General features: G+C 42.3%; 232 protein-coding genes, 3 pseudogenes and 4 riboswitches (2 of these 239 only partly in view). Of the genes and pseudogenes, 65 read left to right on the forward strand and 170 right to left on the reverse strand.

The window, feature by feature from the left end:
• On the reverse strand, window positions 1–128 hold the beginning of the coding sequence (gene cls, locus BAE31_RS11485; protein WP_256928144.1) for a cardiolipin synthase. The gene continues 1,390 nt to the left of window position 1, outside the view; only the first 128 of its 1,518 coding nucleotides appear in the window; it begins with the start codon at window positions 126–128; its stop codon lies beyond the left edge, outside the window.
• A gap of 137 nt (window positions 129–265) precedes the next feature.
• Between cls and BAE31_RS11490 the strand changes: the two genes are divergently transcribed.
• Window positions 266–1,237, forward strand: a complete 972-nt coding sequence (locus BAE31_RS11490; RefSeq protein ID WP_076840487.1) for a S66 family peptidase — start codon at window positions 266–268, stop codon at window positions 1,235–1,237.
• Between the two features lie 294 nt (window positions 1,238–1,531).
• Here BAE31_RS11490 and argS read toward each other — a convergent pair whose 3' ends face one another.
• The 5 genes from argS to speE form a co-directional block, all read right to left on the reverse strand.
• On the reverse strand, window positions 1,532–3,205 hold the full coding sequence (argS, locus tag BAE31_RS11495; protein WP_076840488.1) for an arginine--tRNA ligase: 1,674 nt from the start codon (window positions 3,203–3,205) through the stop codon (window positions 1,532–1,534).
• Window positions 3,202–3,624 (reverse strand): YwiB family protein, encoded by a 423-nt coding sequence (locus BAE31_RS11500; protein WP_003215400.1) that lies wholly within the window; start codon window positions 3,622–3,624, stop codon window positions 3,202–3,204. Before BAE31_RS11500 ends, argS begins: the two co-directional genes overlap by 4 nt.
• 124 nt (window positions 3,625–3,748) lie before the next feature.
• A complete protein-coding gene (locus BAE31_RS11505; protein WP_076840489.1) occupies window positions 3,749–4,096 on the reverse strand; it encodes a hypothetical protein in 348 nt (115 codons plus the stop codon).
• 79 nt (window positions 4,097–4,175) lie between these two features.
• Window positions 4,176–5,048, reverse strand: a complete 873-nt coding sequence (speB, locus tag BAE31_RS11510) for an agmatinase (RefSeq protein WP_025093863.1) — start codon at window positions 5,046–5,048, stop codon at window positions 4,176–4,178.
• 69 nt (window positions 5,049–5,117) lie between these two features.
• A complete protein-coding gene (gene speE, locus BAE31_RS11515; protein ID WP_056765530.1) occupies window positions 5,118–5,948 on the reverse strand; it encodes a spermidine synthase in 831 nt (276 codons plus the stop codon).
• A 224-nt stretch (window positions 5,949–6,172) separates the two neighbouring features.
• Between speE and BAE31_RS11520 the strand changes: the two genes are divergently transcribed.
• Window positions 6,173–8,242, forward strand: a complete 2,070-nt coding sequence (locus BAE31_RS11520) for a transglycosylase domain-containing protein (protein WP_076840490.1) — start codon at window positions 6,173–6,175, stop codon at window positions 8,240–8,242.
• A 124-nt stretch (window positions 8,243–8,366) separates the two neighbouring features.
• Here BAE31_RS11520 and BAE31_RS11525 read toward each other — a convergent pair whose 3' ends face one another.
• Window positions 8,367–8,885: a YwhD family protein gene (locus tag BAE31_RS11525; RefSeq protein ID WP_024423769.1), complete on the reverse strand. Its 519-nt coding sequence runs from the start codon at window positions 8,883–8,885 to the stop codon at window positions 8,367–8,369.
• 12 nt (window positions 8,886–8,897) lie between these two features.
• Window positions 8,898–9,554, reverse strand: a complete 657-nt coding sequence (locus BAE31_RS11530; RefSeq protein ID WP_248351167.1) for a site-2 protease family protein — start codon at window positions 9,552–9,554, stop codon at window positions 8,898–8,900.
• 113 nt (window positions 9,555–9,667) lie between these two features.
• Between BAE31_RS11530 and BAE31_RS11535 the strand changes: the two genes are divergently transcribed.
• Window positions 9,668–9,853: a 2-hydroxymuconate tautomerase gene (locus BAE31_RS11535; protein ID WP_003214939.1), complete on the forward strand. Its 186-nt coding sequence runs from the start codon at window positions 9,668–9,670 to the stop codon at window positions 9,851–9,853.
• A 50-nt stretch (window positions 9,854–9,903) separates the two neighbouring features.
• Here BAE31_RS11535 and BAE31_RS11540 read toward each other — a convergent pair whose 3' ends face one another.
• From BAE31_RS11540 to BAE31_RS11555, 4 genes are all read right to left on the reverse strand, one after another.
• A complete protein-coding gene (locus tag BAE31_RS11540; protein WP_024426367.1) occupies window positions 9,904–10,716 on the reverse strand; it encodes a zinc-dependent metalloprotease in 813 nt (270 codons plus the stop codon).
• 224 nt (window positions 10,717–10,940) lie between these two features.
• The gene (locus BAE31_RS11545; protein WP_041108207.1) at window positions 10,941–11,441 is read right to left on the reverse strand and encodes a YwgA family protein; all 501 of its coding nucleotides are present in this window, start codon (window positions 11,439–11,441) and stop codon (window positions 10,941–10,943) included.
• 30 nt (window positions 11,442–11,471) lie between these two features.
• Window positions 11,472–12,773, reverse strand: coding sequence for an HD domain-containing protein (locus tag BAE31_RS11550; RefSeq protein ID WP_007497716.1), 1,302 nt, complete (start codon window positions 12,771–12,773; stop codon window positions 11,472–11,474).
• Between the two features lie 170 nt (window positions 12,774–12,943).
• Complete coding sequence (locus BAE31_RS11555) at window positions 12,944–13,165, reverse strand: YuzB family protein (protein ID WP_003215259.1); 222 nt, start codon at window positions 13,163–13,165, stop codon at window positions 12,944–12,946.
• A gap of 242 nt (window positions 13,166–13,407) precedes the next feature.
• Here BAE31_RS11555 and BAE31_RS11560 point away from each other — a divergent pair, with 242 nt between their 5' ends.
• Window positions 13,408–14,217 (forward strand): RsfA family transcriptional regulator, encoded by an 810-nt coding sequence (locus tag BAE31_RS11560; protein WP_024423774.1) that lies wholly within the window; start codon window positions 13,408–13,410, stop codon window positions 14,215–14,217.
• 34 nt (window positions 14,218–14,251) lie between these two features.
• Here BAE31_RS11560 and BAE31_RS11565 read toward each other — a convergent pair whose 3' ends face one another.
• From BAE31_RS11565 to pta, 17 genes and pseudogenes are all read right to left on the reverse strand, one after another.
• On the reverse strand, window positions 14,252–14,485 hold the full coding sequence (locus BAE31_RS11565) for a DUF5970 family protein (protein WP_024426379.1): 234 nt from the start codon (window positions 14,483–14,485) through the stop codon (window positions 14,252–14,254).
• On the reverse strand, window positions 14,482–16,758 hold the full coding sequence (locus BAE31_RS11570; protein WP_056765519.1) for a glycosyltransferase: 2,277 nt from the start codon (window positions 16,756–16,758) through the stop codon (window positions 14,482–14,484). Before BAE31_RS11570 ends, BAE31_RS11565 begins: the two co-directional genes overlap by 4 nt.
• A 119-nt stretch (window positions 16,759–16,877) precedes the next feature.
• Window positions 16,878–17,365, reverse strand: a pseudogene (locus BAE31_RS11575) (tetratricopeptide repeat protein).
• A gap of 40 nt (window positions 17,366–17,405) precedes the next feature.
• On the reverse strand, window positions 17,406–18,251 hold the full coding sequence (lipL, locus tag BAE31_RS11580) for an octanoyl-[GcvH]:protein N-octanoyltransferase (protein ID WP_056765516.1): 846 nt from the start codon (window positions 18,249–18,251) through the stop codon (window positions 17,406–17,408).
• 241 nt (window positions 18,252–18,492) lie between these two features.
• Window positions 18,493–18,888: an SMI1/KNR4 family protein gene (locus BAE31_RS11585; RefSeq protein WP_041108215.1), complete on the reverse strand. Its 396-nt coding sequence runs from the start codon at window positions 18,886–18,888 to the stop codon at window positions 18,493–18,495.
• A gap of 20 nt (window positions 18,889–18,908) precedes the next feature.
• A complete protein-coding gene (locus tag BAE31_RS11590; protein WP_041108217.1) occupies window positions 18,909–19,178 on the reverse strand; it encodes a hypothetical protein in 270 nt (89 codons plus the stop codon).
• Window positions 19,179–19,247: 69 nt separating this feature from the next.
• Window positions 19,248–19,520, reverse strand: coding sequence for a hypothetical protein (locus BAE31_RS11595; RefSeq protein WP_041108219.1), 273 nt, complete (start codon window positions 19,518–19,520; stop codon window positions 19,248–19,250).
• 220 nt (window positions 19,521–19,740) lie between these two features.
• Window positions 19,741–20,073, reverse strand: coding sequence for a hypothetical protein (locus tag BAE31_RS11600; protein WP_041108221.1), 333 nt, complete (start codon window positions 20,071–20,073; stop codon window positions 19,741–19,743).
• A 22-nt stretch (window positions 20,074–20,095) separates the two neighbouring features.
• Window positions 20,096–21,790, reverse strand: coding sequence for a T7SS effector LXG polymorphic toxin (locus BAE31_RS11605; protein ID WP_076840492.1), 1,695 nt, complete (start codon window positions 21,788–21,790; stop codon window positions 20,096–20,098).
• Between the two features lie 11 nt (window positions 21,791–21,801).
• Complete coding sequence (locus tag BAE31_RS11610) at window positions 21,802–22,080, reverse strand: YwqI/YxiC family protein (RefSeq protein ID WP_076840493.1); 279 nt, start codon at window positions 22,078–22,080, stop codon at window positions 21,802–21,804.
• 4 nt (window positions 22,081–22,084) lie between these two features.
• Window positions 22,085–22,483, reverse strand: a complete 399-nt coding sequence (locus BAE31_RS11615) for a YwqH-like family protein (protein ID WP_076840627.1) — start codon at window positions 22,481–22,483, stop codon at window positions 22,085–22,087.
• A 175-nt stretch (window positions 22,484–22,658) separates the two neighbouring features.
• Window positions 22,659–22,925, reverse strand: a complete 267-nt coding sequence (locus BAE31_RS11620) for a hypothetical protein (RefSeq protein WP_041108236.1) — start codon at window positions 22,923–22,925, stop codon at window positions 22,659–22,661.
• Between the two features lie 13 nt (window positions 22,926–22,938).
• Window positions 22,939–24,273, reverse strand: coding sequence for a TRAP transporter large permease subunit (locus tag BAE31_RS11625; RefSeq protein WP_024426389.1), 1,335 nt, complete (start codon window positions 24,271–24,273; stop codon window positions 22,939–22,941).
• A 46-nt stretch (window positions 24,274–24,319) separates the two neighbouring features.
• Window positions 24,320–25,195 carry a prephenate dehydrogenase/arogenate dehydrogenase family protein gene (locus BAE31_RS11630; protein WP_076840494.1) on the reverse strand — a complete coding sequence of 292 codons (876 nt, stop codon included), beginning with the start codon at window positions 25,193–25,195 and terminating at the stop codon, window positions 24,320–24,322.
• Window positions 25,196–25,208: 13 nt separating this feature from the next.
• Window positions 25,209–25,880 (reverse strand): RraA family protein, encoded by a 672-nt coding sequence (locus BAE31_RS11635; protein WP_083704002.1) that lies wholly within the window; start codon window positions 25,878–25,880, stop codon window positions 25,209–25,211.
• 152 nt (window positions 25,881–26,032) lie between these two features.
• Window positions 26,033–26,884, reverse strand: a complete 852-nt coding sequence (locus BAE31_RS11640) for a MurR/RpiR family transcriptional regulator (RefSeq protein ID WP_041108241.1) — start codon at window positions 26,882–26,884, stop codon at window positions 26,033–26,035.
• Window positions 26,885–27,014: 130 nt separating this feature from the next.
• Window positions 27,015–27,986 (reverse strand): phosphate acetyltransferase, encoded by a 972-nt coding sequence (gene pta, locus BAE31_RS11645; RefSeq protein WP_076840496.1) that lies wholly within the window; start codon window positions 27,984–27,986, stop codon window positions 27,015–27,017.
• A gap of 240 nt (window positions 27,987–28,226) precedes the next feature.
• On the opposite strand from pta, the gene hemQ reads away from it, so the two are divergent.
• Window positions 28,227–28,997 carry a hydrogen peroxide-dependent heme synthase gene (hemQ, locus tag BAE31_RS11650; RefSeq protein WP_024423793.1) on the forward strand — a complete coding sequence of 257 codons (771 nt, stop codon included), beginning with the start codon at window positions 28,227–28,229 and terminating at the stop codon, window positions 28,995–28,997.
• Between the two features lie 141 nt (window positions 28,998–29,138).
• Here the strand turns inward: hemQ and BAE31_RS11655 are convergent, their stop codons facing one another.
• Window positions 29,139–30,107: an alpha/beta hydrolase family protein gene (locus tag BAE31_RS11655; RefSeq protein ID WP_139336384.1), complete on the reverse strand. Its 969-nt coding sequence runs from the start codon at window positions 30,105–30,107 to the stop codon at window positions 29,139–29,141.
• 122 nt (window positions 30,108–30,229) lie between these two features.
• Window positions 30,230–30,709 (reverse strand): Lrp/AsnC family transcriptional regulator, encoded by a 480-nt coding sequence (locus BAE31_RS11660; RefSeq protein WP_041087746.1) that lies wholly within the window; start codon window positions 30,707–30,709, stop codon window positions 30,230–30,232.
• Between the two features lie 145 nt (window positions 30,710–30,854).
• On the opposite strand from BAE31_RS11660, the gene BAE31_RS11665 reads away from it, so the two are divergent.
• From BAE31_RS11665 to BAE31_RS11690, 6 genes are all read left to right on the forward strand, one after another.
• Complete coding sequence (locus BAE31_RS11665) at window positions 30,855–32,087, forward strand: MFS transporter (protein WP_076840497.1); 1,233 nt, start codon at window positions 30,855–30,857, stop codon at window positions 32,085–32,087.
• A 149-nt stretch (window positions 32,088–32,236) separates the two neighbouring features.
• Complete coding sequence (locus BAE31_RS11670; RefSeq protein ID WP_024423797.1) at window positions 32,237–32,839, forward strand: type 2 periplasmic-binding domain-containing protein; 603 nt, start codon at window positions 32,237–32,239, stop codon at window positions 32,837–32,839.
• A 1-nt stretch (window position 32,840) separates the two neighbouring features.
• Entirely contained in the window at window positions 32,841–33,548 is a 708-nt protein-coding gene (bacB, locus tag BAE31_RS11675; RefSeq protein ID WP_034281271.1) for a 3-((4R)-4-hydroxycyclohexa-1,5-dien-1-yl)-2-oxopropanoate isomerase, read from the forward strand.
• Window positions 33,545–34,306 (forward strand): glucose 1-dehydrogenase, encoded by a 762-nt coding sequence (locus BAE31_RS11680; protein WP_034281272.1) that lies wholly within the window; start codon window positions 33,545–33,547, stop codon window positions 34,304–34,306. Before bacB ends, BAE31_RS11680 begins: the two co-directional genes overlap by 4 nt.
• 15 nt (window positions 34,307–34,321) lie before the next feature.
• Entirely contained in the window at window positions 34,322–35,743 is a 1,422-nt protein-coding gene (gene bacD / locus BAE31_RS11685; RefSeq protein ID WP_076840498.1) for an alanine--anticapsin ligase, read from the forward strand.
• 17 nt (window positions 35,744–35,760) lie between these two features.
• Window positions 35,761–36,954, forward strand: a complete 1,194-nt coding sequence (locus BAE31_RS11690; protein WP_076840629.1) for a pyridoxal phosphate-dependent aminotransferase — start codon at window positions 35,761–35,763, stop codon at window positions 36,952–36,954.
• Between the two features lie 13 nt (window positions 36,955–36,967).
• On the opposite strand, the gene BAE31_RS11695 is transcribed toward BAE31_RS11690, so the two are convergent.
• From BAE31_RS11695 to BAE31_RS11750, 12 genes are all read right to left on the reverse strand, one after another.
• The gene (locus BAE31_RS11695) at window positions 36,968–37,759 is read right to left on the reverse strand and encodes an SDR family oxidoreductase (protein WP_283936072.1); all 792 of its coding nucleotides are present in this window, start codon (window positions 37,757–37,759) and stop codon (window positions 36,968–36,970) included.
• 104 nt (window positions 37,760–37,863) lie between these two features.
• The gene (locus BAE31_RS11700) at window positions 37,864–38,319 is read right to left on the reverse strand and encodes a dTDP-4-dehydrorhamnose 3,5-epimerase family protein (protein ID WP_024423802.1); all 456 of its coding nucleotides are present in this window, start codon (window positions 38,317–38,319) and stop codon (window positions 37,864–37,866) included.
• Window positions 38,312–39,166 carry a dTDP-4-dehydrorhamnose reductase gene (rfbD, locus tag BAE31_RS11705; RefSeq protein WP_041108251.1) on the reverse strand — a complete coding sequence of 285 codons (855 nt, stop codon included), beginning with the start codon at window positions 39,164–39,166 and terminating at the stop codon, window positions 38,312–38,314. Before rfbD ends, BAE31_RS11700 begins: the two co-directional genes overlap by 8 nt.
• Before the next feature lie 3 nt (window positions 39,167–39,169).
• Window positions 39,170–40,135 carry a dTDP-glucose 4,6-dehydratase gene (gene rfbB / locus BAE31_RS11710; RefSeq protein ID WP_041108257.1) on the reverse strand — a complete coding sequence of 322 codons (966 nt, stop codon included), beginning with the start codon at window positions 40,133–40,135 and terminating at the stop codon, window positions 39,170–39,172.
• Entirely contained in the window at window positions 40,132–40,872 is a 741-nt protein-coding gene (locus BAE31_RS11715; protein WP_076840499.1) for a sugar phosphate nucleotidyltransferase, read from the reverse strand. The genes rfbB and BAE31_RS11715 overlap by 4 nt, the downstream gene beginning before the upstream one ends.
• A gap of 2 nt (window positions 40,873–40,874) precedes the next feature.
• Entirely contained in the window at window positions 40,875–41,903 is a 1,029-nt protein-coding gene (locus BAE31_RS11720; RefSeq protein WP_076840500.1) for a PseG/SpsG family protein, read from the reverse strand.
• Window positions 41,900–42,640, reverse strand: a complete 741-nt coding sequence (locus BAE31_RS11725) for a cytidylyltransferase domain-containing protein (protein WP_076840501.1) — start codon at window positions 42,638–42,640, stop codon at window positions 41,900–41,902. Before BAE31_RS11725 ends, BAE31_RS11720 begins: the two co-directional genes overlap by 4 nt.
• Window positions 42,630–43,754, reverse strand: coding sequence for an N-acetylneuraminate synthase family protein (locus BAE31_RS11730; RefSeq protein WP_041108266.1), 1,125 nt, complete (start codon window positions 43,752–43,754; stop codon window positions 42,630–42,632). Before BAE31_RS11730 ends, BAE31_RS11725 begins: the two co-directional genes overlap by 11 nt.
• Before the next feature lies 1 nt (window position 43,755).
• On the reverse strand, window positions 43,756–44,631 hold the full coding sequence (locus tag BAE31_RS11735; protein ID WP_076840502.1) for a GNAT family N-acetyltransferase: 876 nt from the start codon (window positions 44,629–44,631) through the stop codon (window positions 43,756–43,758).
• Window positions 44,628–45,806 (reverse strand): DegT/DnrJ/EryC1/StrS family aminotransferase, encoded by a 1,179-nt coding sequence (locus BAE31_RS11740; RefSeq protein WP_076840503.1) that lies wholly within the window; start codon window positions 45,804–45,806, stop codon window positions 44,628–44,630. The genes BAE31_RS11735 and BAE31_RS11740 overlap by 4 nt, the downstream gene beginning before the upstream one ends.
• A 21-nt stretch (window positions 45,807–45,827) precedes the next feature.
• Window positions 45,828–47,240 carry a capsular polysaccharide export protein, LipB/KpsS family gene (locus BAE31_RS11745; protein ID WP_076840504.1) on the reverse strand — a complete coding sequence of 471 codons (1,413 nt, stop codon included), beginning with the start codon at window positions 47,238–47,240 and terminating at the stop codon, window positions 45,828–45,830.
• A 6-nt stretch (window positions 47,241–47,246) separates the two neighbouring features.
• Complete coding sequence (locus BAE31_RS11750; RefSeq protein WP_076840631.1) at window positions 47,247–48,017, reverse strand: glycosyltransferase family 2 protein; 771 nt, start codon at window positions 48,015–48,017, stop codon at window positions 47,247–47,249.
• Between the two features lie 184 nt (window positions 48,018–48,201).
• Here BAE31_RS11750 and BAE31_RS11755 point away from each other — a divergent pair, with 184 nt between their 5' ends.
• From BAE31_RS11755 to BAE31_RS11765, 3 genes are all read left to right on the forward strand, one after another.
• Entirely contained in the window at window positions 48,202–48,867 is a 666-nt protein-coding gene (locus BAE31_RS11755; protein ID WP_249895867.1) for a YIP1 family protein, read from the forward strand.
• Window positions 48,868–49,060: 193 nt separating this feature from the next.
• Window positions 49,061–49,591 carry a spore coat protein GerQ gene (gerQ, locus tag BAE31_RS11760; RefSeq protein ID WP_024426405.1) on the forward strand — a complete coding sequence of 177 codons (531 nt, stop codon included), beginning with the start codon at window positions 49,061–49,063 and terminating at the stop codon, window positions 49,589–49,591.
• Window positions 49,592–49,720: 129 nt separating this feature from the next.
• On the forward strand, window positions 49,721–50,338 hold the full coding sequence (locus BAE31_RS11765; RefSeq protein WP_024423814.1) for a cupin domain-containing protein: 618 nt from the start codon (window positions 49,721–49,723) through the stop codon (window positions 50,336–50,338).
• A gap of 39 nt (window positions 50,339–50,377) precedes the next feature.
• Here the strand turns inward: BAE31_RS11765 and BAE31_RS11770 are convergent, their stop codons facing one another.
• From BAE31_RS11770 to BAE31_RS11780, 3 genes are all read right to left on the reverse strand, one after another.
• Window positions 50,378–50,749: a DUF423 domain-containing protein gene (locus tag BAE31_RS11770; protein ID WP_025093833.1), complete on the reverse strand. Its 372-nt coding sequence runs from the start codon at window positions 50,747–50,749 to the stop codon at window positions 50,378–50,380.
• Between the two features lie 70 nt (window positions 50,750–50,819).
• Window positions 50,820–52,127 (reverse strand): purine/pyrimidine permease, encoded by a 1,308-nt coding sequence (locus BAE31_RS11775; protein WP_041108276.1) that lies wholly within the window; start codon window positions 52,125–52,127, stop codon window positions 50,820–50,822.
• A 33-nt stretch (window positions 52,128–52,160) separates the two neighbouring features.
• Entirely contained in the window at window positions 52,161–52,493 is a 333-nt protein-coding gene (locus tag BAE31_RS11780; protein WP_024423816.1) for a YwdI family protein, read from the reverse strand.
• Window positions 52,494–52,663: 170 nt separating this feature from the next.
• On the opposite strand from BAE31_RS11780, the gene BAE31_RS11785 reads away from it, so the two are divergent.
• The gene (locus BAE31_RS11785; protein WP_076840506.1) at window positions 52,664–54,022 is read left to right on the forward strand and encodes an aldehyde dehydrogenase; all 1,359 of its coding nucleotides are present in this window, start codon (window positions 52,664–52,666) and stop codon (window positions 54,020–54,022) included.
• A 33-nt stretch (window positions 54,023–54,055) separates the two neighbouring features.
• Here BAE31_RS11785 and BAE31_RS11790 read toward each other — a convergent pair whose 3' ends face one another.
• Both BAE31_RS11790 and BAE31_RS11795 read right to left on the reverse strand, forming a co-directional pair.
• Window positions 54,056–54,736 (reverse strand): uracil-DNA glycosylase, encoded by a 681-nt coding sequence (locus BAE31_RS11790; RefSeq protein ID WP_024426408.1) that lies wholly within the window; start codon window positions 54,734–54,736, stop codon window positions 54,056–54,058.
• Window positions 54,733–55,560 (reverse strand): glycosyltransferase family 2 protein, encoded by an 828-nt coding sequence (locus BAE31_RS11795; protein WP_075621533.1) that lies wholly within the window; start codon window positions 55,558–55,560, stop codon window positions 54,733–54,735. Before BAE31_RS11795 ends, BAE31_RS11790 begins: the two co-directional genes overlap by 4 nt.
• Before the next feature lie 128 nt (window positions 55,561–55,688).
• Between BAE31_RS11795 and BAE31_RS11800 the strand changes: the two genes are divergently transcribed.
• Together BAE31_RS11800 and BAE31_RS11805 are read left to right on the forward strand one after the other, a co-directional pair.
• The gene (locus tag BAE31_RS11800; protein ID WP_024423820.1) at window positions 55,689–56,003 is read left to right on the forward strand and encodes a YflT domain-containing protein; all 315 of its coding nucleotides are present in this window, start codon (window positions 55,689–55,691) and stop codon (window positions 56,001–56,003) included.
• A gap of 125 nt (window positions 56,004–56,128) precedes the next feature.
• The gene (locus BAE31_RS11805; protein ID WP_041108286.1) at window positions 56,129–56,938 is read left to right on the forward strand and encodes a bifunctional hydroxymethylpyrimidine kinase/phosphomethylpyrimidine kinase; all 810 of its coding nucleotides are present in this window, start codon (window positions 56,129–56,131) and stop codon (window positions 56,936–56,938) included.
• 45 nt (window positions 56,939–56,983) lie between these two features.
• Here the strand turns inward: BAE31_RS11805 and BAE31_RS11810 are convergent, their stop codons facing one another.
• From BAE31_RS11810 to BAE31_RS11835, 6 genes are all read right to left on the reverse strand, one after another.
• Window positions 56,984–58,063 (reverse strand): chitobiase/beta-hexosaminidase C-terminal domain-containing protein, encoded by a 1,080-nt coding sequence (locus BAE31_RS11810; RefSeq protein ID WP_076840507.1) that lies wholly within the window; start codon window positions 58,061–58,063, stop codon window positions 56,984–56,986.
• A 155-nt stretch (window positions 58,064–58,218) separates the two neighbouring features.
• Entirely contained in the window at window positions 58,219–58,473 is a 255-nt protein-coding gene (locus tag BAE31_RS11815) for a hypothetical protein (protein ID WP_024423823.1), read from the reverse strand.
• Between the two features lie 190 nt (window positions 58,474–58,663).
• Window positions 58,664–60,121 (reverse strand): sucrose-6-phosphate hydrolase, encoded by a 1,458-nt coding sequence (locus BAE31_RS11820; protein WP_076840508.1) that lies wholly within the window; start codon window positions 60,119–60,121, stop codon window positions 58,664–58,666.
• A gap of 19 nt (window positions 60,122–60,140) precedes the next feature.
• Window positions 60,141–61,529: a sucrose-specific PTS transporter subunit IIBC gene (locus BAE31_RS11825; protein WP_076840509.1), complete on the reverse strand. Its 1,389-nt coding sequence runs from the start codon at window positions 61,527–61,529 to the stop codon at window positions 60,141–60,143.
• Between the two features lie 256 nt (window positions 61,530–61,785).
• Window positions 61,786–62,619: a PRD domain-containing protein gene (locus tag BAE31_RS11830; protein ID WP_024423828.1), complete on the reverse strand. Its 834-nt coding sequence runs from the start codon at window positions 62,617–62,619 to the stop codon at window positions 61,786–61,788.
• Window positions 62,620–62,671: 52 nt separating this feature from the next.
• Window positions 62,672–62,950, reverse strand: a complete 279-nt coding sequence (locus BAE31_RS11835) for a hypothetical protein (RefSeq protein WP_076840510.1) — start codon at window positions 62,948–62,950, stop codon at window positions 62,672–62,674.
• A 500-nt stretch (window positions 62,951–63,450) separates the two neighbouring features.
• On the opposite strand from BAE31_RS11835, the gene BAE31_RS11840 reads away from it, so the two are divergent.
• Window positions 63,451–65,877, forward strand: a complete 2,427-nt coding sequence (locus BAE31_RS11840; protein ID WP_076840511.1) for a S8 family peptidase — start codon at window positions 63,451–63,453, stop codon at window positions 65,875–65,877.
• A gap of 320 nt (window positions 65,878–66,197) precedes the next feature.
• Here the strand turns inward: BAE31_RS11840 and BAE31_RS11850 are convergent.
• The 3 genes and pseudogenes from BAE31_RS11850 to BAE31_RS11860 all read right to left on the reverse strand — a co-directional run bounded on the left by BAE31_RS11850 (window position 66,198) and on the right by BAE31_RS11860 (window position 69,327).
• Window positions 66,198–67,202: pseudogene (locus tag BAE31_RS11850) on the reverse strand (LLM class flavin-dependent oxidoreductase).
• Between the two features lie 53 nt (window positions 67,203–67,255).
• On the reverse strand, window positions 67,256–68,005 hold the full coding sequence (nfsA, locus tag BAE31_RS11855; protein WP_041108300.1) for an oxygen-insensitive NADPH nitroreductase: 750 nt from the start codon (window positions 68,003–68,005) through the stop codon (window positions 67,256–67,258).
• 110 nt (window positions 68,006–68,115) lie between these two features.
• Window positions 68,116–69,327, reverse strand: a complete 1,212-nt coding sequence (locus BAE31_RS11860; RefSeq protein ID WP_041108302.1) for an FtsW/RodA/SpoVE family cell cycle protein — start codon at window positions 69,325–69,327, stop codon at window positions 68,116–68,118.
• A gap of 477 nt (window positions 69,328–69,804) precedes the next feature.
• Between BAE31_RS11860 and BAE31_RS11865 the strand changes: the two genes are divergently transcribed.
• The gene (locus tag BAE31_RS11865; protein WP_008345491.1) at window positions 69,805–70,068 is read left to right on the forward strand and encodes a spore morphogenesis/germination protein YwcE; all 264 of its coding nucleotides are present in this window, start codon (window positions 69,805–69,807) and stop codon (window positions 70,066–70,068) included.
• Window positions 70,069–70,145: 77 nt separating this feature from the next.
• On the opposite strand, the gene qoxD is transcribed toward BAE31_RS11865, so the two are convergent.
• The 8 genes from qoxD to BAE31_RS11905 form a co-directional block, all read right to left on the reverse strand.
• The gene (gene qoxD, locus BAE31_RS11870; protein ID WP_012011667.1) at window positions 70,146–70,526 is read right to left on the reverse strand and encodes a cytochrome aa3 quinol oxidase subunit IV; all 381 of its coding nucleotides are present in this window, start codon (window positions 70,524–70,526) and stop codon (window positions 70,146–70,148) included.
• Between the two features lies 1 nt (window position 70,527).
• Entirely contained in the window at window positions 70,528–71,145 is a 618-nt protein-coding gene (qoxC, locus tag BAE31_RS11875; protein WP_024423834.1) for a cytochrome aa3 quinol oxidase subunit III, read from the reverse strand.
• The gene (gene qoxB, locus BAE31_RS11880) at window positions 71,145–73,103 is read right to left on the reverse strand and encodes a cytochrome aa3 quinol oxidase subunit I (RefSeq protein ID WP_024423835.1); all 1,959 of its coding nucleotides are present in this window, start codon (window positions 73,101–73,103) and stop codon (window positions 71,145–71,147) included. The genes qoxC and qoxB overlap by 1 nt, the downstream gene beginning before the upstream one ends.
• A gap of 27 nt (window positions 73,104–73,130) precedes the next feature.
• Entirely contained in the window at window positions 73,131–74,087 is a 957-nt protein-coding gene (qoxA, locus tag BAE31_RS11885) for a cytochrome aa3 quinol oxidase subunit II (RefSeq protein ID WP_087976235.1), read from the reverse strand.
• A gap of 517 nt (window positions 74,088–74,604) precedes the next feature.
• Entirely contained in the window at window positions 74,605–75,687 is a 1,083-nt protein-coding gene (locus BAE31_RS11890; RefSeq protein WP_041108306.1) for a M24 family metallopeptidase, read from the reverse strand.
• Window positions 75,688–75,699: 12 nt separating this feature from the next.
• On the reverse strand, window positions 75,700–77,211 hold the full coding sequence (gene galT, locus BAE31_RS11895) for a UDP-glucose--hexose-1-phosphate uridylyltransferase (RefSeq protein ID WP_076840513.1): 1,512 nt from the start codon (window positions 77,209–77,211) through the stop codon (window positions 75,700–75,702).
• Between the two features lie 35 nt (window positions 77,212–77,246).
• Window positions 77,247–78,239 (reverse strand): UDP-glucose 4-epimerase GalE, encoded by a 993-nt coding sequence (gene galE / locus BAE31_RS11900; RefSeq protein ID WP_076840514.1) that lies wholly within the window; start codon window positions 78,237–78,239, stop codon window positions 77,247–77,249.
• Window positions 78,239–79,420 (reverse strand): galactokinase, encoded by a 1,182-nt coding sequence (locus BAE31_RS11905; RefSeq protein ID WP_041108529.1) that lies wholly within the window; start codon window positions 79,418–79,420, stop codon window positions 78,239–78,241. Before BAE31_RS11905 ends, galE begins: the two co-directional genes overlap by 1 nt.
• Before the next feature lie 181 nt (window positions 79,421–79,601).
• Here BAE31_RS11905 and BAE31_RS11910 point away from each other — a divergent pair, with 181 nt between their 5' ends.
• Window positions 79,602–80,447: an AraC family transcriptional regulator gene (locus BAE31_RS11910; RefSeq protein WP_024423841.1), complete on the forward strand. Its 846-nt coding sequence runs from the start codon at window positions 79,602–79,604 to the stop codon at window positions 80,445–80,447.
• A 34-nt stretch (window positions 80,448–80,481) separates the two neighbouring features.
• On the opposite strand, the gene BAE31_RS11915 is transcribed toward BAE31_RS11910, so the two are convergent.
• Both BAE31_RS11915 and BAE31_RS11920 read right to left on the reverse strand, forming a co-directional pair.
• Window positions 80,482–80,739 (reverse strand): hypothetical protein, encoded by a 258-nt coding sequence (locus tag BAE31_RS11915; RefSeq protein ID WP_024423842.1) that lies wholly within the window; start codon window positions 80,737–80,739, stop codon window positions 80,482–80,484.
• Between the two features lie 27 nt (window positions 80,740–80,766).
• Window positions 80,767–81,150: a GtrA family protein gene (locus tag BAE31_RS11920; protein WP_012011676.1), complete on the reverse strand. Its 384-nt coding sequence runs from the start codon at window positions 81,148–81,150 to the stop codon at window positions 80,767–80,769.
• A gap of 455 nt (window positions 81,151–81,605) precedes the next feature.
• On the opposite strand from BAE31_RS11920, the gene BAE31_RS11925 reads away from it, so the two are divergent.
• From BAE31_RS11925 to BAE31_RS11945, 5 genes are all read left to right on the forward strand, one after another.
• Window positions 81,606–81,746: an anti-repressor SinI family protein gene (locus BAE31_RS11925; RefSeq protein WP_008345506.1), complete on the forward strand. Its 141-nt coding sequence runs from the start codon at window positions 81,606–81,608 to the stop codon at window positions 81,744–81,746.
• Window positions 81,747–82,048: 302 nt separating this feature from the next.
• The gene (locus BAE31_RS11930; protein WP_041108311.1) at window positions 82,049–82,738 is read left to right on the forward strand and encodes a class I SAM-dependent methyltransferase; all 690 of its coding nucleotides are present in this window, start codon (window positions 82,049–82,051) and stop codon (window positions 82,736–82,738) included.
• Entirely contained in the window at window positions 82,731–83,399 is a 669-nt protein-coding gene (locus tag BAE31_RS11935) for a glycosyltransferase family protein (protein ID WP_041108313.1), read from the forward strand. The genes BAE31_RS11930 and BAE31_RS11935 overlap by 8 nt, the downstream gene beginning before the upstream one ends.
• Window positions 83,400–83,506: 107 nt before the next feature.
• The gene (locus BAE31_RS11940) at window positions 83,507–83,821 is read left to right on the forward strand and encodes a DUF485 domain-containing protein (protein WP_024423845.1); all 315 of its coding nucleotides are present in this window, start codon (window positions 83,507–83,509) and stop codon (window positions 83,819–83,821) included.
• Window positions 83,818–85,359: a solute symporter family protein gene (locus BAE31_RS11945; protein ID WP_024423846.1), complete on the forward strand. Its 1,542-nt coding sequence runs from the start codon at window positions 83,818–83,820 to the stop codon at window positions 85,357–85,359. Before BAE31_RS11940 ends, BAE31_RS11945 begins: the two co-directional genes overlap by 4 nt.
• A gap of 27 nt (window positions 85,360–85,386) precedes the next feature.
• Here the strand turns inward: BAE31_RS11945 and BAE31_RS11950 are convergent, their stop codons facing one another.
• The 4 genes from BAE31_RS11950 to cidR form a co-directional block, all read right to left on the reverse strand.
• Entirely contained in the window at window positions 85,387–85,761 is a 375-nt protein-coding gene (locus tag BAE31_RS11950) for a nuclear transport factor 2 family protein (RefSeq protein WP_041108317.1), read from the reverse strand.
• Window positions 85,762–85,894: 133 nt separating this feature from the next.
• Entirely contained in the window at window positions 85,895–86,563 is a 669-nt protein-coding gene (thiE, locus tag BAE31_RS11955) for a thiamine phosphate synthase (protein ID WP_041108319.1), read from the reverse strand.
• On the reverse strand, window positions 86,550–87,374 hold the full coding sequence (gene thiM, locus BAE31_RS11960; protein ID WP_041108321.1) for a hydroxyethylthiazole kinase: 825 nt from the start codon (window positions 87,372–87,374) through the stop codon (window positions 86,550–86,552). Before thiM ends, thiE begins: the two co-directional genes overlap by 14 nt.
• A 17-nt stretch (window positions 87,375–87,391) precedes the next feature.
• A complete protein-coding gene (gene cidR / locus BAE31_RS11965) occupies window positions 87,392–88,279 on the reverse strand; it encodes a cidABC operon transcriptional activator CidR (RefSeq protein WP_039182411.1) in 888 nt (295 codons plus the stop codon).
• A 165-nt stretch (window positions 88,280–88,444) separates the two neighbouring features.
• On the opposite strand from cidR, the gene BAE31_RS11970 reads away from it, so the two are divergent.
• Together BAE31_RS11970 and BAE31_RS11975 are read left to right on the forward strand one after the other, a co-directional pair.
• On the forward strand, window positions 88,445–88,828 hold the full coding sequence (locus BAE31_RS11970) for a CidA/LrgA family holin-like protein (RefSeq protein WP_024423851.1): 384 nt from the start codon (window positions 88,445–88,447) through the stop codon (window positions 88,826–88,828).
• The gene (locus BAE31_RS11975) at window positions 88,822–89,502 is read left to right on the forward strand and encodes a CidB/LrgB family autolysis modulator (protein ID WP_041108324.1); all 681 of its coding nucleotides are present in this window, start codon (window positions 88,822–88,824) and stop codon (window positions 89,500–89,502) included. Before BAE31_RS11970 ends, BAE31_RS11975 begins: the two co-directional genes overlap by 7 nt.
• Window positions 89,503–89,536: 34 nt before the next feature.
• On the opposite strand, the gene BAE31_RS11980 is transcribed toward BAE31_RS11975, so the two are convergent.
• Window positions 89,537–90,718 (reverse strand): class I SAM-dependent rRNA methyltransferase, encoded by a 1,182-nt coding sequence (locus BAE31_RS11980; RefSeq protein ID WP_041108326.1) that lies wholly within the window; start codon window positions 90,716–90,718, stop codon window positions 89,537–89,539.
• Window positions 90,719–90,836: 118 nt separating this feature from the next.
• Here BAE31_RS11980 and BAE31_RS11985 point away from each other — a divergent pair, with 118 nt between their 5' ends.
• Window positions 90,837–91,220: a VOC family protein gene (locus BAE31_RS11985; RefSeq protein ID WP_024423854.1), complete on the forward strand. Its 384-nt coding sequence runs from the start codon at window positions 90,837–90,839 to the stop codon at window positions 91,218–91,220.
• Between the two features lie 84 nt (window positions 91,221–91,304).
• Here the strand turns inward: BAE31_RS11985 and BAE31_RS11990 are convergent, their stop codons facing one another.
• The 3 genes from BAE31_RS11990 to BAE31_RS12000 all read right to left on the reverse strand — a co-directional run bounded on the left by BAE31_RS11990 (window position 91,305) and on the right by BAE31_RS12000 (window position 93,509).
• Complete coding sequence (locus BAE31_RS11990) at window positions 91,305–92,033, reverse strand: amino acid ABC transporter ATP-binding protein (protein ID WP_024423855.1); 729 nt, start codon at window positions 92,031–92,033, stop codon at window positions 91,305–91,307.
• Complete coding sequence (locus BAE31_RS11995; RefSeq protein ID WP_024423856.1) at window positions 92,030–92,674, reverse strand: amino acid ABC transporter permease; 645 nt, start codon at window positions 92,672–92,674, stop codon at window positions 92,030–92,032. Before BAE31_RS11995 ends, BAE31_RS11990 begins: the two co-directional genes overlap by 4 nt.
• Window positions 92,675–92,744: 70 nt before the next feature.
• Window positions 92,745–93,509: a transporter substrate-binding domain-containing protein gene (locus tag BAE31_RS12000; protein WP_024423857.1), complete on the reverse strand. Its 765-nt coding sequence runs from the start codon at window positions 93,507–93,509 to the stop codon at window positions 92,745–92,747.
• Between the two features lie 519 nt (window positions 93,510–94,028).
• On the opposite strand from BAE31_RS12000, the gene BAE31_RS12005 reads away from it, so the two are divergent.
• Window positions 94,029–95,114 (forward strand): Rap family tetratricopeptide repeat protein, encoded by a 1,086-nt coding sequence (locus BAE31_RS12005; RefSeq protein ID WP_041108330.1) that lies wholly within the window; start codon window positions 94,029–94,031, stop codon window positions 95,112–95,114.
• A gap of 19 nt (window positions 95,115–95,133) precedes the next feature.
• Window positions 95,134–95,274 (forward strand): hypothetical protein, encoded by a 141-nt coding sequence (locus BAE31_RS19700; protein WP_170871298.1) that lies wholly within the window; start codon window positions 95,134–95,136, stop codon window positions 95,272–95,274.
• A 44-nt stretch (window positions 95,275–95,318) separates the two neighbouring features.
• Here the strand turns inward: BAE31_RS19700 and ywaC are convergent, their stop codons facing one another.
• The 5 genes from ywaC to BAE31_RS12030 form a co-directional block, all read right to left on the reverse strand.
• Window positions 95,319–95,951 (reverse strand): GTP pyrophosphokinase YwaC, encoded by a 633-nt coding sequence (ywaC, locus tag BAE31_RS12010; protein WP_025093809.1) that lies wholly within the window; start codon window positions 95,949–95,951, stop codon window positions 95,319–95,321.
• Between the two features lie 95 nt (window positions 95,952–96,046).
• Complete coding sequence (locus BAE31_RS12015; RefSeq protein WP_041108333.1) at window positions 96,047–97,060, reverse strand: ABC transporter permease; 1,014 nt, start codon at window positions 97,058–97,060, stop codon at window positions 96,047–96,049.
• Window positions 97,057–98,553: a sugar ABC transporter ATP-binding protein gene (locus tag BAE31_RS12020; protein ID WP_076840515.1), complete on the reverse strand. Its 1,497-nt coding sequence runs from the start codon at window positions 98,551–98,553 to the stop codon at window positions 97,057–97,059. The genes BAE31_RS12015 and BAE31_RS12020 overlap by 4 nt, the downstream gene beginning before the upstream one ends.
• Before the next feature lie 69 nt (window positions 98,554–98,622).
• Entirely contained in the window at window positions 98,623–99,741 is a 1,119-nt protein-coding gene (locus tag BAE31_RS12025; protein WP_041108337.1) for a sugar ABC transporter substrate-binding protein, read from the reverse strand.
• A 170-nt stretch (window positions 99,742–99,911) separates the two neighbouring features.
• Window positions 99,912–100,021, reverse strand: a riboswitch (SAM riboswitch).
• 97 nt (window positions 100,022–100,118) lie between these two features.
• Window positions 100,119–101,546, reverse strand: coding sequence for a right-handed parallel beta-helix repeat-containing protein (locus BAE31_RS12030; RefSeq protein WP_076840516.1), 1,428 nt, complete (start codon window positions 101,544–101,546; stop codon window positions 100,119–100,121).
• 368 nt (window positions 101,547–101,914) lie between these two features.
• Here BAE31_RS12030 and BAE31_RS12035 point away from each other — a divergent pair, with 368 nt between their 5' ends.
• Window positions 101,915–103,006, forward strand: a complete 1,092-nt coding sequence (locus tag BAE31_RS12035; protein ID WP_024426445.1) for a branched-chain amino acid aminotransferase — start codon at window positions 101,915–101,917, stop codon at window positions 103,004–103,006.
• 317 nt (window positions 103,007–103,323) lie between these two features.
• Here the strand turns inward: BAE31_RS12035 and BAE31_RS12045 are convergent, their stop codons facing one another.
• The 12 genes from BAE31_RS12045 to BAE31_RS19705 form a co-directional block, all read right to left on the reverse strand.
• A complete protein-coding gene (locus BAE31_RS12045; protein WP_076840517.1) occupies window positions 103,324–103,722 on the reverse strand; it encodes a hypothetical protein in 399 nt (132 codons plus the stop codon).
• 118 nt (window positions 103,723–103,840) lie between these two features.
• Complete coding sequence (locus tag BAE31_RS12050) at window positions 103,841–105,169, reverse strand: 6-phospho-beta-glucosidase (RefSeq protein ID WP_076840518.1); 1,329 nt, start codon at window positions 105,167–105,169, stop codon at window positions 103,841–103,843.
• Window positions 105,166–105,492 (reverse strand): PTS lactose/cellobiose transporter subunit IIA, encoded by a 327-nt coding sequence (locus BAE31_RS12055; RefSeq protein ID WP_024427495.1) that lies wholly within the window; start codon window positions 105,490–105,492, stop codon window positions 105,166–105,168. Before BAE31_RS12055 ends, BAE31_RS12050 begins: the two co-directional genes overlap by 4 nt.
• 26 nt (window positions 105,493–105,518) lie before the next feature.
• Window positions 105,519–106,868 (reverse strand): PTS cellobiose transporter subunit IIC, encoded by a 1,350-nt coding sequence (gene celB, locus BAE31_RS12060; RefSeq protein ID WP_024423868.1) that lies wholly within the window; start codon window positions 106,866–106,868, stop codon window positions 105,519–105,521.
• A 14-nt stretch (window positions 106,869–106,882) separates the two neighbouring features.
• The gene (locus BAE31_RS12065; protein WP_003214824.1) at window positions 106,883–107,188 is read right to left on the reverse strand and encodes a PTS sugar transporter subunit IIB; all 306 of its coding nucleotides are present in this window, start codon (window positions 107,186–107,188) and stop codon (window positions 106,883–106,885) included.
• A 122-nt stretch (window positions 107,189–107,310) separates the two neighbouring features.
• Complete coding sequence (locus tag BAE31_RS12070) at window positions 107,311–109,254, reverse strand: BglG family transcription antiterminator (RefSeq protein WP_076840519.1); 1,944 nt, start codon at window positions 109,252–109,254, stop codon at window positions 107,311–107,313.
• 349 nt (window positions 109,255–109,603) lie between these two features.
• Window positions 109,604–109,717 carry a hypothetical protein gene (locus BAE31_RS19935; RefSeq protein WP_223251037.1) on the reverse strand — a complete coding sequence of 38 codons (114 nt, stop codon included), beginning with the start codon at window positions 109,715–109,717 and terminating at the stop codon, window positions 109,604–109,606.
• Between the two features lie 82 nt (window positions 109,718–109,799).
• The gene (gene gdhA / locus BAE31_RS12075; protein ID WP_048237796.1) at window positions 109,800–111,170 is read right to left on the reverse strand and encodes an NADP-specific glutamate dehydrogenase; all 1,371 of its coding nucleotides are present in this window, start codon (window positions 111,168–111,170) and stop codon (window positions 109,800–109,802) included.
• Between the two features lie 311 nt (window positions 111,171–111,481).
• Entirely contained in the window at window positions 111,482–111,694 is a 213-nt protein-coding gene (locus BAE31_RS12080; RefSeq protein WP_041108354.1) for a hypothetical protein, read from the reverse strand.
• A complete protein-coding gene (locus tag BAE31_RS12085) occupies window positions 111,691–112,002 on the reverse strand; it encodes a YxlC family protein (protein WP_076840520.1) in 312 nt (103 codons plus the stop codon). Before BAE31_RS12085 ends, BAE31_RS12080 begins: the two co-directional genes overlap by 4 nt.
• Window positions 111,999–112,532, reverse strand: coding sequence for an RNA polymerase sigma factor SigY (sigY, locus tag BAE31_RS12090; RefSeq protein ID WP_076840521.1), 534 nt, complete (start codon window positions 112,530–112,532; stop codon window positions 111,999–112,001). Before sigY ends, BAE31_RS12085 begins: the two co-directional genes overlap by 4 nt.
• A 132-nt stretch (window positions 112,533–112,664) precedes the next feature.
• Entirely contained in the window at window positions 112,665–112,805 is a 141-nt protein-coding gene (locus BAE31_RS19705; RefSeq protein ID WP_170871299.1) for a hypothetical protein, read from the reverse strand.
• A gap of 177 nt (window positions 112,806–112,982) precedes the next feature.
• Between BAE31_RS19705 and BAE31_RS12095 the strand changes: the two genes are divergently transcribed.
• The gene (locus BAE31_RS12095; RefSeq protein WP_076840632.1) at window positions 112,983–114,020 is read left to right on the forward strand and encodes a pectate lyase family protein; all 1,038 of its coding nucleotides are present in this window, start codon (window positions 112,983–112,985) and stop codon (window positions 114,018–114,020) included.
• 54 nt (window positions 114,021–114,074) lie between these two features.
• Here the strand turns inward: BAE31_RS12095 and cydC are convergent, their stop codons facing one another.
• The 15 genes from cydC to BAE31_RS12170 all read right to left on the reverse strand — a co-directional run bounded on the left by cydC (window position 114,075) and on the right by BAE31_RS12170 (window position 130,552).
• Window positions 114,075–115,808 carry a thiol reductant ABC exporter subunit CydC gene (gene cydC / locus BAE31_RS12100; protein ID WP_076840522.1) on the reverse strand — a complete coding sequence of 578 codons (1,734 nt, stop codon included), beginning with the start codon at window positions 115,806–115,808 and terminating at the stop codon, window positions 114,075–114,077.
• Complete coding sequence (gene cydD / locus BAE31_RS12105; protein ID WP_076840523.1) at window positions 115,798–117,534, reverse strand: thiol reductant ABC exporter subunit CydD; 1,737 nt, start codon at window positions 117,532–117,534, stop codon at window positions 115,798–115,800. The genes cydC and cydD overlap by 11 nt, the downstream gene beginning before the upstream one ends.
• On the reverse strand, window positions 117,534–118,550 hold the full coding sequence (gene cydB / locus BAE31_RS12110) for a cytochrome d ubiquinol oxidase subunit II (RefSeq protein WP_076840524.1): 1,017 nt from the start codon (window positions 118,548–118,550) through the stop codon (window positions 117,534–117,536). The genes cydD and cydB overlap by 1 nt, the downstream gene beginning before the upstream one ends.
• A complete protein-coding gene (locus BAE31_RS12115; RefSeq protein WP_076840525.1) occupies window positions 118,537–119,952 on the reverse strand; it encodes a cytochrome ubiquinol oxidase subunit I in 1,416 nt (471 codons plus the stop codon). The genes cydB and BAE31_RS12115 overlap by 14 nt, the downstream gene beginning before the upstream one ends.
• Window positions 119,953–120,276: 324 nt before the next feature.
• Entirely contained in the window at window positions 120,277–121,392 is a 1,116-nt protein-coding gene (gene isdG / locus BAE31_RS20045; RefSeq protein WP_283936073.1) for a heme oxygenase, read from the reverse strand.
• 7 nt (window positions 121,393–121,399) lie between these two features.
• Complete coding sequence (locus tag BAE31_RS12125) at window positions 121,400–122,413, reverse strand: FecCD family ABC transporter permease (RefSeq protein WP_076840527.1); 1,014 nt, start codon at window positions 122,411–122,413, stop codon at window positions 121,400–121,402.
• Window positions 122,410–123,348 carry an ABC transporter substrate-binding protein gene (locus BAE31_RS12130; RefSeq protein ID WP_076840528.1) on the reverse strand — a complete coding sequence of 313 codons (939 nt, stop codon included), beginning with the start codon at window positions 123,346–123,348 and terminating at the stop codon, window positions 122,410–122,412. Before BAE31_RS12130 ends, BAE31_RS12125 begins: the two co-directional genes overlap by 4 nt.
• An 18-nt stretch (window positions 123,349–123,366) precedes the next feature.
• Window positions 123,367–124,119, reverse strand: coding sequence for a class B sortase (srtB, locus tag BAE31_RS12135; protein WP_041108373.1), 753 nt, complete (start codon window positions 124,117–124,119; stop codon window positions 123,367–123,369).
• 26 nt (window positions 124,120–124,145) lie between these two features.
• Window positions 124,146–124,916 (reverse strand): ABC transporter ATP-binding protein, encoded by a 771-nt coding sequence (locus BAE31_RS12140; RefSeq protein ID WP_076840529.1) that lies wholly within the window; start codon window positions 124,914–124,916, stop codon window positions 124,146–124,148.
• Entirely contained in the window at window positions 124,903–125,889 is a 987-nt protein-coding gene (locus BAE31_RS12145) for a FecCD family ABC transporter permease (RefSeq protein ID WP_024427509.1), read from the reverse strand. Before BAE31_RS12145 ends, BAE31_RS12140 begins: the two co-directional genes overlap by 14 nt.
• A 33-nt stretch (window positions 125,890–125,922) precedes the next feature.
• Window positions 125,923–126,810, reverse strand: a complete 888-nt coding sequence (isdE, locus tag BAE31_RS12150) for a heme ABC transporter substrate-binding protein IsdE (protein WP_056765396.1) — start codon at window positions 126,808–126,810, stop codon at window positions 125,923–125,925.
• Window positions 126,811–126,886: 76 nt separating this feature from the next.
• On the reverse strand, window positions 126,887–128,698 hold the full coding sequence (locus BAE31_RS12155) for an NEAT domain-containing protein (protein ID WP_076840530.1): 1,812 nt from the start codon (window positions 128,696–128,698) through the stop codon (window positions 126,887–126,889).
• Window positions 128,699–128,717: 19 nt separating this feature from the next.
• Window positions 128,718–129,371, reverse strand: a complete 654-nt coding sequence (gene isdC, locus BAE31_RS12160) for a heme uptake protein IsdC (protein ID WP_076840633.1) — start codon at window positions 129,369–129,371, stop codon at window positions 128,718–128,720.
• Window positions 129,372–129,391: 20 nt separating this feature from the next.
• A complete protein-coding gene (locus BAE31_RS12165; RefSeq protein ID WP_076840531.1) occupies window positions 129,392–129,850 on the reverse strand; it encodes an NEAT domain-containing protein in 459 nt (152 codons plus the stop codon).
• A 369-nt stretch (window positions 129,851–130,219) separates the two neighbouring features.
• Window positions 130,220–130,552: a winged helix-turn-helix transcriptional regulator gene (locus BAE31_RS12170; protein WP_076840532.1), complete on the reverse strand. Its 333-nt coding sequence runs from the start codon at window positions 130,550–130,552 to the stop codon at window positions 130,220–130,222.
• 177 nt (window positions 130,553–130,729) lie between these two features.
• Here BAE31_RS12170 and BAE31_RS12175 point away from each other — a divergent pair, with 177 nt between their 5' ends.
• The 4 genes from BAE31_RS12175 to fosM are packed head-to-tail and all read left to right on the forward strand — an operon-like array spanning window position 130,730 to window position 133,925.
• On the forward strand, window positions 130,730–131,584 hold the full coding sequence (locus BAE31_RS12175) for a VOC family protein (RefSeq protein WP_076840533.1): 855 nt from the start codon (window positions 130,730–130,732) through the stop codon (window positions 131,582–131,584).
• A 16-nt stretch (window positions 131,585–131,600) separates the two neighbouring features.
• Window positions 131,601–132,362, forward strand: a complete 762-nt coding sequence (locus tag BAE31_RS12180; RefSeq protein ID WP_076840534.1) for a GTP cyclohydrolase II — start codon at window positions 131,601–131,603, stop codon at window positions 132,360–132,362.
• On the forward strand, window positions 132,349–133,440 hold the full coding sequence (ribD, locus tag BAE31_RS12185; protein WP_076840535.1) for a bifunctional diaminohydroxyphosphoribosylaminopyrimidine deaminase/5-amino-6-(5-phosphoribosylamino)uracil reductase RibD: 1,092 nt from the start codon (window positions 132,349–132,351) through the stop codon (window positions 133,438–133,440). Before BAE31_RS12180 ends, ribD begins: the two co-directional genes overlap by 14 nt.
• Before the next feature lie 59 nt (window positions 133,441–133,499).
• Window positions 133,500–133,925, forward strand: a complete 426-nt coding sequence (gene fosM, locus BAE31_RS12190; protein ID WP_075621469.1) for a FosM family fosfomycin resistance protein — start codon at window positions 133,500–133,502, stop codon at window positions 133,923–133,925.
• 1,003 nt (window positions 133,926–134,928) lie between these two features.
• Here fosM and BAE31_RS12195 read toward each other — a convergent pair.
• From BAE31_RS12195 to BAE31_RS12220, 6 genes are all read right to left on the reverse strand, one after another.
• Entirely contained in the window at window positions 134,929–135,777 is an 849-nt protein-coding gene (locus BAE31_RS12195; protein ID WP_041108392.1) for a polysaccharide deacetylase family protein, read from the reverse strand.
• A 65-nt stretch (window positions 135,778–135,842) separates the two neighbouring features.
• Window positions 135,843–136,172 (reverse strand): PTS sugar transporter subunit IIA, encoded by a 330-nt coding sequence (locus BAE31_RS12200; protein ID WP_024423898.1) that lies wholly within the window; start codon window positions 136,170–136,172, stop codon window positions 135,843–135,845.
• A 19-nt stretch (window positions 136,173–136,191) separates the two neighbouring features.
• Window positions 136,192–136,515: a PTS sugar transporter subunit IIB gene (locus BAE31_RS12205; RefSeq protein WP_041108394.1), complete on the reverse strand. Its 324-nt coding sequence runs from the start codon at window positions 136,513–136,515 to the stop codon at window positions 136,192–136,194.
• A 12-nt stretch (window positions 136,516–136,527) separates the two neighbouring features.
• Window positions 136,528–137,961 (reverse strand): glycoside hydrolase family 1 protein, encoded by a 1,434-nt coding sequence (locus BAE31_RS12210; RefSeq protein WP_041108396.1) that lies wholly within the window; start codon window positions 137,959–137,961, stop codon window positions 136,528–136,530.
• A gap of 30 nt (window positions 137,962–137,991) precedes the next feature.
• The gene (locus BAE31_RS12215; protein WP_024423901.1) at window positions 137,992–139,302 is read right to left on the reverse strand and encodes a PTS sugar transporter subunit IIC; all 1,311 of its coding nucleotides are present in this window, start codon (window positions 139,300–139,302) and stop codon (window positions 137,992–137,994) included.
• An 88-nt stretch (window positions 139,303–139,390) separates the two neighbouring features.
• Window positions 139,391–141,349, reverse strand: a complete 1,959-nt coding sequence (locus BAE31_RS12220) for a BglG family transcription antiterminator (protein WP_076840536.1) — start codon at window positions 141,347–141,349, stop codon at window positions 139,391–139,393.
• 137 nt (window positions 141,350–141,486) lie between these two features.
• Between BAE31_RS12220 and BAE31_RS12225 the strand changes: the two genes are divergently transcribed.
• Entirely contained in the window at window positions 141,487–141,690 is a 204-nt protein-coding gene (locus tag BAE31_RS12225) for a hypothetical protein (protein WP_024427523.1), read from the forward strand.
• Window positions 141,691–141,737: 47 nt separating this feature from the next.
• Here BAE31_RS12225 and BAE31_RS12230 read toward each other — a convergent pair whose 3' ends face one another.
• The 6 genes from BAE31_RS12230 to BAE31_RS12255 form a co-directional block, all read right to left on the reverse strand.
• Window positions 141,738–142,163: a YwqH-like family protein gene (locus BAE31_RS12230; protein WP_076840537.1), complete on the reverse strand. Its 426-nt coding sequence runs from the start codon at window positions 142,161–142,163 to the stop codon at window positions 141,738–141,740.
• A 287-nt stretch (window positions 142,164–142,450) separates the two neighbouring features.
• Window positions 142,451–142,714, reverse strand: coding sequence for a YwqI/YxiC family protein (locus tag BAE31_RS12235; RefSeq protein ID WP_024423905.1), 264 nt, complete (start codon window positions 142,712–142,714; stop codon window positions 142,451–142,453).
• Window positions 142,715–142,751: 37 nt separating this feature from the next.
• Window positions 142,752–143,177, reverse strand: a complete 426-nt coding sequence (locus tag BAE31_RS12240) for a YwqH-like family protein (RefSeq protein ID WP_041118256.1) — start codon at window positions 143,175–143,177, stop codon at window positions 142,752–142,754.
• A 295-nt stretch (window positions 143,178–143,472) separates the two neighbouring features.
• The gene (nhaC, locus tag BAE31_RS12245; protein WP_041108535.1) at window positions 143,473–144,879 is read right to left on the reverse strand and encodes a Na+/H+ antiporter NhaC; all 1,407 of its coding nucleotides are present in this window, start codon (window positions 144,877–144,879) and stop codon (window positions 143,473–143,475) included.
• Window positions 144,880–145,022: 143 nt separating this feature from the next.
• Window positions 145,023–146,444: an aspartate ammonia-lyase gene (aspA, locus tag BAE31_RS12250; RefSeq protein ID WP_076840538.1), complete on the reverse strand. Its 1,422-nt coding sequence runs from the start codon at window positions 146,442–146,444 to the stop codon at window positions 145,023–145,025.
• A 28-nt stretch (window positions 146,445–146,472) separates the two neighbouring features.
• Entirely contained in the window at window positions 146,473–147,462 is a 990-nt protein-coding gene (locus BAE31_RS12255) for an asparaginase (protein ID WP_024427527.1), read from the reverse strand.
• A 205-nt stretch (window positions 147,463–147,667) separates the two neighbouring features.
• Here BAE31_RS12255 and BAE31_RS12260 point away from each other — a divergent pair, with 205 nt between their 5' ends.
• Window positions 147,668–148,015 (forward strand): helix-turn-helix domain-containing protein, encoded by a 348-nt coding sequence (locus BAE31_RS12260; protein ID WP_024427528.1) that lies wholly within the window; start codon window positions 147,668–147,670, stop codon window positions 148,013–148,015.
• 54 nt (window positions 148,016–148,069) lie between these two features.
• Here BAE31_RS12260 and BAE31_RS12265 read toward each other — a convergent pair whose 3' ends face one another.
• From BAE31_RS12265 to BAE31_RS12285, 5 genes are all read right to left on the reverse strand, one after another.
• Window positions 148,070–148,534 carry a helix-turn-helix domain-containing protein gene (locus tag BAE31_RS12265; RefSeq protein WP_041108407.1) on the reverse strand — a complete coding sequence of 155 codons (465 nt, stop codon included), beginning with the start codon at window positions 148,532–148,534 and terminating at the stop codon, window positions 148,070–148,072.
• Window positions 148,535–148,633: 99 nt separating this feature from the next.
• A complete protein-coding gene (locus tag BAE31_RS12270) occupies window positions 148,634–149,161 on the reverse strand; it encodes a YfjD family protein (protein ID WP_076840539.1) in 528 nt (175 codons plus the stop codon).
• A gap of 21 nt (window positions 149,162–149,182) precedes the next feature.
• Window positions 149,183–149,941 carry a hypothetical protein gene (locus tag BAE31_RS12275; protein WP_076840540.1) on the reverse strand — a complete coding sequence of 253 codons (759 nt, stop codon included), beginning with the start codon at window positions 149,939–149,941 and terminating at the stop codon, window positions 149,183–149,185.
• A gap of 12 nt (window positions 149,942–149,953) precedes the next feature.
• Window positions 149,954–151,150, reverse strand: coding sequence for a DUF6861 domain-containing protein (locus BAE31_RS12280; RefSeq protein ID WP_076840634.1), 1,197 nt, complete (start codon window positions 151,148–151,150; stop codon window positions 149,954–149,956).
• Between the two features lie 4 nt (window positions 151,151–151,154).
• The gene (locus BAE31_RS12285; RefSeq protein ID WP_024427532.1) at window positions 151,155–151,478 is read right to left on the reverse strand and encodes a WXG100 family type VII secretion target; all 324 of its coding nucleotides are present in this window, start codon (window positions 151,476–151,478) and stop codon (window positions 151,155–151,157) included.
• A gap of 226 nt (window positions 151,479–151,704) precedes the next feature.
• Here BAE31_RS12285 and pepT point away from each other — a divergent pair, with 226 nt between their 5' ends.
• Both pepT and BAE31_RS12295 read left to right on the forward strand, forming a co-directional pair.
• Complete coding sequence (gene pepT / locus BAE31_RS12290) at window positions 151,705–152,937, forward strand: peptidase T (RefSeq protein ID WP_076840541.1); 1,233 nt, start codon at window positions 151,705–151,707, stop codon at window positions 152,935–152,937.
• 289 nt (window positions 152,938–153,226) lie between these two features.
• Complete coding sequence (locus BAE31_RS12295) at window positions 153,227–153,406, forward strand: hypothetical protein (protein WP_008345664.1); 180 nt, start codon at window positions 153,227–153,229, stop codon at window positions 153,404–153,406.
• 82 nt (window positions 153,407–153,488) lie between these two features.
• Here BAE31_RS12295 and BAE31_RS12300 read toward each other — a convergent pair whose 3' ends face one another.
• The gene (locus BAE31_RS12300) at window positions 153,489–154,166 is read right to left on the reverse strand and encodes a DUF3298 and DUF4163 domain-containing protein (protein ID WP_076840542.1); all 678 of its coding nucleotides are present in this window, start codon (window positions 154,164–154,166) and stop codon (window positions 153,489–153,491) included.
• Window positions 154,167–154,376: 210 nt separating this feature from the next.
• A riboswitch (SAM riboswitch) is annotated at window positions 154,377–154,489 on the forward strand.
• Between the two features lie 88 nt (window positions 154,490–154,577).
• On the opposite strand from BAE31_RS12300, the gene BAE31_RS12305 reads away from it, so the two are divergent.
• Window positions 154,578–155,702: a 5-methyltetrahydropteroyltriglutamate--homocysteine S-methyltransferase gene (locus tag BAE31_RS12305; protein ID WP_076840543.1), complete on the forward strand. Its 1,125-nt coding sequence runs from the start codon at window positions 154,578–154,580 to the stop codon at window positions 155,700–155,702.
• 55 nt (window positions 155,703–155,757) lie between these two features.
• Here BAE31_RS12305 and bglH read toward each other — a convergent pair whose 3' ends face one another.
• From bglH to BAE31_RS12360, 11 genes are all read right to left on the reverse strand, one after another.
• Window positions 155,758–157,176, reverse strand: coding sequence for an aryl-phospho-beta-d-glucosidase (gene bglH, locus BAE31_RS12310; protein ID WP_076840544.1), 1,419 nt, complete (start codon window positions 157,174–157,176; stop codon window positions 155,758–155,760).
• Window positions 157,148–159,055, reverse strand: coding sequence for a beta-glucoside-specific PTS transporter subunit IIABC (locus BAE31_RS12315; RefSeq protein ID WP_076840545.1), 1,908 nt, complete (start codon window positions 159,053–159,055; stop codon window positions 157,148–157,150). Before BAE31_RS12315 ends, bglH begins: the two co-directional genes overlap by 29 nt.
• A 327-nt stretch (window positions 159,056–159,382) precedes the next feature.
• A complete protein-coding gene (gene licT, locus BAE31_RS12320) occupies window positions 159,383–160,216 on the reverse strand; it encodes a BglG family transcription antiterminator LicT (protein WP_034281373.1) in 834 nt (277 codons plus the stop codon).
• Between the two features lie 235 nt (window positions 160,217–160,451).
• Window positions 160,452–161,267, reverse strand: a complete 816-nt coding sequence (locus BAE31_RS12325) for a YwqG family protein (protein WP_076840546.1) — start codon at window positions 161,265–161,267, stop codon at window positions 160,452–160,454.
• 168 nt (window positions 161,268–161,435) lie between these two features.
• Window positions 161,436–162,275, reverse strand: a complete 840-nt coding sequence (locus BAE31_RS12330; RefSeq protein ID WP_076840547.1) for a methyl-accepting chemotaxis protein — start codon at window positions 162,273–162,275, stop codon at window positions 161,436–161,438.
• Window positions 162,276–162,425: 150 nt separating this feature from the next.
• Window positions 162,426–163,160 (reverse strand): energy-coupling factor transporter transmembrane component T family protein, encoded by a 735-nt coding sequence (locus BAE31_RS12335; protein WP_041108431.1) that lies wholly within the window; start codon window positions 163,158–163,160, stop codon window positions 162,426–162,428.
• Entirely contained in the window at window positions 163,150–164,748 is a 1,599-nt protein-coding gene (locus tag BAE31_RS12340) for an ABC transporter ATP-binding protein (protein WP_076840548.1), read from the reverse strand. The genes BAE31_RS12335 and BAE31_RS12340 overlap by 11 nt, the downstream gene beginning before the upstream one ends.
• Window positions 164,723–165,322 (reverse strand): ECF transporter S component, encoded by a 600-nt coding sequence (locus tag BAE31_RS12345; RefSeq protein WP_025093768.1) that lies wholly within the window; start codon window positions 165,320–165,322, stop codon window positions 164,723–164,725. Before BAE31_RS12345 ends, BAE31_RS12340 begins: the two co-directional genes overlap by 26 nt.
• Complete coding sequence (tenA, locus tag BAE31_RS12350; protein WP_076840549.1) at window positions 165,319–166,005, reverse strand: thiaminase II; 687 nt, start codon at window positions 166,003–166,005, stop codon at window positions 165,319–165,321. The genes BAE31_RS12345 and tenA overlap by 4 nt, the downstream gene beginning before the upstream one ends.
• Before the next feature lie 87 nt (window positions 166,006–166,092).
• A riboswitch (TPP riboswitch) is annotated at window positions 166,093–166,196 on the reverse strand.
• A gap of 56 nt (window positions 166,197–166,252) precedes the next feature.
• Entirely contained in the window at window positions 166,253–167,380 is a 1,128-nt protein-coding gene (locus BAE31_RS12355; RefSeq protein ID WP_076840550.1) for a hypothetical protein, read from the reverse strand.
• Between the two features lie 141 nt (window positions 167,381–167,521).
• Complete coding sequence (locus tag BAE31_RS12360; protein WP_076840551.1) at window positions 167,522–168,178, reverse strand: type 1 glutamine amidotransferase domain-containing protein; 657 nt, start codon at window positions 168,176–168,178, stop codon at window positions 167,522–167,524.
• A 255-nt stretch (window positions 168,179–168,433) separates the two neighbouring features.
• Here BAE31_RS12360 and BAE31_RS19710 point away from each other — a divergent pair, with 255 nt between their 5' ends.
• Window positions 168,434–168,598: a hypothetical protein gene (locus BAE31_RS19710; protein ID WP_003214630.1), complete on the forward strand. Its 165-nt coding sequence runs from the start codon at window positions 168,434–168,436 to the stop codon at window positions 168,596–168,598.
• A gap of 34 nt (window positions 168,599–168,632) precedes the next feature.
• On the opposite strand, the gene BAE31_RS12365 is transcribed toward BAE31_RS19710, so the two are convergent.
• The 11 genes and pseudogenes from BAE31_RS12365 to BAE31_RS12415 form a co-directional block, all read right to left on the reverse strand.
• Window positions 168,633–169,004 (reverse strand): DUF1304 domain-containing protein, encoded by a 372-nt coding sequence (locus BAE31_RS12365; protein WP_024423930.1) that lies wholly within the window; start codon window positions 169,002–169,004, stop codon window positions 168,633–168,635.
• Between the two features lie 5 nt (window positions 169,005–169,009).
• Entirely contained in the window at window positions 169,010–169,264 is a 255-nt protein-coding gene (locus BAE31_RS12370; RefSeq protein ID WP_012011773.1) for an ORF6C domain-containing protein, read from the reverse strand.
• A gap of 210 nt (window positions 169,265–169,474) precedes the next feature.
• A complete protein-coding gene (locus BAE31_RS12375) occupies window positions 169,475–171,859 on the reverse strand; it encodes an immune inhibitor A domain-containing protein (protein WP_076840552.1) in 2,385 nt (794 codons plus the stop codon).
• 189 nt (window positions 171,860–172,048) lie between these two features.
• Window positions 172,049–172,342 (reverse strand): putative quinol monooxygenase, encoded by a 294-nt coding sequence (locus BAE31_RS12380; RefSeq protein ID WP_024423933.1) that lies wholly within the window; start codon window positions 172,340–172,342, stop codon window positions 172,049–172,051.
• A 25-nt stretch (window positions 172,343–172,367) separates the two neighbouring features.
• Window positions 172,368–173,006, reverse strand: a complete 639-nt coding sequence (locus BAE31_RS12385; protein WP_041108448.1) for a nitroreductase family protein — start codon at window positions 173,004–173,006, stop codon at window positions 172,368–172,370.
• Between the two features lie 13 nt (window positions 173,007–173,019).
• Window positions 173,020–173,504, reverse strand: a pseudogene (locus BAE31_RS12390) (MarR family winged helix-turn-helix transcriptional regulator).
• A 151-nt stretch (window positions 173,505–173,655) separates the two neighbouring features.
• Window positions 173,656–174,957, reverse strand: a complete 1,302-nt coding sequence (locus BAE31_RS12395; protein WP_041087525.1) for a pyrimidine-nucleoside phosphorylase — start codon at window positions 174,955–174,957, stop codon at window positions 173,656–173,658.
• A gap of 25 nt (window positions 174,958–174,982) precedes the next feature.
• Entirely contained in the window at window positions 174,983–176,164 is a 1,182-nt protein-coding gene (locus BAE31_RS12400; RefSeq protein ID WP_017368363.1) for a NupC/NupG family nucleoside CNT transporter, read from the reverse strand.
• Window positions 176,165–176,330: 166 nt separating this feature from the next.
• Window positions 176,331–177,002 (reverse strand): deoxyribose-phosphate aldolase, encoded by a 672-nt coding sequence (deoC, locus tag BAE31_RS12405; protein WP_076840553.1) that lies wholly within the window; start codon window positions 177,000–177,002, stop codon window positions 176,331–176,333.
• An 84-nt stretch (window positions 177,003–177,086) separates the two neighbouring features.
• Window positions 177,087–178,031: a sugar-binding transcriptional regulator gene (locus tag BAE31_RS12410; protein ID WP_024427553.1), complete on the reverse strand. Its 945-nt coding sequence runs from the start codon at window positions 178,029–178,031 to the stop codon at window positions 177,087–177,089.
• Window positions 178,032–178,091: 60 nt separating this feature from the next.
• Window positions 178,092–178,967, reverse strand: coding sequence for an aldose 1-epimerase family protein (locus BAE31_RS12415; RefSeq protein ID WP_076840554.1), 876 nt, complete (start codon window positions 178,965–178,967; stop codon window positions 178,092–178,094).
• A gap of 225 nt (window positions 178,968–179,192) precedes the next feature.
• Between BAE31_RS12415 and BAE31_RS12420 the strand changes: the two genes are divergently transcribed.
• Complete coding sequence (locus BAE31_RS12420; RefSeq protein ID WP_076840635.1) at window positions 179,193–181,016, forward strand: acyltransferase family protein; 1,824 nt, start codon at window positions 179,193–179,195, stop codon at window positions 181,014–181,016.
• 155 nt (window positions 181,017–181,171) lie between these two features.
• On the opposite strand, the gene BAE31_RS12425 is transcribed toward BAE31_RS12420, so the two are convergent.
• The 3 genes from BAE31_RS12425 to BAE31_RS12435 all read right to left on the reverse strand — a co-directional run bounded on the left by BAE31_RS12425 (window position 181,172) and on the right by BAE31_RS12435 (window position 184,503).
• On the reverse strand, window positions 181,172–182,443 hold the full coding sequence (locus tag BAE31_RS12425) for an MFS transporter (RefSeq protein WP_076840555.1): 1,272 nt from the start codon (window positions 182,441–182,443) through the stop codon (window positions 181,172–181,174).
• Window positions 182,444–182,704: 261 nt separating this feature from the next.
• The gene (locus BAE31_RS12430; RefSeq protein WP_076840556.1) at window positions 182,705–183,799 is read right to left on the reverse strand and encodes a saccharopine dehydrogenase family protein; all 1,095 of its coding nucleotides are present in this window, start codon (window positions 183,797–183,799) and stop codon (window positions 182,705–182,707) included.
• The gene (locus BAE31_RS12435; protein ID WP_076840557.1) at window positions 183,796–184,503 is read right to left on the reverse strand and encodes a class I SAM-dependent methyltransferase; all 708 of its coding nucleotides are present in this window, start codon (window positions 184,501–184,503) and stop codon (window positions 183,796–183,798) included. Before BAE31_RS12435 ends, BAE31_RS12430 begins: the two co-directional genes overlap by 4 nt.
• 125 nt (window positions 184,504–184,628) lie before the next feature.
• Between BAE31_RS12435 and BAE31_RS12440 the strand changes: the two genes are divergently transcribed.
• Window positions 184,629–185,636 carry a helix-turn-helix transcriptional regulator gene (locus BAE31_RS12440; RefSeq protein ID WP_076840558.1) on the forward strand — a complete coding sequence of 336 codons (1,008 nt, stop codon included), beginning with the start codon at window positions 184,629–184,631 and terminating at the stop codon, window positions 185,634–185,636.
• 35 nt (window positions 185,637–185,671) lie between these two features.
• Here the strand turns inward: BAE31_RS12440 and yidA are convergent, their stop codons facing one another.
• On the reverse strand, window positions 185,672–186,484 hold the full coding sequence (gene yidA / locus BAE31_RS12445) for a sugar-phosphatase (protein WP_076840559.1): 813 nt from the start codon (window positions 186,482–186,484) through the stop codon (window positions 185,672–185,674).
• Between the two features lie 301 nt (window positions 186,485–186,785).
• Between yidA and BAE31_RS12450 the strand changes: the two genes are divergently transcribed.
• Together BAE31_RS12450 and BAE31_RS12455 are read left to right on the forward strand one after the other, a co-directional pair.
• Window positions 186,786–187,145, forward strand: a complete 360-nt coding sequence (locus BAE31_RS12450) for a MerR family transcriptional regulator (protein WP_039182663.1) — start codon at window positions 186,786–186,788, stop codon at window positions 187,143–187,145.
• Between the two features lie 128 nt (window positions 187,146–187,273).
• Window positions 187,274–188,257 carry a Gfo/Idh/MocA family protein gene (locus BAE31_RS12455; RefSeq protein WP_076840560.1) on the forward strand — a complete coding sequence of 328 codons (984 nt, stop codon included), beginning with the start codon at window positions 187,274–187,276 and terminating at the stop codon, window positions 188,255–188,257.
• 39 nt (window positions 188,258–188,296) lie between these two features.
• Here BAE31_RS12455 and BAE31_RS12460 read toward each other — a convergent pair whose 3' ends face one another.
• Window positions 188,297–189,811, reverse strand: coding sequence for a methyl-accepting chemotaxis protein (locus BAE31_RS12460; RefSeq protein WP_076840561.1), 1,515 nt, complete (start codon window positions 189,809–189,811; stop codon window positions 188,297–188,299).
• Window positions 189,812–190,125: 314 nt separating this feature from the next.
• Here BAE31_RS12460 and BAE31_RS12465 point away from each other — a divergent pair, with 314 nt between their 5' ends.
• Entirely contained in the window at window positions 190,126–191,463 is a 1,338-nt protein-coding gene (locus tag BAE31_RS12465) for an amino acid permease (RefSeq protein WP_024423951.1), read from the forward strand.
• Between the two features lie 32 nt (window positions 191,464–191,495).
• Here the strand turns inward: BAE31_RS12465 and BAE31_RS12470 are convergent, their stop codons facing one another.
• The 6 genes from BAE31_RS12470 to BAE31_RS12495 form a co-directional block, all read right to left on the reverse strand.
• On the reverse strand, window positions 191,496–192,584 hold the full coding sequence (locus BAE31_RS12470; RefSeq protein ID WP_481747482.1) for a DNA alkylation repair protein: 1,089 nt from the start codon (window positions 192,582–192,584) through the stop codon (window positions 191,496–191,498).
• A gap of 110 nt (window positions 192,585–192,694) precedes the next feature.
• A complete protein-coding gene (locus tag BAE31_RS12475; RefSeq protein WP_024423953.1) occupies window positions 192,695–194,023 on the reverse strand; it encodes a GntP family permease in 1,329 nt (442 codons plus the stop codon).
• Between the two features lie 24 nt (window positions 194,024–194,047).
• Complete coding sequence (gene gntK, locus BAE31_RS12480) at window positions 194,048–195,592, reverse strand: gluconokinase (protein WP_076840562.1); 1,545 nt, start codon at window positions 195,590–195,592, stop codon at window positions 194,048–194,050.
• A 185-nt stretch (window positions 195,593–195,777) separates the two neighbouring features.
• Complete coding sequence (locus tag BAE31_RS12485; RefSeq protein WP_024423955.1) at window positions 195,778–196,635, reverse strand: MurR/RpiR family transcriptional regulator; 858 nt, start codon at window positions 196,633–196,635, stop codon at window positions 195,778–195,780.
• 164 nt (window positions 196,636–196,799) lie between these two features.
• Window positions 196,800–197,138 carry a DUF3969 family protein gene (locus tag BAE31_RS12490; protein WP_052462922.1) on the reverse strand — a complete coding sequence of 113 codons (339 nt, stop codon included), beginning with the start codon at window positions 197,136–197,138 and terminating at the stop codon, window positions 196,800–196,802.
• Between the two features lie 3 nt (window positions 197,139–197,141).
• Window positions 197,142–197,585, reverse strand: coding sequence for a hypothetical protein (locus BAE31_RS12495; RefSeq protein ID WP_041105755.1), 444 nt, complete (start codon window positions 197,583–197,585; stop codon window positions 197,142–197,144).
• Between the two features lie 331 nt (window positions 197,586–197,916).
• Here BAE31_RS12495 and BAE31_RS12500 point away from each other — a divergent pair, with 331 nt between their 5' ends.
• On the forward strand, window positions 197,917–199,593 hold the full coding sequence (locus BAE31_RS12500) for a hypothetical protein (RefSeq protein WP_024423958.1): 1,677 nt from the start codon (window positions 197,917–197,919) through the stop codon (window positions 199,591–199,593).
• A 15-nt stretch (window positions 199,594–199,608) separates the two neighbouring features.
• Here the strand turns inward: BAE31_RS12500 and BAE31_RS12505 are convergent, their stop codons facing one another.
• Window positions 199,609–200,508 carry a LysR family transcriptional regulator gene (locus tag BAE31_RS12505; protein ID WP_076840563.1) on the reverse strand — a complete coding sequence of 300 codons (900 nt, stop codon included), beginning with the start codon at window positions 200,506–200,508 and terminating at the stop codon, window positions 199,609–199,611.
• Window positions 200,509–200,680: 172 nt separating this feature from the next.
• On the opposite strand from BAE31_RS12505, the gene BAE31_RS12510 reads away from it, so the two are divergent.
• The 7 genes from BAE31_RS12510 to BAE31_RS12540 all read left to right on the forward strand — a co-directional run bounded on the left by BAE31_RS12510 (window position 200,681) and on the right by BAE31_RS12540 (window position 210,256).
• Window positions 200,681–201,676 (forward strand): LacI family DNA-binding transcriptional regulator, encoded by a 996-nt coding sequence (locus BAE31_RS12510; protein ID WP_076840564.1) that lies wholly within the window; start codon window positions 200,681–200,683, stop codon window positions 201,674–201,676.
• A gap of 172 nt (window positions 201,677–201,848) precedes the next feature.
• Window positions 201,849–203,114, forward strand: coding sequence for a galactooligosaccharide ABC transporter substrate-binding protein GanS (gene ganS / locus BAE31_RS12515; RefSeq protein ID WP_076840565.1), 1,266 nt, complete (start codon window positions 201,849–201,851; stop codon window positions 203,112–203,114).
• 138 nt (window positions 203,115–203,252) lie between these two features.
• Entirely contained in the window at window positions 203,253–204,491 is a 1,239-nt protein-coding gene (locus BAE31_RS12520; RefSeq protein ID WP_076840566.1) for a carbohydrate ABC transporter permease, read from the forward strand.
• 1 nt (window position 204,492) lies between these two features.
• Window positions 204,493–205,335 carry a sugar ABC transporter permease gene (locus BAE31_RS12525; protein ID WP_024423962.1) on the forward strand — a complete coding sequence of 281 codons (843 nt, stop codon included), beginning with the start codon at window positions 204,493–204,495 and terminating at the stop codon, window positions 205,333–205,335.
• A gap of 11 nt (window positions 205,336–205,346) precedes the next feature.
• Window positions 205,347–206,555, forward strand: coding sequence for a glycoside hydrolase family 53 protein (locus tag BAE31_RS12530; protein ID WP_076840567.1), 1,209 nt, complete (start codon window positions 205,347–205,349; stop codon window positions 206,553–206,555).
• Between the two features lie 23 nt (window positions 206,556–206,578).
• The gene (locus tag BAE31_RS12535) at window positions 206,579–208,648 is read left to right on the forward strand and encodes a beta-galactosidase (RefSeq protein ID WP_076840568.1); all 2,070 of its coding nucleotides are present in this window, start codon (window positions 206,579–206,581) and stop codon (window positions 208,646–208,648) included.
• Between the two features lie 279 nt (window positions 208,649–208,927).
• On the forward strand, window positions 208,928–210,256 hold the full coding sequence (locus BAE31_RS12540) for a CitMHS family transporter (RefSeq protein ID WP_076840569.1): 1,329 nt from the start codon (window positions 208,928–208,930) through the stop codon (window positions 210,254–210,256).
• A gap of 40 nt (window positions 210,257–210,296) precedes the next feature.
• Here BAE31_RS12540 and BAE31_RS12545 read toward each other — a convergent pair whose 3' ends face one another.
• From BAE31_RS12545 to BAE31_RS12575, 7 genes are all read right to left on the reverse strand, one after another.
• A complete protein-coding gene (locus tag BAE31_RS12545; protein ID WP_024427571.1) occupies window positions 210,297–210,725 on the reverse strand; it encodes a DUF4064 domain-containing protein in 429 nt (142 codons plus the stop codon).
• Window positions 210,726–210,749: 24 nt separating this feature from the next.
• Complete coding sequence (locus BAE31_RS12550; protein WP_076840570.1) at window positions 210,750–211,700, reverse strand: ABC transporter permease; 951 nt, start codon at window positions 211,698–211,700, stop codon at window positions 210,750–210,752.
• Window positions 211,697–212,626: an ABC transporter ATP-binding protein gene (locus tag BAE31_RS12555; RefSeq protein WP_083704006.1), complete on the reverse strand. Its 930-nt coding sequence runs from the start codon at window positions 212,624–212,626 to the stop codon at window positions 211,697–211,699. The genes BAE31_RS12550 and BAE31_RS12555 overlap by 4 nt, the downstream gene beginning before the upstream one ends.
• A gap of 319 nt (window positions 212,627–212,945) precedes the next feature.
• The gene (locus BAE31_RS12560) at window positions 212,946–213,284 is read right to left on the reverse strand and encodes a zinc ribbon domain-containing protein YjdM (protein WP_076840572.1); all 339 of its coding nucleotides are present in this window, start codon (window positions 213,282–213,284) and stop codon (window positions 212,946–212,948) included.
• A 92-nt stretch (window positions 213,285–213,376) separates the two neighbouring features.
• Complete coding sequence (locus BAE31_RS12565) at window positions 213,377–214,516, reverse strand: glycerate kinase (protein ID WP_076840573.1); 1,140 nt, start codon at window positions 214,514–214,516, stop codon at window positions 213,377–213,379.
• A 29-nt stretch (window positions 214,517–214,545) separates the two neighbouring features.
• Window positions 214,546–215,817: a GntP family permease gene (locus tag BAE31_RS12570; RefSeq protein WP_076840574.1), complete on the reverse strand. Its 1,272-nt coding sequence runs from the start codon at window positions 215,815–215,817 to the stop codon at window positions 214,546–214,548.
• Window positions 215,818–215,935: 118 nt separating this feature from the next.
• On the reverse strand, window positions 215,936–217,048 hold the full coding sequence (locus BAE31_RS12575; RefSeq protein ID WP_076840575.1) for a CdaR family transcriptional regulator: 1,113 nt from the start codon (window positions 217,046–217,048) through the stop codon (window positions 215,936–215,938).
• A gap of 161 nt (window positions 217,049–217,209) precedes the next feature.
• On the opposite strand from BAE31_RS12575, the gene BAE31_RS12580 reads away from it, so the two are divergent.
• The 4 genes from BAE31_RS12580 (at window position 217,210) to BAE31_RS12595 (ending at window position 222,282) form a co-directional block, all read left to right on the forward strand.
• Window positions 217,210–217,860 (forward strand): TetR/AcrR family transcriptional regulator, encoded by a 651-nt coding sequence (locus tag BAE31_RS12580; protein WP_076840576.1) that lies wholly within the window; start codon window positions 217,210–217,212, stop codon window positions 217,858–217,860.
• A gap of 69 nt (window positions 217,861–217,929) precedes the next feature.
• Window positions 217,930–219,183, forward strand: a complete 1,254-nt coding sequence (locus BAE31_RS12585; protein WP_076840577.1) for an MFS transporter — start codon at window positions 217,930–217,932, stop codon at window positions 219,181–219,183.
• Window positions 219,180–221,507 (forward strand): FtsX-like permease family protein, encoded by a 2,328-nt coding sequence (locus BAE31_RS12590; RefSeq protein WP_076840578.1) that lies wholly within the window; start codon window positions 219,180–219,182, stop codon window positions 221,505–221,507. The genes BAE31_RS12585 and BAE31_RS12590 overlap by 4 nt, the downstream gene beginning before the upstream one ends.
• 13 nt (window positions 221,508–221,520) lie before the next feature.
• Window positions 221,521–222,282 carry an ABC transporter ATP-binding protein gene (locus BAE31_RS12595; protein ID WP_076840579.1) on the forward strand — a complete coding sequence of 254 codons (762 nt, stop codon included), beginning with the start codon at window positions 221,521–221,523 and terminating at the stop codon, window positions 222,280–222,282.
• Between the two features lie 32 nt (window positions 222,283–222,314).
• On the opposite strand, the gene BAE31_RS12600 is transcribed toward BAE31_RS12595, so the two are convergent.
• The gene (locus BAE31_RS12600; RefSeq protein WP_076840637.1) at window positions 222,315–222,527 is read right to left on the reverse strand and encodes a hypothetical protein; all 213 of its coding nucleotides are present in this window, start codon (window positions 222,525–222,527) and stop codon (window positions 222,315–222,317) included.
• Window positions 222,528–222,935: 408 nt separating this feature from the next.
• Here BAE31_RS12600 and BAE31_RS12605 point away from each other — a divergent pair, with 408 nt between their 5' ends.
• Window positions 222,936–224,114: a Rap family tetratricopeptide repeat protein gene (locus BAE31_RS12605; RefSeq protein ID WP_076840580.1), complete on the forward strand. Its 1,179-nt coding sequence runs from the start codon at window positions 222,936–222,938 to the stop codon at window positions 224,112–224,114.
• 191 nt (window positions 224,115–224,305) lie between these two features.
• On the opposite strand, the gene BAE31_RS12610 is transcribed toward BAE31_RS12605, so the two are convergent.
• A complete protein-coding gene (locus BAE31_RS12610) occupies window positions 224,306–225,199 on the reverse strand; it encodes a hypothetical protein (protein WP_076840581.1) in 894 nt (297 codons plus the stop codon).
• Between the two features lie 197 nt (window positions 225,200–225,396).
• Between BAE31_RS12610 and BAE31_RS12615 the strand changes: the two genes are divergently transcribed.
• A complete protein-coding gene (locus BAE31_RS12615) occupies window positions 225,397–225,948 on the forward strand; it encodes a PadR family transcriptional regulator (protein WP_076840582.1) in 552 nt (183 codons plus the stop codon).
• A gap of 4 nt (window positions 225,949–225,952) precedes the next feature.
• On the forward strand, window positions 225,953–226,435 hold the full coding sequence (locus BAE31_RS12620) for a DUF4188 domain-containing protein (protein ID WP_056765249.1): 483 nt from the start codon (window positions 225,953–225,955) through the stop codon (window positions 226,433–226,435).
• A gap of 11 nt (window positions 226,436–226,446) precedes the next feature.
• Here BAE31_RS12620 and BAE31_RS12625 read toward each other — a convergent pair whose 3' ends face one another.
• Entirely contained in the window at window positions 226,447–227,070 is a 624-nt protein-coding gene (locus tag BAE31_RS12625) for an NUDIX hydrolase (RefSeq protein ID WP_056765246.1), read from the reverse strand.
• Window positions 227,071–227,240: 170 nt separating this feature from the next.
• Here BAE31_RS12625 and BAE31_RS12630 point away from each other — a divergent pair, with 170 nt between their 5' ends.
• Window positions 227,241–227,447 carry a helix-turn-helix transcriptional regulator gene (locus tag BAE31_RS12630; protein ID WP_003215336.1) on the forward strand — a complete coding sequence of 69 codons (207 nt, stop codon included), beginning with the start codon at window positions 227,241–227,243 and terminating at the stop codon, window positions 227,445–227,447.
• Window positions 227,444–228,124, forward strand: coding sequence for a DUF3169 family protein (locus BAE31_RS12635; RefSeq protein WP_076840583.1), 681 nt, complete (start codon window positions 227,444–227,446; stop codon window positions 228,122–228,124). Before BAE31_RS12630 ends, BAE31_RS12635 begins: the two co-directional genes overlap by 4 nt.
• A 47-nt stretch (window positions 228,125–228,171) precedes the next feature.
• Here BAE31_RS12635 and BAE31_RS12640 read toward each other — a convergent pair whose 3' ends face one another.
• Window positions 228,172–229,518, reverse strand: a complete 1,347-nt coding sequence (locus BAE31_RS12640) for an amino acid permease (RefSeq protein WP_061110315.1) — start codon at window positions 229,516–229,518, stop codon at window positions 228,172–228,174.
• A gap of 163 nt (window positions 229,519–229,681) precedes the next feature.
• Window positions 229,682–229,761: riboswitch (glycine riboswitch) on the reverse strand.
• 264 nt (window positions 229,762–230,025) lie between these two features.
• On the opposite strand from BAE31_RS12640, the gene BAE31_RS12645 reads away from it, so the two are divergent.
• Window positions 230,026–230,686 carry the 5' portion of a LacI family DNA-binding transcriptional regulator gene (locus BAE31_RS12645; protein ID WP_041087430.1) on the forward strand. It continues 359 nt past the right edge of the window, so the window shows 661 of its 1,020 coding nt (coding positions 1–661); the start codon lies at window positions 230,026–230,028; its stop codon lies beyond the right edge, outside the window.

Here is a 230,686-nt window from a genome sequence, read left to right on the forward strand (position 1 = left end):
TAAATCGCTGCGTACAGCTGAACGCTCCACGCCGGCACAGTCCACCAATACACCACATATGCCCCGAAGATCATAAAATATAAAAATAAAAATTCCAGTCTTCTCTTTTTCACATTCTCCGCCCTCATTCTGTCTTTTTCTCTTCCATACCCTTTACACAGCTTGTATGAAACGCACGACCCATTCCTTTTTCCTAGCCTTTACAGACTTGCGCTATTTGATCCGATATAATGGAGAAATACGTGATGGAAAGGAAGATTTGTTTATGCATACACCCCCACCTTTAAAAAAAGGCAGCCATATTCGTGTCATTGCCCCAAGCCGAAGTGCCAGCATTTTATCAAAAGAAGGAATTTCTCAAGCGAAAAAACGTCTGGAGTCTTTAGGGTTCACTGTCTCTTTTGGACAGCACGTCTTTGAATGTGACCTTCATTCCTCATCGTCTATTGAACACCGCTTGTCTGATCTGCATGAGGCTTTCACAGATGATGAGGTCGATGGTATTTTGACAGCCATCGGAGGCTTCAACTCCAATGAGCTTTTGCCTTATATTGATTACGACTTGGTCCGTCAGCATCCTAAAGTCCTTTGCGGCTATAGTGACATTACAGCACTTGCAAGCGCCATTACAGCGAAATGTGATATGGTAACATATTCTGGCCCCCATTTCTCAAGCTTTCAAATGGAGCAGGGACAGGAGGAGCAGACCGCTATGTTTCAAGCTTGCTTGATGAACGGAGGCGAACCGTTTGATGTGATTCCTTCAACAAAATGGAGTGATGATGCGTGGTATCTCGATCAAGCGAACAGGCAGTTTCATCCGACGAAATGGAACATATATCAGGCAGGAACAGCTGAAGGCACCTTGTTTGGCGGAAACCTTTGTACACTGAACTTACTGCAAGGGACATCATTTATGCCGAATGTAAAGGATGCGGTCTTATTTGTCGAGGATGATGAGCTGGTGTTCCCTGAAATGTTCGCCAGAGACCTTACCTCCCTCTTACAGCATGCACAATCAATCAAAGGGTTGATCATCGGACGCTTTCAGAAGAAATCCAAGATGACAGAGGAACATTTAAGATTCATCCTAGATAAGCACCCAATGCTCAAACACATCCCAGTGATTTACGATGTCGATCTCGGACATACACAGCCCGTCTTCACCCTCCCGATTGGCGGAAACGTTCAGCTAGCGTGTACAAATGGAGACGTGAAGCTGCGCATTCATTCATGACTAAAGGCCAAAAAGCACCCAAATAGGCGGTGCTTTTTTCTATGCCGCCATCTTTTTTGAAATTTTTTAGAAAAAGTGATCCAACCCTCCATCCCCTTCGTTAAGTAGATGTAAAAAGAAAAGAGAGGAGGCAAAAATATGTTTTCTGATGTACTTAGCCAATTATTCGATTCTATTTCTAACATGATTAATACGCTTGGATAATTTTCAAAACCCGCTGTCTCTTGAGGATAGCAGGTTTTTTATACGAAAAAGCCCCACTCATTCAATAGAGTGGGGCTTTCTTTCATTTCATTACATCTTTTCCGGTGCCGATACACCAATTAGTTTTAATGCATTAGCAAGCGTGATTTGTGTTGCTTTCATGAGTGAAAGACGTGCTGTTGTTTTTGTTTCTTTTTCTGCGTCAATGACCTTCTCGGCATTGTAGAAGCTGTGAAGGGCTGATGCAAGGTCATAAATATAGTTCGTCACGCGGTGCGGAATACGCTTTTCAGCTGCTTCTGCTACAACTTCTGGGAAGCTGCCAATGATTTTCAGAAGATCGTATTCTTTTTCCGATTGAATGTGAGAGAAATCGGCTTTTTCAAGGTTAGGTTCGTAGCCTTTTTCTTCTCCTTGACGCAGCATGCTGCAAATTCTCGCATGCGCATATTGTGCATAGTACACAGGGTTTTCGTTAGACGTAGAAATCGCTAAGTCTAGGTCAAAGTCCATATGTGTCGCCGCACTTCTCATCGCAAAGAAATAACGAGTCGCATCTAAGCCGACTTCTTCAATCAGATCACGCATTGTGACGGCTTTTCCTGTACGTTTACTCATCTTCATCTTTTCGCCGTTTTTGTAAAGATGCACAAGCTGAATGATTTCTACTTCCAGTTTGTCAGCTGGATATCCAAGTGCTTGGATCGCCGCTTTCATCCGAGGAATATAGCCGTGATGGTCCGCTCCCCAAATGTTAATGAGCTGGTCAAAGCCTCTGTCCAATTTGTCTTTATGATATGCGATGTCTGGAAGCAGGTAAGTGAAGCTGCCGTCTTTTTTAATCAGCACACGGTCCTTATCATCACCAAAATCAGTTGAACGCAGCCATGTTGCGCCGTCTTCTTCAAAGACATAGCCTTTAGCGCGAAGTGTTTCCAGCGCTGGTTCGATTTTTCCGTTTTCATATAAAGAGGTTTCTGAATACCATACATCAAATGGCACACGGAAATTCTCAAGGTCTACACGTAATTTTTCTAATTCGTATTTCAAACCGTATTCACGGAAGAACTTCATACGCTCTTCTTCCGGCTCATGCACGAAACGGTCACCAAATTCATCCGCAAGCTTTTGTCCGATGCCTTTGATGTCTTCTCCTCTGTAGCCGTCTTCAGGCATTTCTTTTTCAAGACCGAGTGCCTCAAAATAACGTACTTCTACAGATAAAGCGAGGTTATTGATTTGATTCCCTGCATCGTTGATATAGTATTCACGGCTCACATCGAACCCTGCTTTATCAAGGATGTTGCAAAGGGAATCTCCTACAGCTGCTCCGCGGGCATGTCCAAGGTGAAGGTCACCTGTTGGGTTAGCTGAGACGAATTCGACTTGCACCTTTTGACCGCCGCCTGTATTCGTTTCGCCGTAAGCTTCTTTTGCCTCAAGGACAGCTGGAATGAGCTTTGTTAAATACTGATTGTTCATATAAAAGTTAATGAACCCTGGACCTGCGATATCCAGTTTTTCAATGGAAGCTTTCCCTTTATCAAACGCATTGACGATGTCCTCTGCGATTTGACGAGGTGCTTTTTTCGCAATGCGGGCAAGCTGCATCGCCATGTTGGTCGAGTAATCACCGTGAGTTTTGTCTTTCGGCACTTCTAAAAGGACATCTGGCACCTGGCTTTCATCGGCAAGTCCTGCTTTGACGACTGCCGCTATGATTTCTTCTTTTAACGCATCTTTGACCTGTTCTGCGATATTCATGAACGTAAATCCTCCTTATACGAAATCGATAATGTATGTAAATGCTTTTGATCTTCTCCTGTCAGCATATCGTACGTAATGTGCAGCAGTCCCTTGTCCACATCGAGATCAATACCATGTGTGTGCACATCTAACTGAAGTGTACCGAATGGCATCGTGTAATGTGTGACGGTCGTTTCTCCAATGAGAAAGCGCTGCTTCATTTGAATAGCCCCTGATCTCATCACAAAAATTTCTTTTTCACTCATTTTCACAACGGTTTTTACTTGACCCATTTCATGTTCTTCATGGTAAGTGAGATACGTTTTGTCATTCTTCTCTTGGTACGTTCCAGTCGTGCGGAATTCGATCGTTTCAGCCGGCTCCGTCTCTGGTTTCATCACTGACTTTACATGAATTGAAATTTGGTTTTGTGTCATTTTGCACTTCCTTTGCTAAGACCCGTTTAACTAAAATAGTATACCATAATCATGATCGCCTATCATACCATCATTTCTCTTCTTCAAGGCGATTAAACTTCGTTTTTCATCTTCAGCCATCCCTTTAGAAAAAAAGAAAAATACAACTGACCACTACGACAAGTCCAGCCTTTACACCTAAGTCTTTTCTTTTCATTAAGTAAAAAAGAGCCTGTATGCCTGAACTTGCCAAAAATGCCTGGAAAAAATCAAATGGTGCGATTTGATCCTTTTTAAATACTACCTGCATGAATAACGCAATGGTCGTCAGATAGAAAAAGCCTCGATCGTGAAACAGCCCCAGCATCTCTTCCTTTGCTTCCTTCTTTGAAGCAAAAACAGGCGGATCAGCTGCGAGCTCTCGTTTCAGTGTGAGAAAGCCTGCCGCTAACACACATAAAGCGAGGATCCCCATCAATATTGACGAAAACATGAGCTCCCTCCTTTATTTTTTGACCAATGTAAAAAAAAGAGCTTGTCCACATGAGATGACAAGCTCCTCTATCAACTGATTATTTCACAAATCCAAGCAGCATTTCGCGTAAAAGCTTACTCGCTGTATTCGCTGTTTGGTCAGAGTGATCATATACAGGTGCTACCTCGACTAGGTCTGCCCCAACGACTTTGACGTCAGATCCTGCAATCGCATGAATGGATGCAAGCAGCTCTTTTGATGTAATACCGCCAGCATCTACCGTTCCTGTACCAGGTGCATGAGCTGGGTCAAGTACATCAATATCGATCGTCACATATACTGGACGCCCTTTTAGCTTTGGCAATACTTGCTTCAATGGCTCCAGCACTTCAAATTTAGAAATGTGCATACCCGCTTCTTTTGCCCATTCAAATTCTTCTTTCATTCCAGAACGGATGCCGAAAGAGAATACATTTTCAGCTCCAATAAGTCCTGCAACTTTACGAATCGGTGTTGAATGTGAAAGCGGCTCACCCTCATATTCCTCACGAAGATCTGTATGTGCGTCCATATGGATGATGGCCAAATCAGGGTATTTCTTATACATCGCACGGAAAACCGGCCAAGACACAAGATGCTCGCCGCCCATTCCTAATGGAAACTTCCCTTTTTCTAAAATGCTGTCGACATACTCTTCAATTAAATCTAAGCTCTTTTGTGCATTCCCAAAAGGAAGTGGGATGTCACCCGCATCAAAGAATGGCACCTCGTGCAGTTCACGATCTAAATAAGGGCTGTATTCCTCTAAACCGATCGATACTTCACGAATGCGGTTCGGACCGAAACGTGAACCTGGGCGGTAACTGACTGTCCAGTCCATCGGCATGCCGTATAAAATGACCTTTGCATCTTCCCATGTCGGATGACTTCCAATAAACACTTTTCCTGAATAAGCCTCGTCGAATCTCATGCAAGATTCCTCCTTTTACGCTTCAAAAAATGCGCAAACCGTCATTTGCGCATGTCCATTTCGCTTGATTTATTTGATTAAGTCGCTCACAAATTTCGGCAGAACGAAGGCCGCTTTGTGCAATTCTTTTGTGTAATATTTCGTCTCAATATCAAAGAAACGGCTGTCTTCTACAGCAAGTGGATCATATTTTTTAGAACCGATGGTGAATGTCCAAAGACCGCTTGGATACGTTGGAATATTCGCTGTGTAAAGCTTTGTAATTGGGAAAATTTCTTTTACATCACGCTGTACATTTGTAATCAGCTCAGGTGTGAACCAAGGGTTGTCCGTTTGTGCAACGAAAATACCGTCTTCTTTGAGTGCTTTTGCAATTCCTGCGTAAAATCCTTTAGAGAACAGGTTCACGGCTGGTCCAACTGGCTCAGTAGAGTCAACCATGATGACATCATACTCGTTGTCAGCTTCAGCAATGTGCATAAAACCGTCTCCGACTTTGACATCTACACGAGGATCGTCTAGTTTTCCAGCGATAGAAGGAAGGAATTTCTTCGAGTATTCGATGACCTTTCCGTCAATATCAACAAGTGTCGCTTTTTTCACACTTGAGTGTTTGAGGATTTCACGAATGACACCGCCGTCTCCTCCGCCTACAACAAGAACATTTTCCGGGTTTGGATGAGTGAAAAGAGGAACATGTGCCACCATTTCGTGGTATACAAACTCATCCTTCTCAGACGTCATCACCATGCCGTCTAAAAACAGCATATTGCCAAACTCTTCTGTTTCCACCATTTCTAAATGCTGAAAGTCTGTTTGTTCTGTGTGAAGGGTTTTGTTCACCTTCAATGTAATACCAAAATTCTTCGTTTGCTTCTCTGTATACCAAAGTTCGCTCATTGTTCATCTTCCTCTCATCCAATAATAAACAAACATCTATTGTTAGCGCCTTTTATCGGCTTTGACTATATCGATTGTCCAAGAAAAAAGTATAGTGGATTCATATCAAATTGTAAAGAACCGCATGAGTTCTCTTCATTTTTTAAAGCGCTCCTGCAATCGCTTGTTTAAAACGGTTTTCTTTGTTCCATACTGATAAAAAACCGTCAAAATGGGGGCTTTGCATGGACACAATCATGAGTAATAAAAAAATCCGCATGACCGTGAAAACGATTCGAGCCTGTTTTTTTATCGGCTTGCTCGCTTTTCTATTTGCAGGTACCGTCTTTTTGACGATTCTATTAATAGCTAAATGGCAAGGTGCCCCTTCTGTTCAAGTTCCCCAATCCACGACCATTTATGCAGCCGATGGCTCAAAGCTTGGAGAATCCAGCTTTGGAGAAAAGAGATATTGGGTGCCATTAAAGGAGATGTCTCCTCATATCAGACAGGCAGTTGTCGCTGTTGAAGATAAAACCTTTTATGAGCATCATGGCTTTGATGTGAAACGGATGGCAGGTGCTGCGGTGGCCGATATTCGTGCCATGGCTAAGGTGCAAGGTGCCAGCACGATCACCCAGCAATATGCACGAAACCTTTATTTAGATCATGATAAAACGTGGAAGCGGAAGTGGAATGAAGCCTTTTACACGATTCGTTTAGAACAAAACTATACAAAAGATGAGATTTTAGAAGGATACTTGAATACCATTTATTACGGTCACGGAGCGTACGGCGTGGAAGCAGCGTCCCGTCTGTATTTCGGGAAAAAGGCGAAAAATTTAACCCTCGCTGAATCTGCCCTGCTTGCCGGTATCCCAAAGGGGCCTTCGCTCTATTCCCCTTATGTGAATGAGGAGAAAGCCAGCGCAAGAAAGAATATGATTCTGAGGCAAATGCAAGAGGATGGCATGATTACGAAAAAAGTAGCTGATGACGCTGCGAAAGAAAAACTGTCCTATCGCCCTTTGCGAAAGAAGCAGCTGCAAGCAAAGCAAGCCCCGTATTTTTATGACGATGTGATTCGAGAGTTGAAACAAAGCTTGGGGTTAACTGAGGAACAGATTGAAACCTATGGGCTTCATATCCAAACGACTCTCAATCCAGAATTACAGAAAATCGCAGAAAAGACGTTAAAAAACACGATGAATTCCAAATCAGAAATCCAAATTGGCTTTGCTGCCATCCATCCCCAAACAGGGCATGTACTTGCCCTCATAGGCGGGAGAGATTATGAGAAAAGTCCATTCAATCGGGTGACACAAGCAAAAAGGCAGCCCGGTTCAACCATGAAACCCCTTCTCTATTACATTGCCTTGCAAAACGGGTTTACACCCGCAACCGTCATGCGCAGTGAGGAAACGGTGTTTGAATTGGATGATCCAGGCAGCGATGCCGCTTATTCACCAAGCAATTATCACGGCTATTACGCCAATGACGGCATTACAATGCTTCAAGCTTTAGCACTGTCTGATAATATTTACGCTGTGAAAACCCATCTATTTTTAGGAATGGAACAGCTTGTACGTGCTGGCAAGACATTTGGAATCAAGGAGAAACTAGATCAAGTACCCTCTCTTGCCCTGGGCACGTCTCCTGTGAAACCCATTGAAATGACCAATGCTTACGCCATGCTGGTCAATGGCGGAAAACGCGTAAAACCAACCTTTATTACGAAAGTAACCGACGCAAAAGGCAATGTGCTTTTTGAAGAGAAACAAAAACGAGAACAAATCCTTGATGAAAAAGCAGCATTTGTCACCACCGACATGATGTCAGGCATGTTCAATGATCAATTAAACGGCTATACAAGTGTCACTGGCCGCACTATTATGAAGGACCTTACAAGAACATACGGAGGAAAGTCCGGGACTACAGGCGCCGACAGCTGGATGATCGGCTTCTCTCCCCAGCTCGTCACAGGTGTATGGACTGGCTATGATAAAGGCCGCACCATTGATTCAGTCGAAGAAACAGCCTATGCGAAAAAAATATGGGCTTCCTTTATGGAATCAGCCCTCTCGAAGCAGCCAGCCTCCTCCTTCATGCCGCCAGACGGTGTCAAAGGGGTATATATTAATCCAAAAACCGGCGACCTCGCAGGTCCAGGATGTGAATCAAAGGTATTCACCTATTTTATAGAAGGAACGGAGCCGACAGGTGTCTGCTATGGTGCTGAAGAAAAAGCCTCTGAGCAGGAACCTGTTCAAGATCAAAAGCCAAAGAAATGGTGGGAAAAGTGGCTGAAACGTTAAAAAAGACATGAAAAACCCCGAGACCTGCATCTCGGGATTCTCCATGTCCTAGCTTTAACACCAGTTTACTCAAAAACCGGAGAGAATTGGTAGACATCCGCCAATCTTCACAAAAATTTCACAATTATTCAGGGACAGCCAATCCTTCTTTTAATTCATCTGTTGATGCGTCCCACAGCGCTTGATTATGCCCTTTTAAGAAATCAGCCAGCACCTTTTTGGATACGTCATCCATATGACTCACGACAATTTTTCGCTTCATCGATTTATCCATTAAATTCACATGCTCTGGAAGTGACTTATACCCGCGGCGGATCGAACGGTCAACGGTCATTTCACAAGCCGTCACACCTGCATAATAAGGCCCTTCTTCTCTGCGGTCAATCGTCACCCATACGAGCCAATACGGTTTTCCGTTCGGCACCTCTTCTTTTGTTTTCAAAAATTTAATTCCTTTTTCGACGGCACTTCTTGCATGCATAGCACCAATATCAATGACAGCTTCCTTTTCTTCTACATCAATGATGACTGGCGAGATATTATCAAGACTGAGGGCGCCTGCCCCAAAGCCTCCATGTCCGTCGGTTGCATCTGTTTTTTTAATGATGTTAAAACCAATTGGTTTCTTCTTTTTACCTTCCATTCATTAAACCTCCTAAAGCAGCGGCTTCAAAATAAGATTAAACCAGTGTATGATTTGATCCCGCATTCCGATCAATGGACCAAACACAAAGTGTCCCAGTGGTGTGATCACGAATATGAGAAAAATAATGATCCCATATTGTTCAAATTGCGTCATTTTCGCCCGGATACGGGGGCTGACGACGTCCTCAATAATCCGATACCCATCCAGCGGCGGAAGTGGTAATAAGTTAAATAGGAACAAGATGACGTTTAAGTTAATAAAGATTAAAAAGAAATTATCGATTCCCGGCTCAAAGCGCATGATCCACTCCCCGCCAAATTTCTGAAGAAGCACATACACAAAAAAGCCCAAAAACGCCAGCACCAAGTTACTTAATGGCCCAGCAATGGAGACACAAATCCCTGCTAAGCGCGGTTTTTTAAAATGGTAACGATTCACCGGTACCGGTCTCGCCCAGCCAAACCCGGCCACAAAGATCAAAATCGTCCCGAATACATCGAGATGCTTCAGTGGATTGAGCGTCAGTCTCCCTTGATTCTTAGCCGTCGGGTCTCCGAATCGGTACGCAACATATGCATGCGCCAGCTCGTGCATCGTAAATGCAACAACAAGCGTAATGGCGACATATGGAATAAGTTCTAATGGATAAACAAGAAATTGGTTCAAAGGCATGAATCCCTCTTTCTTTCTATACAATGATTTACTTCATTCAGTATACTATAAGAAGTCCCTTAAACTAAAGGGAAGCGTAGCATTAAAGGAAAAAGGAGGTTTTCGCCATGCCGATTGTCACCGTTCAAATGCTTGAAGGAAGAACAGACGAGCAGAAAAGAGCTCTTGTGGAGAAAGTCACAGATGCCGTTGTTGAAACAACAGGCGCAGGGGCAGAAAAAGTCTCTGTCATTATTGAAGAAATGAAAAAAGAACACTATGCTGTAGCAGGAAAGCGAATGAGCGATCTGTAAGCATATAAAAAGGACAAGCACATAGAGTGTTTGTCCTTTTGTCTGCATTCTTATCTGTACCACGCTTTGTTACGGTTCACTTGATTTTTATGAGCCGCATCAAAGTAGTCAACTGTGTAAGAATAATCATAATTCATTAAGCAGACAATACCGCTTCCTTGAGGGTCGTGCGGTAAGCCAAAGTTATGACCGTATTCATGCGTAGCCGCTTTTGCAGTGTTCGCTGTTCCTTGATCAAGGTTAACGGCGAATGCACTTCCGCTTGGTGCACTATTGTAAACATAAGCAATTCCGCCAGCATCAAAGTTTGGATTTGCTGTAAATCCAGTGACAAAGTCATATCCTCTGCCATCAAAGCTGCGCGCAAGGTTAGACAAAATTTGCTCTGCATTTGATCCCGAAGACGTCCAAGATCCTACTGCTTGTACGACAAAGTCCACATCATGATCACGGTTAAATGTGACATCTGCTTGCTCAATGATGCTGACAATCCGTGTTTGCCAGTCACTATATTTCGCACGATACTGCGCATCAGCGACCGCATAAACAGTGACCTTCTGACTGCCTGTACTTGCTTTTGTTGAAATAGAATCTCCTGTATTGGCCTTAAAGGTTCTCGAGCCTACCTGCTTACCAGACTCATCTAATACCTTTGTTGTCACATCTCGTTCAATTGGAGGTGCTGTCTTCAAATCTTTAAAATCTTTTGCTTTTGGCAACCCCTCACTAATATGGGTTTCGAACGGCGCATGACCATGATCATGCCCATGACCTGCACTCGCTACTGGTGCTGAAGCTGAACTTACCCCCGGTAACAAACTACCTACCAATAAAAATGACAAAAAGACTGAACGCTTTTTCATTCCTATCCCTCCTTTGTTTTTCACAAGGTTATATATTCACTGAAAATTCACCATTTTCCTTCTATTCAGTCAAAAACAGGGAATTAGATGCACAGGAAGAAAGTCGAATTACGTCATTTTCACTAATTTTTCGGATATTTTGGCACACATTTCATCGAAAAATAGCGCTTTTGGTCCGGGTCTTACAAAACAAAAAAAGCCCTAAAAGTCGGGCTTTTGTTCAACTAGTTCAATTCCTTCAACTGATCAATATAAGCAAGAGCCGCCTCAAATTCTTCGTCCGTATAGCGCTGCTTGCTTTTAATAGTGAAGACCTTTTCCTTTACCTCATCTTCTGGCAGGTTATCAAAATATAAAATCGTTGAGACAAGCTCTAGGAAACGGGACGATTGCTCGTTCATCTGCTTCGTCAGCGCTTTGAGGTCAGGCATGTCCACTTCACACTGATCGAGAAACTCTTTCCCATTGTCCGTCAGCGAATAGCGATATTGATAGTATCCGCCCTTTTTTTCCTTCATTTCGTCCAAGAATCCAAGGTTGCACAGCTCTTCAATTCTGAGCGTCAACTCCTCTGAATAGGGGCCATAAAAATGAAAATCGTATTTCTCGTAAAAAGGCAAATCTAGCTTTTTTGCTATGTAAATCATTTTTTGCAGCTTCTTCCGTCCAACGATTTCCCCTGATTCAGAGAATACCTTCATCAACTTTGCATGCTCTTTCAACAAATTCCCGACATCTCCTTTTTCAGTACTTCCTTATCCCAAACCAAGCAGCTTCATGATCGCCTTTTTTTCTTCAGCTTTTTCCGACATATCTACAATTAAGTCCATCGGGAAATAAAGTTTATGATCGGTTCTTCGTTTACCGGAAATGGCGTCAACAATATCTGACTGTCTCGACAGTTCTTTAATATGACCGCTTTGCGTCAAAAGGTGGATTGGCAGCCTCTCTTCTTCCTCCCCTGGTCTGTAGAAGTCATAGGGCAAGTCAGAGGAAGAGTCGACCACTAAATAGTAGTCAGGATCAATTCCTGCCTCCTTGAACAAGGCGGTCAGCTTGAAATATTTCGTCATTTCTTCATTTGGATTAAACTCTGTATATTGGAACAATCGGCGGTTCATAAAACGGCGGCACAAATCAGCCAGCACGTGATCTTCTTCATCTTCCCACGCCTGAAAATAAAATAAGACAATGGATTCATCCAGCTTAATATAGTCCTCTGTGGTGACATTCCCCTCAAAGATTGAATAAAAGTGAACGGGGGCATGTGTGAAAATATAACCCGTTTCATGCAGCTCTTTTGCACGGTGAAGGATTTTCGTTAAAATGACTTCCGCACTGCGTGTCACTGGGTGGAAATAGACTTGCCAGTACATTTGATAGCGGCTCATAATATAATCCTCAACCGCATGCATCCCGCTCTGCTTCATCACAATCTGATCTTCTCTCGGGCGCATCACACGTAAAATACGTTCCATATCAAAGTGGCCGTAGCTGACGCCTGTATAGTAGGCATCACGCTGCAAATAGTCCATTCGGTCGGCATCAATTTGACTTGAGATCAAACTGACCACCTGTTTGTTTTGATACGTTTTGGCAATGACTTCAGCCACATGCTTCGGGAAATCATCACTCACCCGGCGGAGCACTTCATTGACTTCCGTCTGCCCTAAAATAATATCTCTTGTAAACGATTCATGGTCTAAGTGGAAGACCTTTTCAAAGGAATGAGAAAATGGACCATGTCCGAGGTCATGAAGCAAGGCTGCACTAAGTACAAGCTCGCGCTCCCCTTCATCCCATTCAGGCCGCCCTTTAAACACATCATCCACAATTCGTCTCACAATCTCGTATACACCGAGTGAATGATTGAATCGGCTGTGTTCTGCACCATGAAACGTCAAATAAGTAGTTCCTAGCTGTTTAATTCGTCTCAGGCGCTGAAACTCTCTTGTTCCTATTAAATCCCATATTAATGCATCCCTTACGTGAACATAACGGTGTACAGGATCTTTAAATACCTTTTCCTCAGATAATTTCCCTTTTGGATACGCCATCGTTTCGTCCCTCTTTTTTTAAGACGTGTTTCTATTATATCGGGTAACTTTTCCCGAAAACATCCTTGAATTTGCTGATGAATGTGTTCTCAAAGATTGCACGGACGTAAAAAGCCCGACCTGACAGGGACGGACCTCTTTTTAGGTCGACTGAACACATTCAGTGACATTTATTTGACTTTTTTTTGAACCTTTTCAAGTAATTCATCTTCTGTTGGTGCGGATAATGGGCGATTGTTCACAAACGCAAAAGCCTTTTTTCGTCCTGGACCACAATAGGATTGACAGCCGATCTCAATTTTTGCATCAGGGTCAACCGATTTGAGTCGAGGCAATAACGTCTTTAGGTTCGTCGCATCACAATCGTCACATACGCGAAACTCATTAGCCATGGTCTTACGCTTCCTTTCAATGATGATACTTCATTCTATATGAAACAGTTGGACAGCCAATCATGAATAATATACCACCCAACATTGTACATCGAAGCGGCTGGACTTGCAAGACGCTTTGCTGCCCCCATCATCCGCTTACATAAAAGCTAGTATTTTCCACTATCCTTTTAGCAAACTTGTATAAACCTTCTTGAACTTGGCTAATCTAATACCATCAAATCATATGGGGGTTTAAACACATGTCAAAACAAAGACAAGATGCTTGGTCAGAGGAAAATGATCTCCTCCTGGCAGAAACCGTCTTACGTCACGTCAGAGAGGGCAGCACGCAACTAAATGCGTTTGAAGAAGTTGGAGACAAGCTGAACCGCACCTCAGCGGCATGCGGATTTAGATGGAACGCTGTCGTCAGACATCAATATGAAAAAGCGCTGGCACTTGCCAAAAAACAGCGAAAACAACGGATGCGTGCACTTGGTAATGGACAGCCAGCGAAAAAACGATTACTTTATCAGCCGCAAGTAGAAGAAACGGTCACTCAAGAGGAATTCTCACAGGAACTGGAGCCAGCAAAGGAAGAAACATTTGCACCAGCAGCTGAAACTGCTGAACAGCTTCAGTTTGTGGATCAAAGCTACAATGAAGAGTTAGCTAGTTTATCACATTTATTGTCACAGGCTGCTCCTGCCCCAAATACCGCAGAGAAAAAGCCGGAAGCAAATCCATTTAGGCAGCATCAAGAATTAACCATCGACGATATCATTGATTTCTTACGCCGTTATGAAGGCGATGGTCAGCAATCCACTGCCTTACGTATGGAAAACAGCCGCTTAAAACGAGAAAACAATGAGCTTTCTCATAAAGTCTCGCAGCTAGAAGCTGAAGTGAAGAAGCTTGAAAAGGATCAGCTCACGATTCAAGAAGATTATGAAACACTCGTGAAAATCATGAACCGTGCAAGAAAACTAGTTTTGTTTGAAGAGGACGATAGTGCCGCACCAACCTTTAAAATGGACCGGAACGGCAACCTCGAAAAAATGGCAGAATAACAAAAAGTGCTCCCCGCCTCGGGAAGCACTTTTTTTAAATGCCCAAAAATAGCATCACACTAAAAAGGACATTGATCAAAAACACAAACATAAAAATATATCTGACCTGCCTTACCTGAAAATCACCAAACATAAAAATATAAAGACCTGCGATGCCAAGTGTCAGGACAGGCTGAAGAAATGGCACTAAAAGCGAAATGCCGTAGCCGGCTCCCATGATGACAGGAAGCCATAGTAAATAGAGGTAACCGCCGTTTTTGGATTTCAAGAAACCACTCCCTCTCTTTCTTCTATCTGCTTGATTTCAGGCTGAACAAACTTGAGTCCGGCCATTGTGCGGCCGCGTTTTTGTGATGTCCAGACTGCAATCGCCGGCTGATCAGTGAGAGATTCTGTGTCAATGGTGATCAGCACTTTCTCATGTAATTCAATTGAAGCTTCAGACTCGATTTTGCACCCAGATACACTAATATCATGTATGTTCACCGGCACCTTCTCTTCTAACCGGCCCTCATAGGACAGCGTGCCTGTCACGCTTTGCAACGGTCTTCTCACCCATTTGCGCCGCAAGGCCCTTGGTACTTTCTCCGTTTCTCTTATAAAGCGGAGAAATGTCCGAACAGCATAGGATTTTTTCTCACGATCCGTTATCGATACATGCTCTCGTGTGAATAAGAAACGGATCAATGATAGGTACTCTGATTTTTCTGTATCAGTAAAAGCAACACCAACCATCAGCTTGTCTCCATCTGGATGGCTCCAAACCACATCACACGCCACACTTTGATCCTCTGAAAAGAACAATTGCATTTGCCCTTGATTTAAAGAAGAAGCTTGATCAAGTGGAATGGATAGACGCGCACCTGAATCACTCATGTCTAGTAGAAAACAAGCAATCGATTCTTCTTGACGATCAGAACAGAGCTGCCCCTCTTTTTCTATGACAAACCGCTCTGATTTTCGATAACGCGGACGATCAAACGCCACAATCAGTGCCATGAATAGACCTGCACCGTTGTAAAGCACCCAAAAAATATTAATCAACGTGAGATCAGCATTCATCGTCCCATTTACCTTCATATCGTATCCTATTTTCACAAGGACAAGCAATGAGAGCAGCAAGAAGATCAAATGAGGAATCATCGTTTTCAAATGAAAATGTCTCTTGTCCGTTTGAATTCCCTTCGGCGTGACAAGGAATTCAACCCTCTTCTTCAAAAACAGCTCACTTAAAGCTACACCAGCCAAGTGGAATGCCATAGAGCTTTCGTAAATATGACTCCAAAACATACTTCTTTTTTGATTCGACACCAGTTTAAACGCTAAATACGAACTAAAGAACGCCGGCAGCCAAAACATAAAAATGGACTGGAAATCGGCCCAGAAACTTTGAATACCAAATAATAAAAACAATATTGGTGTAAGAATGTAAATCATTTTAAACAAACCGTTAAACCAATACACAATGCCATCTAAATAAAGAACTCGCTGCATAAGCGTTAAGCCGCGAACCTTCAATGGATTAAACTTACGGGCGCACTGAATGTTCCCTCTCGACCACCGGTCTCTCTGCTTTAACAAGTCAAGCCAGCTTTCAGGTGCGAGACCGACGGCCAATACTTCTCCGACAGACACAGATTTGAACTTCCCTTGGAGAAGCATTCCGGTCGCCATGTCTTCTGTAATCACTCCAGTAGCAAAACCGCCAATTTCCTCTAAGGCCGTTCTTCTAAATACAGTATTACTCCCGACATACATCACCGCATTGAACCGATCCTTACCAGCCTGGAGGGTTTGCATGAAGAAGTCCTGTTCATTTGGAATTCGATCCTTCGAGAACATATTATATTGGAAAGGGTCTTCGTTATAAAACGCCTGTGGAACTTGAACAAACGCAGTCGCTCCATCATGAAAGTAAGGCACTGTCTTTTCTAAAAAGGCAGGAAGGGGGACCATATCAGCATCAAGTGTGAGAATCAGCTCCCCATTCGTTTGAGACATCGCATGGTTTAAATTACCCGCCTTAGCAAACTTGTTATCTGTTCTTGTCAGATAATGAACGCCAAACTCAGATGCAAGCTGCTCCACAGACTCCCTCTTGCCATCATCACATAAATAAATGTGGACGCTGCCTTTTGGATAAGACAGATTCAAACAGCCTGCCACCGTGCGTTTCAGCACTTCAATCGGTTCATTATATGTAGCTATGAAAATATCAACTGTTGGCAGCCTGTCCAGATCACTGATCGTGACTTGTTTCCGATTTGAAGGCTTCCAAACAAGTGTATAAAACACAAGCAGCTGTAAAAATCCAATACATTCACAGGCAACAAGCAAGATGCCCATTATTATATTAAATGTACCTTCATGCGGCAGTGTAAAGAAGAGACGCCAGCAAATATAGGCGGCATTTGTTAACACACAGAGCACAATGATGATTTTTTTAACAGTAGAGGCCATCGGCTGAATACGATACATCACATACAACACAGACAAAACACAAAGCATCAACAGCGGGTAATACGTGGTGAATAATGACAACAAATTTACCTTCTTTCTTACGCCATAAATGACTATCACATATCAAATTCCATAACAAAGGAGGGGATTCTTTCATAAGATTGCCCCTCCAAACCTATTCAAGCAGCCAAATCAATATATTATTTCCACAATGTATCTAACTGATTTGAATAAAAATCAATCGCTTTTCGATAACTTAAAATAGCAGGATCTTTTGTCGTTTCAGTTAAACAGTTCAGTAATATTTCCATCGCTTTACTGTGTTCCTTTAAATTATACAAAGTCATGGCATAGAACGTTTGAATGGCTTTGTTGTCCGGATAAGTTTCCATCCCTTTTAGGAATATCTGTTTTGACTTTTCGTATTCTCCTAAAGTTCTGTATGTACTTCCTAACCCTAGTAAAGCGTCTTCTAGTTCTTCTGAAGACAATCCTAACTCAATGGCCCTTTCATAAAAAAAGACAGCTTGCCTTTCCTCTCCTAACAGGTCATAACTCAAGGCACACATTGATAATGAATAGAGGCATCGTCTGGATACTCCTTTGCAAGATGAGACAGCATTTCATTTGATTCTTAAAGATGTCCACTTTTTCGAAGTTCAATGGCTTTTTCAAGCTTTGTTTCCATCACTTCACCTCTACTCTTTTCAAGATGAAAAGGCTGATGTTTACGAAAACACCTTTTCATTCCGCTCAATCATCCGCGTCATGTTTTTCTCAAATTCCAGCTGTTCTTCTGCATTCAGGCCCGAGGCTGTCAGCTGATTACTAAGCTTTTGAAGCTCCTCTAGTAATAAACGCATAAGAAGCGTACAATCAATCGGTTCACCGATTAATTCTGATAAGGATGCCATCGTATCCGGCTGTATGTCAGGAAATACTGCCTTTACTTCTTGCTGTTTATCCTTTAAGGCAGCGTCATAAAAACGGCGGATCAAGTCGGCACGTTCACGCCCGCTTCCATCTGCACACAAATAAATTTGCACAGCGACCCCACCGCGTAATCTACGCTGAGAAATGCCTGCAAATTTCTTTCCATTGATACTTAAATCGTAGCTGCCTGGACAATAAGAGCCGACTATTTCATAGGCTTCAATGTCCACATTATACATAGACAGCATCCGGCGGATCAATTCCACCATCGCATCATACCCGCGGTCAATATCAATGCCCTTCTTTTGTTCCGCAAAAATTAAAGACACATTCAGTACACCTTCATCCAGCACCACAGCAAGACCGCCTGAGTTGCGCACAATCACACGATATCCCTCTTCCTCAAGCAGCTTTACGCCATCTTGGAGAAATGGAAGTCTTGTATCCTGAATCCCAAGCACAATCGTATTGTGATGCACCCAAGAACGGGCTGTCGCTGGTGAAAGGCCCTTCCCCACCGACGCGCAAAGCGTATCATCCATCGCAAAGGATTGCTTCGGGTCCACATAAAGACCAAGACTCGACTGATCGATAATCCGCCATTTCGGCTGTGTCAGTAACTCAATAGGTTCATTTTTCATCTCCTGCATATCCTCTCGTTCATAAACTGTGTTTATTATAACATGGGATGAATGGGGGGAGAATGCAAAAAAGCTCCATAACATTTGGCGTCACAGAGCGTTTCAGTTGGATGATTTGGTTTTCTTGTTCTTGCTTTTCATGATGAAATATACAGAGAAAACTAAAACGATGGGTATCACAACTACGAGACAAGCAGTGATCCATGTATTCCAAGGCAATGTGATCATCTCCTTTATTGGATTACGCTTCTATATTACAGCCCTCACTCACCCATTTCAGAAAGTTGTCGGTTAGGAGCTCTGCATGCTGAGGGTCCATCACACCTGCATCCACCATCCACACCTTTTTCTCCTCATCAGCCAGCCGCATGAGAAATACTTGTCCGCCGCCATCGTCGCCAATTGCTACATAACCGCTTGCATATTGCTGAACCTCCCATGTTGCATTGCGTTCCGCCATGTCCTCCGTACCGTATAGAAGCACCTCACCGCCAATGGAACATCCATTTGTCTGTTTCAGCAAAGCCTTATAAGCACAAGGCAGCAGCATGTTTAGCTGTGATTCTGCCTCTGTGATATGTATGTCACTGGCTGGTTTGTTCACGTGCAAATGTGGGATTTGGGGTAAATTGATCATTTTTAAGAGCCTCCTCTATGTTAAGCCGCTGATTTTTTCATCACCCTTTTATACAAACGAAGGAGCATTTTTAAAAGAAAATAGAAAATGACCACGTCAAGTATAAAACCCCACACTAGAAATTCAAAAGTATGATGTCCGTGCAGAACTAGCCAATCAATAGGGAAACCGCGATAATCAGCATCTGAGTAAGAAACTCCTCTCAGCAAAGCTGTTCCTATAACAATCAGAACACTGATACTTAATAGCCAGTTGGATGTTTTTTTGTTTTTGTATTGTTTATGTTCCATAGGCATTCCTTTCTCTGTTTTGCTGCCCGATACAAGACTTGATTCCAGTACTACAGACAACCGTCCTATCTATGACAGCATTTCTTTAAGCAAACTCTCTGCTTTATGTAATTCATCTAGAAAGGGGTTTAGATAGTCATTATAACTATCCAAATAAGCTCTCACCCCGCCAATGATCAAAATCTTTTGGAGATCTTCATTGTTCTGAATGATCCTTTGTGCATTTTTATATCTTTTGTATATTAATTGGAGAACACCTTGATTGATTTCTTGTGGATATTCTTTTTCTAGGATGTTGATGACTGTTTGGATTTGTTTCGTTAGTTTTTGTTTTTTGTTCATTGAACGCTCCTATTTTCAAGGTTTTATTTAAATCATTCAATGGTACTTTACTGTTAATAATATTTATTGAGCTTTGATGATACACATGCGCTATCATATTTCAGCCCAAACTGCCCCAGTTATGAACCTACAGAAACCGGTTTTGCCAACGATCAACTTGAAGCATATTTCGCTAACTCATAAATATAAAAAGGCCCTCTTACCGAGGGCTTGTCAATTGTTACTCATCTGCCAATTCCCATACTATTTGACCATCTACCAAAATCTTATTTGGTGGATCATCATAAAGAGATATCTCAACTAAAGAGCTTTTCTCTTGAATTAACCAATCGTATACACTGCCACTGCTTTCATTAGGATGAGATAGAATATCATTTACTTGGAAAGCAGCAGCAATATATTCTGTAAAATTAATATCATCTTCATCTAACATATTACTTGTTTCAAAAACTGTATCTAGTTTTCCTAAGATTTTCAATCCACTATTCCATTCCAAAATCATATTTTTTTTTTCATACTTTATTAATGTTCCAATCAAAGAATCATAACCCATTTTTTACCTCCGATTTATCATTTTAAGGCCTCGCTGGTACGATGTGAGCACCATCTTTTCCATAATGTATCATTCCCTTAGTAGTCTCTTCATACTTTCCAGTATCAATATTATAGTATTTTCCTATCGCTTGGCCAAAGTCTATCCTTTCTTTATTCTTACCCAATTCTTTTCCTGTCCCTGCATATTTATCCAGCAATTCTTGTGCCTTTTTATTATCTCCGTAAAAAATGCTTTTCTTTTTTCCATTTGCTACTTCTTGCTTATAATTTGGTGTTTCTGGAATATGTTTTTCTTGAGCTCCTGATTTTATTTTTGCAGGGAAACCATTTACTTCACGGTACGGTCCTTTTGGTACGGATTGTTTACCATAAGTAGGTGTTTTAACCCTCTTCACATTCTTCCCTTGATCCAACCTAAAAACATATTTCCCAACCTTCACTATTTTCGTTATTGGGATGATAGAGGCTGCGGATAGAGCTTGGTCTGTGCTGCTGATGTTTTGGCTGGTTTCTGGGTCTTTGCCAGTAACGGCTCGGTAGCCGTCGTAGATGCCGCTGTATTCTAGGATGATGTTTTCGGTGGTTGAGACGACTTCACCGTCTATTATGCGTTTAGCGTTGCCACGGCTGCGGCTTTCTGGAATTTTGTCGACTTCTTCTATTCTTATTTCGCCGTTTGCGATATACGTTCGGATGATTTGTTTATTGGCGTAAACGGTGTATCGTCCGCCAATAAAATCAATATCCGACGGATCAGTGACGACTTCATCTGCGATGTCGAATTCTTTTAACTTTTTAATGCCTTTTACGTTGAATAGTTTACCATTTATGACCCTGATGTCTCTATGAATCTTGTTTTTCCCGTTCACTGCTTCCCTTTGCAATGTCGTAAGCGATGGATCGTTTGCTGTGACTTGTTTACTGATGTTTTTATGGGTGTCATTTCGAACAACCGTCTCCACATTCGCCTGTTGTTTCTCTCTAAGTTTCTTCAGCATAATCATCAATGGGTTGTCTTTTGGGTTGTCTATTTTATCTTTTAATCCACTGATGGTGCTGCTTATTTTCTCTTCTTTTCCATCTTTGAAAATAGATCCCTTTTGATAGCTCGTGATGTCGATTTTTGGGCCGGTGAACATGGTACTTAAGGTGTCGATGTATTGCTTCATTGTTTGAAGGGAGCTTTTGGTTTCATGTAAAGCACTTGTCTGCTCCCGGTCAAATGCATGAAGCAGACCAATGGTTCTTGAGGTCTCGAGCCATGCCTTTTGATAGTTTTGCTGAAACACTGATTCGTCTACATTTGGTAAATGAACAATATGACCAACTCTGCCAATGGCGTGGTTTACCTCTGATACGATTTCAGAAATCGTTCGTTCAGCTTTTTTTAAGCCTTGATCAAGATCATGTTCGATAAATGCTTGTGATATAAAGCCGTGCTCATTTGATTCTAGCGCGTGAAGCGCCTGCTTTGTGTTTTTCAATGCAGCGCTATATTCCTCAATGACGACCTGAAAGAATTGCAGGAAGGGAATATGGCATTCTGTATAAAAGGCGCGGATGGCTTGTCCCGCCTCTCCCTTTAGTGCGCCATCGAGTAAGATGATGTGATTGATTTGTTTTTCTAGGGAGCTGATTTGCTGTGACTGCTGCTTTAACGCATTCAGCGTTTGATCTATTCCGTTTATTAGCGCAAAGGCGTCAAGGGTTTTCATTGTGTTCTCCTTTATTTTCTTTTACTGCTGGAAGCAAGCGCCTTGTCCGTTTCAATCATGGTGTTCACCGCTTGTTCTGTTTGTACAAGCTGTTTCTGAAGAATGCCTATATAGGATGTACTTAATTCGTTCAGCTGCTGATTGATCTTTTCTATTGTGTCTGCCGTCAGGAGCTGATTTCTTCCTTTGACGGTTGTTGGAAGGGCTGCATTCATTTGAGCGCCTGATTGTTTTGCATGCTGTAATACTCGTTTGACCTGACTGGCATCTATTTTAATTTCTCTCGTCATGTGACTACCCTCTTTTTTCTTCCAGTTGTTTCTGCTTTTCTTTCTCTATTTTTCTTTCAACCGAATGAATTTCATGTTCTAACGAATGGATATCCGATGTTAAATCACTGATTTTCTCATTGATTCGATTTAATAGATTGGTTAGCTGTACATCTTTTATTTCCTGACTGGCGGAAGCCATTTCGTCTCGAATGTCATCAAACGTGTCTGCCAAATGGCCAAACCATGTATGTGATGTCAGGTCTGGATGTGTGATTTTTTTGCTGGCATCTGACAGGGCCCATTTTGCCTCTTTGATTTCTTTTCGGCACATATTGAGTTCGATGATTTGTTCTTTTTTGATAGATATATCTGCCTTTAACGAATACAAGGCTGCTTTATAACCGATGATTGCTCCAGATATGGTCAAACACCTCTATTCCTTAAATAGTCCTCCGTTATGTTACCATTTACTAGCACAAGAGGCATATGATTGAAAGTGAATTTACCAAAAAATGAATCGTACGTATTGGGTTTTAATACCTATTTCTCGCGCGCAAAAAAGCTGGATTCATTTACTGAATCCAGCTTCTTATTGCTTATTTGAGCGAATCACCTGCTGTTGCTGGTGGATGATCGCTAAATGAGGTGTCTTTCTTTTCAGGAATATAATGGAGAGAGAAACCGACAAGACTGAAAAAGGCACTTAACACCAATGTTGGGTTTTTGAATAGGTTCGTACTTGCAATGATCATATCTCCCTTTTGCAAAAGAATCCCTAGTATTTGACCGAATACCAACAGGGCTCCTGACGTTAAGAACAGGACAAGCAGCACTTTAAATAAAAATTCCATCAATGCTCTCATGTGTTTCTCCTTTCTATACTGGAAGTATTCCCATTCCGATAAGCCAGCCAATTCCTACGATCGGCAGCATATAGTAGAGAATCAGCGGTATAAATGTTTTCTCCGGTCTGGCTCCTGCAAGACCAGAAGCAATGAAAATCGATCCTGATGCCGGCGGGGAAGCGCCTTCTGTTGATGAAAAAGCAAGAATGGCGACAACAGCCACAACTGGATCCACTCCGACTGAGACTAAAGCTGAAAATGAGACAAGTCCAACAGCTGTTAATGTGGCTGTAGAAGATAATGGTCCAGCCACCAGCGTGACAAGAATACCCACAATGAGCACCATAAGCCATTTCGGAATGGTAAGTACTGATGTGATTTGCGTCAAATCTTCTGCCAATCCTAATTCAGCAAGCACCTGACTAGCAGCAACAGCAAACAGCATCAAGGCACCGATCGTTGTAAACTTAGGTATAGCCGACTTGAAAAACTGAGACCAATCTAGTGCAGACGCCTTTTTTCTCCCAATTGTTAAACTAATCAACATCATGAGAATCGGAATCCACGTAATTAAAGAAATTTGATCCATTGCCTCTGGTCCAATGTTTGGATTACTTTTCAAGTAGTTTGCCAGCGGACCTATCGTGACAATGATAGGAATCAAGGCACCGAAAAAAATAAAGATCGACTTCCACCCTTGTTTCACAGCTTCCCTAAAAGGAAGAATATCATCTGGCGGCATGGCCTGAATTTTATTCTTTTTCACCAGAATATACACAAGAATAAATCGGTATACGACTTGATACAGTCCTCCTATTAACAGGGCAATATATAAATCTCCCTCAGATACAAGGGCTGCAATTGGTGCAAACCCCAGCATGATAAACATGGAAGAGTTCGGAGGCAGTGCCGCCCCAAGTCCGCCATTCCCTGCTAAAATGGTCGCTGTATGGGTTCGGCTCCAGCCTGATTTAATCATCCAAGAAGCTGTGATAGAGCCAGTGGCCGCTGTGTTTGCAGAATTTGAACCTGAAAGTGCACCTAAGACTGCTGAACCTAACGTACTCATATAAGCCGCTCCACCGGGAAGTTTTCCTACAACCGAATTTAAGATTCGCAAGAGTGCATGAATTAATTCCAGCTTTTCGATTAAATAGGCCATGAATACAAATGCGACAGCTGCATAGAGCACCTCATATGTGGATGCAAATTTTAATCCATCCCAGAAAAGTCTTAATGCATCCAATCCGCCAAATAATGTGGTTGCAATAAAGCCTAATAGCATGGCTTCTCCCATATTCCGCTTCACGACGACATTCCATATAATAATGACAGCTATGAATACAATCAACGCAATAAAACCCATATCGTTTTTTCGCCTCCCCTTCGTTAAATAAAACGCTTACAATTTATTACCCCTGCTGCACCACGTCAATGACTTCTTCCCAGCTGGCCGGCTTTTTCCCATTAAACCGTTCAACGAATTGAAAGTCTGCTAATCTCTCAAGCTTTTGTTGTGCTGCCCGAGACATACTGGCATCAACCTCTGCTTCATCTAGCATTTCAATAGAGCCAAGAAGCTCGATCGCTCGCCTTTTTGCATGCAATGCACTCCCTGTCACAAGACGGTTCATGGTCTCTTCAAAACTTTTGCTATCCATTGTATCGCTTAGTGAAGAAATCACTTGTTGTTCCACGTTGTACTTTTTTGAAATTTCCAAAAATTCAATCATGAGACCAACGATCCCCTTCATATAAACGCTTCTGATCAGCTTCAAGGCCGAAGCATCTCCTGGCTGGTCACTGATTTTTTTAATATTCATGCCATAAGCATTCATTACTTTCATGAATTGGTCAGTTCCACTTCCGCTTGCCGTGATCGGAACCTTGTGTTTGTTGACTGGAAGAGGCCCTAGCATGGCAGCATCTACGAATAGAGCTTTTTGCTTTTCAATTTCGTTTGCCACTTGTTTTTTGATGTCTGGTGTTGATGCCGATACATCTACATATAATTGATTCTCTTTCAAACTTCCCGATACGGATTGGGCCACTTCTAAGGTTTTATTTGCTGGCACAGCAGCAATGACAATATCAGATTTCTCAATGACTTCACTAATACTGCTGGTTAATTGAACTCCTGTCTGCGATGCTTTTTCTTTCAACGCACCAGACAATTTCTCATTTTGTAAAAGTACATCATACGCATAAAACTGATCTAATCCTTCTGTTTTCAATCCTGTTGACAACTCATATGCCGCTTCTCCATATCCAATAAAGCCTATCTTCATCACCGATTCTCCCCTATCCCTGATATTTTTTCATTCTGCCTTCCAGCCATGCCGGTGCTAAAAGACTGATGTCTTGCTTTCCTTCGTCCACATACTGTTGAATCGTTTTTAATCTCTGATTTTCATACGCTTGTTTCTCTTCCGCTAGTGTCAGCAGATGTTCCGCCTTCTCCTTTGGAACGATGACGACTCCATCATCGTCTGCAATGACTAAATCACCTGGTGCTACTTTGACACCGCCGCACGAGATGGTTTGATTCAATTCCCCAGGACCATCTTTAAAAGGTCCATTTGGCATAAACCCTTTACTGTAGATCGGAAACGCTAGTTCCTCTAAAGCGAGTTTGTCGCGAACAAGCCCGTCAATCACGATTCCTTCTATTCCTACAGCCTTTGCAGCACCTGCCATCAATTCCCCTAAATATGCATGACCCTTATGGTCTTTTCCATCAACAATCAGTATATCTCCTTCTTTTGCAGAGTAGATCGCTTGATGAAGAAATAAATTATCCCCTGGTCGTAAGCTAACGGTAAAAGCTGTACCTGCTACATTCATGCCTCTTGCAACTGGTTTGATTTGATGATCCATCGCGCCGGTGCATCCCATCACGTCGGACAGCAAGGTCGAGTTAAGCTTTCTTGCCCGATCTATTAGATCATTTGACACGAATTGAACAGTACTCATTGTTTCCATCATCCCCTTTGAGTTATATTCATTACATTTAATATTATATAAAGTAATATATATTACTTTTGTGATAAGATCATACCATCTCATTTTTATTTAGTAAAGCGCTTTCATAAAATTTTAAAATAAAAAAATGAGTCCCCACACGACTAATGTGTTGTGTGATAACTCATTTTCGTTAACATATGATTGATTTGATCTAAACGTGGTTTTGTCCTGTCAGGATCATTAATGGCTAAGGCACTTAAAATGTAATCTACGATAAAGATAGCAGATACGACAGAGTTATGAGAGCCCACACTTGCTGAGGAACATGGCAATACATATTGTGCATACTTTGTTAGTGGAGAGCTGTAGCTGTCTGTAATTAAAAGCACTTCCACTCCATATGACTTCGCTGCCTCCAGCAAATCCTTCATACGCTTTGCATAGCGGGGATAGCTGACTGCTATAATGAAATCATCAGATTGAAAATGAACGAGGTCATCGACCCAGTCACTTTTGTCTGCATCAATATATTGACTGTTCCCCAACAGCCGATTGATTCCCAGTGACAGATACTCTCCAACAGGTCTTCCGCTTCGAACACTTGTACACAGAACCTGACGGGAGCTGGCTATTTTTTCAACAATATGCTGAAAGGTTTCTTCCGTGATATTGTCTAAAGCGTACTGGATATTTTGAAATTGCAGCTCGACATGATTATGCAGGAGCTTACTTTTATTTGAATGCTTGAGGTTCGCTTCAAGTCTCGTTTGAGGGGCAGCTTTATGCTTCATATTTGATTGAAGCTCTTTTTGAAGCTCGGAGAAACCGGAATACCCTACAGCAGCAGAGAATCTCATGATGGTCGCAGTACTCGTCCCTACTTTTGACGCCAATTTATCTACAGTTAAAAACGCGACTTCCATTGGATTTTGCACGATATAATCTGCAATTCTCCTTTGTGCCTCGGTTAATCCCGAGACCTTATGCTGAAGCTTATGTATTAAATCGTCCATTATAGCACCTGCCCATTCTATCGGCTTTATCTACGATCAGATTTTTTCTTTTCTCCCTATATTGTACACATTTGTCATCAAAAAAACAGCCAGCACGAATCTATCGTACTGGCTGCCTTTGTCGAAATCATTATAGTGCTTGAGCTGCTGTGATAAGTGCAAGATTGTAAACATCTTCGGCATTACAGCCTCTTGAAAGATCGTTCACTGGCTGGTTTAAGCCTTGCAGGATTGGACCTACAGCTTCAAAGTTACCTAAGCGCTGTGCAATTTTGTAGCCAATGTTTCCAGCTTCGAGGCTAGGGAAAACAAATACGCTGGCGTCGCCTTTGATGACGGAATCTGGCGCTTTTTTCGCTGCTACTGAAGGAACGAAAGCTGCATCGAATTGGAATTCTCCATCAAGTACAAGCTCAGGTGCCTTTTCTTTTGCAATGCGAACTGCTTCAGATACTTTTTCTGTTTCGTCTGATTTTGCTGAGCCTTTTGTAGAGAAGCTAAGCATTGCCACACGTGGCTCGATATCAAACATTTTTGCTGTGTTTGCACTTTCGATCGCAATTTCAGCTAGATCTTGGCTGTCTGGTGCAATGTTGATTGCGCAATCAGCAAACACATATTGCTCTTCGCCGCGAGCCATGATGAAGACGCCAGATGTTTTCTTTACGCCTTCTTTTGTTTTAATGATTTGAAGTGCTGGGCGTACTGTGTCAGCAGTTGAGTGTGCCGCACCGCTCACAAGTCCGTCTGCCAGACCTTTATACACAAGCATTGTACCGAAGTAGTTTTCATCCAGTAATGCTTTTCTTGCTTGCTCTTCTGTTGCTTTGCCTTTACGTCTTTCTACGAAAGCTTGTACAAGCTCTTCAAAACCTTCATATGTATGAGGATCATACACGTCAACACCATCAAGTGTAAGACCTAATTCTTTTGCTTTAGCTTCAACTTCTTGTTTTTTTCCTACCACAATTGGCTGCAATACTTTGCCATCTGCTAATTTTTGAACGGCTGTTAGAATGCGTTCGTCCATTCCCTCAGGAAAAACGATCTTTACTCCTTTACCTGAAACCTTTTCCTGAACTGTTGAAAAAATATCTGCCACTTCAATACCCTCCTTGATTTTACAAAAAAAGCGTTCTCTTTTAAGCATACTCTTCTTCTACCTAAATTCAAACAACCAACTTATATTATAGCGCTTACAAATTAAATTCTTATTTTTCAAACTAATTTAATCAATTTTGATAAAAGCTGTTTTCCTCGTTCAAGTTTTGATCACATCTCCATTTGGACAAACTATGTTATAGTTGGAACAGATGGAAAACTGTTAATAGGAGTGAAAGAAATGAGCGAACAACATACAACAAATGAAGCAGCTCAAACACTAGATGGCTGGTATGCGCTGCATGATTTTAGAACGATCGACTGGACAGCTTGGAAGCTGCTGACAAGTGATGAGCGCCAAGCCATCATTCATGAGTTCACAGGTCTATTGGAAAAATGGAAAACAGCTGAGCAAGATAAAGCTGGAAGCCAAACAATCTATAGTATTGTCGGCCAAAAAGCAGATATTATGCTTATGATTTTACGTCCGACAATGGAAGAACTAGGTGAAATTGAACTCGAATTCAACAAGACACGACTAGCAGAGTTTACGATTCCAGCTTATTCTTATGTTTCAGTTGTTGAGCTCAGCAACTACTTAGCAGGAGGCGGCGATGGCGGAGATCCTTACGAGAACCCGCATGTACGTGCTCGCTTATATCCAGAGCTTCCTTCTTCTCAATACGTGTGCTTCTATCCAATGGATAAAAGACGTTCTGGCAATGACAACTGGTACATGCTTTCCATGGATGAGCGTAAATCTCTTATGAGAAGCCACGGTTTAATTGGCCGAAGCTATGCTGGGAAAGTAAAACAGATCATTACAGGTTCTGTTGGTTTTGATGATTATGAGTGGGGCGTTACCCTATTCTCTGATGATGTGCTTCAATTTAAAAAATTGGTTTATGAAATGCGCTTTGATGAAGTCAGTGCACGCTACGGCGAATTTGGTTCCTTCTTTGTTGGAAACCGATTAGCAAACGAGCAGCTGGCGTCTTATTTCCATGTATGATAAACTCTTAAAGCTTCGGATCTCTCCGAAGCTTTTTTATGTATTTGTTTAGAAAGGTGATCACATCTTCATTTTCAGGATAAGTAAGAAGTAAAACTAAAACTCCTAGCCCACAACAATACAGTGAGGAGTAACATCATTTTATTTCTTTAGCCTACTTTCAATAAATTGAAGTGTGTCGGCTGCTATTCTATTTCTAGATAGTACAATTCCAGCATGCCCACAACTGTATACGTGCCTTTTAGGTTGATTCCAGCTATTCCACAGAGTATCAGCATCGTTTATGTCGATATACATGTCATATTTCCCTGATATTAAGAGTACATTTTCTTTGTCTACAAGAAGTTTTGCTTTACTAGGGTTCATAATATCCCAAGCTTTGTCGAGTTCTTCATACGTTGTCCCATGTTCCTCCAGATCTCTTCGTATATACTTCCCAGGTAGAGTGTTCCAGATGGAATGCGCAATATTATTCGCATAAAAAGCTGATACAATAATATTCACGTCTTTCTCGACTGTTGCTAATAAGTTTGTTAGCCACCCTCCTAAACTAATACCAACTACGATTATTTCCCCACCTTCATTTGCCATGATCCATTTAATCAGCCCTCTAAGTTCAACAATAGCTTGCTGGGAGGATTGCACTGTTCGACTAATATTGGCGCTAATCATGTGTTCACCAGAATATGTTGAATTTTGTGGTTCCCTATCGAAATGATAAGGCAGCGTGTAGTAATACATATTCCAATCATAATTTTTAACGATCTTATCGTGATAAATCTTCTTGATTCTGTCGTATGAATCCATTCGCCATCCATGTACGAAGATTACATTGGGCTTGTGCTTTGACTCTTTTCGTAAAAACACTTCCCCCGAAACCTTGTCATTCTTATCTACACCAGATTTGATGCTTGAATGAAAAGAAAATATTCCACTTTTTACGTTTGCTGTATGGTTATCGATGTGAAATTCTAAATCAATTGGCTGAGCACTAAAAAAACGATCCCTGTTACCTACGTCAATAGGCCAATTATTATAGTGACTTTCTTTGCTTCTTGTTCTGTGCATATCCATTAATGCTGCGTAATCTATTACTTTTAAAAGCTTCAAAAATATGAACTCCTTTAATCTCAAATTATTACTATACGAATATTTCAGCATAAAAAGCTGAAAAGAATACAAAGGGCTAAAATAAAAATCATTTTAGCCCTTTGTCAACAATCTGAAACTTTTTATTTCACCACGGTCATTTCTGGCTCTTCTATTTGTTTCAAGCGTTCCTGAATTGGATGGGAAAAAGAGTGCTCTGACAAGACAATATGGGAGACGGTTTTTGTAAATCCAGATACTTCTTGAATAAAGGCTTCAATTTCTTCAAGAGAAGAAACTGACAGCTTAATGAAAAAGCAAGACTGCCCTGCCACTCGATAAGCAAAAAAGGCGCGTGGGTGCTCGTTCATAAAAGCCACAAAACGCTGATACTCCCCATTTAACACCGTAACTTCCAGCAGGCAGTCAATCAGAAGCCCTAATTTTTTATAATTGACCTGAACAGAATACCCTTCGATAATCCCTGCATCCTCTAATTTACGCACTCTTTCTGCTACCGCAGGTGCTGATAAATTCACTCGTTTGGACAATTCCCTCATGGATAAGCGAGCATCTTCTCTCAATTCATTTAAAATATGCACATCTACATCGGTGATTTTCATTCGTACCTCTCCTATCCAAAAATCGTTCCATTTGAAAAGTATTTGATGATAATACTTATGATATGAAATGTAAAATAAAACTAAATAATGGTAGAATTTATTTTAACGGAATTGAATGAAAAAGCAAGTATGGAGGGATCACTTGATGAAAGAATCTTTAGACAGCCAGGCTTCTAAAACATTTCCCATCACACTTGCCATCGCACTCACACTTGGCGTTTTTGCTGCGGGATCGGAAGAGCTGGTGATTTCACCACTGCTGCCTGATTTATCAAACTCCTTTCAGCACTCTCTTGATGTTCTCGCTCTTTCCATCAGCATTTATGGGTTAGCTGTGCTGGTTGGAGCTCCGCTGCTCGTTCCTTTAGGGGACCGGTATTCAAGAGAGCTGTGTTTGATGATTGGGCTGTCTTTCTTTTTGGTTGGCACAGTGATGTGTGCTGCTGCCCCAAATTTGGCCGTGTTTTTTGCAGGCCGTGCTATTTCTGGGCTGGCGACTGGTGTATTTGTACCAACAGCCTATGCTCTTGTGGGCGACCGAGTTCCATACGAATATCGCGGCAAAGTGATGGGACTCATTGTATCGAGCTGGTCTCTTTCTCTTGTCCTTGGTGTGCCCATTGGCGCCTTTATCGGTCAAAGTTTGAACTGGCGCTGGACATTTTGGATTTTCGCCATGATGAGTCTCGTTGTCCTGCTGCTCGTCGTCCTTGAATCTCGAAAACAAGTCGCCACAGCTGATCCGAAGGCATCTCAAGCTAGGGAGAAATCAGGCTCTATATGGGGGGCTTTAAAAATCGACCGAGTCCCTGCCTATTTGACCGTGACATTTTGTAACATGCTTGGATTTTATGGCATGTACTCATTTTTAGGGGCTTACCTGCAAAGTCTGTTTTCCGGAGGTCAATCAACAGCTGGACTTCTGATCATGGCTTATGGCGTTGGTTTTTCCATGAGTATGTTTACCGGGAAATTAGCTGATTGGTTTGGCAAAACACGCTCACTTTTCTTTGTGCTGGGCGGCATTACGCTCGTTCTTGCCTTACTTCCTTATGCACCGTTCTCATGGACATTGCTCATTTTCGCTTTATTTATTTGGGGTGCCATGCAAAGTTTATCCGTCACGCTTTTGAGCACCGTCCTGAGCGACTGCTCTCAAACCCACCGAGGCAAAGTGATGGCTTTTTACAGCCTTGCTTCTAATCTTGCCGTGATGCTTGGGTCCGCTCTGATGGGACCTGTTTATGTCCATTTCGGCTATCATACGGTAGGGCTTGTATGTGCACTCATTACACTTGTTGGTTTTCTCATCAGCTTCGTCAGCTATAAACGCGAAAAAACCTTACAGCAGAAACATAAAAACACATTTGAAACGTGAGCTCATTTCACTGCACATCTCGATATGTGCAGTTTTTTAGATCAATTTTTAATATCATCGTAAAATACATTTTTTATAAATTTTGTTGACAATTGCCAATTTAATTTTTTATAATCTAGTAAAAATTTGAAAAAGATTGGATGGTAAACATGATCTTAAAGAATGATGTTTTTCATTTCAAAGAAGAGCCCATCGTTTCACCTAAGATGTTTACAGTCAATACATTAGGCCCTAAGGGGACAAGCAGTGAATATGCAGCAAAACATTTCATCTCTCATTCCACCACTACACTCGGCACCCATACGAAACTATCCCTTTACGACACATTCGAAACTTGCATTGAACATACTCTCTCTAACGCACTCCAATACACTCTCGTTCCACACGCATACGAAGGAATCAAACACTTCTACATGAGACCTGACCTACAGCTTTTACAAATATTCAGATGTGACACGCCCATGTATGGTTTGGCTGTCAGACCAGATTTCCCCTTTCAAGAACAAATGCTTCACCATTTAAAAATTGTTTCTCATCCTGCACCTGTGAATTTGATTCAATATTTTATTCATCAAAATGCTGAATTTGAGCTTGTCAATTCTACAAGTACAGCCGCACAAAAGGTAAGAGACGGCGAATTTGATTTCGCTTTAACCAATGAAGTGGCAAGAGCTACATACGGGCTCACCTTCATTCGAACATTTAAAAGCATTCCTATGAGCTGGTCTATATTCGGAAAAGGAGAGATGTAACATGACAACTGAACAAAAGGTGCAAGAATTATATTTTCCTCAAGCGAAAAAACGAGAATGGGATAATGGTGTCATCCAATATTCTACTGTCAGAGGCGATACGGAAGTGTTAATTTCATACGTCCCTCCTCACACGATCATCGAACCTCACGAGCATCCAGAAGCACAAATCGGCATCGTATTAAAAGGCGAGCTTCAAATGACGGTCGGCCAATCGACCCAATTGCTGACCCCATTAGAATCAGCCTATATTGCACCACCATTCGTTCCTCACGGCGCATCGAATCTGACAGATGAGGAAGTGATCGCCATTGATATTAAGAGATTAAAAGATGGCGAGGAATATACGGCTCCTCCTACTTATTTCTTAGACATTTTCAAAACGCGTGATTTACTTCCTGGCATGGAAGTGACTTTTTTTGTGGAGGACTGGATGGAGCTTATGATTGCCAACATTCCGGGAAATGGCGGGGAAATGCCTTTTCATAAGCACCGTAATGAACAAATTGGGATTTGCATTAGCGGTGGGTACGATATGACGATTGAAGGCTTTACAGAAAAGATGGAATTTGGCACGACTTACTTCTGTGATCCAAAAGAAGATCACGGCGCCATTAATCCAAAGCCAGAAGCATCAAAGTCTATTAATCTCTTCTTCCCTCCACGCTATAACCGCTTAAAGCCAAAAGCATCTAAGGTGAAGAAATGAACATTGCCGGAAAAGTCGTCCTGATTACAGGAGGTGCGTCTGGGATTGGGCTTGCCGCCGTCAAGCTTTTCCTTGAGCACGGAGCAAAAGTAGCAGTGGCTGATATCAATGAAGATAGCGGTAAACAACTCATTGAATCATTGCCTCATGAACATGCTGCGTTTTTCAAAACAGATATTACGAATGAGTCTGACTGTCAAAAAACCGTTCAATCCGTGCTGAGCCAATTCGGGACAATTGATGTTTTGATTAACAATGCAGGCATCGAAATTGTCTCACCTATTCACGAGATGACACTGGAGGATTGGAACCATATTCTACAGGTCAACCTGACTGGTGTATTTCTTATGAGTAAGCATACATTGCCCCATATGCTTGAGAAGAAAAGCGGAAGTATTATTAATACCGGATCTGTCGGAGGTCTCGTTGGCTGGCCTGACATTCCTGCATACAACGCAACAAAGGGCGGTGTCATCCAGCTCACCAAATCGATGGCGATCGACTATGCCGCTCATCAAATCAGGGTGAATTGTATCGCCCCAGGCATCATTGATACGCCATTAAATGAAAAATCCTTTTTAGACAATCATTCAGAAAGTCTTGAGGTTGTCAAAAAGGAAAAAGCAAAGGTGAATCCCTTGCTTCGTCTCGGAAAACCCGAAGAAATTGCGGGCGTGATGCTGTTTCTCGCCTCTGATCTATCCAGCTATATGACCGGAAGTGTTGTCACAGCAGATGGCGGATACACCGCTAGATAAAAAGGAGTGCTTTCATTGAGTAAAAAAACCGTACTTGTCATTGCTGACTTAGGAGGATGCCCGCCCCATATGTTTTATGAAAGCGTGGCGGCATCTTATCATATCGTTTCTTATATTCCGAGACCCTTTGCCATTACAAAGGGTCACGCTGAACTAATCGAAAAATACTCCATTGCCGTCATCAAAGATCGTGATTATTTTGAGACACACCCTTCTTTTGAACACCCTGATTCTATTTACTGGGCACATGATGATTATCTGAAATCAGAGGAAGAAGTGGTAGATGACCTAGTCCGTGTGGCTTCCTTTTTCAAAGCTGATGCCATCACCACCAATAATGAATTATTCATTGCACCAATGGCAAAAGCTGCTGAGCGGCTGGGGCTGCGCGGCGCTGGGGTAAAAGCAGCTGAAATGGCACGTGATAAAAGCCAAATGAGGGCTGCATTCAACGCTGCTGGTGTCAAAGCGGTGAAAACTCAGCCTGTCACGACTTTAGCTGATTTCCAGCAAGCTATTGAACATATCGGGACACCGCTTATTTTAAAGCCTACATATTTAGCAAGCTCTATTGGTGTGACCCTTTTTCATGACAGAGCCGGCAGTGATGATCTCTTTTTAAACGTACAATCCTATTTGCAAACGATTCCCGTCCCAAACGCTGTGACATATGAAGCGCCATTTGTCGCTGAAACGTACTTAGAGGGTGCTTACGAGGATTGGTATCAGGAGGGTGGCTATTCTGATTATGTCAGTGTAGAAGGGTTAGTCGTGGAGGGAGAATATATCCCTTTTGTCATACATGACAAGACCCCTCAAATCGGTTTTACAGAAACGGCTCATATTACTCCTTCGATCCTAGATAATGAAGCCCAGCAAATCATCATTGAAGCAGCTAAGAAGGCAAATGAAGGGCTGGGTCTTGAAAACTGTGCGACCCATACAGAGATCAAGCTCATGAAAAATCGAGAAACAGGACTGATCGAATCCGCAGCTAGATTTGCTGGCTGGAATATGATTCCGAATATCAAAAAAGTGTTTGGGGTGGATATGGTCAAGCTGCTGATCGATGTATTAGTCGATGGAAAAAAAGCGGAGCTGCCAAAAGAGCTGCTTTCTGGACATACGCATTATATTGCAGACTGCCATTTGTACCCTCAGCATTTCAAAGAAAGCGGGCACATACCGGCCGAGGCCACACATATCACCATTGATCATATCCATATTCCGCAGGATGCTTTAGTTGGAGATACTGTGATCGTCAGTAAATCCGTCCCGTCCAAAGGCACCTTTGTCGATCTATCTTTATTTGAAGCCTTTAACGGCATCGTGTCGCTTGAGTTAAAAGGGTCATCCTCACAGGATGTTGCCACATCCATCCGCAACTTACAGAAGCAAGCTGCCATTCATTTAATGGATGAATTAGTCAAGGGATAGAAAGAGAGGGTAACGTGGTGGAGATCTTACCATCTAACATGATTAAACGGCTGCCAGAACAGAAATTTGGAACCGTATTTGAGAAAATTGCGCAAAAAGCACAAAACGGAGCGAACATCATAAACCTTGGTCAGGGAAATCCCGATCTTCCTACTCCTGCACATATCGTAAGCGCCCTTCAAGAGGCAGCAGCCACTTTGCAATTTCAGCAATATGCACCTTTTAGAGGCTTCGACTTTTTCAAGCAAGCCATTGCAGATTTCTACAAAAAGGAGTTCGGCACTGAGATAGACCCACAGAAAGAAGTTGCTCTTTTCAATGGAGGGAAAACAGGCCTTTATGTCATGAGTCAGTGTCTGCTTGACCCTGGGGACGTTGCCCTCATCCCCGATCCAGGATACCCAGAATATCATTCTGGGATCTTGATGGCAGACGCTAAGCCCTACTGCATCAAACTTGAATCGAAAAATGGCTATTTGCCGAATCTCTCTTCAATTGATCCAGAGGTGCTCAAAAAGGCAAAGGTTCTTTTCTTAAATTATCCGAATAACCCAACAGGTGCTGTGGCAAATGATGCATTTTTTGAAGAGGCTGCTGATTTTGCATCGGCTCACGGACTGCATGTCATTCATGATTTTGCCTATGGTTCATTTCATTATGAGCAAAAACCAGTAAGCTTTCTGAAGGCTCCTCTTGGGAAAAGCGTAGGAGTGGAATTATATTCTCTATCCAAAACATTTAATATGGCAGGATGGAGAGTCGCTTTTGCTGTAGGTAATGAGGACATCATCCAAGCCATTAATGCCTTCCAAGACCATGTGTTTGTCAGTATGTATGGCGGATTTCAACAAGCCGCAACCGTCGCCTTGCAAAGTGATGACCGTCACATACAATCATTAAAAGAGGTCTACCTTGAACGAATTCACTTCTTCATCCGTCAGGCCGAAAAGCAGCTAGGATGGTCCATCGAACATCCAGCTGGTGCCTTTTATTTATGGGCTCCAATCCCTGATGATTTTGAACATTCTCATGCATTTGCTGACTATTTACTCGAACATACTGATGTTGTTGTCACGCCTGGGGGTGTGTTTGGAGCACATGGTAGGCGTCATGTCCGCATCTCAATGGTTGCTCCAATTGAACAGCTTGCCCTGTTTATCGACCGGCTTCGCATCCTACCGATTCGCTTTAATCAAAAAACCCGCATATAGCGGGTTTTTGATATTATATACTTTTCATCGAACCACCATCGACGGATATTTGTTGTCCTGTAAGATAGGAGGCTTCCTCTGATGCGATAAAAGCGGCCAATGAAGCCATTTCACTCGCTGACCCCACTCTTTTCATTGGAATTCCTGACGCTACAGCCTGTACAGCTTCTTCCCGCGATAATGCCTGTTTACGCATCATGTTTCCGATAAATTGTTCGTACCGATCTGTAGCAATAAATCCCGGGTTTAAACAATTCACTGTGATCCCTGAAGGTGCAAGCTGTGTGGCAGCATTTTTACTAGCATTAATAATCGCTGCATTCATCATACTGTTCGTAAACATTTGGTCGCCAGGTTCCTTCCATAGGTTCCCGACAATTTGAATGATCCGGCCATATTCATGTCGTTTCATCACCGCAGCCGCACGCTTCATCGTATCAATGTACGCAATGGCTTTTTGAGAAAATGCTGCCATCATCTGCTCACTGTCACATGAATCAAAGGTATCCGGCATCCCCCCTGGAATGTTATTAATCAACACATCCAGTCTGCCAAACTCTTTTTCTATTTTCGTAAAAGCCTCAGCCCTCACCCCTTCATCTGACATGTCCCCACAGAAAAGAGCCACCTGCTCCTTTGTTTCTGCCATACGCCCAATGTGCTGCTGCGCTTCTTCTAGCGAGGATTGATTTCTAGAATTGATGATGACCTTTACATTGTCTTGAGCGGCAAGCTTTACGGCGATGGCCTTTCCAATCCCTGTACTTGCTCCTGTTACAAACGCAATTCTTTTAGACAAACTCATCCACATCCCTTTTCTTATCAGCTTCGTACATATACATAAAATGACACATATAGAATGTATTTCAACAAAAAAAGACCTTTCTCCTGCGAAAGGCCCCCCGTTCTCTATTTAAATGTCGTTTCCCAATTAAACCCGATCGTTTCGTCATTCCAAGCGATCCTCTTTTCATCTGGGTTTTTCGGGTCATACGATTCTGTTGTGAAATACACAATTTGCAGCGGCGTCTCACCTAGTACACGGTAGCCATGCGCGACACCCTTTGGGATGAGTAGCAGCATCGGATTGTCTTCCCCCATATAATACACATCGGTTTGCCCCTTTGTGGGAGAGTCCTCTCGCAAATCATATAACACGACCTGTGCATGACCTGCCGGGAAGAACCAAACGTCGTCTTGTTTTTCATGATAATGAAAGGCTTTGATCACACCTGGAAAGCTTTTCGACCATGACGCCTGACCAAAGCGTTTCAGCATCGGTTCATCATCTCGAATGAGCTCTGCAAAAAAGCCGCGGTCATCACAATGTTTCATGAGTTTTTTCGTTTGAACACCATCAATCATGCTGTTGCCATCTCCCTTCTTTCTGCAAATATTCGTAAAGTGCATCCTTCCAATGCCTCGGCTGCCAGCCTGTGTCTTCAATCGCTTGAAGATCTAAAACAGAATAGGCTGGGCGAGGCGTTTGGAAGCCGTACTCTTCCGTGGAAATCGGCTCAATTGTGGCGGAAAGACCGCTTTTCATCACAATTTCTGACGCAAAATCAAACCAGGAACAGCTTTCTCGGTTACTGACATGGTACACGCCTGCCTTCTGATCAAACAAATGAATCAAGGCCTCGGCTGCATCCTTTGTATAAGTAGGAGACCCTATTTGATCGTTCACAATGCGCAAATGATCCTTCGTTTCAGCGACCCGAAGAATGGTATTCACAAAGTTATGCCCCTCATGTCCATAAAGCCACGAAGTACGAATGATTTTCACTTCGTCTGACACAAGCTGAATCAATTCCTCACCAAGCTTTTTACTCTTTCCATAAATGGTTTGAGGATCTGCTTGTGCATCGACTTGGTAAGGGGTGTCCGCCTGCCCGTCAAACACATAATCTGTACTGACATGTAACACATCAGCGCCTGCGCGCTTTGCTTCCAGGGCTGTATAGTAGGCGCCAATGCCATTCACAAGATACGCCTTTTCGGTTTCTGTTTCACATTGATCAACAGATGTATAGGCTGCTGCACTGACAACAATATCAGGCTGATAGTGTCTCATCGCATGTCTAACTGCCTGTTGGTCTGTGATATTGAGCATGTTCCTCGTTAAGGCAATGACGGTCATGTCTTTTTCTTTGAGCTGTCTGCTCAATTCTTTCCCTAATTGGCCGCCTGCACCGGTGATTAAAACTTTCATCCGTCACCCTTCTTCGCTCTGATCATATTTGGTTCGATACCAATTGATCGTTTTTTCGATACCTTCTTCAAATGACGTCTCCTGCGTCCAGCCGAGCTCTCCTTTTAGCTTACTGGCATCAATGGCATACCGTCTGTCATGTCCTTTTCGGTCTTGAATAAACGCAATTTGATCATGACTGATTCCGAGCTGCGATAGAATCGTTTTGGTTAAATCGAGATTTGTTTTCTCATTGCCGCCACCAATATTGTATACCTGCCCGGCTGTGCCGTTTTCGAGCACCTTCTTCACAGCTCTCGCATGGTCCTCTACATACAGCCAATCGCGAATTTGCCGGCCGTCTCCATAAATCGGGATTTTCTCTCCATTGACTGCTTTTCTAATAATGGTCGGTATTAATTTTTCCTCATGCTGATACGGTCCGTAATTGTTGCTGCATCGTGTAATCATCGCAGGTAATTGGTGAGTGTGGATATAGGATTTCACAAGCAGGTCTGAACTCGCCTTGCTTGCTGAATAAGGATTATTCGGTGAAAGTGGTGTTTGTTCTGTGAAAGCAGGATCATCTGGCTCCAAATCTCCATATACTTCATCTGTTGAAATATGAATGAGCTTTTTCGCCTTTCCTTTTAAGACCGCTTCAAGCATACGATACGTTCCGAGGACATTTGTTTGAATAAAAGGCTCTGCCGATTCAATGCTGCGATCAACATGCGATTCTGCCGCAAAATGAATGATCGCATCATAGACTTCGTCAAATGCTTGATCCAGCTCATGCTGAAGGGTAATATCCCCTTGAATAAACCGAAAATGAGACAACTTTAATAATTCTTCCATCTCGTCTGGATGACTGGCATATGTTAATTTATCAAAAACGGTGAGCCTGACATTTGTATCCTGAAGCAGCAGCTTCACAAAATTCAGTCCGATAAAACCCGCTCCGCCTGTAATTAAATAAGACTTCGTCATTCGGATCCCTCTTTTTTCTTCATCGTTTCAAACATTTTCACAGATGCTTCGTGGAGAGATTCATGTGTTCCTGCATCAATCCACCACCCTTTTAACATATCATAGGTCAGCTGGCTATTTGAGATATAGAGATTGTTCACGTCTGTAATCTCTAATTCGCCTCGATCTGACGGCGAGATTCTCTCAATATATTGAAAGACTTCTTGATCATAAAAATAGATGCCCGTGACGCAGTAAGATGAGCGCGGATACTCCGGCTTTTCTTCTATTGATAAAATCCGTTGACACGTGGCATCAATTTCTGCAATGCCAAACCGGTTTGGATCTGTCACTTCTTTCAACAAAACCTTGGCTCCTCTATCTTGCCGCTGAAAGGCTTCAACAAAAGGGCTTAGCGAATCCTCAAATACATTATCACCAAGCATCAGCACAAACTTTTCCTCTTCTACAAAGAGCTTTGCATAGGATAAACCGTCTGATATCCCAGACGCTTCAGGCTGTACCTGATATACGATGTTCATCCCCAGTTCCTGATCGCTTTCAAGCAGCTTTTGAAACAACGGGATTTGTTCTTCTTGTGATATGACCATCACATCTAAAATCCCTGCTTCCTTCAATTTGAACAATGACCAATAAATCATTGGATATGGACCAACCGGCAATAAATGTTTATTGAAAATCTTCGTTAAAGGCGCCAGTCGTGATCCCTTTCCTCCAGCTAAAATAACTCCCTTCACATCTACACATCCTTATAGTCTTTTTGGTGATGATTCATGAGGTGTATAAGAATGTTTTTCACTCGTTCAGTTCCTTTTCCATCAATAAGTGTCCGTCCATTGAGATGGATGCTCCTGCGGAGAAAGTAGCTGCTGGACAGTCTTTCCACAGCACACCGTATATCTTTTTCATCCACAAGTTCACCTAATCCAAGATGGTGACACGCTCCCTTTTGCGCAAAACGAGCGGCTGTCACTGCTTGATGGTCGACTTGTGAAAGGACAATGCTGGGCACTCCGATACAAACTGCCTCGTATAATGTCATCCCGCCAGCAACTATTGCCAGATCAGCTTCCGAGAGACGCGCAGGTAATTGATCTGTATGACGAATGAATTGAATATGCTCAGCCTCTATTTGTTCCTCAATGCGGGAGGCTTTTCCTGTAACCGCTAAAATGTGTAAGTGGTCCGCTTCGAGAATTGCTGATACAGCCTTTGATAACAATCCGCGCGGGTCACTGCCCCCAAGGCTGATGACCACCTTTTTGCATTCTTTTCGAACCTCATATGTGTCTTTTAATCGGCTTATCTCTTGATCTAACAATAAATAAGGTGTTCCATAAAAATATTCTGTCCCATCTACTTGCATGTGCTTTTCGTCCAGCCCGCCATAAATGCCGTTCACGACAGCATCGGCAAGCTGACAGGCTTCTGCTCTTTTTTCTTCGAATAAGACCAGCCTGGCAGAGCTGGAGGATGCTTTGACTAATTGAAGAAATTGGAGGTCACAATCAAGTACATCAATCAGCAGAAGATCTGGATTCAGCTCTTTTATGTCCTGCTCCATCTGAAGGAATGCCCTCGACTCCTGCACCAAATGAACGTGCCAATCTGGACCTGAGAGCATTTCTACACAGATCTGTTCATTTGTATAGAAAAATATGTCGTTTCCTTCTTGAAGCAGTTGATTTGCCAGCCGTTTCATTCTGACGACATGACCCATCCCTCTTAAAAACCCACCGTACACAACAATCATGATTTTCTTGTTCATTCAGCATCCTTCTGTTTCACAAATTGATTCAGCCGAACAATATCAGGATCTTGTTCGCAAATGGTGATGAGCTCAGCCGTAGGCACAGCAATGGAGCCACCAGCTTTCTCTAGTAAACGGGTCGCAAACACATAATCTTCTTCTGTATCAATCGTGAATCGATAAGCAGGATATGCAAGTTCTTTGGGCGGTGTGAATAATTGCTGGTGAAATTGCTCAGGATGCTTTCTGATATAGAGCGTGACATGCTCACGCTCTGGCTGCGTAAGGGGAAAATTTTCGATTTCACTTAAAATCTGTGCGTTGATCATTTCCCCGGAAATACCGAGTGGCGTCCCAGCCGTATACGTGTAATCAGCCTTCGCTTGCCTATGTTTTTCAAGCATTTTCGACAAAAGGACTGGATCTATAAATGGGTTATCTCCCGTTAAACGCACAATGGTTTGCGGTTTAAAATGACGGACAATCTGCGCAAATCGCTGCAGTACATCCGTCTCACTTCCACGAAATACTTTATAGCCCTTGGAGAGACAATAATGGGCCAGCTGATCATCTTCTGCCTCAACTGTTGTGGCGATCATGAGGTTCTGCGTTTTGTGATTGTAATGATCTGATTGCTTTACTCGTTCAACAATCAGGTCGATCAGCGCCATACCGCCGATCGGTTTCATCACCTTTTTTGGCAGCCTTGTTGAGCCCATTCTCGCCTGTATGACAAAAAGGACATCATTGATCATTTGGCGTCTCCTTCATGAGTACATCTTTCCACGAAACCCCTGTATGGGCTGGGATATCTCTGACAGCCTTTGCGCCAAGTAAAACCGCCATATACCTTGGATGCAGACCTTGGCTTTTTTGTCCTGGACGTAACACGGCTAGATTTTCTGCGGTCAAAGTCTCACCCTTTGCAATGCCTTTTGTCGTAAAAATGCCTCGATACGCAAATTCACGAATCTTGCCTTCAATGGCTGTTGTCGTTTTATAAGAACTGCCAAGGAGCTCTTCTGGCACTGAATGAATGTCAGCTTCTGTTAAATTCCGCTGCTTTTCTGCCGCTCGAATATGCTGAACCATTTCCTTCAATTCATCAGGATCAAGCGCAAAGGAATGATCAGCCCCAGGTAACGTTTTATCGACTGTAAAATGCTTTTCAATGATTGCTGCCCCAAGCTTCACAGCAGCTACAGGCGCTTCAGTTGGATGCTCACTATGATCAGAAAAGCCAATGACTGCCTCTGGAAATGCCGCAGCTAAGGTTTGAAGCACGCGCAGATTCGTGTAAGCTCTAGGTGCTGGATACTTTGCTACGCAATGCATGATAGCGACCTGCTGATTTTGCTCGCTTGTAATCGCCTCGTATGCTTCATGGACATCCGAAATGGTTGCCCCGGCAGTTGAGAATATGATGGGCTTTTGAAAAGATGCCGTGTGACGCATAAGAGGCAAATGATTGATTTCATAGGATGCCAGTTTGAAAGCCGGCGGATCGGTTTGATTCAATAGATCCGCAGATTCTTCGTCACACACTGTGCTTAAAAATATCAGCCCTTTTTCCGCGCAACGTGACAATAACACCGGGAGCCATTCTGGCGGCAGCTCCATTTGTTCCACTAAAGAAAAAATAGACACCTCTTCCCCCTTGGCTGTTTCGTACAAACCCGGTTCCTTTTGATACATCCGATCAGCTTGAAACATTTGAAACTTCACCGCATCGGCACCTGCTTCCTTTGCCACATCAATTAAAGCAAGCGCCTGATCCAGCTTTCCATCATGGTTAATGCCTGCCTCTGCAATGATAAAGACAGGCGCACCATCCCCTACTTTGCGATCTCCGATATAGAAATGCGCCATCTTACCTCTCTCCTTTTTTCGGCCACACATGGTAATACAAGAAGGCATTTTTTGTTCTAAAGCCTAGCTTTTCGTACAGCTGAATCGCGGTTGTGTTATGCATCTGAGTTCCGGCAGACATAAACCGATGCCCTCTCTCATAAGAGGCTTCTATTATCGCCATCACGAGCTTTTTTCCGATCCCTTTTCCTTGTGCATCCGGTCTAATGGACAATAAATCAAGCACTAGTTCATCGCCCTTTGTTACCCCTTGAATCAAACCAATGACTTCATCGTTCACCTTTGCTGCGAGATTGATATCTGCACGTCCGAGTAAATTGTTTCTCATCCATTCCTGAAAGAAATGCTGGACGACATTCAGATCTAAAAAAGGATCAAGTGCGTACCGGCTTTTCACAAACGCCTGATGAGCAAGTGACACCGCCTCATCGTAATCCTTTTCATCCGGCAGACTAATAACCACATCATCACCTGTTGATGGAAGCTCCATTTGAACAGGCGGCGCCTCAAGACGAGTGAGACCGCCCACATAGTACACATGTGACAGCCTTTGGACGATGCGGTTTTTTACAAGGTCAGACGCTTCAAGACGTAAAAAGAAAAAATCGCATTTTTCTGTTCTCATCCAATTGATGAAGCGCTCCATCAATTCTTGAAAAGCAGACGCTGACTCCGCTTCCACAAACTTCACATGAAAAATATGCTGATCAAAAATGCCGCTTTCCCATTTTGACCATTCATATAACAGGACTGCTTTGAGCTGGGCGCCATTAACAAGAGCAAACTGCTTGAAGCCGTTCATTTGTTCCGCTTGTTGACCGTATTTCTCCAGCCAAGCAGCGAGCACCTGATCATCTACAGCATGAACGACCTTCATGATGATGCCCTCTGTTCTTTTAAAATAGACAACACCGCTGTGATAACATCCTGCACATCTTCATCTGTCATACTCGGATAGAGCGGCAGTGAGAGCGTCTGCTTGTAGTATGTGAGTGACTCAGGGAAATCCTCGGGTGAATAGTGATACGTTTGTTGATAGTATGGATGCAAGTGAACAGGGATAAAGTGAACACTCGTGCCGATTTTATATTCTTTTTGCAGCTGATCAATCAGTTCATCCCGCGTGATGAATGCTTCTTTTGGGTTCACTTGCAGTACATACAAATGCCATGCATGTCTTCCTTCTTGATGCACAGGCGGCAGAATCAGACCCGCTTCTTTTTGAAAAGCCTGATTGTATGCTTTCGCAATTTGTTCTCTCCGTGCCTGCATGTCATCCAGACGGCTTAGCTGAACAAGCCCTAACGATGCCTGCACGTCAAACATGTTCATTTTATAGCCTGGTTCCTCGACCTCGTAATACCACGTTCCTTTTTCTCCATAACGATTCCACGCTCCCTTGCTCATCCCATGGAGCGCTAGTCTTCTTATTCGAGCCGCAAGCGCATCATCATTTGTTGTCAGCATGCCGCCTTCACCAGTCGCTAGGTTTTTCGTTGCATAAAAGCTAAAAGCGGTCGCATCACCAATGGATCCAACGGGCTGACCGTGGTACGTTGCGTAAAGAGCGTGGGCAGCATCTTCAAGTACAAATAGATCATACTTTTTGGCAATCGCTAAAATTCGGTCCATATCGCACGATTGACCGGCAAAGTGAACAGGAACAATCGCTTTTGTATGTGGTGTAATGGCCGCTTCTAGTTTCTCTGCATCCAGGTTGAGTGTCGCTGGATCAATATCGACAAATACAGGCGCTGCCCCCGTATGGATAATCGTATTAGCTGTTGCGCAGAATGTCAGAGGGGTTGTAATCACCTCATCCCCAGCCCCAATCCCTCTTGCCTTTAATGCTAAAAATAAAGCAGCCGTACATGAATTGACAGCGATCGCATGTTTTGCACCTGTCAGCTGCTGAAATTCTTCTTCAAACTGTCTTACTTTTGGTCCAGTTGACAGCCAGCCGGACTTTAATGTTCCAATGACTTCATCAATTTCCTCCTGCTCAATGAAAGGCAGAGCATAAGGAAGAAATTGTGCTCTCTTTTTTCCCATATCGCTTGCACACCCCTATCTTCATCTCTGAAAATCCACACCAGTTTTTGTTTTAAGCAGAGAAAGCAGAACATCGATAGATCGCGCATGCGGATAATGTTGTTTAATGAACTGAGCTCCTTGCTGCTTTGCCAGTTTCATCTCTTGTTCATCCGACAAAATACGAATGGCTTTCTCAGCTAATTCAACAGGGTTTTCCATATGATAGCTGCCAAGCGACTCGTAATATGGGTATCTTCTGCCTTCTGTCATTTTCCCGATCAGCACACTCTTTTCAAAAAGCATCGCTTCAAGACCAACTGTGGATGTGAGCGTAATCACGATATCCACATATGGCAGCAGATCATACAGGTCAATTTCTTTTTTAATCAATCTCACATGATTCCCAGCTCGTTCAATAGACACATAGTCATTTAATCGATTTCGAGCAATTTCCCAAGGATGCGGCTTCATGATCAGCTGAATGTCTTTCCGTTTGGCGATCGTTTTAAGAACATCGCCATAAAAGGCTTCAGAAAACGGCTGCGTTGCCACAAGCACGGTCTTTTTAGCCGGACTGAAGTTCAATTTACGAAAAATGAGATCCTGTTGAAGCGGCGTTCGCTCCTTCACCAGATCAAACCTCGGATGACCTGTGATTTCTACCTGTTCCGGCTGACAGCCTTTGTCTACATACCAGTCCTTTTCATATTTTCCAAACACCCCATGGCAAGTCGTGAAAATCGGTAAAAAGGCTTCGTCTCCCATAAGCGCGCCGTGCTGAAGACAGATACTCGTAAGCTGGCGTTTCACTGTTTGCAAAGCGAGTACGCGGCTGTAGACATCCTCTGTCGTTCCAACAATAACAGCTGCAATCGGCAGCATTTGAAATAGCATTTCTATCTGGTCAATGACATCAATAAATTGCACAATGTCCTTCCGCAGTTTTTCTCTAAAAAAGACATTGCCAAAGACAGGGTGGTGAGCGTAAGGTTTAAGGAGAACATTTGCTTTTTCAATATATTCAGCGTGGGCTTCTTTATTAACCTCTCCGGCTAATTCCGGCTTACTGATCACGGGTAATCCGTAATAATCCGCCTTCTTCCAGCGAGCGAGCACCACCGTTTGGTTTGGATGGAACCGCGTGTAATTTTGTTCCGTAAAACGCAGGTGTTCAAAGTGAAGCAATACCTTTCCATTCGCCGGACGATAAGCAATACGCTTGATCTGCTGCTTATGCTGATCAAAAAATGGCTGAATCTCTTCCGGTAATGGACAAGCGGTTGTCAGTTCTTGACCGAATGCTTCATCTTCCATGTGCTCCCTCACTTCAGGACTGATATATTGATAAAAATTACTGATCAACCCAAGAGGAATTTGCTTGTAGGACAAATCCTTCATTAGATTCACATACTCAAAGTACACCTGCCAATAATGATGAATATAGTGTGACACTTCAGGTCACCTCCCATGTCTTTGTTTTAATATACTGCGAAGCTCCCAGCAGGTAGACTGCTCGGGAAGTGCTTGAATAAAGGCACTTTTCTCTTCTTCTGCCAGCTGATAATGAATCGACTGATCTGTGATGTAATTTGTATCTAATATTTCATCAAACGGATAGAACGGATAAAAATGATTTAACCGGAAAAAGAAACGGGCATCCCCTATTCGATAAAAATGCGGACTCTCGTCCCAGTAAGACCCAAATTCCTCATGAATTTTTGATAAAATGGATGTACGATGCACGACCGAGCAATGATCTATGGCGCAGGGGGCATTCCATTGCACTGTTTGCGCCGGCCGAATCGTTTCCTTCACTGGCTCTTTTTTGCTATTTAAATAGATCACTTTAGAACTAGAATAGACAATATCTTTACCTGGATGGGTATCTAGATAATGAGTGAGCTTCTCTAAACGGTCCGGGGCGTAGACATTGTCATCTGTGGCATAGGAAATATACTCCCCTTTTGCCAGTTCTAATGCTTGATTAATCAGCACGGCGTAGCGAGTTTTCGCTGTTCTCTCTTCCAGCGTTTTGACACCGCTTTGGATAAAATGAACGCGGGGATCTTTGCGAAACGGTTCAATCGCAGCAAGGGTTTTTTCGTTTGATCCATCATCCATGATAAAAAGTTCAAAGTCTGACAGCGTCTGCTGCAGGACCGCTTCAATCGATCTGCCGACGTAAGCCGCCTTGTTGTAGCTCGTCATAATGACAGTTACTTTTGTCAAAGTTTTCACCTCGGTCTCTTTCAAACTATGTTTATCATATGTGTCTCCTCTTAAAGAGACTGTAGAGTGACCTATTTTTTATAAAATTGTATTTTTTTATTGATCTATCTTTGAAAAATGCGAACTTTTTGGTAATATAAGTAATCATTTGTGTGTATTAAAGGAGTAAAGAACATTGGAAGCTATGAAGAATGATCACTCCCAAGAAGAGGAATTAAAAGGATTTTTTCGATTTTTTAAAATTTTCGTCGCGACAAAAACGATTATTCGCTCATATCAACATTCCAATATTCCCATTTGGCTGATGATGCTCCTTGCAAGTATCGCCGGTACGGGCTGGATCTACGAAGGGTATTTTAGCGAGTATATGGGCAATCATATTCCATTCCCTTTTATTCTGTTACAAGGAGCGGGATATGGTATTTTGGCAGGCAATATTATTCTATTTTTCGGTGTCCTCCTGATCAAATGGTTAGGGCGTCTCTTTTTCGGCTGTCAAACGGCGTATCGAGATATACTCAAGGCCTGCACACTGACGGTCTTTTTCCCTTCTGCTTTATTTTCACTTACTTGGATTTTCACAGTTGGGATGCTCGGTCCGTATACGTTTGTTAAAGTCTCACCATATTTAGATCAGCATTATGAAGTATGGTATTATCTCGATCTTTTAACTCTTACGGATGTATATGCAAAGACGTGGATATTTGGAATGGCTGTTTTAGGCATTGTCGCTGTGATGAAGCTCAGATTATGGCAAGCCTTCATCATTGTGATCACACCGCCCGCCGCGTTTTTTCTCATCATGACACTTTTATTTGATATTCAGCACGCTGTAAACTGGATCATGTAAAAAGGACGAGTACCGATAGAATGCGAGGGTTTGTCTACACGCTGAGGAATTGCATAGCAGTTCCTTTTTTTCGTTTAATGTACATATTCTCCCCTCCTGTCTCATAGTGTGAAAGAGAGAAAGAATGCTATGGAAACAACAGGTGCTTTAGCGCCTTCTGTTTAGAACACCATGAGGAAAGAGGAGGAACGTTATGAAATTGAAAAATCAATTTGGGCAAGGTTCGGGTTTCGAAGGTCAAGATTTCCGCCAGCAACAATATGGAGCAAATCCGTATCCTGCGCAGCAGATGGGTTATTCAGTCCCTCCCCAAACGCAGGGTCAAATGCAGCAGGGGTTTTCACCAATGCCGTCTACCGGCACTTCACAAGGAGGCCAAGGAACGCAGGGCGGCGGTCAGCCCTATCAAATTCCTTCTGGACCGGTTTATCAGCAGAATGTCACCGGGCAGCTGCCTATTGAGCAGTCCTATATTGAAAATATTTTACGATTGAACCGCGGCAAGGTAGCCACGATTTATATGACATTTGAGGCGAGCAAGGAATGGAATTCGAAGATTTTTAGAGGCGTCATTGAAGCTGCAGGACGTGACCACATTATCATTAGTGATAATAAGACAGGAACACGATACTTACTATTAACGATCTATCTTGATTACATTACGTTTGATGGGGAAATTCAATATGACTATCCATACTCGATGTCTACGTATTCTCCGAGATAACGTCAAGCATGGCAAAAGCAAGGCTCAGGTGCCCTTGCTTTTTTCTTTTGTCTAGGTTTTTGTCACACCTCTAGGGCGCTGCTCATAAGATGCCTAGTAGTTTTTATCAAAAGCCTAGAGGTGACATCAATGACTGTTGAGCTGGATTATACATCACCAAATGTCAAATTTTCATACGATTTGAATCAAAGCCCCCTTGTGAAATTCGATCAGCATAACCTGATTAATGTGTTAGGAAAAAAACAATTAAACTCGTTGGATCAAGTGTCCCTGCTGGATATATATTTGAGTAAAAGCAAAGTTGTAGAGCCTCATTATCATCAAAATGCGGCAGAGCTTGTTTATTGTATAGCCGGTTCTGCTGCCGTATCGATGCTGAATCCATTTACAAAAAAACTGCACACCTACACCATCACACCTGGACAGGTGGCAAACGTGCCTCAAGGCTGGTGGCACTATGAAGTCGCTCTCCAAGACAGAACTCATTTGTTAGCCATTTTTAACGCATCTACACCTGAAGTGATCCTAGGCTCAGACCTTCTCACCCTCACCCCTTCTCACATCATGGCCCATACTTATTGCATGAACGAAACACAGTGGAAGCAGGCGATAAAGCCTGTGAAACCAAGTGTGTTTATCGGACCATTTTGCCACCGGGAGGAAGAGTCTCAAACGCACCCTGTCCCTCCATCTCACTACGTCCCATATTATCAAGCACCGCCCAACTATACCCCTTACTGGAGTTAAAAAAAACCGATGCCCCTATGAGAGCATCGGTTTTTTGGCTTATAAATTTTTTGCTGCTGCAATGACAAGCATGATCCAAGAGGCGATAAATGCTACTCCGCCAATAGGGGTAATGGCACCTAGAATCTTCACCTGCGTCAATGCCAGCACATAAAGGCTTCCTGAGAAGAAAAGGATGCCTGCAAGCATCACCCAGCCAGCGGCAGGAACCAAGGAGACACCTGACAGCTTATCTGCAAGAAAAGCGACAACAAATAAGCCAATGGCATGGAACATCTGATATTGAACACCTTTATTCCATATTTCTATATATTTTTCAGGGATTTTCCCTTCTAGACCGTGCGCACCGAAGGCTCCAAGTCCAACAGCAAGCATGGCGTTAATGGCGCCTAAAATGAAAAATAGTTTCATTCGTCATTCTCCTTATCTCGTCAATTATATTTATCATAGCGCGGGTGAAGGGCGACATTCAACTTTCCCTTTACGTTGACACGAGATTGTCGGATTTCTTTTTCTTTCGTAACAAGACTTGGTCAACCACAATCGCAATGAGTGTGCCTAGAACAAGACCGTTGCTTAATAATGAAATGAGCACAGGATGCATGCCTTTCAAGGCCTCCTGAGGCACAAACATCGCCCCTACGCCTGCTAAAACAGCAATACCAAGAACAAAGCGAATCCGCGGAATTTCTTCTTTCTCATACTGATCAAACTCCGACATCGCAATCCCAATCATAGAAGAGAAGACCACAAAGTTTACAGCAAGCCCCACAGGTGATGGCAATGCAGAGAAAAAGCTCATGAGCAGCGGAAACAAACTAATGAGAACAACAAGCAGACTTCCTATGAAAAAAGGCTTTCTCGAAGGAATTTTGGTTGTCTGGATAAATCCTGCTGCCCCGGAAATAGGTACAGGCGCAATCGCACCGATCAGCCCGCTTAGTAAATGACCAAATGCTGCGACAAAACCGGCAGGACGTGCTCTTTTCCGCTCACGCAGTTCACCAAATGCCTTCACTGAGCTTTCCACAATTCGAATACTTGCCAGCATGTTCACAATGAGTAAAATCGTTATAAAAAAGGACGTGACAAGCAATCCGCTGTCAAAGACCGGCATACCGAATGGAAACAGCTTCGGAAACTCGATGATTTGTTCTGGAATTCGAACTGGCTTCGCCAATCCGAGTAGAGCGAATAACAGCCATCCGCCTGCAAGAGCGAATAACACAGAAAACTGCCTCAAGTAATGCCATTTTGAGCGGCTGATCATGAAAGTGAGGATAATAATCAAGATCGATAAGCAAAAGACAAGCCCGTCCACCTGATTTCCCCGATAGCCGATGCCCATCAGCCCTTTCATGATTGGCTGACTTAGCTGCACAACAAGCAGCAGCAGGTAAATGCCTGTGACGACTGGCGTAAATAAAGACGCGAGCCAATTGATGATTTTAAATAAACTAAATATAAAAAAGAAAACAGCACTAAAAATTAAAGCCCCTTGTAATGCTTGCAGGGTTTCAGGATACGTCGCAAAGATTGTACCTGTCATGCCGGCATAAAGGGTATACACACCCCACCAAAGCCCTGCTGGACTTTCATTAATCGGCAGCATATGGCCGCATAAACACTGCACCATTGCCACAAGACCAAGTGAAAAGAAAGTACTTTGAATCAGCTCCGCCGATTGCACTTGATTCAATTCAAATGCTTGTGCAATCGCAATTGGTACGGCAATAGAAGCTGCGATAAAAAATGCCATCCACTGAATGGCGCCTAAAAATAGTTTCAAACCGATCACCTTCCCTTTGTCGTGACAAGACCATTAAAAATCAAAAATAGAGTCGCCGTTCCCGTCCTTCTCTTTTTGACCCTCATCATTTTGCTGAAATTTCTTCGCGCCACTTGTGCCCATGAGTTTCTCCAGCATGGCTTGATCTGCAGACACAGATGGTGCTGATGGTGTATGTATCGATGAAGGTGGTGAAATGACCGGCGACTGCGGCATTTGCACCTGTGATGGTGCGTCGAGAATGACATCACATAGTGAAGAAATGGCCGCCACTTGACGTTTCACCTCTTCATCATTTCCACTTTGTTTTGCTTTTTGAACCGCTTCCTCCATTTTTTGAAGCAGGCTTGATATATGAATATTCAAGGGTAGACCCTCCAATCTAAAAAAATCTCTTTTCAACATTATTTTACCAAATGAACAAACCAAATGGGTTCATTTTTTCAAAGCAGTGCGCTCACGACTCTCTTATTTGACCCGTCATCTTCATTCACACATAATAAAAGAAACAACATCGTCTATGAAAGGATTGAATAATGGACAAGCTCACTGCTCTATTTCAGAAACAAAAAGTCTTTCAGAAGCCGGCGGTTCAAGAACGCATCCGCATTCTTCAAGACTTAAAAGCAGCAATCAAACAGCATGAAAAGGATATTTTACAGGCCTTAGCCCATGATTTACATAAATCCGAACAGGAAGCCTATACAACAGAGATCGGGATGGTGTATGAAGAAATCAATCATACCATCAAGCACCTTCACAAATGGGCGAAGCCAACTCGCGTGAAAACACCGCTGACTCATATCGGATCAAAAAGCATGATCATCAAGGAACCTTATGGAAGTGTGCTCATCATTGCTCCTTGGAACTATCCTTTCCAATTGGCCCTTTCTCCATTAGTCGGTGCGATTTCTGCGGGAAATGCCGTGATTTTAAAGCCGTCTGAGCTGACGCCGGCAGTCTCACAAGTGATCAGCACAATCATCAAACATGTATTTCAAGAAGACCATGCAGCTGTCGTAGAGGGCGGTGTCGATGTCAGTACAGAACTGCTGAAACTGCCCTTTGATTATATCTTCTTTACTGGAAGTGTGGCAGTTGGCAAAGTCGTCATGGAAGCCGCCGCAAAGCATTTGACCCCTGTCACACTTGAGCTTGGCGGAAAAAGTCCCAGCATTGTCATGCCTGATGCCGACATCAAGTTAGCAGCGAAGCGGATCACCTTTGGAAAATTCACCAATGCAGGGCAAACCTGCATTGCACCAGACTATTTGCTCGTTCATGAATCCATCAAAGAGGAACTTTTGCGAGAAATAACGGCCTGTATCCGTGACTTTTATGGTGAACATCCCGAAACGCATCCGCACTTTGGAAAAAATGTTAGTCAGCGCCACTTTGACAGGCTCACACAATTTCTCTCAAATGGAACGATCGTCACAGGTGGACAGCGCAATGAACAGGAGCTCAAAATCGCTCCGACCATTTTAGACCACATCTCATGGGAAGATCCCGTCATGCAGGAGGAAATTTTCGGACCGATTCTGCCTGTCATGACCTTTGATTCTCTGCATGAAGCAGTTCATATGATCAAAGCAAGGCCAAAGCCGCTTGCGCTTTACTTATTTACAACAAATAAAGAGACAGAAAACTATATTCTAGACAACCTCTCATTTGGCGGAGGATGTATCAATGACACGCTTATGCATGTCGCTACCCCTTACCTGCCATTCGGAGGCGTCGGCGAAAGCGGCATGGGGCGATATCACGGGAAGGACAGCTTCTTTACTTTTACGCATGAAAAAAGCGTCCTGCGGCAAACCAATCGCTTCGATTTTTCCTTCCGTTATCCAAATGCGAAAAACGGACTCGACTTGGTTCGTAAATTTTTAAAATAAACAGGACGAAGGGTCTCTCCCCTCGTCCTATTTTCATTCAATATCCTTGATACACCAATTGATTTCTTCAATCCCCATTTGCTTTAAATACGCGTTTACCTTTGAAAACGGTCGGCTGCCAAAAAAGCCGTTTCTTGCAGAAAAAGGACTTGGATGAGGTGACTCAATGATGAAATGCTTGTTTTGATCAATGCGTTCTTTCTTGTTTTGAGCATGTCTTCCCCATAACACAAAAACGACGGGCTGTTCACGCTGATTTAGCACATCAATCACGCGGTCTGTCACACGTTCCCAGCCCTTGCCTTTATGAGAATTCGCCTCGCCCTTTCTCACAGTCAGCACAGTGTTTAAAAGCAGCACACCCTGCTCTGCCCAGCTGACAAGTGAGCCGTGGTTTGGAACAGGACAGCCAAGATCATCCTTTAGCTCCTGAAAAATATTTCTCAAAGATGGCGGATGTTTGACGCCCGGCTGAACAGAAAAGCTTAATCCATGTGCCTGCCCTGGGCCATGATAAGGGTCTTGTCCTAAAATCACCACTTTGACCTTTTCATATGACGTCAAATGAAGAGCACGATACACGTCATCTGGTTTTGGAAAAACGGTCTGCGTGCGATATTCTTCCTTCATCCATTCACGTAATTCCTGATAATACGGCTGTTCAAATTCACTTTTCATCACAGCCCACCAGCTATCATTTAAAAATGGCTTCATTGCGGTTTTCCTCCTTCTACTTGCTGCGCGAGTCTGGAGATCATCGGTTTTCCATCCCACACAATCTCACTCTCTGATTCTCTTTTTTTCATCGCTGGTTCTTCTAATAATATAGCAAAGTTCGCTGTCGGCAGATCGCCCAGTTCATGCTTTTCACTTAAATCATCTAAGTAGTTTTTCCTTGTTTCACCAAGATCACTAGACTGATTTCCACCGCCGTCAAAAAATGCATAGATCACGCTCGCAGCTGGCACCCGTTTCACTCGGGCATGCTGTGATACACGCAAAAAGAAGTCCCAGTCCCAATAATGATGCATCGCTGGATCAAAATAGCCTATCTCATCGTGTATACAGCGCTTGTACATACTGCCCGAAGGAACATATGTAGAAAAGACACGCATATCCTCAATATCTGCTGTATAAGCAAACAAACGTCTCGACAGCGGAAAACGGGTCGCACCTTTTTCTTCAAATGATACAATTTCTGCATCAGAAAAGACAAAATCGGCATCCTCCAGCGCCTTACTCATGCGTTCGATATGACAAGATGTGAAGTAATCATCGTCGTCACTCAGCATGATGACGTCGCCTGTCAGCTCCCGCACCCCCACATTTCTGGCATTTACATGCTGGACATTCTCATCTAAATGAATCAAGCGGATCGGAAGCTCAGGGTAAAGTTCCTGAATGATGTCGACTCGCTCTCCTGCATCATTGACGACAACAATTTCAAAAGGCTGTACGGTTTGTCTTGTAATGGATTCAAGCAGCTCACACAGTGCGCTGAGCCGGTTATGTGTCACAATTAATAAGGAAATCTTCATATGCAGCTTACTCCTTTAATAGATTCGTCTTTTTCCATTAAAACATAAATTGACTTTCTTCTCATGATATAAAAGGCGGTTTGATTTGATGGGAAAATGGGAATTTTTGATGAAAAGGAGTGATGATGATGGAATATATCACGGTGGAGAATAGTAAAGAAGCAAAACAGACCATTGACCACATTCATTCATCGGGATCATCAAAGGACGCTGTTTTTGTTTTTGCCTACGACCCAGAACGCTCTGATACCGTAACAGAGCATACAGACGCCAAAAGCATGACAGCGGTCGATCAAGGGATTTTGGATCAAGTCGCCAATGTCATTCGCACCCGGGATGATGAACTGATGGCCAAAATGATGTCAACTGGGGCCGATCAAGAGTTAGCCTTAACCCTTTTAGACGAGCTGAAAAAAGGGAAATTGGTGATTTGTAAAAGGTAAGAAAAAGAGGCGTTCCGAAGAGAGGAACGCTTTTTTATGCCGTTTCATTGTGATAAACGGAAAAGCTGATTATAATAAGGGATAGAACAATAACTGTTACACATCACATTGGAGGTTCAGCAACTATGTCTATGAATAAAGCACTCACCATCGCAGGTTCGGATTCAAGCGGCGGTGCAGGTATCCAAGCAGATTTAAAAACGTTTCAAGAAAAAAACGTCTACGGGATGACAGCTTTAACCGTTGTCGTTGCAATGGACCCACATCATCATTGGGATCATCAGGTGTTTCCAATTGATACGGCGACAATTCGCGCGCAGCTCTCTACCATTGTAGAAGGCATTGGTGTAGATGCACTAAAAACGGGTATGCTTCCTACCGTCGACGTGATCGAGCTTGCAGCTGACACCATCAAAACATATGACCTAAAAAATGTCGTCATTGATCCTGTCATGGTTTGTAAGGGTGCGAACGAAGTCCTTTACCCAGAGCACGCGGAAGCATTGCGCGAAAAGCTCACGCCACTGGCAACCGTTATCACACCTAATCTTTTCGAAGCAGGTCAATTAAGCGGAATCGGCGAGATCAAAACGATCGAACAAATGGAAGAAGCAGCAAAACGCATTCACGAACTTGGTGCAAAGTATGTGGTTATCACTGGAGGCGGTAAGCTCAGCGAAGACAAAGCCATCGATTTACTTTATGATGGACAAACCTTCGAACGCCTTGAAACAGATAAAATCGACACAGAATACACACACGGCGCAGGCTGCACATTCTCAGCAGCAGTCACAGCTGAACTAGCGAATGGATCAGATGTGAAAGAAGCCATTTATGCAGCAAAAGAATTCATCACGGCTGCCATTAAAGGTTCTTTCCAGCTAAACGAATACATTGGACCAACAAAGCATTCTGCTCATCGTTTTGACAAATAAAACAGAAAAAACCGATTCGCCTTGTTAGGGTGAATCGGTTTTTGTTTATCGAAAGCTTCGTCTCTGTGCAAACAGCCAATCTGTTAAGCCTGGCGTCTCATAAGCAGGCGTCCATGATGCATGGTCATATCCATACTTGCTTACGTACTCCGTATAAAGCGGCTGGCCGCCAGCTTTTTGAATAGCTTGAATTGTATTTCTTGCATAGCTGATAGGGATAATGGAATCATCTTCTGCATGAAATGCCCATATTGGCTTGTGTGCTAAAATTCCTGCCTTGCTTGGATCTGCCCCCCCCCCCGCAATAGGAATCATCGCTGCAAACAAACGAGGATATGTGATGTTCAACTGGTACGTGCCAAATCCACCTTGTGATAAACCCGTCGCATAAATTCTTTTCTGATCAATCTGATAAGAAGTTAACACATGCTGAAGGACATCATAAGCTTTGTGTAAATCTGGTGAAAATTGAAACACGTTCGTCAGATCAATTTCATTTTGCAAATTTCTTGTTAAAGCAAAGCCTCCATCGACAGCATTTCGCGCCTGAGGTGCTAGTACGTACGAAGGATGTTTCTTTTGGACTTCAGGAGAAGCCCATAAAACTGCACCATCATTCGCAAGTAACTGCTTTTGATTGTCTGTTCCCCTCTCCCCGCCTCCATGTAAGAATAGGACGAGAGGATAGGCTTTACCCCTCTTATGATTTTTCGGAATGTACAACCTATAAGGCATTCCTTGATATTCAAAAGATAAAAAGGATGATGCGATATCCTCTCGTGTGACAAAACGATAATTGTACGTAGACGTAGCAAGTCGATACCTATTTTTGTAAGCGCTTACTTTTAAAGTCGTATTGGCATCAATATGAATAGGCTTTTTATATCGCTGACTTTGAGTTGTCGGCTGGCTGCCATCTGTTGTGTAATAAAGAGAAGCTTTTGGCACCGGAGAATGGAGAACCACCTCTTGTGAGCGATAATATTCACCAGATGGTACAGAGGCAGTAGGTGCAAAAAATGACGTGTGTTGAGTTCGGGCAGAAGAAACGGAAGGAAAAAGAAAACTCATAGAAAATAGGACAATCATAAAGGTGATCAGGCATTTCTTGGTTGTATGGTTCATATCGTTCCTCCTGTACATGCTCAGATGAATTTTTTATTTATTATTGATCATGACAATATAAATGTCAACGCTTTCATTTAAATTTCTGAATAATCTTATTGAATTAAAAAAGCGTACCCTCTTCCGAGTACACTCTTTTATCCAAACATGAATGCTTATTTTTGCTGATCGGACTCTTTCGCCATTTTTCGAATAAAGGCTTCAATGGATTCAACAAATAAAGCATATTCTTTCATTTGTTTATACGTATCTGACAGCTTCTCTTTCACTTCTTCCTGCTCTAAAGAAGGTTCACCGAGAATAGATTGAACTTGAATGAGCAATTCTTTATATTCTTCACGTTTATCTTCAACATGATCTGCCATTGTCTCCAAGCGTTTTCTAGTCGTCGGCTGCTGTTTTGAATTCAAGTAAACAACCCCTTTTTTTGTCCTACCGCATTTGGATAAACGTCAGCCTCAGCTGTATATATTTTAAAATGATACCATAATTCCACCTGTTATCATATATGTAAAACGTCATCAAACCGCTTTAGGCCAACCTTGTATATACACGTTATAGGCTCTAAGATACAGGCTGATCTCACTAGAAAAAAGCAGATCATTGACCTGCTTCTCTTTGTAAATGCCATGTCTTCAGTTTCAGCTTTGTTTCATTTCTGCCACTGATGGAGATCGATTTATTTCCCGGGGAAGGAAAGTAACGTGCAGTAAAAACTTCTCGGCCTCCGTTTACAAAAATCTCAATTGACGATGAGTCGATAAAGATATGAAGGTCGTGTAATTCCTCTATGACTGCTTCACGAACTTCCTTTGATCGATCTTCAAATCGATCCCGCTCTAATGTCAGCTTCCCTTCCTCTTTATCATAGATGATGCGTGCAGCTGCACGGATACAGCATTCAAACCCTTTTTGTGTGTCAATTTGATCAATGAATACCTCTGCGCTCGTAATATCCTCTACAGGGATGGAATGAACAGAACGTTTAATATGAAAAACATGCTCTTGTTCATTGGTCCGCATGGATTGAAGTTCACTTACTGGTTTTTGAATCAGATGTCCGTCCTCATCTAAATGGAGCTCTCTCGGGATCGTGAGACAGTGTATCCATTGATAAGAAATGGTCGGATGATGCTCTTCTCCTTGATCAGGCACCCCCATCCACCCGATTAAAAGTCGCCTGCCTGTTTCGTCTAGAAAGGTTTGCTGCGCATAAAAGTCAAAACCGCGGTCCAGTTCCTCAAACGCTCCGTGTGTATATTGATAGGAGTGATCATCTAATGTGCCAACAAAATAGCCTGATTGATGTGTGTTGTGATATTTTAAGCCATCCGGCTCTAGTCCTTGCGGTGACACAATCAATACATCCCGGCCGTCTAATTCAAACAGATCTGGACATTCCCACATATAGCCGAATTTGTCTAAACCATTCTTTCCGCTGCCTGCAATCGTGCCTTGAAACGTCCAATTATCTAACGTATCAGAGGTAAATAAGACAAGGTGTCCTTTCAGATCTAAGCTTTGTGCACCAAGGACCATGTACCACTGGCCATTTCGCTTCCATACCTTCGGATCTCGAAAATGGGCAGTGAATCCTTCCGGCAGCGTTGCCACGACACCTTTTTTCTCAAAGTGAATACCATCTTCCGAAACAGCTAAACATTGATACGTCTCACGGTTCCCTTGTTCATCCCGAACGTTTCCAGTGTACATCACATACATCCGCCCATCGTCTATAAATGCACTGCCAGAATAACAGCCGTTTTGATCAAACCAATCACTTGGGGCAAGAGCGGCTTCTTCGTGCTGCCAATTGACTAGATCTGTCGATGTGTAATGCCCCCAGAATTTTGCACCATGCCCCGTTTTGAATGGCTGCCACTGATAGAAGACGTGGTAAATTCCTTTCCACTGAATCAGCCCATTCGGATCATTTAAAAGACCGACTGGCGGCATCAAATGAAAATGCTGCCGGTACACATCCTTTTTGACCAAATGCTCATAGTTTCGAATACGGTCTGCTATCTTTTGACGAAGTGCTGCGTCAGTTGTTGTCATGACTGTGACCACTCCTTGATTATTTTTCGACTTCTTTTATTTTAAAAATGATAGTGAGAATAAATGAAACAGCAACAGCGATTAACATACCAATCACATAATTGACCACATTCTGAACACCGAATGGTGCTGCAATCGCAATCATCGGTATGCCTGTTAAACCATAGGCATTGGCTGCTACCTTCGTGAAAACTACAAATGCCCCGCCCAATGCTCCTCCAATCATCGCCGCAATAAATGGTTGACGATAGCGGAGGTTTACACCGAATATGACAGGCTCAGTAATTCCTAAAAAAGCAGAGAAGGCGGCAGGAAGGGCAATTTCTTTTGTTTTTGCACGCTTGGCTAAGAAAAAGACAGCCAATCCTGCCCCGCCTTGGGCGACATTGGACATTGCCCAGATCGGCAGCAAATAGTTACGCCCAATATCATTCAGCAATCCTGCCTCAATCGCATGGAAGCTATGGTGAACCCCTGTGAGCACAATTAAAGAGTAAGCACCGCCGAAAATGAGTCCTGCTAAGAACCCTGCATGGTCATAAATAAATGTCAGTGCATTCGAAATTCCTGTACCAAGCATTCTTCCAAGCGGTCCAACTGCAATAAATGTCAAAAATCCAGTGACAATCACGGTCACAAATGGGGTCACAAGTAAATCAATACTGTTCGGAACCACTTTTCTTAAATTTTTCTCAACAAGGCACATGATATATACGGTCAATAACACTGGAATAACCGTCCCTTGGTAACCAAGAAGAGCAATATCAACATTGAATAAATGCATATATTCAGGTTTTGCTTCCGTCAATCCCCACGGATTAAGCAGATTCGGGTGAATCATAATTCCCCCAATGACAGCCCCTAAATACGGATTTCCGCCAAACTCTTTCGCTGCACTGACCCCAATTAAAATCGGCAAAATGATAAAGGCTGCACTTGAGAACATATCAAGCATTTGGAAGATCGCAGAGCTTGGATCAGCCCATTTGAAGGCTTTCATCATACCTAAGAGACCCATTAACAAACCGCTTGCCACAATTGCTGGAATGATCGGTACAAAAATATTTGATAACGTCTTTGCAAAACGCGCAAGTGGATTCATTTTTTGTTTCACTGCTTCATCATGGCTGACAGGCTTTTGTTTCTCGTCGCCAGTCTCAAGACCAGTCTCACGAGCAAATGGTTCATATACTTTGTTGACAGATCCCGTTCCAAAAATGACTTGAAATTGTCCTGAACTTGAGAAAGCCCCTTTTACACCTTCAAGTTCTTCAATGGCCTCTTTGTCAATCAAATCCTCATTTTTCACCACCAATCTGAGTCTTGTTGCACAATGCGTAGCACTGATGACATTTTCTTTGCCGCCTAACAGTTTTGTTAATTCTTTGGCTGTTTTTTGATAATCCATGAAGTTTCCTCCTTTTTTAAAGCAAAAAAGACCTAAAATTCACCAACGAGTAAAGGACATACACGTCCCCTCGTTACGCAAATTTTAGGTCTTGCCTGCCTGACAGTCACAATCCCGCGGTATCAAATTTTGATTACGCTTTCATCATAGTATAAGACTGTGACATGCGTCAACCTCTTTTTTCAAATCCAATGACCCATATACACTAATAAGGGTAGTGTGCATAAAAAAAAGCCTGCATGCAGGCACGATCATTTTAAACCAATTCGGCTTCCTGCAGACGCTGGACATGCAGCGTGATGTAGCCGATCTCCGATTCAGGGAGATGAAGTCCATATTCATCTTTTAACAAATCAGCCAGTCCAAGTGCACACCGGTACGCCGTATCATACTTTGTTTGGATAAAAATCAGCATGTCTTCGTCCATGATTTGAAATGCCTCATTCGATTCCAACCTGCCTAATGCATACCTCAAATGTGTCACAAGCCGCTGATAGGAAATACTATCCTCATCAATTGAATGCTGAAAATAGCTTTCAATATGCTCGATCATTTCTTTAATCATCGTTGTATATTTCACGGTCTTTTTCATGGACTCCGTATTCATTTTGGCCGTATGAATATGAAGTGCCACATATCCTGCCTCATCGTCCGGCAGTTCAACCCCAAGCCGCTCCTTTACATAACGAATGGCATACTTTCCAATCTCATATTCCTGCTTATATAAGACTTTGATCTCACCAAGCAATTTATTATATAGCACAATGCCTTTTTGAAGGCGTTCAATGGCGAAGGACAAATGATCAGTCAGTGATATGTGGATGTGATCACTGAGCGGCATCATGAGTTTCCCCTCTGCATAACTGATGATATGCTCTGCCACCTCAATATGCGCTTCTGGCAATGTGGCAAGAATTTGTTTGAATTTCTCATTTTCTTCACGCACAACAAAGATTTTCTCTATTTTTTGAAGAGGAACGACGTCATTTTTCCCCTTCTGAAAAGCAATTCCGGGTCCCATCACAATTTTCTCCTGATCGCCCTCCTTCACAACCACTGCGTTGTTATTCAATATTTTATATATCTTCAAGGGGTATCCTCTCCCAGCAGATAACATTTCTTATGTGGGATTTTACCCTGTTTCACTTTTTCTGTAAAGGTAAGAGCGGACCAGCACGCGCCTCTCGCATCGTCTTCTCTTCAAGCATCATCAGACTTTGAGTAAACCGCTTCTCTGCCCTGCGTTTCTTCTTATGTTCTTCTGCCAGCTTCTCCAGCTCTCTCTCTTTCACTACTTGAAAGAATCCGGCATCCGCCGCGGCCGTCTGAAACTCTTGATTCTTCATCATCACACCAGGGTTCACAAGCACATTCATCATGAAACCAAACCATACGCTCAACCAGCTTTTTAATTTCTTCACTGAACATCCCTCCGCTTTTCTTAGAATCTAGCAGCTCTAGCAAAACAACTGCTCCTATCATATCCCGAGAAAAAAGAGAGGTTTGTCACAATCTGGGTGAAAAAACAAACTAGTTTTCAGAAGTTTTGTTGAAAAGTGCAGAAGATCATCATGTTCCTGGATGTTTTATTGAAAATTTTATACACACGCTATCCCAAAGATAAGCACACCTTATCAACAGGGTTTATCCACATATCAACACCCTCTTACTAGATTTTGTGTATGTAAATTTTTTATTTTCCATATATGTATCTTAATAATCGAGTTATCAACAGATATTTGTGAATAAGTGCGACTTTATAAACAAAATAGTTCTTTATAACTATGTAAAATAAGACCATTTTAGTAAAGGAATTGTTTTCAACGTATTGAATACTTAATAACGGGCAGTGAATCTTTCCTATTTATCCACAAAAAGAAAGGCTATCTCCCTAAAAACACAGCTAGAAAGGGGAAAATTAATGAAAAAGGTAATATCTCGTTCTTCTGTTCTATTGTTCTCCACTATTTTTATTTTATCCACATTCTTTACCGGTCAACAGGCTGCTGCTGCTCCATCTAACAAAAAGATGGAACTAGAAAAAGCAGAAATCTTCGGTGAAATCAATGTCAACTCGAGAAAACAAACCACTGTCATTGTTGAATTAAAGGAAAAATCCTTAGTTGAAGCCAAGCAAGATGGCGAAGCACAAACAAAAGCCTCCCTCAAAAAATCTCGAACAAAAGTAAAGAACGCAGCACTCAAAGAGGTAGATAAAGCGAGTGTTCGTCAAGAATATGAAAAAGTCTTCTCTGGTTTCTCTATGAAACTTCCTGCAAACGAAATCCCGAAGCTGCTCGCAGTTGATGGAGTAAAAGCCGTTTATCCGGATGTTACATATAAAACCGATGAAGTGAAAAAGGAAAGCATCCAGCTTCCAAACGAAGATGTCTCCCCGCTTATGGATAAGAGCGCTCCATTTATCGGTGCACCAAAAGCATGGGATGCCGGCTATTCTGGAAAAGGGGTCAAAGTCGCAGTCATTGATACTGGAGTAGACTATACCCACCCTGATTTAAAAGGAAACTTCGGTTTATACAAAGGCTATGATTTTGTTGATAATGATTATTCTCCGCAAGAGACACCTAAAGGAGATCCTAGAGGCGAATCCACAGATCACGGCACACACGTTGCAGGAACGATTGCGGCAAATGGACAAATTAAAGGGGTCGCAAAGGATGCCACGCTTCTTGCATACCGTGTACTGGGACCAGGTGGATCTGGAACAACCGAGAACGTTCTTGCAGGCATCGACCGGGCTGTTACTGACGGAGCAGATGTCATGAACCTCTCTCTTGGGAACAGTGTCAATAACCCTGATTATGCAACGAGCATTGCACTCGATTGGGCCATGTCTGAAGGCGTTGTAGCTGTTACTTCGAATGGAAACAGCGGTCCTAATAACTGGACTGTCGGTTCTCCCGGCACGTCAAGAGAGGCCATTTCTGTCGGGGCAACTCAGCTTCCGTACAGCCTTTACAATGTGAAATTCCCGAATTATTCTACTGCAAAAGTCATGGGATACTACCAAGAGAGTGATTTAAAAGCGCTTGACCAAAAACAAGTCATTCTCGTCCAAGCAGGAATCGGTGACGAAAAGGCATTTGAAGACATCGATGTTAAAGGAAAAGTGGCCGTGATTGAACGTGGTGCCATTGCTTTTGTGGATAAAGTCGACAATGCAAAAGCCGCTGGTGCAATCGGCGTTGTGATGTATAACAATACCGATGGAGAAATTCCAGTCGACGTACCAGGTCTCGCACTTCCTACAATTAAGCTGTCAAAAGCTGAAGGAACAGCGCTTATTAAAGCCATTGAGGCTGGAAACGATACAACGGCTTTCTCCATTCAATTTGTCAAAGAACTTAGTGAGCAAGTCGCTGACTTCTCATCCCGCGGACCGGTTGTGGATACGTGGATGATTAAGCCTGATTTATCAGCACCCGGTGTCAGCATTGTGAGTACGATCCCAACGCATGATCCTTCTCAGCCTTACGGATATGGTTCTAAGCAAGGAACAAGTATGGCATCTCCGCATGTGGCAGGAGTTGCAGCGATCATCAAACAAGCAAAACCATCGTACTCAACTGAACAAATCAAAGCATTGCTGATGAATACAGCAGAAAAACTGTTTGACGCAAATGGCAGCCCATTCCCTCATAACACACAAGGAACAGGCAGCGTTCGAATCATGGAATCACTTCAAGCGTCTTCTATCGTTTCTGATGCGAGCTATTCATACGGCACTTTCTTAAAGGAAAAAGGCGTTCAAATCAAAACGAAGAAATTTAAGGTAGAAAACCTTTCAAAAGCACCGAAAACGTATACCATTGATTACAAATTCAATGGCAGCGGCATTAGTACAAACGGAACGAAAAAAATCACCGTCAAAGGGAATTCCACTGGATCCTTTACTTCCGCAGTACAGGTGAATTACGGAAAAACCAAAAAAGGGACGTACCAAGGCAGCATCACCATTCGCGAAAATGGCAGAAAGGTCACGGAAATCCCTACTTTATTGATTGTGAAAGAGCCTGATTATCCGCGCGTCACTTCTGTTTCCGTAGAGCCGGACAACCGTGCTGGAAGCTATGTCATTAGCAGTTACCTGCCTGGCGGTGCTGAGAACCTTGCATTCCTTGTCTACTCGACCGATGGAGAGTATTTAGGTGAAGCTGGTGTTTATCAACATGTTGATAAAGGAGAGCACCGCGTAAAATGGAATGGCACAATCAATCAAGGCCAGAAGCTTGAAGCTGGTGAGTATACAATGCTTGCGTATGCAAGTTTGAAAGGAAAATCAGATACCGTACAAACGAAGGAACCTTTCGAAATTTACCCTGAATAAATGTGCATCACAAGAAAAGCCTTGTATGAGCGGATAAGCTCATCAAGGCTTTTCGATCATATATGGAGGAAAGAGAAACTCATGTTGATATTGCTATGGATCGTTTCTTTTTTTACTGCTTTTTTTCTGACGATCACTTCGGTTTATTTTCTAACCTTTTTACATACGAAGCAGCCTCGTCCTTTTCATCAAGCATGCGAGCTGACTGTTTATGCTTCATGTATCTATCCGCTCAGCCTGCTGGTGTCAGCCGCCTTCTTCCTCACCATGATGCTCCTTTTCCCCTTGTACTTGCTCCGCAGGCGATAAATATACATACGTTATGCATCAAAGGCTTCTTTTAATAAACGATACGATGTGAGCCTGTCTTGCATGTGATGTGTGATGGTCACAGCGATCAATTCATCTGTCCGATAAGCCTTCGCGAGTGTGGTCAGCTGCTTTTTCACAGATGCTGGTGTTCCAATGACCATCCTTTGACGATTGGCAGCCACTCGTTTTTGTTCATAAGGACTGTAGGAATACGACTGTGCCTCTTCATATGAAGGAAAGCCTTCAAGATTCAGCCCCTGTTCATTGGCAAGTAAAGATAAATCTAAGCTGACAGCCAGTTTTTCTGCCTGCTCCTCTGTTTCGGCACATAAAACAAAGACTGCCAGACTGACACGCGGCTGATCACCGAATACTGAAGGTTCAAATCAGTTGATATATTGCTCCACAGAGTCTTCTCCGCCTTCACCATTAATAAAAAGCGCAAACGTGTAGCCTGCACCTGCTTTCGCCGCAAGCCTTGCACTCCCTCCAGAAGAACCAAGCATCCATACTTCTGGCGCGGTCTCTACCTTCGGAGAAGCGGTCAAATGAGGCAGCGGGTAACATTCATCCGCTAGATCATGTAAATAGACCTTCAATTCCTCTACCTGCTCAGGATACTGGTCGCCTAGACGCTTGCGCTCACCATGATGAAGGGCAATGGAGGAAATAGGCATACCACCAGGAGCACGTCCAATCCCAAGATCGATTCTGCCAGGAGCCAGCGCTTCGAGAACCCTGAAGTTCTCTGCTACTTTATAGGCACTGTAGTGGGGGAGCATAACGCCGCCAGAGCCAATGCGTATATGCGACGTAACGGCTGATAAATGGCCGAGAAGCACCTCTGGACTCGATCCTGCAAGCCGGTTTGAAAAATGATGCTCTGATACCCAAAAACGGTGATAACCCCACTTCTCCGCCTGCTTCGCCAGTTCAACCGTCTGCTTCAGTGCTTCAGCAGGCGTAGCGCCTCCTATCAAAGGAGATTGATCCAGTATACTTAATTTCATTATGCTGCACCTCTTACAGAAATCCCCCTCTCTTAATGGAAAGGGGGATATCTTATTTATTTTCGATTAAAGCCCTTCTCTTTCACAAATTCCCCAAGGAAGGCACGCTTTGGCTGACTAAAGCCCCGCAGCATCTGCTCAGACCAAGTATCTTTTCTCTCACCGTTTGTTCGTGCTTCATAATATGCGGAAATACGATCGTCGTATTCTTTTAAATAACGATCCACATGCGCTTCATCTTGCTGATATGAATTTTCATGATAGATGAGTTCAACTGGCAGCCGTTCCTTTTGTGACGACTGATTAGCTGGATGGCCAACAGCCAGACCGAATAACGGCAGCACATAAGATGGCGTTTCAAGCACTTCAGAGACTTCTCTCAGCTGATTACGCAGTCCGCCAATATAGCAGATCCCAAGTCCCATTGATTCTGCAGCAACACTGACATTTTGTGCAGCCAATGCCGCATCGATGACGCTAATGAGAAAGGCTTCCGTATTCTCAAGCGCCTCCTGATGATTCTTCCCTGCTTTTTTTGCAATATGATCATGGCGTTTCAAGTCTGCACAGAAGACAAAGAAATGCCCGTTCTTCTCAACGTATGGCTGATTCCCAGCCAGTTCAGCAAGCTTGGCCTTCTTCTTCTGATCTGTCACCCCAATAATACTATACGCCTGTACATAGCTTGATGTCGAAGCAGCCTGTGCACTTTTGATCAGTGTCAGCACCTCTTCTTCTGTCAAACGCTCGTCTGTAAACGAACGGATGGATCGATGATTTAATATGGTTTCTATCGTTTTGTTCAATTCGAAGACCTCCTTCACTTCTTCTATCATAAGGCAAAGACATAGGACTTTTCAAAAATGAAAACTCGCATAAAAAAAGACAGCCTATGCTTAGACTGCCCTTACCTGTTTTATTTAAATAAATAACTTTGATATTTCGTTAATTGAACGCTTGCGTTATAGGCGATCCCGAATCCAATAAGAACGGACAAGACAGAGCTTCCACCAAAGCTGATAAATAAGAGTGGAATCCCTGTTACAGGCATCACGCCTATGTTCATGCCAATGTTCTGGAACGTATGGATTACAATCAATGCTGTATATCCTACGCAGAAGAATGACGCAAATCGGCTATAAGGATGGATACGGTCAATCAGTACGACAAGCCGGTAGATCAAGAAGAAGAACATGATCACAACAAACGCACAGCCGATAAAGCCAAAGGCTTCACCTATAATGGAGAAAATCATATCCGTTTGTGCTTCAGGGACATAGACCTTTAAGTTTTTAATGCCATTCCCAAAAATCTGCCCTGCACCAATGGCCATAATCGCCTGCTCCACTTGATATTTATCAGATCCAGATGCATCCTGCGTCTGTGCTTGGTTGGCTGTCGAAGAACTATCAGGCAGCCAAGCGGTAATCCGGTTAATCTGGTACTGCTGAATGCCTATTGTTTTCGCAAAATCAGGGAATAAGATGATCACAGCTAAAACAGAAGCAACTAAAAGCACAACCACTGAACCGATGAGAGAGATCAGTTTCCAATTGACCCCTGATAAAAACACCATCACGACAACAATAAACATACAAACAGCCGCAGTCCCTGCATCCTGCAAGAAGATCAGTCCAACTGGTACAGCTGCCACTCCGGCAATTTTTAATAGAAGGAAAATATCATCCTCTAATGTCCGCTTTCCTCTAGGTGTAGACTTACCAATGACAGATGCGAGCATCATAATCAAACCAATTTTCATGAACTCTGAAGGCTGAAATGTCCCTATTCCAGGTAACACAAACCAGCTTTTTGCACCATTTTTGATTGGAGCAAAATCATGACCTCCGATTTGTGCAGGAGCGATTTTTAGAAGAATTAACAGCATAATGCCGCCTATAAATATATATAAGCTCAGTTTCTCTAATTGCTCTAAGTCAAAATAATTAATAGCAACAATACATATAACTCCGACCATATAGTATATGATCTGTCTGGTCCATGCATTAGATCCGTACTGCCCAAATTGACCCGCAGCATAAATCGCAATGACACTGATGGCAAAGAAGGCTAAAAATATAAAAATCAAATCTCCTTGATAGTAAGGAGATGTATTCTGCTTGTTCATGAACTAACCACCCTTATTACAAAACATAAAAGCCCTTATTTATATTAGATTGAAATTTTCACAAAATCAACTCACCTTAAATATGACGGAAGATACATCCGAAAGGTTCCATTCAATTTTCAAAAAATGAAATACTTTTCATCCTAACAATAGGAAAAAATCCCTCTATCCACTTTTCATTCAATCGATCTCAAGTCCTTTAAAAAGTTTATTTTACAGATTTTAAGGGGAAAATTCAATGACCTATGTGGCAATATAACAAGTAAACATCAAACGAGCATAAGCTGCACTGAGGAAAGAGGAATAAAACCATTTTGTATGGAATAAGGCCCATTTTCCAATTATTACGTTTACTTCAAAGTCAATTGTGGTATAATACTTGTAACAAAATGTTCACAATATCTCCTAAAAACAGACACAATTGCATCCTGACCTCTCATTTGATTTGAATATCAACTTACAAAGGAGTTGGATACGATGGATATGTTCTTTGCGTACCTATGTATAGCAACGGCTACACCCCTGTTTTTATGGCTGGAAAACAGAAAAATTGCATTAGCATCTATTCCACCCATTATGATTATGTGGATTTTCTTTGGTCTTTACATGACAAGCAGTTTATCTCCAGCAGGACATACCTTCATGATCGCATTCTTTGCCATTAACGTGATTTTGGCTCACATTGCAGCGTTCCTCATCTACGGACTTCCATTCATTCGCAAAAGATTCAGCAGCAGATAGATATCGTCCAACTATTGGAAGCGTTATCACCATCATGATAAAAACCACTCACCTTCAAGAGATGAGTGGTTTTTTTATTATTTCTCTGAATGCTCAGACTGCTTTGGCGCAGACGGTGAATAACCGTCTTTACTGTTCTCTCCGTGGCTGTAGTGAGCCGCAAAGATCCAAACAGATCCGATGACGAAGATAATCGCACAGAACAGACCAAACAAAGTATTTCCGACTTGAACAGTTCCGTTTTCACTCTCTGTCATGTGCATAAACATGAACAGCTGCAAGAATGCTTGAATGAACGCAAAACCAAAGATAATCCATAGTTTTGCGGAACTGCCAATTTCAGCTCCAATCGCAATCCAGAATGCTAAGACTGTCAGCACAATGGATAGGATAAAGCCAACTACGTGTTTCCAAGGGAAGTGTTCGTGCTCTGCTGAGGAATGTGTTTTTCCAGCCATATCACAAAAGCCCCCCTAATCCGATCAAGTAAACAGCTGTGAAGATGAAAATCCATACAACATCAAGGAAATGCCAGTATAGACTTGAGATGAAAATCTTCGCTGCTGTTTGTGGAGTTAATCCACGCTTTTTAATTTGGAACAAGATCCCGGTAATCCAGAAGATACCGATCGATACGTGTAATCCGTGAGTTCCTAAAAGTACAAAGAATGCAGACCAATACGCACTTGTATGGATGCTCGCACCTTCATGTACATAATGGAAGAACTCGAAAAGCTCAAATCCAACGAAGCCTGCACCTAGAAGCAATGTGAGAATCGTCCAAATGACAACCCCTTTTGTACTTCCACGGCGCATTTCATGAACAGCAATCCCGCATGTAAATGAGCTAACCAATAGCAGGAATGTCATGATCAATACAAGCTTCATATCAAACAGCTCAGCTGGTAAAACGCCGCCAGCTGTTCTGCCATGTAGAACAAAGTAGGTCGCAAAAAGTGTTGAGAACAACACGATTTCCGCGCCAAGGAATATCCAGAAACCAAGGATGTTTAAACGTCCGGTTTCAGACTGATATTCAAGCGGTGCATTTGCATAGCTGCTATCATTATGTCCCATTACTTCTGCGCCTCCTTATTCTTTTTCTCTGTTTCAATGACTTCTTCAACAGGAATATAGTAGCCATCGTCATATTCAAATGAACGTAAAATCATCGTTGCGAATACACCGATTAAGCCAATAACGCCAATCCAGTACCATTCAAATACAAGACCGAATGCACCAAGTCCAAAGAATGCAGACATGATCAGCGGTCTGCCTGAATTATGCGGCATGTGAATTTTCTTGAATTCTTTTTCAGGATGAACGTCCACATTGTTTTGCTTCCAATGATGGAATGCATCTGGTGTTGTCACTTCTGGAAGTGCTGCAAAGTTATAATGCGGCGGAATTGCAGAAGATGTCGCCCAGTCAAGTGTACGTCCTTCTCCCCAGCTGTCTCCAGACACTTCACGTTTTGAGTGTCTCCAGCTGTAGTAAATGTTGTAGCAAAGGATGATGAATCCGATACCCATCATAAAAGCACCAATTGTTGAAATAAAGTTGAGTGCAGTCCAGCCATCTTCTGGTCCATACGTATAAATACGTCTTGGCATTCCTTGCAGTCCTAGGAAGTACTGCGGGAAGAAACAGATGTTAAATCCGATCATAAATACCCAGAAGAACCATTTGCCGATTCTTTCGTTTAACTTGTAACCAAACATTTTTGGATACCAGAAAACAAGACCAGCAAAACAAGCAAATACAGTACCTGCGATTAATACATAGTGGAAGTGGGATACAAGGAAGTACGTGTTATGGTACTGGTAATCCGCAGCTGCCATCGCAAGCATAACCCCAGTTACACCACCGATTACGAAGTTCGGGATGAAACCAAGTGCCCAAAGCATTGGTGATGTAAAGCTGATACGGCCTCGATACATCGTAAAGAGCCAGTTAAAGATTTTCACACCTGTTGGTACAGAAATCGCCATTGTAGTAATCGAGAAGAATGAGTTAACCGCTGCACTGTTCCCCATCGTAAAGAAGTGGTGAACCCACACAAGGAAACTAAGAACAGAGATTGCCACAATCGATACAACCATCGCTTTGTAACCAAACAACTGCTTTCTTGAGAACGTCGCAAAGATTTCTGAGAAAATACCGAAAGCCGGCAGGATCACAATATATACCTCAGGATGTCCCCAAATCCAGAAAAGGTTCGCCCAAAGCATCGGCATACCGCCTGCTTCGAGTGTAAAGAATGCAGAACCGAATAAACGATCAAATGTCATAAGTGCTAAAGCAACTGTTAGTACAGGGAATGCAAACACGATGATGACAGACGTAATCAATGTTGTCCATGTAAACATTGGCATACGCATAAGTGTCATACCTTTTGTACGCATTTTTAAGATGGTCACCATGAAGTTAATACCTGTCATAAGTGTACCAATACCTGCTATTTGGAGCCCGAGCAAGTAGTAGTTCTGTCCAGGTCCTGGTGAGAAATCATTTCCGGCGAGCGGCATGTAACTCGTCCAGCCTGCACTTGGTGATCCTCCAATAACGAAGGAAATGTTGAACAGCATTGCTCCGACCATAAATGTCCAGAAGCTAAGGTTGTTCAAATAAGGGAATGCAACGTCACGTGCACCAATTTGAAGAGGAACAACGACGTTGATTAAACCAATTAAAAATGGCATCGCCATGAATAGAATCATGATCGTACCATGCGTTGTAAAGATTTCATTATAGTGGTTTGAATCTAAAAACGTATTATTAGGAAGCGCCAGCTGCGCGCGCATCATCAGTCCGTCTACCCCACCGCGGAAGAACATAATCACAGCAGCAAGGATATACATGATTCCAAGCTTTTTATGATCAACTGATGTCAGCCATTCTTTCCAAAGCCATTTCCACTTTTTAAAGTAGGTTAAAACAAACACGATGGCAATGGAAGTAAGAGCGATAGAAATTTGCGCACCAAGAATTAATGGGTCTCCAGTTACAAAAAACTCATCCCATTTTAAATGCATAACGGCCTCCTCCTTTCCTTAGTCAGTTTATTCTGTTTCTAATTTTCTTTTATAGTTCTTCACATTCTCGAAAGGATCTGTCTTGGAATGCGGAGAAACTGCTTGATAACCTAAACGTTTGCGTGCTTGGAGTGCATATTCAGAATCTTCTCCGTGCTTCGCAAAGGATAAATGTGTTGATGAGAACGTCTGCACATCTGCAGCATCAGGAAGCATCAAGTAGTCATACGTTTTCTTCGTTAACTTTGGTGCTTCTTTCTTCGTTTTGTTTACCCATTTATCATAGTCAGACTGCGTCATCGCATTGACTTTGAATTTTTGCTGAGCAAAGCCCTCGCCTGTGAAGTTGGCGTTTCTTCCTTGGTATGTGCCTACTTCATCAGCTTGAAGATATTGTTCCATTTCCATTCCAGCCATCGCATACTTCTCCCCGCCTAGCTGAGGAATCCATAGTGATGCCATAGTATCAGCGGAAGTGATTTTGAATAAAATCGGCTGATCTTTTGGAATGTTTAAGTAGTTCACTGTCTCAATATTTTCCTCTGGATAACTAAAGATCCATTTCCAATCAACAGCTGTCGCATAAACGACAAGTGGATCTTTATGGCTTGTTGCTTGAGGTGCCTCTTCCAAAGAGTAAATTGTTTTTACAGTTGGAATCGAAAGAGCAGCAACGATTAATATTGGGATCACTGTCCAGACAACTTCTAGAAGCGTATTCCCGTGTATTTCTGGGTTATAAGAGGCGTTTCCAACGTCCTTACGCTCACGGTATTTAACCAAAATGATGGTAAACAGTACAAATACCGCACCAACGATAAAGAGCATAAATCCGATAGATAAAAGGATTAAGTCTTTTTGTTGTGCTGCGACTGGTCCTTTAGGATCTAAAACAGCGATATTGCTGCAACCTCCTAATACAAAAACACTCACGAGCATCGCTAATAAAAGCATAGGTTTAATGGCTCTGAACAAGAAGATCACCATCCTTCCTTAAATAATGTATAAATTGCTGAATAATTGTGAAAAGCCATCTGCCTTCGAAAACTTTTCTTCCCTTTGTAATGCTATCAAAATCTGTTAGAGTTAGCTTCCCTTTTTTCAAAAGTTCATTTATTTTTCAACAGATTTCTATCAAAATGTCATAAATTCGACATAAATTTATATTATTGCACACACAATAAATTTCTAGGATTTTGAAAAGTTGAGAGTTGAAGGCAAAGGACAAACAATCAAGAACTTTGTCAAATTTAGGTTTACCACAATAAAAAAGTTTGGTCAAATTTCAATTTAACTTAATGAAATTTTATCTAGGTAAACAATTTCAAAATAGGTATCCCCACATTTAACAAAAACCTTACTTATTTTAACGCAAGTTGACAAGAAAAGAAAGTATCGATCCTCTGACTATGCGGTGTAAGAATTGGCAATAAAGATGAATATGTGGAATCCCGCTAAATGACTTCCAGCAAAAAACCGGCTCAGCGCCGGCATTCTGCAGTTATTCTTCTCTCACTAAAATATCAGGGCGTCTATAGATGTCCCCTTCATGCTCAACGTCAATGTATGTCCACTTGCCTGTATAGGTTAAAAAGCGGTTCCCCTCTTTCTCTACGACTATCGTATCCTCTGACTTCAATCCAGGCAATGAAGGGTTCCAAGTAAACACTTGTTGCAGCTGAATTTCTTCCTTCGATGAGGGAACTGCAATGATTTCTCTAGATACAAAGCCCGTTTTCCCTCCTTGATGAAGCTTTTTCCAGCTATCAGGGAAGCCTTCTTTTTCATACTGAGCAATACCTGCTTTCAATACATCTCCCAATGTCTTACCAGGGCGCGTGGCAGCATTCATGACCGTGTCAATTCGTGCAAGCCGCTCTTTGTTCTCTTCAAGCTCCTTTGGAAGCTGACCGAAGTAAACAGACCTTGTGACATTCGCCACGAGTCCATGCCGTTCAGCGCAAAGAACAACAAGCGCATGCTTTTGAAGTTTTTTGTCTGTCGGAATTGGATGACGGTATTGATGAATCCGGTCATCTGTTGCCACAAGCAGTACCTCTATCGTCATTCCGTGGGCGATCGCTTTTTGAGCCGCAAGCGAAGCGATTTCGTGCTCCGTCTGTCCTGGAACGATTTCTTTACAGACACTCTCTACAATGACTGCTGTTTCATGACAAAGCGTTTCATATTGGCGGAGCTGTGATGCGGAAAGAATGGATCGGACTTGCGACAAATCCGGCTCGATCCATTCGAATCCATCCATTTGAATGTCTGACCCGATCCGTTTGTCTTTTGTGAGTGTTTGAATGTGTGCCGTATCATCCTCAAACCAATCCATCGTTACCACTTGAAATGGGTGATCGATATACGCCATCTCTTCTTCAATGATCCGCTTTTCTTCCATTTGATTCACAATGAGGACGATGTCGTCTTTTAACACAAGCAGCTTGCACACGCCCTCTGGTGTATTTAACACGATGTGATTTCTTCTTCCTCCTGTCAGCCAGGAGAAGTTATTACGCTTTTGAATCAAGACACCGTCGAGCTGTTTTTCTTCCATTAATGTTCTTACTTGTTCAATCATCTAATCACCTGCCTATATGAGTGTATGAATGAAACGTTTAAAAGCTGTTTTCCCTTGCTCGGTTCTTTTAAACACACCCGCCTGTGAGAGAATACGAGAAAAAATCATACCGACTTCTTTTTGTAAAATGGCTTCTGTATTGTCCTCTGTAAAGGTATTCTCTTCAAGCAGACGCTTTGCCCATGTTTCGTGTTTCGTAATAGCAGGGCGGGCTTTGATTTCTTCAAGGGGGTTTTTGGATAACAGCGCTTCTTTTAATTGACTTAATTCCTCTGCTAATCTACCAGGAAGAACTGCAAGACCCATCACTTCAATTAATCCGATATTCTCTTTTTTAATATGATGGACTTCTTCGTGCGGGTGGAAAATTCCATCCGGGTGCCGCTTGTTTGTACGATTATTGCGCAGCACTAGATCTAATTCATAGTCATCGCCATGGCGGCGTGCAATGGGTGTAATGGTATTATGCGGTGTCTCTCCTGTATGAGCTAGCAGCTCTACTTCTTCATCTGAGTACATTTTCCACTTGGTTAAGATAAAGTCTGCGGCGTCTGCAAGCGTCTGCCGGTCGCTGCTTCGAAGCCGGATGACAGACATCGGCCATTTCACAATGCCAGCCCTCACATTCGGAAAGGCATTCAGAGAAAAGACATCTTCCACCTCCGCTTTCGCCATCGGAAATTCATGCGCACCGCCCTGAAAATGGTCATGACTTAATATACTGCCCCCGACAATCGGAAGGTCGGCGTTCGATCCGATGAAGTAGTGAGGGTATATATATATGAAAGAAAGCAATCGTTCAAAGGTCTTTTTGGTGATGCTCATCGGCTCATGTTCGCCTTTGAACACAATGCAGTGCTCGTTGTAATACACATAAGGTGAAAATTGTAGAAACCAAGATTCATCTGTGAGTGTCACAGGAATAATCCGGTGATTCTGTCTCGCTGGATGGTTGATCCGCCCCCCAAACCCAACGTTTTCTTTGCAAAGGAGACAAAGAGGATATTGTTTTTGACTAAGCTTTTTGGCTTCAGCGATTGCTTTTGGATCCTTTTCCGGCTTTGATAGATTAATTGTGATCTCCAGCACGCCGTCATCTGTTGGTGTAAACCACTGCACATTTTTGGCGATTCTGCCTGTATGAATATAGTGTGCGTGCTGCTGCATTTCATAGAACCAGCTTGTAGCCGCCTCTGGCCCTTCATGCTGGCGTTTCTCTTCAAACTTTGCGTAGATGACACTTGGAGGCGCCACCAAGCATCCCATGATTTTCGCATCTAGTAAATCGCGATACGTATCCGTCCCCTCAGGGATAAGGCCAGTCTCAACTGCCCAATCCAGCATCGGCATTAAGATGTCTTCAAGCTCCGCCTCCCCTGAGACTGTTCTCGGCTCAGCTTCATCCAGCCCAAGCACCTCAAGCAGCCGATTTCTCGTATAATCGATATCTAGTCGTGTGATCAGCTCTTGATTGATCCCGTATTGAATCAGCTGTTCCAGTTTTTCAAAAATATCAACCGCCATTCTCTCTGTCCCCTCTCTTGCCTGCCTGTTATGCGTTATTTACTCTGGTAGCCGTCTGGATGCTTCTGAAACCAATCCCACGCACTTTGAATGATGGTGTGAAGGTCAGCATATTGAGGTGTCCACCCTAATTCTTGCAGTGCTTTTTCAGAAGAAGCAATCAGCTTTGCTGGATCTCCCGTGCGTCTGTCAGCCACCTGTGCTGGGATCGCATGCCCCGTGACGTTTCTAACAGCATCTACTACCTGCTTCACGGAGAAACCAGTGCCATTCCCTAAGTTATATGTTGCACTTTCTTTTCCAGCGCGCAGACGATCAACAGCTAAGATGTGCGCGTCTACTAAATCCATGACATGAATGTAATCCCTAATACACGTGCCATCCTCTGTCTCATAATCATCACCGTAAATCATGATCTGATCTCGTTTTCCTAAAGCCACTTGCAGAATGATCGGAATGAGATGTGTCTCAGGCTGATGATCCTCTCCGACAAGTCCTTCTGTATGAGCGCCAGCTACATTAAAGTAGCGAAGCACGACGTATTTCATTCCATATGCCTGCTCAGACCACTTCAGCATTTTTTCAATGGCTAGTTTCGTTTCTCCATAAGGATTGGTTGGATTCGTCTCATCCGTTTCAACGATCGGCACTCGCTTTGGTTCACCATATGTGGCAGCGGTTGAAGAGAAAACGATGTGTTTCACATTAAATTCATTCATCACCTGAAGTAAGGCTGTTGCTCCTCCAACGTTGTTGTCATAGTACTTTAGCGGGTCTGTTACACTCTCGCCGACAAGTGAATCTGCGGCAAAGTGCATCACCGCTTCTATTTGATGTGTTTTGAAAACCTGTCTTAAAAAATCTTGATCTCGTAAATCTCCCTCTTCTAAAACAGCTCCCTCCAAAACAGCTTCTTTGTGGCCTGTCTGCAAATTATCCACTACCACCACTTGTTCACCTTTCGCTAAAAGAGCAGCTACCGCATGGCTGCCAATGTACCCTGCTCCCCCGCACACTAAAATTGTCATTACACTTCCTCCTTCGTGAGTTCTCTTGCGCCGCCTCCAATTCCAGCTGTGTAAAAAGAGGCTTGAATGCCTGTCTTCTCTTGATAAATCGCACCCGTTTCTTTTATAAATGATGCCAGCTGCTTTTCTTTCACAATACTGATGGTGCAGCCGCCAAAACCCGCGCCCGTCATACGAGAGCCAATCGTTCCAGGATGGAGCCAAGCGGCTTCTGCAAGTGTATCTAGTTCAAATCCAGTCACTTCATAATCATTCTTTAAAGAGAGATGAGAAGACTTCATGAGGGCGCCTATTTCTTCCATTTTATCATTTTTCAGAAATTTGACTGCTTTTATGGTCCGCTCGTTTTCTGTCACTACGTGTCTTGCACGTTTAAGGCATGTTTCATCCTGAATCAAATGGGCATGTTCGGCAAATTCATCTGCCGTGAGCTCACATAAGTGGGCAAGATCGATTTCTTTTCGTAAATCGTTTAAAGCTGATTGACACTCTGACCGGCGTTCATTGTATTTGGAGTCTGCCAGTGTCCGCTTTTTGTTTGTATTGGCAATGACAAGCGCCAGTCCCTCTTGCCGAAACGGACTGTATTGAAAATCAAGGGTATCGCAATTGAGCAAGATGGCGTGATCTTCTTTTCCAAGAGCAATTGAAAACTGATCCATGATGCCGCAATTGACGCCAATAAATTCATTTTCTGCACGCTGCGAAAGGAGGGCAAGACGGGCATTTGAAACGCCGAATGAATGCCATTCATTGATGAAGACGGCGGTGACAAGCTCAATCGAGGCAGAGGAAGACAGGCCTGCGCCATTAGGAATATTGCCGCCGTATACAATGTCAAAGCCTTCTTCTATCTTCATCCCTGCTTCGATAAACTGATGGAACACACCCTTCGGATAATTCGCCCAGCCGTCCGATTCTAAGTAAGCGATTTCAAAAAGGTCGAATTCTTTCACACCATCGCCATCAAAGTTCAAGGAATACATTCTCACGCGGCCATCTGTCCGCTTTGCACATGCTGCATATGTACCGAGAGTGAGCGCACAAGGGAATACATGACCTCCATTGTAATCTGTATGTTCACCAATCAAGTTCACTCTTCCCGGGGCAAAAAAATAGCGTAGTTCTTCTTCTCTATCCCCAAATTGCTGGTGAAATGCCGTGCGTAACATATCGATCATATCCATTCCCCTTTTCTCTTCTGATACTCTTATTTTAGTTGCCTGAACTGCGTAAGTTCAATGGTAAAAAAATCGTTAAAAAATACCCTTTTTTTGCTGTGAATGGTACGATGTGATATGAGGTGTACCATGATTCAAAATAGAAAAAGGTTGTTTTTTGCTGTGAAGGAGGTTTTCCAATTTGAAGAAGGAAGCATTTGCATTTCGTTTTCACCATTCTGATGTTACATTGCCGGCACAAATATGGTCTGTTGGCTGGGAGGTTCAATCATCTTCGTTATACAGCTGGAATGGCGTGGAGCGGAAGGATCAGGGCAAGTGCATCTTTCAGCTCACACTGTCTGGACATGGCATGATTGAAATCGGACAGAAGCGGTTTAAAGTCTTGCCGGGGCAGGCCTTTCTTGTGAAAAGCCCTAGTGCCTATCAATATTATTTTCCAGAGGACAGTGAGCATTGGGAATTTCTCTATTTGACGCTTTATGGGGAAGCCTGCGATCTTTGCTTTGACCAATTTATAGATCAAGGAAAGCAGGTCATGCGTTTTCATCCTCATTCCAAACCGATCCGCCTGCTGAAGAAAATTTATGATGAAGCCAGTGAAAGACGGATAACCAATCCATTTGAGGGGTCTAGCCTTGCTTATCAATTTGTCATGGAACTGTATTCATATTTGCCAAAGCTTGAGGGACAAATGGAGAAATGGCCTGAGCCTATCGTCCAAGCGGCCTTGTTTGCCAGCCATCATTTTCACGAGGAAATTGGCCCAGACGATATGGCAGCTGCGGCACGTTTATCCAAAAGTCATTTTACGAGAGAATTCAAAAAGGCCACTGGCTTCACACCTATTCACTACTTAACCAATATCCGGTTAGAAAAGGCGGAAACATTACTAAAAACAACGAAATACTCGATTGAAGAAATCGCCATACAGTGCGGCTACCGAAATGCGAATTACTTGAATAAAGTCTTTCGAAAGAAAATCGGCATGTCTCCAAAGCAACTGCGGGAAACAAGCGATGCATAATAAAAAGCAGCCGCTGCATCATTGGCTGCTTCTTTTACGCTTTTGACAGGTCAACATGAATTCTCCCTTGTCTTAAAACAATGGTCATTTGTGTATCAGGGGTCATTAAGTTTTCTAAAATGTCCGTTGCCGTTTGAAGCGCAATGTCCATTCGGTTGATCTTTTCCTTTTCTTGTTCCGAAAACGCTTCTGGATGTGCGGTCATTTCTTTGACTAGCCTCAGCACTTGTTCATGCTGCTTTTCTGTTTGTTGATATATGGCATCATATAAGTCGTCTGGCCTGCTGCTCATTTCACATCACCTATCTTTTTTTATGTGTTAAATCGCATCTTCTTTTGTTTTCTTGAAGACGAACCACTTACTGGCGACATAATTGACCACCACAATCACAAAGTTGACGAGAATTTTTGCGACGGTTTCATTGAGCGCCATTTGGCTCACAAATAAAATCATCAGCCCCAGATCTACACCTAGAGACATGAGACGGACACTAAAAAATGAAGAAAGCTCACGCATGAGGCTTTTTGTGTCACGAGCCTTTTGCTTGAAGACATACTTCTTATTGGTGATATAAGCAAAGAGAACAGCAAATACCCATGAAACAACCGTAGCTGTTTTGTAATCCATGGAAAACATCTCAACGAATAAATAGAAGCTGACGATATTGACAATGGTTGTACACACACCCATCACAAGATACATGACAACTTCTTGATACTTTTGAAAAAGGCTATACATGTCTTTCTTCATTCCTTCTTGGTGGTTTCTGTTTCTTTTAGAATACCATCTTGAGAAGAACTTCCCAAACGAACAATATGTATGTCCTGCAAAGATGAAATTTGTTCTACTCGATGGCAAATGTCAACACAATTGGTTTATATGAGTCAAATGTTTTAGGTCTTTATCATTATTTTAATTTATAATCTTTCAACTGACTTTACAATTGTTTATTATTAGAAGTAAGATTTCAATATTTATGGGTTTTTTAGTCATTTTTTTAGGGACGTGGTAGGTGATAGATTTTACAAAATAGGTTAAATGTCATCATTTTTCGACAAAATTTATTTTGCGCTGTTTTCAACCACACGTACAGTTACTAGACGGTTTGTTCAAGTCATTGGTTGCAGTGAATATGTCTTATTGAACTGGAGGATATTATGGATACGCAAGTGAAAAGAAGAGTTGACGAAGAGTGGGTTTATTTGATTCAGGAAGCGAAAAAAATTGGACTAGGCATCGAAGAAATACAAGCTTTTTTAACATCCAACGGTGATCAGAAGATGATAAACAAACCGTAAATCAACGCCGTTATCCTTTGTCTTTCAGACTGCTTTGGCTATAAGTTCTGACCTGTCAATTGACCTTTTGAAAATCCTTTCATGACGATACGCTACAATAATTGAACACCTCTCCATACCAATCCCTTCACTCAATGGGGTTCTGTCTTTCTATATTAGGAGGACAGTCCATTTCCTGTTCTTTATATGATCCCTTTTTTAGCCGTCATTCATGAAAATTGTCCTTCTCTCGTTATAAAACCAAGCTGCTCACCCATATATTAAGCATGAAAACAACGAGAAAGCAGAAAGGTGGGTAGAGCGTGAGTTCAGATTCCCTTTCGTATTATCACCAAAAAAAGGATCAGTATTATCATGGGGTAAACCCGGTCATCGTCAGCCGTATCCGCGCGGAATGGACGTCTTTGTTGGATATCGGATGCGGCACAGGCAAGCTTGGAAAAGTCCTGAAACAAAAGGGCCGGACCATTTATGGCATTGAGTCATTTGAAGATGCAGTAAAAGAGGCTAAGCAAGAGCTGGATCATGTTCTCTGCGGAAATATTGAACAGATGGCTCTCCCTTATCAACATGAACAATTTGACTGCATGATTTTCGGAGACGTCCTCGAGCATTTATTGGACCCTTGGGCCGTTTTAAAAAAGGTGAAACCCTTCCTTAAAAAAGAGGGTGCCATCCTGTCATCTATTCCAAATATCGGCCACATTTCCACGGTTTTAGAATTACTAGCCGGCAGATTTACTTATACAGATGCAGGGTTAATGGATCAAACACATTTACGTTTCTTCACCCTTCACGAAATACATGCACTCTTTCATTCAGCGGGTTTTCACATTCGCGAATTCGAGGCCATTCGCGTACAGCATCCTTCCTATGCAAGCGTGTTGAATGATTTACATGAATTACTCATGAAACACGGCATTCGTTCTGATTTTCACGAGTCTGCTACAGCCTATCAATATGTGGTCGAGGCGGTTCCATTTCATGAGTAATCCGACGATTCTGTTTGTTTTATGTGTGAATGATGAATCGATGTTTCAAGCTTGCTTCCGGCAGCTCGCTTCACTTCCGGCTCCTCATGGATACCATGTGGAGGTCTTACCAATCAGACAGGCATCAAGTATGACCTCTGCATACAATGAAGCCATCACTCATCCAGCTCAGTTTAAAATTTATCTTCATCAGGATACCTTGATTGTCAAACAGCATATGCTGCTTGAACTCATCCCGCTTTTTTTACAAAATCCATCACTTGGCATGGTTGGCGTGATTGGAGCAGAAAACGTGCCTGACAATGGAATTTGGTGGGAGAGTTCTGATTGCAGGGGAAAAGTCATTGAATATCGTCACGACACCTATCAGCTGCTTTCGTTTGAAAGAGACCGTCAGCAGCCCGAAGCGCAAGATTATATCAAAGCTGCGGCCATTGATGGTCTATTCATGGCAACACAATACGATGTGAGGTGGCGTGAGGACCTCTTTGACGGCTTTCATTTTTATGATGTCTCGCAGTCCTTTGAATTCACTCAGAAGGGCTATAAAGTTGGGATTGCAAGACAAGAAGAGCCTTGGTGTATTCATAAATGCGGAGATCATTTTGACGCAGAAGCATATGAAAAAGCGAGAGAAACATTTCTTGCAAATTATCGATAGAAAGCACCCTTTTCGGGTGCCTTTTTTATGATATACTGTCATAAACAGCCAGATCGTCTCATATGCATTGGAGTACCTTGTCCCTAATTCGTACAAAGGAGGAAACAATGGCAGACAAAAAAGTTCATTATAAGAAGGTTGCCGCTTCAGAGGATTTTCGAAAACTTCTTGAGGAAAAACGCAGATTTATCGTACCGATGACGATTTTCTTTTTTCTCTTTTACTTTTCACTTCCGGTTGCTACATCCTACTTCACCTTTTTGAACACGCCGGCAATTGGCGCGATCTCATGGGCTTGGTTATTCGCCCTCACACAATTTGTCATGACCTGGGTTTTATGTGGACTTTATGCAAAAAAAGCAGCTAAGTTCGACAATTATGTAAGCGCTTTAAAAACTGAATCAAGAGGTGATGACGAATGAGCATGACCGCTTTTATTTTGTTCGTAGCGATCGTAGGTCTCACATTGGTCATCACATATTTTGCTGCGAAAAAAACAAGCAATGCGAGTGATTTTTACACAGCAGGCGGAGGTCTGACTGGGTTTCAAAACGGCCTTGCCATTGCTGGCGACTATATGTCTGCTGCATCATTTTTAGGGATTGCTGGAATGATCGCGTTAAACGGATTTGACGGTTTTTTCTATAGCATTGGTTTTCTAGTAGCGTATCTTGTCGTTCTTTACGTTGTGGCTGAACCGCTACGAAATCTAGGGAAATATACGATGGCCGATATGATCGCTGCACGATTTAAGCGCCCTGCCATTCGAGGGGTTGCCGCCTTTAATACCATTACAGTCTCCACTTTTTATATGATTGCACAGCTTGTTGGAGCAGGTGCATTAATCAAGCTACTTCTTGGCATTGATTACTGGATCGCAGTGCTGATCGTGGGTGTCCTGATGACCATTTATGTCGTGTTTGGCGGCATGATTGCGACCAGCTGGGTACAAATCACAAAGGCTGTGCTTCTCATGCTTGGGACGCTCATTATTTCTCTGCTTGTGTTTGCAAAGTTTGATTTTAGTCTGCTGAAGATGTTTGAACAGATGAAAACTGCAACCCCGCTTGGTGAATCGTTTCTTCACCCGGGAAATAAATATGATGTGCCTTTAGAAACCTTGTCTCTTAACCTCGCCTTAGTGCTTGGGACAGCAGGTTTGCCGCACATTTTGATCCGTTTTTACACAGTAAAGGATGCGATTTCTGCGCGAAAATCGGTTCTTTCTGCTACTTGGATCATCGGGATTTTTTATTTAATGACGGTTTTCCTTGGCTTCGGTGCTGCTGCCTTTGTTGGAACAGAAGCGATCACAGCAGCAGATGCAGCCGGAAATATGGCCGCGCCTCTTCTGGCACAAGCCCTTGGAGGAGATTTATTATTTGCCTTTGTTTCCGCTATCGCTTTTGCGACCATATTGGCAGTGGTGACTGGTCTTGTTTTATCCGCCGCGTCAGCTTTTGCCCATGACTTTTATAGTCAGATTATCCGCAAAGGAAAAGCGAGTGAGCGGGAGCAGGTGAAGGCGGCACGCTTTGCTTCAATCGGCGTGGCGATCCTCTCCATCATTCTTGCATTATTTGCCCAGTCCTTAAACGTCGCTTTTCTTGTGTCTCTTGCCTTCGCAGTCGCAGCGAGTGCGAATTTACCTTTGATTATCTTCACTGTTTTTTGGAAACGTTTTAACTCTACGGGTGCCATTGCCGGAAGCTTAACAGGCCTTCTGAGTGCACTGATCATCGTCTCGCTCAGCCCAAGCGTTTGGGACCCATCAGGAGCAGCCATCTTCACAGGAGAGCCGCTCATCCCGCTGTCGAACCCTGGGATTATCTCAATTCCACTCGGATTCCTTGCCGCATACTTAGGCACGATATTCTCTTCTGAAAAAGCAGATGAAGACACCTTTACGGAAATTCAAGTAAAGGCACATACAGGCATGCATATGGATACTGATTCATAAGGAAAAGCCGGCTGCACAGCCGGCTTTTTAATAGCGCTGGAATAACTCTGGGTTTTTCGGAACGTTTTCTAAATAAACGATCTTCCCGTGGTCGTCCAGCTCGGCGATATCAATTCCTTCTGCTGTATAGACACGGCCATCCGAAAGTTTTCCGCAAACGGCCCAGTTTGTTTCATACTTTCCATCTTCTCTTTTTATCCACCCATCCCACATATGCTTAATGTCATCATGTACGTGGAAAAATGTGTTCAAAAACTGTGTGAATGCTTGGATACCAGGCTTTTGGGCGCCATTTAAGACAATCATGACATCTTCAGAAAACAATGCCAGCAATTCATCCAGTTTCTCCTGCCCTTTTCCTGCTTCATCGTATCGGCGAAAATACGTATTGAGCACTTCCATGTTGATTCTCCTTTATTTACCTGTCATTTCGAAAATAATCGAACTATATAATTGTACACAATTGTTTCTATCCTGTCTATTTTCCCCGGCATAAGAAAAGACATGAATTGATTCAATCCATGTCTCCTTCAGATTAAAGAGATGCTTTTTCTGCTACAACAAGTGATTTCAGCTCTTCTGCTGCTTTTTTTGGATCGGCGCTCTGGCTAATAGCACTAATGATGCTTATACCGTCTGCCCCAGCTTGTATCACTGGTGCAGCGTTATCGTATGTGATCCCTCCGATACCTACAATCGGAATCTGAAAGCCATGACGGCGGACTTCAGTGATCAAAGACACACCCTGGACACTGCGTGTATCCTTTTTCGTTTCCGTTGGATAGACTGGGCCCATCCCGACATAATCTGCTCCGTCCTTCATGGCTTGTTTTACTTCATCTAGGTTATGCGTCGACACGCCTAATATTTTATTCCCGATCCTTTCTCTAACGTCTTTTGCATTTGTGTCTTCCTGTCCAACATGAACGCCATCTGCATCAAGATCAATCGCTAGCTGTACATCATCATTCACAATAAAAGGAACATTTGCTTCTTGGCAAAGCGCTTGAATTTGACGAGCCAATTGTTTCTTCTCATCACCCTGCAAAGCTTTTTCACTCTTTTCACGAAATTGAAACATGGTGATTCCGCCTTGAATGGCCTCTTTCACAACATCAAGCGGCTGCCTCGTTGTATTCGCTGTGCCCATAATAAAATAAACCGATAATTGCTGTTTGATTTGCTGTTGCTCAGCCTTTGTCATGTGAAACTCCCCCTATTTTCCCTAACGTCAGCACTTCATCTCCGGTTGTGTGTGATAGTTCGTTTAACAATTCCATTTGAAAAGTTCCCGGTCCTTTATCCTTTGCGTGCAGAGCTGCCCTTTCAGCGGCGACACCATAAAACAGCAATGCAGCGGCCGACGCATGAAGCGGCTGTTCACCTGCTGCACAAAATGCCCCGATGACTGACGTCAGCAAACAACCGGTTCCCGTCACCTTGGTGAGCCATTCATGTCCATTATGAATGGACAGCACCTCATCTCCATCTGACACCACATCGACTTTTCCTGTAATTACCACTATTGTCTGAAGTGCAATAGACGCTTGTTTGGCTAATGCCGATACATCTCCATTCGCCGCTTTCGCATCAACGCCTTTTGACTCCCAGCCATCCACTCCAAGTAAATGAGCCACTTCAGCAGCATTTCCTCTGACAACGGTCATTTTCACTTTCTTTAACAGCTGTTTAGCGGCATTCGCTCGAAACGTTGTCGCACCGACGCCGACAGGATCTAACAAAACAGGTACACCTTTTTCATTGGCGGCTTGTCCAGCGAGTATCATAGCTTCCACCGTCTCTCTGGTCAGTGTGCCAATATTAAGCACAAGTGCATCCGCTAATTGCGCCATTTCAGCCACTTCTTCTTTGGCGTTTGCCATGACTGGCGAAGCACCTAAAGCAAGCAGTCCATTCGCTGTAAAATTCGTCACGACTTGATTGGTGATATTATGAACGAGTGGATTTTTTTCTCGAACCTTCTCCAATAAATGAGACGCGCAGCTTGTTTTCATCCGTATCGTCCTCCCTTTTACTCTGCATCCCACACGTAGGATTTCGTATGCTTTAACCATTCTCTTGCCGCAAACGACAAATAGCGGTCTTTACGCCAAATGACACCTAAATGCCACGGGATCGATGGGTTTAGGGAAATGACCTTTACCTTTTCAGGATCAAGATCACGGCAGATTCGTTCTGGCAGAAGTCCAATCCCTAAGTTTTCAGCTACCATTTCACTAATGAAATCCCACTGAGACGTTTCATAAATGACATTTGGCCGAAATCCCGCATTCATACATTCATTCAAAATCCGGCTGTGCAGAACAAAATCTTCTCTAAAGAAAATAAAAGACTCTTCCCTTAAATCAGCTAAATGTACCTCCTCACGACCAGCCATCGGATGGGATGGGTGCGTTACGAGCTTCATGTTCTCTTTAATAATGGTGTACGTATGAAAAATTTTATCATTTGCAGGCAGTACAATGACACCAATATCAAGCGACCCATCCTCAACTCCTTCTTCTACTTTAATAGAGCCGTGCTCAACCAATTGAAATGTGACATCTGGATATTGCTGGCGGAATTCCCCCATGACATTCGGGAAGAAACTTGACCCAATCATCGGCGGCAGTCCGATTCGAATATGCCCTTTTTTCACATTCATTAAATCATTTAATTCGCTCGTTAAATTCTGAAATGACTGTGTAATTTCACTCGCCTGTGTATACATGGTTTGGCCAGCATCTGTCATTTCAACCTGCCGGCCATTGCGGTAAAACAACTGGACCCCCAGCTCATCCTCCAGGTTTTTGACCATCTTGGAAATGGTCGGCTGCGATACGTAAAGGGACTGCGATGCTTTCGTGAAGCTCTTTAACCTTGCCACTTCTAAGAAATATGTTAAATGTCTGATGTCCATATGCTTCATCCTCCCTATAGACAAAAGGAATAATTACTATTCGATATATGTATTTTACCTATAACTGAACGTGCTGTACACTTTAAAGTAAGCTCATCACTTGGAACGTTGTCATGTTTTTGTGAAACACTGAACAATTTATATAGAAAAAGGAGTGAACAGAAAGTGAAATTGCTCAAAACGCCGCTGATTGCTGCCCTTCAGATTATGGCCTTGTTTATTTTTGCGAAATTCATGAATGTGCTGGCGGCCTTTTTGCATTTAAGAATTCCGGGCACGATCTTAGGCATTCTTGTCATTTTCTTATTACTTCATTTTAAGATCATTCAATTAAAATGGATAGAACTTGGCGCCGTATGGCTGCTCGGAGAACTGCTGCTTTTCTTTATTCCATCAGCAGTTGGTGTCATTGATTATGGAAAACTGCTTTCTCAATCTGGCACAAGTATTGTCCTTGTCGTCTTAATTAGTACGTTTGTGGTCATGCTCTCAACTGGTATCATGACGCAAATGATTGCGAAACGAAAGGAGCGGAAAAAGCTATGTTAGTTGGCGGACTATTTCTGATTTTAACAGTTCTTTTATATCTCGGATCAAAAGCGGTGTACAAACGGCATCCGAAGGTTTATGTCTCACCGTTACTTGTCACTCCGCTTGTCCTTGTCGTCTTGCTGTTAATCGTCAACATTCCTTACGATGCTTATAATCAAGGCGGGAAATGGCTCACGAATATGCTGCAGCCTGCGACTGTTGCTTTTGCCATTCCTTTATATAAGTATTTTCATATCCTGAAGAAGCATGCAGTGGAAATTATTTTGAATGTGGCTTGCGGCTCTGTCATTGCGATCTTATCAACGGCATTCATCGCCAAGTTGTTTCATCTGGACACAGGCCTTATTGAGAGCCTTGTCCCAAGATCGGTCACAACACCTGTAGCGATGAGTGTGTCAGAAATGATCGGCGGCATGCCGTCCGTTACGGCCGTATTTGTCATTTTAACCGCACTGTTTGGATCGATTATCGGTCCAATGGTGATCCGTTATTTCCGCATCGATAATGACATTGCCATGGGCGTCCTGCTTGGAACAGGTGCACACGGTGCAGGAACATCGAAGGCCTTTGAAATGAACTCCGTCTCAGGGACGATCTCAAGTGTATCGATGATTATTTCAGCCATTATTACATTATGTGCAGCGCCTATCCTTATGTCGTTTGCCTTATAGAAAAAAGCCATTCCTTATCGGAAATGGCTTTTTCTTATGCTTGTATGAAGACAACCTTTAAATAGTTTCCTTCGGGATAATTCTTCGTTGTACGGAAATCCTCAGGAAGTGTATATTCTTCAAGTATCCGATAGGTTTGCCCTGATTCTTTAAAAGCCTGTGCAATAAACCCTTTAAATTTCTTCATGCCAAATGCACTGCTATTCGTTGATGCCACAATGACGCCGTTCTCAGCTGTAATTTGGATGGCTTCTTTTAATAGCTTCTTATAATCCTTCGCCGCACTGAATGTGTGCTTTTTCGTTCGTGCAAAGGAAGGCGGGTCTAAGATGACGAGATCATAGGTCCAGCCTTTTTTCGCTGCAAACGGAAAATATTTAAAGACATCCATGACTTTGATATCCTGCCCGTCCACATCAATACCATTGACTTCAAACTGCTCAGATGTTTTTTTCAAGCTGCGGTTTGCAACATCCACACTTGTCGTACGGCTCGCTCCACCAAGCGCAGCTGCCACTGAGAAAGCGCCTGTGTAAGAAAACGTATTGAGCACAGTCTTTCCTTTTGCATAACGGTCTCGGATCGATTTTCTCACATGACGCTGATCAAGGAAGATACCCGTCATCGCGCCATCATTTAAGTAAACCGCCACGTTCATCCCGTTTTCTTTCACGATGAGAGGAAATTCACCTTTCTCTCCCTTCACAAAATCATCATCTTCTATATACTGTCCAGACGTATCAAATCGTTTCTTTTCATAAATGCCTTTATAGTCTGGATATACCTGCTCAAGTGCAGCCAATACATCTTCCTTTAATGTATAGACTCCTTCGCTATACCATTGGATGAGGTAGAATCCGTCATAATGATCAATCGTGACGCCGCCAATTCCATCACCCTCTCCGTTGAAGACGCGGAAAGCAGTCGTCTGTGCATCACGAAATAAATGCGTTCTGCTTTTCGCCGCCTGCTCAAGCCTAGAGACAAAGAAAGTTTGATCTATTTTTTCGTTCGCATCAAAGGTTAGGACCCAGCCGATTCCTTTATTTTGTACACCATAATACCCTTTTCCTAAAAAAGCGCCTCGCTCATCTACCCATTCAATGAGCTCGCCTTCCCGTACACCGTTCACATGCGATACTGCATCTTTGGAAATGAGCGGATATCCTTTTTTCACTTGCTCCGCAAATGTTTGTTTTAATGAGATTTTTTTCATTTGTGTCATCCTTATCCTAAATTGACTCTCTCTATCCTACCATATGAATGTATACGTTACTTCTATTATGATAAGATGAGGAGAAAAATATCAACATGACATAGAGGAGGCACTTCGTTTGACGACATTACGCTTAGATCATACAGGTATTATGGTTTCGAATATTGATCAGTCGATTGATTTTTATGAAAAAGTGGTGGGCATGAAATTAAAGGACCGCATCACTCATACAAATGGAGTGATTGAGCTTGCCTTTCTCGGTTTTAAAGATGAAACCGAAACGGAAATTGAGCTCATCCAAGGCTACAGCAGTGACCTGCCATCTGAAGGGAAGGTCCATCATCTCGCTTTCACAACAGACAATATTCATGCTGAATTCAATCGTATTCAAAAACTGCAAATTGAATTAATTGATGAAGAAATCACGACATTACCAAATGGATATTGTTACTTCTTTTTCAGAGGACCAGACCAAGAATGGATCGAATTCTTCCAGCGCTAATATTTCCTAGGAAATGGGGCCGCTAAATCTCTCCATTTATTCATAAAGAAAAGAGTAAGAGCATATACATGCCCTTACTCTTTTTTATAACACTTTACTAAGAAATGATTTTGTACGCTCATGCTGCGGGTTCCCAAAGAGAGCTTCCGGTTTGTCTTCCTCGACAATATATCCGCCATCCATAAAGATGACACGGTCTCCTACTTCTCTTGCAAAGCCCATTTCATGTGTGACCACAATCATTGTCATGCCTTCGACAGCTAACTGTTTCATTACAGCTAATACATCCCCCACAACCTCAGGATCAAGAGCCGATGTCGGCTCATCGAATAATAGTACTTTCGGGTCCATTGCCAAGGCTCTTGCAATGGCGACACGCTGTTTTTGTCCACCAGATAATTGATTAGGAAAGCTTTGAGCTTTGTCTTTTAAGCCGACTTTTTCAAGCAAGTCTAACGCTTTTTCGACTGCTGCCTTCTTCTCGATGCCTTTTACCTTGATCGGTGCAATCGTGATATTTTCTAAAACGGTTTTATGAGGGAATAAATTAAAGTGCTGAAACACCATGCCTACTTCTTGTCGTACTTTATTGATATTCACTTTTGGGTCTGTAATCGTGTGTCCGTGGACAACGACTTCTCCAGCCGTGATATCTTCTAATTTATTGAGGCATCTTAGAAACGTGCTTTTCCCTGATCCAGAAGGACCAATGACACACACTACTTCCTTTTCCTCGATGACTGCGTTAATATCCTTTAACACTTCGTGGTCGCCAAAAGATTTCTTTAAGTTTTTCACCGTAATCATACTCATTTGATATCAAATCTCCTTTCTGCGTAGCTAGCCAGTAGAGAAAGTAAATAAATGATCACGAAATAAATGACACCGACAATAAGCCAGACATTCAAAGGATCAAATGTAGCCGATGCTTGAACTTGTCCTCGCTGCATAATATCGGCAATCCCGATAATAGATAAGAGAGATGTATCCTTCAAACTGATGATGGCCTGGTTTGTAATCGCCGGGAGCATCCGGCGGAATGCCTGCGGAAGGACGATAAAGCGCATGTTTTGCCCCCCTGTAAAGCCTAATGAGCGCGCAGCTTCTGTTTGTCCTTTATCAATAGACTGAATCCCTGCACGAATAATTTCTGAGAAATAAGCCCCTGCATTAATCGCTACTGTAATAATTCCTGCAGGCACTCGATCAAGCGAAATGAATTCAAGTGTATTCAAACCAAAATAAATGAAGAATAGCTGTACAATAAATGGTGTACCTCGAATGGCATTCACAAAAACGAGTGCGATGAAATTTAAGATTTTAAATGGTGACAGACGGAATAATGCCACAATTAACCCGATGATAAACCCTAAAATGATGGCAACAACAAAGATATATAAAGTGGTTTGCAAACCATCCATTAAATACGGAAATGCGTTAATAATAGTATCCATGTTTCTCCCTCCCTAATTCACATACGGCTGACACATAAAGAAAGCGCGCTCGGAGCGCGCCTCGCTTGTGTTATGACTTCAAATATTTATCAATAATTTTGTCATATTCACCGTTTTTCTTTAGGTTCTCAAGGCCTTTATTGATCTTCTTCAATAGGTCTTGGTTTTTCCCCTTCATGACAGAGATACCATACTGGTCTCCATTCAAGCGGTCTCCAACTGTTTTCAATTTTAAATCTTGTTGTGCGATCGCATACGTAATGACAGGATAATCCTCAATTAAGGCATCTGCATTTCCGTTTGATACTTCCTGGAACATAGATGGGCTGTCATTAAATTGAACGACTTCATACCCATATTTATCAGCGTTATCAGATGCGAATTTTGCACCAGTCGTCCCGTTTTTAACAGCTAGCTTTTTCCCCTTTAAATCATTAATAGATTTGATGCTGCTGTCCTTTTTCACAACAACTGTCAGTCCAGCGTCGAAGTAAGGATCTGAGAAATCTACTTTCTTCTTACGCTCATCTGTAATACTCATTCCGCCCATTCCAACATCAAGCTGTCCTGCCTGCATCGCTGGAATGATGCCTGAGAAGTCCATGGCTTCAAGCTTCACTTTGAAACCTTGGTCTTTCGCGATTGCATTAATTAAATCAACGTCTATCCCTTCATATTTACCGCCCTTTTCAAATTCAAATGGCGGATAAGTTGTATCTATCCCAATTTTATATGTGCCTTTGCCTTCTCCCGAACCACTGTCCGATTTTGATCCACAGGCTGCCATGACAAGCACAACAATTAGTCCCATGATCAATAACATCGATTTCTTCATAAAACACGACCCCCATTGTCAGTTTTGTCTAAATATTCGCAATAACAATAATACTATACCACGCTAAATCTATAGTGTGTGATATTTTTTATCAATACCAAAGATCCATACAATTCTAGATCAATAGTCTCTTTAAATTTTACTTTTTTGCGAATAACTCATTTTATTCTAAAAGAAGAGTGATTCACAATTATGATGTGAGATAATCTCACAAAAAACGAGTCAGCGCCTTGATAAATGAAGTTTCTCCCTTGCATACGAAAGCAAACTCAACAACTTCTTTCCTCTCTTTATTGATATTGTAATATATTTTTTTCAAAACCCTCTTTTTACCTAAAAATATGTAAGCGTATACAAAAAGAGCAGTGGCTCCCTATTTCTTTCACTACTGGTTGAATTTACATCAAAAAACATGTTTTACAAACTGCACGAGAGAGCTTAAAATATAAGAAGATACTGGAATATGGGAAGTTGATTCAGAAGAACGGTTACTGATAGATGAAGAAAGGAGGATATGAATTGGCAGAAGCAGGTGTTTTGTCGTCCGTTGATGTAGCGAATATGCTCAATGATTGGTATGTCATGATGAAAAAAAGAGAGATACAAGGTGCTATCCAGTTAAAAGAAGACATTCTTCAAGCGTTTGATCGAATGGAAGAAAATCAAGACGTCTTACTTTACTATCAACTGCTAGAGTACCGTTTTAAAGATCTAATAGAAGATACAGCTTCGTTAGATCATAGTCTTTTTGTTGATGAAAATGCCATCCGTACGGATGATATGCTCAGCTATTATTTCTATTTCTTTAAAGGGATGTATGAAATGCGCAGAGGCAATCAGGATACGGCATTTCACCATTTAAAATTGGCCGAGGATAAATTAGATCTCGTGCACGATGACATTGAAAAAGCCGAATTTCATTATAAAACAGGGTGTCTTTACTATAATATTAGATCCACGCTTCTCTCCATTCACCACTTAAAGATGGCTTCATCTATTTACGACGCAGATCCATGTTATGTGAAAAAATCAATCAGCTGTCAAATGATGCTTGCTTTGAATTATGCGGATCAGTCGAAATATGATGAGTCAGAATCGCTGTTCGAAGAAGTCATTCATTCACTAGAACAGATGGATGATCCAGATTTACTTGGACATGCCTATTGCAATGCAGCCTTTATTAAAAGTCTAAGAAATGAATACAGTGAAGCTGTGCCACTCCTAGAAAAGGCTTTAATGATAGAATCATTCGAAACTTCTTCTCCAGGCGGCTATTTACTTGCCATGTACGCCTACACAAAAGCACTATTTAAGCTGAAAAAGCCAGGTTTGTTCCACTATTATGTACAGCTTTCACTTCAAAAAGCAGAAAATTTAAAACAACGAAACATTTCACTTAAATTATCCATTTTAGAAACACTTATGATTCAGCCAGACAACATGATTGAGCAAATCAAGGATTATTGCGATCAATTAGAATCAATGAATTTCCTTGTTGACCTTGAAGCTATTTGTCAGGATGCAGCAGCTTACTTAACGGATCTTGGGCTTCATGAAGAATCCTCTTATTTTAGAAACAAGGCGTTGTCCTTGAAAACTTGTTAAGAAAATGGAGTGATGTATGATGAAGAATTGGCTCATCACAAGTGCGATTTTAACCCTCTTGATAACAGGTGTTTCTGTTGGTACTTCCATTCAAAAAGACAGTCAATCTGCACAATCTCAAGATATTATTCAAAAGAGAGACCGTGGAACCAACCCTTAATATGAAAAAAGCAGCTGTGATCAAAACAGCTGCTTTTTGATGTGCTAATCAATTTCTCGTTTAATATTCTGCATTTTTTCATCTAAGTAATGGGCAATATCTGCGGCTTCCTTCAGTTCATCAGTCAGCTGATGAGGAACATCGTTTTGCAGTTTATAATAGATTTTATGCTCTAGACTCGCCCAAAAATCCATCGCAATGGTCCGCACCTGAATCTCAACCTTCACATGCTCCACACGATTTGTTAAGTAGACAGGTATCTCAACAATTAAATGAAGGCTTCTGTAGCCATTTGGTTTTGGATGTTGAATGTAGTCCTTCACTTCAAGGATCTTTAAATCCTCTCTTTGCCTCAATACATCCATAATGTTATAGATATCTTGAATAAAAGAACAGATGATGCGGACACCTGCAATATCATGGATATGCTCCTTGGCACATTGTGTCGTGATGTCGCATCCTTTTCTTGCTAGTTTATTCACTATGCTTTCAAAGGATTTAATTCGTGATTTTGTATGCTCTATTGGGTTGTGTCCATGGATTAAATTATACTCCTGGCTGATAATTGAAAACTTTGTATCCATTTCATCTAATGCAAATTTATATACTAATAGTTCATTTTTCCAGTCTTCCATGACATTTTTCAAATCTTCTACATGAGTTGCTGACATATTCATTTTCTTTTTGTCATCTCCTTTTGGGAAACGGCAGCTGCACCGCTTTCCGTTTACTAGACGGAGAGAGGACTCGAATGGTTTTAAAAAATACGCAGTTAGCCTCGTTGTTTGTAATATGTCAGCGCCAGCGCAAGGGCCAGCACAGAGCCTTTCACAATATCCATTGCATAATAAGGGACAGACATCATCACAAGCCCATTTTGTAAGATACCGATGAGTACAGCTCCGATAAAAGTGCCAAATGCGTTTGGTTTACCTGCTCCCATGACGGAAAAGCCGATAAAAGCAGCCGCTACTCCATCCATTAAATATGGTGCACCCGCATTAATTTCTGCTGTCATGACCCTTGATGCCAGTACGATACCGCCGATCGCTGCAAATAACGCAGAAAGCAGATAGGCCGCAATTTTGTATTTGTTCACATGTATGCCAGACAATCGAGCCGCTTCCTTATTCCCACCGATGATGTACATGAATCGGCCGTGCTTTGTGTAGGTCATGAAAACATGCGCAAATAGTACAATGACAGCCATAATAAGAATGATATATGGCACCTGTCCAATTTTGCTGAAAAAGGCAGGAATCGTTCCCGTTGAGAACGTGCCATCGGGAAGCACCATATTTTCAGAAATAGTCGCCCCTTTCGTATACGTTTGAGCCAGCCCTTGAATGATAAACATCATGGCTAATGTCATGAGCATATCTGGAATTTTCATTTTGACGATCATCCATGCATTTAGCAAACCAACAATGATAGAAGCTGCTAGTGCAGAGAGGATTGCAATCAGTGGGTTTTGCGAGAACCATACGAACATAGAAATGACAATCGCATTAGATAGCGTAGCGACTGATCCAACTGATAAATCAAAGCCGTTTACTGCCAATGAGATGGTTAAACCCACCGCAATGATGGTCACTATTGAGATAGATCGTAGAATATTGATGATATTTCCTGATTGCAAAAACGCTGGATTCGATGCCGCAAATACCACAATCAACACGACAATGGTTAAGATTGTGCCATATTGATAAAAGAAATCAAACAGATGAAAGGATGGCCGCTGTTTTTTGATTTGCTGCACAGGGGCTGGAATTTGTTGTTCGCTCATGATTGTCCTCCTGTTGAATGATATAAAAGCTCCTCTTCAGTCGTCGGTGCGGTCATTTCCCGGGCAATGCTGCCATCATATAGCACGTATACTCGGTCTGCGATACCTGCAATCTCTGACAGCTCACTCGACGCATAAATGACAGATTTTCCGCGGGCAGCAAGCTCTGCAATCAGAGTAAAAATATCTTTTTTCGCTCCAACGTCTACACCTTTGGTTGGTTCATCAAAGAGATACACATCTGCCTCAGCCAGTAGCCATTTTCCGATGGCAACCTTTTGCTGATTTCCACCAGATAGGTGCTTCACCTTTGCTTCAAGCGAAGGCGTTTTGACACCAAGCCGTTTGACGATGTCGCCTGCTTCCCGTTTTTCCTTCGAACGATGTAAGAAGCTGAATATCCGTGAAAATGAGTGAAGACTTGCAGCCGTTAAGTTCCACCCCACGCTCTCTTCGGTCAGGATCCCTTCTTTTCTCCGCTCTTCCGGCACAAGAGCCATTCCAGCTCTCACCGCTTGATGAGGCGATGTGATGCGAATGGTTTGACCATGAAGCTGCACGGTCCCCGTCTTTTTTACTGAGGCACCGAAAAGGGCTTTGCACAATTCTGTTTTACCAGCACCGACAAGTCCTGCGATCCCGAGAATTTCTCCTTTTTTGACATAAAAGTGAATGTTGTTTAATTTATGTTGATCGTTTAGCTCTTTCACTTCAAGCACTATAGGTGCATCTTTCAGTGGCCTGCGAGACGGGAATTGCTCCTCTAATGGGGCACCTAGCATTTCTTCAATGACCTGCTGCGGATTTGTGTCTTTGACAAGGTGAGCTGCGACATCCGTTCCATTTCGCATCACAGTCAGTTCATCACAGATGGTGAAAATTTCAGGCATGCGGTGAGAAATAAACACGATCCCCGTCCCATGCTGTTTCAACCGATCAATCATTGAGAATAATTTGCTTGTTTCTGCATGACTAAGCGGAGCCGTTGGTTCATCTAAGATTAAAATGCTGCATTTAATGGAAACGGCCTTGGCAATGAGCACCATCTGTTTTTCAGCAAGGGTCAGATCGCTGACAAGTCGTTTTGTGGAAATGTCGATGTCCATTTCTTTTAATAGCTGAGCCGCCCTGCGATGCAGCTCTTTCCAGCTGACAAATGTTTTTTTCTCAATTTCATGCATCATCATATTCTCACCAACACTTAAGTAGGGAACAAGCGCCGTATCCACTTCTTGATGGACCGTCTGCACACCATATGAGGATGCATCCTTTGGGGTTTGAATGGTTGCCGCCTGGCCATTGATGTGGATGGTCCCGTCGAAGTGGGAATGAGCGCCAGAAAGAACCTTCATTAACGTTGACTTCCCAGCACCATTTGCTCCAATCAGTGCATGGACCGTCCCTTTTTTTAATGTGAAATTTACTTGATCTAACGCTTTGACCCCTGGGAATTCAATTGAAATATTTTTCATACGAACAAGCGGCGCTGTCATTGGTGTCCTCCTTCTCTTGATATCATCTGAAAAACGAAACACCCTCTATGAAAAGAGAGTGCACGTCACTTATTTTGTATAATGCTTCTTCAAGGTCTTCATCCAATCTTCCTCAAAAGCAGTCGATGAACCGAATCCCTTCACTTCGTCTGCAAGATTGACCATGTTAATGGCTTTTCCTGCTTGCTGAAGCTGCTTTTGCGAGATGAGAGAGGCCTCAAGGTCATAGGAAGATGGTGTTTTCTCACCAGCTATTTTCTTCGCAAGAATCCTCACGTCGACTGCACCGATGAGCTTCGGATCAACCGCTGCTGTGTACTTCCACGGACTGTCCTTCGCCGTCATTTCTTGAAGATCCGCATTTGATACATCAATCCCATAAATCTTCACTTCTGTTCTTCCTGCTTCCTTTAACGCTCTTGCTGCCCCAATCGCAAAGGCATCCCATGTGGCAAAAATAGCGTCCAGCTTGCCCTTTGGATACTTATTCAGCATGGCTGCTACTGCATTTTGCGTTTGAACAGACGTATCAGAGGAGGCAATACCAAAGCGGTCAAGCTCCTTGATCCCTGAATGTTGTTTAAGCGTTTCTTGATAGACCTTATTTCGTCTCACCATTGGTGGGAATCCATCTACCCACAGGTATGCAATATTTGCTTTTCCTTTAAAATCAGACACGAGCGCATCTAATGATTTTTTCGCTAATTGTTCGTCATCCTGAGATGTCACTGTGACCCCTTTGATGTCCTTCAGCTTAGGATTCGAATCAAATGCTACAACTGGAATGCCTTTCGCTGTGATCTTTTTCACATCAGCGACTGTCGCCTCGTCGTCCCCGTGAGAGATGATAAAGCCATCGTAATTTTCTTCAAGCGCCTGAGAGATGGCATCATGGAACTTCGCTGTATCTCCATTTGCTGTGTAGACATCTACCTTAAAGCCTAGTGCCTCACCTTCTGCCTTCGTTCCAGCTAAAAATTGAGCTGTATGATCGTCTCCTCCAATTTTGCGGATGACTTTAATTTTTGCCCCCTGTCCCTTTGCAAATCGCTTCGGTACATTATCAAAGGAAACCTTTTCGTTCGTATTTGCCTTTGAACCTGCACTTGATCCGGTGCCGCATCCAGTTAACAGGACGGTCAATGCCGTTAATAAGACAAGAAATGATGTAAAATGCTTACGCTTCATTGCTGTTCCTCCTCGAGTTGTTTTTATTTTTCACATCGGAAAACTAGGTAAAAAAGTGGAAATACGCCTGTAAAACAGGCATTTGATTCGAAAAAGAGACGAAAAAAAGCCTCTCTTGGAAAGAGAGGCTTGATCACCGTTGCATGAAACATGTATCGGGAAGTCTTCCTCTCTTATCTGTCAAAGCTGTAACAGCTTTGCAGGAATTAGCACCAATTTCTAAAATAGAAACGGTTGCTGGGCGTCATAGGGCCAGTCCCTCTGCCTCTCTTGATAAGAGATCCGTTATGAAATTTGTTTTCGTTGAAATGTCTTCTTTACTTTAATGTGATGTCACATCAATGTCAATGACTTTTTTGAAAATTTCTAAAATATCATCAGCTTCCGATGATTTTCTTCGCAGGTGATGATTTCTTCAGACGGAAATCATATTTTTTCTCATTCACAAATTGTGGGTTGAGATGTGCTGATCCTTTATCTTGACCGCTTTTAGAAAGATACGTTTTGTAGCCTTCCATCCATTTCCCGCGCCATACCCACTGTGATGCTTTCGCACCTTTGCGGTCATCATAAACGTTCTTCTGGAAGGTATTCTTTTGGTTCACTTGATAAAGATTCACGACTAAGTAATGCGAGGCACTAGCTGTCATGATATTATTCGTGATTCGATTGTTCACTGCTTGATATTGCATCAGCAATTGACCGCCTTCTAAGCCGGCTGTGTCATTTTTGTACAAAGTATTATGTGAAATCGTCGTATGGGTTGTACCGCCCCGCTTCTTATCATAGCCGCCAATAGAAATGCCTGTATAACGGTTTAAATATACTTGATTGTGTTCGATACGGATACGGTCCGCCATTTTTCCTTTATGTTCGCTTGTGACTTCAATCCCCAGGTCGTTGTGATGTGAGATGTTATGATCGATCACAATGTCTTTTCCGCCATCAACATAAATTCCGCCAGCGGAGATGTCGCTGCCATAGGCTGGGTTCCCTGCACTCGTAATTTCATATACTTTGTTTCTAGAGACGACCCCATTTCTAACTTGATCATACTTTTTAGAGGGTGCTACGTTCTCAAAACCAATTAAATCAATGCCAATATTATCAGTGTGCCGGACCGTGTTATGTGTCACACGGAACTTTTTGACGTTTCCATTTAGCACAAGCGCTTCACTGAAGCCCAGCTTTAATTTTTCAACGGTATTTCCTTTGATTTCAATGTCTTCAATCGCTGCAGGAGCTTTTGTCCCATAGACAGCAATTCCATGTGCATTTCCATTTTTATGTTTCGTCTGAATATCATACACTCGGTTATTAAGCAATTTGACGCCTTTACCGCTTCCTTTGATGAAAATACCAACTGGTGTCAAATCTTCTTTATTCGTCTTAAGGTGTCCTACAGTCAGGCCTTTGAGGGTGATGTAGCTCTTTTGATCGATCGTGACAAGACCTCCATCGGCTTGATTTCCTTTTAGGGAAGCCCCGCTAATCACAGGTTTTTCCTTTCCGTAAGCTTGAAAGACAACGGGTGCTTTCTTTGTTCCTGAATGGCGGACAATCAATTTTTCTTTGTATGTACCGCCTCTCATGTAAATGGTTGCCCCAGCCTTCGCCATACTTGCTGCTTTTTTCAGCGTGCGGAAAGGTTTTTGCTTTGTTCCCGGGTTTTTGTCGCTTCCGTTTACCGCTACGTAATAGGCTGTGCTTTGCTTAGCGCCAGCCTCATCTGTCACCGCCTGACAGCCAAAGCTGATCACGGTCATGAATAAAATGAGTAAAATGCCTGGTATCGCTCGTTTCATCTTGTTGTTTGCTCCTTTCTCTTCTCTTCTTCCTTTATCGGTTAAAAAAAAGAGGATTAAAATATGACGATGTCCCTTGCAATGTACTAGTCAAAAGGTGTATGGTTGAAAGAATATCTTACAGGAAAACCATTCGTTTTTAAATTGTCAGATTAATCAGTTAATAATGCATTTGGATTTTATTTCTTTTTTAAAAAGGGGTGACAGGAGTCAAACTGACAGCAGAGAAAAGGAAAGCGCTTTAACAGATTTTTCTTGTCTGAATTCCAGAAAACCTATTGCTAATATTTTGTGAAGGTATAGAATAGAATCATAATTATTTCATATTATTAGAATTTTCAAATAATCAAACAGCAAGGAGATTTACAATGCCAAAACAACCCATCCGCGTTGAACTTAGTTCAACAAAAAAACCAAAACCTCAATCTGATCAACTTGAATTCGGAAAAATCTTCACAGATCACATGTTTGTGATGGATTATTCAGTTGATAAAGGCTGGTACGATCCAAGAATTATCCCTTATCAGGCCATTCCAATGGATCCAGCTTCGATGGTCTACCATTATGGTCAATCTGTTTTTGAAGGCTTGAAGGCTTATGTTTCTGAGGATCAAAAAATTCTCTTATTCCGTCCGGAAAAAAACATGGAGCGCTTAAACAGATCCAATGACCGCCTGTGTATTCCGCAAATTGATACAGAAACAGTATTAGAGGGCTTAAATGAACTCATTCGTATTGATAAGGATTGGGTACCTGATGCAGAGGGCACTTCCTTGTATATTCGTCCATTCATTATTTCCACTGAGCCGTATTTAGGCGTTGCACCGTCTAGCACGTATAAGCTGCTGATTATCTTATCCCCAGTGGGATCATACTATAAAGAAGGCATTCATCCGGTCAAAATTGCAGTTGAAAATGAGTTTGTCCGTGCCGTTAAGGGTGGAACAGGAAATGCCAAAACAGCTGGAAACTATGCCTCAAGCCTTAAAGCACAGCAAGTTGCTGAAACGAAAGGATTTTCACAGGTTCTTTGGCTTGATGGGGTCGAGAAAAAATACATTGAAGAAGTCGGCAGCATGAATATCTTCTTTAAAATCAATGGAGAAATCGTGACGCCTGAATTGAACGGCAGCATTTTAGAAGGCATCACACGTAACTCTGTACTTGAACTGTTAAAGCATTGGGGAATTCCAGTAACAGAGCGCAAAATTTCAATTGATGAGTTAATTGAAGCACATCAATCTGGCGAGCTTGAAGAAATTTTCGGAACTGGAACGGCAGCCGTGATCTCTCCTGTCGGGGAATTAATTTATCATGATCAGCCATATGTGATCCAAAATGGTCAAACAGGCGAAGTATCCAAGAAATTGTATGAGGCCATTACTGGCATTCAAAAAGGGACACAGCCAGACATCTTTGGCTGGACAGTTGAAGTTGACTCAGTCGTCAAGCAAGCATAAGCATATAAAAAGAACCTTTCTATCATGAAGGGTTCCTTTTTGTTTAATTACCTCTCTTTTACCCCTTATAATGGTAAATATACATAAATAAGGAGAGTGATGGTATGTTTTTTACTTATCTACTAGCGTTCTTTGGAATCTGCATCGGATCGATGATCGTCGCCACTGGTTTCGACGATTCACCGTTCCTCACCCGGTTTTTATTTAAGGCTCTTGGAATCTCTATCCTTGCTCTTTCCATCTCTTTTGTAAAGGTCCGACGAAAGAAGTTACAGAAAAAAAGGCGAAATAGACTTAGTTGACCTGTCTGCTTCCCATCAAATCGTGCACCAAAACAAGACCGACACCCCAACAACCGCCCCTGCGTATATCCACTGTTTTCTTTTGATGCTCCGCTTTTTTTCCATCAGTAAAAAGATCTCTGGCAAAAAGATGATCATGATTTCTAGGATAAAGACAAGATAATAAACAAGCGGCATTGGCTGGAAATCAAATTTTCTTGCATCTCCTCCAATCGTTGCAAAATACATCAACAGATTGGTCACCGGAATGGTAAAACAAACGAGCAGGCGGAGAACATAGATCCACACATATTCCTTATGCCGAATGAGGCCAACAAACGAAGCAATAAGGCCATACAAAAACAAGATCACTGTACCATAACTCATGACAGGCTGTACGACAAACCCGTAAAGCATTAAACCAATTGCAACCATATTCCAACAGTCCTTTCTTTGAAGCCATACATGCTGTTATTTCTAATCATACACTTCTTTCTCCAGTTTCCATATGGGGCAATCATAAAAAATGACCCCATAAAGGGGCCATTATGTGTTAAGCATTGACTGATTTGAAGAATTGCGGTAAATGCTCACGATGCGCTTCGAGCATTTCGTCTAAAATTTGCTTTGCAATGTCGTCAGATGGGACGAGCGGGTTGATGGTCATCGCCACAAGAGCCGTCTCGTAATCTCCAGTCACAGCCGCTTCTGCTGCCACACGCTCGAATGATTTGATTTGTTGAACGAGTCCTCTTACAGCTACAGGCAGATCACCTATCGCGATTGGTTTTGGTCCGTCCTTCGTAATGATACAGTTTACTTCAACCGCTGATTCAGCCGGAATGCTGGCAATCGCCCCTCTGTTCACTGTATTGACTGGTTGAATGTCGTGCTTATCATTATAGATGGAGCTGATTAAGTTACAGGCCGCATCGCTGTAATAGGCCCCGCCTCTTTTTTCAAGCTGCGGTGGTTTAATCGACAAATCAGGATCTTTATAGAGCTCAAATAATTCCTGCTCGACCTGCTGTACGACCTCTGCTCGTGTTCCTTTCTCTTGAGCCGCCTTTTGCTCTTCTTCCAGCATATCTTTCGTTTTATAGTAATAGCGGTGATACGGACATGGGATGACCCCTAATCCTTTCACAAAAGAAGGCTCCCAGTTTTTCGCTTCAATGTTTTTCATGGACCACTGGCTGTTCGGATTTCCTAGTTCATCAAGCACTTGATCCATAATGCTGACCCCGTCTAAATATACGTCTAATCCATAGACCATGTGATTGAGACCAGCAAACTGTACTTCGATGCGTTCAACGTCCACATCAAGCGCTTTGGCAATCCCCATTTTGATCCCAATCGGCACATTGCATAGACCGACCACTTTTTTTAGATTCGTGTAGCGTAAAACAGCTTCTGTGACCATGCCCGCTGGATTTGTAAAGTTCACAAGCCATGCGTCTGGGCAAAGCTCTTCCATATCCTTCACAATGTCTAGTATGACTGGGATGGTCCGAAGGCCTTTAAATAAACCGCCTGGTCCGTTCGTTTCCTGACCGATGACGCCGTATTTAAGCGGTATTCTCTCATCCTTTGCCCGTGCTTCCAACAGTCCTACACGAAATTGTGTCGTCACAAAATCTGCGTCCTTCAAGGCCTCCCGGCGATCAAGAGTCAGGTGTACCTCAATCGGCAGACCCGCTTTTTCAACCATACGTTTCGCCAGAGCGCCCACGATGTTTAACTTTTCCTGACCCGCTTTAATATCCACAAGCCATAATTCCTTTACAGGCAATTCTTGATATCGTTTAATAAACCCTTCGACGAGCTCAGGCGTATAGCTCGATCCACCGCCTATTGTGACAATTTTGATTCCTTCTTTCATGAATTGACACCTCCGAGTTGCTTCATTTTTTCATGGAGCTCGATGATTTCTGCTGCGAGCTCCTTGACGGTCATTGCGTTCATGAGATGATCCTGCGCATGAATCATTAAGAGACTAATATCCGTCTTTTCGCCCCTGATTTCTCCTTGGATCAGCTCTGTCTGTGCGTGATGCGCCTCATTTAACGCGTCTTGTGCGTCCTGCAATTTTTGCTTCGCCTCATCAAAGTTTCCCTGTTTTGCACATGTAATGGCCTCCATCGCGGAGCTTCTGCCATTTCCGCCGTGCAGGATGAGTTGAAACACAATTTGTTCCATTTCCATCGGCCGCATCCCCCTTGTTTCCTCTATTACATGCTGACGACATTTTCATCAGTTGATGCTTTTGTTTCTAGCTCACTTTCTTCCTTCAATTTCTGCTTATCCCACATTCTAAAGAATGGGTAGTATAGAGCAAATGACAGCGCAAGGTTAATCAGCTGCATGACAGCACCAGAGATTTTGCCTCCTGTGGCGAGATAGCCTGAAATGATTGGCGGCATGGTCCATGGAACAGCGATCCCGGCTGGTTTTGCCACAAGCCCTGTGCTCATTCCGATATATGTGGTGATGATCATCATGATTGGCGTAAGGATAAACGGAATGAGGAGCATTGGGTTCATGACAATCGGCATTCCAAAAATGATCGGTTCGTTGATGTTAAAGATGGCTGGCCCAATGGCAAGGCGGCCAAGCTGTTTCATTTGTTTACTTCTGGCGCGTAAGATCATGGTCAGCACCAAAGCAAGCGTTGCTCCGCTTCCGCCGACGTTGATGAAGATTTCAAAGAACTGCGCTGTGAAAATATTCGGCAGTACTTCTCCTGCTTGGAATGCAAGACGATTCTCATCCATTGCACCGAGCCAAATTGGCCCCATGACGCCGCCGACAATAGTTGCTCCGTGAATACCACATGCCCAGAGGAGCATTTGCACACCCATCGCAACGATACTGCCGCCTAAGCTGCCACCAAGAATCGATAGCGGTGTGCCAATTAAGACCGTGATAATATTATGAATACTCTCAAAAGGTGTCATCTCAATCACAAGTCTAGCGACCCAGATCAGGGTGATGACCACAAAACCTGGAATAAGTGCAATAAACGATTTACTGACTGCTGGCGGTACACCATCAGGCATTTTGATGACGATGTTCCGCTGTACAATGAAGCGGTAAATTTCGGTTGAAAGCATGGCAATAATCATGGCAACGAATAAACCTTTACTGCCCATCAGTGTGACAGGAATTCCCCCGCCTACTAGGATAGCTTCTGTTGAGCCTTCAGGTGTGAAAGGTACTTGATATGGAGTAGCCAAAAGGAAAGCCGCAACAGCGATCGCACCAGATGATAGTGCATCAACGGCATACTTTTCAGCGAGCCTGTAAGCAATCCCGAAGGTCGCAACAAGTGCCATAATGTCAAAGGTTGCATTCACAGGATAGGATAGTTTCGTGGCCCATTCTGCTCCGAAGATACTTGCCATAAAATCGCTGTATCCTGGGATCGGAAGGTTGGCTAAAATGAGAAACAGTGAACCGACAATAATGAGAGGCATCGTTAAAACAATTCCGTCACGCAATGCTTGTAAATGTCTTTGAGCGGCAATCTTCCCTGCAAACGGCATGACCTTCTCTTCTAGAAATCGGTTGAATCCATTCATCCCCTCCGCCCCCTTTATCCGTTCACTAACTGTTCAGCAGATTTTAAAACCTCAGCGCCATTACATACGCCATAATGCACAGTATTAATCACGTCTACTGGGATTCCTTTTTCTTCTCCGAGCTTTTTCATTTGCGGTAATAAATATCGAACCTGAGGTCCTAATAAAAGCACATCGGCTTGATCAATATGATTTTTCGCAGAATCTCCAGATACTGCCCAAATACGATAATCTTTTCCTTGTTCTTGTGCGCTTTTCTCCATTTTTGTGACAAGTAAGCTTGTAGACATACCTGCTGCGCAAACCAATAAGATGTTCATGTGTAAACGCCCCCTTTTCAAAGTGTGAAGCTATTCTTTACACATTCATCATATTATGAAACCGCTTTCATAAACACCCATACTTTTTCCTTTAGGAAGCGGAAAAAGTTAATATCACACAGTTAGTTCTTGTACGAAGGAGCCTTTTTATACATGATATCAAGCATGTCTTCAAATGTATCACAGGCGATCAGGTGCTGAATGAATTTCACATTATGCACAAGCTCCCCCAGCAGGCGGTACATGCCTTTTAAATCTTTGGCATTCTCTTTTTCGACACAAAGCAGGCAGACAAATTGAACCTTTTTCTCTCCCCAAATGATTGGTTTTTCTAATGTACATATCGCCCAAAACGTCTCATCTGTCAGCGGCGTCATCGGGTGCGGAATCGCTGTATAATGTCCGAAAGAGGTAGGCGCAGCCTCTTCTCTTTCCATGACAGATGGTGTGAGCTCAGCTGGCGCTAAGCCCATATCGATGACTTTTTGTGTTAAAAAGGTGATGATCTCTTCCTTTGTTTGAAAGGCGCGTTTTGTAAAAACCAATTCCTTTTTCATATATTGAGAGGCCAATGTCACCCTTGTTTCACTCGTCAGGGCTTCTTCAATTTTTAAAAAATCACCGCCTCCCAAAATGGTGTTCACTTGAATGACTGGAACCGGTAAATCCATATGAATTGGGATCGTTGTAATAATCAAATCCAAGGCATGCAAAGAGACATGCGGAAGCGAATACAGCTCTGCTGTTCCTAAAATGGTCAGCTTTGACCCAAATTGTGACCGCAAACGATCCTGCAGCAGCCTTGCACTCCCTGCACCAGACGCACAGACAATGAGACACCGCTTCGGCGGGATCTCCATTTTCCTCCGCTCTAATGCCGCACCAAAATGAAGCGCCATATATCCGATTTCATTCTCATGAATACTCAGCCCCTCCTCTTCTTCAAGGACCCTGCTGGCGATAATCCCCGCTTCAAATGCAAGGGGATACCCCGCTTTTATTTCATCAAGCATCGGATTTCTTAAGTTCATTCCATATTTACATCGGTTGATGGCAGGCTTTAAGTGCAGACTGAGTCCAATCATTAGTTCCGTATCACCTGCTAAATCAAGCTGCAGTTTTTGATCAATAGCCTTCAGCATGAGCTGTACAAGCCGGCTCGTGTCATCATCTACAATTTGTTTTTGGCCGCTCGAGGAAAAGGACTGTACCATTTTGGCTGTTCCTAGCAAATGAATGGTGATATAGACGATTTCCTCTTGTGGAAATGAGACATCCAGCAGCCCTTCAAGACGCTCCACCATTTTTTTAGCGACCTTATATTCCTTTGCCCGGGGAATTTCGCTGATTTCCTCTGGAAGAACAGATACATAGTTTCCGTGTCTAATTCGTTTGCAGGCAATGGCGACATGAACGATTAAATTATTCATGCAAATGTCTGATAGATTCATACCTTCCTCATTGATATAATTGATCATTGTTTTCTGGATCAATTCGAGTTCATGCTTTGGCAAAATGGTAACAGCTGTGTTCAGCATCGTTTGATAAGAACGACGTTCATTGAATAAATATTCTGACATACAATAACGGATTTTCATCTCTGATCCCTTGATTCGGCAGCCTTTGCTCGGCTTCGCTTCCAGCTTCAGATCAAAGGGCTCCAGCTTACGTTTGACCGATTTCACATCGTTGCTCATCGTTGATTTACTAATAAACAGCTGCTCCTGTAAATCCTCCAGCTTCACATAAGATTCTGCCAAAAGAAGCCTTTTTAAAATAAACCGAACACGCTCCTCTGGCAGCACAGCAAGCGGCTCTTCCTGCTCGACCTCCTCCTTCATAAAACGGCGAAAGGCATTCTCATCGTTGATCAGCAGCTCATAACCAGCTCCTCTAACAGCCGTTACTGCCGCTCGATAAGGGGCAAGACGGTCGTTCAGTTCTTTTATGTCTGTACGAATGGTGCGGCTTGTCACTTGTAAACTGGCAGAAAGTGCAGCGCTTGTGAGCGGGGTCTCAGCTGCCATGAGCTGACTTAAGATGTGCGCCAGTCTTTTACTCAGCATCAGATCGGCCTCCTTATGTAGGGGTGGAGAATCTGCCTTGTCTGGACAGGTTGTATACGCTTGCAGTTCTCTTCATTACTCATATTCTACTGAAAAGAAATAAAAATTGCCAACTCATTTATATGACAAATGCCCCTATTTATACAACTAACCATATCTAATGTCCTATGAATCTTTTTTGAAGATGCTTTCGAAAACCACGAAAAAAAGGCGTACACCATCGTGTACCCGCCTTTTTTATGAAGAGATCAGCTGGGTAAAGACAACCAATCTTTTTTCATGCGTACCTGCTGCATGATCAAATGTCCCTGTACACAGGCTCTGTATGTTTGCATAAAAAAAAGCCGGATTATCCGGCTGATACGTTACGACGTTTAGATGCTTTTCGCTCTTTATATATTTTTCTCACCAATGGATAAATCACAGGTGCCCATTTGACAATTTGTTTCAGCCATTTTTTCATTTCTCCCGCGCCTCCTTATTGTCATTCTTAAAGGACGATTCCCCATCTTGTCATGAAATAAACAGGTGCGGGAGAGCAGGAGTTAAATCACGCCTTGTGCGATCATGGCATCTGCCACCTTACGAAATCCTGCAATATTTGCTCCAACCATGATGTTTCCTGAGTGTCCATATTCGTCTGCTGTCTCTGTACACTGACGATAAATAGACTGCATCATTTGTTTCAGCTGAGCATCTACTTCTTCAAATGTCCAAGATATTCTTGCACTGTTTTGTGCCATTTCCAATGCTGAGACACCTACTCCGCCAGCATTCGCCGCTTTTGCCGGGGCAAACAAAATACAATTCTCTTCAAATACTTTGACCGCCTTAAGAGTGGACGGCATATTGGCTCCTTCTCCTACAGCGATGACACCATTTGCCACAAGCTGCTGTGCATGCGCCTCTGATATTTCATTTTGTGTTGCACATGGCAGCGCAATATCACAAGGAACGGACCAAATTTGTTCGCAATCTTCAATTAATTCAGCATGCGGGTGAATGTCTATGTATGCCCCAATCCGCTGATTCTCGACTTCCTTGAGCTGCTTGATGGTCTCAAGCGAAATTCCTTGAGGATCATAAATCGCTCCGCTTGAATCACTGCAAGCAACAACCTTACCGCCTAATTCGATTACCTTTTCCATTGCATAAATAGACACATTTCCTGAGCCCGACACAACAACAGAACGTCCTTCAAATTGGAGCCCATGTGCTTTCAGCATTTCCTCCATGAAGTACACCAGTCCGTAGCCTGTCGCCTCTTTTCTCGCTAAGCTGCCTCCGAATCCAGGGCTTTTCCCTGTGAGTACACCCGCTTCATAAGCACCGCGCATTTTCTTGTATTGTCCGAACATATAGCCAATTTCGCGTGCTCCTACACCAATATCACCTGCTGGCACATCTTGATCAGGTCCAATATATCGGCCGAGTTCACTCATAAAGCTTTGAACGAAACGCATGATTTCTCCATCAGACTTCCCTTTAGGATCAAAATCCGATCCGCCTTTCCCTCCGCCAATCGGCATACCAGTCAGTGCGTTTTTAAAGATTTGTTCAAACCCTAAAAACTTGATAATGCTTGCATTGACGGTTGGATGGAAACGAATGCCTCCTTTATAAGGACCGATGGCACTATTGAATTGAACCCTAAACCCTCGATTGACTTGTACTTTGCCCTCATCGTCTACCCATGGCACTCGAAATACCACAAGCCGCTCAGGCTCAATGAGCCGTTCTAAAATGCCTTGTTTTTCATACTCTGGATGCTTTGCAAAAACTGGGACGAGTGATTCCAGAATTTCTTTTACGGCTTGCTGGAATTCCTCTTCTCCGGGATTTCGTTTTTCCACCTCTTCTAACACACGGTGGATGTAGCTTTGTGCTGTTTGTGCTGCTCGATCTAAGGTCAACATGTCGCATCTGCCTCCTTGTAGATATCTTCACACATTTAATTGTTAGATTTTCTAACGCATATTGAGACTAATTTAACACCAATTGTAAAATCTGATCAATATTGATAACAGATGAAAATGATGCCGAATTGAGATAGATCAAGCAGCCGCAGCGATTGTCATTAAAAATAAGCGCTCAAGGAATGACTAATGTGCTAGAAACGAACGAGCGAATATTTATCGTCCCGTTTTCTTTGACAAATACATGAATCATGATGAATTTCTAGCTGGTTTTCTAACGAAAAAAAGGTCAAAAGTTTGATCGGATGCACTCAATCTTTTCGGGGCTTCCCGCCTCTTTTTCGATCAGGTAACACAACACAAAGCCAATATAAAATAGAAGACGATGGAAAGTTAATGAGACCGACAATGCCCCAAAACCACTTGTAACGCCCTCTTTTCTTTGCATCCATAAATAAAAGAAAGCCCTGTGCAAACAATAACGGCAAGACGCACAATAAGATGATCATTTCCGACTGACTCATAAGGAAGACCCTCCTTTGATATGTTGATATTCCTTGTAGCCAACAACAAAGCAGATGGGGACGCTCACTATTTGGAGAAGTATGAAGATGATAGGCAAATGGGTAATGGCAGCTGCAAAGAGTGCCAGAATGGTCAAACTGATCAGAATGTATGCCAGTACTTCTTGTTTAAAACGCCTTTTCTCTTGTTCCTTCGCCTGTTTCAGCATCACCATGACAGCCTGCTCACTTGGCTTTTCCACTTCAATTTGTTCGTCTAGCTGCCGCAGCTCTTCTTTTAAACGTTCGGTCAAACGATCTTCCTTCATAAATCCCACTCCTTTCGAATTTTCTTTAATCCATGATGAACCCTCGATTTCACAGTGCCTTCTCTCATTCCGAGCATTGACGCAATTTCTGGATAGGTAAAGCCATAATAATAGTGCAGAATAATCGGTGCTCTCTCCTGTGCCTTTAGTTCATTTAAAGCATCCCACAAGTCATGCCATGTGTTCCCCTTTTGCTGAACTTCCCATTTAAAGCGGCGTATGGTCTCCTGATTCGCTTTTCCTTCTCTCATTTGTTCACGTTTTCTTTTCTTCTGGTGATCTAAAAATTGCCTAGATGCAATCGAAATGAGCCATGTTGAAAATAAGGCATCTCCTCTAAATGAAGAAAGTTTCATATACGCTTTCAGCATCGTTTCTTGCATGATTTCCTCTGCCAGCTCTTGCTGAAGGGTCAGCTTCAACATATATCGGTAAAGAAAGGAATAGTGATGCCGATAAAGGGCTGTAAACGCGGCATCATCTCCCTGTTTTGCCCGCTGAATCAATAATGACTCTTCTGTCTGCTCCAAACACGTCCCTCCTTTCTTTTCTTCTCTTATTCATGAGACGACACGGATGACAATATCGTTTAAAATAGACCTGATTTTTTAGCATATCTACTATGATTCTCATTTTATATCCAATTTTTTCTTATGTAATGATTATGGCATTCCTTCTTCTCTAACAAAATGATGCGTTTTGATTTTCTTCCAAACGGAGAGCCTTCTCTCCATAATCATGATGTCATCCTCATACCTATCGACAATGGTCCTTATCTCATGAAGATGAAATAAAATAATCATTGGCTTAGCTTCCTAGAAAATCATGGAATACGCTGCGCCTATCCTTAGCCGATGATACCTTTTTGCATGCTATGCTCTTCCTACATTCCGAATGAGGCGATGCTTGTGAAGGAAGGAGGATTGGTTGAATCACAGCTTATTTTGGAAACGTTTTCATTAAAACAAAATAGAATGGAGATGTTGACTTTGAAGAGAAAAGTTCCAATGTTAGCCAGTGTATTAGCTGTCGGTCTCGTCACTTCATTATTTGCACCAAACGGGGAGGCAAAGGCAGCAGCCAAATATCCAGAAAGCCCTTCTATTATGGCCAACTTTAATCAACAAGGCTTCTCCACATTAAATGGCGGCACAACAGGCGGTGAAGGCGGTAAAACTGTGACAGTCAAATCTGGAAATGAATTATTGGCTGCCCTCAAAAATAAAGGAACAAATGAAAAATTAAAAATTGTTGTCGACGGGACGATTACCCCCTCTAATACATCAGCCAATAAAATCGATGTGAAAGATACGAATAATGTCTCGATTGTCGGTAAAGGGACGAACGGCGAATTGAATGGCATTGGCATTAAAGTATGGCGTGCCAATAACATCATCATCCGCAACTTGAAAATCCACCACAGCAAAATCGGTGACAAAGATGCGATCGGGATCGAAGGCGGTTCTAAAAACATATGGGTCGACCATAATGAACTGTACAACACATTGAATTCTGGGAAGGATGACTACGATGGTTTATTTGATGTGAAAAATGACTCTGACTATATTACTTTCTCGTGGAACTATGTACATGACAGCTGGAAGACAATGCTTATGGGCAGCTCCGATAACGATAACTACAATCGAAAAATTACGTTCCACAACAACCGCTTTGAAAACCTGAACTCTCGAGTACCGTCTATGCGCTTCGGGGAAGGACATGTCTATAACAACTATTATAAAGGCATCTTGGCAACAGCGATTAACTCACGTATGGGCGCAAAGATGAGAATTGAACACAACGTATTTGAAAACACCAATAATGCCATTGGAAGCTGGGACAGCCGTCAAGTTGGAACATGGCATGTCATCAACAACTCTTATATTAACAGCACAGGCAGTCTGCCAACATCTTCAACAGGTACGTATAACCCTCCTTATAACTACTCTTTGCTTAACGTGAACAATGTGAAATCAGAAGTGATCTCAAATGCAGGTGTTGGTAAAGTAAACCCTTAAACCACAAAACGTTCGGGCAGAAGATTTCCTGTCCGAACGTTCTTGTCATTTCATTTATATTGTAGAAAAAGGACGATCCATTTCATACAGCTTTTGATAACGCTTGTTTTCTTTTAGTAAATCCTGATGCTGACCCTGCATCTCAATGCGTCCGTCTTCAATAAACATGATGCGGTCACACGCCTCACAGCCAGTCAGATGATGGGTTATCCAAATAACTGTTTTCCCTTTTAACACACGGAAGATGGTTTCAAGCAATTCACGCTCTGTCCGTGGATCAAGCCCGACGGTCGGTTCATCTAATACAACAACCGGCGTGTCCTGCAGCAAAATCCGAGCTAATGCCATACGCTGTCTTTCTCCACCTGAAAATCGAACCCCTGTCTCCTGAACACCTGTGTGATACCCTTCTGGCAAAGACTCGATGTCATCATGCAGCTGCACTTGTCTAGCTGCTTCTTTTACCTGCTCTTCTGTCGCCTCTGGAGATCCTAAACGAATATTGTTTAAAACAGACGTATCAAATAAATAAGGCTGTTGATTGAGCACAGACACATAGGCAGACACCTTTTCTTGAATGCTTTGAAGCGGTTTTCCTTGAATGCTGACAGCTCCTTGATTTGGAACGACTGCTCCTTCTAACAATTTTAAAATGGTCGATTTGCCTGCACCGCTTTTTCCTAAGAGGGCGAGTGATTCCCCTTGCTTCAGAGAAAAGGACAGGTCTTGAAGTACATATTGATGCGTGTCATACCGAAAGGACACTTGATCGAAACAGACAGCTTCATCGTGAGAAAGGGTTGACCAATCCACTGCCTCGCTCTCAGTTTCTCCTTCATATGACTGCTTTTCATAATGATGTAATCTGCTGACAGCATGCTGGTAGACGGGAATATCACCTGCCGCATCTGACAGTGGAAGAAAAGCTTCTGTTAATGGAAACAGCACAAGTACAAAGGCTGCAATCAGTGTGTGTGACATGGATCCTGACTGAACGACGGAGCCGCTCCAATACACGACAAGCACGATAGCTCCTCCAATCAAGAGCTGTGCAAAAAATTGACGCACGCGGATAAATCGATGTTTGGCTGATTCAAGCGCTAACAGCTGCGCTTCTTTTTGTTCATAACCATCAACAAAATCTTTTTGCCTGCCGCTGAACAGCCAGTCACTAACGCCCATGACTGCATCTGTTAAATGGCTGTACAGCTCATTTCTGCCTTTTTTCATTTGAATTTGTCTTGCCCGGTTCACAAGCACTGTGACATATGGGAAAACAAATACGAGAAGTGCCATATAAAGCAGCATTAGTCCAGCAAAAGGCCATGAGAAAAGGCCAAGTGCTCCAATGGATGCGGCATATAAAAGCAGCGCACCGATAGATGGAAAGATGGTTTTTAAATAAGCGTCCTGCAGTCTCTCCACATCATCTGACAAGAGACCAAGCATTTCACCTGTCCCCAGCTTTGTTTGTTTGGCACTACGTTCAGCCATGTCATACAGGCGTACACGCATTTTTTCAATCATTGTCAAAATGAGCTGATGGCTCGCCAGCCTTTCTGCATAACGGGCAGCAGAGCGCGAAATACCAAAGGTACGTACAGCCACGATTGGGACGTAAACCATTAATATATTTTCAGGTCTTGTCGCAGCTTTTGAAATGAGAAATCCCGACGTATACATCAGCATAGAAGCAGAGAATACCGCAATGGCTCCTAAAAATAAAACCAAGGCAAACAGCTTTTGATTCTCCTTGATATAAGGTATAAACCAGCCTTTACTGACCATGTGTGACCGCCCCCATTTGCTCCTGTACCAATTGATAATACACGCCTTTTCTTTGCATTAATGATTCATGTGTCCCCATTTCTGCGACGGTCCCTTGATCCATGACAATGATTTCATCCATGTCCGGCATCCAATGGAGTCTGTGTGTCGCTAAGAACACAAGTTTATGTTCAAACAGTGGAAGCATTGCTTTCTTCAATTCATACTCTGTTTCAATATCGAGATGCGCTGTTGGTTCATCTAACAGCATAATGGACCTCTGACCCAGTACAGTTCGAGCAAGCGCAATTCTTTGCGCCTGTCCGCCGCTTAGCTCTCTTCCCTGTTCTCCAATGACTTCATCCAAGCCATTTGGCAGCTGCGTAACCAGCTGAGATAAGCCAGCCTCATGCACAGCTCTTTCCACTTCTTCGTCTGTTGCATTCGGTTCATAAAAACGAATGTTTTCTCTTAATGTCATGTGAAATATATAGGGATGCTGCGGCATATAGACAACTTCCTTTTGCCATTCCTTCATCTGTAAATGAACAAGCGGCTGGCCGTTTAGTGTGATTTGACCCGAAGACGGTTCAACAAAGCCGCCGAGAACATCGGTTAACGTCGATTTCCCTGAACCACTGGCACCAATGATGCCGATTTTTTTCTTCCCTTTGACAGTGAGATCTACATCCCGAATGGAATAAGGGGCATGTTCATCATGCTGAACACAAACATCCTGCAGGGTGAGCACGGATTGTTCATCCCACTTATTCAGCTGCACAGATTGTGTCTCCTGCGCGCGGAAGCCTTTTTCTTCTAAAATGACCTGCATGGCTTCATTCGCTTCTTTTCCATTTAACGTTGCATGATAATCATTTCCCACTTCACGTACTGGCAGGAAATACTCCGGCGCCAGCATCAGCGCCGTCAAAGCCGGCAATAACAGAAGCTCTCCTTCAATTAATCGCAAGCCAAGAAAAACAGCGACAGTTGCAATCGATAGCATGGAAAAGAAATCGAGGGCAAACGATGACAGAAAGGCGACCTTCAGTGTGCTCATCGTCGCTTTTCGATATCGCTTTGACACTTCCGCAATATTACGGGAGTGTTTTTTGCTGATCCCTAAGTAACGCAGCGTCTCAAGCCCGCGGAGAGAGTCAGTAAAATGATTGGATAATTTCTCATACGATCTCCATTGTTTGACCGCTTTACGCTGAGCAACAAGGCCTAACAAAATCATAAAAATAATTAAAATTGGCAGTGTCACAATTAAAATGACGGCCGATGTTTCATCTAATGTCCACACATAGATAAGGACCATTGCCGGAATGACTGCCATGTTCACCATTTTCGGCAAAAACAGCTGTAAATACTGACGGTATTGAGCAATTCCTTCCATTGCTAATGTGACAAGCTTTCCTGTCCCTTTTTTCTTTGCAAAGGCAGGCCCTAATCGAAAGAGTTGGTCTAGCAGCTGCTTTCTGACGTCTGCTCCAATTCGGGAAGAGTAGGTAAACATGACCTTCTCCCGAATCAAGGTGAGACCGTGCCGCACAAGAAAGGCAGCAAGAAACAGCATGACATAAGGCGTTGCCTGCGAGAGGCTTTTCCCGTCAAACAGCGTTGTAATGGCATGTGCCAGCCACTGTGCTTGAAAAATAATACTTGCTCCTTGGATGAGTGACACAATACCTAAGAGGGCAAGAAGCCCTCTCATTCCTTTTAATTGAAGCAAACGTTTGTCCATTAGTAGGTCATTGGCTCCTTACCGCTTACACGTTTACGGAAGACGTAATAGCTCCAAATTTGATACCCAAGCACAAAGGGCAGCAAAGAAATGGCAACAATCGTCATGACCGTCAGTGAATAAGATCCAGATGCAGCGTTTTGAATCGTGAGATCAAACGCATGGTCGATCGAACTAATCATGACGCGCGGGAACAATGCAGTGAACAGCATGGCTACCGTCACCATGATGCCTGCGCCTGTAAATAAGAATGTCCAGCCATCACGTTCTTTTCTCATCAAGATAAGGGCAGCTACATAACAAACGACAATCAGCACAGTTAACGGAATGGTGACGATCGGTCGTACAGTATAAATATCTGTTTCAATGATGGACACACCGACAAAGATAACAAGAACAGGGAGTGCAATGAGCAGGACACGCTGACCTAGTTTTCTTGCACGATCTCTTAAGTCACCCTCTGTACGAAGTGTGACGAAAATCAAGCCATGCAGAAGACAAAGAACCGTCACAGCTAACCCGCCGATCACTGAATAAAGATTCACAAAATCCGTGAAACCAGCGTACATGTTCATGTCTTGATCAATTGGCATCCCGCGTAAAATACTCGTGAATAACACACCTAGTAAAAATGGCGGAAGCAGACTGCCAAAGAAGATGACCCAGTCCCATGCCTTGATCCAAGAGGCTTTCTCAACCTTCCCTCGGAATTCAAAGGCGACCCCGCGCCCAATGAGCGCTAAGAGGAGAACCGCAAACGGTATATAGTATCCACTGAACATTGTGGCATACCAGTGCGGGAAAGCAGCGAAAATTGCGCCCCCAGCTGTAATCAGCCAGACCTCATTCGCATCCCAGAAAGGACCAATCGTATTGATTAAAATGCGGCGCTCGTGCGCATCCTTTCCAAGCAGCTGCATGGACATCCCGACACCAAAATCAAATCCTTCTAAGAAGAAAAATCCAACAAACAATACTGCGACAAGAATAAACCAAATCTCGTTAAGATATGCCATGATATGCCCCTCCATCAAATGGATCCGTAGACAGGTCCGTTTCATCCTTTTGATCTGTATCTTCTTCAGAATGTGCACCTTTTTTAATTTCTCGAATGAATAAGTAGGCAAGCAAAATGGCAAGAATCAAATACATCGCCGTAAAGCTAATGACTGAGAATAACAGCATGCCATACGATACGTTCGGTGAAATCGATTGAGCCGTCGTCATCATACCAAAGACGGTCCACGGCTGACGCCCAATTTCAGTCATGATCCAGCCGGCTGAATTCGCAATAAACGGGAACGCAATCATCCCTACCATGAAGCGTAAAAACCATTTGTTTGTTTCGAGTTTCTTTCTAAAGCTCAAGTACAAACCAATCATACTAGCAAAAATCATCAGCATGCCGGCACCGACCATGATTCTAAAGCTCCAGAATGTTGTTTTCACTGGCGGAATATAGTCCCCGGGACCAAACTTGGCTTCATATTCTTTTTGAAGTGTCAGCATACCTGGAACATCTCCACTGAACTTCTGATATGCCAAATAACTTAAGGCAAACGGAATATTGATCTCCGCAGAGTTTTCTTTTTTATCTGTGTCAATGTTGGCGAATAGTGTCCAAGCCGCTGGATCTCCACTATCCTTCCAAAGGGCTTCACTTGCTGCCATCTTCATTGGCTGTGATTTCATTAAGTGCTTCGCTTGATCATGTCCAGAGAACGCCACACCTAAACCAGAAATTAAAGCGAGGACCATCGCAATCTGGAATGATTTTTTGAAAAAGGCGATTTCTTGTTTTTTGATCATTTTATAGGCACTAACTCCTGCAATAAAGAAAGCTCCTGTTGCCAGTGCACCAAATAGAACGTGCGGGAACTCAACCCAAAGCTGCGGGTTCGTCACAAGAGCGCCAAAATCATTCATTTCTGCACGGCCATTTTTAATGGCAAATCCAACTGGCTCCTGCATAAATGAGTTAGCGAGTAAAATCCAAAATGCCGAAAAGATCGTACCAAGGGAAACAAGCCAAATGCACAATAAATGAATCTTCTTCGGCAGACGATCCCAGCCGAATATCCAAAGTCCAATAAATGTAGATTCAAGGAAAAAGGCCAAAAGTGCTTCAATGGCAAGCGGTGCACCAAAGACATCACCGACAAACCTTGAATAATCTGACCAGTTCATCCCAAACTGGAATTCCTGCAGAATCCCTGTTACCACACCTACTGCAAAGTTAAGTAAGAACAGGTGACCCCAAAACTTCGCCATCTTTTTATAGATGTCTTTTTTCTTGACGACATAAAGGGTCTGCATCAATGCGACGATAAACACCAAACCTATTGACATAGGAACAAAAATAAAATGAAATAATGTCGTTGAAGCAAATTGAAATCTTGCTAAAAACAGCTCACTCACAGCCTTACATCCTCCCTTACTTTCACATGCCGAACGATTCATGCTCACCACTTCACAAAATATTCACTATTTGTTCAATGTTTCACAAATAAAAGTCCATTTGAAATGGTTCACTCGGTGAAATTTTACTCTTGATTTTCATTCGGTTAGTTATTTATACCTGTACTTTACACCCATACGCTTCAAAAATAAAGTAAATTTTACCTAAAAATTGGGTGGTATTGTGTCAGTTGTTTGAATACTTTGTCAAGAATATGTGACGGAAAATAAACAACCGCAAAAAAAAATAGCGCTGCACGCGGGCCGCAGCGCTGTGTTTCTATTTTAAGCTTTTTTCTGTAAAGCAGGTCTTGTGACTTGGACTTCATAGTACGTAATTTTGTTTTTTAATAAGCCTTCAGGTTTCGCTTTTCCATGAGCGTGTGCATCACCAAATGCCTGAGATTTTGTCCAGTTCACAAAGTCTTCTTTTCGATTCCAGCGGGTATGAATGGTCACTTCATCGTAATCGGTTGTCTGCTGTGTGACCCAGACTTCCATGCCTAAAAATCCTTCCATGAATTCTACTTGTCCCTGCTTGTTAAAACGCTTGACAAGGTGGTCTGCACTGCCTTTTTCTACTCTAACCTGGTTGTTTACAATGATCATGTTTGGTTCATCTCCCTTTTGTTGTTGGATCGAAGCGATTGGGATAATGAGCGGATGCTCTCCATCTAGGTGAACCTCTGCCTGAATCCCAAACACCTCTTTGAAAAAGTTTTCTGTTAATACTTCCTTTGGTGTTCCTATTTGGTAAACCTGACCACGCTTCATCGCAATCAGGCGGTCACAATATTTTGCTGCCTGCTGCAGGTCATGAAGAACCATTAAAATGGTGATCCCATGTGTTTCATTCAGCTGTTTGAGCAGCTCCAGTAAATCAAGCTGGTGCGCAATATCTAAGTAAGTGGTAGGCTCATCCAGAATAATCGTCTCTGTTTTCTGAGCCAGTGCCATGGCAATATACGCCTTTTGCCTTTCTCCGCCTGACAATGTATGCAGCATCCTGTTTTCATTCACGCGGCTATTTGTCACTTCAAGCGCCCACTCTATCGCTTCCTGATCTATCTTCGAGCTCTTTTTCCAGATCGAACGATGCGGACTGCGTCCAAGGGCAACCAGCTCACGTACTGTCATCGATGGGATGGCTGTTCTCGTCTGCATCAAAACGGCGATTTCCTGTGCAATTTCCTGTGCTGTCATTTCTTTTTGCGGGATATCGTGAATATAAATCATGCCGCTTTCAATCGACGTAAGACGTGCGGCCGCTTTAATAAACGTCGACTTCCCTGACCCATTTGGTCCAATAATGCCTGTTACACTTCCTTTAGGCACAGCTGCTGAAATAGACGACAGCCGAAAACCTCCTTGACTGAGACTCACGTCATCCATCGCAATCACATCCAACTTAACCCCTCCCTTTCTTTTTTAATAAATAGAGGAAGAAAGGTGCACCGATACAGGCCAGCAGAATACCAACAGGCAGTTCAACCGGTGTAAACCATACCCGTGCTGCTGTATCAGCAAAGACCACAAGTACACCGCCGCCAAGCATTGAGATCGGCAGCAGGTACCGGTAGTCATCTCCAATTAAAAGGCGGATAAAATGAGGAACGACAAGACCGACAAATCCAATTAAACCGCTCACGCTTACAGCTGCACCCGCCAAAAGCGCTGCCAGTGCAATTAAGAAAAATCGGGTTCGCTCGACTCTAAGGCCGAGCAGCTGCGCTGACTCATCACCAAGCAAAAGAAGATTTGCCGGCTTGATCGCAAAAAAACAAAGACACAATCCAGCAATCGCATAAGGTGACACAAAGCTCAGATGATGCCAGCTCCGTCCATTTAATCCTCCTGATAAAAAAGGCAGAACGGCCTGCACACGCTCACTATAAAGCACCATAAATCCATTCATGACTGCACCAAGCAGGGCATTGACTGCCACACCCGCCAGAATCAATTTCAGTGGTGAAACCCCTTGATCGAACGACAAAATATACACAACAAGTGCCGCTAATAAAGCGCCAAGGAAGGCAGCCGCTGGAAGCAGATATGTGAATTGCGGAAACACAATCATGCTGAGTACAGCGGCTAACCCGCCGCCGGCGGTCACACCGATGATCCCGGGGTCAGCGAGTGGATTTCGGACGACTCCTTGTAAAATGGCTCCTGATGCTGCGAGACAGGCCCCGACGATGAAACCTATGAGAACGCGCGGCAGGCGTAAATCCATAACGATTTTTTCATGGACTGGCTGGCCTGATCCCGTCAAAGCAGCGATTAAATCTGGCAGCGATAATTGAACGGAACCTAATGCAAGCCCTAAACAGATGCCCACACCTAGCGAAAGAAGCAGTCCTGGTATCAGCCATCTTCGTCTCGACTGTCTTTTTTGAAAATCTAACTCTGCATTCACCTTCATGATGACAATCGCTTCAATCTCTTCTCTAGTTCATCAATCGCCTTTATGACGTCTGCGCCTGGATTCGTCCCGAATAAATCACTAGGCAGAATCTCCACGCGGCCATTCTTGACAGCAGATACATCGTGCCATGCTGCATTCTGTTTCATTTCACTCATAAAGCCTGCTTTCACATCTTCAGGATTGCTGTGTGTCATGAGCAGAATGAGATCAGGATCGGCTTCGATCACCTTTTCTGCATTGATTTGAGCGTATTGAGGAAATTTTTCGAGTGCCGGTTCATTCTCAGCAATGTTTGCACCCCCAGCGATGTGCAGCAAATCTCCGCTTAAGGATTGCGGAAGTGCCGCCATATATGTGCCGGGTGCACCGTACACAACGAGTGTTTTCACTTTTTTCTTGGGCTGCTTGACCTGCTTTTTCCGCTCATCAATTTGATCATTGAGTGCTTTAGCCTTTTGCTGCTTTCCGAGCAAATCCCCAAATAACGAGATTTGACGCTGGATATCTCTCACTGAATTGGCACTTGTCAATAGAAGCTGTGATCCAATTCCTTCTATTGTAGAGATGTCCTTGCTGTTTAATTGTCCATTTCCAAGCACCACATCAGGCTTTAAGCTTGTGATCAGCTCTACATCAAATTGATGCGTTGTGCCAATCGTTTGTACGGACTTTGCCTTTTGTAAGCTGTCTGGTAACTCGGCAGTTGGCCGGCCGACCGCCTCACCGCCTAAAGCATACAGAATACTCATGTCCCCGGTCGACAAGGCGACGATACGCTGAGGGGATTCATCAAACGACAGCGTTCTTCCGGTAAAATCCTTTATCTTCAGCGCTCCTTGCCCGCTTCCTTTCTCTACAGGTGCTGCCTGACTGCATCCCCCGAGGAGAAGCATCAAGACGAGTCCCGCTAAGATCACATGTGAAAATTTCAACCGTCTGTCTCTCCTTTTCTAGTAAACTTTCTTTAGCTTTGCCTGTACCACGAGACGCCCGCTTTTAGGTGCAAGCACATGATCACAGGTCGATAAGGTGAGGATGAGGTCATCTGTGGACACGTCTGTCTTCGTTTGATAGATTGATTTCTTCCGCACAGCTTGCAAGTAGTGCGCATATTCGCCAAGATCTTGAAAATCGGTTTGAATATAGTCGAAGTCAACCGTCGTTTCATACACAGCAAAAATCTCCGCTTCATAGCTTTGATACAGCGTATCGTACTGAAATGTCCGGTGCTCTTGGAAGAAATCTTTTTTTAGATAGTTTGTGAGTCCAGCAAACATGGATCCATCCCTCATCCGATGGCCGTACACCACTGTATTGGGGCTTTCATGCAGGACGTCATTACGATAATCCATAAAGATACTGCCTGCCCGGGTGTCGTTTTTTAAATAATTGCGAGTTAAGTAGAACGCATTATCGTGAGATTGAACAATCGGATACTGAATCATCGTGTCTTTCATATTGATCCAGCCGACAATGTCCTCATTAACCCTCCGCAGCTCATCAAATGACGAACGGATCTTTCCCGGCCCCCGTTTTTCAGTCATTTCTTCTTCATGTCCATACATCGTCTGAGCCTTTGCAAGCACCTGGCGATTTTGATAATAACCGAAAAGTTCGAAGCCGATGGCTGTCCCGCTATAAATAAATACACCTAAACAAACGATCGTCAGCATCCGCTGCCAAAGCCGTTTTCCTCGTTTCACACTGTCTCACCTGCTTTTTGCCCAGCTTATATACCAACAGGCACGATGTACATCCCTGTTTCTGCATCCTGTCTAATCGTGACGGACACATCATAAATGTGCCGCACGTTTTCCTCTGTTAACACATCGTTTGGCTGTCCTTCACTGATAATCTGTCCATCCTTCATCGCTATGATGATATCGCTGTAGCGGACAGCCTGATTCATGTCGTGCAGCACCATGACAATCGTTAATCCATGCACGGCATTCAGTTCACGGATCAGCTCAAGAATGTCAAATTGATAGTAAATATCCAAATAAGTTGTCGGTTCATCTAAGAAAAGGATCGGTGTTTTTTGCGCAAGTGCCATCGCAATCCATACACGCTGCCGCTCTCCACCTGACAGTGAGGCGAGCGGCACCTTTCGTTTGTCCGTTAGCTTTGTACTGGACAGCGCCCACTCTATCGCTCTCTCATCCTCTTCCTTGTCTCCTCCGCGCATCGTCTGGTACGGCGTTCTGCCGAATGCCACGAGCCGTTCGATCGTTAAATCAAGCGGCGCTTCATTTTGCTGATGGACGACAGCGAGCTTTTTTGCCAGCTCCTTTGGCTTGAACGTATTCAGCGTTTGCCCGTCTAAGTGAATTTGCCCTTTATTTGGACAATGATTATTCGCCATTAAGGAAAGCAGTGTGGATTTTCCCGAGCCATTTGGACCGATAATGGTTGTGATTTTTCCCTTTTCAATCTTTGTTGTGACTGATTGAACGATGTCCTTCTGCTGGTCATATGAGAATGACACCTCACGAATGTCCATGGAGACGGTCCCCCCTTCTTAATAAAAAGATCAGAAACGGCCCGCCAATCACGGCCATGATCGTAGAAGCAGGAATCTCATTTGGCGCCACAAGCGTCCTGCCAAGCGTATCAGCCGTCAAAATAAGCAAAGCCCCGCTTAACGCAGAAAATGGAATCAGTACCCGGTGATCCGAGCCGACAAGCCTTCTTGAAATGTGCGGAATGAGCAAGCCGACAAAGGCTATCACGCCCGCTACTGCAGCTGTCACCGCCGCAAGTAAAACGGCTGTGATGGAAATCAAAAGGCGCATTCTGGTCACACGCAATCCTAAATTTTTCGCTGTCTTGTCCTGAAGAGCCAGGAGGTTGCACCATCTGCTGAAGAAGAGTGCAACGACAAGGCCGGCGACACCATAGACACCGATTAAACGGACATCTCCCCACGTTTTCATCGTGAGATTCGACTGTCCCGACTGATTAATCGTGATATTGAAATAGCTGCAAATGGTCACAAATGCTTCAGCCATCCCAGTAAACATGGCATTGATGGCGATCCCAACCAAGATCATGCGGATCGGGCTTAAACCACCCTTCCAAGACAGAACGTACACGAGGAAACACGCAATAGCTCCGCCTAATACCGAAAATAAAGGAGAGTAGAAATAAAATTGAGGAAGCGCTGTAATCGCCATTAATGAAAAGAAGCTGGCTCCTGATGAAATGCCAATGACGCCGGCATCAGCTAACGGATTCCTCATGACCGACTGCAGCAGTACACCGGAGACAGATAAGGCGGCCCCTGTAAACATCGCGATAAGCATGCGGGGAATTCTCAAATCTTTAATGATTTCTACCTGTGCATGTTGACCGGTGATGAGCCCTTCTAATAATTCAATTGGGGTGACATGAATGCTCCCAGTAATGGCTGAATAAATAAACACGCAGACCAGTAAGAGACTGACTATCAGAAATAAAATCCCTGTTTTTTTCATCTTGAACGTCCTTTTATCATTAAGATTCGCCGCTTATGACGGATACAACATACGAGTCAATTCATCTAATGCTTCTGCTGCCTTTAAATTGCCTGTTGTCCCGAATAAGCTTTCTTCGAGGTCATACACCCGGTCTTGTTTGACCGCATTGAAATGTTTCCAGATGTCATTTGTTTTGAATTCTTGATCAAACATTTGGACGACTTCGTCTGGCATCCCATGTGCGGCCCGGAGAATGATATCTGGATTGGCTTTTTGTAAATATTCCGTATTGGATGCCAAATACTCCATTTTCTCGCCTTTGACAATATTCTTTCCTCCTGCGATACGCACAAGATCACCAATATATGAATTCTCTGTCGCCACCAAATAACTGCCTGGCACACCAAGTAAAATCAGAACGGACGGCTTGCGTTTTCCTTTCGTCCTCTCTTGAATGTCTTTCTTTTTTTGCTCAAACTCAGACACAATGCGTTCAGCCTGCTTCTTTCTGTCATACTGATCTCCAAGCTTCGTGATGGCCTTCTCCATGTTAGCCATGCTCTCGAGATTTAGGTATGTGGCAGGGACACCTGCTTGCTGAAAGGGTGTCTCTAAATCATATTGAAGGGTTGTGACAGACAGGACATCTGTCGGTTGAAGTGATTGGATGATTTCCATGTCCGGGCTCATTGGGTTACCGACCTCCGGCAGTCCTTTGTAACGAGCTGGCAAGGATTTTTGACTTGTTGGCACCCCGACAAGATCCACCTCTAAAGCATCCATGATCTCCGCAGCAGCTACAGTCGTTGCTACAATGCGCTCACTTGATTCAGCGCTTTTTTTGCCTTTTGCTGAGCTTTCAGCTGACTGTGAGCAGCCCGATAAGATCACGCACACACTGAGAGCAGCAATCAAGGTACATAACATTCGATGCTTCAAAAACAGAAGCCTCCTTTCGAAAAAAGAGAGTGGATGCGCCGAGGTAAAAGGCGCATCTCACTTAAAATAAAACGAATTATCTTGTCCGTGTTTGATATTTTCTGACGAGTACGAATAACGAACCGCCGAATAAAAGAATATACACCCAAAGAAGAGAGGCATCTCCCGTTTTCGGATTCAGCTGTCCAGACTCAGATTTGGTTTGATCATCTGATGGCGTAAAGGTCATCTGCTCCGCACCCGTTTCCTCAGGTGCTGCATTCTCAAGTTGATTTGTTTGAGAATCGTGATCATTTGGATTTTTGACAAAGCCGATACTCTCATCGTCTCCAATGACCTCATGAATCCCGCTTCCCTCACCAGGAGCGATTCCTTTTGTGTCATAGACAATTTTGACATCGTACTGCTCATGGTAGTTCGCAGCTGGAATATCAATTTTTACGCGTGCAGCCTGAGCTCCACTTAAACTTTTTGCTTCATATTGAATAACGCGTGTATCTGCTTTTTCATCTGTTTTCGCAACAAGAGTCTCTTCAAACTTTCCACCTGTTCCTACTTGGAATGACGTGATGGCTGAGCTGTTCTTCACTGTATATGAAACGAAGTGGCGGCCATTTTTTACAACCAGTGTCGCAGGACTCACAACGTAATCATTCATGCGGGAAAGCTCATCCTTGTCTGCTTTCTTCATTGAGAAAGGAAGCTTGTATACACCATCTTTTAGCTGAGCCGTCTCTTGATCTGCTCCGCCGTTATTCGTCTCTGTTGTTGGTGTGTTTGGTTTTGGTGTTTCTGGTGCAGCTGGTGTTTCTTCCTCTACCACCTGCCCGTCCTTCACTGGAGCGATACTCTTTGAATCAAATTGAAAACGAATATCGTAGGTTTGGTCATAGTTAGCGGCTGCTACTACAATGTGTACTTTTCCTTTGATTTCGTTTTTCAAATCATCTACATCAAATGAAACCACTCTTGTGTTCTTTGCCTCATCCTTGCTGACTGTTTTGGCTTCTTGATAAGAACCGTTTTTCTCTGTTTTTAAAGAAATGACAGACTTATGGTCCTTCACCGTAAAGGAAATGGTTTGCTTTCCATTTTTGACAGTTAAGGATGCAGGATGTGAGAAGTAATCACTCATTCGAGATGCCTCATCCGTATCCCCTTTTAGCACACTGTAATTAATACGATATACGCCATCTTTTAATTGATTTTGGGCAGAATCATCTGGTTTTGTGCCATTGTTATTGCCTGGTGTTGTCGGTTGATCGTCTGGCTTTGTACCATTTTGATCATCTGGCTTTGTTTCGTTATCGTCTGGCTTTGTACCGTTTTGGTCATCTGGTTTTGTTTCGTTATCGTCTGGTTTTGTACCGTTTTGGTCATCTGGCTTTGTTTCATTATCGTCTGGTTTTGCAGGCGTAACGAGTGTTAGGCTGCTTTGATCAAATGCAAGCTGTACGTCATATGCTTCGTCATAAATAAAGCCGCCTAAATCCCAGTAAATTTTCACCCAGCCGTTTAATTTCGCTGATAAGTCGTCGACATCAAATTTGATCACACGTGTATTGGCTGTTTCGTCCTCACTGACCGTTTCAGTGGTAACGAGAGCACCATTTTGTTCGACCTTGAAATCTGTTATTTCTTTGCTTTGCTTCAGTGTGACATAGGCTGTTTTCTTGCCATTTTCCACAATCAGCTTAGCTGGCTTTTCTGTATAGGTATCCATCATGGACGCTTCTGTGCTGCCATTTTTTAAAATGGTGAATCCGACTGTGTATTCACCATCAACGAATGATGCCGCTTGAGCTGTTCCTTGAGGAATCTGAAACGCAGTCAACAAACTGAATAAAACGAGCAGAATGGCTGCCTTTAGATGAAAAAGACGTTTCAAATGGTGACACTTCCTTCCGTTAATGCTTGATGATCCACTTTCTTGCTAAAAACCCGCCTGAACATAAGACAAGCACAAGGAGCCACCCTGTTTGGCTTGTATCACCAGTTTGAGGATTTTCTTCTTGTTTCGTTGTGGATGAATCAGCTTTGTTCGTTGATTCTTTTGATGGCTGCTGACTTTCTGCTGCACCCGCTGATTGATTTGCACTGTTAGATGAAAGTGATTTGATGCTGCTTTCATCGAATTTCAGCTGAATGGTGTAATCATGATCATAATCAGCAGATTTCACAGTGACATGAATTTTTGACGTGATTGGTTTAGACAAGCTTTGAGCCTGGAACTGAACAAGCCTTGTATTGGCTTTTTTATTTGTTGAGAGAATGGTTGTATCGACATAGCCGCCATTTCCCGGTACTTTAAATTCCGTTACCCAGCTGCTATTTTTAATCGTCATTTGCACGGTCAGGTTCCCATTTTTCACTATCACTTTTGCTGGCTTCAGCCAGTAATCATTTGCCATTGAGACCGCATTTCCTTCAGCTTTCAGCACTGTATAATTGACGGAGTATGTACCATCCTTTAATGCGGCAGCCTGTGCGTTTGAAAAAGGCAGCATAAGTGCCAGTAAAAAAACGGCCATGAAGACTGACAGCCTCATTCTTTTTTTCATCAAGCGAATTTCCTCCCTTTCTATTGAACAGATGCCGCATCAAACTTGAGACGAATGTCGTAATTGCCTGTATATCCGATAGCCGGTACAGTCACACTCACTTTTGCTGGTACGACCTCAGTCAGGCTGTTCACATTGAATTCTACTGTTCTCTTATTCGCAGCTGCATTTGTACTGATCACCTTCGCATCTTTGTAGACACCTTGATCGAGCGTTTTAAAGCTTGTGATCCAAGAGCTATTCGTTAACGTGACTTGCGCTTTGATTTTTCCATCCTTTACGACAAGCTTGGCTGGTTTTTCGAAATACGTATTCGCTGTTGAAGTCGAATCGCTATCAGCTTTCCATACCACATATTGCGCTGAATATTGACCATCTGCTAAGCCAGCTGCTGAGGCTGAGCTAACAGGAGCTAGAGCAAATAATAGAACAAAACTAAGGAATAATAATACGGGTGATGTTGAACGAATGACTTTCATGTGATCCCTCCTAAATGATATTGATAATTATTCTCAATAGACAATAAAAAAAATAACCTTCATAAGTGCTGGAACACACTTATAGATGATTATGATAATCATTATCAATTGAGTGGAAAAAATAAATCTTTGCTTCTTAAAGTCAAAGATGTCTGCTTCTAAATGATGGATTGATAAGAGTTTTAGGCAATCTGTCCCATTCATAATACCATGGCATAACCTCCATTCCATTACAGGGAAAAGAACCCTCTTCTCCTTGATATTATATAATGCATGAAATGATTGTCAACATCATTTTTCATACTATTGTCTTATTTTTCTGGAAAATCACACAAAAAAATTTCGATCAGACACACTGATCGAAATCGATTAAGAAGGAACATGTTCCCCTATTTTGCTGTTTTTACGATCTAAAGACCAAGCATACATTTCACGAATAATCGGTTCAATTTTCTTCCCTTGCACTGTTAATTTGTATTCAATCCGCACTGGAATATCGGGGTATACCTTTTTCTCAACAAGTCCCTCAGCTTCTAAATCCTTCAGCCTTTCTGATAGTAATCTTCCGCTGATGTTCATTTCATTTTCAAGCTGACAAAAACGCTTAGGCCCTGTCAGAAGCTGATTGATGATGAGAATGACCCACTTCTTGCCTAGAATCTCCATGGCATCTGTAATTGGGCAGCCATCTACTTGAGCCATATCTTACTCCCTCCTGCTTTTTTCTCTTTTTTTCATTATAACACAATTAATTACTTGAAATAAGTCACTAACTATTATATAGTTTAGTTACTAAAAGTAACAAGGTATTCATTTTTTATAGATTTTCAAAAACATTTGAACATGCCGATGCATATATCATGAAGGAGATGACCGAGCTTGAAGACAATTGAGCAGCTAAGGTTGGGTGTGACAGAATTACATGTGTCCAGCTTTGATCGTTCTTTACCTTTTTATACAGACATTTTAGGATTTTCTATATTAGAAAAAACAGATTCCACGGTGACACTTGGCAGCAATGCAAAGGAACCGATTCTTTTGTTAAAAGAAGATGCACAGCTCAAAGAGAAGCCTGATCATGAGCCAGGACTTTATCACTTTGCTGTTTTATTACCTACCAGAAAAAACCTGGGCACATGGCTGGCACATGTGATCAAAAAAGGCTATCCTTTAATTGGAGCAAGCGATCACTTTTTCAGTGAAGCCATTTATTTAAGTGATCCTGACGGCATTGGCGTAGAAATTTATGCTGACCGTCCTCAGGACATTTGGGTAGGTGAGCATGGAGAACTGAAAGGTGGCGGAAATGCACCGCTTGATGGAGATGGTCTCCTGCAGGAAGCCGCTGATACCACATGGGAAGGACTCCCTGCCGGTACAGTCATGGGACACTTGCATTTCCATCTCAACCCAGAAGAAGCCGATTCCTTTTATGTGAACACGCTCGGTTTTCATATCCGAATGGCTCCACCAGCAAGCCTATTTATTGCCGCTGGTGTGTACCACCATCACCTTGCCTTTAATGCATGGGGACGCGGAAGAAAAGGAGCCATTGATCCACGTTTTTCAGGAATTAGAAGCTATTCACTGGTTTTCCCAGAAGAAGCAGACAGACAATCCGTCATCGAACGCCTGACAAAAGCAGGCACTCAAGTCAACACGACAGGAAGAAGCAGCGAATTTGTTGATCCATTTGGCGTTCTCGTTCGTTTACAGATTGAAGAAACAGACTAAAAAGAAGGTGCAGAATATGGACAAACACACAGAGCTTAAAACAGCCATATTAAAAGATAAAATCAAACGAGTACAGCAAGAAGACGGGTATATATATATCACTGGACCCATTAAACTGCCAGTGAATTTAGACGGCAGAACCGTCATGTTCAACTGGTATTCATGGTTAAAAGACGATGGAAAAGAGCCATTGTCGGATGAAGCTTTAATTGAAAGCCTCTCGTCCCGCCAGCTTGCTAATCATCAGCAGTCAAGCGTTCTTGTGTATGGGGATTTTGAGCACGCTGACGAAGCCCTTATCCGCATGCATTCCATTTGCCACACTGGCGATATTTTCGGAAGCAAGCGCTGCGACTGCGGATTCCAATTGAAGCAGTCTATGCGAATGATTGAGGACAATGGAGCAGGAGCCCTGTTTTACTTAGCCAATCATGAAGGCCGCGGCATTGGTCTTTTCAGTAAAGCCATGGCTTATATTCTTCAAGAAAACGGCTACGATACAGTAGAAGCGAACGAAGCACTTGGTTTTGAAGATGACACACGTCAATACGAAGAAGCCATTGCCGTTCTTCAAACACTTCGTACAAAGCCGGTCAGACTCATTACCAATAACCCGAAAAAGACAGATGCGATCAGCCATGCAGGTTTATCTCTTTCTGGACGTATTCCGCTTTGGGGAGATGTCTCTGAATTTAACGAAAAATACTTGCAGACAAAAATCAACCGCTCAGGTCACATGAAGGCGGAGCAAGAGGTGCGTACGATTGCCACATCATGAGCGATATATGAAGCTAGCCCTTGATAATGCAAGGGCAATGAAAGGTCAGACATCTCCGAACCCGCTCGTCGGGGCTGTGATTGTGCGAGAGAATGAAATTGTGGGAGTCGGTGCTCATATGAAAGCCGGTGAACCGCATGCTGAAATTCATGCACTCAACATGGCTGGAGACAAGGCAAAAGGAGCCACCATTTATGTGACCCTCGAGCCTTGTTCCCACCATGGCCGCACAGGCCCTTGTGCGGAAGCACTTGTAAAAGCCGGCGTCGAAACTGTTGTCGTGGCGGCACTTGATCCAAACCCGCTTGTCGCTGGCCGCGGGATTGCCATTTTACAAGACGCAGGCATACAAGTCATCACGGGCGTACTTGAACAGGAATCCATTCTAATGAATGAAGTATTTAATCACTTTATTACGAAAAAAACACCTTTTGTGACGCTCAAAGCGGGCATTACCTTAGATGGGAAAATCGCCTCTTCCACGTCTGACAGCAAGTGGATTACATCTGAGACATCCCGTTATGATGCTCACCATATCCGCAGTATCAATGATGCGATTTTGGTCGGTGCTCAAACCGTCATTCACGATGACCCTTCATTAACTGCGCGGATTCCAAATGGGAACAATCCGATTCGAATTGTCTTAGACTCTAAGCTGTCAACACCACTGACAGCAAAGATCGTCACCGATCAGATGGCACCTACCTGGATCTTCACAACAAAACAAGCCGATGAGGAAAAACGAGCGGCTTTAGAAGAAGCTGGCGTCCGTGTCTTTATGACAGACAGCGACACGCGGGTTCCCCTGCAGGAAGTGCTTCAAGTGCTGGGAGAAAAAAATATCTCCTCTCTCATGATTGAAGGCGGCGGCCAGATTAACGCCTCGTTCTTAGAACAGCAGCTTGTAGATAAATTGGTCATCTATATGGCGCCTAAGCTCATTGGCGGACGACTTTCCCCTTCCTTTTTCGGAGGCGAAGGCATACGCCTCATGAGTGATGCCATTGAACTGGATCAACTCTCAGTGGAACCGCTTGGAAAAGATATTAAAATGACGGGATATCCCGTTTATCAATAAAAAGCTTGTAGATCGGATCTGCAAGCTTTTTTCTCATCATTTATAATGGGGTGATTGATTTGAAAATAAAAGGAATAAACCATCTGTTATTTTCTGTTTCTGATTTAGATGCATCTATTGATTTTTACACAAAAGTCTTTGACGCCACATTGTTAGCAAAGGGCCGAACGACAGCTTACTTCGATTTGAACGGGCTATGGCTTGCCCTCAATGTAGAAAAGGATATTCCTCGCCAAGATATCCATCACTCATACACACACATTGCTTTTTCAATTGATGAAGAGGATATAGATCACATGTACAACAAATTAAAAAATTTGAACGTCTACATCTTACCAAGCCGGCCGAGAGATAAAAAGGACCGTCAGTCCATCTACTTTACGGACCCTGATGGACATAAATTCGAGTTTCATACAGGAACCTTAAAAGACCGAATGGATTATTACAAGGAAGAAAAAGCTCATATGGAGTTTTTTGATAAATGATGAAAACGAAGAGGAAACAACAAAGTGCTATTCGTCATTTAATAGAAAGAATGGTAAAATATACATAGAAACGTGTAGCAAGCGATAGTCCTCCCCCCTTCTATACTAAAGGTGTTTTTATGCCGAGAAAGGAGGGGTCAGTTTGAGAACAAAACTTGTGCGTTCACGCGTTGAGAGACGCAAGAACAAAAAGAAAGAAGCTTGTACCTGCAAGTACAAGCTTTGGTTACTTATCTTAAATTCAATCCGAACTCTAGTCCAGTTCATAGCATGGATGATAGATAAGAGACCGTTCTGAATTAACCCTTAAAATGATAATGAAAAATAAAGTGGCACCTTCATTACCCCTAGTCAAGGTAATGCTGGTTCTATCTCGTTTCTGTTTTTTGGAGGGCTGCTTTATTTTTTCTATATTACTTCAGTATATTCATCACATGATAAATTTATACATAGAAAAAGCACACGGTAGTCAGCCGAGTGCTCAAATTAAATTTCTTTTCAGTTATATGGTGACGTTCAAGAAATTCACCTTGAAGCTCTCGTGCTTCAGTTTGAAAACTAGTTCAACTTAGTCCGAGTTGAACAAAAAACTTGTGCAATTACATGTTACCATAAGTATCAATTTGTTACCATAGATAAGCATACTTTTTTAACCTTCATGTGTAAAAAACTATAAGAGCTTTAGTTACAGTAATTTTAAATTAGAGTGAGCTTAATTTATTTTTTTATTCCTGCACAATGTTTAAAATGAATGATACAGCTTTTTTGTTGTTCAATTGATCAAATAAACTGAACAACAATCTATATAACTTAAAAATCAGATGTACTTTATGCCCTCCTACTTTCTATTGGCAACTGTATGACCTTGTTTAGCTAAATAAAAAAGAATCAGTATATAAAAAAACTGATTCCTTATATTGCATGAATCTATCTAAATCCTAAACAAGTTTTATTCAGGTCCCGCGAAACTTGTCGTAAAATGTTTCATGTGAAACATTGATCGTTACTTCCCTTCGATCAGCCTGCCAAAGCTTTCTGGTGAAAGCCCCGGTGAAATGCGGACGCGGTGCAAGGACATCATGCCTTGTTCCTTCTTTGCATGTCCTGGTTCAGTGGTGACAGCCATTTGGTATCCGGCTTCTTTCGCCAGCTTCAACGTCTCTTCATTATAGCGCCCGACAGGATAGCTGACCATTCTCGTACGCTGAGAAAATCGCTGATCGAAGAATGTCTTTGATCCTTTTAACTCCTCTTCCTGCTGCTGCTTTGATAATCGATTGAGCTCTAAATGATGAATCGTATGACTCTCAATCGATATCCCATGTGCCATCATCTCATCCATTTGCTCATCCGTTAAGTGATTTGGACGGCCAATGGATTGCTCAATCATAAAAATCGTCGCTTTCATTCCATATTGCTTTAAAATTGGAAATGCCTTTGTATAGTTATCGGTATATCCGTCATCAAATGTGATGAGAACATACTTTTCACTTGGTATCGAATTGGTCGTGAGAACTTGATATGCCTCTTCTGGCGACAGTGTGACATAGTCGTTTTCCTTCAGCCATTTCATATGAGATGCAAATTCGCTCTTTGGCACACGTAACGAGTTGCCGCTTGAGATACTATGATACATCAAAATCGGAAGCTCGACCGGCTCCTTTTGCTTCATCCAGTTTTTTGTCTCTATCACTGCTGTTTCTTTTTTCTGCTGAATATCTTTTGTTTGTAATGGACCCTTTTCCTCTTTGACGACTTGCTGGCTTCCTTCCGCCTGCTCCTTCATTCCCATACAGCCCGAAATGAGCAGCAGCATAAGACCAATCATCATCAGCATACATGTTTTCTTCATTCACCAATCCTGCTTTCTCTTTATCTACCGAATGATTATAACAGAAATTGGTTATTCATTGACAACTATTTTGACAGGGTATTCATTTTTTTACACATTTCGATCATTTCGATGGCGAGCAGATGAATGGTCTCTGTTGTGAGCATTTGATCTTCTGCGTGTATGAGCAGTAAAGAAAACGGAAGCTGTTCACCTGCCGCTTCTTTTTGAATCAGCGACAAGTGCAGGTTGTGGATGCTTCGAAAGGCTTCCTCCCCTTTTTCGATCAACTGCTGCGCTTTTTCAAAATCATCAGCTCTTGCTAGACGAATCGCTTCTACATAATGACTTCTTGCCTCGCCTGCATGGGCAATGATTTGAAAGGCTGCTCCCTGCATTTCCTCTAATACCGTCATCTGCTTCTCCTCCAATTACTCAAGATTCATTTGCTAGTTTCAGTGCATGCTCTAGAATTTTTTCTCCGTTCGCTGTTCCGTATAATCTCACATTGACGACATCGACAGGGATTTGATAAGGTGCCGCTGTTTTTTCTGCTGCTTTTTTCATAAAACTAACTTGCGGTCCAAGTAAAATCGCCTGTACATCCTCTCCATGCTCTTCTAGTTCATCCGCAATGGCTCCTTCAGGTATAGCATAAATATAGTAATCCAGCCTTTTAGCTTCTGCGGCAGCCTTCATTTTGGACACCACAATGGACGTTGACATTCCTGCTGCACAAGCGAGAATGATTCGTTTCATTTCTCATCACTCCTATTGATAAATGACTTCTGTTTCAACCTGCAGTTCCCTTGTTTTGATTAATGTCTGGTACCAATACGCAGATGCTTTCAGCTGACGATTTCGTTCATTCTCCAGCTGGATTTCGACTAATCCGTAGCGGTTTTTAAAGGCATTCATCGGTGAGACATTGTCTGTAAATGCCCAAAGCATATAGCCTGTGCAATTTGATCCTTCTGCTTTTGCTTGAAGTGCCCGCTTCAAATGCTGGCTGATAAATGAAATGCGATACTGATCATCAATGATACCGTCTTCTGTTTTAAACCGTTCTTCCTTTTCTACACCCATGCCATTTTCGGCCACAAACCACTCAATATTTCCGTATTCTTCTTTTATTCTCATCCCCATATCATAGACAATCTTCGGGTAGATTTCCCAGCCTCTGAAAGGATTCATTTTTCTCCCTGGAAGCTCAAGCATATCGTAATAATAGGATGGATGAAAAGGTGTCCCTTCGTTCCAAGCCTTACTCGGTGCCTTGACACGATGCGGATAGTACAAGTTAAGCCCAACGACATCCACCGTATGATTCTTAATGATCTGATGCTCTTCCGCTGTGGAATCGAAAAGAATATCATGCTTTTTCAACACATCGATCAGTTCCTCTGGATACTCCCCTTTGATGGAAGGATCTAAGAACACTCGATTAAAAAACAAGTCATACATACGTGCCGCTTCTCGGTCATGGGGGGCAGACGATCTTGCATACGTCACTTCTGGATTGAGAATCACGCCGATTTTGGCTCCTGCCGATTCATTCAACCCCATCTCCTGAAACAGCTTCACCACTTTTGCTGTTGCCAGAGCTTTATGATAGTTCCACTGCATCCATTTCTTCGTATTTTGCTCAAACGGATATCGTATCGCATCTAGATAAACACGTGTCTGAACAACAATCGGTTCATTAAAACTAAACCAATGCTTGACTCGGTCTCCGTAGCGCTCAAACACTTTTTCTGCATAGAGAACAAACAGCTCGACAACATGCTTTGATGACCATCCGCCGTACTTATCAAGCAAAACGGCAGGAAGTTCATAGTGCTCTAAGCAAAACATTGGTTCTACACCTGCTGCGATTAATTCATTGATCAGATCATCAATGTAACGAGCATAGGCCTCATCCACTATCCCATTCTCGTAATCTATGAGAAACCTCGACCAATTGATCGATGTCCTGTAATGTGTCAGGCCAATCTCTTTCATTAGGGCTACATCTTCAGGATAGCGCTCGTAAAAGTTTGTCGCACCAGCAGGACCATAGCCTTCGTGCCACACGTGATATCCTTCCTTATACCATAAGTCGATGTACGAGTCCTGATGCGCCCGCTTTCCCTTCCATCCCTCGGTCTGCCAAGCAGAAGCCGCAGCACCTAGGATAAAATCACTTGGAATCTCAATTCTGTTCATGTCGCCGCCTCCCTTTCTTCGTCTGAATGTTTATTCTGAATCTGGTGCTGCTTCTGGCTTGCGGTTAGACAATAGAACAAACGGTAAATAGATGAAAACAGCAACCACAATACAGATAAGCTGTGTGATGACAGCGCCCATACTGCCAGCAGTGGACAGCCATGCATTCACAAGCGGCGGTGTCGTCCATGGCACCATCACGACCGCTTTTCCAGCGAATCCAGTAGCCGTCGCAATATAACCAATCGTACCTGTCACAAGCGGTGTGACGATAAATGGAATCGCCATCACAGGGTTTAGCATGACAGGTAATCCAAAAATAACGGGCTCATTGATGTTGAACAGTCCGGGTCCTGATGAAAGCTTGGCAATGCTTCGCATCTCTTCCCTTCTCCCAGCAATAAAAATCGCAACCAAAAGACCAATAGTCACACCTGAACCACCTATGCTCATATACACATCCCAAAACGGCATTGTGATGATATTCGGGATTTCTTTTCCCTCTTGAAATGCTGTCATATTCACTGCAATCGATCCTAATAAGAGCGGCTCCCGGATCGGCTTAATCATCTGGTTGCCATGGATGCCGATCACCCAGAAAAATTGCGCCACAAACATCAACGTTAAAATCCCAGGCAGCCCCTGTACAACACTTTCTAACGGACGCTGCACCACGTTATACACTGCTTCATGCAAATAAATGCCTGTCACACGATGAAATGCAAAGCCGAATGAACTAATGATTGTAATTGTAATGATGGATGGGAAAAGTGACGAAAAAGATGTTGCCACATTCGACGGAACCGAATCCGGCATCTTGATTTGCAGCCATTTCACCTCGGTCAGCTTACAAAAAATCTCCACAGATACGATCGCAATGATCATCCCTAAAAATAAGCTTTTTGGATCAGAAAATTGTCTTGCCAACACGTCAACAACCTCACGCATCGATCCATCGACTTCAAGAAGAAGTGTCGTTGGAATAACAGATATAAATGAAATCAATGCCATCAATCCTGGGAACAGAGATTTGTGACCGTTGATTTTCCCAAGCTCAATCCCAATGAGGAACACAGCTCCAATGGTTAAAAAGTTCAGTGTGGCATAATTGATTGCCTTCATAATAGGCTGAAGCTCTGCTAAAAACCTGAATATCTCAAAATGAGCAAGCCCTGTTTCCGGGCTCATGATCATATTCGCCACCAGTACAGCAAAAGCTCCTGTAATGATGATCGGCATCAGTGTGACAAATGCCTGTTTAATCGCCATAATATATTTCTGGTTGGTGATGCGATAAGCCACATGCCCCATGACATCTGCCGCTTTCTCCTTGAAGCTCATGATCGTCTCCCCCTTTGCAAAAACTCGTGATCATCCTCCTTTTTGATGTTATTTTAAAAGCGCTTTCATTAACATCTAATCTTTTTCCTCACAGATGCGGAAATGGGTGTCGCGTTTTGTCATTTGGCTGCTCCAATACTTGAAGCGCAGCTGTCAGTTCTTCAAATGAAGCGGCTTTGATGAGTTGTTCCACCACTTCTTTCCGTTCTGTCAGCCGCACAAGAAATTGATAAAGCGACTGTAATTCTTTTTGATACGTCTTCTGGATGCTTAACAAGCATACGACTTGTACTCGATCTTCTCCCCACAGCACCGGCTTTTTCAACGTACAGATCGCACAAAACGTGTCATCTGTTGCCGGTTTAATTGGATGAGGAATCGCAACCAAATGACCGAAAGATGTGGGTGATACTTGCTCTCTTTCTAGCAATAATTGTTCAAACTCGTCTGGGATTCGATGCTGCTCCTTTAGCACGTTCACAAAAAATTGAAGAACCTCTTCCCTTGATTGGAGATCTTGCTGAAAAAATGTCAGCGCCGGACTCACATACCGCAAAACTCCTGTATCCTGTGAATTCTTCACAAATCGTTTCAGCCGCACAATATCATCGTCACTTAGAATCGTATGTACATCAATTACTGGCACCGGCAATGTATTCTGAAGCGGAATCGTACTAATAATAAAATCAATGCTTCTCAAATCATACGAAGGAAGTTCCCCGACACTTGCAGTTCCAGCGATCTCCAGCCTTCCGCTAAAAGCTGCCGTGAGTTTATGAAGAAGAAGCTGGCTGCTGGCGACACCCGTCGCACACACAATAAGACATGTCTTTCTCACATGCTGTGATTTTGTCCGCTCGATTGCAGCCCCAATATGAAGTGCCAAATATCCGATTTCATCCTCAGGAATCTCAACACTCTCTTTTTCCTTCAGCCATCTGCCCATATAAACACCCGCCTCAAACGCAATGGGATAATGCCTTTTAATGTCTGGTAAATAAGGATTTCGGATGTTCATATCGTATCTAAAACGATGAATGGCAGAACGCAAATGAAGACTTAAACCAACGATCAGCTCCTTATCAAACTGAATATCAAGTGATATGTGCTCCTCTACATAAGCAAGCAATTGGTGAGTGAAACGAAAATGATCTTCGTCCAGCAGATGAAATAGCGTATGGCCAGCCTCTCCATATGCCATCATCTTTGCCCCCATTAAGTGAATCGCGATGTACGCCATTTCAGATAATGGAAAATCAATCGCTAATATGCGGCGAATATCTTCTGCCATTTGTTGAGCTACCTGAAAAACTGGCTGCACTTGAATTTCTTTCAATTCCGCTTCTGGCATCTGAACCAGCTTTTTTTCTTCAATTCGTTTGCATGCGATGGCAATGTGGGTTACTAAATTACTTAAACCGATTTCTGATAGATGAAGTCCGGTAGCTTTTGTACGTGAACGCACGATGTCCTGAATCAATTGATACGTTTCTTCAGGTAACAGTGCAGCATTCGCATGCTCCTGCTGAAACACATGCTCTGCCATACAATATCTTAATTTCATTTCATCGCCTGTCAGACGAAGGCCATATTTAGGCCGGTGCGATATAGAAAGTCCATGCAATGAAAACAAGTGCCTGACAGCTTTCAAATCATTTTTCACTGTAGATTCACTCACAAATAATTCCTCTGCCAATGCCTCTAATTTGATATAGTCTTCTGACAGAAGCAGTCTTTTCAATAGATAAGCGACGCGATCCTCAGGCTGATTGGGAATGAACGGTTCCTTTTTCTCATTCCTTTCTCTCAGTGACGTTTTCAAAAATGTACGAAACGCTCCATAATCTTCAACGCTCAATGTATACCCTGCCCCGCGTTTAATATGCAGTGCGGCACCATGTTCTTCTAAGATCTTTTTAAGCGCTTTCATATCTGTTCGAATGGTTCGTGATGTGACTCCGATCACACGGGCAATTTCTTCACTTGTCAGTTCCTGCTCCGCTTGCATCAATCGTTTCAGAAGCTCCTCCTGACGTAGAGATAGCATGGGCTCTCCTCCCTTGGCATTTACTTTTGCCTATCATCATAAACGAAAATAGAACTCTTTGCCCAGTATTTCTTTCAAATCGGGAACCTAGATATGGCTCATTCGTATGAATATGAAACTAGAGGAGGGATGCTTTTATGTTTGTTGTCATTATCATATTAGCTTTTTTAGGAGCCATCATTGCCAGCTTGTTCGCATCAAATGATAAACGTGCATCTGCTAAGCGTTCTGCACATCATAGCTCAACGACGAGCACTTATACTGATTCGTATACCCATCACGCTTCTGAAGCCTCCTGTGGGAGTGATTCAGGTGACAGCGGCGGTGGTGGATGTGACTAAACAAAAAAACAGCCGCCTTTTAAGAGACGGCTGTTTCGTTTATGGTTTTAAAGAGCTTTCCAGCCCCGTTCAATCAAATGTTTAACATCCTTTGCAAAATCCTCGCCCTTTTCCATCACGTCCTGAGCTCTTCCTGCAAAGTTACTGGCAACAGCCAGCTCCATTTTTTTCAATTCAAAGTGTAAGATTTTTTGATCAATCTCTGTTATATATTTTTCATATTCATTGTTGACGACGTCGTGCATCACGCTGTAAGCATCTTTCCGGTGGCGATGAAAGTCGGTTCCTCTCTCGCCTTTCCATGACGAATCTAGTACAGGCTTCTTGATTTCTTTGATATCTGACTGGACAAGATCTTGTTCTGTTCGAATATTACTTTTGGCTGTCTTTAACCGAGAGATCATTTCGTCAAATTCTGCACGTTTGTTCTCAATTCCCATATGCAGATGGTGCAGCATCTCGGATAAACTCATGTCATCCACCTCTATCTGACCTCATACGAAAGCACGGCGTGAGCGCCTTTGGAAACCATCGACTCACTTGATTTTTCCAATCCTGACATTTCTATCGTTCTGCTTTCATTAAGTATAGTATAAGGCGAAAAGCCTCAGGCTTAAATAGGGAAAAGGTGTCCTTTTAGCGACGCGTTTGGAAGAAAAACGGAATAATACAAGGTCTTACACCCTGAATTTTATATGAGTCTTTAATACCACAATCACATTATGTCAATGGTACCCATAAATAAAAGCGATTGTGCTGATTATTTTGCAGCAATCGCTTCGTCTTGTTCTTTTAATGTTTTCACGTTAGAGCGTGTATCCTGAACATTTTTAATTAAGGCTTCTTTAAAGCTTGAGACCATTTCGCTCACTTCTGCTTCACGTGCCGTCCACTTGGTTACAAATTCAAGGCTGTTTTCACCCGCTTTATCTGCTGCTTTTTTCATCGCTAAAGCTTCGACGGCTTGGGAGACTTCATCTAGTTTATCCATGACTGTTTGGTAGTTTAACTTAATTTGTCCCATTGTGATATCCTCCAGATTTGTTCAGCACGAAACTCGTTTACAAGCTGCTCCATGCTTTTGAGATCAAGCGTTTTGCGTCCTCTACTGCGTCTTCTCCTTTTTCAGCAAGACGTGCGGCGTCTCCAGCTAAGGAACTGGCAAAGGATAACGCAGCTTGTTCTGCTTCTAATGTACTGATTTTGAATTCGATGCGGCTCACGTAGCGTGGGTATTTGTCGTTCACGATTGTTTGCAGCGCATCATGTGCTTCATTTCGGTCTGTTTTGAAATCCTGGCTTCGCTCACCTTTCCAAGAGGTCCCAAGCTTTGGCTGCTTGATTTGTTTTAAATCTGTTTCTGCGGCATCTTGTTCACGTTCAACCTTGCTTTTCGCCTTTTTGAGCCGAGCGATTTTCTCTTCAATTTCTGCTTTTTTATTTGAAATGCCACCGTTAAGGGCAGACAGCATATCCGATAAGCTCATATGGGTTCCTCCTCCTGTCAAAAAATAAAAACGCTGCTTAGAGTCTCTCTAAACGAGCGTAAGGTGAATAGCACTTTTTCCAATATTGTTATTATAAGGTTCAAAGACTCATGTTTGAATAGGGATTTGTACCCTTTTTATGGGATAAATATGCTTTCATTCTGCTCCTCACTCCCCCTTTCGACCTCTTTTATAGGAGGTCTAAATTCCTGTTCGTTTGCTATATGTCACATATAGTCTCACGGTCCTAGGACAAACAAAGCCGCCCCGTTCAGGAGCGGCTTTTGCAAACGGCTTATGAGGCCGATTCTTCTCTTTCTTGTTGATCTTTCACGTACCAAATGAATTTACCCGTATATCCGTAAATGATCGCAAGACCAATGGCGACAAAGCTCAACCACATAAATGGTAAATAAGAGAATGTCGATACGCCAAGAATTCCTGCCATGTAAATACCGTTATCTGACCATGGAACCATACCAGAGGTCATTGTTCCCCCAACCTCAGCGTTTCTTGATAGAACGCGTCTGTCTATTTTTAATTTATCATAGCTTTTTTCCATAATTTTCGGTGTAAGAATTAATGAAACGTACATTGCACAGCCGAAGATATTTGCGAAGAATGCAACAACAAGTGTAGATAGGGTTACATTCCCTGCATTATATAATTTCTTCTCGAAAGTAGCGACAATCACTTTTAAGACGCCGAGATATTCAAGTACTCCACCAAAACCAAGTCCGAGAATAATAACCACTAGAGATCCAAGCATATTCACAATACCGCCGCGATTTAACAGCGTATTTAAGAAATCTACATCTGAATTAATAGAGAAGCCATTGTATGCTGAACCAATCGCATCTGCTGGATTCATTCCTTGGAAAGCCATCGCCCAAATTGCTCCTAAAAGAGCACCAATGGCTATAACAGGCATTGAAGGTTTCTTAAATACGAGCAGTAATACAACCACTACTGCTGGAATGACCATCCAAATATTGATTGTGAATGTATCATGAAGAGCATTTTTCAAAAATTCTACTTTACCTTGATCAATGTTGCGTCCGCCATACATAAAGCCTGTAACTGTAAACATAATCGCTGTAATCACAAAGGCTGGTATGGATAAAACCATCATTGCTCGAACATGCGCCAGCACGTCCACTTTTGAAAGTGAGGAAGCGAGTACTGTACTATCTGATAATGGGGATAATTTATCTCCAAAATAAGCACCAGATAAGACGGCCCCTGCCACGATCGGAAGTGGAATCCCAAGACCTTCACCAATTGCGATCATCGCAATCCCTGCCGTTCCAACTGTACCCCAAGAAGTTCCTGTTGCAATGGACATGATTGCACAGATGACAAGTGTAGCTAATAAGAAAATATTAGGATGAATAAACTCTAGACCATAGTAGATGAGCGTAGGAACAACTCCACCTGCAATCCATGTTCCAACAAGTGCACCTACTGCAATTAAGATCAAAATAGCTTCTAACCCATTCGATATCCCTTTTGTGATCGCATTTTGGAGATCCTTATAGGAATGCCCCAATCGAATACCTAAAGCAATAACCATAAACCATGAGATAAACAATGCTAACTGAATATCTAATTTGAAGTAAAGAGTAAATGATAAAACAATTGCTAAAAACAAGCCAAGTACAGCTACGACCTCTAAAATAGATGGTAGACGTGGTGATTTCATTGTGTTTCCTCCCTTTGTGCGTGCGTTAAGCGTTTTCAAAATATTGTGAAAAAAGTGTGTCAATTCGAAAGAAAGTGAATTGCCTGTTTTTCTCTTTTTCACAGGCAATTCCACATATTAATAAAATAAAATTTTTGATATTATTATCGCTCTAGGAGCTCTGCACCCGCAATGCCAGGCTTTGTCATCTCGTATGGATTTAAGATAATATCAAGTTCTTCTTCCGTTAAAACATCGTACTGCAAGCAAAGATCTCTGATCGATTGCCCTGTTAAAATGGCTTCTCTTGCAATTCTAGCGGCTGCTTCATAGCCTAAGTGAGGGTTCACGGCAGTGATCACGCCTGCACTTTTTTCTACATATTCTTTCAAACGTATTTCATTTGCTTCAATGTCCGCTAAGCAATGATCTGTGAATGAGCGGAACCCATTATTCATTATACTAATAGACTGAAGCAAGTTAAAGACCAAAACAGGCTCCATCACATTTAACTCAAGCTGGCCTGCTTCAGAAGCAAGACAGATCGTGTGATCGTTCCCAATGACTTGGAATGCGATTTGGTTAATGAGCTCTGCCATGACTGGATTGACTTTCCCAGGCATGATGGATGATCCAGGCTGGCGGGCTGGCAATGCGATTTCAGCAAGACCTGCGCGCGGACCAGATGCCATTAAGCGAAGGTCATTGGCAATCTTAGACATGTTCATCATACATACTTTTAATGCGGCGGATACTTCTGTGTAAGCATCTGTATTTTGCGTTGCATCCACGAGATGCTCTGCGCCTACAAGAGGAAGACCAGATATATCAGCGAGCTTCTTCACCACGATTTCAATATAACGAGGATCTGCGTTTAAGCCTGTCCCAACAGCTGTTGCACCCATATTGACTTCATATAAATGCTGTTTTGATTGGTTGATCCGCTTAATATCACGGTTCAGCACACGGCTGTAAGCTTCAAATTCCTGTCCCAAACGGATTGGAACAGCATCCTGAAGGTGCGTACGTCCCATTTTGATCACATGATCGAATTCTTTTGCTTTCTTTTGAAAAACGTCCTGCATGGCTTGCATCGTTTCAAGCAGAATGTCTAACTGCTTGAGCACAGCAATGTGGATCGCCGTTGGGAATGAATCATTCGTTGATTGCGACATGTTCACATGTGTGTTTGGGCTTAAATGGATGTATTCACCCTTTTGATGTCCCATGATTTCTAGCGCTCTGTTTCCAATCACTTCATTGGCATTCATATTCATGGACGTTCCTGCGCCGCCTTGTATTGGATCGACAATAAAGTACTCGTGCAGCTTGCCTTCAATGACTTCATCAGACGCTTGAACGATGGCATTTCCAATGCCCTCATATAAACGTCCAACTTCCATATTGGCTTGAGCTGCTGCTTTTTTCACGATGGCAAAGGCTCTGATTAGTTCCTCGTGCATCCGATATCCTGTAATCGGGAAATTCTCTTTTGCACGAAGGGTTTGAACCCCATAATACACGTCTGCTGGAATTTCTTTTTCACCAAGAAAATCCTTCTCATAGCGATAAGTTGCTTGAACCATCTCTTATGACCTGCTTTCTATAGAATAGTTAAATCACTAAATCTTCTGCGATTGGCGTTTCCATAATCTTTTTGACTTCTCTTGGATCTGTTGTTTTGCCTAGTGCCCACATCAGTTTCGGCACGATGGCTTCTGTATTCATATTTCTTGAACGCGCCACCAATTCTTGATTGATCTTGCGTCCTACCTCATACACACTCATGTCTTCTCCTTCTTCAAGACACTGAGTGGTGATGACAACAGAAATGCCTTCTTCCAGCAATTCGTTGATCTTTTCTAAAAGGTTTCTTCCTTCGAAAGGAATTCCGCCGCTGCCGTAGCTTTCAATGACGACGCCTTTGTACATGCTTTTGACTGCATCTAAAAATTCTGGCTTCAGGCCTGGGTGCAATTTTAACAGACACACATCTGTGTTCAAGGATGCATCTAATTTAAGCGGTTTCATTGGTGTTCTTTTTACTTTGCTATTGTATTCAATTTGATGGTTTTCAATTGATGCAATATATGGGTAGTTAATGCTTTCAAATGCATCGTAGCTTTTCGTTCTTAGTTTGATCGCACGTGTTCCTTGGATGACCCTGCCATCAAACACGACATACACGCCGCCAACACCGTCACATGCAAAGCGAATCGCATCTGTGATGTTTTTCTTCGCATCTGTTTTCTTAAAAGTAATCGGAATTTGTGAACCTGTAATCACGATCGGCTTATCAGGATTTTGCAGCATATAAGACAGCGCTGCTGATGTATAGGCCATTGTATCGGTTCCGTGAGTAACGACAAACCCGTCATACTGGTCATAATTCTCATAAATGGCTGTTGCGATATCAACCCAGTATTCAGGCTGCATATTTGTACTATCTATACTCATTAGGGACTTTGTGTCCATTGTATATTCTGCATTAATTTCGTTTAAATAGCTCAAAAGATCCTCAGCTTTAACACCTGGAGCTAAACCATTTTCACTCTCTACAGATGCAATCGTCCCACCAGTCGTTAAAAGCAATAATTTCTTCAACAGGTCCACCTCTTTCGTAAAATTACTTCGTTTGTCACACATATTATAAGCTAGCTTGTGCTATTCTATAATATACGCTTTACGCGTACCTTCATTGCCATTATAGTCACATAACGCGAATTAATCAAGAAATTGTTACGCATAACGCGTACATTCTATGTCAAAATATGATATACTGTTGTTGTAAATAAAGGAGCGTTCATGTATGATACTCGATCGTTTAACCACCCTTAGAAAAAAGAAAAAATGGTCTCTCCAGCATACGGCAGATCGCCTAGGTATCGCCAAAAGCACCTATGCCGGTTACGAATCTGGGTACCGACGACCTTCGCTTGAAGCAGTGAAGCTGCTGGCTGATTTGTATGATACGTCCATTGATTTTTTACTTGGTAGAACGGACGAGCCAGAGATACAACGCAAAATCTCTGATATCAAAATTGAACTGACGGAAGCAAAAGAAGGAACCATTTATGTAGACGGCGTTCCCCTAAATGATGAAGAAATCAAACAGCTTGTTGCCTTTATTCGGGCGAAAAACACTCTAAAAGTATAAACACAGAAAAGAGAGGCTCCTTATAAACAGGTGCCTCTCTTTCCTTTTCCAATCTCAATATGAGGACGACAGCTGGCTTAATTCCTCTAGCCGCCGCTTCGCCTCTTCTTTATTAAACGAACTATAATAGCGATAATTCTCCTCATCTAAGATGCGGTAATGCTGACTAAGTACATTTTGCTGAAGCCGAAACGTGCCTTTTTTGACAGACGTCCTCCACCAAACCTTGCCGCCAATCGTACGCTCTACTGATAGATGTAATTCGTCATGTGCCACAACTTCCAAAATCTCGAGCGGGTCATCCCCTAGGGTTCCTTTCAAAATGTCACTATCTCTGAATAATGCACATACGGCCGCGGATTGCGTCCAGTTGAGACGCAGCCTGTTTTTTTCAACCTGCTGTAGATGCCGTTTTGATAGACCAAGTACCTCCGCCATACGATCCTGCGTATAATCCTTTTCTTTTCGAATCCGTGCCATTTGTTCTGTGACGAGGTCGATTACCATCTCTTTATCCATCTCTCATCACCTCTTTCGAGTGTTCAGTCTTTACTGACATCATACACGATTTCTTCGAAAAAGTGGCGCCTCATCCTATAGAATTCTGACAAAAACAGCTTAGTCGCTCTTCTCTTCTCCTTGGCCATGCTGCTGTCTCCAATTTTCTTGGGCTGTCTGATGTAAATATGGATAGATCTCCTGTTTGACGGTCTGCTCAAATACTTCTTCATCTAAAATGCTGTACGCCGGAATTTTGATCAATTTCCCATCTACTTTCCGAATGAGCACATCCATGAAAAGAAATCCTCTTATACTGTAACGATGCCTGCGCATGTCAATTGATTGAATATCTTGAAAAGGAACCGTCCGCTCCCGGTGCAGTACAGCGCCATTCTCTCCGCGCTGAATGCGAAAAATCACATTTCCCCTCTTCGTAAAAGCAGGCAAAATCATCAAAAAGGAGATCCAGCCATAGACAATACCTAATAGTCCGCCTAAAAATAAAAACAATGTATAGTTCGATTCAAATGTAAGAGCTTCTGAAAATAACCAAATACCGATGATACCGAAGCCGCCCGTTGCTAAGAATGCCCATACTCTTAAAAAAGGTCTGCTCCTTACTTCTATTACTTCACTTGGATTCAAGCGTCATTCTCCTTTTCTCCATTAGAATATAGAACGTAACCCGTCTTGATGAGCCGTCTCAATGCGAAATTGATTTTCTTTTATTCCTGATACAAGCCACGATTGGTTCTCACCTGGAATCACAAATATCATGGACTCCACATCAGGCGTATTATTTTTGTCATAGACGACCTTCATGAGAGAGTCCATCTTTCCTTTTCTCGTCTGTACATCAGAAATAAATGCCTTCACGAGCTCTTGATTCTCTGCTTTATTCAGGAAGGATGGCCACTCATTTTTCGCTTCGCTTGCTTGCTCTAACAGCATTTCAAATTCCTCTGCCTGCAGACTGATGACAGGTTCAGGGTGATCATTCATCTGTATATTGAAAAAGGATGTCACTTGCTCCTCTGCCTGCTGATCGCTGTTCAGTTTGCGAATCTGATGCACTTGTTGATCATAAAGCGTATGATGCGCATATACACCGGCCTGTGTTGTGTGAAAAGAGGTGCTGACTTCTTCATCTGTGTCTCCAAATTTAGATGCCTTGATCGTGTGAGAGGCATCATTCATCGCCTGGATGAAATGACGGTATTCCGCTTTATAACGGTATTGTCTGTTTCGAAATTCCAGTACACCTTTTGCAAGCAAAGAGCGGCACGCAATTTCAAATAAAAACCCAAGGCGCTCGTCCTCTACTTCAGGATAATAGGCCTCCTTTAAGGACATGCCTTGTTCAAAATAGCCTTCACTGTAAAAACTAAAGATGAGTTCCTCAATACTTAGACTTAGCTGATCCAACTTGATCTCTCCTTATCCAAAAGAAAATGCACCCTTAAAGAAATCGCCTGCACCCTTTATGAGCGAATCTGCGGTTTCTTTTGTTTTTTCTATCCCTTTATGTATCGCCTGATTTGCCTGATCAATGGTATCATTCACTGCTTTCACACCTTGACCCGCCAGTTCGAATGCTTTTTTCCCTTTATCCACGACTGCATGAATCGGGTCCTTTAATTTCACTGCCATCTGTTCAGCAAAACCGGATGTCAGCTTGGCGACTTTTTCTCCAATAAATCCACCTACTGCTGAACCAATGGCTCCGCCAACAACGGTTCCAATCGGACCTGCAAAGCTGCCAAGAGCACCGCCGACAACGGCACCTGCGACAGAACCGCCAGCGATAAAGACCGTATTGTTCACTGCATTTCCAACAGCCTTTGCATTTTCACGCTTAAGAACTTCTGGCTGATCACCGAATTCTGCATAGTTCTCGGCAATTTTCAATCCACAGCCAACCGTTTCTGTTGCACCAGTGACAACTGTTGCAATGATGGCATTTCCTTTCGCAAATCTTGCACCATTTTTCAGAACAGACTTAATCGCAGCCGTGTCCTTCCAATTAATACTTCCTTTTGTAAAATCACGAACACTGTTTGTGAACGCAACTGTATCGTCAGGATAAAATTTTGTGAATTTCTTATGGACCAAGTCAGCCATCGGCCAGTTCGATCGTTTTAATAATTCTTTTTTACTCAGCCAAATCCTTGCTAACCGGTCAAATCTCGTTCCTTCTACCCGGCTGGTCAGATCAAGCAGCAGCTTTGAATGCTGCGCTGCATATCGGCCATTCTCTTTAATGAAAGTCGTCATCCCAAGCCCGTAATATTTCGCCTGCATCATCACGATACCAGCTAAGCTCGTGAGTGTACCATATTGATCATAGATACTGTACAATTTCCGCAATATATCATCTGCTTCGACCATTTTATCTGTTGCATGAAGAATGGCAATATCATCACTGCTCAATTTGCTGATTAATGCCTGTCCTGCTCCCCATGCATCCCCGACACCAGAAAAACAGCTTCTATACCGAGGATCGCAGCCTAAAATCAGCCCGTCCAGTTCACTATGTAAATCGCGGTGCTTCGTTTCAATGGCTGACAGCTCACCTACAAAATCATTCGCCAGCCCAGTCAGCTGATCTGGATCAACCACAATGTCACGTGCCATCACATCATCTCCCTTCTCGGTTTCTTTCTCTCCGTTCTTCTCGTCTCTTTCGCTCAAGCTCTTCCATTCTGGCAATTTCAGCTTTACGCTCCTCAATTTTAACCGCTGCATCCCGCAGTTCCTGACTTGTTTCAAGCAAATCTTTTTCAAATTGATCGTAACGTGCCGTTGTTTCTTCAAAGCTTTGATCAAATTTATCCCTTGCTTCTCCCTGCCAGCCTGATCCTACTGCCTTCAGCCGATTTTCCAGCAGCTGCTTGGACTGCCGAATCTCATCAGCCGCTTCCTGAAACTTTTGAGCGAGTGCCAGCGTTTGACTAGAATCCAACTTTCGCACCCCTTTCTCCCAATTTAACGTACAAATGGATGATTTTATATGTCCTCATTATAAATAAAAAGACACCCAAAAAAATCACCCTAAAGAACCATTCAGCACATTACCTAATGAAAGTAGGCCTTTTTCCTCTCTAATTGCCAGAGAAAGCCTTTCTTGTTATGAAGCGCATTCAAGACGTGATAAAATGGACGTATTCTACAAAAGGAGTGACGTATAGATGAAAGAGGAAATGATTCAGCGTTTCACAAGTTATGTGAAGGTAGATACGCAGTCAGATGCAGAAAAGGAAAGCTGCCCATCTACTGAAGGACAATTGAACCTGGCGAGACAGCTTGTTGAAGAGATGAAATCCATCGGGATTCAAGAAGTGACTATGGATGAAAACGGCTATGTCATGGGAACAATCCCATCTAACACAGACAAAGACGTGCCGACCATTGGCTTTTTGGCTCATATCGACACAGCCACTGACTTCACCGGCAAAAATGTAAAACCACAGCTCCATGAGAACTATCAAGGCGGCGACATTACCTTAAATGAAGATCTACATATCGTTTTATCTCCACAACAGTTTCCAAATTTACAAAAGTACCAAGGACATACGCTGATTACAACAGATGGCACAACCCTGCTTGGTGCAGATAACAAAGCTGGTATCGCAGAAATTATGACAGCAATGCATTACCTCATCGAACATCCAGAAATCAAGCATGGAAAAATCCGCGTCGCTTTTACGCCAGATGAAGAGATTGGCAGAGGGCCGCACAAGTTTGATGTTGATGCCTTTGGCGCTTCCTATGCGTACACAATTGACGGCGGACCGCTTGGCGAGCTGCAATATGAAAGCTTCAACGCAGCAGGCGCGAAAGTATCCATTAAAGGAAACAACGTCCACCCAGGAACAGCAAAGGACAAAATGGTCAGCGCTGCGAAAATTGGGATGCTCTTTCACAACAAACTGCCTTCTGAAGAATCTCCAGAATATACAGAAGGCTACGAAGGCTTTTTCCACCTGACGAAATTTGTAGGGGAAGTAGAAGAGGCTGAGCTGCAATATATTATCCGTGATTTTGATAAAGAGAAATTCAACAATCGCAAGGCACTGTTTGAAAAAATAGCAAATGACTTAAAAGCCACATACGGAGAAAACAGCATCGCCCTCAGCATTCAGGATCAATATTATAATATGAGAGAAAAAATTGAGCCGGTGAAACATATTGTGGACATTGCTCATGAAGCCATGGAAAATCGCTCAGTAACACCGGTCATTGAACCAATTCGCGGCGGCACAGACGGCTCCCAGCTTTCATATAAAGGTCTCCCAACGCCAAACATCTTTACTGGCGGGGAAAACTTCCACGGTAAATATGAATTTATTTCCGTTGAAAACATGGTGAAAGCAACCGAGGTTATCGTTGAAATTGCCCGTTTATTTGAAGAAAAAGCATAAACATGTTTACAACCGTTCCTGTTCGGGAACGGTTTTTTAATAAAAGTTTACAATTTTCTGAAACTTTTATGACACTTATTCGTACTAATAGAGACAACCCCAGAAAAAATTCTTCTTGACGAGTGAAATAACTGGAAATATAATAGTTAAAAACAACCAGTATTTTAGACCTAAAATAGCAGATTGAATGAACCTTAAGAACTAAACCAAGTCTGCTGCTTATTTTCAGTTATAAACATCACTCACCCTGTCTACACTTAAAGAATAGGATGAATTGGAGGAATGTCATATGATGATTTTATTGATTATCGCTTCACTTTGCTGCTACTTACTATTCTCTTTCAAAAAAGATAACCGCACCCAAAAAAGAAAAAGCGCAGAGCTTTCGGAGTTTGAAATCTTTCGTATGCGCCGCCACTACAACGGAAAACGCCGTCACCCACTAAACGATGCACCTAAACAAGTATAAATCCAAATAAAAGAGCCTCATGAGGGGCTCTTTTGTTGAATAAACAGCAAAAAACGACCATTGAATCTGGTCGTTTTTCTTTTTATTTATATACCTTCGCAGGCACTTGAATCATAGGAATTCCAACATAATAAGGTGAAATTTCATATGGCTGGAAGACAACAGCAATTCCCTTTTTCGTGAAGTAATACTGCGTGTTGTAGTTGATTTCAATGTCGCTTTTTTTCAGGTTCGCGTAGAATTTGCTTTTATGTTTCTTTGTGTAGTTATAAATATAATCTCTTACTTTCGTACGCTTTTTCTTTGTTTTCACAACGTCTGTCAAGAACAGCTGCTTTGTTTTTTTCTTTGTTAACACATAGTTCATGCTGGAAACCATCGTGTCTCCGTGCATTCCCCCATCATTCATGTAATCATAGTTTAAGATACTTAATTTCTTCCCATTGTTAAATTTCGTTAGAAACGATCTCTCGTACGTGATCTTCCCAAAGCCTTCTTTTTTCGCTTCGTCCTTTAAGTACAAGTAAGTAGAATAAGAAAAAGCGATATCTTCTTTTAAATCACGATTGATGGTTTTCATATGCGTCTTGCTTAGATTTTTCACCTGTGCATATTTGAACGTTTTTTTCTTCTTATAATAGTGTGTGCTTACTTTTGCTTTTTTTGCTTGTTTGGCATCAGCAGATCCAACTGGCGCAAACAAGGAAACAATCAGTGAGAAAATGAGCAGGCTGATCGTTAGGCCTTTTTTCATTGTCATAGTAAAAACCCCCATTTTTGTCTATTACCAAATGAGTATACCATGACAAAAGAACCAAAAGAAGTATTTTTTCCATATTATTCTTCATTTTTCCACATCGGGTTTGTTTCCCTTGATTTGTTCATTTTGAAAATTAAACGATAAAACCATTGACTTTTCCCTGAAAAGGTTGAATAATTGTGTTTATTAAGAAAATTGAATCAAAAGGTAACCTTATTAAGAGTGGTGGAGGGACTGGCCCTGTGAAACCCGGCAACCGCTGTTCCTAGGAACAGAATGGTGCTAATTCCTTAAGCAAGCAAATGCTTGTTTGAAGATAAGGCAGAGTTCTCACAGTATATGATGCTCTTCCTTATCTAAGGAAGAGCTTTTTTATTTGATTTTTTAACCTGAAGAAAGAAGGGATTCAGCATGACACAAGTACAAACCATTGGAAAGAAAACAACAAAACCGCCATTCCGCGCAGATCAAGTAGGAAGTTTACTTCGTTCAGAGCGCATCAAGGAAGCACGCAGGCAAAAAGCAGACGGTACGCTGACAGCAGAGCAGCTCCGGCAAATTGAAAACGAAGAAATTACACGTATTGTAGAGAAGCAAAAAGAAATTGGGTTAGAGGTTGTCACAGATGGTGAATTCAGACGTGCATGGTGGCATTTTGACTTTCTTGAAGGACTCGATGGAGTGGAAGGATTTGAAGCAGATCAAGGCATTCAATTCCATAACACAACGACAAAAGCAAGAGGGATCAAGGTAACAGGCAAGATCGATTTTACAGATCATCCAATGCTGGAGGATTATCGTTTCCTTCAAAGCATCGCTGGTGATCATACGGCTAAAATGACGATTCCAAGTCCAAATATGCTCTTTTTCCGTGGAAAGCTTGAAGAAGGAGTGTATGACAGCTTAGAGGAATTCCACCATGATGTGGCACAAGCGTATAAGAAAGCCATCCGTGCTTTTTATGATGCAGGCTGCCGCTACTTGCAGCTGGATGATACGGCATGGGCAGTGTTCTTTTCTGAAAAAGGCCATGAACAAATCAAAGCCTTTGGCCGTGAAGAAGATGAACTTCGTGAATCGTTTGCGAAGACAATCAATGAAGCTGTTGCCGACCGCCCAGAGGATTTGGTGATTACGATGCACATTTGCCGCGGTAACTTTAAATCAACTTGGGCAGCTGAAGGTGGTTACGAAGCAGCAGCAGAAACTATTTTCGCCGGCTTAGATCTTGATGGTCTCTTTTTAGAGTTTGACGACGATCGTTCTGGCGGATTTGAGCCCCTTCGATATGTGAAGAACCCAAACCTTCAAATCGTACTAGGCCTTGTCACTTCAAAATACGGTGAGCTTGAGCCAGTTGAACAGATTAAAAAACGCATTGAGGAAGCGGCTCAATATGTGGACATTAACCAAATCTGTTTGAGTCCACAATGCGGATTCGCCTCTACAGAGGAAGGCAACCTGTTAACAGAAGAGCAGCAATGGGAAAAGCTGCGTCATGTGATTGAGATTGCTGATCAAGTGTGGACTTCGTAGTCCCTCAAAGACAAAAAAAAGACAAACCGCAGTATGAGCGGTTTGTCTTTTTCTTTTATGCATCCAAATGTTCACCATTTGTCGCAATCACTTGTTTATACCAATCGAAGCTTTTCTTTTTCTTTCTATCTAATGTACCGTTTCCTTCATTATCACGGTCAACATAAATGAAGCCGTAGCGTTTTTTCATTTCAGCCGTAGATGCGCTGACGAGGTCAATTGGGCCCCAGCTTGTATAACCGATCAGGTCAACTCCGTCTGCGATCGCTTCTCTCGCCTCTAGCAAATGGCTTCTGAGGTAATCAATTCGGTAATCGTCTTGAATTGATCCGTCTTCTTCTACTTGATCGACAGCACCCAATCCATTTTCTACGATAAACAATGGCTTTTGGTAGCGGTCATACAGCTGATTCAGTGTTGTACGAAGTCCTTTCGGATCAATTTGCCAGCCCCAATCACTTGCTTTTAGATAAGGGTTTTTCACACCTTCAAATAGGTTGCCGCCAGTCACTTGTTCAAGGATCTTTGGATCTGTACTCGTCACAAAACTCATATAATAACTGAAGCCAATATAGTCCACTGTATGGTTTCTTAAAATATCTTCGTCCCCTTCTTGGAACTCGATGTTGATGTCATTTTCAAGGAAATAACGTTTCATGTAACCTGGGTAATAACCCCTTGCCTGTACATCTGAGAAGAACAATGTTTTACGATCTTGCTCAATTGCAGCAAACATATCTTCAGGTCTTGAGCTGTACGGATAAGTTGTCATCGCTGCAATCATACAGCCGATTTTCGCATCAGGAATGATTTCGTGTCCTGCTTTGACAGCCAAAGCACTTGCAACAAATTGGTGATGCGCTGCTTGATATTGAATGCTTTTCTCGTCATCACCCTCTTCAAATACAAGTCCGCCGCCAGTGAAAGGCGCATGTAATACAACGTTGATTTCATTGAATGTCATCCAATATTTCACTTTGTCTTTAAAGCGGGTGAACAATGTTTTCGCGTATGTTTCATAAAGATCCACAAGCTTACGATTTCTCCATCCGCCGTAGTTTTTCACAAGTGCGAGCGGCATTTCATAGTGAGAGATGGTGACAACTGGCTCAATTCCGTGCTTATGCAGTTCATCAAATACTTTTTCATAAAAAGCGAGGCCTGCTTCATTCGGTTCCGCATCGTCGCCATTTGGGAAAATACGCGGCCAAGAAATGGATAATCTGAAGCACTTGAATCCCATTTCTGCAAAGAGTGCAATATCTTCTTTATAGCGATGGTAGAAATCGATTGCATCATGATATAAGTTAAGGTCTTTCATTGATTCATCGAATGGGTGCATAATACCATTTGGTGATACATCAGCTGTCGATAAGCCTTTTCCATCTTGATTATATGCGCCTTCAACTTGGTTGGCTGCAACAGCGCCGCCCCATAAGAAACCTTTAGGAAATGTTTTTTCTAACTTGTTCATGTTGAATACCCTCCTCTTTTTCTTCTACACTGACTGTAAGCAGTGTCTCTTTCACTGTAATCGTTCCATCTGTTTTCGCATCAACTTGTGCAAAATCGTTTGTGTTGGTGACAATAACAGGTGTGGTGACATCATAGCCTTCTTGCTGAATGCCCTCGATATCAAATTCAATGAGCACATCTCCTGCTTGAATCAGATCACCTGACTGCACATGACTTGTGAAATACTTTCCGCCAAGTTTTACCGTGTCAATCCCGACATGAATGAGAAGTTCTGTACGTTGTTCACTCTTCAAGCCAATGGCATGTTTCGTGTGGAAAATGGTTTCAACCTTGCCATTGAACGGTGCTACAACACGCCCAACTGTTGGTACAATGGCTGCACCTTTGCCCATGATTTCATTAGAGAATGTTGCATCATTTACTTGATTGAGCGGCTTTAGTTGACCTTCAAGCGGGCTTTGTACCACTTCATTTTGAAGTGCTGCTGTGTCTTTCTTTTCTTGTGGTTTGTCTGCTTTTGTATCATCTTTCACTGGTACATCTTTGAATCCTAGAACAAGTGTCATGATCGTTGCTACAACAAATCCGATTACTAAACCAATGATTGAGTAGACAAATGTTGGTCCAATGAATGTTGGGAGACCTGGAAGGCCTGCTGATCCAGATATCACATATGATTTTACTTTAAAGATTGACATGAACACGCCGCCTGCTGCTGCACCAATAAGGGCTGCAAGGAACGGTTTTTTCAATCGCATGTTCACGCCATACATAGCAGGTTCAGTAATACCCATTAAGGCTGTGATACTTGTAGACATTGCCAATGATTTGAATGTTTTATTTTTTGATCTTAAGAAGACACCGAATGCTGCGCCTGCTTGTGCCATATTCGCTACAAACATCATTGGAAGAATGTAGTCAAAACCGTTTAACGTAATGTTGTTGATCATGATTGGAAGCAGTGCATAGTGCATGCCCGTAATGATCAATGGTGACATGAATCCGCCGATTAAGAGTCCGGCCAAAAGACCTGCATGTTTAAACAATAAATCAATTCCACCTGAAAGGCCACTTCCGATAATCCCGCCAAGCGGTCCAACCGCGATGAGCATAACTGGTACAACGACTAGAAGTGTGACCGTTGGAACAAGGATGATCTTTAATGATTTCGGACTATATTTTTCTGCGAATCTTTCAACATATGAACCAAGCCAGATGGTGAGTAGAATTGGAATCACCGATGAAGAGTACACAACGGCAACCACTGGCAAGCCTAGAAATTCTGTATTTCCCGCGCCCAGTAAAGCGGTTAACTGCGGGTGCAGTGCTGCTGCTGCAATGGCAGCCGCGATATACTGATTTGTGCCAATTTTTTTGGCTACGCTTACAGCAAGCAGAATCGGTAAGAAGTAAAAGGCTCCATCTCCGATGGCTGTTAAAATCGCATACGTACTGCTTTTATCTGATATCCACTGGAATGTGAGCATCAATGCCAAAATCCCTTTGATCATACCGGCTCCAGCGATGGCTGGAAGAATCGGTGTGAAGACACCAGAAATAAAATCGAAAAGCTTTGATATCACATTTTGTTTTGACGCTTCTTCTGTACCGCCTGACTTTACATCAGATGATAGACCTGAGTCAGCGATCATCGCTTGATAGACATTTGAGACATCATTGCCGATAATGACATGATATTGGCCTCCGCTTTGATTCACGCCCATGACGCCGTCTGTTGATTGCAGCTTCTCTTTATCCGCCTTGCTTTCATCGTATAAGTTGAAGCGAAGTCTTGTCATACAATGCGTGACGTGTTTAACATTCTTTTCACCGCCGACAAGTTCTAGCACTTCTTTTGCTGTTTGTTTGTGGTTCATTGTGTTACCCTCCAATCGTTGATTTAATCTTGATATAGAAAAAACCTAAACATCCATTAATGTCCGAGAAATAGCGATTCAGACATTAATCGATATTTAGGTTTTGCCTGCTTAACCAGTAACAATCCTTCATAGCGATTGATCGTTATTTAATTTTTATAAGTCTTTAGATATAAAAAAACCTAAATCACGCCTTATCAAAGATAGGGACAATGATTTAGGTTTTGCCTGCTTGACCAGTAACAATCCTAAAAGATTGTGGGTTATTTAGTTTATAGTTATAAATTATCATGTTAAATTTGTGATGTCAACGCTTTCTTTTTGAATTTATTTTCTTTTTATTACTCTGTCTATATGCAAAGTTAAATATAGCATTTCATCTTCTATGAGACTTCGGTTGTATTCTTTTTGAACATAATCGTTAATTTTTTCTGCGCACTGAAAAGCTGCGGTGTTTTTCTCTTTTACCACTTCATACAGAAACTCATTTTGATTTTCCATTTGTGTTTCGTTAAACAAACGCTGACCAAAAAACTTCAAATGCGTAACAAAACGGAAATAATTTAATGATTCCTCGTCCAAATCAATTTGAAAGTGATACTTAACGATGTTTAAAATGTCTTGAATGAGTTTGGTGATTTGAATAACGTTTGGCATTTCCTCATTGAGCTCTGCATTGACAATATGCATGGCAATAAAGCCGGCTTCATCCTCAGGAAGATGGATGCTCAGCTTGTCCTCAATGATTCGAATAGCTTCTAAACCGCATCTGAACTCATCTTTATACAGCCGTTTGATTTCCCAGAGCAAGGCATTTTTGATGTCCATTCCTTTTTGATGACGTTCAATGGCAAAGGTAATATGATCCGTCAGCGTCACATAGATGCTGTCATTTAAATTTTTGTTAAGGGTTGTTCTCGCATGCTCAATAATCGCCTCACACACTTGCATATACTCGATTGGAATATCATAAAGCAGGGTTTTGAATTTTTCTGATATATCTTTATTTTGAATAGAAAATACTTTTTCGATTCGTTCTTCGTCAATCGGGTCTCCGCTTTTCTTTTGAAACGCGATCCCTCTGCCCATAATGACCAGCTCATGCTGCTCGTCATCATACGCACTGACAACATTATTATTGATTACTTTAGAAATGATCAATTGATACCCCCCAGTACATTCCGCTTTTTCGAGCATTTTATCGTTGATTCATATGTCATGTTATTATTATTTTCAAAAAAGAGGACTTTAAGATGATTTTACATTTTTTTTTGATACGGTCAACTAGAAAGAATGACATATTACCTCTCAAAAATGACGAAATAGGGGCAAAAAAGTCTAAAAACATACACAAAAACACTCTAAAAAGAGTGTTTAAAGTGTGTATTTTACAAAATCAAGAGCAGTCCCAATTATAGACGACATTCTCGAAATTTTTTCGTTTAAGGTCTTCTGGTTTGATAAAAAAGTTGGCAATACCGCAATCTCCCCACATCAAATCTACTTCATCATCTGAGTCAATTTGTAATAACAGAACGGTATGTTCTTGATCTACATAGGTACGCGGATCTTCTTGTGTAAACCCTGGATACCCGCCCAATTTGTGACCAAAGCCACTCGCTGTTTCATAAAATTCATCCAGCAGGGCATCTGCTTCATCGCCATTAACACCATCTGCATCTTCGAATAGGTCCCAGCTGTTCTTTCCTGTGACTTTTTCAAAGCGGAAATCTCCTACACTGATCGTTTCGCTTGATAATTCACCTGTAATCGCGCCTTCCTTCGTCACAGGAAAATAAAAATCATCTGGAATTTTCACAAAAGAAAAATCAGTCATTAACTCTTCTTCTGCCAAGAAAGGTTCCTCAATAAATTTGATGCGAAAATCTTTTTGCTCTGTTTTATGGTCAATATTCATCCCATAAAGATCATCATGCACTGAAATAAAAACTTGCAAAAGTCCTGTTTCTGGATAATCCTTCAGCTTGGGCAGCTGGCCGAAATTAATTTGTGTCAAAAGTTTCATAGGATGTCCTTCGCCGTCAACTGGATATTCGTCGTTTTTTGGAAAATAAGGATCACCAGCTATTTTGCTGTCGTATGGTCCTGTTTTTCCTTGTTTCATCTGCAATTGAATCATTGGTTTTTCCGTTTCATCTAACAACGGACGGTAGGGTGCAAGTATTTCCTGCAGCTTCGCTGATTGTGTCACGATGATCTTCCTCCTTATGAATAGGTCTAATGACAAAACTTGTATCTCTTTTTCTATCATACAGAAGTGTACCCTGGCTGTCAGTGATAAATCGGTCAAAATCCTAACAAGTTTATCTTCTTAAAATGTAAAAAAACCTCCGATTCAGCTGGAGGTTTTGTCGTTCTTTTATTTCACTTGATAGTTTACTAAGTCGTTTGCTAATGCTTTCATCGTTTCGTTTGTTTCGTGAAGACCTTCAATAATTTTTGTAAAAGTGCCTACTAGCTCTGCCTGATGCTCAGAGGAAGCGACAATTTGCGCAATTTCTTCTTCCATTCCTTTGATCGATCCCTGCACATCTTTTAGGGCTGTTTCAATATCAGTCGTCGCCTGTTTCGCATGAGTTGACAGCTTTCTCACTTCTGTTGCGACCACTCCAAAACCTGCTCCTGCTTCCCCTACTCTTGCAGCTTCTATTGATGCGTTGAGTCCAAGTAAGTTCGTTTGATCAGAGATACCCTTGATGAGATTGGACACTTGATTGATTTTAGAGGAATTTTCGACAGTGGTTTTCGTATTTTGTAGAATTTGTTCACTTGTCGCTTGTAGTTCCTCTGAATGTGCGGCAACCTGCTGTACCATAGCGACTAGTTTTTCGGAAGCTTCGTTGCTTTCCGTCATGATGTAATCTAATCGTTGTTGATTCGTTTGGTCATAGGCCACACAGAAGGCAGCAACCACTTGACCTGATTCATCAGTAATTGGAACGGCTACGATATCCATTGGAATCCCGTATACTTCTTTCGGAATTTGAATAAACGATGGTTCTCTCCCATTTTTCAGCATCGCAAAGTTTTGGAATCCAGCATCTACTGTATCACCAGCTTTAAATCCTAAATCAATATTCCCATGCTGCTGATAATAAAGAACCTTCTCTTTCCCTAAAACAGAAAAGGTTAGCTGCTCTCTCATAGCAAGTCCAATGATTGGTAAAGCGTCTATTATGTTATCAATTCTCTGTGACATTCGCTTACGTTCATCCTCTCTATTTCTCAGTACACCTTCTTTATCGGTTCGTTATATGATCTATTACAGCCTGTAATGTGCACTAATATCAATCAAATGACCTAAGACATATAAAAAGCCCACATTCTATCAAGAGAATGTGGGTGTTTTTTAAACAAAGTAAATGCACATGAAGACACTGATACCGATGAGAAAAAGATACATATAGTCAATCCATGAGGTGCTGATGATATGGTAATACGTTCGCTCTTTCGTCCCTGTGAAGCCCCTGGCTTCCATCGCAATCGCTAAGCGCTCTGATTTTCGTACACCTTGTGTAAAAAGGGGCAATGCATAACGCATAAAGGCTTTCCAGCTGTTTTTTTGCTTGTAGCCTCTGATTTTATGTGCCGCTTTCATTTGTTTTAATTCACTTTGAAATAACGGAATAAACCGGAAGCCGGCAAGCATGCCATACGCCCATTTTGGGGACATTCGGCATTGGTGAATCAGACTCATCATAAATGCCGTCAAATCTGTTGTGGACGTAAAAAGGAGACCAAATGTCACAAATCCAAGCATTCTAAAAGCGATGGTGAGCCCATTTCTTAAACTCTCCTCTGTGATATGAAACCATGCCCACTTCCAAACGGTATGATCCCCCTTGCCGAAGGCCGCCATCATCCAGAACACGAGAATAAAAAAGAGCAGATAAGGGACAAGCCTTGTAACGAGATACTTCATATTCCATCCACCTAAAACAACTCCAATGCCAAGAGCAAACAGCCAAATGATAAAGGTAGTTTTAGGGTCAGAAATCGACATGAGACAGCCCATCGCAAGCAGATGAGCGAGTAATTTCATGACTGGATTCACAGTAGAAAGAAAGGAGTGATTACTTTGCAATCGTCAGCACGTCCTTTCTTTCTGCCACATAGCGATAATGTAAAGGAGCTCTCAGCTGATAAGCATCGACAAGTTCTTGATTTGAAAATAAATCATAAGGGGTGCCATGATACACATGCTTCCCTTGATGAAACAGAAGCACTTGATCGGCACACTCATCGACAAGCTCCATATCATGTGTGACCATCACAATGGTCGTGCCTTGGCGCTGACGCTCTTTTAAACGCCTCATCAATTCCTTCGCCGTTTTTTCATCCTGCCCGAAAGTCGGTTCATCTAACAGCAATACATCTTGATCAAAGAGGAGCATCGTGGCAACACTCAATCTTCTTTTTTGCCCTAAACTTAAGGTGAAGGGATGTGCTTTTTCATGCTTCTCTAAACCGAACTCTTTCAGCAGCTGAACCGTTTTTTCTTGTACGACAGATTCTGGCCAGTTTCGCTGTCTGCCGCCAAAGGCAATTTCATCGAATACTGTGTCTTGTATAAATTGAAGCTCCGGATTTTGAAACACAAAGCCTGTTTTTTCATATAGTTCTCGGTCTGACCACTTTTTTAGGAGTGTATCTTTTAAGAAAATGTGGCCTTTTTTCGTTGGCTCTAAACGAACCAAATGCTTGAGAAGTGTGCTTTTTCCACTTCCATTTTCCCCAATGATCGCCACCCAATCCCCTGATTTGATATCAAGCTGGAGATCACTCATAATCCTTTTTTTCCCGTAGCTTAATTGAAGATTTTCTGTACGAATCATTGTCTTTCGTTCGATTGATGGCACTTTTTCTCGCTGCTCTTTTCGTGCTTTAAAAGTTTGCATAAAGGTTTGACTTAGTGGATGAAATGGATCTTGAATAATCGTGGACCATTTCTCGGGAAATAATTTTGGCCGCCAAATCCCTGCCTCTTTCATTTCTTCCTCATATGCCGCGAGCACATCTTTTGGAGATCCATCTGCTAAAATGCTGCCTTGATCATCTAATAAAATCACCCGGTCCATCCATTCGATGACTCCGTCAAGCACATGCTCTACAAAAATCATGGTCTGCTGCTGATCGGCTGCAAGCTGCTGCAGCAGTTGAAATATGTCCATTCTACCTGCCGGATCAAGCTGTGCGGTTGGTTCATCAAAGAATAGAACATCCGGCTGTAATGCGAGTAGACAAGCAAGTGCCAATCGCTGCTTCATGCCGCCAGATAAATTGTGAATCTCTGTATGCGGATCGACATTCAGTTGGACTTTTTGCATGAGCTGCTGAATGATGTCATCCATCTCTTCACGAGGGACGGAACGGTTCTCTAAGCTAAAGGCAATTTCTTCATTGACGCGGTGCATACAAAATTGAGAGTCTGGATCTTGAAACATGACGCCTGTATGTCTTTGCAGCACCACTTCACCCTGCATGTCTGCTTCCACATGCTCTGGAATGATTCCAGCCAGAACCGAAATGAGCGTGGATTTCCCGCTTCCGCTCGGTCCTAAAATAAGCACCTTTTCCCCTTTTTGAATCGTAAGGGAGATTTGATGCAAAACGGGCTTAGGCTGTTCATAAAAACGGACAGAGAGTTCATTGCACGCGAGAAATGAATTCATGCTGTTCACCTTTGTTTCGTTTTTCTTTCATGATGGCATATTGATTCAGTACACCTGTTTTGGATAGTGCGTCCACCACCACTTTCGCAAGGCAGCCGCCAAGTATCATTCCACTAATGATTTGAGTCACAAGTGTCATAAGTAAAACTTGAGGCGTATAATATCCAAAGCCATTTGCCACGAGACTGTACGCCATCGCTCCGATAGCGGCAAAGGCACCAGAGAGCATCAGTGTCCACATGCGATACCGTTTATAACCAAAAAGAGCAAAGGCGATTTCTGCCCCAAGCCCTTGGCATACACCAATCAGCAGAGCTGAAAGTCCAAAGTGGCTGCCTGTCAATAATTCCACAGCCGCGGCGGCTGTTTCTGCAATCAGAGCAGCCCCCGGCTTTTGAATGATATATGCAACGATTGGACTGGCAATGACCCATATTCCAAACATGATGTTGCCTCCTGCTGGGCCAACAAGTGCTGTAATCGGTAAGTATAGCGTGGACCACCCTAAATAGATCACACCGCACGCAACAGATAAAATCACCGCAAGGACGACTTCTTTCATCTTCCATGTCATGATGAATGCACCTCCAGTTGAACTGGCCACTCTTCAACAGTGAAGGCCATTTCCCAAAACTTGTACTCGAGCTGGCAGCTTAAGATAAAATGCTGTTTCATTTTTTCCTTTTCCTTCTCACTTGCTGCTTCCGCCAATTGATCGAGCCGCCTGCAAAGCTCACCTGTGACAGAATCAGTTAATCCTCCATAAAATGTGATCCACTCATAAAACGGATGTGACGGGTCTGGCTGCACATCTGTAAGCATTCGTTTCCCTATTTCCCAATATGTCCAAGGACATGGAAGCAGGACAGCGATGATTTCACCAAGCGTGCCTTCTTGCGCAACTTGCAACATATGATGTATATAGTGGTGAGCACTCGGAGCCAAAGAAGCACCTTGGAGCTCATCATATGCTACTCCTGCCACTCGGCAAAGGTTTTGATGAGGGTGCGTCTCACTATCTAGTACAAACGCAATCTGCTGATGAAAAAACGCAATATCCTCTCTGTCTGTACATTTGCTGAGCGCTGCTGCATAAATTTTAATGAATGCTTGTAAGTATTCTGCATCTTGTTTGACGTAATGAATGATTTGTTCCTTTTCCAGCTTTCCTGCTGCCAGGCCTCTGACGAACGGATGCTGATAAATGGCTTCAAATAACGGTTCTGCTTCTTTCCTTAATTGCGTAGAAAATGTCATAAAAAAAGCCTCCTCTTCTTCAGTTGAATAAATGAAAAAGCCACCCCAAATGGAGCGGCCTTCTTATCGATTCAATCATGAATAAGACAAGGTCCAGCTCCACTTCCCTCCGCTAGTACGAACTAGATCAGGTTCAAAGGGTCCAAGATTTTCTCTTGTCTCAGTCATACATGACTCCCCTAGTGGACTTTTGTCATTTAATTATCTTTACTCTACACATGTGGCGATTTGATGTCAACCGCCTTTCTTAATTCAACGTTCTGATTGTTGGCAGCTTCTCGATCCCTGCAGCATAGTAGAAATTCAGAACACTGAAGAAATCAATCGGCTTTCCTGTTTTTAAATCTACAGCTAAAATATGATCACCGTAATTTGTCATATCATCAATATCTAAGCGTCTTGGTGTTGTCTTCCCGAGTGTATCAACAAAGGTATCATGGTAATATTGCCCGCTTGCATATGATGATTGATGGTACATAAACAATGTCTCAACATCTAAGTAAACGAGGATGGCTTCTGAGGAGCTCGCATAAGGAGCTGAGTATGACACAGGAGCCGAAATACTTTTTACTTTCACACTTGAGATTGAATGAGTTCTTTGTTCGTATTTTCCATCATAAGAGAAATAAAAAACACGCTCCCATTCATAATTTGCTGTCTTTGTTTGCTTATTGTACACTTTTGTACCATTTGCGAAAACATCACCGTTTGCATACTCAGCTACAAAATATTGAAAGGTGGACGAAAGGGATACAGCCCCCGTGAAATTGGGCGGGTTTTTTGCATTCACTTGTATCGTGTAGGAATCTCCAAATTCTCCGCCGCTTGTAATACCGAATGCATAATCACCTGCTGGTAAATTGGTCAATCCAAGCAGGCTGCCTGCCGGTTGAATTAAATCTGTCGGGTAGGCTTGTCCTGTTTCATAATCAACAACAAATAATTGAACAAAATAATCAGGATTTGAAGAGGTAATCCGGCTGATGAGTGCCTGAGGTGAAGATGTGCTTAAAAACCATAAATCAACTGGGTCGTCCTCTGTTAAGACAGCCGATTGATTAATAGCTAGTCCATCAATGGAGCGAACGGCAGACGTGCGCATTTTGCCTTCTTTAGCAGCTTTTCGTTTGATACTGATTCCTTTCTTCTTATTCACTTTAAATGATTTTTTCACTTGCTTCTGTTGAATAGCGGTTCCTTCATCCTGCTTTTCAAACGATTCTTGCACTTGCTGAATCGCTTTTTCCGTCAGTGGTGATATTTTCCCTTCTGATTTCGGTGCTTCTTCTGCTTTTAATGCTGGTGAAAACAAACCTGTTGCGACGAGTAAAACAGACAGTAAAGCTGCGGTGATTTTGACATAAAATGCTCTCACAGGAACATCCCCTTTTTCCTCATTTGGGTTTTTTACCCTGTGATTATTTTACCATTATTCTAATTATTGTTTTGGTCTTTTTTGGGACATTTTTATAACAAAAAAACCAGCCGCATGAGTCACGACTGGTTTTTGATCGTTTTATACAATGGTTTTGACAAACAAGCGTGCTGTTTCTGCACTTGATCCCGGGTTTTGTCCAGTGATGATTTGTCCGTCAACGACAGCAAATGGCGCAAAGGCCTCTCCTTTTTCAAACGCTGCCCCCTGCTCACGAAGTTTTGTTTCCAATAAAAATGGAACTTTTGATGTCAACTGCACGGCTTCCTCTTCTTCATTTGTGAAGCCTGTGATTTTTTTGCCTTCGATAAATGATTTGCCATTTTGGTCCTTCACATCAACGAATGCTGAAACGCCATGACAAACGGCTCCGATCGCACCATTTTTATCTGAAACCGCTAAGATCGCATCCGCTACCAGTTGATTAGACGCAAAGTCGATCATAGGGCCGTGTCCTCCAGCAAAGAAAATTCCGTCATAATCAGCGGGATTCACATCTGTAAGCGCCTTTGTGTCTTGAAGTAATTCATACACATCTTGATACTGCGCTGGGACACCTTCAGGAATTGAATTTTTGTCAATTGGTACAGCGCCACCTTGAATAGAGACAATTTGTACTTCTAGTTCATTTTCTTTAAAAATATGAAATGGCTCTGCTAACTCTTCTAGCCATAAGCCTGTTGGATGTCCATTCATTTCCGGGCTGCTTGTCGATACTAATAACACTTTCTTACTCATCTTGATCATCCTTTCGATTTATCCTGTGGCTATTTTATATTTTGCACAATTAAATATCAAGCAATATGACTTTAGGCCAGCTCATTATGATATACCCGATTTTCTAAAAAATATGGTATGACTCCAAATCTAATCAATATGTCACATTCTATTGGTAGGGAATTTCATGTAAAATTGTCATTGAGTGATATAATATGAGGAAAGTTTGACAGATCTCTCGTCACAAGAGGAGATTTTTAAAGGAGTGGAAAAGAGATGAAAACCTATTCGATTGTGATGATCATTATCACGCTCTGTATTATATTGGCCGTCTTTTTGATGAACCTAACGGGGGTCATGTACGGAAAAATCATTTTGGCCGTTGCCGTTGCCCTTTGTCTGACATCCATTATTCGTTTAATGGGTCTTCGAAAAAGATAAAAGCCGCCCTCACTAGGGGCGGCTTTATTTAAGATTAGATCGCCAGCATCAGTGCAATGAGTGCAAGCAGTGCTGGTACTCCTTGTTTGATGATAATTGATTTATTGGATGTTACACCGCCAAATACTGCTGCGATGAGCACACAAAGAATGAAAAACAGCTGAATCATATATCCAACGGTATTCGATCCAAGAATGAGCCCCCAAATGAGTCCTGCAGCTAAAAACCCGTTATAAAGCCCCTGATTGGCAAACATCACTTTGACATTTGGATCTTTTTGCAAGTGTTCTGGCAGCTTAAAAGAACGCTTCGCCATCTTTGATTCCATAAAAAACATTTCTAATAACATGATGACAATGTGTTCTAATGCGACAATTCCTACTAAAATCATTGCTAAAATATTCAATTTAGTTAATTCCTTTCTGATAGACGGTCACGAATCTCTATTTTGTCCGTGTATAAATCAAAGTCTTGTATTAATTCTAGCGCTTCTGTAAAGCGACTTTGTGGAATGTCTTTCATTTTTCTCACGCCGAATTCCTTTTTAATAAAAGCCATGATGGTATTGATATGAAGCTTACCGTGGCCATCATACTCCAAATGGCTGCAAAAAGTCTGCATCGTCCCTCGAATCACCTTTAATTGCTTGGCAGTGACACAACTCATTGGTAACGCTCATCCTTTCCTTTGTTTTAACAGCTAAAAAGAATCTTGGTTAAAAGAAAAACCTTCCAGTGTCTATTATATAATGGTTTCATTCGGATATCAAAATAAAAAAGAACAGACATTCGATTGAAAAAACAATCGTGCCCTCACAATCCTTTTCTCACATATCAAAAAGCCGGATTCAATGATAGAATCCGGCTTTCTATTTAGTTACTTTTCACTTTTCGAAATTAATACCTTTCCAACAGAACGATCCTTACTTTGTCCAACGACTTTAAAGGATAACCCATATGTCGGTACATCGCGTCCTGCATCTGGGTTGTTTGGATTCACATAGTTCTTTTTATCACTAAATGTACGAGCCGGGCGAATGTAGCGATCTTGCAAAGTTAAGCCCGTTGTGGCTGTATAATCTATATTCAGCTTCGTACTTGGATTCAAAGAGAATGCTGCATCATGTACTTGGAACCCTGTTGCGGCAATGGAACCATCACTCCATTTTAATACTTGCTGATCTGCATCTACTACGCCAAGGAAGCCGTTCCCCGGATGTTTTCCTACCCAGTTATCACTGTATGATTGATCGACATACCAAACGACCAACCCGTTATTATAGCTCATCAGACTTGACCCGCGTTTAATATGCTTTAAGCCTTTATCGACATCAGCATAAGAGCGCCACTCTAGTAAATAGTATTGTGCTGCATATTGTTTTCCATTAGATTTTGAGAATCCATTAAAGGTAAAAGTAGACGTGCCCTCGGCATCATCTGACCATACTTTCGCTCCATCTGCTGTGACGTTCAGGTCATCTACGAATAAGCCTGGAAGTGCATAGCCTGCATCAGTTGTGTAACGGAATTGCAGGTCGATTTTCTTCCCTGCATAAGCAGACAGGTCAAAGGCTGCATCTACCCAGCCGTCTGATTTTCCGTCGATGCCATTGCCTTCGTTTGCACCTGCTTCATTTCGATCATTCGTGATGTTACCCGCGATGGTCTTCCATTGATCAGTCCCTGTTTCACGCACTTCGACATACGCATAATCATAATCTTCTTCAATATCGTACCATGCTTTAAATGTCAGCTCTGCTTTGCTTCCTTTTGACAAATCAATACCTGTTGTCGTCATGGTTGCATTCAAATTGTCACCCGTTCCGCTGAAGTACGAATATTTCCCTTGAGCAGGTGTCGTGACGACAATCTCTTTATCTGGTAAATCGACTCGAACGGCATCATGGTTTGTTCCTTTTGTTGCTGCTTCATCAATTAATACTGTTTTGCTTTTATTTAATGTTTTACCATCGATGGTTTGTCCAGAAAGCCAGTTGCCTCCATGCAGATTTTGGAGCATTTCTTTCGCATATGGGCTAAAGCCTGTTGGTTCCGTACCAGGAACTTTACCTGCCCAGCTTCCGCTTGACATGATCGACCAGTAAGAAACGGGCTCTCCTCTGCCTGTGTACTGTGTATCGTACTCGTCAGGAAGACCAAGATCATGTCCGAATTCATGTGTGAACACACCTGCTGCGCCATCTTCAGGCTCGATGGTGTAATCCAACGCGCCTAATTTCCCGTCTTGACCAACTTCAGATTCAGTATCCGGAATTTCAAATACATCACCAAGTGACCAGCGGTGTGACCAAATCGCATCAGCGCCAAGTTGTCCGCCGCCTGCTTCTTCACCTACGCCGGCGTGAACGACCATCAGATGGTCAATGATGCCGTCTGGCTCGTTATAAACCCCGTCGCCATCAATATCATAGCGGTCCCATTGATCATACTCGCTGAGATCAATATTCGGATCTTTTGCTGCTGCTTCGAGTGCTTCTTTCACCAATTCGCGCGGTCTGCCGTCACTGCCTGAATCGTCAGGTACGTTCCCGCCGTAATAAGCTGCTTCATGCTTCGCTGTATACCATCCTGCAACTGTTCCACTAACTGTGTAACTGCCGCCAGACTGCTTTTCATAATATTGCTTCATGGATACTTTCCGTTTCCCATCTGGACCGATGTAGCCATTTTTTCCGAAAAGCATATCTTGATAGTGCTGTTGATCGTACTTGTCATAGTACATATCAGTCTCTTCTTTTTTGATACTATTATGCTTATAATCTTTAAAATCTACTAATAAAACCAATACTTTATCATTGCGGACGTCACCTTTATACTTTTCCTTTTTGACCGGTTTTACTTGATTGCCTTCTTTTCCTTTATGCTTCTTTAATTTTTTCTTTTTGGCAAGTTTGTTATGTACCTCTTGTTTGTATTCTTTCAGGAATTCAGGCTCTTCTGTTAAGGTGCTGGCACTTTGTTTCATTGCCGATTCTTCTTTTTTCTTTAGATAGTTCTTTAATGCTTTTTGGGTTTCTGCCTCATTGGCATTCTTTTTGATCTTTCCTTGTTTTTTCAAGGCTTTGACGAGACGGTCTTCATTCACGACACTTGAGTCAAATGGAATACCTGAATAATGACCGCCATCTGAGGATGTTGATTTTTCTGTGGTGTGGGCAGATAGAGGGGTGCTAAAAGCTGTCAATGTGCCTAAACTTAGGACAGCGGTTAGTGCAATTTTCGTCCATTTCCCTTTTTTCATATTGGTTCCTCCCTATTTTGGTAATAAATAATATCTAATTCTAGCATATTCCAATATAGTTAAGTCGAAAAACATTTTATTTTCAGAAATTTTGTGGAAAATGCACAATACGTGAATGAAATGGGTGGAACCATATGTCGAAAATAAAAGAACCCTAGGCGATAACCGCCTAGGGTGTTTGTTGTTTTTCTATGAAAGCTGCTGGCCTTGAAAGGCAACCACGTCAAGTGGAGCGGCTAAAAATTCTTTTGCTTTCGCGACGAAAGCCTGGAAATGAGCACTTGCATTATGGCTCTGAACCGCAGCGTCATCTTTCCACACTTCTACCATTAAAAAGGTATTTTCCTTTTCTGTATCCTTGAACAGCTTGTAGGAAACATTGCCTTCTTCAGCCTGTGAAGCTTTCATTAACTCGTTAATTTCTTCTAAAAATACGTTTTCTTTTTCTGGATGAATGGTCATCCCTGCATGAATAATGATCATGTGATCGTCTCCCTTTTTTAAAAAATTATTTCCACTCTGTGATACGGTCGATCGGTAAACGGTAAGATGCATAACCTTCGTCAGCTGCTTTCCCAATGGATAGAAGCATGACTGGTACATAACGTTCTTTATCCCAGCCAAATGTTTCAGCGATGACTTCTTTATCAAATCCGCCAATTGGATTTGTATCATAACCATGTGCACGTGCAGCAAGCATAAGCTGCATAGACACAAGTCCACCGTCAATTAAGATTGTTTCACGGTTCACTTGTTCTGGAAGAACTTCAAAATGTGCAGTTAATGCAGCAATTTGTCTTTCTTTCACTTCTTGCGGCATGTAGCCATTTTCTACTGCTTTTGAATAAATTTCTTCTAAGTATTCATTGTTTTTCATATCTGCAAAAACTGCAATGACAGCTGCTGATGTTGACACTTGAGTTTGGTTGAATTTTGCAAGTGGTGCAAGCTTTTCTTTTCCTTCTGGGCTGTCAATCACCATGAAGCGCCAAGGCTGTGCATTTACTGATGATGGTGCAGTTGTTGCTTCTTCTAAAATCTCTGTCATTTCTTCTTTGCTGATTTTCACAGATGGATCATAGTTACGAATAGAGCGGCGCCCTTTCATAATTTCCATAAAATCGTTTGTTTTTAATGTTGTAGCCATTTGTAACACTCCTTTAGGTTGTTTGAATCTTTTCGATGTTTTGTTGTATACGGATGAGCACATCAGTGAGAAGCCTTCGTTCTTCTTCACTTACGTTTTCAAGCATTTCTGAGATAAATCGTTCTTTTTCTATTTTAGAAGCTTCGATTCTCGTTCTACCTTCTTCTGTTAAGCGGACAAGTGTGACTCGATTATCTTCTGGTTTTCTTCTGCGTGTGACCATTCCTTTTGTTTCCAGCTGTTTTAAATGACGCGTCACAGCTGCACTATCAATATTTACTTTTTTCTGCAAATCTGATTGGCTGATTTCATCGGCTTGGAATAACAGCGATAGCAACTCAAGTCTTGATTGGCTGATGCCCGTGCATGCTTCGAACTTCACGCCCATCATACGGTTCACGCACTGCAAACGATATAATACCTCTGCCTCTTCAGAGCAAAATGCAGTCAATGCTATCCCCTCTTTTCTATTCAGAAATCAATTACTTGATATATCAATCATTGACTCGTCAATTAATATACACCCATTGTTTGATGATTGCAAGAGGTTTGTTTCATAAAGTGAATTTTTTTATTTCAATAGAAAAAAATGAGCCTAAAATGACCATAAAAAAAGACAAAAGCGACGAATCACTTTTGTCCTTTTTCTTTATTCAGTAATGACTGTGTGGATCAATGTTGGTGCATCGGCATGATCAGCAATGCGGATGTTGTCATAAATTTTCTCCATGACATTTGCAACATCTTCACGATTCGCATGCAGAGTCACAAGTGAATCTCCTTTTTCAACACGATCGCCCACTTTTTTGTTCAGCATAATGCCGACAGATAGGTCGATATCGTCCTCTTTTGTTGCGCGTCCTGCTCCAAGGATCATCGCTGCAACACCAATTTCGTCCGCGACGATTTCAGCTACGACACCTGATTCTTTTGCAGGTACTTCGATTTTGTAAGGTGCTTGCGGCAGTTTTTCAGGCTGATCCACAATTGAGCTGTCTCCACCTTGGTTTTCTAAGAATTCCTTGAATTTCTCAAGTGCTTTGCCGTTTTTCATCACTTCAATCAGCTTTTCTCTTGCTTCATCAAGTGTGTCTGCTTTTTTCGCAAGAACGACCATTTGACTTCCTAATGTGAGCACAAGCTCGTTTAAGTCTTCAGGACCTTCGCCTCGGAGTGTGTCAATCGCTTCTTTCACTTCAAGAGAATTTCCAATCGCTAATCCTAGCGGCTGAGACATATCAGAGATAACCGCCATTGTTTGTCTGCCTACGTTGTTTCCGATGCGTACCATGGCTTTTGCAAGCTTTTCTGAGTCTTCTGGTGTTTTCATGAAAGCACCTGCGCCTGTTTTCACATCAAGTACAATCGCATCTGCACCAGCAGCAATTTTCTTACTCATAATGGAGCTTGCAATTAGCGGAATTGAGTTAACAGTTCCTGTTACATCACGAAGAGCATACAGCTTTTTATCAGCTGGTGTCAGGTTGCCTGATTGGCCAATGACCGCTACTTTATGACGGTTCACGAGCTCGATGAATTCGTCTTTTGTAATTTCTACGTGGAAGCCTTTGACCGCTTCAAGCTTGTCCACTGTACCGCCTGTATGCCCAAGACCGCGCCCTGACATTTTCGCAACAGGTACATCTAGCGCCGCAACAAGAGGAGCGAGTACAAGCGTTGTTGTATCACCTACACCGCCTGTTGAGTGCTTGTCTACTTTAATACCGTCAATGGCAGACAGGTCAATTGTATCTCCTGAGTTCGCCATAGCGAGTGTTAAGTCTGCACGTTCTTGATCCGTCATATCTTGGAAGAAAATCGCCATAGCCAAGGCACTTGCTTGGTAGTCAGGAATTGTTCCGTCCGTATAACCCTTGACAAAGAAAGAAATTTCCTCTGAAGATAATTCTTTTCCGTCACGTTTTTTCGCAATGATATCTACCATTCTCATTGTTTTCACCATTCCTTTTTTTAAATTAGTAAATCAAACCGACAACGCCTGCTGTTAAGAAGCTGACAAGAGTTGCACCGAATAACAGCTTTAATCCAAAGCGTGCGACTACGTTTCCTTGCTTTTCGTTTAAGCCTTTGACTGCTCCAGCAATGATACCGATAGAAGAGAAGTTCGCAAATGATACAAGGAATACAGAAATGATCGCTTCTGTACGAGCAGTGAAATGCAGGCCGTCTCCAGATAGAGCGAGCATCGCAACAAATTCGTTCGATACCATTTTGGTTGCCATAATGCTTCCTGCTTGTACTGCTTCGCTCCAAGGTACACCGACAAGGAACGCAAATGGAGCAAAGACATATCCAAGTACATCTTGGAAAGAAACACCGATGACTGCTGTAAAGATACCGTTAATCATCGCAATTAATGCAACGAATCCAATCAACATTGCAGCAACAACAATCGCTACTTTGAAACCATCCATAATGTATTCGCCAAGCATTTCGAAGAAGGATTGTCTTTCTTCCTCAACGACTTCAAGCATGTCTTCATCCTTAGAGACTTCATATGGATTGATGATCGATGCGATAATAAATCCACCAAATAGGTTCAGCACAAGTGCTGTAACCACGTACTCTGGTTTAATCATTTGCATGTACGCACCAACAATCGACATCGATACCGTCGACATTGCAGATGCACATAATGTATAAAGACGCTGCTGAGGTAATAATCCAAGCTGTTTCTTAATAGAAATAAAGACTTCTGATTGACCTAAAATCGCAGACGCTACTGCGTTGTAAGATTCTAGTTTCCCCATACCGTTTACTTTACTAAGCAAATATCCGATTCCGCGTACGATAAGCGGAAGAATACGCCAATGCTGCAGAATACCGATTAACGCCGAGATAAAGACGATCGGCAGTAAAACATTGATGAAGAAAGTGGACGCATTATCATTCATTAACCCGCCAAATACAAAGTTGATTCCTTCGCCGGCATAGCCTAGAAGCATTTGGAATCCTTTTGCAAAGCCTCCGACTAGAAAGTTTCCAACACCTGTATTGAGCAGAATATAACCTAAAATAAATTGCAGTACAATCATGACAATTACTGGACGGAATTTCACTCGTTTTTTCCCATTACTAGCCAGCCATGCAATGGCGAGAATCACTAGCAAACCGATGATACCAATCACGTATTTCATGTTTTTCCTCCTTGAATGAATTCGTTTACATTAATGCGCTTGTATGGAACAAACCCTATTTCGCAAACAAAACGCGGAAGAAATTCCCAGAAGTGAGTTCCTTCCGCATATGACTTTTTCATCATTTATGAGTCATGAATGTTATCCTACCATAGGATCGTATGAATTAATAGTCTTTCGAAGTAGCTGATTGATCCCCTTTGATAATGGAAACGCCTGCACTTGCGCCAATACGGGTAGCACCTGCAGCTGTCATTGCCTCAACGTCTTCTTTTGTTCTCACGCCGCCTGATGCTTTCACACCGATGTCAGGTCCTACTGTTTTACGCATTAATGCAATGTCCTCAGCCGTTGCACCGCCTGTACTAAATCCAGTCGATGTTTTCACAAAATCAGCGCCCGCTTTCACTGAAAGCTCACAAGCTTTGACTTTTTCTTCATCAGTAAGTAAACATGTTTCAATAATGACTTTCACTAATGCTTTGCCTTTTGCTGCGTCTACAACTGCACGAATATCTTGTTCAACCACATCATATTCGCCGTCTTTCAATGCCGCAACATTGATGACCATGTCCACTTCTGTTGCACCGTTTTCAATGGCATCCTTTGTTTCGAATGCTTTCACCGCTGTTGTGTTTGCGCCTAACGGGAAACCGATGACTGTACATACATCAACACCTGTTCCTGCTAGTTCTTTCGACGCTAGAGATACCCAAGTTGGGTTTACGCAAACAGATGCAAATTGATGAGTCTTTGCTTCTTCAAGTAACTGCATAATTGCAGCTCTAGTTGTATCTGGTTTTAGTGCTGTATGATCAATGAGCTTTGCTATCGTCATGCTTCACACTTCCTTTTAATTATGATACTTTCATCATATATGACGAGTGAACAATTGTAAACATAGTTATGAAATTTTGTTCATCTATTTTGTGACATTTAAAAGAGCCCTCGCTGTGTGCTGATCGATGATCAATACATTCGCATATTTTCCTCTTAGTGCGCCGTGTATAGAAGCCACCTTTCGATGACCGCCAGCGACAAGAATGGATCGTTCTTTTGTCCTTAAATCATCTAGCTCTACGCCAATTGTGCGATTGTTAATGGCTTCACTGCAAATGCGTCCATCTTGATCATAAAAACGTGAGCAAATGTCTCCGACACTGGATTCCTTGAGGAGCGCTTTTTCTTCTTCACGGAAATAACCTAGTCTAAACAAAAGTGCTTCATCTCTTACCGTTCCAACAGTAAACACAGCGATATTCGCCTGCTTGCCCATTTCAATAATTCGCTGAATATGCCTGTCCTGCTCAACCATCTCCTTAACGGCAGCACTATCAAATACAACAGGAAGCGGCAAATAACGCGGTGCTGTTTGAAAGGCCTCAGCAAACAACTGGATGGTTTCCGCCGAATATGTATTCACATGAGAGTGGCTGATTCCACCCTTGAGCTGGACAACCTCTACACCTTTTACCTGTTTAGGTTGCATCTTTTGTGCAATTTGATACATAGTCGTTCCCCAGCTCACGCCAACGATATCGCCGTCTTTCACCGTTTCTTGCAAGTAATCTGCACCAAATCGGCTCAAATAATCGGTGATGGTTGGATAGTCGTCCTTTGGCGAAAACACCACATGAGCTTCGAGCAGGTCATATTTTTCCTTGAGCAATGAAGAAAGCTCATTTAAATCCTCAAACGGATCCATCACCGTAATCTGGACGTACCCCTTCTCTTTCGCATATTGAAGCAGCCGAGATACAGTCGGTCTCGACAGGTCGAGCTGTTTGGCAATTTCCTGCTGGCTGTAATCAGACAAATAGTAAAGCCTTGCCGCTTCAATACTCAGCTGTTGTTTCTCTCGATCCATTCATACGCCCCCTTTTTTCTTCTATCATAACAAATTGTTCACCTCATCATGCACAAATGTTCATTTGAAGAAAATTGTATAAGCGGCATGAAAGGTCTCATCCTTTTCTAATGTTTGAATGCCAAACTTCTCTTTATACTGTCCATTCGTCCCTTCCCTATCGGCGATGCCATACCACGGCTCAATACAAACAAAAGGAGCCATCGTTCCTTTTTCTTGATCATAAGGCGACCAAATGCCAACGAAAGGAAAGCCAGTGAGATCGACCTCAACCCCGTGACCTGCCCCTGAAGTCAATGACACTCGATTGATATGGCTAAAGATCATCGCATCAAACTGAAAAAGCTCCGGCCGAAGCTGGATCGGCTCAAGCTGAATGCCTTTTTCTTTCTCTCTGACAAGTGAATTCCGCAGTTCATATTGCACAGGGAGATGTTCAGTGGAAGGTGTCAATGTGAGTGAATAATCTCCTGTTTGCTCGCCTTCAACAAGCGGAATACGAAATGCTGGGTGTCCTCCAATGGAGAAATACATCGTATCCTCTTCGTCATGATCAATTTCCCAGGAAATCTTCAGTCCATTTTCCAATAGTTCATAACGAATTCGCGCTGTAAATTCATACGGGTATTGCTTCACGTGCCTGCCTCTTGATTCATATTGAAAGGTCACCGTATGCTTCGTTTCTTCATATAAATCAAAATTGACATCACGTAAAAAACCATGCTGCGTGAGCTCAAAGGTTTGATCGTCAATCTTGTATTGATCATTCATTAATCGCCCAACAATCGGAAACAAGACAGGCGACACCCTGCCCCAATAAGCTGGATCACCAGACCACATATAGTGACGCCCGCTTTCCTTGTCAAGCACCTCCCTGACTTCCGCTCCTTTTTCATGAATCTGAACCAATAACTGATCATTTTCGATCGTTTTCATTCAATACATCCCCTTTCCTTCTTCTTTTATTATGACAGGGATTTTGGTTTTGAGTATCAAATTCGACTTCTCTTACCCACCAATTAAAAAAATTTTAAAAAAGACAGAAATTCGCCAACAAAATGTAATGCTGATTCGTCTAATCTTATATAAAATAAAAGAATCGTTGCTCTTTTGAATGAACAACAAAAAGAAGCGTTTGACATTGATGGGGGATTCATTTTCATGAACAGCAAGGAAAATCGTTTTCGTTATATTTTAGGATTAGATGGACTAAGAGCCGTTGCTGTATTGGCAGTCATTGCTTATCACTTACATATCGGACCCGCAAGCGGCGGGTTTCTTGGCGTTGATTTATTTTTTGTCATTTCTGGTTACTTGATTACAACGATCTTGTTACATAAGCAGGATTTAGGCTATCAAGAGCTTTTGCCATTTTGGATGGGACGGATTAGGAGGCTTCTTCCAGCCGCTTACATCATGATTTTTATAACCGTCAGCTGGTGCGCGATTGCTGGATCAAACGCATTATTGTCCATTCGTGGCGATGCCATATCGTCCTTTTTTTATGTCAGTAACTGGTGGTACATTTTTCACCAGCTTTCTTATTTTGATAGCTTCAATGCCCTATCTCCACTGAAAAATTTGTGGTCTCTGGCAATAGAAGAGCAATTTTATATCATTTGGCCGGTACTGTTGATTGCAGGGCTGAAATGGGTAAAAAACAGATCTCATCTGCCTATGATCACCTTTGGACTTGCACTTGTCTCTGCCTTATGGATGGCGAATCTTTATTCACCAGATACCGATCCAAGCAGGGTTTATTATGGAACAGATACTCGTGCATTTGCGCTCCTGATTGGATGCAGCCTGGCATTTGTGTGGCCTATGCAAAGACTGTCCAGCAAAAAATTACTTCCTGTTGGCAGACGTATTTTACATATTGCCGGGTTCGGTTCGTTTGCGATTTTCCTTCTTTGTGTTTATGCAGTGGACGATTTCGATGCCTTTCTCTATCAGGGCGGCATGCTTTTATTCTGTCTGAATGCGGCCATCTTAATTGCGTGCGTCTGCCACCCTGCAAGTCTTATAGGGAAATGGCTGTCCTTTCAGCCGCTCGTCTGGCTAGGTAAGCGATCTTATGGTATTTACCTGTGGCATTATCCCATTATCGTACTGACCACACCGGTCATTGAAATTGGACAGCCTTCCATAGCGCGTGTCACATTGCAGCTCATCACCATTTTACTAGTTGCTGAGGCTTCCTATCGCTTCATCGAACAGCCGATCCGCCAGCATGGCTTCAGACAATATTTTTCCTCTTGGTCTATTTGGAAAAAAGGAATCAAACAGTGGTCTACATCTAATAAGGTGTTCCTTGGAATCACCGCAGCTCTTTTGATCTTATTTATCATTGGCATGTCTAACTCGTCCACTTCCTCCCCACATGTGAAGGAAGTGACGCAAATTAAGACAACACCGAAAAAAACAGCCGAACCATCGGAATCAAAAGCGAAGAAAAAGAAAGAAAAGCACGAGAAAAAAGCAGCTGATCAAAAACAATTTCACCAAGTTCTTGCCATTGGTGATTCTGTCATGCTAGACATTGCGCCGAATCTTGAAAAAGCATATAAACAAATCACCATCGATGGGAAAGTTGGCAGACAGATGAACGAAGCCGTCAGCATCGCCCCTCAATACAAATCATTTAATCAATCTGATGCTGCTGTTATCATTGAACTTGGTACAAATGGTTATTTTACTGAGGACACGCTGAAAGCATTCATTCAAAACTTTTCTAAGGCACATATTTTCCTAGTGAATACGAGGGTTCCAAGGTCATGGGAAAATGATGTGAATGCGGTCATTCAGCGAGTGGCCGATCAAGATCAAAATGTTACCTTGGTCGATTGGCATTCAGCCGCGACTGGACAGCCATCCTATTTTCAGTCCGATGGTGTCCACCTTTCAAAAAAAGGTTCTGACACACTGACACAGCTCATCACAGCAAGCATTAAGAAAAAAGGGGATGTGTCATCTACATCATAAGAAGACTAGCATTCTGTGAAGAATTTGTACAGTTGCTCTACTAATAAGCAAAACGTATTTTAATGGAAGATAAAAAAAAAGACATGCTTTCCCATGATTGGGGGCATGTCTTTTTTTGTGATGGATTACAGGAACATCCACAGCACGGAGCTGCATTATGTTTTACTTTTAAATGACCAAACTATGACAGGTATGAGAATTAACGATAAAATCCCTCCGCTTAAAGATAATGCAGCATAACTCGCATTCGCAACTACCATTCCTGAAAGAGCACCGCCAGAAGCACCTGCTAACGCAACAAAAACATCGAGTGTTCCTTGGGTTTTTGCCCGAGTTGATGGTTCTGTAGAATCAACTATTTGAGCAGTACCACTAATTAAACCAAAGTTCCATCCCAACCCAAGTAAAGACAGAGCAATGATTAATAGAATCATTGAATCACTTGGTGCGAATGCTGCTAATAAACCAGCAAGTAACAATGTTATGCCCGACGCTATGCTCATAGCTGTTCGTCCTAGTTTATCTACAAGTACACCCGTGATAGGTGAAGGAAGATACATTGCCCCTATATGAAAACCTATAACAATTCCCACTTCGGCTAATCCATAACCATGATGCTGCATATGCACCGGTGTCATGGTCATGAGTGCAACCATGACAATTTGAGTTAAGACCATAACCGTGGCACCTACTGTAAGCCCTTTTTTATCTATTTTTTTATCAGCAGCATCTGGTTTATTTCCATGCCCGTGTTCTGCTTTGTAAGCTGTTATTCTTCGGGCAATGACTAACGGATCAGGACGCAGCAGAATAAAAAGGACAAGACCTGCTACAATAAATGCTGCTGCTGATAAAATAAAAGGACCCGTAAGTGCTGGAACACCAATTGATACTGCGAATTTACCCATCATTTCAACTAAATTCGGACCTGCTACTGCCCCAAATGTTGTCATGACCATTGTCGTACTAATTGCAGTTGCACGTTGTTTAGAATTAGCTAAGTCAGTCCCAGCATAACGCGCTTGTAAATTTGTGGATGTTCCTGCACCGTAAATGAAGAGCGATGCAAATAATAAAATAACACTATTCATCATAGCTGCAATCATAACGCCAATTGCTCCGAGCCCTCCAGCAACAAAACCTATCGATAAACCGATGCGTCGTCCATAACGTTGTGAAAGCTTTCCTACAATGAAAGCTGACCCAGCTGACCCCAAAGTAAATAAAGCAATTGGGACTCCTGCATAGGCTTCAGTTCCAAGCATTTGTTGAGCTAAAAGTGCACCTACCGTAATCCCTGCGGCTATTCCAGCCCCTCCAAATATTTGCGATAGACTGACAACGAACAATACCCGTTTATATAATTTTTTCAATTTTTGGGGTGAATCTATATAATTCTTCACTACATCTTGTTCTGTATCTAACACTTGTAAACACCCACTTTGCAAAATGTAACCATTACCATTTTATCAGTTCAGTCTACAATCCTCTAGTTGAATCTCTTTCACTCTCAGCCATTTACATTGATAGCAAGCTTTTGTTTTCGGATCATAGACACCTTGTTTTTAAACGATCATGATTAAAGCCGCCGCATGATTGATCTGTTCTTTTGAGCTAACGCATATCTTTTATAAAGAGTGAAGATGTTTTCATCTCGTTACCCAGACTAGCATCCTGCTAGTATTCTTTTATGCCGTTAAAAGGCTGGCTCTCACCGCTAACGTCCGCTTTTCCTTCGTTTTTTGATCCACCAACGCAAAATCACCATTCTCATACGCTAATGAAAATAATTCTTCGATATGAAAAACACCTGCCTGAAACTGCCTGCTCAATACATGCAGTGCCGCAGCACTGGCGACTTGAGCTGTTGCTTGAGACTCATCTCGACCTTTTATTCCAAGCGCTGCTTGATGAATCTTGTTGCCCTTCATTCCTGTCGCTTCCACTTTCACTGCATATTGATCTGTACCCATTTGAGCAGATTGAATCAGTGAAATAGCTCGTTCCTTAATTTTCGGCATAGTGAGAAGTGACGTCATTCCGAGTCTCCTTGTGAGAGCAAATGCACGTGTCGCCGCGCGAGAATCAAAACAGAGCCTTGTTGTCACAGAAGGCACGTGGAGCGTCGAAGGCAATGTCTGCTGGTCAGAGAAAGGGAACTGATAGGCTTGCCGCTTTCCGAGCATTTTGCCAAAATCGATGCGTTTCCCTCCAGAAAAACTTTTGACTTTCTTTCGCTGATGATTTTCCGTCAGCTCATAATCCGTATGCACTTGATCAAGTGTCCATTCAATGGCTGCTTTACCATGCTGATCACCTAGCCCAAGCATGATGCCAATATCAATTTGCTCAACAGAGGTCAGCTTAGATGCCGCCTTCGCTGCCAGCAAATTGGTGAGACCAGGTGCAAGACCTACGCTAAGCACAGCCGTTGCGTTCAATTCCTGCTGTACCTTTGCCAGCTGCTCAATATAGGCTCCTTTTGCCGAAATATCGAGATAATCAATGTTTGACCGTAAGCATGTTTCAGCAAATGACGTGTCATCTTGATCAAGACACATGATCACGAGTTTCGTTTCATCCATCCAGTCCGTATACATTGATTGTCTGACGTCTATCTGAAATGGAAGTACACGCCCATTGGTTTGGTGTGAAAATTGTTCAGCCTTCTCATAACTTCGGCCAGCCGCAAAGACTTGCCCTGGGTACACTTCACTTAGTTGAAGACATATTTGCTGCCCTACATGTCCATAGCCGCCTATCACCATAATCTTTGACTTCATTTTCCAACCGCCTTTCTATGACCTCTTTTGCAAACAATCCCTTTGATCATGCCAGCTTGAAAATAAGGTCTGATGTCTTGAAATCCTGCTTTGGTTAATTGTCCTGTCATCTCTTTTTCAGACATGGGATATGTTGTTACACCCAGCCTTTCTTGAAAGGACGTAAACACGTCTTTTCCCAAGCCTTGACGTTTCATGAATAGAGAAAGCATATGAAGCTCCTGCCGAAATGCAGGCGTTTCCGGGTCTCCTTGAATAAACGCCATCATGAGCGGTGCACCTGGCTCAAGCCGGCGGGCGATCTCCTCTAAAAAGGTCATATGATCTTTTACAAAATGAATGACAAGCAAACTCACCGCTGCATCGTACAACTTTTTAACCGGCACGTTGTCTAAGGCAGTCTCATACCAAGTGACGCGCCCCTGCATATGAAGCTGTGCCACTCTGCGCTTCGCCATATCAAGCATGGTTGGAGATGGATCAACTCCTGTGAGATGCCAGTCTTTATTTCTTTGAAGCATGTTGATGATCTCTTCGCCCCCACCTGCTCCGACTGTCAAAATACGAGAAGCCGCTCCCGTTAATTCGATTTCTATTCTATCCACTGTCAGCTCATGCAAAAGATGATAGCCCGGTACTTTATGCGCAATTGTTGCTGCATAAGATTCAGCAACAGAATCATGCCAATGTTGATTTACACTCATATGTCTTCTCCTCCAGTTTCCGCTTTGCTTCGTTTCCTTTACACTAACGGTATGTTATCTTCATTGTAAGAAGATAGATGAGAAAAAACGATCCCTAAAAGTGGGGATATTGAGGAGGAGATCAAGTGACCAATCCAGCCGCTCATTTTCAGCAGCTGAGGAAAAACATTCGAGACGAACTTGCCGATATCTGTGATTTTGATGCTGCCTGTATCACAACCATTGATCCAGCGACCCTCCTCTCGACGGGTTCTTTCACAGATGAACCGATTGAAGCCATACATAACCAGCTGTTTCAAAATGAATTTTTAAAAAATGATGTGCACCAGCATGAGGATCTGGCTAAAGGTCCTGTACACACTGCGAGTCTCGTCCAAAGCGGAGAATATCTCAATAGCGGTCGATACCACCACATCTTGTTACCTAATGGATGGGCAGATGAATTGCGGGCGGCCCTTGTGATCCAAGGTGAATGCTGGGGTATCGCAAGCCTTTATCGGAAAAAGGGGAAGAAACCTTTTCATGAAAAAGACATACAAGCAGTTAGCCGCCAATCACCAGCACTCGCAGCCAAGCTGAGGGATGAGCTTTTCAAAAAAAGAGAAACGGAAGAAGATGAAACGGCGGAACATCAAGGCTTCCTCATTCTTTCACACGATTACCATCTTCTTTATGGAAATGAAGCTGGACTTCATTGGCTTCACACCTTCCAAACCTTTGAACAAATTGACGATAACACCATCATGCCCCGTCCGCTCAGAGCATTAGGCGCTAAGCTATTATATGGTGGCGGTGACCAAACAGCGGTCAGCATATCCAGAATGCCGACAGGACTTTTTCTCTCTCTTCAGGCATTTCGATTAGCGCAGGCAGCTGGGCAGGAAGAGGCTGTCATGATTCATATTAAGCGAGCTCAAACAAGTGACATTCTCCCTTATATAGCGAAAACATATCGGTTGACAGAAAGAGAAATGAACGTCCTTGACTGCTTAATAAAAGGGCAATCCACGAAGGAAATTGCCAGTACGTTATTTATCTCGACCCATACTGTACATGATCATGTAAAGGCGATGCTCGAAAAAACAAATTTAAACAGCAGACGTATGCTTGTTTACTTTTTCTCCAATATATAAAAAAGCGGCTGCCGCACTGGCAGACCGCTCTTTTCTTATTTTCCTAAAACCAGCTCATGCAGGACATGTGCTACTCCGGCTTCATTATTAGATTTTGTTACAATATCAGCTACGGCTTTGACATCATCAATGGCATTTCCCATAGCGACGCCGCAGCCCGCAAACTCTAGCATTGAGACGTCGTTCCCGTTATCCCCAATAGCCATGACTTCTTCACGAGGAATTCCCAGCTCCTTCGCTAGAAGCTTCACGGCATTTCCCTTACTCACATCAGGATGCAGGATTTCAAGGAAGAAATCTGTACTTTTCACCATCATATACTTTTCCTTCACTTCAGATGGAATGGCTTGTATCGTTTTTTCCAAACGTTCTGGCTGATCAATATACATCATTTTTGGAAGTCTCATCGATGAATCTGCCTCTTCAACAGGCATATATTTCAGCGGCAGTTTTGTTAAATAGGATTCAAGCACTGTGTATTCACTAATATCGCGATTCGGTGTGTATAAATTGGCTGAATCGAAATAATGCATCGGCGTGTCCAGCTGACGGCTCAATTCATATAACGAAGTTAAGTCATCATAGGATAATGTCAGCTCTGACACCACTTCATTTGTATGGCTGTTTTGAACAAGCGCTCCATTATAGGCGATCACATAATCTCCCTCTTGATCAAGCTGAAGATCAGCTAAATAGCGATTTACACCGCCAATTGGCCGGCCTGTACATAAAACAATTTTAATTCCTTCTGCCTTAGCCTGTTGAATGGCTTCAAACACTTCATCCGGCACCATATGTTGATCATTTAATAACGTACCATCCATATCAATTGCGACTAATTTATACATTCACTGGTCCCCTTTTCTCAGCAAAAACGTGCTGTCACTATTTTGAGCCACCATTACGATGATGACAGGTTATTTCATTACTATTTACCTATTTTAGCCTATCGTTTTTTCTTCACGCTGTCTACTTGTTCTTATCTGTAACAAATATCACATGAGTCTACTCTATTATAACGCATTCTATTCATCGTGCTGATCACCCATTTGAAACAAGTAAAACAGAACAATTGTCCACCACTATAGAATGTTTTGAAACGAGTAAATCTAATTGTATGATGAATAGCAAAGAAAGGAGGTGCAGGGAATGATTACGTTTACGAGAGGTAAATTGTCAAAAATGTCTGGTGTACATATTGAAACCATTCGTTTTTACGAAAATGAGGGAGTGCTCCCAGAGCCAAAGAGAGCACATAACGGCTATCGTCTATATGATAAAAAATATGTACTCATGCTATCATTTATCACCGAAGCGAGAAAGCTAGATTTCTCCCTTAAAGAAATTCGTGAAATTATCAAATCACTTTTCGAAAAACAGTCAAAAACAGAAGCTGAACAGCTGCTCGAGCAAAAAGTCGAAGATATCCAGCACTCTATTCAAGAGTTAAAAAAAAGGAAGGCTGCCATTCAATTGTTAACAAAGCAAACATTAGCAAACATCAGCTGATTGTAAGGGCTGCCAAAGGTGTGCCGGTGTTGATCACTGGCACACTTCGCTCATGTATCTCAGTACACGTTCAATGAAAACATCGGTTATACTAGAGTCAGCTTAAACGAGTGGAAGGGGTTTTGAGAATGAACATCGCAACCATCGGAACAGGTATCATTGTGGAAGGCTTCCTGCAAGCGATTGAACAGCTCGACGGTGCTTCTTGTCACGCTGTCTATTCAAGAAAGGAAGCAACGGCAAAGAAGCTCGCAGACAAATTTGGGGTGCAGACAACTTATACGGATCTAACTGCTATGCTAGAAGATCCTCACGTAGAAGCCGTTTACATCGCATCACCGAATCGTTTACATAGCGAGCATGCAACGAAAGCATTGAAACACGGAAAACATGTGATATGCGAAAAGCCTTTCACCTCTAATGTGAAAGAGCTGGAAGCCTTAATCGCTCTCGCAAAGGAAAAGCAGCTTCTCCTATTTGAAGCCATTACGACCGTTCATATGCCAAACTATCATTTGATCAAAAAGCACCTTCATCAATTAGGTAAAATCAAACTGGTTCAATGCAACTATAGTCAATATTCAAGCAAATATAATCAGCTGCTAGCCGGCGAAACGCCAAATGTCTTTAACCCTGAGTTCTCTGGAGGAGCGCTGATGGATATTAATATCTATAATGTCCATTTCATCATGAACCTCTTTGGATCACCAGAGCAAGTCCGATATCAGGCAAACCGCCATCCAAACGGTATTGACACATCTGGTGTTTTGACGTTCACTTACAATGATTTTATTGCGACAAGTGTCGGCAGTAAGGATACAAGCAGCATGAACTTTGCATTGATTCAAGGAGAAAAAGGCTTCATTCATGTGAAAAATGGGGCGAATGGGTGCGAGGAAGTGCTGCTGCATGTTGATGACAGGGTCATCTCACTCAATGCACAAACGAATCCAAATCGGCTGTTTTATGAAGCAGAAGCTTTCCAGCAGATCATTGAAACAAAAAATCATGAACAGTGCTATTCATGGCTTGATGAAAGTCTCTCCGTGATGAAAGTTCTTGATGCCGCAAGAAAAGATGCAGGTATTGTTTTCCCAACAGATCAATTTTAATGAAAAAACCGCCTTCTATGAGAGGGCGGTTTTTGACGATTAAATACTCTTTGAATACGCCACAAGACGCTGAGACATGTGATTCACTTCATCGACTGAAGCATTCACCTGCTCTGTTAAAGCAGCCTGAGTTTGCGTGAGAGCTGTCATATTCGAGATATTTTCAAGAATTTCATCAATTTGTGTTTTCATTTCCGTTAAACTCGATTCGATATTTTCCGTTGCATTGGCACTATGTAGCGCCAGCTTCCGTACTTCATCTGCAACAACAGAGAATCCGCGGCCCTGTTCACCAGCTCTAGCTGCTTCAATTGCAGCATTTAGACCAAGCAGGTTCGTTTGGTTCGCCACTTCTTTGATTAAGTCAGAAATATTTTTCGTCTCATCAGCACTATTTTTTGCTAGATTTGCGGCAGACGTTGACTGCTCTTGAGCAACAGCAAGCTCCTGTGCTTGATTTGTCACAGAGCTAATGCCCGATACCATCTCACTAATAGAACTTGAAAGCTGTTCTACTTGTGAAGCCATTTCATTCGCTGTTTTCTCTTTGTTTTTTTCTAACGTGATATCACGAATGGTTCCTGCCACACGAAGAGGCACACCTTTTTCATCACGAATGGTTTCACCACCGGCATGATACCAGCGGTACTCCCCATTTTTGCGCTGCAATCTGTAATCAATATCAAACGGTGTACGTCCAGAGTGATCATTTAAATGATCTGCAAAAGCTTGGAGAGCCATTTCTTGATCCTCAGGATGCAGACGATCGCTCCAGCTGCTCAGTACATTCGGGAAATCTTTTTCGTCTGTAAAGCCAAGCGTTTTTCTGAACTGCGGAGACCACCAGAATTCGTTATTTGGATTGACTGGATCGCCTGCCTCTACCACCATGTCCCAAGGAGCTTCGACAAGCGCACGGTTGATTAAGTCATATCTTGTGACAAATGCTTGCAGCTCTTCTTCTTTCAATTTCTGATCATGAATATCAAAAAGAGCTCCCGCCACACGAAGAGGGACACCATTTCGATCACGAACGGTCGTTCCAGTTTCTTTGAACCAGCGATAATCTCCGTTTTTTAACTTTAAGCGATATTCGATATCATACGGCGTACGCCCTGAATGATCCAATAAATGCGAAGAAAATGCATCTAATGTATATTCTTGTTCATCCGGATGTATTCGAGATGCCCAGCTGTCTAATAGATTGGGGAAATCTTGCTCATTTTGAAAGCCGAGCATTTTGCGGAATTCATCCGTCCATGTGAATTCATTTTTTGGATTGACTGGATCTCCAGCGATGACGACCATATCCCATAAGCCAACTTGAATGGCTTTTGTCACTAATTCCACCCGCATTTGAATATTTTCATGTGCTTCCTGCATCTTTTGCAAAGCTTCATTGATTTGTGCCACTGCTTCAATCGTTTGGCTAGAAGAAAATGCAGCAGTATCTAATCTTGCTGAAAGGTCTCCTTTTTCGATTCTTTCTATTAATTGGCTGCTTTCACTCAGAAGGATTTCAGCCGATGAATCATTTGCTTTTCTCTTAAACATCTTTCATAACTCCTTTCAACTCTAACATTCTTGAAATATTTTACATTTATAAACAATTCTTTATTAGGACTTTAGTAATACAAATGATATATCGACAAAAACTGAAAATTGTTTATGTCATAAATAAGGCAAATGTTCATTTATTTGAAGTTTCGTTTTTAGAATATGGATGAAATAAGGGAATTATGGATATAAATATATGTTTTGATAGAATCAACCTCTATTTTTGTCTGAAAAATCTCTTTTTTTATATTGACACTGACGTCTTGAAAAAAGAAAATGGAACATAAGCATTTTTAAAAAAGGAGAACGTCATGAGCGCGAATCAGGAGCAACAAGAATTAAAAAAGCTTTTATCACCGCGTCACATTCGCATGATTGCGATGGGCGGGGTCATTGGTACAGGAATCTTTAAAGGAAGTGCCGATACAATTGGTTTAGCAGGCCCTGGGGTCATTTTTTCCTATGTATTTGCTGGATTGCTGCTCCTCATTGTGATGGCAGCATTAGCCGAAATGGCCATTGTGTATCCGGGAAATAATCTTCGCGACCTTATACAAATTGCGCTTGGTCAACGTTTTTCATTTGTCGTCGGCTGGGTTTACTGTTTTATGTGGCTCACTGTATGTGTCATTGAGATTATTGCAGCTGGCAGTCTGCTTCAATACTGGCTGCCGAACGTGCCGCTATGGTCACTATGTTTACTTTGCTCACTGTTAGTCATCGGAATTAACTTAAATAATGTAAAATACTTTGGTGAAATTGAGTTTTGGTTCGCTGGAATGAAGATTTTCGTTATTATTGTCTTTATTATTCTCGGTGCAGCATTATTATTTGGGATCATTCCAAACGAACAAAGCACACCAGCGCTTACCAACTATCAAAACTTCGTCCCGAATGGATGGGGTGCGATCTTTGCATCACTTTTAGTGGTTATTTTCTCTTATGGAGGCTCTGAATTGATTGGGCTGACCATTACTGAAACAAAGGATGCGGAGAAGGTTCTGCCTGGAGTAGTCAAAAGTATGATGTGGCGGATTATCTTATTTTACACATTGCCGATTTTGATCATCTGCGGCCTTATTCCTTGGAATCAAATTGACCCAAATAACAGTCCTTTTGTCCAAGTCTTTTCTGCTGCTGGTATGCAAGGCGCCTCTCACTTCATTAATTTCGTCTTGATTACAGCCGTTCTCTCTGCGGCGAATTCCGGAATTTATGGAACGACGAGAATGATTCATTCTCTTTCTAAATCAGACGGCGGTCCGAAAAAACTGGCACAGGTCAACAAAAGAGGCGTACCCATTTTAAGTTTATGGGTTACCGTTCTATTTCTTCTCATCGGAACATTTTTTGCTTACTTATATCCAGACCAAATTTTCAGCTACATGCTGGCTATTCCTGGTTTTGCTGTTTCACTCATTTGGATCAGCATTTGTATGGCACATCTGAAGCTGCGTCCAAAATATCCACAGGAGCCGTATTTCAAGGTGTGGCTGTTTCCGTATCTAACTTTATTTGCAGGTCTTGTACTCAGTTTAAGCTTTGTTTTGTTCCTATTCAGACAAGAAAACCTGCCTAGCTCCATTATCAGTATCGGCTTCTTAGTCGCTGCCATCATCGCTTCATTCTTAATGAAAAAGAAGGCTTAAACGCCAAAACCCGCCGAATTGGCGGGTTTTTTTTATGAGCTTCTATCTTCTGTTACCTCAAAATCAATCGACGCTTTTGGAATGCCGTTGATGATAATCGTTAAAGTATGGGTTCCCTCATAGTGCTTTCTCGTCGTCATATTTTGAAAGGACTGTGATCTGATAAATTCTCTATGTAACGCTGAACTTGTTTCAAACTCTGTGATTTTAAATACCTTTTGATTGCGGGTACCCCGAGCTTTGACATAGTCTATGGCATACTCTATACGCAGCTTTAGTGGCTTAGCGGCCTGAAGTGTAAATTGAAAGGTCATTTTCTCTCCAATACGAATAGGGTCTTGCACTACCTTCAAATCTGTTACTTGAACAGATGGATCATCCCCATAGCCAAACAAAGCCATGATATCTGGATCGCCTTTTTTTAGTAAGGTACGAGATGCATGTTTGATGATCCAGTTCGTATGTTCATTCGTTCCATACCAGCTTTTAGCCTTCTTCTTCATCAGATCAGGCTGAATCGCTGAAATGTCATTTAAGTGGTTCGCTACACTTTTTTGCACATAGCGCGCTGGGTCCGACTTCAAGTTTTCTAAAATAGGCAGCGTAACCGAAGGATCCTTTTTAAGTGCAGGAACAGTTAATCCCCATGGCAAACGTGGTCTGCATCCTTCACTAGCCAGCCGCCGAATATGCTCATTTTGATTCTGTGACCATACAAGCATTTGCGCCAGCATTTTGTCTTGATCCTGAATCAGAAAAGGCCGAACGGCAAATTCAGAAGTGGAAAAAGGCGTAAAGAATTCGAGCGCCTTGATCGAGATATCCCAATGTGCTAGACCGTACATTTCGACGTAGTCTGGAAAGACAAGCGCACTAAGTCCTGAAAAATGCGGGGCTGTCTGACGCAGCACCTCAATGGCCTGCTCATAATCCTTAGGCAGACAGGCATGCATCGATTCAGTGACTCTTCTCATTCTGCCTTTTAACTCAAGCTGCTGCCAATCCTTTTGAAACACAAGCCGCTGGAATTCTCCAGCATCAAACCCAGTCGACGCTTGTGCAAGTTTCTCCGCTAATTCTTCAATAAATAATTCATGATAAACGTGTTTTAATGGTTCGATCGTGTCCGCCTCCCGCTTCTCAATATCTTTATTTTACCCCAATCTGAAAGAGGTGGTATTGTCAAAAGCAAAAACAGCCCAATTCCGAAGAATCAGGCTGTTGCGTTTCACTATATAAACATATTAATGATCATAATAAATGCAATGGCACTAACAGAAATGATCGTCTCCATAGCCGTCCATGTCAAAAACGTTTCTTTAATGGTCATACCAAAATACTCTTTGATCAGCCAAAAACCAGAGTCATTGACGTGAGACAAAATCAATGAACCCGCCCCTGTAGCTAACACTAGGAGCTCTCTGCTCACATCCGGCATAGATGCAGCAATCGGTGCGACAATACCAGCTGCGGTCATCATGGAGACCGTAGCAGATCCTGTTGCCACACGAATAACCGCAGCAATCAGCCAGCTAAGCAAAATTGGCGAGATCGGCGAGTGTTTGGCTAAATCTGCAATATAATCACCAACACCCGAATCGATGAGCACATTATTGAAAGCCCCGCCTGCTCCAATGACAAGCAGAATAGAAGCAATCGGTCCTAAGCACTCATTACTAAAGGAAAGCACCCGGTCACGGCTCATCCCTTGCACAAAGCCAAGACTGAAGAAAGAATACACCGTTGCAATCAGCAGTGCTGTAATTGGATCTCCAATGTACTTAAATACCTGATACCAAATATTGTCCTCTGGTAAAATAATATCCGCCAGTGTGGCAAGAAGCATTAGAATCACTGGCACCAAAATCGTAAACATCGTATTTGCAAAGCCGGGAAGTTTTCGATCTTCATTGCGTTCAGTAAATTGCTTTCTCAGCAGCTCTGGAACTGGTTTATGAATCCGCTTTCCAATCCACTTTCCATACAGCGGCCCAGCAATAATAGCTGTCGGCAAACCGACAATAATGGAAAAGAAAATGGTTTTCCCCACGTTGGCATGATAGATGCCGACAGCTGCCATGGCAGCTGGATGAGGCGGCACAAGACCGTGAACGACAGACAAGCCAGCAATGAGCGAAATCCCAATTGTCACGAGCGAGATTCCCGTTTCAATCGCAATCGTAAACAATAAAGGAATGAGAAGAACGAATCCGACCTGGAAAAAGACAGGTATTCCCACAATAAAGGCAACAAACATCATCGCCCAATGCACATTTTTTGTCCCAAACCGGCCGATTAATGTGTGAGCGATCCGCTCAGCTCCACCTGATTCAGCCATCATTTTCCCAAGCATGGTTCCAAGCGCTAGAACTATGGCCAGCAATGATAACGTATTGCCTAACCCCGTTTTGATGGATTGAATAATTTCCTGCAGGTCCATCCCTGTGGCAAAGCCGACTAACATAGAGGTAATAATTAAACTCACAAACGGATTCAACTTAGCAACTGTTATGAGGATGAGTAAAAGGACAATTGCGGCAATCACGATGAATAAAAGCATGCTCTCCCACCTTTTCCCTGATGTTTAATGATTTTGTTTTAATTGCAGCGCACTAATGACATCAAATTCATCCTTGAGTTTGTCATAGAGACGCTCATATAAGTAAAACAGTTCTATGTATGTTTCATTGTTCTCCATATTTGGTTCATGACGGGCAGAGATTCGAATCCAATCTTGGACCTCTTCTATCTCTTCCATATAACCTAAACTATGAAGTGCGAGGACAGCCGCCCCAAGTGCTGATGCCTCGTAGCTTTCTGGGACAAGTACTTCCCTGCCCATCGTATCCGCTAAAATTTGCCGCCACAGCGGAGATCGCGCAAATCCGCCCGACGCCCTGACATCCTTTGCTGAACCGGTTAAATCCCTTAAGGCAACACCGATTGAGAAAACACTCATAATGACGCCTTCTAACACAGCTCTTATAAAATGCTCCCGCTTATGCTGAAGACCGATCCCAAAGAAAGTGCCTCTCGCATTTGGATTCCAATAAGGTGCACGCTCACCTGTTAAAAATGGCAGAAACAGCAGTCCCTCTGAGCCGGCTGGAACTTTTTTCGCAATATCAATCATCAGGTCGTAAGGGTCCACTCCAAGGCGCTTTGCTACCTCAACCTCCGAGGATCCAAATTCATCCTTCAGCCATCTGAGCGTAATCCCGCCATTATTCGTCGGTCCTCCAACCACCCAATGCTTATCAGTCAACGCATAGCAGAACGTTCTTGATTGTTCATCTGTTATTGGTTTGTCCACGACCGTACGGACTGCACCGCTTGTCCCAATCGTGACAGCCACCTCACCTTTTCCAATCGCTCCCACACCTAAGTTCGCTAGAACCCCATCATTCGCACCAACAACAAATGGTGTATCTTCCGCAATGCCCATTCGCAGGGCGATCTCTGGCTGAATCCCTCTCAGCTGATACGTCGTGGGAACAAGTTCAGACAATTGATCAGCTTCAATTCCAGCAATACGCAGCGCCTGCTCATCCCATTGAAGCGTTTCCAAACGGAACAGTCCAGTTGCTGAAGCGATTGAATAATCGACGACATACTGACCGAAGAAATGATAAAGAATATATTCTTTGATGGAAATGAATTTCGCTGCCTTCTTGAAGACATCAGGTGCCATTTCCTTGATCCACCGTATTTTTGAAAGCGGTGACATTGGATGGATCGGCGTGCCGGTTCTTTTATACACTTGGAAGCCGTCCATGTCTGAAGTGATTCGCTTCGCTTGTTCTGCACTTCTATTATCTGCCCAAATGATACTGTTCGTTAACGCCTTGTCATCCTTATCCATCACAATCAAGGAATGCATCGCTGTACTAATCCCGACGCCTATGATATGTTTTGCATCAAATGCTGCTTTCGTCAACGCACCTCTTACACTTGCAATGACGGCTTCTAATATATGTTCAGGGTCCTGTTCAACCCATGCTGGCTGGGGCTGAATGAGATCATAAGGAACCGAATGCTTTGCTATCACTTTCCCCTGTGGTCCAAACAGAACCGCCTTTGTACTTGTTGTTCCAATATCCAAACCAATTACCGCCTGGTTTCCCTTCATCTGTATCACGCCCAATCATTGATTTGAAATCATATTTTATTGTTTTGATATACCTGTTAAATCCCATTATAGGAATAATTTTTTCGACATTCAACGACTAAAAAGAAAATTATTTTCACTTAAAAGCTCAAAATCGTTACCACAACGGCATTTTTCACTAATAGAAAAATTTATTTTTGAAACCATTACACCCTTTTTTGTGAAATGGTTTCTCTCATTTGTTTTAAATTGGTTAAAGTTTCCTGCTGTCTTAAGTGAGCAAGTGCAAAGTATAGTACGTCAATGACAGTGAGCTGAGCAAGTCTTGCAGACATCGCTTCTGTTCGAAAAGCCGTTTCCTGCGTCGAAGTATACAATGTGACATCGGCAAGCTGGCTCAATGGAGAGCGCTGATAGCTTGTAATACCGATGGTTTTCGCTCCTTTTTCCTTTGCTGTTTTCATTGCATCGAGTAAATCTTTATTACGGCCAGAATGAGATATACCAATTACTGTACTGTGCTGGTCGAGAAGACCGGCAGACATCGCTTGAAAATGAGAATCGGTGTGAACAATACAGTTGATGCCTGTCCTCATAAATTTATGAAAAGCGTCTGTTGCAATGAGTCCGGACCCGCCACTCCCATAAAACTCTAAGCGCTTTGCTTCATGAATGATTTGAATGGCTTTTTCTACATCTTCTGGATTCAGTAATTGAAAGCTATCCTTTAATGCAGATATATTCGCCTGAAAAACCTTTTGCATAAAAACGGCCGTATCATCATCAAGACTCATTTCTTCATCTACATAATCAGGCTTTGTTTGATCTATTTCCTGGGCAATTGCAATCTTCAAATCTTGAAAGCCCTCAAATCCAAGCCTTTTACAAAGACGAAAAATCGTTGCCTCTGAACTCGCTGTTTTTTTGGCAAGCTCAACAATAGACAAATGAATAATGTCGCCAGGTTCACTCGTAATATGTTCTGCAATTCCTTTCAGTTTTGGCGGCAATCCTCTGCTTGCTGCTCGTATTTTTTCAATACTACTTAAACTGACAGAAGCCAATTGACTTCACTCCTTCCTTATTCATGTGAGCGTATACATTTCCTCATGTTCCCATCTTATAAAAAAGAAGCCTGTTTGCACAGACTTCTCTTTTTATGAATTCATCGTTTTGATCAATAAATCAAAAAAGATTTACTCAAAATTTTATAATATACACTTTTAGCTCAACAATCTACCACATTATTTTTAACTTCATTTTCTGTATTTCTTTCTAGGAATCTTAAGCATTTTACCCTTATTTCTTCTAAACTATCACTTAATTCATGTGGTATTAAACTTTCTACATCTTCAAGTTCTGTTCCCAAATGAAGTATATTTATCAGTTCTTCATTTATCCCTTTCTTTTTTAAAACATCGATTGTTCGTGGACTGAACATGAGCTTTTCCGCTTCTTCTATAGTGATTAAACCTTCTTTTAGCGATATGATTATACCAATGATATTTATAACAATAATCCTATCTAAATCTTCATGTGAAGAATATCTTAGTTCTATTTTATTCATAAATCATTTCACACTCCAACCTTTTTTAACTTTCACATCATACACCAACCCAGATTTACTTTGAAAATAATGTACAGAAACCTTTTTTCCGTCTTTATAGCCATCTTTATATACTTTTTTCCAAGTCCCTCCTTCAATCTGTTTTAACTCAGATAACAACTTCTTATTATTTACTGTAACTTTTTTAGTTCCATTTTGAACAGCTTTAAAACCAGCAGGATATTTAGGGGCATATTTTATTGATTTATACAAATGTTTACTTGCTTTCACCCCGTTTACAAAAATAGTCCGGATGACAAGACCCCATACAGCATCGGCTTCTTTATAACCAATTTGGACACTTTTGTCTCTTGAAGAAGCCTCTCGATTAATATTGAATGTTATAGACGGTGAAAATAACGATACAATTAAAGTAAAAATAATGAGAAAAGGAATACGTCTTTTCAATTTAAATTACCTCCTAATATTAACTATATAAAACACAATATAACATACTAGGAACGTTATAACTATTTCATTCTGTAGAAAATTAAAATGAATCTTTATACTGTTTAAAAGATATCTCTATCTTTTAAAATCTTATTTATTACAATATAAATTCATAAAGTAATGAATAAAATCTAGCGCAATTGACAATATCATTTAACCTACCGAAATATTAAAAGGCCCTTTTCAACTCATTTTTTCATAAAATCGAATTGGTATGATTCTTCTGAATCTTTTCCCCGCTTCACTCGTATATACTAAAAGAGTGATTGATTTGAAAGGAGATCTGTTTGTGGGATATATTTTGTTATTTTCGGTTGTGATCGGTCTTGTCTTGACCCTTTTGCTCACACCGCTCAGGTTGATCGTTAGAAAGAAAGGAACAGAACAGCAGGTGCCGCTCATGTGGATTGCAGGCCTTGCTTTGCTGTTCATGATCGGTATTTTTGTTTTCTATTACATTACCAATTTAGACCGTAACCCTTCATCTCTATGGCTGATTGGACTTGTTGTGACAGCAGCAGGCGCCTTTTTGTCAGTTGGATTGGAGCGTAAAATCAAAGGCGTGCTGTTTCTTATTCTATTGCTGCTCGGTGTTTACATGGCGACAGCTTTTTTATTCAATGCGAATGAGAAATTCGATGTCTCCAAAATGGAGCAAAAAGTAGAAATCAAAGCATTTGATGAAAAAGAAACACCTGCGAGTGTGCCGCCTCAATTTGCTCGGAACAAAATGAAGAAATCGTTCGGACAGGTGCCAAACACAAGCTACTATGAGCTTGGCAGCTTGCAAATTCAGAAGGTCAACGGTGAGTATGTATACATCGCTCCAGTGGAGTTCTCGGACTTCTTTAAATGGATTCGTGCAGGCAGCACGCCGGGTTACTTTACATTAAGTGCGACCGACTCCTCTGCTAATCCAAAGTTCGTGAAAACAGAGATGGTCTATACGCCTTCCTCCTATTTCAACAAAGAAATTGAGCGGCATATCCGTCTCCAGTACCCAGATTTGATTTTCTACGGCGGTACACAGCTGGAAATCAATGATGACGGCAAGCCTTATTACATTCAAACGTATGGCGATTTCATCTCTGCCCGAAACGGCTTTAAAGCTTCCGGTGTCGTCGTTGTTGATGCCAAAACAGGTGCGACGAAGAAATATGCTCTAGATCAAGTACCTGCCTTTATCGACGGTGCTGTTTCACCAGAGGCGGTCAGTCTGCAAAACAGCTATTTCGGAAACTATATTCACGGATTCTGGAATAGTATGTTTGGAAAGTCAGATGTAAAGCTGCCTTCCGATGAAGGAACGGAAGCCAATGTGAGCCCGGTATTTGATTCAAAAGGAGATATGTATTACTTCACAGATTTCACAAGTCCGAAAGAGGGCGTTGATTCCATGCTCGGATATGCCCTGACAAATGCCCGAACAGGAAAAGCGACTTATTATACCGGAAATCTTGAAGAATCCTATATGGATTCTCAGGGCGCTCTGCAAATTATTGAGAAACGATTCATCGAGAAGAAATGGAAAGGCCGCATGCCGATTCTCTATAATTTCTATGGGGAAGCCAGCTGGCTCACACCTGTTCTCGATTCAAATGGGTTCCTGCAAAACTACTTTATCGTTTCTGCAGCCAATCCAGAAATCGCTGCGTATGCTTCTACACCAAACGAAGCACTGAGAGCCTATAAGACAGCTCTTCAAAAGGGCGGCGGTACTGTTAACAGTTCCTCTAAGCAGGAAAAGAAAGAAGCAGCAGGGAAGGTCAAACGAGTCTACAAAGAAAAAACCGGTGATTATACAACCGTCACCTTCCTGCTAGACGATGGGAAAAGCTACACCATGTCATCTGAAAAAGAACCGCTCGTCATTTATTTAAAAGAAGGCGATCAGGTCACCATGAAATATACAGATACAGGTGAGATTTTCCTTCCAGTCGATGAAATCAAAATTAAAGGGCTATAAAAAAAGACGTTTCTCCTATTGAGGAGAAGCGTCCTTTTTCTCTTCCCTTAACAATTCAACGAGCAATTCCTTATTTTTATTTCCCCCGGTCATCGGTGACTCGACATAGGAGAACTTTCGTTTGAAATCCATGCCTCTCACAGAAATAACAGCCAATTCACCGCCAATGCTGCCTCGCTGGAGGACATATTTAGATAAAACAGAAAGACCCATTCCATGGATCACAGCTTCTTTAATGGCTTGATTGCTGCTAAAGGTTACAAAGGTTCGTGCTTTCAGTCCATTTGATTTCAGGACATGCTGTAAATATTCTCCTGTCCCTGATCCCTCTTCTCTCGTAATCCATGTTTCGTTTTGTAATTGATCAATGGTGACATCTTTTTTCTTGGCAAAAGGATGATCTAATGGCGCCACAATATAAAGCTCGTCCTCTAGAAAAGTTTCTACAGAAAGCTCCTTGTCATTGGTCTGTCCCTCGATCAACCCGATGTCGACATGGAATAAACGGACATGTCTGGCGATTGCCTCTGTATTATCAATGACCACCTCAATATCAACATGCGGATAGAGCTGATGAAACTCCGCCAATATTTGCGGCAGCACATACTCACCAATTGTGAAGCTCGCCCCGATGGTCAGCTTTCCTCTTGCCAGGTGATGATGCTCATAAATGTCCTGCTTCGCCTGTTCATAGAGACGAATGATTTGTTTTGATCGATGGTACAGCATATCCCCAGTTGGTGTAACGGTTAATTGCTTTGGTGAACGATTCAGCAGAACGGTCTGGAATTCCTGCTCCAAGTTCTTAATATGAAGACTGACACTTGGCTGAGAAATCCGCAGCTTTTGGGCTGCTTTTGTAAAGTTCTTCTCCTCCACCACTGTCACAAATGTCTTCAGTGCATCGTAATACATCGGTCCCTCTCCTATCAGAAATCTTAATCCAATACCTTACCTATATATATCTTACTAATTCCTTTCCAGCACGTAAAGAACCGCCTAAACGAAAACAATTTAATAAAAATATTTACTAATTTTTTTAAAGACTCTATACTAAGAGGAGATATTTTCTATAGGAGGTGCTGATTTGGCAGCTAAAATAAAGGACATTGCAGAAAAAGCAGGCTTATCCATTGCAACGGTATCTCGCGTACTGAACCAAGATCCCAACCTATCTGTCACCGATCAAACACGCGAAAAAGTATATGCCGCCGCAGAAGCTTTGTCCTACCAAAAGAAGACATTCAAACATTCATTAAAAAAAATCGCCTTTCTCTATTGGATGACCGAAAAGGAAGAGCTTGAAGATATTTATTTTAAATCCATTCGACTCGGTATTGAGGAACTCACCAATACTCGGAGTTTAAATGTCACCGCTTACAATCCATCTGATGGGCTTCATTCCATTGATCCTTCTACAGAAGGGATCATCGCCATCGGCCGATTTAAAACGTCAGAGCTTGATCAATTATATGCAATCACCCAGCATATCGTTTTTATTGATACGTCACCGGATGAAGACCGTTTTGATTCTGTAAAACCAAATCTGAAACGAATTGTTGAAAAGATCATCGATTCTTTTATTGAAAAAAAACACACATCCATTGGATTCATTGGCGGCACAGACCTTGACCTGAATACGAATGTGCATATTCCTGATATTCGCGAAACGACTTTCCGTGAATATATGATGGCTCACAATGTCCTTGATGAGCGATTGGTCTATGTCGGTCATCATTTCTCAGTAGATGAAGGCTATTCGCTGATGATGAAGGCGATTGATGAGCTTGATGATGATCTGCCCACCGCTTTTTGTGTCGCTAGTGATCCTCTTGCCATCGGCTGCTTACAAGCATTAAACGAGCGCGGATTTTCTCTGCCGAACCGCGTGAGCGTCTTTAGTATCAACGATATTCATGTGTCTCAATATGTGTCACCACCGCTCACCACGTATCATATCCACACGTCTTTACTTTGTGAAACAGCTGTCGATTTACTGTTAGAAAGACTTGTGGACGGCAGAACATTACCTAAAACTGTGCTGATTGCCTCAGAACCTGTCTTTCGGAAAAGTACGATATAAACAAACTGGAAGTCCTGCCAAAGTGGAGGGCTTCTTTTCTCTCTATACGAGTAAAAAATTTTACTTAATAAATTTAATAAAATATGTTTACTTTTTTTACTTAAGTTGATATTCTCACATTAAGAAAGCGTTTTCTTATCATCTGTGAAAAAAGAACGAGAGGGGATTACCAATGAAAAAGGGAAAATGGGCGACATTATCAGCAGTCGTTGGTACTGCTGTGCTTCTGCTTTCAGCATGCGGGCCAGGAGATGACAATTCAAGCGGGACACAGCCAGCATCTACAGGTACAAAGACCTTGCTAGTATGGGAGGATGTCAAAAAGTCTGATGGGATTCAAGACGCTGTAAAAGAATTTGAAAAACAAAACGATGTGAAAATCAAAGTGGTCGAAAAAGCGTATGCCGACCAAATCGAAGCTCTCCGCCTTGATGGAGCAGCCGGGACAGGCCCAGACGTCATCACGATGCCTCACGATCAAATTGGATCAGCCGTCACTGAGGGGCTGTTACAGGAAATCAAGCCTGATCAAAAAGTGATCGATTCCTTTACAGACGAATCCATTCAATCACAAACGGTAGACGGCAAGCTGTATGGCCTTCCGAAATCCGTTGAAACGACAGTGCTTTTCTATAACAAAGACCTTGTCAAAAAGGCACCAACTACACTTGATGGCTGGTATGACCTTTCGAAAAAGCTGACAAAAGACGGGAAATACGGTTTTGTAGCGAAATGGGATGAAATTTACTATGCACAAAGTGTGTTAGGCGGGTCAGGGGGCTATATTTTCAAGCAGAAAAGCGATGGCTCCTATGATGTCAATGATATTGGTCTTAATAACGATGGCGCCATCGAAGGCGGAGCATACATTCAAACATTCTTTAGCGAAGGACTTTTCCCGAAAGGCATCATTGGTGAACAAGGAATCAATGTCCTCAACTCCTTATTCACAGAGAAAAAAGCAGCAGCTGTCATTTCTGGTCCATGGTCATTTGGTCCATTTAAAAAGGCGGGTATTGACTATGGCGTGGCTGAACTGCCAACACTCCCTAACGGAAAACATATGAGCTCCTTCTTAGGTGTAAAGAGCTACAACGTCTCCTCTTATTCTAAAAATAAAGAACTTGCTGAGAAATTTGTTGAGTTTATCACAAACGAAAAAAATGCGAAGAAGCGCTTTGAATTGACAGAGGAAATTCCACCAGTGAAAAAACTGATGAAAGATCCAATCATTACGGAAAACGCTAATGCGGATGCTGTTTCAAAACAAACGAAATATGCCACGCTGACACCGAACAATCCTGAAATGGCAGAAGTGTGGAAGCCGATTGATAGTGCATTAGGTCTCATTGCAACTGGTCGTACAGATGTGAAAAAGGCATTTGATGATGCGGTCAATCAAATCGACTCTCAAATTAAAGCAAATCACTCCAAATAACCATCAAATGCGGGTAGTCTATCAAACTGCCCGTAGTTGATCTAATTTCATATGAAGTAGGTGTTAGACGTGACGGGTAACCTTGAACTAGACCGCACACACACAGTGGAATCAAAGACACACCGGAGACGGGCGCTAATGTTCTCCTTTATACCCGGGATGGGGCAGATATACAACAAACAGTACGGCAAAGGGGCACTCTTTTTCCTGTTTGGCGTCTCTTTTTTGATTGTATTTTATGATTTATTCAATATTGGCTTTTGGGGTCTGTTCACACTTGGGACGATGCTGCCTCGTGACAACTCTGTTTTTCTTTTAGCCAAGGGGATTATTGCGCTGTTAACAGCTGGTTTTGGTATCGGCTTTTATGTACTCATGATGCGTGATGCTTTTATAAACGGAAAGAAACGTGATCAAGGGGTTCCGCTTCATTCCATCCGTGCTCAATATCATCAGCTCATCGATCAAGGCTTTCCTTACTTAATGAGCACTCCTGCTTTCTTTTTACTTCTATTCTCTGTTGTCTTTCCTATTATGTTCAGCTTTGCGCTTGCCTTTACGAACTACGATTTATACCACTCGCCTCCTGCCAATCTGATCGATTGGGTAGGGATCAAGAACTTTCAAAATATCTTTTCAATTGATATTTGGAGAGACACTTTCATTGATGTACTTGGCTGGACCGTTGTATGGACGTTGGCTGCGTCCACCCTTCAATGTGCCATCGGCATCTTTCTAGCAGTTTTGCTCAACCAGAAGGATTTAAAAGGCAAACGGTTTTTTAGAACCATTTTGATTCTCCCTTGGGCGGTTCCAGGTTTTGTGACCATTTTGGTGTTTGCCGGACTGTTCAACGATACATTTGGAGCCATTAACAACACACTTTTTGCATCGATTGGAATTGATCCAAAACCATGGCTGACAGATCCATTTTGGAGCAAAATTGCCCTCATTGCGATGCAGACTTGGCTTGGATTTCCTTTTGTTTTCATTATGACAACCGGTGTTTTGCAAGCAATTCCAGAGGATCTATACGAAGCTGCGACCATTGATGGGGCAAACTTCTTTCAGAAATTCCGGTCCATCACGTTACCGCTTGTCCTTTATTCCATTGCGCCTATATTAATCACGCAATATACGTTTAACTTTAACAACTTTAATATCATCTACTTATTTAATGGCGGAGGACCGCCTGTCGCTGGCTCAACTGCTGGGGGAACGGACATCTTGGTTTCTTGGATTTACAAACTCACGATGCAGTCTTCTCAATATGCACTTGCTGCCGCTGTCACGATCTTACTTTCGATCTTTGTCATCGCCATTGCACTCTGGCAGTTTAAGAGAACGAATTCATTCAAAGAGGAGGACATGATGTGATATGGGATCAAAACAAAACAAGCTCATTCGCCTGAGCATCACTTATTTTATCCTTTTCATTGCCTCCATTTGTATTCTATATCCACTGCTTTGGACGATCGGTGCTTCTTTTAACCCTGGGAACAGCCTCATGAGTACAAGCATGTTTCCGAAGAATCCAACGTTCAGCCACTTCACCGAGCTGTTCTTTGGGCAGGGGGCACTTTATGCAAAATGGTATTGGAACTCAATGAAGATCAGTATTGCCACAATGGTTTTAACGCTGGTTCTTGTCAGTTTTACAGGCTATGCCTTTTCCAGATTCCGCTTCAAAGGACGGAAAAATGGGCTGATGCTCTTTTTGCTGCTGCAAATGATTCCTCAATTTTCAGCGCTGATCGCGATTTTTGTTCTTGCTCAAATGCTTGGACTCATTAACAGCCACCTTGCCCTGATTTTGATTTATGCAGGTGGACAAATTCCGATGAATACGTATTTAATGAAAGGCTATCTTGATGCAATTCCAAAGGATCTCGATGAATCAGCCAGAATGGACGGCGCAGGGCATTTCCGGATTTTCATCCAAATTATTATGCCACTCGCTAAGCCCATCTTAGCCGTTGTCGCCATCAACTCATTTACAGGTCCACTGGGTGATTTCATCATTTCCAGTGTCATTGTCCGCTCACCCGAAATGTATACGCTCCCAATCGGTCTGTACAATCTTGTGTCAGATAAAATGGGTGCCAGCTACACGACCTTTGCAGCCGGGGCTTTACTCATTGCGATTCCAGTCGCTTTATTGTTTCTTGTTTTACAAAAACAATTTGTATCCGGCCTTACACAAGGCGGGACAAAAGGATAAGGGGAGATTTGATGAAGAAATGGTTGCTTGTCACTGTTGTCGTTTTCTTTCTAATGGGGTTAGGTATTCTGCCTGAAGCAAAGGCTGATACGATTTCGGTGAAACCGATCAATGGATTGCAAGGTGATTTCATCAAAGGAGCCGATATTTCCATGCTCGCAGAAGTGGAGCGAAGCGGCGGCAAATACTACAACCAAGACTGGCAGCAGGTTGATCCGCTCAAGCTATTAAAAGAGAAAGGTGTCAACTATGTGCGCATCAGACTCTGGAACCATCCATACGACAACCAAGGCCGTGCCTATAATGGGGGGACAAACGATTTAAATACCGCCATTGCTCTCTCGAAACGTGCAAAAGCACAAAATATGAAAGTGCTGCTTGATTTTCACTACAGTGATTTCTGGACCGATCCCGGTAAACAGTTCAAACCGAAAGCTTGGATCAATCTCTCCCAAAGCGATTTAGAAAAAGCTGTTGGCACTTACACAAGCGATGTACTTAAAGCGATGAAAGCACAAAATGCCCTACCAAATATGGTACAGGTCGGGAATGAGTTAAACTCAGGCATGCTGTGGCCCAACGGAAAAAGCTGGGGTGAAGGCGGTGGTGAATTTGACCGGCTCGCTGCTCTGCTAAAGGCTGGCACAAATGCCGTCCGCTCTGTCGATTCAAACATCAAAATCATGCTTCACCTTGCACATGGCGGAGACAATGGTGCATCCCGCTGGTGGTTTGATGAAATCACAAAACGAGGCGTCTCCTTCGATACGATCGGTTTATCTTATTACCCGTATTGGGACGGCGGCTTTAGCGGTCTTACGTCCAATATGAATGATATTAGTGCCCGCTATAATAAAGACGTCATCGTGGTAGAAACTGCTTACGGCTTTACGACAGCAAACGGTGACAACCTAGAAAACTCATTTAACCAAGACTCTGTGAATACAGCCGGCTATCCAGCCTCACCTCAAGGCCAGGCATCTTTTATACGAGATCTATCCGAAAAGATTTCACAAGTAAACAACAACCGCGGGAAGGGGTTCTTTTATTGGGAGCCGCTTTGGATTCCAGCGAAAGGTGCTCCGTGGTCTAGTCAATACGGGCTCGCTTATATCCAAACAACCGGGACTGTCGGAAATGCGTGGGAAAATCAAGCGATGTTTGATTTCAACGGAAAAGCACTGCCATCTCTTGATGTATTTAAACAAATGACACCGTAACTAAAAGGATAGGACGTGACAAAATGGGAAAGCGTTACCCACTCGTTCACCCAAATGTGAAAGGCTTTTTGCATGGTGGCGATTACAATCCAGATCAATGGCTCCATATGCCAGAGATCATAGACGAAGATTTTCGATTAATGAAGCTTGCACATTGTCAAACATTCTCCATCAACATTTTCGCATGGAGTAAGCTAGAGCCAGCAGAAGGTCAGTATGACTTTGCATGGCTGGATGACATCATGGACCGCTTGGCAGCGCAGGGGGCACACGCCATTCTCGCAACGCCAAGCGGAGCAAGACCTGCTTGGCTGTCACAAACATATCCAGAAGTATTGCGCGTCGAAGCGAATCGTCAGCGTAACTTACATGGACTGCGCCATAATCATTGCTTCACCTCTCCGGTTTATCGAGAAAAAACGAATACACTCAACCGGCTGCTTGCGGAACGCTACAAGGATCATCCAGCACTGATCATGTGGCACATTTCGAATGAGTACGGCGGCGAGTGTCATTGCGACCTGTGCCAGGAAGCATTTCGAGACTATTTGAAGGACAAATACAACCACGATCTTGAGGCTTTGAATCAAGCATGGTGGACGGGATTTTGGAGCCACACGTATAGCGATTGGTCACAAATCGAGTCACCTGCACCGCACGGGGAGCACATGATTCACGGCATGAACCTGGATTGGAAACGCTTTGTCACAGCACAAACGATCAATTTTTATCAAAATGAAATTGAGCCGCTGCGGGAATTAACACCTCATATCCCAGTCACCACGAACTTTATGGGCGACTACCCGCATATGCGTCCATTCCTTGGTCTGGATTATCATCAATTTGCAAAAGAGGTCGATGTGATCTCATGGGATAGCTATCCAGCTTGGCATAGCGGCAGAGAAACAACGGCCGAATTAGCATCAAACGTTGCCTTTGTACATGATTTGTATCGTTCCTTAAAGGACGGACAGCCGTTTCTCGTCATGGAGAGTACGCCTAGCCTTGTGAACTGGCATGAAGTGAACAAGGTCAAACATAAAGGCATGGCACACCTTTCTGCCATGCAGGCAGTTGCCCACGGATCAGACTCCGTGCTTTATTTCCAGTGGCGGCAAGGCCGAGGCGCCTCTGAGAAATTCCACGGAGCCGTTGTCGATCATTCTGGTCATGAACATACGCGCGTGTTTCAAGAGGTAGCTGATCTAGGGAAACAACTGGAGCAGCTGCAGCCAATTGCGGGCACATCCGTTCAGCCAGAGGTCGCCATCATTTACGATTGGGAAAATCACTGGGCCATTGATGATGCGCAAGGCTTAAATAACACAAACAAACGCTATGTAGAGGCTTGTCAAACTCACTATCGAAGCTTTTGGAAAAAAGGCATCCCTGTTGACATTGTCGGGATGGAAAAGGATTTCTCATCCTATCGTGTGCTCATTGGGCCAATGCTCTACATGATCAAACCAGGCGTTGCAGAAAAAATTGAAGCCTTTGTCAAAGCGGGCGGCATTTTTATCGCGACATACTGGAGCGGCATAGTCGACGAAAATGATCTCTGTTTCCTCGGCGGTTTCCCTGGTCCTCTCCGCCATGTACTTGGCATTTGGGCAGAGGAAATCAACACATTAATGCCAGATGAACATGTGTTAATGACCACAGGGAATGGACGCACCTATCATGTCGGACAATATTGCGAATCTATACATCCTGAAACGGCCTCTGTGTTAGGGCATTTTGAGAATGGCTGCTACGAAGGACAGCCGGCCCTGACTGTCCGTTCATTAGAAAAAGGGAAAGCATACTATATGGCCTCAGAAAATGAGCAGGGTTTCTATGATGAGTTTTACGAAGACCTTATCGCAGGTATTGGCATACAGCCCGTCCTATCCACTGCAATTCCAGAAGGAGTCAGTGTACAAAAACGAACAGACGGTACGCAGGACTATGTGTTTTTGATGAATTTCACAGAAGAGCAGCAGAACATGTCACTAGATTCAGAGGCAAGCTATGAGAATATGCTGACTGGACAGCAAGTGCCTGAGCAGCTTCAACTTGACCCTTACGAGTATGTCATCTTGAAAAATCGTTGAAAGAAGCGTCCATTTATTGGGCGCTTTTTAATTTAATGAGTCTAAATACCCATATTAATTATTATGAACTTTAATCGTTATTTTTATCTAAATTTTTTTACAATATTTGATGCCGCAACACGACTGGTCTCTCCATCCTTTTTTACCATTGTATAGGTATGAAAGCGGTTGCTTAATACTCATAAATTTGATACCCTTTTTTTTCAATGCATTTGTGGGAATGCATTGGATGAAAAGTATAGACAAATGTAAACGTTTTATTTGTAGGGGGAGGGGCTTATGTTAACGTTTGTTGGATTGATGATTATTTTAACGATTGTTGTGTTGCTGATTTGGGGGAAAGCAAGTCCAATTGTCGCCATGGTCATGGTGCCTTTAATTGGGGCATTCATCGCAGGCTTTGGGATTAATGACATTCAAACCTTCTTTGAAGAAGGGATTATTAAAGTACTGCCAGTGGCGACCATGTTCATCTTCGCCATTTTATTTTTTGGCATTTTACAAGATACAGGGTTCTTTGAACCTGTAATAAAAACGCTGATTAAACTGACAAAGGGAAATGTTGTCACGGTTGCGATGGGGACAGCTCTAATAGGAGTCATCGCTCATTTAGACGGAGCAGGAGCGACTACATTTTTATTAACTGTACCTGCACTACTTCCACTTTACAAAAAATTACATATGAGTCCGTACTTATTGCTGTTATTGATCGGGACAAGTGCTGGCTTAACGAATATGGTGCCGTGGGCAGGCCCCACAGGGCGGGCAGCAAGTGTGTTGAATATGGACCCATCTGAACTTTGGGTGCCGCTCATTCCCATTCAGCTCATTGGGGTCGTTCTCGTATTAGGAATGGCATTTATTTTAGGAAAAAGGGAAGAAAAACGCATTCGGGTCAAAATCGCCGCAAATGAAATCGCTGCTGTTCAATTAGAAGGCGCAGATTGGGACCGGGCTATTCAATCCATTAGCGAGACAGGTGATGCCGCTTTAAAACGCTATCACTTGATTTGGGTGAATTTCATTCTGTTTATAGTCGTAGTTGTCCTTCTTGTGCTCAACGTGATTCCGGCTAGTTATATGTTTATGATTGGTCTTTCTCTCGCACTATTAATTAACTATCCGAAAGTGGATGTACAAATGGAGAGAATCAAGGCGCATGCACCTAGTGCACTCATGATGGCCGCCGTTATTTTCTCCGCAGGTTCGTTTCTAGGAATTCTCGAAGGAACAGGAATGCTAAAAGCTATTGCTGTGGACAGCATTCAGATTCTACCTGCTTTCCTGCTTCCATTTTTACATATCATTGTCGGGATGTTTGGGGTACCACTGGATATGCTGACAAGTACAGATGCCTATTATTACGCCCTTCTGCCAATTGTTGAATCCATTACATCTGAAGTTGGCGTAACAGGTACTTCTGCGGCATATGCCATGATGATTGGGAACATCATCGGAACCTTTGTCAGTCCTCTCGCTCCAGCCGTTTGGCTTGCGATCGGTCTTGCAGGAGTCGATATGGGGAAACATATTCGCTACTCTTTCTTCTGGATGTGGGGATTCAGTATTGTTTTATTGATCGTTGCCAAACTGATAGGCATTATTTAAATAAAAAAGACATGCGCACAGCGACGCATGTCTTTTTTCATTATGAAGGATATTCACTTGTGTGAATGTCTGAATTCGGCTTTCTAATAAGAGACATTAATCCAATGATAAACAATAGAACCATTGGAGCGAATGCAAGGCCAACTGTTCCAATTAAAAGAGTCACAGCAGAAACCAAGAAAAGAATACCTGAAAGCACGGCACGACGGTCAGTTTTCAAGAAAATCACACCTACAATCGACAGCACAGCCGCAATTGCGGAAACGACCATGAACTGAGTACCAAATGCATGAACCGAAGCCTGAAGCGTTTCAATCGGCAATGTTTCCCCTTCCTCTTTTAACACTTCATTGATTTCATCATAAAAAGATGGACCCACAGAAAGGATTAATGCCCCAAAGCCGACACCAATAGCATTGAGGACAATACTAATAATCCCCATAATTTTTTCACCTTTACGTTTAATCATGTGTAAACCTCCTAAAAAGTTAAATTAACCTGTTTTCACTTCTCGCTTTTGGAAGACGATTAAGGCAATAGCTAAGAAAATAGCCCAATAGATGACTAGGACGATTAGTGAGAATCCTAGGGACATACCTTCGATAAGAGTAACCTGTTCCATAAAGTATTGGGATGGATCGTTTGCAAATAACAGATATTTTGACCAATCAAAGAAGAGCATTAAAATACCTGTGACTGATCCACCCACAATATACGCTAACACACTAATGGCAATGGAGATAGCTTCACTTCTAAACACTGTAGAAATGGCGAACGAAAGGGTTCCCAAAACGACAAACATCGCACAATGAGCAAGATAATAATAGATCATATTTGCAAACTGCGAACGTTCAATCACTTCACCATTTTGATACACCAAATTCACATAATCAGTGTTAACTCCAAAGAAAATAGCACCCAATATGAATGACAAAATAAATAGCACCACAACAAGTAAAAGAGCATACAGCTGCACCGTAATGTATTTAGATATTAGGATCTTTAGCCTTGATGGTGGACGAATCAATAATAATTTAATTGTACCATGCTTGTATTCAGCCGACACAATGGTGGAAGCAATAATGATCACAAACACACCGACTAGCTGAAGTAAATTGGCGTTTGTTTTCACATAATCCCATACACTGTGGCTAAACTGATCAGCCGGCGGCAAGTTATGCTTGATTCGATAATCATTAATAGCGATCTCTTTTTCAAGCTCTCTTTTAAAGAAACCATTCTCTGTCTCTTTGAGCTCCTTCTTGTTTTCCTTATTCATCATTTCTAGCTGGGTTTTCCAATCACCTGAAGCTTGATCTTTGTCATTTGTTTTCACTACAAAGATCAGCGTGGCAACCATACCTAACACAAGAAGTCCAACCATAATCCAAGTTCCAACACGATAACTGATCTTCATCCACTCGTTTTGAATGAGGCGAATCATACGTCTGCCTCCTTTTTACCTGTTAAGCTTAAGAACTTATCTTCTAAGGTTTGTTTTTCAATTTTGATCTCGTACAAATGAATAGACGCGCTGCTCAAATGACGGATTAATTCTGGCATTTTTTGTTCTGGCATAGAGAAAAATAAGTACTGCTCCTCTTCTCTTACAATGACGCCTTCCTCAAATGCATCAATGAGCTTCTGTGCTTCTTCAAGCTCCCCGGCTGCTACCTTCATTCGATAATTAACCAAATCATCCTGCTTCGTCTCAGCACGCTGATCCTCAATCGCAATCAGCTTTCCGGTTTGGATAATTGCAAAGCGATCACACATCAATTCCATCTCTGACATGAGGTGACTTGAAACAATTACAGCCAGCCCTTCTTCCTTCGCAAGCCTTTTCAAGTAATCTCGTATCATTCGAATCCCTTCAGGATCAAGTCCATTGGTTGGCTCATCTAAGATTAGCAGTTTCGGTCTATGTATGAGTGCCTGCGCAATGCCCAATCGCTGTTTCATTCCTAATGAAAATGTACGCACACGCTTATGCTTCACATGCTGTAAGCTGACTAGCTCTAACAGCTCATCAATTCGCGCTTCATCCACTTTTCCATTCATTCTGGCAAATTGAACAAGATTTTGTCTTGCCGTTAAATGATTATACATTTCTGGATTTTCAATAATCGCACCGACATGTTGGATGGCATGCTGATAGGATGTTTGAATACTATGACCATTAATCAGAATGTCACCAGATGTAATGGGAGAAAGACCGACCATCATACGAATGGTTGTTGTTTTCCCTGCACCATTAGGTCCTAAGAAGCCAAAGACTTCGCCCGCTTGGACAGAAAAGCTCAAGTCTTGAACAATCTTTTTCCCGCTAATATGTCTAGATACATTATGCAGTTCTAAAACGTTCGTCACGTTACCTCTCCTTCTTTGTCTAAGTATCATCTATCATTCTATTTCCTGATAAACACCATGATCCGTCAAAAATAGAAGAACACTTCCATATGGTACAGCAATGCCCAAAAGTTGTGAAGGGGATTAGCCAAAATTTAGCGAATCATCTGCCTTTTTTAAGGTAGCGTTAAGAAAACTGCGGATTTTTATGTGAAAAGAGGCTTGATTTTTTAAAAAATGAACCTTTTTCAACAGGTATATATGTATGGAATTTTGTTTGAGATTATTCCTTTCACCTATAAATAAAGAAAAGAGGCCTCTTACAGCCTCTTTTCATACATTATATCTTCTTCACAAACTCAGATTTTAATTTCATTGCACCAAAACTAGGAATTTTACAATCAATGTTATGATCGCCTTCAACTAAACGAATGCCTTTGACCTTCGTTCCTATTTTCAAAACGGATGATGAGCCTTTTACTTTTAGGTCTTTAATGACAGAGACCGTGTCCCCATCACTTAACAGGTTCCCATTCGCATCTTTGACAACAAGCTGTTCCTCTGACGCTTGTTCTTGTTCAAATGACCATTCATGCGCACATTCAGGGCAAATCAGCAAACTGCCGTCCTCGTATGTATAAGGTGAGCTGCACGAAGGACAATTCGGTAGATTAGACATTTTTGTTTCCTCCAACTTTCTACATCATTTATATTGATTTTACCACATTTCTATAGAAGGAATGTGATAGAAAAGGAAACATTTTTCATCGTTTACTTCTTTCTTCCAATTTCTAACGCAGCCGCGATATTCCGGGCTGTTCTTTCTACATGAAGAGCCGTATCTCGTATCGCCTCAGACAGAGAGGTAATACCTGGAACGATACTAAACAGTGCATCAATTCCATGATCGTGTACGACTGCACTGTCTTTTGCAAGAGAGCCTGCGATGCCAATCACAGGCAGATTATACTTCTTCGCTGCTTTGGCTACGCCTATTGGCGTTTTTCCATAAATGGTCTGCCGGTCAATTCGGCCTTCTCCCGTAATGACAAGGTCTGCCTCCTTGATGACGTCATCAAAATGAACAGCCTTCAGTACAATATCGATTCCTCTTTGCAAATCAGCTTTTAAAAAGCCTAATAAACTCGCACCAAGTCCTCCTGCTGCTCCTGCCCCTGCTGCATCTCCAAAGGAGACATTGAACTGCTTTTCAGCTACTTGTGCAAAATGAGCCAGATTCTTGTCTAACACTTGAACCATTTCTTCATCTGCTCCCTTCTGAGGGCCGAAAACAGCAGACGCTCCTCTCTCACCCGTTAAAGGATTATCCACATCACAAGCCGCCTCCAGACGGACGGATTGCAGTCTTGGATCGAGTCCAGATAAATCAATTGAAGCTAATTGATGAAGTGCCCCGCCGCCTGACGTCAGGGAATGTCCTGTGTTATCAAGGAAAGCTGCACCTAATCCTTGCATCATCCCAACGCCGCCATCATTTGTTGCACTTCCGCCAAGCCCAATGATCACGTGCTTCGCTCCTTTATCCAGCGCTGCAAGTATTAATTCTCCAGTTCCTCTGGATGTGGTCCATAATGGATTACGTTTTTCTCGCGGTACAAGATGTAAACCAGAGGCTGCAGCCATCTCTATGACAGCAGTTTGACCGTCTCCTAACATGCCAAAAAAGGCATCCACTGGCTCACCAAGCGGGCCCGTGACCACTTGATGAACAATATGTCCGCCAGTCGCATCGACCAATGATTGAACGGTCCCCTCACCTCCATCTGCCATTGGCAGTTTGATATATTCTGCGTTTGGCAAAATAGAACGAAATCCTCGTTCAATGGCACATGCTGTCTCATAAGCAGATAAACTTTCTTTAAATGAATCTGGTGCAATCACAATTTTCATCCTAAAGCCCCTCTTTTCTTATCATGTCCTCAGCCAAACAGCTGGAAAACGCCAAAAATAATGGTCGATACAACGGTTAACGTCAAACCGATTAACGATTCAAAAGGCATGAGCTTCAAACGCTCTTTAATATCCATTTGAACACTTCCTGCTGTTGCATGGAAAAAGCTCCCGTGCGGCATATGGTCAAGCACTGTTGCGCCAGCATGAATCATGGCTGCCCCTGAAAGAGCAGATACACCTAGCCCAATCAGTGTTCCGCTAAACACACCACTCGCTACCGCCGTTCCTGCTGTTGTCGAAGCGGTAGCGGCTGACATAAATATCCCAGAAGTTGGTGCAAGTAAATATGGAGGTAAACCCGATGCATCAAGTACCTGAATAAACACATCTTTTAAGGAAGAATTCGATACGATTCCTGCTAATGTACCTGTCCCTAATAACATGATCGCGACACCTGACATTTTATGAAGCCCCGACATCGCATAATCATTGAGAAATTTCCCTTTTTTCATGAAAAGAGCACCTACAATCCCTCCAATCGGTAAAGCGATCATTGGGTCTATATTGATTTGAAAAAGCGGCCTTAAAGCCAACAATAAAATGGTAACCAGCGGACCAGCCAGTGCTCGAAAAAAAGAAGGTATTTGAACTTTACTTTGCCCAGTTTCCTCTTCAAGAACGGGTGTCCCTTTGTTTGCAAGCTTTTTAGCTAATACATATGTAACAGCCAACCCGAACACAGCTGGAATAACACCTGCAGCCATCATTGAAGTCAGAGGTACACCAAAAGCGTCTGAAGCGGCAATAGCATTCGGATTCGGGGACATGATATTTCCTGCCTTCCCGCCTCCAATCATAGCAAGGAGAATTCCCGTTTTTGAGAGCTTTGCGCGTTTGGCAATGGCAAGTGCGATTGGCGCTACCGTAATAACCGCAACATCTACAAAAACGCCCACTGTTGTTAAAATCATCGTTGCAAGAGCGAGTGCTAATAGTGCCCTCGCCTCACCAAGCCTTCTCACAATGGCCTCAGCGATAGATAACGCTGCACCTGATTCAATGAGAACACCAGCCAGTACACCTGCGGCCATAATTCTAAGGACTGCCGGAATCATGTCCTTAGCACCTTCCATCATAACGTTGACGGTCTGAACAATGTCTACACCGCCAACCAATCCGCCTATGAATGCACCTGCCAGCATGCCATAAGCAGGTGATACTTTTTTTAGAATGAGAACAATCGCGATCACAAGCGCCGCCATGGCTCCCAGAGTACTTACCGTCACATCTCCACCCATTCTCAATCCCCCTAAAAATATCTTTCTCCAATTGTAAGCGTTTACTCAAAGGGATTGTGTTGTGAATCTGGATGAACTTTTTTAACTGACCACTCTACCGAATTGTGCATTTGCACAATCAAGATAGTTGAGTCATTAGCTGCGCCATATAAAGCTCGATTAACTGTTTTACATGACGAGGGTCTTTTCCGGTCAATCCTTGAATTTTGTCTAAACGATAACGCAATGTATTTCGATGAATAAATAAGCGATCAACAATTCTTTGCAAATCACCGCCCTCTTCAATGTAAACCCTTAATGTATGGGCGAGCTCTGCTTCTTGTGTCAAAGGCTTGTAAAAGTCAGTCCATCGACTGTTCTTTTCAGCAATTCCCGCCATCATGAATAAGCTTTCCATCTGATACGACTCAAAGAAATATATACTTTCTTCCGGATCAAGAGCCTTCCCTAACCTCAGGGCATCTCTCGCATGCTGAAAAGAAATGGGCAGCTTGCTGATGTCTTCAGCGACAGTCCCTATCCCCACTAACACTTGGCCTCCTACTGCTCTTTGCATTGTTTTTTGCAGATGATCTGCCACCTGCTTTACTCGATGTTCAGGTATGGGCTGACTTAAAAGAATCAATTCATGACAAAAGGTCATGCCAAGTAAATCATCCGCCTTCTTATCATATTGAATCGCATGCATCAATTTATGAACAGCATCCTCTGAGGATGGAACTGGCTGAAAAACAATAGCCATTCGGCGCTTGTCTAAATCCATCCCCAGCCAAGCAGCTCGATTTTTTAGCTGATGATCCCCAACATCAGAATATGAAATCAACTGATTGACAATTTCACTCTCTATTCGATGACGCCATTGAACCCGTTCAAGTAGGAAAGATTGCTCTAACACCAGTTCAGCTGCCATCTTCACCAGCTCGGCATGATGCCGAATGTCCTCTGGTTCACCAGTAATTCCAATCACCCCAACTACTTGTTCATGGAAGCAGATAGGCAAGTTAATCCCAGGTTTCACCCCTTCTAAGCGCAAAGAGGTCTCCTGGTCAATTTCCACACTGTTCCCGCTTGTCAGCACAAGCCGTGCACCATCATGTTTCTGGCCAATCCTGCTTCGTTCACCAGAACCAATAATGACACCATCTGCATTCATCACATTGATGTTTTTATGTAAAATATGCATCGTACGTTCAACCATTTCTTGAGCCAATTCACTGGTCAAAAATTGCATTTGCCATCTCCCCTGAAGGTTTTTTTCATTCAATGTATCATAGTGTCTTTGAACAATAAATGCAAAGTGTTTAAAAACCAGCCATTGACAAAGACACCCTGAAAAGTGTTTAATCAAATCAAGGACCGACCGACAGTCTAGTTAAAAGAAAGGATGGCTTTATGAGAACCGTTAAACATCCTGAGGAACGTAAAAATGACATATTAAACGCAGCCGAAGCGCTTTTTTCAACCAAAGGCTATCAGAAAACAACAATTATTGACATATTAAAAGCCGTTGGCATTGCAAAAGGCACCTTTTATTACTACTTTGCATCCAAAGAAGAAGTAATGGATGCTATTATTGACAGGATCATCAAAGAAGATATCATCGTAGCAAAGCGTATTGCGGCTGAGCCAGATCTTCCAGTTGTTGACAAACTATTTCGTATCATCATGGCGCAATCACCTCAGCAAGGAAGCCATAAACAGGGCATGATCGATCAGTTTCATCAGCCTTCTAATGCAGAAATGCATCAAAAAAGCTTAATCAAAGCCATTAAAGAACTATCACCCGTGTTGGCAGATGTCATTCAGCAAGGTGTAGAGGAAGGGACATTTAAAACGAAATATCCGCAAGAGACGGTTGAATTCCTTCTTGCTTCTGCACAGGTCATATTTGATGAAGGCCTGTTTCAATGGTCACCCGAAGAAAGTCTACAACGCGCTTTAGCTTTTATTGATATACTCGAATCCTCATTGCATGCAAAAAAGGGAAGCTTTTCATTCCTGCTGAAGCGATTATCTGGAGAGCTGGATGAAAATAATCAGTGATTGGTCACTTCATTACCAATCCTGCATACATTATAGACTGACGGTCGGTCTAAAAGGAGAGTGATATTCATGTCTTTGTTATCCAAAAGAGGGTCATCACACTTTATCTACCTCGTTCTCGGACAGATTATTTCCGTTTTCGGATCTTCTCTCATTCGGTTTGTTCTATCTTTACACGTACTGGATATGACGCACCGAGTTGATTTATATGCCTTACTTTTCGCTTTATCCAATATCCCGCTTCTTCTTTCACCGTTAGCTGGTGCAATCGCTGACCGATTTAACAGAAGGAACTTAATGATTTTATTTGATGCCCTCACCGGCATGATGATTCTTGCTTTTTATTTTTGGTTATTTTCGGGAAATGACTCACTCTATATGATCGGAGCTGTCATGATACTGCTTGGCGTGATGAGTACGTTCTATGCTCCCGCTGTGATGTCCAGCATTCCACAGCTAGTGAAACAAGAGCAATTAGAACAAGCAAACGGCATTGTCAATGGCGTTCAAGCGCTTTCAGGTGTTCTCGCACCTATTATCGGAGGAGTTCTATACGGAATGATTGGAAGCCAATCCATCATAGGTGCAAGTGCCATCGTATTTTTTCTATCAGCCTGCATGCTTTTAAGGTTAAACATTTCCTTCTCTCCTAGTCCGCTGACAGAGTCCATGAGCAAGGTGCTCATAAAAGATATGAAACAAGGATTTTCTTATATTGGCAGCCAGCCATTTTTAAAAAGAGCCATGTTGCTTGCTGCAATGTTAAATTTCATCCTTACACCATTTTTTATTGTTGGGGGACCAATCATTTTAAGGGTCACAATGAAGAGCAGTGACATCATGTATGGAATAGGCATGGGCTTGATTGAGTTCGCTGTGATCGCAGGGGCTCTTCTAGTTGGACTTGTAGCGAAGCATTGGCGCATTCCTACTTTATATCGCTGGCTTCTTGTCATCGCAGTCATCTTACTGCCTGTGGCGTTCTCAACATCCAAAACAGCTCTTCAATTTGGCACTTATCCAGCTTATTTTCTCTTTTTAGCAGGATGCCTTCCAATTGCTATGCTGCTAACTATGATCTCAATCGTTGTGATTTCACATGTTCAAAAGAAAACACCAAATCATCAATTAGGAAAAGTGATGGCCAATCTGACAATGGTTTCTCAATGTGCTGCTCCGCTTGGCCAAATGATGTATGGATTTTTGTTCAATACGTTTTCAGCCACCATGTATGTGACGGTGCTTATCGTCAGTACTTTCATGTTTGCACTAGCCTGCTTAACAAAAAATATGCTTCAGCATGAAGGAGAATCAGCCTCATGAGATTAGCGTTTATAAAGAAAGACTTAACCCGACACCGTCTCATTTCAATCGGCTTAACCATTTGCATCATGATGACTTCATTTCTCGCAGCAAGTGCAGCTCAAATGATCGTACAGCTGAATGGTTCCATTTCTAACCTGCTCCATTCTGCCAAAGCGCCAGACTTTGTCCAAATGCATGACGGCGACCTAAATGAAAAAGACATTGAAGCATTTTCAAACAAGCAATCCATGGTAAAAGCCCATCAAATCGTCCCAATGATACCAATTGAACATGCAAACATCAGGTTCGGACATGAGCCTGCCAAAGCAGGTGTGATGGATCATTTATTTGTGAAGCAAAATCGCAACTTTGATTTTATTCTAAATGAACAAAACGAAAAGCTCACTGTCAATAAAGGTGAAGTGGCTGTCCCAATTTATTTTCAACAAAAGTATCAGCTCAACATAGGTGAAACGTTACTGATTGAGAAAGGAGCTAATCAATTCACCTTTCGCATCAAAGCGTTCTTGCGAGATGCACAAATGAACCCTAGTCTTGTCAGTTCAAAAAGATTTCTTCTTCATAACGAGGATTGGGATGCAATAAATCAAGTGTTTCATCACAAAGAATACTTAATCGAATTTTTACTACATGATGCCACGCAGACAGATACTTTTCAAGCAATCTATCAATCATCACAACTGCCACAACAAGGTCCAGCTGTCACACTACCTTTACTGCGTATGCTGAATGCATTGACAGATGGAATGGTCATTGCCATTCTCCTGCTTGTTTGTCTGCTGCTCATCAGTATAGCCCTTCTCTCTCTCCATCTTGCTATGACGGCTTCAATAGAAGAGGATGAACGTGAAATTGGCATACTGAAGGTGCTTGGGATCCCTTTAACAAGAATCAAGCAATTATACGTTGGTAAGTATGCCGTGCTTGCTTGTGCAGGGTGTATAGCAGGATATGTGTTAACGCTTATATTTGGTGATATGTTTACAACCAATATTCACCGTTACATGGGGAATCAGCCTTCTTTTGCTCATTGGTTAATCCCACTTTTTGTTTCTATTGCGACGGCAATGATCGTCATCTCTTGCAGCTATGCTATCCTAAGAAAGTTTGGTCAATTATCAGCTGCTCAAGCACTTCAAGGCGTTATCAATTCACCGAATCATAAGAAAAAAATACCTATGCACCTTAAGAAAAGCAGGTTCATACCGATCAATATTTGGCTTGGTTTAAAAGACCTGATATCACGAAAGAAGTTGTACACAACGATTACTTGTATTATTGCACTCTGTACATTTTTAATGCTCATGCCTATTCAGCTATGGCATACCTTACAATCACCGGATTTCATCACATACCTTGGCTCTGGTAAAAGTGACCTTCGAATGGATATACGCCAAGGAAATCATCTAGCGAAAAATACAAACGAAATAGAATCAATGATTCGTCAAGATCAGAGCATACAAACCGCAGCCATCTATAAAACTACTTCTCTTCAGGTGAAATCAAAGGAGAACACATTAGAAACGCTCTACTTAGAAACAGGTGAGCTCTCAGCATTTCCCCTCAACTATTTAAAAGGGCGGCAGCCTGTAAAGAATGAAGAAATTGCCTTATCCGTATTAAATGCAGATTCACTTCAGAAAAAGATAGGAGAAAGAATCACTCTCGTAACTAATGGGCATGAAATCCAAAGAACGGTGACAGGTATTTATCAGGATGTAACCAATGGAGGCAAAACAGCAAAAGCAATATCACAGCCATTTCCTCAAACAGCTCTTTGGCAAACCATTCAAATCCAACTAAAGCCAGGAGTAAATATTGCAGAGAAAAAGACAATATTTGAAAAAAAGGTATCTCCTGCAAAAGTGACAGATATGAAAGAATACGTTCATCAAACGATCGGCAGCACAGCAGCTATTGTAAAAGTCATTGCATTTTTTGCTGCATTAGCTGCCTTTGGAACCGCCAGCTTAATGCTATTCATGTTTCTGCACATGTTAAAGGCAAAAGATTCGAGCCGAAACCACATGCTAAGAACAATTGGATTTTCTATAACAGATATAACAGCACAATATATAACGAGTTTTATCGTTGTTCTGTGTTTTGGCGCCTTTATTGGAGCAATCGCGGTCAATACCATTGGTCCTGCTTTGATGAGTATAGGTGGAGCAACATTAGGGGCGTCGAGCCTCCAGTGGCTGTCACCGCAATGGGTGTCAGTTGTGTACCCCGTTACACTATTTATTGTCAATTTAGCTTTGACCACCTGGTTGTTGAAGGCGTTTTTTTCTAGTCAAACGACAAGGCATACACTTTTATAAGGAGATGTTTCACATGGAACACTTGATTGAAACGAAGCGATTGTCATTGCATATCGATTCATTAAAAGGACAGAAACAAACGATTCTTAAAAATATTCATTTATCGATAAAGCGTGGGGAATTCGTGACCATTATGGGACCTTCTGGATGCGGGAAAACATCCTTACTTTATCAGCTTAGCGGCATAGAAACAGCTTCAACAGGAGAGATCAAATATAAAGGCCGATCACTATCAGAAATGACAGACAAACAGTTAACTGCTCTGCGCTTAACAGAGATGGGGTTTGTCTTTCAGCACAGCCACTTACTAAAAAATCTTAATCTATTTGACAACATCATTGCTGCAGCTTATTTAGCAAAGAAAAAGCCAAGACAAGAATTGAATGAACGAGCTCAATATTTAATGGAAAAACTCGGAATTTATCATTTGGCAAATAGATATTTGACAGAAGTATCGGGAGGACAACTTCAAAGAGCCGCTATCTGCCGAGCGCTCATGAATGAACCAGACATACTTTTTGCTGATGAACCAACAGGTGCTCTTAATTCCAGTACAACGAAGGAAGTGATGAATATTTTTTCAAGAGTACACGCTGAAGGAGCAACACTGCTGCTTGTCACACATGACCCCAAGGTGGCTCTTCGTTCTGAAAAAATCATGTTTATGAATGACGGAGAAATTGCAGACAGTTTACAATTAGGAAGATATGACCATTCAACTGCCGAGAAACGAGAAATGAGATTAAATCAATGGCTGCAAGATTTAGGTTTTTAATTTGAGTAAAAACAGGCAGGAAACTGCCTGTTCTAGTTTTTTTGGCACTCAAACGAGTAATCCATAGACAAACTATTTGTTTCTAAGATGATTTTGCCGCCAGCTTGTTGACAAGATTCTGTCAGCAGCTCAATTTCTTTGCTATAAAAGTATCTCTTTGACATATAAACAGTCACTAAAACAAATAACAGAGTCGCGAAAATGACTGTGATTTGTCTATTTAAACTTTGAAACCTTTTTTTCATTTCAACATCCTTTCTAGGTCTGAGTTTGTGTTTAATACTTACTTTTGGCTGCATCTATCAGTTTCTTATCTCATGATCTAGCAATATCATACATGATTTTCTTTCCTAGATCGACCTTCCATTTTCCCTCTGAAATAGCTAAAACTTCTTTATTCCAAATATACGAGTGATATTTTCGTTCATTATCATAAAACCCATTGTATATTTTCCTTTTTTAGACTTCCAAAAAGAGATTTTATTCATTTGTACTAACAAGCAATCACCCTTACAATATCGTACATCACATGACCTTAGGTCCCTTTTATTACCTCTTGTCAATCACTTCATGGAAACGATTATATTTTACCAAAAATTGTGATATCGTTTTTTATGAAACAGGTGAAAGGATCTTAAAGAGGTGAAATTTCCATGGATATCATTTCTGCTGAACAGGTGGGGAATCATTTAAATGATTGGAGAATTGCAATTCGCAAGCATGATGTACACAGTGCAAAAGCAATGTATACAGAATTAAAAGAATTACTTCAAAAAATGGAAGAGAATCAGGAGGTCTTGACCTATTACTCATTGCTAGAAGGCAAGTATAAGCTCATGTTATATGAACGAAGAGGTACAAAACTGAAGGAACAGACAGAACCAGATTGCCCCTCTAAAACAAACGACTTAATTGAATACTATTTTTACCTATACAAAGCCCTTTACGCTTCATATAAAAGAGACTATGCATCAGCCATTGGACTGTTTAAAATTGCCGAGAAAAAACTACAACACATTCCTGATGAAATAGAAGTAGCAGAATTTCATACGAAAATCGCTAACTTATATATGCTACTTCGTCAAAGCCTGATTTCTCTACACTACATTCAGAATGCTATTGATATTTTCAAAAGTCATGAAGGATATGAGAGAAGACTAGCTGCAGCCTTTGTCATCGCCGCTGCTAATTATATGGACATTGGTGACTTTATAAGAGCAGAAGACTACTACAAAAAAGCATTATACATCGCAGACAGTCTCAACGATCATTTTCTAACATCACAGCTTTATCATAATATCAGCATTTTGTACGCCGAAGCTGGCGAATCAAAAAAATGTATTGATGCCCTAGAAAAGGCTCTTAGTGATGAAGACTATCTCTCTTCGTGTTACTTTCATCACTCCATGTACATGTTAATGAAAGAGCTGCTTTCTATCGATGAAAGGACACAAGCTCTCTATTATTTCGAATTGGTGAACCAAAAACATGAATCAGAGAAATGCCCCATCTATACAGCAAAAATGAATTTGCTTTACCATCTATATTTCACTGAAGATATGGCTAAAAAAGCTCAAGCCTGTTTCGATGAAATCAGCATTCTTAAAAAATTAAAAGATGCTGAAGGAGTCTGTGAATTAAGTGCATTAGCTGCAAAACACTTTGAAGAGCTGGGAGCAATTCATCAAGCCTATCTCTTTTTAAAGGAAGCTGATCGCATGAAACATCCTATCATTGACTGGGGGAATTCTAATGAAAAAAATGAGTTTATTGATCATCACTTTGACCATCGTTGTTTTAGGACAAACAGGGGCTTTCAATTCATTAAATGATGGAAATCCTGGTACAACAGAACGACCTATCGGAACTTAATATAAACATTGGTCATACAAAGAACCACTCGCCTCATCAAGGCAAGTGGTTCCACGTTTATTTTAGTTGCTGATAAGATATGAGGCGGTGTATATGTACCGCAAGATAAGTAAGCTCATCATTAGAAATGACCCATCTGGTTTATCATCATCTATTTTTTCTTTTCTTCAGCCTGCTTTTTGAATGCTTCCGTTTGTTCTTGATATTCCTCTTTCGTGACAGCTTTAAATTCTATTGTACCGCCTGCCATTTTAAAAGGAAATTTAATTGATGTTGCATCTCGATCAGTTTCTCCTAAAATAAACCCCTTTTCAATTGCAGGATAGGTACTCAAATCAAACATTATCCCATCTGAAACACCACCGGCTGTATGTTTCGTTTCTTTATATGGTTCACCACTATCTCCTGGGACCTTTCTCATCAAAAAAGAACCTGCCCATTCAGACTGCATATACATCCGTTTTACTTTTAGAAATAGCTGGTATGAACCATCCTCCGCTGTATACAGATAACCATAAGCGCCTGTTACTTTCTTAATAAAGTTTCTTACATAATCATGGAATCTATTCTCAGAGTCCTCCATCAATTCATCATATCGGTCATGAATGTCCTTTTGAACAGCACGTAGTTTTGTTTGATCAACTGCTTTATATGTGATGCTTTGCTTTTCACCTTGTTTTTTCACAGAAAGATCTTTTTCATCAAGGTGAACTTTATATGTGATCGTCTCTTTCTCATGCTTCACTTGAAATTCGTAACCGTTTTCAACAGTTTTACCAGTTAATTTATATTTGTTGATAAATAGGTTGGGATCAAAATGTCTTTTTGGGTTTTCCTCCAAAATGGTTTCATTCAGATAACCTGTGACTTTCCCTTTTCTCTCCGTTACCTTGAACCAGTTCACTTGATCCTTTGTCTTATATACAAAAGCGTAAGAGTTGTTCAATACACTCTTTTTTGCATTTGCTTGGTATGCTATCCAGTTGACAGCAACGATGACTAGTACCGCTAAAATTGCTACGATCCAGATTTTTGATCTATTCATACATACCTCCTCTGATCATTGATTTGACGGATTTTTATTTTTTCTATCAATATATGAGTGATGCATCTCCTACATAAACAAAATCAGCGATCTCTTCACCTCCTTCATTGGATTTTTTCTAAAACTTCTTGTATTACCAATGGATATCGCATATTATATATATCTAAATGATATATCTTTTAGATAGGTGTGCTGATATGAAAAAATACAATGATACGACGTATGCGATTTTAGGTATTTTAACGACAGATTGTAAGTCGGGGTACGAAGTGAAGCAATTAATTGATAGAAGCCTGCATCATTTTTGGAAAATCAGTTATGGACAAATTTATCCAGCTTTAAGGTTAATAGTCGAGGAAGGGCTTGCGGAAGTTTCACCTGCTGCTGCTTCTGGCCGTTCAGACAAGCGGGAATATCATTTGACTGAAAAAGGTCTGGATACGTTAAGAGAGTGGCTGGCGCAGCCGCTCGATCAGTTACCAACAGAGCGTAATGAAGTGTTATTAAAGTTATTCTTCGGTCAGTATCTTTCGTTTGAGAAAAAATTGGTGCTTTTACAGGATTATGAGCGGCAGCTCCGTATTCGTTATGAAACTTATGTTTCAATTGAACAAAACATTCAAGAGCTTTATCCAGATGAAGCGGATGCGAAGTATTGGCTGTTTACTTTAGATTATGGAAAAAGAGTGGCTCAAGCAGGAATTGATTGGTGTGTGGAAACATTCCATTCGATGAAGAAGGAAGGGTAAATGAATGAAAAAAGACATACGTGCTGGCAGATTTACAACGGACAATTCTGATTCGATTGTTGTGTTCATCATCGGAATGAGGATCAATAAGCGCTGGGCCATTCATCAATGGCTGCCTGTGTTCATGGCGATGCCTGGCATGATCAAGGAGCTGTATACTCATCAAGATGAGCTTGGGTTTCTTGGGACAGAGAATTACTTCGGGTTACGTACGACAGCGATGATTCAATATTGGAAATCAACCGATGACCTCCTTGCCTATGCGAAGATGGAGAAGCATTTGGCTGCTTGGAAAGAATTTAACCAAAGAGCACGAAATAATGACGCGGTCGGCATTTATCATGAAACGTACCAAATTCAAGCCGGCTCGTATGAATCCATCTATGTGAACATGCCTTCCTACGGACTGGGCCAAGCGAAACCCCCTATTTCAATAAGTAATGGACAACAAACAGCGAAGGAACGTCTGAATACAACAAATTCCTAGAGAGCGATTCTCTAGGAATTTCTTTTTGCAACGGTCACAAAATGCTTTAATATGCGGGCTGTTAATCCCCATATGGTGTAGTTTTCGTAATCATAAAACCATTCCTCAATCGAGCGGCTTCCCCAGCTGTATTTTTCACCATTCATGATTTTTTCATAAGGGAAGTCCTCGCCTGGTGTTGGCTGAACGGATACATGATGTAAGTACGGCTCATATTGGCTGAGCCATGATAGAGGCACGGTAAAAGTCTCCTCTACTTCTTCTTGATTAAAGGAGTGTTTCACTTTTTGCTCATCAATGATACCAACATATGGGTATACCACGAAGGATGGAGAAGCGATATAAGGACTAAGCTGTCCAAGGATCTCGACCGATTCTGGCGGAATGCCCAGCTCTTCATGTGTTTCTCGCAGTGCAGCTTCCTGTGCAGTTTCGCTGTCGTCAAGCTTGCCCCCAGGAAAGCTAATATCCCCCGGCTGTTTTCTCATGGTCAACGATCGTACCTCAAATAATATATGCCATTCTCCATTTACTTGCACCAAAGGGATAAGGACTGCTGCTTTGAACGCTGTCTCTTCTCCAATGAACAACGGCTGTGATTGATGTAAGTCATTTTTTAATTGATCAATGAACACGGACATCACCTGTTTTCTGTTTCTCTTTCCTTTAGCGTATCATGGTTCACCTTTGGAATAAAGATGATCTTTCTGACAATTATTTTTATCATTTTGACAACTTTACTTGTCAAAATGAATATAATACTTTACAATCAAGGAAAGATTTCAAGCAAAATTGAGGTGACAGAATGAAAAATCGGTTAAAAGAGCTTCGTGCGCGTGATGGTTTAAACCAAACTGAGCTTGCAAAGCGTGCAAAGGTTTCTCGTCAAACCATCAGCTTAATGGAAAGAGATGAGTTAATGCCGTCTCTCTTGCTCGCTGTTAAGCTTTCACGAATTTTTCAGGAACCCATTGAACGTATTTTTCTATTCGAGGAGGATGAACTCTCATGAAAACTGTATACAAAATGCTCTTAGGTGCTCTCCTTGGCTTTCTCGGCGCTTACTGTCTGCTGGCAGCCGAATTTGAGATGACACTTCTTGATGTTGCATTTGAAGCGACTCTTGTCATCAGTGGATTGACGATTTTATTGATTATTTATTGTTTTTCAGGGATTTCACGTATGAAGAAAAGAGTATCTCTTTCGGTTTCTGGAGATGAGGAGGATGAACTGGAAGCAAAGCAATATCGGACTTTTACTGATTTGACTTTAGCCAATACGGTAAGTACCATTTTTTCCATTGTTGCCATGGGTATAGCGATCGTCACCGAGCAGCCACTTTGGCTGATTCTCGTCAATGCTGCTTTATTTATCGTCACCGTTATCAGTTCGTATATATCAATATCTGTTCTAAAGCTTGTCTACCCTAATCGGAACCTGCCAAGTCTATCTGACAAAGACTACAGTAAAAAGCTGCTCGCCATTTCGGACGAAGGCGAAAAGCATGTGATGCTTGGCGGACTGTTTCATACGTATCAAATGATGAATATTCTATTAACCGGCGCCATGTTTATTTTGATTGTGTATTCCCTTGGAGCCAATCACTCTCAGCTGTTCTCAATCATGGTGATTGGACTTGTTTTAATCATTTTGAATGCAAATTATGTGCTAAAGATTAGAAATCGTTAAATAAACAAAAGCACAGCCTCATGCAAAGGCTGTGCTTTTTCCGTTCATTATGACGCGCGGCGTTTCTTTCGTGCATAAATCAATAGTAAGAAACCAAACCAGACCGGCGTTAATAAGAGCGCGGGGCGTGTTGCATCTGCAAACAGCATGATCACTAGAATCGCAGCGAAGAGAACCAAAACACATATATTCACAAAGGGGGTGAACGGTGCTTTAAAGGTAGATGCTTCATGCAATTCAGGCCGTGTTTTTTTATATTTCAAATGGCTAATTAAAATAATACTCCATACCCAAATGAAACAAATGGCACTGATCGTTGTCACAATACCAAAGGCTTGTTCGGGAATCAGCTTGCTTAAAAGAGCTCCAACCGATACCACAATCGTCGAAACAAACAGGGCATTGCTTGGGACAGCATGCTTGTTCAAACGTCCGAAGGAAGCTGGACCCTGCTTTTGATGACTTAGATTATACAGAATGCGGCTTGTCGAGAACATGCCGCTATTACAAGCTGATGCCGCAGATGTCAGGACGACAAAGTTGATGAGCCCTGCTGCTACTGGTATCCCAATGAGTCCAAAGGTTTTCACAAAAGGACTTTCTGATGCACTGAGCTCAGTCCATGGGTTGATACATAGTAAAACAAAGATCGCACCCACATAGAAAAATAGAATTCTTAATGGAATCTTATTAATCGCAGAAGGGATGTTTTTTTGCGGATTGGCTGTTTCAGCTGCGGACACACCGACCAGTTCAACTCCCACATACGCAAAAATCACCATCTGGAATGACAATAAGAAACCTGTGACACCATTCGGGAATAACCCGCCATGAGACCATAAATTCGTTACTGTCACCGGTCCAGCATCTGTTTGAAAACCAATGATTAAAAGAACCATTCCAACCCCGATCAATAATAGAATCGTAATTACTTTAATGAGTGCAAACCAAAATTCCATTTCTCCGAAAAGCTTTACCGTTAACAAATTCAACCCTAGTAAAATCAACAAACAAATGATGGCAGGAATCCACTGCGGGATGTCAAACCAATACTGCACATACACCCCGACCGCAATGACATCCGCCATCGCTGTCATAATCCAGCAAAACCAATATGTCCACCCTGTCACAAAGGATGCCCACGGGCCGAGATAGTCCTCCGCAATATCGGTTAATGACTGATAACCCGCCTTCGATAAAAGCAATTCTCCAAGTGCCCTCATGACAAAAAAGATGGCCATTCCGACAATTAAATAAGCAAAAATAATTGATGGACCTGCCAATTGAATGGCTTTTCCAGAGCCTAGAAACAGGCCTGTTCCGATGGTTCCGCCAATGGCAATCAATTGCACATGACGATTTGATAAATCTCGTTTTAATTCTTGTTGAGCCAATGCTAACGACCTCCTACGACACGATCTTATACTGAAATAATGAACCCCTCAAAAAGTCCATAAAAAAAGAGATTGGATGCGCTCCAATCTCATGGTCATAAAAGAATAGCAAAATAGAGAAAAGTAATACACGGCATCATCCATGCACCACAAATACAATATTTCGTACTCTTCTGTCCTTTTGCCTGAGATTGTGAACCCTTCGGCGCCGCACATACATGCGGTCTCTCCAGAAGCTGCTCCTGCTATAGTGTGACCCACAGCAATCATAGCCTTCGTTATTTAATTAAAATGTTGCTATTTCTGAATAATTTTATATTTTACGCCTCAATCAGAAAGCTGTCAATGGTAATCTTTTATGATTTACGGCGTTACTCATATGTCTTCACTTCATCAATCCCCCCTGATTCATGTATAATAAATCAAAAGATGTTCGGCTCGTCTGATGGAGAAATCCCTCTTGATCATGAACAAAGTTAGGCAATCCATTGAAGTTGGTGAAGACAAATGAAAAAAATGAACAAACAGCGTGTCACATTACAGGAAGTCGCCAAGCATGCCGGTGTCTCGACTTCAACGGCATCACTCGTTGTTCGAAATAATCCTAGAATCTCTGAAGCCACTCGAAACAAAGTACTGCAAGCCATGGAGGACTTAGGATACGTATACGACCGCGTTGCTGCCAACATGCGGTCAAAAAGCTCAAATATCGTGGGTGTGATTGTTACGGATATTTCTAACACCTTTATTTCGGAGTTTTTAATTGGCGTACAAACCACGCTTGAATCTCTGGGCTATACCGTTTTACTTGGTACGACCTTTGACAGTGTCGATAAACAGGAGCGCCTCATTTCCACTATGGTAGAGCACCGAGTTGGCGGAATCATTTTGAACCTAGCTTCGAAAAGCTCGGCTCGAACGGCCAAACAATTAAATCAAATTCGCACCCCAAAAGTACTGGCAAATCGCGAACTATCAGATGTGCAATGTGATTATGTCGGTGTTGATTATGAACAAGGTACTTGGATGGCGGTTCATCATCTTCTTCAAAAGGGACATCGGCGCATTGCCTTTTTAGGCGGCATCAAGACCTCTTCGACTTGGATTGAACGAATGAAAGGTTTCAAAAGAGCTCATGACGAAGAAAATGTGACGATTGATGATTCTC

The sequence above is a fragment of the Bacillus sp. I-2 genome, from assembly GCF_001974945.1.
GTDB lineage: Bacteria > Bacillota > Bacilli > Bacillales > Bacillaceae > Bacillus > Bacillus safensis.

Bases quoted from the DNA above. Each gene is read 5' to 3' on its own strand.
- cidR (WP_039182411.1), bottom strand. From the start codon at position 88,279: ATGGACATCAGACATTTAACATATTTCTTAGAAGTGGCAAGGTTAAAG.
- BAE31_RS12170 (WP_076840532.1), bottom strand. From the start codon at position 130,552: ATGGCTCAAGTAGATGGCTGCCCAATTACAGATGCCATGGAGATTCTA.
- BAE31_RS12535 (WP_076840568.1), top strand. From the start codon at position 206,579: ATGGGAAAGCGTTACCCACTCGTTCACCCAAATGTGAAAGGCTTTTTG.
- qoxD (WP_012011667.1), bottom strand. From the start codon at position 70,526: ATGGCTGGAAAAACACATTCCTCAGCAGAGCACGAACACTTCCCTTGG.
- BAE31_RS11550 (WP_007497716.1), bottom strand. From the start codon at position 12,773: ATGGCGTATCCAAAAGGGAAATTATCTGAGGAAAAGGTATTTAAAGAT.
- BAE31_RS11730 (WP_041108266.1), bottom strand. From the start codon at position 43,754: ATGGCGCATTTCTATATCGGAGATCGCAAAGTAGGGGATGGTGCGCCT.
- BAE31_RS12370 (WP_012011773.1), bottom strand. From the start codon at position 169,264: ATGAGTTGTGTCACTGCCAAGCAATTAAAGGTGATTCGAGGGACGATG.
- BAE31_RS11625 (WP_024426389.1), bottom strand. From the start codon at position 24,273: ATGGGTTTTATTGCGTTGATTGTATTCATAGCTGTCATTATTATATGG.
- ganS (WP_076840565.1), top strand. From the start codon at position 201,849: ATGAAAAAGGGAAAATGGGCGACATTATCAGCAGTCGTTGGTACTGCT.
- BAE31_RS12550 (WP_076840570.1), bottom strand. From the start codon at position 211,700: ATGATTCGCCTCATTCAAAACGAGTGGATGAAGATCAGTTATCGTGTT.
- cydB (WP_076840524.1), bottom strand. From the start codon at position 118,550: ATGGCATATCTTAACGAGATTTGGTTTATTCTTGTCGCAGTATTGTTT.
- BAE31_RS12360 (WP_076840551.1), bottom strand. From the start codon at position 168,178: ATGAGTAAGAAAGTGTTATTAGTATCGACAAGCAGCCCGGAAATGAAT.
- BAE31_RS12465 (WP_024423951.1), top strand. From the start codon at position 190,126: ATGAGCGCGAATCAGGAGCAACAAGAATTAAAAAAGCTTTTATCACCG.
- BAE31_RS11535 (WP_003214939.1), top strand. From the start codon at position 9,668: ATGCCGATTGTCACCGTTCAAATGCTTGAAGGAAGAACAGACGAGCAG.
- BAE31_RS12240 (WP_041118256.1), bottom strand. From the start codon at position 143,177: ATGAGCTTATCGGATATGCTGTCTGCCCTTAACGGTGGCATTTCAAAT.
- pepT (WP_076840541.1), top strand. From the start codon at position 151,705: ATGAAAGAGGAAATGATTCAGCGTTTCACAAGTTATGTGAAGGTAGAT.
- BAE31_RS11525 (WP_024423769.1), bottom strand. From the start codon at position 8,885: ATGGAAGGTAAAAAGAAGAAACCAATTGGTTTTAACATCATTAAAAAA.
- hemQ (WP_024423793.1), top strand. From the start codon at position 28,227: ATGAGCGAACAACATACAACAAATGAAGCAGCTCAAACACTAGATGGC.
- BAE31_RS11670 (WP_024423797.1), top strand. From the start codon at position 32,237: ATGATCTTAAAGAATGATGTTTTTCATTTCAAAGAAGAGCCCATCGTT.
- BAE31_RS11585 (WP_041108215.1), bottom strand. From the start codon at position 18,888: ATGATCAATTTACCCCAAATCCCACATTTGCACGTGAACAAACCAGCC.
- BAE31_RS12635 (WP_076840583.1), top strand. From the start codon at position 227,444: ATGAAAACTGTATACAAAATGCTCTTAGGTGCTCTCCTTGGCTTTCTC.
- aspA (WP_076840538.1), bottom strand. From the start codon at position 146,444: ATGGTTCAAGCAACTTATCGCTATGAGAAGGATTTTCTTGGTGAAAAA.
- BAE31_RS12000 (WP_024423857.1), bottom strand. From the start codon at position 93,509: ATGAAGAAATCGATGTTATTGATCATGGGACTAATTGTTGTGCTTGTC.
- BAE31_RS12580 (WP_076840576.1), top strand. From the start codon at position 217,210: ATGAGAACCGTTAAACATCCTGAGGAACGTAAAAATGACATATTAAAC.
- cydC (WP_076840522.1), bottom strand. From the start codon at position 115,808: ATGGTCAGTAAAGGCTGGTTTATACCTTATATCAAGGAGAATCAAAAG.
- BAE31_RS12220 (WP_076840536.1), bottom strand. From the start codon at position 141,349: ATGCTATCTCTACGTCAGGAGGAGCTTCTGAAACGATTGATGCAAGCG.
- BAE31_RS11945 (WP_024423846.1), top strand. From the start codon at position 83,818: ATGAGCATGACCGCTTTTATTTTGTTCGTAGCGATCGTAGGTCTCACA.
- BAE31_RS12380 (WP_024423933.1), bottom strand. From the start codon at position 172,342: ATGATCATTATTCATGCAGGGATGACCATTCATCCAGAAAAAGAAAAC.
- BAE31_RS19710 (WP_003214630.1), top strand. From the start codon at position 168,434: ATGAAAACCTATTCGATTGTGATGATCATTATCACGCTCTGTATTATA.
- BAE31_RS11740 (WP_076840503.1), bottom strand. From the start codon at position 45,806: ATGGGAAAAAAGAGAGCACAATTTCTTCCTTATGCTCTGCCTTTCATT.
- BAE31_RS12030 (WP_076840516.1), bottom strand. From the start codon at position 101,546: ATGAAACGAGCGATACCAGGCATTTTACTCATTTTATTCATGACCGTG.
- BAE31_RS12540 (WP_076840569.1), top strand. From the start codon at position 208,928: ATGTTAACGTTTGTTGGATTGATGATTATTTTAACGATTGTTGTGTTG.
- BAE31_RS11490 (WP_076840487.1), top strand. From the start codon at position 266: ATGCATACACCCCCACCTTTAAAAAAAGGCAGCCATATTCGTGTCATT.
- BAE31_RS12375 (WP_076840552.1), bottom strand. From the start codon at position 171,859: ATGAAAAAAGGGAAATGGACGAAAATTGCACTAACCGCTGTCCTAAGT.
- bglH (WP_076840544.1), bottom strand. From the start codon at position 157,176: ATGAACAAGTTAGAAAAAACATTTCCTAAAGGTTTCTTATGGGGCGGC.
- BAE31_RS11920 (WP_012011676.1), bottom strand. From the start codon at position 81,150: ATGTATCTTGTGATGGGTGTGTGTACAACCATTGTCAATATCGTCAGC.
- argS (WP_076840488.1), bottom strand. From the start codon at position 3,205: ATGAATATCGCAGAACAGGTCAAAGATGCGTTAAAAGAAGAAATCATA.
- BAE31_RS11840 (WP_076840511.1), top strand. From the start codon at position 63,451: ATGAAAAAGGTAATATCTCGTTCTTCTGTTCTATTGTTCTCCACTATT.
- BAE31_RS12225 (WP_024427523.1), top strand. From the start codon at position 141,487: ATGTTTGTTGTCATTATCATATTAGCTTTTTTAGGAGCCATCATTGCC.
- BAE31_RS12345 (WP_025093768.1), bottom strand. From the start codon at position 165,322: ATGACATGGAAGATGAAAGAAGTCGTCCTTGCGGTGATTTTATCTGTT.
- speB (WP_025093863.1), bottom strand. From the start codon at position 5,048: ATGAGATTCGACGAGGCTTATTCAGGAAAAGTGTTTATTGGAAGTCAT.
- BAE31_RS12490 (WP_052462922.1), bottom strand. From the start codon at position 197,138: ATGAATAAAATAGAACTAAGATATTCTTCACATGAAGATTTAGATAGG.
- BAE31_RS12085 (WP_076840520.1), bottom strand. From the start codon at position 112,002: ATGAAGGAAGATCGTTTGACCGAACGTTTAAAAGAAGAGCTGCGGCAG.
- BAE31_RS11990 (WP_024423855.1), bottom strand. From the start codon at position 92,033: ATGAGTATGATTACGGTGAAAAACTTAAAGAAATCTTTTGGCGACCAC.
- BAE31_RS11770 (WP_025093833.1), bottom strand. From the start codon at position 50,749: ATGAAACTATTTTTCATTTTAGGCGCCATTAACGCCATGCTTGCTGTT.
- BAE31_RS11630 (WP_076840494.1), bottom strand. From the start codon at position 25,195: ATGAAGATAGGCTTTATTGGATATGGAGAAGCGGCATATGAGTTGTCA.
- BAE31_RS12295 (WP_008345664.1), top strand. From the start codon at position 153,227: ATGATGATTTTATTGATTATCGCTTCACTTTGCTGCTACTTACTATTC.
- BAE31_RS11795 (WP_075621533.1), bottom strand. From the start codon at position 55,560: ATGAAGATTTCCTTATTAATTGTGACACATAACCGGCTCAGCGCACTG.
- BAE31_RS12615 (WP_076840582.1), top strand. From the start codon at position 225,397: ATGAAAAAATACAATGATACGACGTATGCGATTTTAGGTATTTTAACG.
- BAE31_RS11635 (WP_083704002.1), bottom strand. From the start codon at position 25,880: ATGAGTACTGTTCAATTCGTGTCAAATGATCTAATAGATCGGGCAAGA.
- BAE31_RS12430 (WP_076840556.1), bottom strand. From the start codon at position 183,799: ATGAAGTCAAAGATTATGGTGATAGGCGGCTATGGACATGTAGGGCAG.
- BAE31_RS11755 (WP_249895867.1), top strand. From the start codon at position 48,202: ATGAAGAATGATCACTCCCAAGAAGAGGAATTAAAAGGATTTTTTCGA.
- yidA (WP_076840559.1), bottom strand. From the start codon at position 186,484: ATGTATAAATTAGTCGCAATTGATATGGATGGTACGTTATTAAATGAT.
- BAE31_RS12525 (WP_024423962.1), top strand. From the start codon at position 204,493: ATGGGATCAAAACAAAACAAGCTCATTCGCCTGAGCATCACTTATTTT.
- BAE31_RS12210 (WP_041108396.1), bottom strand. From the start codon at position 137,961: ATGAACAGAATTGAGATTCCAAGTGATTTTATCCTAGGTGCTGCGGCT.
- BAE31_RS12330 (WP_076840547.1), bottom strand. From the start codon at position 162,275: ATGTCACAGAGAATTGATAACATAATAGACGCTTTACCAATCATTGGA.
- BAE31_RS12565 (WP_076840573.1), bottom strand. From the start codon at position 214,516: ATGAAAATTGTGATTGCACCAGATTCATTTAAAGAAAGTTTATCTGCT.
- BAE31_RS12200 (WP_024423898.1), bottom strand. From the start codon at position 136,172: ATGACGGTATTAGAGGAAATGCAGGGAGCAGCCTTTCAAATCATTGCC.
- BAE31_RS12145 (WP_024427509.1), bottom strand. From the start codon at position 125,889: ATGAAAAAAACAGGGATTTTATTTCTGATAGTCAGTCTCTTACTGGTC.
- BAE31_RS12205 (WP_041108394.1), bottom strand. From the start codon at position 136,515: ATGAAACGAATCATTCTCGCTTGTGCAGCAGGAATGTCAACGTCCATT.
- BAE31_RS11505 (WP_076840489.1), bottom strand. From the start codon at position 4,096: ATGTTTTCGTCAATATTGATGGGGATCCTCGCTTTATGTGTGTTAGCG.
- BAE31_RS19705 (WP_170871299.1), bottom strand. From the start codon at position 112,805: ATGATTATTTTATTTCATCTTCATGAGATAAGGACCATTGTCGATAGG.
- BAE31_RS12260 (WP_024427528.1), top strand. From the start codon at position 147,668: ATGATACTCGATCGTTTAACCACCCTTAGAAAAAAGAAAAAATGGTCT.
- BAE31_RS11995 (WP_024423856.1), bottom strand. From the start codon at position 92,674: ATGGATACTATTATTAACGCATTTCCGTATTTAATGGATGGTTTGCAA.
- BAE31_RS12035 (WP_024426445.1), top strand. From the start codon at position 101,915: ATGCCAAAACAACCCATCCGCGTTGAACTTAGTTCAACAAAAAAACCA.
- BAE31_RS12070 (WP_076840519.1), bottom strand. From the start codon at position 109,254: ATGCTGAGTAAAAGACTGGCGCACATCTTAAGTCAGCTCATGGCAGCT.
- BAE31_RS11660 (WP_041087746.1), bottom strand. From the start codon at position 30,709: ATGAAAATCACCGATGTAGATGTGCATATTTTAAATGAATTGAGAGAA.
- BAE31_RS11605 (WP_076840492.1), bottom strand. From the start codon at position 21,790: ATGAAAACCCTTGACGCCTTTGCGCTAATAAACGGAATAGATCAAACG.
- BAE31_RS11610 (WP_076840493.1), bottom strand. From the start codon at position 22,080: ATGACGAGAGAAATTAAAATAGATGCCAGTCAGGTCAAACGAGTATTA.
- deoC (WP_076840553.1), bottom strand. From the start codon at position 177,002: ATGACGATAGCAAAGCTCATTGATCATACAGCACTAAAACCAGATACA.
- BAE31_RS12575 (WP_076840575.1), bottom strand. From the start codon at position 217,048: ATGCAATTTTTGACCAGTGAATTGGCTCAAGAAATGGTTGAACGTACG.
- BAE31_RS12050 (WP_076840518.1), bottom strand. From the start codon at position 105,169: ATGAAAGAAGGAATCAAAATTGTCACAATAGGCGGTGGATCGAGCTAT.
- BAE31_RS12530 (WP_076840567.1), top strand. From the start codon at position 205,347: ATGAAGAAATGGTTGCTTGTCACTGTTGTCGTTTTCTTTCTAATGGGG.
- BAE31_RS11820 (WP_076840508.1), bottom strand. From the start codon at position 60,121: ATGACAACAACTGACGCAGCACTTCGTCAAAAGATAGCAGACCGTATT.
- BAE31_RS11935 (WP_041108313.1), top strand. From the start codon at position 82,731: ATGAGTAATCCGACGATTCTGTTTGTTTTATGTGTGAATGATGAATCG.
- celB (WP_024423868.1), bottom strand. From the start codon at position 106,868: ATGAATGGATTCAACCGATTTCTAGAAGAGAAGGTCATGCCGTTTGCA.
- BAE31_RS12065 (WP_003214824.1), bottom strand. From the start codon at position 107,188: ATGAACATCTTATTGGTTTGCGCAGCAGGTATGTCTACAAGCTTACTT.
- BAE31_RS12340 (WP_076840548.1), bottom strand. From the start codon at position 164,748: ATGAATTCATTTCTCGCGTGCAATGAACTCTCTGTCCGTTTTTATGAA.
- galT (WP_076840513.1), bottom strand. From the start codon at position 77,211: ATGGCGGTTGATATTTTTGAAAAACTGGAACAGCTGATTCAATACGGG.
- BAE31_RS11860 (WP_041108302.1), bottom strand. From the start codon at position 69,327: ATGAACAAGCAGAATACATCTCCTTACTATCAAGGAGATTTGATTTTT.
- BAE31_RS12450 (WP_039182663.1), top strand. From the start codon at position 186,786: ATGATTACGTTTACGAGAGGTAAATTGTCAAAAATGTCTGGTGTACAT.
- BAE31_RS12590 (WP_076840578.1), top strand. From the start codon at position 219,180: ATGAGATTAGCGTTTATAAAGAAAGACTTAACCCGACACCGTCTCATT.
- BAE31_RS11665 (WP_076840497.1), top strand. From the start codon at position 30,855: ATGAAAGAATCTTTAGACAGCCAGGCTTCTAAAACATTTCCCATCACA.
- BAE31_RS12095 (WP_076840632.1), top strand. From the start codon at position 112,983: ATGTTGACTTTGAAGAGAAAAGTTCCAATGTTAGCCAGTGTATTAGCT.
- rfbD (WP_041108251.1), bottom strand. From the start codon at position 39,166: ATGAAAGTTTTAATCACCGGTGCAGGCGGCCAATTAGGGAAAGAATTG.
- BAE31_RS12570 (WP_076840574.1), bottom strand. From the start codon at position 215,817: ATGGGTGGAGATGTGACGGTAAGTACTCTGGGAGCCATGGCGGCGCTT.
- lipL (WP_056765516.1), bottom strand. From the start codon at position 18,251: ATGAAAAATGAACCTATTGAGTTACTGACACAGCCGAAATGGCGGATT.
- thiM (WP_041108321.1), bottom strand. From the start codon at position 87,374: ATGAAAACAAGCTGCGCGTCTCATTTATTGGAGAAGGTTCGAGAAAAA.
- BAE31_RS11720 (WP_076840500.1), bottom strand. From the start codon at position 41,903: ATGAACAAGAAAATCATGATTGTTGTGTACGGTGGGTTTTTAAGAGGG.
- gntK (WP_076840562.1), bottom strand. From the start codon at position 195,592: ATGAAGGGAAACCAGGCGGTAATTGGTTTGGATATTGGAACAACAAGT.
- BAE31_RS12520 (WP_076840566.1), top strand. From the start codon at position 203,253: ATGTTCTCCTTTATACCCGGGATGGGGCAGATATACAACAAACAGTAC.
- BAE31_RS12475 (WP_024423953.1), bottom strand. From the start codon at position 194,023: ATGCTTTTATTCATCGTGATTGCCGCAATTGTCCTTTTACTCATCCTC.
- BAE31_RS12585 (WP_076840577.1), top strand. From the start codon at position 217,930: ATGTCTTTGTTATCCAAAAGAGGGTCATCACACTTTATCTACCTCGTT.
- BAE31_RS11695 (WP_283936072.1), bottom strand. From the start codon at position 37,759: ATGAGTTTGTCTAAAAGAATTGCGTTTGTAACAGGAGCAAGTACAGGG.
- BAE31_RS12180 (WP_076840534.1), top strand. From the start codon at position 131,601: ATGGACAAACACACAGAGCTTAAAACAGCCATATTAAAAGATAAAATC.
- BAE31_RS12410 (WP_024427553.1), bottom strand. From the start codon at position 178,031: ATGGATCGAGAGAAACAACAGCTGAGTATTGAAGCGGCAAGGCTTTAC.
- ywaC (WP_025093809.1), bottom strand. From the start codon at position 95,951: ATGAATATGTCAGCAACTCATGTAGAAGATTTGAAAAATGTCATGGAA.
- BAE31_RS11800 (WP_024423820.1), top strand. From the start codon at position 55,689: ATGGAATATATCACGGTGGAGAATAGTAAAGAAGCAAAACAGACCATT.
- BAE31_RS11640 (WP_041108241.1), bottom strand. From the start codon at position 26,884: ATGGACGATTTAATACATAAGCTTCAGCATAAGGTCTCGGGATTAACC.
- BAE31_RS12315 (WP_076840545.1), bottom strand. From the start codon at position 159,055: ATGAACCACAAACAAACAGCAAAAGAAGTGCTAGAACTTGTCGGCGGT.
- BAE31_RS12610 (WP_076840581.1), bottom strand. From the start codon at position 225,199: ATGAATAGATCAAAAATCTGGATCGTAGCAATTTTAGCGGTACTAGTC.
- BAE31_RS12395 (WP_041087525.1), bottom strand. From the start codon at position 174,957: ATGAGAATGGTAGATATCATTGCGAAAAAACGTGACGGAAAAGAATTA.
- BAE31_RS12415 (WP_076840554.1), bottom strand. From the start codon at position 178,967: ATGAAAACGATCGAAAATGATCAGTTATTGGTTCAGATTCATGAAAAA.
- BAE31_RS11810 (WP_076840507.1), bottom strand. From the start codon at position 58,063: ATGAACCATACAACCAAGAAATGCCTGATCACCTTTATGATTGTCCTA.
- gdhA (WP_048237796.1), bottom strand. From the start codon at position 111,170: ATGTTGACCTTAGATCGAGCAGCACAAACAGCACAAAGCTACATCCAC.
- BAE31_RS11620 (WP_041108236.1), bottom strand. From the start codon at position 22,925: ATGAGAGCATTGATGGAATTTTTATTTAAAGTGCTGCTTGTCCTGTTC.
- BAE31_RS12460 (WP_076840561.1), bottom strand. From the start codon at position 189,811: ATGTTTAAGAGAAAAGCAAATGATTCATCGGCTGAAATCCTTCTGAGT.
- BAE31_RS19700 (WP_170871298.1), top strand. From the start codon at position 95,134: ATGAAGAATTGGCTCATCACAAGTGCGATTTTAACCCTCTTGATAACA.
- nhaC (WP_041108535.1), bottom strand. From the start codon at position 144,879: ATGAAATCACCACGTCTACCATCTATTTTAGAGGTCGTAGCTGTACTT.
- BAE31_RS12620 (WP_056765249.1), top strand. From the start codon at position 225,953: ATGAAAAAAGACATACGTGCTGGCAGATTTACAACGGACAATTCTGAT.
- gerQ (WP_024426405.1), top strand. From the start codon at position 49,061: ATGAAATTGAAAAATCAATTTGGGCAAGGTTCGGGTTTCGAAGGTCAA.
- BAE31_RS19935 (WP_223251037.1), bottom strand. From the start codon at position 109,717: ATGAAAAAATGGCTGAAACAAATTGTCAAATGGGCACCTGTGATTTAT.
- BAE31_RS12230 (WP_076840537.1), bottom strand. From the start codon at position 142,163: ATGAGTTTATCCGAGATGCTGCACCATCTGCATATGGGAATTGAGAAC.
- BAE31_RS11825 (WP_076840509.1), bottom strand. From the start codon at position 61,529: ATGGATTATCAAAAAACAGCCAAAGAATTAACAAAACTGTTAGGCGGC.
- BAE31_RS11600 (WP_041108221.1), bottom strand. From the start codon at position 20,073: ATGGGTTATGATTCTTTGATTGGAACATTAATAAAGTATGAAAAAAAA.
- qoxC (WP_024423834.1), bottom strand. From the start codon at position 71,145: ATGGGACATAATGATAGCAGCTATGCAAATGCACCGCTTGAATATCAG.
- BAE31_RS11980 (WP_041108326.1), bottom strand. From the start codon at position 90,718: ATGAAAAAAATCTCATTAAAACAAACATTTGCGGAGCAAGTGAAAAAA.
- BAE31_RS12025 (WP_041108337.1), bottom strand. From the start codon at position 99,741: ATGAAGCGTAAGCATTTTACATCATTTCTTGTCTTATTAACGGCATTG.
- BAE31_RS12165 (WP_076840531.1), bottom strand. From the start codon at position 129,850: ATGAAAGTCATTCGTTCAACATCACCCGTATTATTATTCCTTAGTTTT.
- BAE31_RS12140 (WP_076840529.1), bottom strand. From the start codon at position 124,916: ATGGACATTCGTGAGGTGTCATTCTCATATGACCAGCAGAAGGACATC.
- BAE31_RS12385 (WP_041108448.1), bottom strand. From the start codon at position 173,006: ATGGCTACAACATTAAAAACAAACGATTTTATGGAAATTATGAAAGGG.
- BAE31_RS11555 (WP_003215259.1), bottom strand. From the start codon at position 13,165: ATGGCTAATGAGTTTCGCGTATGTGACGATTGTGATGCGACGAACCTA.
- BAE31_RS12455 (WP_076840560.1), top strand. From the start codon at position 187,274: ATGAACATCGCAACCATCGGAACAGGTATCATTGTGGAAGGCTTCCTG.
- BAE31_RS11680 (WP_034281272.1), top strand. From the start codon at position 33,545: ATGAACATTGCCGGAAAAGTCGTCCTGATTACAGGAGGTGCGTCTGGG.
- speE (WP_056765530.1), bottom strand. From the start codon at position 5,948: ATGAGCGAACTTTGGTATACAGAGAAGCAAACGAAGAATTTTGGTATT.
- BAE31_RS11765 (WP_024423814.1), top strand. From the start codon at position 49,721: ATGACTGTTGAGCTGGATTATACATCACCAAATGTCAAATTTTCATAC.
- BAE31_RS11915 (WP_024423842.1), bottom strand. From the start codon at position 80,739: ATGAGCAGCAGGCCAGACGACTTATATGATGCCATATATCAACAAACA.
- BAE31_RS11725 (WP_076840501.1), bottom strand. From the start codon at position 42,640: ATGATCAATGATGTCCTTTTTGTCATACAGGCGAGAATGGGCTCAACA.
- BAE31_RS12595 (WP_076840579.1), top strand. From the start codon at position 221,521: ATGGAACACTTGATTGAAACGAAGCGATTGTCATTGCATATCGATTCA.
- BAE31_RS11595 (WP_041108219.1), bottom strand. From the start codon at position 19,520: ATGAACAAAAAACAAAAACTAACGAAACAAATCCAAACAGTCATCAAC.
- BAE31_RS12080 (WP_041108354.1), bottom strand. From the start codon at position 111,694: ATGAGTCAGTCGGAAATGATCATCTTATTGTGCGTCTTGCCGTTATTG.
- BAE31_RS11700 (WP_024423802.1), bottom strand. From the start codon at position 38,319: ATGATTGATGGTGTTCAAACGAAAAAACTCATGAAACATTGTGATGAC.
- bacB (WP_034281271.1), top strand. From the start codon at position 32,841: ATGACAACTGAACAAAAGGTGCAAGAATTATATTTTCCTCAAGCGAAA.
- tenA (WP_076840549.1), bottom strand. From the start codon at position 166,005: ATGACATTTTCTACGCAATTAAGGAAAGAAGCAGAACCGTTATTTGAA.
- BAE31_RS11925 (WP_008345506.1), top strand. From the start codon at position 81,606: ATGGATACGCAAGTGAAAAGAAGAGTTGACGAAGAGTGGGTTTATTTG.
- BAE31_RS12605 (WP_076840580.1), top strand. From the start codon at position 222,936: ATGGATATCATTTCTGCTGAACAGGTGGGGAATCATTTAAATGATTGG.
- BAE31_RS11560 (WP_024423774.1), top strand. From the start codon at position 13,408: ATGTCAAAACAAAGACAAGATGCTTGGTCAGAGGAAAATGATCTCCTC.
- BAE31_RS11735 (WP_076840502.1), bottom strand. From the start codon at position 44,631: ATGAAGGTCGTTCATGCTGTAGATGATCAGGTGCTCGCTGCTTGGCTG.
- BAE31_RS11805 (WP_041108286.1), top strand. From the start codon at position 56,129: ATGTCTATGAATAAAGCACTCACCATCGCAGGTTCGGATTCAAGCGGC.
- BAE31_RS12265 (WP_041108407.1), bottom strand. From the start codon at position 148,534: ATGGATAAAGAGATGGTAATCGACCTCGTCACAGAACAAATGGCACGG.
- isdC (WP_076840633.1), bottom strand. From the start codon at position 129,371: ATGAAAAAAAGAATGAGGCTGTCAGTCTTCATGGCCGTTTTTTTACTG.
- BAE31_RS12435 (WP_076840557.1), bottom strand. From the start codon at position 184,503: ATGAGTGTAAATCAACATTGGCATGATTCTGTTGCTGAATCTTATGCA.
- rfbB (WP_041108257.1), bottom strand. From the start codon at position 40,135: ATGACGAAGTCTTATTTAATTACAGGCGGAGCGGGTTTTATCGGACTG.
- BAE31_RS11950 (WP_041108317.1), bottom strand. From the start codon at position 85,761: ATGGAAGTGCTCAATACGTATTTTCGCCGATACGATGAAGCAGGAAAA.
- BAE31_RS11890 (WP_041108306.1), bottom strand. From the start codon at position 75,687: ATGATTGAACAAGTAAGAACATTAATGGAAGAAAAACAGCTCGACGGT.
- BAE31_RS12195 (WP_041108392.1), bottom strand. From the start codon at position 135,777: ATGAAGAAAACATGTATGCTGATGATGATTGGTCTTATGCTGCTGCTC.
- BAE31_RS11500 (WP_003215400.1), bottom strand. From the start codon at position 3,624: ATGACACAAAACCAAATTTCAATTCATGTAAAGTCAGTGATGAAACCA.
- BAE31_RS12045 (WP_076840517.1), bottom strand. From the start codon at position 103,722: ATGGTTGCAATTGGTTTAATGCTTTACGGGTTTGTCGTACAGCCTGTC.
- BAE31_RS11790 (WP_024426408.1), bottom strand. From the start codon at position 54,736: ATGAAGCCATTTTTAAATGATAGCTGGTGGGCTGTGATGAAAAGTGAA.
- BAE31_RS11540 (WP_024426367.1), bottom strand. From the start codon at position 10,716: ATGAAAAAGCGTTCAGTCTTTTTGTCATTTTTATTGGTAGGTAGTTTG.
- BAE31_RS12125 (WP_076840527.1), bottom strand. From the start codon at position 122,413: ATGAAGGTGAATGCAGAGTTAGATTTTCAAAAAAGACAGTCGAGACGA.
- BAE31_RS12505 (WP_076840563.1), bottom strand. From the start codon at position 200,508: ATGTATTACGATGCACTGAAGACATTTGTGACAGTGGTGGAGGAGAAG.
- BAE31_RS12560 (WP_076840572.1), bottom strand. From the start codon at position 213,284: ATGTCTAATCTACCGAATTGTCCTTCGTGCAGCTCACCTTATACATAC.
- cydD (WP_076840523.1), bottom strand. From the start codon at position 117,534: ATGGACAAACGTTTGCTTCAATTAAAAGGAATGAGAGGGCTTCTTGCC.
- BAE31_RS12630 (WP_003215336.1), top strand. From the start codon at position 227,241: ATGAAAAATCGGTTAAAAGAGCTTCGTGCGCGTGATGGTTTAAACCAA.
- qoxB (WP_024423835.1), bottom strand. From the start codon at position 73,103: ATGCATTTAAAATGGGATGAGTTTTTTGTAACTGGAGACCCATTAATT.
- BAE31_RS12015 (WP_041108333.1), bottom strand. From the start codon at position 97,060: ATGAGCGAACAACAAATTCCAGCCCCTGTGCAGCAAATCAAAAAACAG.
- BAE31_RS12280 (WP_076840634.1), bottom strand. From the start codon at position 151,150: ATGGCACGTGACATTGTGGTTGATCCAGATCAGCTGACTGGGCTGGCG.
- BAE31_RS12020 (WP_076840515.1), bottom strand. From the start codon at position 98,553: ATGACAGCGCCGCTTGTTCGTATGAAAAATATTTCAATTGAATTCCCA.
- BAE31_RS11940 (WP_024423845.1), top strand. From the start codon at position 83,507: ATGGCAGACAAAAAAGTTCATTATAAGAAGGTTGCCGCTTCAGAGGAT.
- BAE31_RS11865 (WP_008345491.1), top strand. From the start codon at position 69,805: ATGGATATGTTCTTTGCGTACCTATGTATAGCAACGGCTACACCCCTG.
- BAE31_RS12600 (WP_076840637.1), bottom strand. From the start codon at position 222,527: ATGAAAAAAAGGTTTCAAAGTTTAAATAGACAAATCACAGTCATTTTC.
- BAE31_RS12300 (WP_076840542.1), bottom strand. From the start codon at position 154,166: ATGACAATGAAAAAAGGCCTAACGATCAGCCTGCTCATTTTCTCACTG.
- BAE31_RS11905 (WP_041108529.1), bottom strand. From the start codon at position 79,420: ATGATCGATATGTTACGCACGGCATTTCACCAGCAATTTGGGGATAGA.
- BAE31_RS11785 (WP_076840506.1), top strand. From the start codon at position 52,664: ATGGACAAGCTCACTGCTCTATTTCAGAAACAAAAAGTCTTTCAGAAG.
- BAE31_RS11975 (WP_041108324.1), top strand. From the start codon at position 88,822: ATGTTAGTTGGCGGACTATTTCTGATTTTAACAGTTCTTTTATATCTC.
- BAE31_RS12420 (WP_076840635.1), top strand. From the start codon at position 179,193: ATGAACAGCAAGGAAAATCGTTTTCGTTATATTTTAGGATTAGATGGA.
- BAE31_RS12055 (WP_024427495.1), bottom strand. From the start codon at position 105,492: ATGGAAATGGAACAAATTGTGTTTCAACTCATCCTGCACGGCGGAAAT.
- galE (WP_076840514.1), bottom strand. From the start codon at position 78,239: ATGACAATTTTAGTGTGCGGGGGAGCAGGGTACATTGGCAGCCATGCG.
- BAE31_RS12545 (WP_024427571.1), bottom strand. From the start codon at position 210,725: ATGATTAAACGTAAAGGTGAAAAAATTATGGGGATTATTAGTATTGTC.
- BAE31_RS12235 (WP_024423905.1), bottom strand. From the start codon at position 142,714: ATGGGACAAATTAAGTTAAACTACCAAACAGTCATGGATAAACTAGAT.
- BAE31_RS11590 (WP_041108217.1), bottom strand. From the start codon at position 19,178: ATGGAACATAAACAATACAAAAACAAAAAAACATCCAACTGGCTATTA.
- BAE31_RS11520 (WP_076840490.1), top strand. From the start codon at position 6,173: ATGGACACAATCATGAGTAATAAAAAAATCCGCATGACCGTGAAAACG.
- BAE31_RS12215 (WP_024423901.1), bottom strand. From the start codon at position 139,302: ATGAGCTTCAAGGAGAAAGCGGCAGATGTCATGGGGCATGTGGCTTAT.
- thiE (WP_041108319.1), bottom strand. From the start codon at position 86,563: ATGACAAAGGCTGAGCAACAGCAAATCAAACAGCAATTATCGGTTTAT.
- BAE31_RS12400 (WP_017368363.1), bottom strand. From the start codon at position 176,164: ATGAAATACGTGATTGGTATCATCGGTTTGCTAGTGATTCTCGCCATT.
- BAE31_RS12305 (WP_076840543.1), top strand. From the start codon at position 154,578: ATGACACAAGTACAAACCATTGGAAAGAAAACAACAAAACCGCCATTC.